At 48.2% G+C, this 223,438-nt stretch carries 183 protein-coding genes and 3 pseudogenes (1 of these 186 only partly in view); 104 read left to right on the plus strand and 82 right to left on the minus strand.

Annotated features, from left to right (window positions below; translation table 11 throughout):
* The 3 genes from ACUZ8J_RS20265 to ACUZ8J_RS20275 all read right to left on the minus strand — a co-directional run.
* A protein-coding gene (locus ACUZ8J_RS20265) for a M16 family metallopeptidase (RefSeq protein ID WP_374921323.1) crosses the window boundary here: on the minus strand, positions 1-812 show its 5' portion. Its footprint begins 520 nt before the window's first position; the window shows 812 of its 1,332 coding nt (coding positions 1-812); it begins with the start codon at positions 810-812; the stop codon falls past the left edge of the window.
* A gap of 136 nt (positions 813-948) precedes the next feature.
* Positions 949-2,361, minus strand: coding sequence for an amidohydrolase (locus ACUZ8J_RS20270; RefSeq protein WP_133181562.1), 1,413 nt, complete (start codon positions 2,359-2,361; stop codon positions 949-951).
* Between the two features lie 211 nt (positions 2,362-2,572).
* Positions 2,573-7,477, minus strand: a complete 4,905-nt coding sequence (locus tag ACUZ8J_RS20275; RefSeq protein ID WP_446694783.1) for a S8 family serine peptidase — start codon at positions 7,475-7,477, stop codon at positions 2,573-2,575.
* A 280-nt stretch (positions 7,478-7,757) separates the two neighbouring features.
* Here ACUZ8J_RS20275 and ACUZ8J_RS20280 point away from each other — a divergent pair, with 280 nt between their 5' ends.
* Both ACUZ8J_RS20280 and ACUZ8J_RS20285 read left to right on the plus strand, forming a co-directional pair.
* Positions 7,758-8,648, plus strand: coding sequence for a LysR substrate-binding domain-containing protein (locus tag ACUZ8J_RS20280; RefSeq protein ID WP_050991407.1), 891 nt, complete (start codon positions 7,758-7,760; stop codon positions 8,646-8,648).
* 234 nt (positions 8,649-8,882) lie between these two features.
* On the plus strand, positions 8,883-9,806 hold the full coding sequence (locus tag ACUZ8J_RS20285) for an alpha/beta hydrolase (RefSeq protein WP_446694970.1): 924 nt from the start codon (positions 8,883-8,885) through the stop codon (positions 9,804-9,806).
* 337 nt (positions 9,807-10,143) lie between these two features.
* On the opposite strand, the gene ACUZ8J_RS20290 is transcribed toward ACUZ8J_RS20285, so the two are convergent.
* Positions 10,144-10,842, minus strand: coding sequence for an aspartate/glutamate racemase family protein (locus ACUZ8J_RS20290; RefSeq protein ID WP_330081717.1), 699 nt, complete (start codon positions 10,840-10,842; stop codon positions 10,144-10,146).
* A 74-nt stretch (positions 10,843-10,916) separates the two neighbouring features.
* Positions 10,917-11,759 carry an AraC family transcriptional regulator gene (locus ACUZ8J_RS20295; RefSeq protein WP_330081716.1) on the minus strand — a complete coding sequence of 281 codons (843 nt, stop codon included), beginning with the start codon at positions 11,757-11,759 and terminating at the stop codon, positions 10,917-10,919.
* Positions 11,760-12,183: 424 nt separating this feature from the next.
* Here ACUZ8J_RS20295 and ACUZ8J_RS20300 point away from each other — a divergent pair, with 424 nt between their 5' ends.
* Together ACUZ8J_RS20300 and ftsZ are read left to right on the plus strand one after the other, a co-directional pair.
* The gene (locus ACUZ8J_RS20300) at positions 12,184-13,179 is read left to right on the plus strand and encodes a helix-turn-helix transcriptional regulator (protein WP_089068750.1); all 996 of its coding nucleotides are present in this window, start codon (positions 12,184-12,186) and stop codon (positions 13,177-13,179) included.
* Positions 13,180-13,261: 82 nt separating this feature from the next.
* Entirely contained in the window at positions 13,262-14,398 is a 1,137-nt protein-coding gene (ftsZ, locus tag ACUZ8J_RS20305) for a cell division protein FtsZ (RefSeq protein ID WP_446694784.1), read from the plus strand.
* Between the two features lie 16 nt (positions 14,399-14,414).
* Here the strand turns inward: ftsZ and ACUZ8J_RS20310 are convergent, their stop codons facing one another.
* Positions 14,415-15,053: a class I SAM-dependent methyltransferase gene (locus tag ACUZ8J_RS20310; protein ID WP_446694785.1), complete on the minus strand. Its 639-nt coding sequence runs from the start codon at positions 15,051-15,053 to the stop codon at positions 14,415-14,417.
* Between the two features lie 58 nt (positions 15,054-15,111).
* Positions 15,112-15,465, minus strand: a complete 354-nt coding sequence (locus tag ACUZ8J_RS20315) for a hypothetical protein (RefSeq protein ID WP_446694786.1) — start codon at positions 15,463-15,465, stop codon at positions 15,112-15,114.
* 291 nt (positions 15,466-15,756) lie between these two features.
* Between ACUZ8J_RS20315 and ACUZ8J_RS20320 the strand changes: the two genes are divergently transcribed.
* Positions 15,757-17,877 carry a putative bifunctional diguanylate cyclase/phosphodiesterase gene (locus ACUZ8J_RS20320; protein WP_446694787.1) on the plus strand — a complete coding sequence of 707 codons (2,121 nt, stop codon included), beginning with the start codon at positions 15,757-15,759 and terminating at the stop codon, positions 17,875-17,877.
* Between the two features lie 267 nt (positions 17,878-18,144).
* On the opposite strand, the gene ACUZ8J_RS20325 is transcribed toward ACUZ8J_RS20320, so the two are convergent.
* Positions 18,145-18,747: a tRNA-uridine aminocarboxypropyltransferase gene (locus ACUZ8J_RS20325; RefSeq protein WP_446694788.1), complete on the minus strand. Its 603-nt coding sequence runs from the start codon at positions 18,745-18,747 to the stop codon at positions 18,145-18,147.
* Between the two features lie 205 nt (positions 18,748-18,952).
* Here ACUZ8J_RS20325 and ACUZ8J_RS20330 point away from each other — a divergent pair, with 205 nt between their 5' ends.
* The gene (locus ACUZ8J_RS20330; RefSeq protein ID WP_446694789.1) at positions 18,953-19,792 is read left to right on the plus strand and encodes a putative porin; all 840 of its coding nucleotides are present in this window, start codon (positions 18,953-18,955) and stop codon (positions 19,790-19,792) included.
* 71 nt (positions 19,793-19,863) lie between these two features.
* Here ACUZ8J_RS20330 and ACUZ8J_RS20335 read toward each other — a convergent pair whose 3' ends face one another.
* Positions 19,864-21,072, minus strand: a complete 1,209-nt coding sequence (locus ACUZ8J_RS20335; RefSeq protein ID WP_446694790.1) for a multidrug effflux MFS transporter — start codon at positions 21,070-21,072, stop codon at positions 19,864-19,866.
* A 115-nt stretch (positions 21,073-21,187) separates the two neighbouring features.
* On the opposite strand from ACUZ8J_RS20335, the gene ACUZ8J_RS20340 reads away from it, so the two are divergent.
* Complete coding sequence (locus ACUZ8J_RS20340; RefSeq protein WP_133181589.1) at positions 21,188-22,162, plus strand: LysR family transcriptional regulator; 975 nt, start codon at positions 21,188-21,190, stop codon at positions 22,160-22,162.
* Between the two features lie 46 nt (positions 22,163-22,208).
* Here the strand turns inward: ACUZ8J_RS20340 and ACUZ8J_RS20345 are convergent, their stop codons facing one another.
* Positions 22,209-24,080: a methyl-accepting chemotaxis protein gene (locus ACUZ8J_RS20345; protein WP_446694791.1), complete on the minus strand. Its 1,872-nt coding sequence runs from the start codon at positions 24,078-24,080 to the stop codon at positions 22,209-22,211.
* 433 nt (positions 24,081-24,513) lie between these two features.
* Between ACUZ8J_RS20345 and ACUZ8J_RS20350 the strand changes: the two genes are divergently transcribed.
* A complete protein-coding gene (locus tag ACUZ8J_RS20350) occupies positions 24,514-24,849 on the plus strand; it encodes a hypothetical protein (RefSeq protein ID WP_446694792.1) in 336 nt (111 codons plus the stop codon).
* A 3-nt stretch (positions 24,850-24,852) separates the two neighbouring features.
* Here ACUZ8J_RS20350 and ACUZ8J_RS20355 read toward each other — a convergent pair whose 3' ends face one another.
* Both ACUZ8J_RS20355 and ACUZ8J_RS20360 read right to left on the minus strand, forming a co-directional pair.
* Positions 24,853-26,310, minus strand: a complete 1,458-nt coding sequence (locus ACUZ8J_RS20355) for a DUF4145 domain-containing protein (protein WP_446694793.1) — start codon at positions 26,308-26,310, stop codon at positions 24,853-24,855.
* Positions 26,311-26,346: 36 nt separating this feature from the next.
* A complete protein-coding gene (locus tag ACUZ8J_RS20360; protein ID WP_039976951.1) occupies positions 26,347-27,054 on the minus strand; it encodes a hypothetical protein in 708 nt (235 codons plus the stop codon).
* Positions 27,055-27,245: 191 nt separating this feature from the next.
* On the opposite strand from ACUZ8J_RS20360, the gene ACUZ8J_RS20365 reads away from it, so the two are divergent.
* Positions 27,246-27,773 (plus strand): DUF2780 domain-containing protein, encoded by a 528-nt coding sequence (locus ACUZ8J_RS20365; RefSeq protein ID WP_023265359.1) that lies wholly within the window; start codon positions 27,246-27,248, stop codon positions 27,771-27,773.
* A 97-nt stretch (positions 27,774-27,870) separates the two neighbouring features.
* Positions 27,871-28,323, plus strand: coding sequence for a tellurite resistance TerB family protein (locus ACUZ8J_RS20370; RefSeq protein ID WP_446694794.1), 453 nt, complete (start codon positions 27,871-27,873; stop codon positions 28,321-28,323).
* Between the two features lie 82 nt (positions 28,324-28,405).
* On the opposite strand, the gene ACUZ8J_RS20375 is transcribed toward ACUZ8J_RS20370, so the two are convergent.
* Positions 28,406-29,230, minus strand: coding sequence for an HDOD domain-containing protein (locus ACUZ8J_RS20375; RefSeq protein ID WP_023265357.1), 825 nt, complete (start codon positions 29,228-29,230; stop codon positions 28,406-28,408).
* A 317-nt stretch (positions 29,231-29,547) separates the two neighbouring features.
* On the opposite strand from ACUZ8J_RS20375, the gene ACUZ8J_RS20380 reads away from it, so the two are divergent.
* The gene (locus ACUZ8J_RS20380) at positions 29,548-30,159 is read left to right on the plus strand and encodes an energy transducer TonB (protein ID WP_446694795.1); all 612 of its coding nucleotides are present in this window, start codon (positions 29,548-29,550) and stop codon (positions 30,157-30,159) included.
* Between the two features lie 76 nt (positions 30,160-30,235).
* On the opposite strand, the pseudogene yjeH reads toward ACUZ8J_RS20380, so the two are convergent.
* Positions 30,236-31,502, minus strand: a pseudogene (gene yjeH, locus ACUZ8J_RS20385) (L-methionine/branched-chain amino acid transporter).
* A 227-nt stretch (positions 31,503-31,729) separates the two neighbouring features.
* Between yjeH and ACUZ8J_RS20390 the strand changes: the two are divergent.
* Complete coding sequence (locus ACUZ8J_RS20390; RefSeq protein WP_023265354.1) at positions 31,730-32,161, plus strand: Lrp/AsnC family transcriptional regulator; 432 nt, start codon at positions 31,730-31,732, stop codon at positions 32,159-32,161.
* Here ACUZ8J_RS20390 and ACUZ8J_RS20395 read toward each other — a convergent pair whose 3' ends face one another.
* From ACUZ8J_RS20395 to ACUZ8J_RS20425, 7 genes are all read right to left on the minus strand, one after another.
* The gene (locus ACUZ8J_RS20395; RefSeq protein WP_446694796.1) at positions 32,162-32,629 is read right to left on the minus strand and encodes a hypothetical protein; all 468 of its coding nucleotides are present in this window, start codon (positions 32,627-32,629) and stop codon (positions 32,162-32,164) included.
* 10 nt (positions 32,630-32,639) lie between these two features.
* Positions 32,640-33,305 (minus strand): TorD/DmsD family molecular chaperone, encoded by a 666-nt coding sequence (locus tag ACUZ8J_RS20400; protein WP_446694797.1) that lies wholly within the window; start codon positions 33,303-33,305, stop codon positions 32,640-32,642.
* Positions 33,306-33,361: 56 nt separating this feature from the next.
* On the minus strand, positions 33,362-34,036 hold the full coding sequence (locus ACUZ8J_RS20405) for a DMSO/selenate family reductase complex B subunit (protein ID WP_037425569.1): 675 nt from the start codon (positions 34,034-34,036) through the stop codon (positions 33,362-33,364).
* Positions 34,037-34,049: 13 nt separating this feature from the next.
* A complete protein-coding gene (locus ACUZ8J_RS20410; protein ID WP_446694798.1) occupies positions 34,050-36,560 on the minus strand; it encodes a DMSO/selenate family reductase complex A subunit in 2,511 nt (836 codons plus the stop codon).
* Positions 36,561-36,579: 19 nt separating this feature from the next.
* Positions 36,580-38,568, minus strand: coding sequence for an MtrB/PioB family decaheme-associated outer membrane protein (locus tag ACUZ8J_RS20415; protein WP_446694799.1), 1,989 nt, complete (start codon positions 38,566-38,568; stop codon positions 36,580-36,582).
* A 14-nt stretch (positions 38,569-38,582) separates the two neighbouring features.
* Positions 38,583-39,539: a DmsE family decaheme c-type cytochrome gene (locus ACUZ8J_RS20420; protein ID WP_446694971.1), complete on the minus strand. Its 957-nt coding sequence runs from the start codon at positions 39,537-39,539 to the stop codon at positions 38,583-38,585.
* 331 nt (positions 39,540-39,870) lie between these two features.
* Positions 39,871-40,830 carry a LysR family transcriptional regulator gene (locus tag ACUZ8J_RS20425; RefSeq protein ID WP_446694800.1) on the minus strand — a complete coding sequence of 320 codons (960 nt, stop codon included), beginning with the start codon at positions 40,828-40,830 and terminating at the stop codon, positions 39,871-39,873.
* 177 nt (positions 40,831-41,007) lie between these two features.
* On the opposite strand from ACUZ8J_RS20425, the gene ACUZ8J_RS20430 reads away from it, so the two are divergent.
* The 5 genes from ACUZ8J_RS20430 (at position 41,008) to menE (ending at position 46,579) form a co-directional block, all read left to right on the plus strand.
* The gene (locus tag ACUZ8J_RS20430) at positions 41,008-41,313 is read left to right on the plus strand and encodes a hypothetical protein (protein ID WP_446694801.1); all 306 of its coding nucleotides are present in this window, start codon (positions 41,008-41,010) and stop codon (positions 41,311-41,313) included.
* 188 nt (positions 41,314-41,501) lie between these two features.
* Positions 41,502-43,223, plus strand: a complete 1,722-nt coding sequence (gene menD / locus ACUZ8J_RS20435) for a 2-succinyl-5-enolpyruvyl-6-hydroxy-3-cyclohexene-1-carboxylic-acid synthase (protein WP_446694802.1) — start codon at positions 41,502-41,504, stop codon at positions 43,221-43,223.
* Positions 43,223-44,026 carry a 2-succinyl-6-hydroxy-2,4-cyclohexadiene-1-carboxylate synthase gene (menH, locus tag ACUZ8J_RS20440; protein WP_446694803.1) on the plus strand — a complete coding sequence of 268 codons (804 nt, stop codon included), beginning with the start codon at positions 43,223-43,225 and terminating at the stop codon, positions 44,024-44,026. The genes menD and menH overlap by 1 nt, the downstream gene beginning before the upstream one ends.
* A 21-nt stretch (positions 44,027-44,047) precedes the next feature.
* Positions 44,048-45,097: an o-succinylbenzoate synthase gene (menC, locus tag ACUZ8J_RS20445; protein ID WP_446694804.1), complete on the plus strand. Its 1,050-nt coding sequence runs from the start codon at positions 44,048-44,050 to the stop codon at positions 45,095-45,097.
* Between the two features lie 6 nt (positions 45,098-45,103).
* Positions 45,104-46,579 (plus strand): o-succinylbenzoate--CoA ligase, encoded by a 1,476-nt coding sequence (gene menE / locus ACUZ8J_RS20450; protein ID WP_446694805.1) that lies wholly within the window; start codon positions 45,104-45,106, stop codon positions 46,577-46,579.
* Positions 46,580-46,651: 72 nt separating this feature from the next.
* On the opposite strand, the gene rpoH is transcribed toward menE, so the two are convergent.
* From rpoH to ftsY, 4 genes are all read right to left on the minus strand, one after another.
* Entirely contained in the window at positions 46,652-47,509 is an 858-nt protein-coding gene (gene rpoH, locus ACUZ8J_RS20455) for an RNA polymerase sigma factor RpoH (RefSeq protein WP_011624492.1), read from the minus strand.
* A gap of 230 nt (positions 47,510-47,739) precedes the next feature.
* Complete coding sequence (ftsX, locus tag ACUZ8J_RS20460) at positions 47,740-48,705, minus strand: permease-like cell division protein FtsX (protein WP_011624493.1); 966 nt, start codon at positions 48,703-48,705, stop codon at positions 47,740-47,742.
* Positions 48,702-49,403, minus strand: a complete 702-nt coding sequence (gene ftsE, locus ACUZ8J_RS20465) for a cell division ATP-binding protein FtsE (RefSeq protein ID WP_011624494.1) — start codon at positions 49,401-49,403, stop codon at positions 48,702-48,704. Before ftsE ends, ftsX begins: the two co-directional genes overlap by 4 nt.
* Before the next feature lie 3 nt (positions 49,404-49,406).
* Entirely contained in the window at positions 49,407-51,032 is a 1,626-nt protein-coding gene (ftsY, locus tag ACUZ8J_RS20470) for a signal recognition particle-docking protein FtsY (RefSeq protein WP_446694806.1), read from the minus strand.
* 213 nt (positions 51,033-51,245) lie between these two features.
* On the opposite strand from ftsY, the gene rsmD reads away from it, so the two are divergent.
* Positions 51,246-51,893, plus strand: coding sequence for a 16S rRNA (guanine(966)-N(2))-methyltransferase RsmD (gene rsmD, locus ACUZ8J_RS20475; protein ID WP_446694807.1), 648 nt, complete (start codon positions 51,246-51,248; stop codon positions 51,891-51,893).
* A 1-nt stretch (position 51,894) separates the two neighbouring features.
* Complete coding sequence (locus tag ACUZ8J_RS20480) at positions 51,895-52,170, plus strand: DUF1145 domain-containing protein (protein WP_109286735.1); 276 nt, start codon at positions 51,895-51,897, stop codon at positions 52,168-52,170.
* A gap of 70 nt (positions 52,171-52,240) precedes the next feature.
* On the opposite strand, the gene cymA is transcribed toward ACUZ8J_RS20480, so the two are convergent.
* Positions 52,241-52,804, minus strand: a complete 564-nt coding sequence (cymA, locus tag ACUZ8J_RS20485) for a NapC/NirT family cytochrome c CymA (protein WP_086902435.1) — start codon at positions 52,802-52,804, stop codon at positions 52,241-52,243.
* A gap of 413 nt (positions 52,805-53,217) precedes the next feature.
* Here cymA and ACUZ8J_RS20490 point away from each other — a divergent pair, with 413 nt between their 5' ends.
* From ACUZ8J_RS20490 to ACUZ8J_RS20525, 8 genes are all read left to right on the plus strand, one after another.
* Positions 53,218-53,580, plus strand: a complete 363-nt coding sequence (locus tag ACUZ8J_RS20490) for a hypothetical protein (RefSeq protein WP_446694808.1) — start codon at positions 53,218-53,220, stop codon at positions 53,578-53,580.
* A 102-nt stretch (positions 53,581-53,682) separates the two neighbouring features.
* Positions 53,683-54,138, plus strand: coding sequence for a DUF2057 family protein (locus tag ACUZ8J_RS20495; RefSeq protein ID WP_446694809.1), 456 nt, complete (start codon positions 53,683-53,685; stop codon positions 54,136-54,138).
* Positions 54,139-54,210: 72 nt separating this feature from the next.
* Positions 54,211-54,687, plus strand: coding sequence for a hypothetical protein (locus ACUZ8J_RS20500; protein WP_011624501.1), 477 nt, complete (start codon positions 54,211-54,213; stop codon positions 54,685-54,687).
* Positions 54,688-54,905: 218 nt separating this feature from the next.
* Positions 54,906-55,166: a heavy metal-binding domain-containing protein gene (locus ACUZ8J_RS20505; protein ID WP_023266436.1), complete on the plus strand. Its 261-nt coding sequence runs from the start codon at positions 54,906-54,908 to the stop codon at positions 55,164-55,166.
* A gap of 21 nt (positions 55,167-55,187) precedes the next feature.
* The gene (locus ACUZ8J_RS20510; RefSeq protein WP_446694810.1) at positions 55,188-56,696 is read left to right on the plus strand and encodes an efflux RND transporter periplasmic adaptor subunit; all 1,509 of its coding nucleotides are present in this window, start codon (positions 55,188-55,190) and stop codon (positions 56,694-56,696) included.
* A 9-nt stretch (positions 56,697-56,705) separates the two neighbouring features.
* Entirely contained in the window at positions 56,706-59,843 is a 3,138-nt protein-coding gene (locus ACUZ8J_RS20515) for an efflux RND transporter permease subunit (RefSeq protein WP_446694811.1), read from the plus strand.
* 178 nt (positions 59,844-60,021) lie between these two features.
* Positions 60,022-61,179 carry a ribonuclease T2 gene (locus ACUZ8J_RS20520; protein WP_446694812.1) on the plus strand — a complete coding sequence of 386 codons (1,158 nt, stop codon included), beginning with the start codon at positions 60,022-60,024 and terminating at the stop codon, positions 61,177-61,179.
* Between the two features lie 225 nt (positions 61,180-61,404).
* Positions 61,405-63,366 (plus strand): methyl-accepting chemotaxis protein, encoded by a 1,962-nt coding sequence (locus ACUZ8J_RS20525; protein WP_446694813.1) that lies wholly within the window; start codon positions 61,405-61,407, stop codon positions 63,364-63,366.
* Between the two features lie 112 nt (positions 63,367-63,478).
* Here the strand turns inward: ACUZ8J_RS20525 and ACUZ8J_RS20530 are convergent, their stop codons facing one another.
* The 3 genes from ACUZ8J_RS20530 to plsB all read right to left on the minus strand — a co-directional run bounded on the left by ACUZ8J_RS20530 (position 63,479) and on the right by plsB (position 68,067).
* Positions 63,479-64,255, minus strand: a complete 777-nt coding sequence (locus tag ACUZ8J_RS20530; protein ID WP_446694814.1) for a VOC family protein — start codon at positions 64,253-64,255, stop codon at positions 63,479-63,481.
* Positions 64,256-64,387: 132 nt separating this feature from the next.
* Positions 64,388-65,644, minus strand: a complete 1,257-nt coding sequence (gene mtr / locus ACUZ8J_RS20535) for a tryptophan permease (protein WP_089068788.1) — start codon at positions 65,642-65,644, stop codon at positions 64,388-64,390.
* Positions 65,644-68,067 carry a glycerol-3-phosphate 1-O-acyltransferase PlsB gene (gene plsB, locus ACUZ8J_RS20540; RefSeq protein ID WP_086902444.1) on the minus strand — a complete coding sequence of 808 codons (2,424 nt, stop codon included), beginning with the start codon at positions 68,065-68,067 and terminating at the stop codon, positions 65,644-65,646. Before plsB ends, mtr begins: the two co-directional genes overlap by 1 nt.
* 161 nt (positions 68,068-68,228) lie before the next feature.
* On the opposite strand from plsB, the gene lexA reads away from it, so the two are divergent.
* The 6 genes from lexA (at position 68,229) to ACUZ8J_RS20570 (ending at position 74,364) form a co-directional block, all read left to right on the plus strand.
* Positions 68,229-68,849, plus strand: a complete 621-nt coding sequence (gene lexA / locus ACUZ8J_RS20545) for a transcriptional repressor LexA (RefSeq protein ID WP_011624510.1) — start codon at positions 68,229-68,231, stop codon at positions 68,847-68,849.
* On the plus strand, positions 68,846-69,358 hold the full coding sequence (locus ACUZ8J_RS20550; protein ID WP_446694815.1) for a cell division inhibitor SulA: 513 nt from the start codon (positions 68,846-68,848) through the stop codon (positions 69,356-69,358). Before lexA ends, ACUZ8J_RS20550 begins: the two co-directional genes overlap by 4 nt.
* A gap of 407 nt (positions 69,359-69,765) precedes the next feature.
* Positions 69,766-71,307 carry a cytochrome c oxidase subunit II gene (gene coxB, locus ACUZ8J_RS20555; RefSeq protein WP_446694816.1) on the plus strand — a complete coding sequence of 514 codons (1,542 nt, stop codon included), beginning with the start codon at positions 69,766-69,768 and terminating at the stop codon, positions 71,305-71,307.
* Positions 71,308-71,316: 9 nt separating this feature from the next.
* Positions 71,317-72,909, plus strand: a complete 1,593-nt coding sequence (ctaD, locus tag ACUZ8J_RS20560) for a cytochrome c oxidase subunit I (RefSeq protein ID WP_011624513.1) — start codon at positions 71,317-71,319, stop codon at positions 72,907-72,909.
* A 1-nt stretch (position 72,910) separates the two neighbouring features.
* Positions 72,911-73,492: a cytochrome c oxidase assembly protein gene (locus ACUZ8J_RS20565; RefSeq protein WP_011624514.1), complete on the plus strand. Its 582-nt coding sequence runs from the start codon at positions 72,911-72,913 to the stop codon at positions 73,490-73,492.
* On the plus strand, positions 73,489-74,364 hold the full coding sequence (locus ACUZ8J_RS20570) for a cytochrome c oxidase subunit 3 (RefSeq protein ID WP_446694817.1): 876 nt from the start codon (positions 73,489-73,491) through the stop codon (positions 74,362-74,364). The genes ACUZ8J_RS20565 and ACUZ8J_RS20570 overlap by 4 nt, the downstream gene beginning before the upstream one ends.
* 28 nt (positions 74,365-74,392) lie before the next feature.
* Here ACUZ8J_RS20570 and ACUZ8J_RS20575 read toward each other — a convergent pair whose 3' ends face one another.
* Positions 74,393-74,623: a DUF2909 family protein gene (locus tag ACUZ8J_RS20575; RefSeq protein WP_037423704.1), complete on the minus strand. Its 231-nt coding sequence runs from the start codon at positions 74,621-74,623 to the stop codon at positions 74,393-74,395.
* Here ACUZ8J_RS20575 and ACUZ8J_RS20580 point away from each other — a divergent pair.
* From ACUZ8J_RS20580 to ACUZ8J_RS20600, 5 genes and pseudogenes are all read left to right on the plus strand, one after another.
* On the plus strand, positions 74,568-75,479 hold the full coding sequence (locus tag ACUZ8J_RS20580) for an SURF1 family protein (protein WP_446694818.1): 912 nt from the start codon (positions 74,568-74,570) through the stop codon (positions 75,477-75,479). The genes ACUZ8J_RS20575 and ACUZ8J_RS20580 overlap by 56 nt on opposite strands.
* A gap of 67 nt (positions 75,480-75,546) precedes the next feature.
* Positions 75,547-76,092, plus strand: coding sequence for a hypothetical protein (locus tag ACUZ8J_RS20585; protein WP_047537881.1), 546 nt, complete (start codon positions 75,547-75,549; stop codon positions 76,090-76,092).
* Positions 76,092-77,148, plus strand: a pseudogene (locus ACUZ8J_RS20590) (COX15/CtaA family protein). The gene ACUZ8J_RS20585 and the pseudogene ACUZ8J_RS20590 overlap by 1 nt, the downstream one beginning before the upstream one ends.
* Before the next feature lie 17 nt (positions 77,149-77,165).
* Complete coding sequence (cyoE, locus tag ACUZ8J_RS20595; protein WP_446694819.1) at positions 77,166-78,068, plus strand: heme o synthase; 903 nt, start codon at positions 77,166-77,168, stop codon at positions 78,066-78,068.
* 54 nt (positions 78,069-78,122) lie between these two features.
* Positions 78,123-78,752, plus strand: a complete 630-nt coding sequence (locus ACUZ8J_RS20600) for an SCO family protein (protein ID WP_446694972.1) — start codon at positions 78,123-78,125, stop codon at positions 78,750-78,752.
* A 14-nt stretch (positions 78,753-78,766) separates the two neighbouring features.
* Here ACUZ8J_RS20600 and ACUZ8J_RS20605 read toward each other — a convergent pair whose 3' ends face one another.
* Entirely contained in the window at positions 78,767-79,813 is a 1,047-nt protein-coding gene (locus ACUZ8J_RS20605) for a polysaccharide deacetylase family protein (RefSeq protein ID WP_446694820.1), read from the minus strand.
* 21 nt (positions 79,814-79,834) lie between these two features.
* Between ACUZ8J_RS20605 and ACUZ8J_RS20610 the strand changes: the two genes are divergently transcribed.
* Entirely contained in the window at positions 79,835-81,202 is a 1,368-nt protein-coding gene (locus ACUZ8J_RS20610) for an MATE family efflux transporter (protein ID WP_446694821.1), read from the plus strand.
* 77 nt (positions 81,203-81,279) lie between these two features.
* Entirely contained in the window at positions 81,280-83,217 is a 1,938-nt protein-coding gene (locus tag ACUZ8J_RS20615) for an alpha/beta hydrolase family protein (protein WP_249556485.1), read from the plus strand.
* A gap of 64 nt (positions 83,218-83,281) precedes the next feature.
* Here the strand turns inward: ACUZ8J_RS20615 and nfuA are convergent, their stop codons facing one another.
* Together nfuA and ACUZ8J_RS20625 are read right to left on the minus strand one after the other, a co-directional pair.
* Positions 83,282-83,860, minus strand: a complete 579-nt coding sequence (nfuA, locus tag ACUZ8J_RS20620) for a Fe-S biogenesis protein NfuA (RefSeq protein ID WP_011624525.1) — start codon at positions 83,858-83,860, stop codon at positions 83,282-83,284.
* A 167-nt stretch (positions 83,861-84,027) separates the two neighbouring features.
* Positions 84,028-84,834 (minus strand): double zinc ribbon domain-containing protein, encoded by an 807-nt coding sequence (locus tag ACUZ8J_RS20625; protein ID WP_446694822.1) that lies wholly within the window; start codon positions 84,832-84,834, stop codon positions 84,028-84,030.
* A gap of 25 nt (positions 84,835-84,859) precedes the next feature.
* Here ACUZ8J_RS20625 and bioH point away from each other — a divergent pair, with 25 nt between their 5' ends.
* Together bioH and ACUZ8J_RS20635 are read left to right on the plus strand one after the other, a co-directional pair.
* Complete coding sequence (bioH, locus tag ACUZ8J_RS20630; protein ID WP_446694823.1) at positions 84,860-85,654, plus strand: pimeloyl-ACP methyl ester esterase BioH; 795 nt, start codon at positions 84,860-84,862, stop codon at positions 85,652-85,654.
* A gap of 61 nt (positions 85,655-85,715) precedes the next feature.
* On the plus strand, positions 85,716-86,270 hold the full coding sequence (locus ACUZ8J_RS20635) for a hypothetical protein (protein WP_023266455.1): 555 nt from the start codon (positions 85,716-85,718) through the stop codon (positions 86,268-86,270).
* A 66-nt stretch (positions 86,271-86,336) separates the two neighbouring features.
* Here the strand turns inward: ACUZ8J_RS20635 and ACUZ8J_RS20640 are convergent, their stop codons facing one another.
* The 5 genes and pseudogenes from ACUZ8J_RS20640 to ACUZ8J_RS20660 form a co-directional block, all read right to left on the minus strand.
* Entirely contained in the window at positions 86,337-88,301 is a 1,965-nt protein-coding gene (locus ACUZ8J_RS20640; RefSeq protein ID WP_446694824.1) for an LTA synthase family protein, read from the minus strand.
* Between the two features lie 217 nt (positions 88,302-88,518).
* A pseudogene (locus ACUZ8J_RS20645) lies at positions 88,519-90,857 on the minus strand (Tex family protein).
* Positions 90,858-90,986: 129 nt separating this feature from the next.
* Entirely contained in the window at positions 90,987-91,490 is a 504-nt protein-coding gene (gene greB / locus ACUZ8J_RS20650) for a transcription elongation factor GreB (RefSeq protein ID WP_011624531.1), read from the minus strand.
* A 58-nt stretch (positions 91,491-91,548) separates the two neighbouring features.
* Positions 91,549-92,493: a diguanylate cyclase gene (locus ACUZ8J_RS20655; protein WP_446694825.1), complete on the minus strand. Its 945-nt coding sequence runs from the start codon at positions 92,491-92,493 to the stop codon at positions 91,549-91,551.
* Positions 92,493-97,376 carry a PAS domain S-box protein gene (locus ACUZ8J_RS20660; RefSeq protein ID WP_446694826.1) on the minus strand — a complete coding sequence of 1,628 codons (4,884 nt, stop codon included), beginning with the start codon at positions 97,374-97,376 and terminating at the stop codon, positions 92,493-92,495. The genes ACUZ8J_RS20655 and ACUZ8J_RS20660 overlap by 1 nt, the downstream gene beginning before the upstream one ends.
* A gap of 368 nt (positions 97,377-97,744) precedes the next feature.
* Here ACUZ8J_RS20660 and ompR point away from each other — a divergent pair, with 368 nt between their 5' ends.
* The 3 genes from ompR to ACUZ8J_RS20675 all read left to right on the plus strand — a co-directional run bounded on the left by ompR (position 97,745) and on the right by ACUZ8J_RS20675 (position 101,919).
* Positions 97,745-98,470: an osmolarity response regulator transcription factor OmpR gene (gene ompR / locus ACUZ8J_RS20665; protein ID WP_011718733.1), complete on the plus strand. Its 726-nt coding sequence runs from the start codon at positions 97,745-97,747 to the stop codon at positions 98,468-98,470.
* Between the two features lie 40 nt (positions 98,471-98,510).
* Positions 98,511-99,827, plus strand: a complete 1,317-nt coding sequence (envZ, locus tag ACUZ8J_RS20670; protein ID WP_446694827.1) for a two-component system sensor histidine kinase EnvZ — start codon at positions 98,511-98,513, stop codon at positions 99,825-99,827.
* Positions 99,828-99,942: 115 nt separating this feature from the next.
* On the plus strand, positions 99,943-101,919 hold the full coding sequence (locus ACUZ8J_RS20675; protein ID WP_446694828.1) for a methyl-accepting chemotaxis protein: 1,977 nt from the start codon (positions 99,943-99,945) through the stop codon (positions 101,917-101,919).
* A 56-nt stretch (positions 101,920-101,975) separates the two neighbouring features.
* Here the strand turns inward: ACUZ8J_RS20675 and ACUZ8J_RS20680 are convergent, their stop codons facing one another.
* Together ACUZ8J_RS20680 and ACUZ8J_RS20685 are read right to left on the minus strand one after the other, a co-directional pair.
* A complete protein-coding gene (locus ACUZ8J_RS20680) occupies positions 101,976-102,449 on the minus strand; it encodes a peroxiredoxin (RefSeq protein WP_011624535.1) in 474 nt (157 codons plus the stop codon).
* Between the two features lie 260 nt (positions 102,450-102,709).
* Positions 102,710-103,642, minus strand: a complete 933-nt coding sequence (locus tag ACUZ8J_RS20685; RefSeq protein WP_446694829.1) for a choice-of-anchor H family protein — start codon at positions 103,640-103,642, stop codon at positions 102,710-102,712.
* Between the two features lie 368 nt (positions 103,643-104,010).
* Between ACUZ8J_RS20685 and ACUZ8J_RS20690 the strand changes: the two genes are divergently transcribed.
* The 4 genes from ACUZ8J_RS20690 to ACUZ8J_RS20705 all read left to right on the plus strand — a co-directional run bounded on the left by ACUZ8J_RS20690 (position 104,011) and on the right by ACUZ8J_RS20705 (position 108,271).
* On the plus strand, positions 104,011-104,310 hold the full coding sequence (locus ACUZ8J_RS20690; RefSeq protein ID WP_446694830.1) for a PepSY domain-containing protein: 300 nt from the start codon (positions 104,011-104,013) through the stop codon (positions 104,308-104,310).
* A 1-nt stretch (position 104,311) separates the two neighbouring features.
* A complete protein-coding gene (locus ACUZ8J_RS20695) occupies positions 104,312-104,995 on the plus strand; it encodes a response regulator transcription factor (protein ID WP_011627620.1) in 684 nt (227 codons plus the stop codon).
* On the plus strand, positions 104,988-106,352 hold the full coding sequence (locus ACUZ8J_RS20700) for an ATP-binding protein (protein WP_284198804.1): 1,365 nt from the start codon (positions 104,988-104,990) through the stop codon (positions 106,350-106,352). The genes ACUZ8J_RS20695 and ACUZ8J_RS20700 overlap by 8 nt, the downstream gene beginning before the upstream one ends.
* A gap of 413 nt (positions 106,353-106,765) precedes the next feature.
* Positions 106,766-108,271 (plus strand): DUF3300 domain-containing protein, encoded by a 1,506-nt coding sequence (locus tag ACUZ8J_RS20705; RefSeq protein WP_446694831.1) that lies wholly within the window; start codon positions 106,766-106,768, stop codon positions 108,269-108,271.
* A gap of 55 nt (positions 108,272-108,326) precedes the next feature.
* On the opposite strand, the gene ACUZ8J_RS20710 is transcribed toward ACUZ8J_RS20705, so the two are convergent.
* Together ACUZ8J_RS20710 and ACUZ8J_RS20715 are read right to left on the minus strand one after the other, a co-directional pair.
* A complete protein-coding gene (locus tag ACUZ8J_RS20710; RefSeq protein WP_446694832.1) occupies positions 108,327-108,803 on the minus strand; it encodes a cytoplasmic protein in 477 nt (158 codons plus the stop codon).
* Positions 108,804-108,878: 75 nt separating this feature from the next.
* On the minus strand, positions 108,879-112,508 hold the full coding sequence (locus ACUZ8J_RS20715) for an EAL domain-containing protein (RefSeq protein ID WP_446694833.1): 3,630 nt from the start codon (positions 112,506-112,508) through the stop codon (positions 108,879-108,881).
* Between the two features lie 632 nt (positions 112,509-113,140).
* On the opposite strand from ACUZ8J_RS20715, the gene ACUZ8J_RS20720 reads away from it, so the two are divergent.
* The 8 genes from ACUZ8J_RS20720 to ACUZ8J_RS20755 all read left to right on the plus strand — a co-directional run bounded on the left by ACUZ8J_RS20720 (position 113,141) and on the right by ACUZ8J_RS20755 (position 119,971).
* Positions 113,141-113,461 (plus strand): hypothetical protein, encoded by a 321-nt coding sequence (locus ACUZ8J_RS20720; RefSeq protein ID WP_089068811.1) that lies wholly within the window; start codon positions 113,141-113,143, stop codon positions 113,459-113,461.
* Between the two features lie 189 nt (positions 113,462-113,650).
* The gene (cyoA, locus tag ACUZ8J_RS20725) at positions 113,651-114,679 is read left to right on the plus strand and encodes a ubiquinol oxidase subunit II (protein WP_446694834.1); all 1,029 of its coding nucleotides are present in this window, start codon (positions 113,651-113,653) and stop codon (positions 114,677-114,679) included.
* A gap of 2 nt (positions 114,680-114,681) precedes the next feature.
* Complete coding sequence (gene cyoB / locus ACUZ8J_RS20730; RefSeq protein WP_446694835.1) at positions 114,682-116,661, plus strand: cytochrome o ubiquinol oxidase subunit I; 1,980 nt, start codon at positions 114,682-114,684, stop codon at positions 116,659-116,661.
* 1 nt (position 116,662) lies between these two features.
* Positions 116,663-117,283 carry a cytochrome o ubiquinol oxidase subunit III gene (cyoC, locus tag ACUZ8J_RS20735; RefSeq protein ID WP_282633480.1) on the plus strand — a complete coding sequence of 207 codons (621 nt, stop codon included), beginning with the start codon at positions 116,663-116,665 and terminating at the stop codon, positions 117,281-117,283.
* A complete protein-coding gene (gene cyoD / locus ACUZ8J_RS20740) occupies positions 117,283-117,624 on the plus strand; it encodes a cytochrome o ubiquinol oxidase subunit IV (protein ID WP_126512164.1) in 342 nt (113 codons plus the stop codon). The genes cyoC and cyoD overlap by 1 nt, the downstream gene beginning before the upstream one ends.
* A 13-nt stretch (positions 117,625-117,637) precedes the next feature.
* Positions 117,638-118,570: a heme o synthase gene (cyoE, locus tag ACUZ8J_RS20745; protein WP_279775819.1), complete on the plus strand. Its 933-nt coding sequence runs from the start codon at positions 117,638-117,640 to the stop codon at positions 118,568-118,570.
* Between the two features lie 823 nt (positions 118,571-119,393).
* Entirely contained in the window at positions 119,394-119,690 is a 297-nt protein-coding gene (locus ACUZ8J_RS20750) for a hypothetical protein (protein ID WP_446694836.1), read from the plus strand.
* Complete coding sequence (locus ACUZ8J_RS20755; RefSeq protein WP_446694837.1) at positions 119,678-119,971, plus strand: hypothetical protein; 294 nt, start codon at positions 119,678-119,680, stop codon at positions 119,969-119,971. Before ACUZ8J_RS20750 ends, ACUZ8J_RS20755 begins: the two co-directional genes overlap by 13 nt.
* Before the next feature lie 664 nt (positions 119,972-120,635).
* Here ACUZ8J_RS20755 and ACUZ8J_RS20760 read toward each other — a convergent pair.
* Positions 120,636-121,382, minus strand: a complete 747-nt coding sequence (locus tag ACUZ8J_RS20760; protein ID WP_023266134.1) for a class I SAM-dependent methyltransferase — start codon at positions 121,380-121,382, stop codon at positions 120,636-120,638.
* 265 nt (positions 121,383-121,647) lie between these two features.
* Here ACUZ8J_RS20760 and ACUZ8J_RS20765 point away from each other — a divergent pair, with 265 nt between their 5' ends.
* Positions 121,648-123,912, plus strand: coding sequence for an EAL domain-containing protein (locus tag ACUZ8J_RS20765; RefSeq protein ID WP_446694838.1), 2,265 nt, complete (start codon positions 121,648-121,650; stop codon positions 123,910-123,912).
* A 92-nt stretch (positions 123,913-124,004) separates the two neighbouring features.
* Complete coding sequence (locus ACUZ8J_RS20770) at positions 124,005-124,850, plus strand: 23S rRNA (adenine(2030)-N(6))-methyltransferase RlmJ (protein WP_446694839.1); 846 nt, start codon at positions 124,005-124,007, stop codon at positions 124,848-124,850.
* A 39-nt stretch (positions 124,851-124,889) separates the two neighbouring features.
* Here ACUZ8J_RS20770 and ACUZ8J_RS20775 read toward each other — a convergent pair whose 3' ends face one another.
* Genes ACUZ8J_RS20775 through ACUZ8J_RS20785 form a run of 3 tightly spaced genes read right to left on the minus strand, consistent with a single transcriptional unit; the run spans position 124,890 to position 127,254 of the window.
* A complete protein-coding gene (locus ACUZ8J_RS20775; RefSeq protein WP_446694840.1) occupies positions 124,890-125,609 on the minus strand; it encodes a lytic transglycosylase domain-containing protein in 720 nt (239 codons plus the stop codon).
* Complete coding sequence (locus ACUZ8J_RS20780) at positions 125,609-126,637, minus strand: DUF3137 domain-containing protein (RefSeq protein ID WP_446694841.1); 1,029 nt, start codon at positions 126,635-126,637, stop codon at positions 125,609-125,611. The genes ACUZ8J_RS20775 and ACUZ8J_RS20780 overlap by 1 nt, the downstream gene beginning before the upstream one ends.
* Before the next feature lie 50 nt (positions 126,638-126,687).
* The gene (locus ACUZ8J_RS20785) at positions 126,688-127,254 is read right to left on the minus strand and encodes a LemA family protein (RefSeq protein WP_011624553.1); all 567 of its coding nucleotides are present in this window, start codon (positions 127,252-127,254) and stop codon (positions 126,688-126,690) included.
* A gap of 466 nt (positions 127,255-127,720) precedes the next feature.
* Here ACUZ8J_RS20785 and ACUZ8J_RS20790 point away from each other — a divergent pair, with 466 nt between their 5' ends.
* Positions 127,721-129,328 (plus strand): AbgT family transporter, encoded by a 1,608-nt coding sequence (locus ACUZ8J_RS20790; RefSeq protein WP_446694842.1) that lies wholly within the window; start codon positions 127,721-127,723, stop codon positions 129,326-129,328.
* 92 nt (positions 129,329-129,420) lie between these two features.
* Here the strand turns inward: ACUZ8J_RS20790 and ACUZ8J_RS20795 are convergent, their stop codons facing one another.
* The 4 genes from ACUZ8J_RS20795 to ACUZ8J_RS20810 form a co-directional block, all read right to left on the minus strand.
* Complete coding sequence (locus ACUZ8J_RS20795; RefSeq protein ID WP_011624555.1) at positions 129,421-129,720, minus strand: hypothetical protein; 300 nt, start codon at positions 129,718-129,720, stop codon at positions 129,421-129,423.
* Positions 129,721-129,768: 48 nt separating this feature from the next.
* Positions 129,769-130,047, minus strand: coding sequence for a hypothetical protein (locus tag ACUZ8J_RS20800; RefSeq protein ID WP_446694843.1), 279 nt, complete (start codon positions 130,045-130,047; stop codon positions 129,769-129,771).
* A gap of 125 nt (positions 130,048-130,172) precedes the next feature.
* Positions 130,173-133,307, minus strand: coding sequence for an efflux RND transporter permease subunit (locus tag ACUZ8J_RS20805; protein WP_089068819.1), 3,135 nt, complete (start codon positions 133,305-133,307; stop codon positions 130,173-130,175).
* A 9-nt stretch (positions 133,308-133,316) separates the two neighbouring features.
* Positions 133,317-134,465 (minus strand): efflux RND transporter periplasmic adaptor subunit, encoded by a 1,149-nt coding sequence (locus tag ACUZ8J_RS20810; protein ID WP_109286694.1) that lies wholly within the window; start codon positions 134,463-134,465, stop codon positions 133,317-133,319.
* An 822-nt stretch (positions 134,466-135,287) separates the two neighbouring features.
* On the opposite strand from ACUZ8J_RS20810, the gene ACUZ8J_RS20815 reads away from it, so the two are divergent.
* Positions 135,288-136,034, plus strand: coding sequence for a TorF family putative porin (locus tag ACUZ8J_RS20815; RefSeq protein ID WP_342186325.1), 747 nt, complete (start codon positions 135,288-135,290; stop codon positions 136,032-136,034).
* 103 nt (positions 136,035-136,137) lie between these two features.
* On the opposite strand, the gene ACUZ8J_RS20820 is transcribed toward ACUZ8J_RS20815, so the two are convergent.
* The gene (locus tag ACUZ8J_RS20820; protein ID WP_446694844.1) at positions 136,138-136,827 is read right to left on the minus strand and encodes a DNA-3-methyladenine glycosylase I; all 690 of its coding nucleotides are present in this window, start codon (positions 136,825-136,827) and stop codon (positions 136,138-136,140) included.
* A gap of 204 nt (positions 136,828-137,031) precedes the next feature.
* Here ACUZ8J_RS20820 and ACUZ8J_RS20825 point away from each other — a divergent pair, with 204 nt between their 5' ends.
* Positions 137,032-137,679, plus strand: coding sequence for a glutathione S-transferase family protein (locus tag ACUZ8J_RS20825; RefSeq protein ID WP_109286691.1), 648 nt, complete (start codon positions 137,032-137,034; stop codon positions 137,677-137,679).
* A 137-nt stretch (positions 137,680-137,816) separates the two neighbouring features.
* Here the strand turns inward: ACUZ8J_RS20825 and ACUZ8J_RS20830 are convergent, their stop codons facing one another.
* A complete protein-coding gene (locus tag ACUZ8J_RS20830; RefSeq protein ID WP_446694845.1) occupies positions 137,817-138,347 on the minus strand; it encodes a thioesterase family protein in 531 nt (176 codons plus the stop codon).
* Positions 138,348-138,475: 128 nt separating this feature from the next.
* Positions 138,476-140,515, minus strand: coding sequence for an oligopeptidase A (gene prlC, locus ACUZ8J_RS20835; RefSeq protein ID WP_446694846.1), 2,040 nt, complete (start codon positions 140,513-140,515; stop codon positions 138,476-138,478).
* A gap of 263 nt (positions 140,516-140,778) precedes the next feature.
* Between prlC and ACUZ8J_RS20840 the strand changes: the two genes are divergently transcribed.
* The 7 genes from ACUZ8J_RS20840 (at position 140,779) to ACUZ8J_RS20870 (ending at position 148,099) form a co-directional block, all read left to right on the plus strand.
* Positions 140,779-141,561, plus strand: coding sequence for a hypothetical protein (locus ACUZ8J_RS20840; protein ID WP_446694847.1), 783 nt, complete (start codon positions 140,779-140,781; stop codon positions 141,559-141,561).
* A 109-nt stretch (positions 141,562-141,670) separates the two neighbouring features.
* Positions 141,671-142,201 carry a hypothetical protein gene (locus tag ACUZ8J_RS20845; protein ID WP_446694848.1) on the plus strand — a complete coding sequence of 177 codons (531 nt, stop codon included), beginning with the start codon at positions 141,671-141,673 and terminating at the stop codon, positions 142,199-142,201.
* Positions 142,202-142,368: 167 nt separating this feature from the next.
* Positions 142,369-143,724, plus strand: a complete 1,356-nt coding sequence (gene gorA, locus ACUZ8J_RS20850; protein ID WP_446694849.1) for a glutathione-disulfide reductase — start codon at positions 142,369-142,371, stop codon at positions 143,722-143,724.
* Between the two features lie 323 nt (positions 143,725-144,047).
* Positions 144,048-144,224, plus strand: coding sequence for a hypothetical protein (locus tag ACUZ8J_RS20855; RefSeq protein ID WP_023266152.1), 177 nt, complete (start codon positions 144,048-144,050; stop codon positions 144,222-144,224).
* A 3-nt stretch (positions 144,225-144,227) separates the two neighbouring features.
* A complete protein-coding gene (gene putP / locus ACUZ8J_RS20860; protein WP_446694850.1) occupies positions 144,228-145,724 on the plus strand; it encodes a sodium/proline symporter PutP in 1,497 nt (498 codons plus the stop codon).
* Between the two features lie 9 nt (positions 145,725-145,733).
* Positions 145,734-146,840: a glutamate 5-kinase gene (gene proB / locus ACUZ8J_RS20865; RefSeq protein WP_446694851.1), complete on the plus strand. Its 1,107-nt coding sequence runs from the start codon at positions 145,734-145,736 to the stop codon at positions 146,838-146,840.
* Between the two features lie 11 nt (positions 146,841-146,851).
* Positions 146,852-148,099 (plus strand): glutamate-5-semialdehyde dehydrogenase, encoded by a 1,248-nt coding sequence (locus ACUZ8J_RS20870; protein WP_446694852.1) that lies wholly within the window; start codon positions 146,852-146,854, stop codon positions 148,097-148,099.
* A gap of 250 nt (positions 148,100-148,349) precedes the next feature.
* Here the strand turns inward: ACUZ8J_RS20870 and ACUZ8J_RS20875 are convergent, their stop codons facing one another.
* Both ACUZ8J_RS20875 and ACUZ8J_RS20880 read right to left on the minus strand, forming a co-directional pair.
* Positions 148,350-149,852 carry a KAP family P-loop NTPase fold protein gene (locus tag ACUZ8J_RS20875; protein WP_446694853.1) on the minus strand — a complete coding sequence of 501 codons (1,503 nt, stop codon included), beginning with the start codon at positions 149,850-149,852 and terminating at the stop codon, positions 148,350-148,352.
* A 242-nt stretch (positions 149,853-150,094) separates the two neighbouring features.
* A complete protein-coding gene (locus tag ACUZ8J_RS20880) occupies positions 150,095-151,627 on the minus strand; it encodes a DUF3612 domain-containing protein (protein ID WP_446694854.1) in 1,533 nt (510 codons plus the stop codon).
* Between the two features lie 208 nt (positions 151,628-151,835).
* Here ACUZ8J_RS20880 and ACUZ8J_RS20885 point away from each other — a divergent pair, with 208 nt between their 5' ends.
* Complete coding sequence (locus ACUZ8J_RS20885) at positions 151,836-152,399, plus strand: malate synthase (protein WP_011624573.1); 564 nt, start codon at positions 151,836-151,838, stop codon at positions 152,397-152,399.
* Between the two features lie 265 nt (positions 152,400-152,664).
* Entirely contained in the window at positions 152,665-153,615 is a 951-nt protein-coding gene (locus ACUZ8J_RS20890) for a YeiH family protein (RefSeq protein WP_446694855.1), read from the plus strand.
* Between the two features lie 49 nt (positions 153,616-153,664).
* Here the strand turns inward: ACUZ8J_RS20890 and ACUZ8J_RS20895 are convergent, their stop codons facing one another.
* Positions 153,665-153,811 carry a hypothetical protein gene (locus ACUZ8J_RS20895; protein WP_083758005.1) on the minus strand — a complete coding sequence of 49 codons (147 nt, stop codon included), beginning with the start codon at positions 153,809-153,811 and terminating at the stop codon, positions 153,665-153,667.
* A 112-nt stretch (positions 153,812-153,923) separates the two neighbouring features.
* Positions 153,924-154,469 carry a helix-turn-helix transcriptional regulator gene (locus ACUZ8J_RS20900; RefSeq protein WP_109287622.1) on the minus strand — a complete coding sequence of 182 codons (546 nt, stop codon included), beginning with the start codon at positions 154,467-154,469 and terminating at the stop codon, positions 153,924-153,926.
* 144 nt (positions 154,470-154,613) lie between these two features.
* On the opposite strand from ACUZ8J_RS20900, the gene ACUZ8J_RS20905 reads away from it, so the two are divergent.
* The 4 genes from ACUZ8J_RS20905 to ACUZ8J_RS20920 are packed head-to-tail and all read left to right on the plus strand — an operon-like array spanning position 154,614 to position 160,198.
* Positions 154,614-155,816, plus strand: a complete 1,203-nt coding sequence (locus ACUZ8J_RS20905) for a metal transporter (protein ID WP_446694856.1) — start codon at positions 154,614-154,616, stop codon at positions 155,814-155,816.
* On the plus strand, positions 155,813-156,841 hold the full coding sequence (locus ACUZ8J_RS20910; RefSeq protein WP_446694857.1) for a membrane fusion-like protein: 1,029 nt from the start codon (positions 155,813-155,815) through the stop codon (positions 156,839-156,841). Before ACUZ8J_RS20905 ends, ACUZ8J_RS20910 begins: the two co-directional genes overlap by 4 nt.
* A 1-nt stretch (position 156,842) precedes the next feature.
* On the plus strand, positions 156,843-159,896 hold the full coding sequence (locus ACUZ8J_RS20915; protein WP_446694858.1) for an efflux RND transporter permease subunit: 3,054 nt from the start codon (positions 156,843-156,845) through the stop codon (positions 159,894-159,896).
* Positions 159,893-160,198 carry a DUF3240 family protein gene (locus ACUZ8J_RS20920; protein WP_261730217.1) on the plus strand — a complete coding sequence of 102 codons (306 nt, stop codon included), beginning with the start codon at positions 159,893-159,895 and terminating at the stop codon, positions 160,196-160,198. The genes ACUZ8J_RS20915 and ACUZ8J_RS20920 overlap by 4 nt, the downstream gene beginning before the upstream one ends.
* Positions 160,199-160,244: 46 nt before the next feature.
* On the opposite strand, the gene ACUZ8J_RS20925 is transcribed toward ACUZ8J_RS20920, so the two are convergent.
* The 8 genes from ACUZ8J_RS20925 to ACUZ8J_RS20960 all read right to left on the minus strand — a co-directional run bounded on the left by ACUZ8J_RS20925 (position 160,245) and on the right by ACUZ8J_RS20960 (position 168,119).
* Positions 160,245-160,880 (minus strand): paraquat-inducible protein A, encoded by a 636-nt coding sequence (locus tag ACUZ8J_RS20925; protein ID WP_023266165.1) that lies wholly within the window; start codon positions 160,878-160,880, stop codon positions 160,245-160,247.
* A gap of 103 nt (positions 160,881-160,983) precedes the next feature.
* Entirely contained in the window at positions 160,984-162,174 is a 1,191-nt protein-coding gene (locus tag ACUZ8J_RS20930) for an HD-GYP domain-containing protein (protein ID WP_446694973.1), read from the minus strand.
* A 219-nt stretch (positions 162,175-162,393) separates the two neighbouring features.
* Entirely contained in the window at positions 162,394-162,636 is a 243-nt protein-coding gene (locus ACUZ8J_RS20935) for a hypothetical protein (protein ID WP_023266167.1), read from the minus strand.
* Positions 162,637-162,643: 7 nt separating this feature from the next.
* The gene (locus ACUZ8J_RS20940) at positions 162,644-163,381 is read right to left on the minus strand and encodes a DNA-binding protein (protein WP_446694859.1); all 738 of its coding nucleotides are present in this window, start codon (positions 163,379-163,381) and stop codon (positions 162,644-162,646) included.
* Between the two features lie 15 nt (positions 163,382-163,396).
* Positions 163,397-163,939 carry a core component of ECF transporter gene (locus tag ACUZ8J_RS20945; protein ID WP_446694860.1) on the minus strand — a complete coding sequence of 181 codons (543 nt, stop codon included), beginning with the start codon at positions 163,937-163,939 and terminating at the stop codon, positions 163,397-163,399.
* Positions 163,936-164,619, minus strand: a complete 684-nt coding sequence (locus ACUZ8J_RS20950; protein ID WP_089068838.1) for an energy-coupling factor transporter transmembrane component T — start codon at positions 164,617-164,619, stop codon at positions 163,936-163,938. Before ACUZ8J_RS20950 ends, ACUZ8J_RS20945 begins: the two co-directional genes overlap by 4 nt.
* Positions 164,609-165,976, minus strand: a complete 1,368-nt coding sequence (locus tag ACUZ8J_RS20955; protein WP_446694861.1) for an ATP-binding cassette domain-containing protein — start codon at positions 165,974-165,976, stop codon at positions 164,609-164,611. The genes ACUZ8J_RS20950 and ACUZ8J_RS20955 overlap by 11 nt, the downstream gene beginning before the upstream one ends.
* Position 165,977: 1 nt before the next feature.
* Positions 165,978-168,119, minus strand: coding sequence for a TonB-dependent receptor plug domain-containing protein (locus ACUZ8J_RS20960; protein ID WP_446694862.1), 2,142 nt, complete (start codon positions 168,117-168,119; stop codon positions 165,978-165,980).
* A gap of 408 nt (positions 168,120-168,527) precedes the next feature.
* Between ACUZ8J_RS20960 and ACUZ8J_RS20965 the strand changes: the two genes are divergently transcribed.
* A complete protein-coding gene (locus ACUZ8J_RS20965) occupies positions 168,528-169,886 on the plus strand; it encodes an isochorismate synthase (protein WP_446694863.1) in 1,359 nt (452 codons plus the stop codon).
* An 8-nt stretch (positions 169,887-169,894) separates the two neighbouring features.
* Here ACUZ8J_RS20965 and ACUZ8J_RS20970 read toward each other — a convergent pair whose 3' ends face one another.
* The gene (locus ACUZ8J_RS20970; protein ID WP_086902499.1) at positions 169,895-170,620 is read right to left on the minus strand and encodes an ABC transporter substrate-binding protein; all 726 of its coding nucleotides are present in this window, start codon (positions 170,618-170,620) and stop codon (positions 169,895-169,897) included.
* 242 nt (positions 170,621-170,862) lie between these two features.
* Here ACUZ8J_RS20970 and ACUZ8J_RS20975 point away from each other — a divergent pair, with 242 nt between their 5' ends.
* Positions 170,863-171,522 carry a 7-cyano-7-deazaguanine/7-aminomethyl-7-deazaguanine transporter gene (locus tag ACUZ8J_RS20975; RefSeq protein ID WP_446694864.1) on the plus strand — a complete coding sequence of 220 codons (660 nt, stop codon included), beginning with the start codon at positions 170,863-170,865 and terminating at the stop codon, positions 171,520-171,522.
* Between the two features lie 99 nt (positions 171,523-171,621).
* Positions 171,622-172,089, plus strand: coding sequence for a GNAT family N-acetyltransferase (locus ACUZ8J_RS20980; RefSeq protein WP_011718785.1), 468 nt, complete (start codon positions 171,622-171,624; stop codon positions 172,087-172,089).
* Between the two features lie 255 nt (positions 172,090-172,344).
* On the opposite strand, the gene ACUZ8J_RS20985 is transcribed toward ACUZ8J_RS20980, so the two are convergent.
* Both ACUZ8J_RS20985 and ACUZ8J_RS20990 read right to left on the minus strand, forming a co-directional pair.
* On the minus strand, positions 172,345-174,480 hold the full coding sequence (locus tag ACUZ8J_RS20985; protein ID WP_446694865.1) for a sensor histidine kinase: 2,136 nt from the start codon (positions 174,478-174,480) through the stop codon (positions 172,345-172,347).
* Entirely contained in the window at positions 174,481-175,863 is a 1,383-nt protein-coding gene (locus ACUZ8J_RS20990) for a sigma-54-dependent transcriptional regulator (protein WP_011718787.1), read from the minus strand.
* A gap of 284 nt (positions 175,864-176,147) precedes the next feature.
* Between ACUZ8J_RS20990 and ACUZ8J_RS20995 the strand changes: the two genes are divergently transcribed.
* The 8 genes from ACUZ8J_RS20995 (at position 176,148) to mutM (ending at position 183,171) form a co-directional block, all read left to right on the plus strand.
* Complete coding sequence (locus ACUZ8J_RS20995; RefSeq protein ID WP_011624595.1) at positions 176,148-176,972, plus strand: substrate-binding domain-containing protein; 825 nt, start codon at positions 176,148-176,150, stop codon at positions 176,970-176,972.
* Complete coding sequence (locus tag ACUZ8J_RS21000) at positions 176,969-177,676, plus strand: ABC transporter permease (protein ID WP_011624596.1); 708 nt, start codon at positions 176,969-176,971, stop codon at positions 177,674-177,676. Before ACUZ8J_RS20995 ends, ACUZ8J_RS21000 begins: the two co-directional genes overlap by 4 nt.
* Positions 177,677-177,679: 3 nt before the next feature.
* A complete protein-coding gene (locus ACUZ8J_RS21005; protein WP_446694866.1) occupies positions 177,680-178,387 on the plus strand; it encodes an energy-coupling factor ABC transporter ATP-binding protein in 708 nt (235 codons plus the stop codon).
* Positions 178,371-178,964 (plus strand): molybdenum cofactor guanylyltransferase MobA, encoded by a 594-nt coding sequence (gene mobA / locus ACUZ8J_RS21010; RefSeq protein WP_023266178.1) that lies wholly within the window; start codon positions 178,371-178,373, stop codon positions 178,962-178,964. Before ACUZ8J_RS21005 ends, mobA begins: the two co-directional genes overlap by 17 nt.
* A gap of 30 nt (positions 178,965-178,994) precedes the next feature.
* Positions 178,995-180,794 (plus strand): bifunctional molybdopterin-guanine dinucleotide biosynthesis adaptor protein MobB/molybdopterin molybdotransferase MoeA, encoded by a 1,800-nt coding sequence (locus tag ACUZ8J_RS21015; RefSeq protein WP_446694867.1) that lies wholly within the window; start codon positions 178,995-178,997, stop codon positions 180,792-180,794.
* Between the two features lie 16 nt (positions 180,795-180,810).
* A complete protein-coding gene (gene moaA, locus ACUZ8J_RS21020; protein ID WP_446694868.1) occupies positions 180,811-181,794 on the plus strand; it encodes a GTP 3',8-cyclase MoaA in 984 nt (327 codons plus the stop codon).
* An 81-nt stretch (positions 181,795-181,875) separates the two neighbouring features.
* A complete protein-coding gene (locus ACUZ8J_RS21025) occupies positions 181,876-182,331 on the plus strand; it encodes a hypothetical protein (protein WP_011624601.1) in 456 nt (151 codons plus the stop codon).
* Between the two features lie 24 nt (positions 182,332-182,355).
* Positions 182,356-183,171, plus strand: a complete 816-nt coding sequence (mutM, locus tag ACUZ8J_RS21030; protein ID WP_446694869.1) for a bifunctional DNA-formamidopyrimidine glycosylase/DNA-(apurinic or apyrimidinic site) lyase — start codon at positions 182,356-182,358, stop codon at positions 183,169-183,171.
* Positions 183,172-183,232: 61 nt separating this feature from the next.
* Here the strand turns inward: mutM and ACUZ8J_RS21035 are convergent, their stop codons facing one another.
* From ACUZ8J_RS21035 to ACUZ8J_RS21045, 3 genes are read right to left on the minus strand one after another with little or no spacing between them, the layout of a single operon-like run.
* Positions 183,233-184,957, minus strand: coding sequence for a glycosyltransferase family 39 protein (locus tag ACUZ8J_RS21035; protein ID WP_446694870.1), 1,725 nt, complete (start codon positions 184,955-184,957; stop codon positions 183,233-183,235).
* A gap of 13 nt (positions 184,958-184,970) precedes the next feature.
* On the minus strand, positions 184,971-185,630 hold the full coding sequence (locus ACUZ8J_RS21040; RefSeq protein ID WP_446694871.1) for a TVP38/TMEM64 family protein: 660 nt from the start codon (positions 185,628-185,630) through the stop codon (positions 184,971-184,973).
* A 1-nt stretch (position 185,631) separates the two neighbouring features.
* Positions 185,632-186,363, minus strand: a complete 732-nt coding sequence (locus ACUZ8J_RS21045; RefSeq protein WP_446694872.1) for a glycosyltransferase family 2 protein — start codon at positions 186,361-186,363, stop codon at positions 185,632-185,634.
* A gap of 233 nt (positions 186,364-186,596) precedes the next feature.
* Between ACUZ8J_RS21045 and ACUZ8J_RS21050 the strand changes: the two genes are divergently transcribed.
* Both ACUZ8J_RS21050 and ACUZ8J_RS21055 read left to right on the plus strand, forming a co-directional pair.
* Positions 186,597-187,760 (plus strand): nucleotide sugar dehydrogenase, encoded by a 1,164-nt coding sequence (locus ACUZ8J_RS21050; RefSeq protein WP_041412880.1) that lies wholly within the window; start codon positions 186,597-186,599, stop codon positions 187,758-187,760.
* A 24-nt stretch (positions 187,761-187,784) separates the two neighbouring features.
* A complete protein-coding gene (locus tag ACUZ8J_RS21055; protein WP_446694873.1) occupies positions 187,785-188,792 on the plus strand; it encodes an NAD-dependent epimerase in 1,008 nt (335 codons plus the stop codon).
* Positions 188,793-188,850: 58 nt separating this feature from the next.
* On the opposite strand, the gene ACUZ8J_RS21060 is transcribed toward ACUZ8J_RS21055, so the two are convergent.
* The 3 genes from ACUZ8J_RS21060 to ACUZ8J_RS21070 all read right to left on the minus strand — a co-directional run bounded on the left by ACUZ8J_RS21060 (position 188,851) and on the right by ACUZ8J_RS21070 (position 192,874).
* Complete coding sequence (locus ACUZ8J_RS21060) at positions 188,851-190,323, minus strand: capsule assembly Wzi family protein (protein WP_446694874.1); 1,473 nt, start codon at positions 190,321-190,323, stop codon at positions 188,851-188,853.
* Positions 190,324-190,389: 66 nt separating this feature from the next.
* Positions 190,390-190,881, minus strand: coding sequence for a pantetheine-phosphate adenylyltransferase (coaD, locus tag ACUZ8J_RS21065; protein ID WP_011718800.1), 492 nt, complete (start codon positions 190,879-190,881; stop codon positions 190,390-190,392).
* 103 nt (positions 190,882-190,984) lie between these two features.
* Complete coding sequence (locus tag ACUZ8J_RS21070; protein WP_282633457.1) at positions 190,985-192,874, minus strand: LTA synthase family protein; 1,890 nt, start codon at positions 192,872-192,874, stop codon at positions 190,985-190,987.
* Positions 192,875-193,189: 315 nt separating this feature from the next.
* Here ACUZ8J_RS21070 and wecB point away from each other — a divergent pair, with 315 nt between their 5' ends.
* Positions 193,190-194,311: a non-hydrolyzing UDP-N-acetylglucosamine 2-epimerase gene (wecB, locus tag ACUZ8J_RS21075; protein ID WP_282633456.1), complete on the plus strand. Its 1,122-nt coding sequence runs from the start codon at positions 193,190-193,192 to the stop codon at positions 194,309-194,311.
* The gene (locus ACUZ8J_RS21080) at positions 194,311-195,423 is read left to right on the plus strand and encodes a glycosyltransferase family 4 protein (RefSeq protein WP_282633455.1); all 1,113 of its coding nucleotides are present in this window, start codon (positions 194,311-194,313) and stop codon (positions 195,421-195,423) included. The genes wecB and ACUZ8J_RS21080 overlap by 1 nt, the downstream gene beginning before the upstream one ends.
* A gap of 641 nt (positions 195,424-196,064) precedes the next feature.
* Here the strand turns inward: ACUZ8J_RS21080 and ACUZ8J_RS21085 are convergent.
* From ACUZ8J_RS21085 to ACUZ8J_RS21095, 3 genes are all read right to left on the minus strand, one after another.
* Positions 196,065-197,060, minus strand: a complete 996-nt coding sequence (locus tag ACUZ8J_RS21085) for a hypothetical protein (protein WP_446694875.1) — start codon at positions 197,058-197,060, stop codon at positions 196,065-196,067.
* 53 nt (positions 197,061-197,113) lie between these two features.
* The gene (locus tag ACUZ8J_RS21090) at positions 197,114-198,112 is read right to left on the minus strand and encodes a hypothetical protein (protein ID WP_446694876.1); all 999 of its coding nucleotides are present in this window, start codon (positions 198,110-198,112) and stop codon (positions 197,114-197,116) included.
* A 92-nt stretch (positions 198,113-198,204) separates the two neighbouring features.
* The gene (locus ACUZ8J_RS21095) at positions 198,205-199,254 is read right to left on the minus strand and encodes a glycosyltransferase family 9 protein (protein ID WP_282633452.1); all 1,050 of its coding nucleotides are present in this window, start codon (positions 199,252-199,254) and stop codon (positions 198,205-198,207) included.
* A gap of 88 nt (positions 199,255-199,342) precedes the next feature.
* Here ACUZ8J_RS21095 and ACUZ8J_RS21100 point away from each other — a divergent pair, with 88 nt between their 5' ends.
* Positions 199,343-200,095, plus strand: a complete 753-nt coding sequence (locus ACUZ8J_RS21100) for a 3-deoxy-D-manno-octulosonic acid kinase (protein WP_446694877.1) — start codon at positions 199,343-199,345, stop codon at positions 200,093-200,095.
* Between the two features lie 14 nt (positions 200,096-200,109).
* Here the strand turns inward: ACUZ8J_RS21100 and waaA are convergent, their stop codons facing one another.
* Complete coding sequence (waaA, locus tag ACUZ8J_RS21105) at positions 200,110-201,384, minus strand: lipid IV(A) 3-deoxy-D-manno-octulosonic acid transferase (protein ID WP_446694878.1); 1,275 nt, start codon at positions 201,382-201,384, stop codon at positions 200,110-200,112.
* Between the two features lie 245 nt (positions 201,385-201,629).
* Between waaA and ACUZ8J_RS21110 the strand changes: the two genes are divergently transcribed.
* The 5 genes from ACUZ8J_RS21110 to glpG all read left to right on the plus strand — a co-directional run bounded on the left by ACUZ8J_RS21110 (position 201,630) and on the right by glpG (position 206,036).
* On the plus strand, positions 201,630-202,277 hold the full coding sequence (locus tag ACUZ8J_RS21110; RefSeq protein ID WP_446694879.1) for a TetR/AcrR family transcriptional regulator: 648 nt from the start codon (positions 201,630-201,632) through the stop codon (positions 202,275-202,277).
* A 285-nt stretch (positions 202,278-202,562) separates the two neighbouring features.
* Entirely contained in the window at positions 202,563-203,756 is a 1,194-nt protein-coding gene (locus tag ACUZ8J_RS21115; RefSeq protein WP_011624621.1) for a glycine C-acetyltransferase, read from the plus strand.
* Between the two features lie 11 nt (positions 203,757-203,767).
* Positions 203,768-204,793, plus strand: a complete 1,026-nt coding sequence (gene tdh / locus ACUZ8J_RS21120; protein ID WP_011624622.1) for an L-threonine 3-dehydrogenase — start codon at positions 203,768-203,770, stop codon at positions 204,791-204,793.
* A 98-nt stretch (positions 204,794-204,891) separates the two neighbouring features.
* Complete coding sequence (gene glpE, locus ACUZ8J_RS21125) at positions 204,892-205,197, plus strand: thiosulfate sulfurtransferase GlpE (RefSeq protein WP_011718813.1); 306 nt, start codon at positions 204,892-204,894, stop codon at positions 205,195-205,197.
* Entirely contained in the window at positions 205,194-206,036 is an 843-nt protein-coding gene (gene glpG / locus ACUZ8J_RS21130) for a rhomboid family intramembrane serine protease GlpG (RefSeq protein WP_446694880.1), read from the plus strand. Before glpE ends, glpG begins: the two co-directional genes overlap by 4 nt.
* 76 nt (positions 206,037-206,112) lie before the next feature.
* Here the strand turns inward: glpG and elbB are convergent, their stop codons facing one another.
* Positions 206,113-206,769 (minus strand): isoprenoid biosynthesis glyoxalase ElbB, encoded by a 657-nt coding sequence (elbB, locus tag ACUZ8J_RS21135; protein ID WP_011718815.1) that lies wholly within the window; start codon positions 206,767-206,769, stop codon positions 206,113-206,115.
* Between the two features lie 385 nt (positions 206,770-207,154).
* Here elbB and polA point away from each other — a divergent pair, with 385 nt between their 5' ends.
* Positions 207,155-209,923 carry a DNA polymerase I gene (polA, locus tag ACUZ8J_RS21140; RefSeq protein ID WP_446694881.1) on the plus strand — a complete coding sequence of 923 codons (2,769 nt, stop codon included), beginning with the start codon at positions 207,155-207,157 and terminating at the stop codon, positions 209,921-209,923.
* A 963-nt stretch (positions 209,924-210,886) separates the two neighbouring features.
* Here polA and yihA read toward each other — a convergent pair.
* Positions 210,887-211,546, minus strand: a complete 660-nt coding sequence (gene yihA / locus ACUZ8J_RS21145) for a ribosome biogenesis GTP-binding protein YihA/YsxC (RefSeq protein WP_011624627.1) — start codon at positions 211,544-211,546, stop codon at positions 210,887-210,889.
* A 169-nt stretch (positions 211,547-211,715) separates the two neighbouring features.
* On the opposite strand from yihA, the gene ACUZ8J_RS21150 reads away from it, so the two are divergent.
* From ACUZ8J_RS21150 to hemN, 5 genes are all read left to right on the plus strand, one after another.
* On the plus strand, positions 211,716-212,339 hold the full coding sequence (locus ACUZ8J_RS21150) for a c-type cytochrome (protein ID WP_011624628.1): 624 nt from the start codon (positions 211,716-211,718) through the stop codon (positions 212,337-212,339).
* Between the two features lie 823 nt (positions 212,340-213,162).
* A complete protein-coding gene (locus ACUZ8J_RS21155; protein WP_248967866.1) occupies positions 213,163-213,801 on the plus strand; it encodes a class I SAM-dependent methyltransferase in 639 nt (212 codons plus the stop codon).
* A gap of 82 nt (positions 213,802-213,883) precedes the next feature.
* A complete protein-coding gene (yihI, locus tag ACUZ8J_RS21160) occupies positions 213,884-214,438 on the plus strand; it encodes a Der GTPase-activating protein YihI (protein WP_446694882.1) in 555 nt (184 codons plus the stop codon).
* A 68-nt stretch (positions 214,439-214,506) separates the two neighbouring features.
* A complete protein-coding gene (locus ACUZ8J_RS21165) occupies positions 214,507-214,974 on the plus strand; it encodes a DUF2489 domain-containing protein (protein WP_446694883.1) in 468 nt (155 codons plus the stop codon).
* Between the two features lie 257 nt (positions 214,975-215,231).
* The gene (hemN, locus tag ACUZ8J_RS21170; protein WP_446694884.1) at positions 215,232-216,608 is read left to right on the plus strand and encodes an oxygen-independent coproporphyrinogen III oxidase; all 1,377 of its coding nucleotides are present in this window, start codon (positions 215,232-215,234) and stop codon (positions 216,606-216,608) included.
* 68 nt (positions 216,609-216,676) lie between these two features.
* Here the strand turns inward: hemN and add are convergent, their stop codons facing one another.
* Positions 216,677-217,672 carry an adenosine deaminase gene (add, locus tag ACUZ8J_RS21175; protein ID WP_011718822.1) on the minus strand — a complete coding sequence of 332 codons (996 nt, stop codon included), beginning with the start codon at positions 217,670-217,672 and terminating at the stop codon, positions 216,677-216,679.
* 211 nt (positions 217,673-217,883) lie between these two features.
* Between add and ACUZ8J_RS21180 the strand changes: the two genes are divergently transcribed.
* Positions 217,884-219,689 (plus strand): DUF885 domain-containing protein, encoded by a 1,806-nt coding sequence (locus ACUZ8J_RS21180; protein ID WP_446694885.1) that lies wholly within the window; start codon positions 217,884-217,886, stop codon positions 219,687-219,689.
* Between the two features lie 102 nt (positions 219,690-219,791).
* A complete protein-coding gene (locus ACUZ8J_RS21185; protein ID WP_446694886.1) occupies positions 219,792-220,805 on the plus strand; it encodes an alpha/beta fold hydrolase in 1,014 nt (337 codons plus the stop codon).
* Here ACUZ8J_RS21185 and ACUZ8J_RS21190 read toward each other — a convergent pair.
* Complete coding sequence (locus tag ACUZ8J_RS21190; RefSeq protein WP_446694887.1) at positions 220,762-223,212, minus strand: EAL domain-containing protein; 2,451 nt, start codon at positions 223,210-223,212, stop codon at positions 220,762-220,764. The two genes, ACUZ8J_RS21185 and ACUZ8J_RS21190, sit on opposite strands and share 44 nt — an antisense overlap.
* Positions 223,213-223,438 lie beyond the last annotated feature (226 nt).

A 223,438-nucleotide genomic window follows, 5' to 3' on the forward strand; every position in this document is an offset into this window, starting at 1 on the left:
ATCACATTAGGCGTACTGACCGAGGCTTTTTGAACGAAAGTACGGCGCTCACCCTTTTGCTCAGGCTCCACGGTACGCACGGCCTTTGGCGGTGTTTGCGCAGGAATAGGCGCAAAGTACTTGTCGGCCAAGGCTTTAACTTGGGCAAGCTTCACATCACCCGCAATCACCACGACCGCATTGTTTGGCGCGTAATAGGTCTTATGGTATTGCACTAAATCTTCCAAGGTCCAAGCGGCGATATCCGATTCATGACCAATCACTGACCAAGAATAGGGATGCGCTAAAAAGGCTACGCCTTTAACTTCGCCTTCAAGGGTATTCCAGTTGGAGTTTTCAAGCCCAGTTGAACGCTCCGACTGCACTACGCCACGTTCGCTTTCCACCATAGCGGGATTGATATCTAAGTTGGCGATACGGTCAGCCTCGAGGTCGAACATGGTTTCCAGCGCATTGGCTGGGAACCAGTCGGTGTAAACCGTCATATCCTCTGTGGTGTAGGCATTGTTAGCCCCGCCTGCGGCTTCCATGGTACGGTCGAACATCTTAGGGCCGTATTTTTTCGAGCCATTAAACATCATATGTTCGAAAAAGTGTGAAATACCGGTAATCCCCGGGACTTCGTTACGGGAACCGACTTTCCAAAATAGATACATGTTGGCATTGGGAATAGAAGAGTCCTCTAGCACCATGATTTTCATGCCGTTATCTAGCGTGAAACTCTTAATATCTTCTGCCGTGGTGGCCTGTGCTTGGCTTAGGGGATTAAAGAGTCCCATCGCCAATACCAGCGCCGATAGCGTGCGCTTCATCTTGTTCGCTCCTTGCTGTAAAAATTCACATAAGAGGGCATATTGATTAACAAATCAAGGGCGAAAAGATCTTCCCGCCCAATTTTTTGTAAGCTCAAGTTATACCGAAAAGCTGACGGAATAAGGCTTAAGCGGTTTATTGCGCCTTCAGTGCCGTAAGGGCAACCTTAGTCATGGCCTCAACACCAACTTTTAACGCGCTTTCATCCACATAAAATGCGGGCGAATGGTTACTGGCCGCCGTTTCAGGATCTGTGCCCTTTGGCGTTACCCCAAGGAAGAAAAACATCCCAGGAGACTCCAAAGCATAGAAGGAAAAGTCCTCGGCACCTGTGATTAATCCTGGCTCAATCAGCATCTTATCGCCGACCACGCTGGCAAGCACGGGGCGCATACTGGCGACCAATTCGGGATTGTTCACCACCACGGGATAACCTTGATGGATTTCGGTTGTCGCGGTGGCACCTAAGGTTTTTGCCGATAATTCGGCGATTTCGGCCAAGCGCACCTTAATATCGGCACGCATAGGCTGGTCAAAGGTACGGATGGTGCCAATCAGTTCCACTTCATCGGGAATAATATTCGAGCGAATTCCGCCATTGACCGCGCCAAAACTCACCACGGCGGGCGCTTTGGTAATATCCACCTGACGACTGACAATAGTTTGCACATTGGTAATAATTTGCGCCGCGGCGACAATAGGGTCGACGCCATTCCACGGACGCGAGCCATGGGTTTGGCGACCTTTCACTTTGATCGTAAAGGAATCTTCACTCGCCATAGCAGGGCCGCTGCGCACCCCAATCATGCCGCTTGGCATACTCGAGGTCACATGCATGCCAAACACTTGGTCGGGTTTACGCTTGGCAAACAGTCCTTGTTTGAGCATTAATTCGGCGCCGCCCTCCTCGCCATCTGGCGCACCTTCTTCAGCAGGCTGGAAGATAAACATCACATCGCCGGCAAGGCTATCCTTCACTTTCACTAAGTTCTCGGCCACGCCCATCAACATAGCCACATGGGTATCATGGCCACAGGCATGCATCACCCCAACGGTTTGACCGCGATAGGTATCCGTCGCTTTAGAGGCAAAGGGCACATCGACGACTTCGGTCACGGGCAAGGCATCCATATCAGCGCGAATCGCAATCAAGGGACCGGGTTTACCGCCCTTTAACTTTCCGCCTTTCAAGATAGCAACAACGCCAGTATGGGCGATACCCGTTTGTACTTCTAGTCCGAGGGATTTCAGATGCTTTTCGATAATTTTGCTAGTGCGAAACTCGCGGTTAGATAACTCAGGATGCTGGTGCAAATCACGGCGCCAGTCGATCACCTTTTGCTCCACACTCGCCGCCAACTTAGCCGCATCGGGCTGCGCCGCATAGGCAGAACTTAAGCCTACACCCATTAAACTCAAAGTGACGATGGAAGCCAGTAAGCTCTTGGTCAGTTTTGATGTACTCACACCGAATGAACTCACATAAGGTGCAAAGGATGTGGCTACAGAGGACGTTGATAAAGCGCGCGATACCGAGGATACAGTCATAGCGATAACCTATTGTTGTTTTTATAAGCTATCTAAACTACACGCACATCAGAGAATTGTTAATAGATTTAATAGTAAGGCTTGTAACGAAGAATTATTGTGGGATAAACACATCATTTATGGCCGATGACAATCCACACTTGGACGCATAAAAAAGGGCCTTCGTTAGAAGGCCCAAAGACAAGGAACTACTTAAATTTAAAGGTGAAGTTTACTTATTAACATTCCATTTTTGACGTGATACTGCCATCAATCCAAGCATCAAGACCGCAAGCCAACCCAAACTACCGCCACTGTTATCTTTGGTTTCTTCAACCGGAGGCGTTGGAGGCGTAGGTGGAGTCGGCGGCGTTGGCTCCACACCATCAGAGTTCACGACTAAGTTGAAGCTCGTTTGTACCATGTCATTTTGATAAACCATATCAAAGGCTTTCACTGTGACAGTGGTTGTGCCGTGCCAATCTTTTTCGGGAGTGATGGTGACTTGGTTGCCATTAACGACAGAGGTGATGTGCGCGCCTGTGACTTGGATACCATTAGCGGTATTTTCTTTATCTTGCACTAGCACCTCAAAACTGATGCTGGTGTTTTCGGCAACAGACATATCGCCTAAAGCACCGATTGCAAGGTTTGAAGGCACTTTGATGCTTCCGCTAGAGGTCATACTATTGCTGCCAGTGTAATCACTTTTAGCAATAATCTGCAGATCTTGACCTACCGCTTTGGCGCCAACACGGGCTGAGAATGATACTTCAATTGCCGTTGCTTCCGGTCCAGTGTAGTTAGCACAGACCACTAAGCCTTCTGCAATTTTCTTATCCAGATCGTTAAAGGCAAAGCCATCACCGATATAACCATACGCAGGGCCAAAGGTGCCACGCGGTCCATAGTAACCATGTAAACCAATTGAACCTAAGTGCGCTTTGTTACCCGTTAATTTGTCATAGGCAAAAATAAACTCATGTTCACCAGGGGCAAAATTAAGCTGAGTAGAGGCTAATAGCTCAAAACTGTAACGGGCATCGTAATCAGGATCATGGTTAATACCAAAGGCAAAATCCTGACGCATATTGTCCCATTCAACAATCAGGTAACGACGGTCGTTTGTCACGGCGAGGGATACACCATCAAAGCTTTCGCTATCCATATTATATTCTGGAATAGTTAACCCATCTCCACGCCATAATGGTGCAATCACAGTATCTGGGAAATATTGCTCTTCCATTGGGTAATGAGCAGCCCAGAACAGCGGTAGTTGATCGAGCTGAATAAAGCCACCAGGAGAAATACTTAAGGTATCTTTGTGTGAGTATTCTTCTGGGTTGTTATACAGCGGGATACGATCAATACCAAAGGTACTTAATGGCACGGTTACCGTTTCATTCACCCGACCAGCAATCGCAGTTTCAGACTGAATGCCAGCCTCAGTAAATAAATCCAAATAATAAGGATTTGAACCGATAGGAATTCGACAGCTCTCATCGGTCTCGCTAGTGGTAAAGGTGTATTGACGTTTTTGCGCATTACTCGCCTGTTGCATCGCTTTCAGGGTGATTTGCTGCGCAGCAACAGTGAGGCCAGCTTTAAGATCTTGGTTATTGCTGTTCGCTTTTAGCGTGTCAGGCAATAATTGCAAACCTTCAGGCAGCGTTAAGGCAATATTCACATCGCGCTCTAATCCGAGTAGGTTTGGCGCCATCAGCATCTTAACCTCAACAACATCGCCTTCTTTGGCCTGTTGTTGGCTGGTCGTGATACTGACATCATCGCCCTCATGCACTAAATGCACGGCCATTTTGCCAATGCTACCTACGTTTTGCGCGCCATTACCCACTTCAACCAAACCGTATAAGCGATCACCCGCTTTACTGCCTGTAGCAGACCAGTTCATTTGTAATTGGTAAGGATCGATACCGTTGGTACTGGCAGGCCCAGTCACATTAAGTTGCTTAGTATCGGTGTCGGAAATGATCGCAAGACTCGCTTTAATGTTGTCTTTGGTATCAATTTCGTCTCCCCATGGGCGCTTAAAGTTGCCTAACATCACCCAATAACGACCAGGCGTTGGATCATTAATCGCGCAATAGTCGGTAACATCGGTATAAGAGTAACAAATCGCCTCGTCATACCATTCCACTTTGCCGTTATTATTGAGATCCATACCAATATCTAACGACGTCGCTGCTGATTTATCAGCTGATACCTCTTCCCAAACAATGCGGCGAGTACCTTCTGGCACATCAAAGAACTGTAATGCAACCCCAGGGCTATTGGCCAAGGTTTCTGGATCGCGGAACTTCACATAGGCAGCGCTAAGCTTGTGCTCAGTGACTTTACCAGCCGTTAAGCCGCTCACTTTGACATTAAGCTCGCTGATTTCTTTGGTCATCAACTCAGGTGTCAGCATGGTGCCGGTATCGCGGTGAATTTTACCCGAGACAATTTCTGGCAAGCTAGAGCCAGTAAAACGTGCCATAACGGGTAAGTATTGAGCTGGCAAACTGGCATCCGTTGGTTTCAGGTCAATTTTACCAAACACTTCGTTTGAGGAAGAGTTAGCGTTGACTGAGGTCACATCAAGGATTTTCGCCGTCACCATAATACTTTGCTGCTCACCCGCTTTTAACTTAATCGTTTGCGGATAAACACTTAGCTCAAGGAAAGGCGCGCCTTCTGTGGTGATTTCGGTCGCACTCACGTTCCACTCACCGTCAGTCGTAGCAGTAAAGGTACGCATCCAAGTGCAGCTACTTTTACATTCCGCATTGACTAAGTAAGGCACGTTTAACGCGGTCACATCGCCACCTTCCATCGGGTTGGCGGCGCGGTAATTATCACCGTTTTCATCCATCACCAGACCCGCTTTTACGGCTCTGGCAACGTTAATCACCCCGCTACCCATATCGTAGAAAGTCGCATCCACTAATTTTGGTGGATTCTCGTATGTTGGGGCTTTACCTAACACGGCGGTGGTCATCAGTGCTGACTGGATCATCGCAGGCGTCCACTGTGGGTGCGCCTGAGTAAGCAGTGCTAATGCACCTGCAACATGGGGGCCTGACATGGAAGTACCGCTGATTGCCACATAATCGCTGGGCGATGGATACAGATTGAAGGGCATTTCATCTGAGTAGGCAGCAAACACATCCACCCCAGGGGCAGACACGTTAGGCACCATCACATTGGGGTTGGTATGGCTAGGGCCACGGGAGGAAAAGTCGGCTAACACATCGGCTTCACGCTCTGTGGTGATAATCTTACCTGCAGTAATGGTTACTGTTGGCGCGGTAGCGTTGGCGACCCATTCCACTAGCTGATTACCTGATGCCGCATCAATATGCATTCCAGGGATAGGGAAAGGGTTTAAATTTAGGCTATTAGCGCCAGTACCATCATCAAATGAAACGGCGTTATACAGGATAATCCCGCCCGCGCCACCTGCTGCAACGTTAACCCCTTTTTGTACTCGGCCATTTTCTCCACGCTTACAGATGACAACATCATCACTTTTAAAGGTGCCTGCGGGGAAGGGTTGCAAGCAGAGAGGATCATTGTGAGCCGCTGCATCAACTAAGTTACCTGTGATATCACCTGTTACGGCATAACCAATCATATCTTCAGGAGCATTTTCCCCCACAAAAGACAGTTTGCCTTCAACAGGTTCAATTTGGCGTCCATGGGTACTGGCGGCAACGGATGTTAACCAAGGTGATACATGGTCGATATAACCTGGCCCGTAACGTCCCCAGTTACCCGCGGAGGCGGCAACAGAGATCCCTGATTCGCGGGCCGCTAAAAACGCCATTTCAACCGCATCGTACCAAGGTAGATGTTCAAGCCCACCGATGGAGAAGTTGATCACATCAACGCCGTCGATAATGGCATCTTCAATCGCAGCGACTAAGGCATCGCCAGGACAACCACCGTAGTTTTCGCCGTAAGAGCCGCCACCGGGATAGCACACTTGATAGGCAATAATGTTGGCCCTTGGGGCAACGCCTGAAATTTCGGGGAAGACTAAAGAGGTATCAAAACCATCTGATTTTTCATCAGTTCCATTGAGTTTAAAGGGCACATTGTAGAGCACGTTACCCGCAACTGTACTGGCAGTGTGTGAACCATGGCCGTTGTAATCTTCACCGTTTGGTGGACGTTTATAATCCACTTCCCATGGCGGCAGATCGGGTTGGAAAATCGGATCTTTATAGGTATCGGTAATAATATCGTAAGAACGAACACCAATAAGCTTGCTGTTACACATCAAAGGATATTCTTGGCAGTCGCCCAGATAATTGCCTTCGCCTAATGGGTTGACGTGCTTATAACCGTCTGCCGAAACTGCGGCAAAAGACGGGTGATCTGAGTTAATCCCAGTGTCGATAATACCGGCAATAATGCCCTCACCACGCATCGCAACGCCGTCGGGAGTGCTCGTGCCCTGCCAAATCATATCAGCGCCAATATGCTTAGGGCCGACATCGGTGAATAATTGATATTCCTTCGCTCGAGTCACCGCTTTAACATTGGGCAGCTTAGCTACTTCAGCGGCTTGCTCCTGGGTTAACACCATGGTCATACCGTTTAGTGCCACATTAAAGCGACGCTTTATTTCAGCATCTGGAGCAACACGCTTGATTTGGCTAGCGGTTTCATTCTGAGAGCGCGTTAAAAAAGCTTGGTAGTTTTTAACGGTTTTGCTCTTTAAATCGATTGTCCCAAAACGCTCATTAGAACGTATTGCGGGCTGATTGCTACGAGGCGACGTGGCGGCAAACTCAGGTCTATCACCCTGATAGAGTGAAACAGGAGCATCCATTAATTGAATAATATAGGTATGCGTTCCATCAATGCCCTTTTCCCATGCGAATGGCGCCTTGTGGCTACTCCCATTTACAGCGCGATGGACGTTCATACCAATTTGACCCGGTCTATTAGCGCGATTCAAAGCCGGATGGGTTGGTTTATTTTTATTGGCTAATATTTGTTCGGGTGCCAGCTTGATACCAATAAGTTTTTGCTCGGCTTGGTTCCTATCTAAAGGATTGGCAACTAACGTCCCTATTCCGGTCGCATATAGCGCCGCAAAGGTCATTATGCTGATCTTCTTCAATTTCATTACTCATTCCTTGTTAGATTTATGCTGCAAATTTGTTATTTGCAGAATGAATAGTTACCGTCAGCAATACTTTAAAGCCAATGCATTTTACGTATCAGTTGATGACAAAAAACTATACGAGAACAGAGCCAAATAATTAAAAAATCAAAACAAACACTTACTCATAATTGTTAATTATTCATATGAAGATAAAGATACAAATTGTCACCAACGTCTACTTGTCGATACTGAGCCACAAGGGTATGTTGCACACATATTGTAATTACTTGACAAATAACTTGTGATTGAGTTTAAGCATCTTAAAAATTTCCAGATTTTAGCCAAAGAACGTAATTTTCAAAAAGCTGCCCAAAAATTAAATCTTGCTCAACCTTCATTAAGCCGAAGCATTCAACGACTCGAACATATACTCGGTACAGAGCTGTTGCTGAGGGGAAATCAATCAACTTCTTTAACCCCTGCTGGGGAGCTCGTTCTCAGCCATAGTCAGCATATTTTGCAAAACGTCGAAGCCCTTCGAAAAGAATTACACTATATGCAGGGTAAGAGCAGTGGCTATTTATCAATAGGTGCAAGCCCTGTACCGGCAAATACCATTCTAGGGCCGATTCTCGGACGTTTTTTTGAGCAATACCCAGACATTCATATCGATCTCGAAGTTGGTACCTGGCAACAACAACTGGAAAAATTGCTACGCGGAGAACTCACACTATTAATTACTGATGTTGAAGGTGAGATTATTGGCCACGAAAGCTCGATACAATCCTTTAATTTACCTTCTTTTGAAGCGGTTTTTTGTACCAGAGCTGGACATCCGTTGACGTATTTAGATCGCTTAACCCTAGAAGATATTCGTAAATATCCACTCGCCATACCCAAAAACTTACCTTATGGCGTCAGTGAACAATTTGGCGATCTGTTTAATAAATATCGCAATGACTTTTCGGGATTATTACATTACGATTCTTTCCCACCGATAAAAGGCGCCCTATTACACTCTCAAATTGTCGCATTAACACCACAAATCACCTTATTTGATGATGATATTAAGCATGCGGTACGAGTAATAACCCCCATCGATATGCCTAAACTAAACGTATTTTTTAGTGTGGTAATGCTTAAAAACCAAATCAGTGCTCCCGCAAAACGCCTTTTAAGTTTGCTACTTTAAGTGATGTTTGGATTTACTACGGAAGATATAGCGCCACTGACATTAAAATGAGCATTAAAAACGAGATAACACTCGATTAAGCTATAGATAATTTTTAGCCATTCATTCTGTCAAATATAGATTATTCACCTTGGCCTTTCTCATGCTGCCTGATTGCAATCGTATTTAAACTTTTAAGCAAGATTAAATACGCTAAGCTGATCTCAATCACCATCACACTAAAAAACCAATATGATGAGATTACTCGGCATTTTATTTATACTGTTAAGCTCAAGTTTCAATGTATATGCGCAATTACCGCAAGTAAGCGCTGGCAGCATTGAGCGACTCACCAGTTACCCTTCGGCATTTGTCCCTCCTCGAAATATCGATATTTGGTTACCCGCGGATTACGATAAACAGCAACGTTATGCAGTGCTATATATGCATGATGGTCAAATGCTATTTGATGCGACAACAAGTTGGAACAAACAGGAGTGGCAAATTGACGAGGTGGCATCGAGACTAATCAAAGCAGGAAAAACTCAACCTTTTATCGTGGTTGGAATCGATAACGCAGGCGAAAATCGCCATAGCGAATACTTTCCACAGCAACCCTTTGAAAATCTGTCCCAAGCACAACAAACTGCACTCTATCAATTACAACGCACTAAAAACCAAGCGCTATTTAGCCAGCAGGTATATTCAGATCGCTATCTTAAATTTCTAGTGACAGAACTTAAGCCCTATATCGATAGTCATTACTCTGTTTATACAGATGCCGCCCACACCTTTGTTATGGGATCGAGTATGGGCGGATTAATTTCACTGTATGCGATCAGCGAATATCCTCATATTTTTGGTGGTGCGGCTTGTCTATCAACTCACTGGCCAGGTACGTTTGAGCAGCAAAACAACCCTATTCCGACTGCATTTTTTAACTATATGCAGCAAAAACTCCCCGATCCTTCGACACATAAACTCTACTTTGACCATGGAACGGCCACTTTAGATGCCTGGTATCCACCATTACAAGCTCAAGCAGATAAGATCATTAAAGCGAAAGGCTATACAAGTCAGAATTGGCAAAGCTTAACATTCGAAGGTGCCGAGCATAGTGAACACGCTTGGGCGGCAAGGCTAGATATCCCACTTATCTTTTTGCTCGCTTTAAAATAGCAATTATTAAGAGGGCTAATCGCCAGCTTTCAGGCTGGGCAAGCTTTTGGACATTTTCGAGTTAGCCAATACAGGCACTTTCTAGCTTTCGGATAACTTTTTGTATCGCAAATTGCAGAACTGCACCACTTCATGAGATGCCGATTTTGAAAGAAACAAAGCAATAAGGTAAGTAGGCTAACTTTACCTAATTCTGTGAGGCTGTTCGTATGTCTACTCCCAAGATGCTTTTGAACATCAATGCTCATTCAACGAGAGCGTCCATAGTCAATGACTTTTAAATAATCATAATGATATCCAGTATATAGGATTAACACTCAAAGACTAAAGCGATTGTTTAATCTTTATTTGTCGCTAAACGCACAGCAGCTTCTGCATGAATGGCCGTTGTATCAAACAGCGGTACAACTGTATGTTGCTGCTGTACAAGCAATGCAATTTCAGTACATCCAAGAATAACTGCATCGGCTCCTTGATTTCTTAATTTATCGATGATTTGGGTATAGACAGTTCTTGAGTCATCCTTGATTTTGCCTCGGCAAAGCTCTTGATAAATAATCTCGTGAACCTTCAATCTGTCATTTTTCTCTGGCACAACGACTTCAATACCGAACTTCTCCGTCAGTCGCCCTTTATAAAAGTCCTGCTCCATTGTGAAATTAGTGCCCAGAAGTCCAACCTTCTTAATACCACTTTCAAGCAGTTTCTCTGCGGTTGCATCCGCGATGTGCAAAATCGGGATGTTGATATTTGCTTCGATTTCAGGAGCTACTTTATGCATGGTGTTGGTGCAAATTAGGATAAAATCAGCACCACCTTTTTCGACAAAAACAGCAGCATCAGATAATATCCTAGCCGTCTCGTCCCAATGACCCGAATGTTGGAGCTTTTCGATTTCCTCAAAATTTACGCTATACATGCAAATCTTGGCGGAATTCAAGCCTCCAAGTTTCTCTTTTACACCTTCGTTAATAGATTTGTAGTAGCTGAGCGTGGACTCCCAGCTCATACCACCTAGTAAGCCAATCGTTTTCATCTATTACCCTTTTACATTGAATGGAGTAATAGCATTAGATGGCATTGAACAAGGAAATTATAGTAAGTTTTTGACTACGACATAAAGTGCTTTGCGTATTGTCGAGGAGTAACACCCATGGCTTTCTTGAAGTGCTTGATGAAATGGCTTTGATCATGAAAACCACATTGAATGGCTACATCGGCTAACTTGTTACCCTCTTTTATTAGTCTGGTAGCGTAACGTAGACGTGACTGAATCTGATAAGCATGAGGAGGTAATCCAAACTCCTTTTTAAACAGACGAACAAGGTAGTAAGGGTTTAATGACACTAACTGCGCAAGCTCATTAAGAGAGACATTCGCATCAGGAAGGTCGTCCAGAAAATCTTTTACAATGGTAACTTGCTTACTCGCCGTCTTGTCCACGCCAAAATTAATTCTGCTTTTTCCATGCTTTGACATCAGTTTGACAAGCAATGAGTAGAGAAGAGACTCTCTGAGCAGTTTATTATCTGACTCTATCAAAACTTGATAGACCAAACGGAACTGCGCTGCAAGTTCTTCATCATGGATAACAGCATCAGGAAAGTATGGAGAAAGCGTATTATTTCCACCAATTTCCCGACTGATTTGCTCGAATTGTTCAGGCAGAGGATAGAGTGCTTTGTATGCCCAGCCTTCTTCTGTATTAGCCTCACCGTTGTGGATATCATCAGCGTTTATCAAAATAATACTTCCAGTAGGCGCTACGTTATTAGCCCCTGTTCTGAAGAACTTTTGCGCTCCTTTTTCAATAATGCCGAAAGTGTATCCTTCATGACTATGGCGAGAAAAGCACTGCTTGTGATAGCTAGCATTAAGCATTTCAATTCCACCAAGCTCTTGATTGTGATGGTAATTTGCTGACTCGATTACGTTACTTTTCTTAGCTGCCATTTTTACAGTTCTGATAGTTGGTTGGATAGCATCTTCAACTCAAATCCTTAGCTTTTCAACATATCCAATCAACAACAGAAATAATTGTAAGAAATTGACCTACTACTGATCGTTTTAGCACCAATGAGCATTTCCGCTCGATAGATTACTATTAGGAATAGTAAGACAAAACTCAGTGCAACGATTCGCACAGAGTGTTTGCGATGAAACGCAAAGGGGCAAAACTGCGTTAGCTAACTGTCAATGCCAAATAGCAATATTTGGCGGGTAAACAAAGTTAGACGATTCAGCTTCACTGCTTTTAACTCTCCATCACTTTTAAGCATCATTTATAGGCCAAAGCTCAAAAGCTACGACAGCTTTTGTCGCTGCTATTGATTAATATACGGATATTCGAACCTAAGCCTGTAACTTATCAATTAATATGCAGCCTAATTTTCAGCGTCAAGTGACCTTACTCAGCTTAATCCCGCGGGCTCCGCGCAAAATTTCGGTGAATGAATTAGTCGAGCGACTGGCAAACCGCACACAAGATATCAGTAAGCGTTCAGTGCAGCGAGATCTCAAGGCGATGTATGAAATGGGCACCTTTGGCTTGCGCCTCGATGATAGAAACAAGCCCTATGGTTGGTCGATTGAGTCCTGCTGGCGCGGGTTGAACCTAGATCTAATGGACCAACATATGGCGCTGGCTTTAACCACCTTAAAGCGCAGTGCCAGTCAGTTGATGCCACCACAAAGCTTGCAACAACTACAGCCCTACTTCGACAGGGCCGATCAGGTGCTGGCTAGCGATCCCGAAAACCCTTGGCTCTATTGGGCGTGCCGAGTCGCACAGCTTCCCGAGCCTTACCCCTTTATCCTGCCGCAGCACCAACCTCAGTCCTTAGAGGTCATACAGCAAGCTATTTTGGATAAGAAACAAATTCGCTGCGATATCAAAAAATGGATCAATGGCAAAATGCATTGGCTGCATTACAACCCCATTAATCCACAAGGTATTTTGATCCGCGATGGGGTGGCGCTACTCGCCTTTACCATTGGCAGCTTTGATAAGCGCCGCCACCACAAACCGATTGGCTTACTGCGTAACGCGCAGCTATTGCCCAGCGCGGCGGTTAAGAGTGCCGATTTTGATATCAATAAAACCGCACAGGGCTCGCGTGGCGAGAAGATGCGTCTCGAACTGCTGCTCTCCGATAAGGCGAGTTTTATCATGCGCGAAGCCAAGTTTAGCGATAACCAGACCATGCAATTACGCGAGGATGGCCGCTTTTATGTAGTAGCAGAAGTCACTGACACCCCAAAACTGCGCGCAGCATTGTGGGAAATGGCCGATACCGTGGAAGTGCTGGCACCGGTAAAACTGCGGGAGCACTTTGTCGCACTCAGCCAAAAAATGGCGGCGAAATACCGTTAAACCGTTTATCGCATTGATGCGACAAGCTGAGTCGCAACTCAAGGTTAGTCTTGCTTTACCATTGCTAACTGTGAGAGTCGCTATGTTTGAACTAATTCATGAAACCGCCACTGGCGCCATGCCCAAATTAACGGTATTCGGCGTCGGAGGTTGTGGTTGTAATACCATTAATCAACTCAGCCAAGTCAATCTGCCATCCAGCGTAGAATTAATTTCCGTCAATACCGATGCCCAAGCCATGGCAGCCACCAGCAGCCATTACCGCATTCAAATTGGTCCACAAACGACGAAAGGCTTAGGCGCAGGCGCCAAGCCCGATGTCGGCTGCGCAGCAGCGATTGAGTCGGCGCAGGCATTAACTGAACAAATGCAGCATAGCGATATCGTGTTTCTCACCGCGGGATTAGGCGGCGGCACAGGTACGGGCGCGCTACCGCAGGTGGCAAAGCTCGCTCGAGAGTTAACCAAACCTGTTATCGCCGTTGTGACCATGCCTTTTAGCTTTGAGGGCCAGCACAGAAAGACCAATGCCGAAGCCGGACTGCAGGAATTATTTGAGAGCGCCAATGCCGTTATCGTTCTCCCCAACGATAAGCTTGCCGAGGTGCTTGGCGCCAAAGTGACCCTGCTTAATGCATTCAAAGAGAGCAATAAAATTTTACAGGATGTGTTACTGGGGCTTGCCAATACCATCAGCCAAGCTGGGCTTATCAATATTGATTTAAATGACTTTATTTCCGTCATCAGTCGCCAAGGCCGTGCGGCCATGGGCGTGAGTAACCTTAAGGCGGATGAGGATCTTATCTCAGCCGTTAAACGCGCCATGCAACATCCCCTGCTCGATAATATCCAGCTAAATCAAGCGCAAGCTGCGATTGTCAGTGTGGTAGCCAAAGACACCATCGAACTCAGTCAATACAACCAAATCGGTGCCACGGTGCATGAGCAATTACCCAAAGATGCCTTGGTGATTATTGGGTTAACCATCAATCCAGATCTCGAGTCGGAGCTCGAAATCATGGTGATTGCCACAGGAATTGGATTAGAGCAGACAGCAAAGCCTGGCCCAGCGCAGATTGTTGATGATAGTTATATCAATGTGCATGACTTTATTAAGCGTCCAGCCCTACATGTGCCAGAACCGCTGCAAACTAAATACGATGTGGATAATTTACAAATCCCGACCTATTTGCGCCAACAAAAGCCTCCAACGCATTAATTAACCAGAGCTTGGGTTAATTAGTTTGATGCAAAAACACCACGTCTTTGTCGATGATTTCCAGCCGCCAGCCGTAATGCTCGGCGAGCCATTGAAAGGTGGCTTCGGAGTAAAAGTTAATATGGGTAGGATCATTTTTATAGTGCCAAGTGCTAAATGCTGTGGGATTAAGCACTCGCTTGGTCATCACGGCCAAAATGCCCTTGGGTTTCAGTAAGGTGTTTAATAAGGTCAGTAACGCATCGGCATCACTCACATGCTCAATCACTTCGGTAAGGGTAATAAAATCGTATTGCCGCGTGAGTAACTCGGGGTGATTGGCATAATAGAGATCGTAGTTCTCGACCCGATAACCCCGAGTTTGCGCCATCAGACTTAATGCTTTGCCCTCACCACAACCAAAATCCAGTCCCAATGCTGTGAATTCAAAACGCGCCAATAAGGGGGCGAGGGTTCTGTCTAGAAACTGCTGATAACCGAGATCCTGCGGGTGATTCTCGTGCTTATCATATTCGGCTTTTTCCGCTTCAGGGCTCAGATAAAACTCAGCAGGCACGCTCACTAAGGCACAGTGCAGGCACTGTTGGTAATGACGGCGTTTATCTTGGTGATAGGCAACTAAATCGGCACTATGGCAGAGGGGACAGGTATTCAACAGCAGTTTCCTAAAGAGTCGTAAGGCAAACGGCGGATATTGCCTTTAACTAAAAAGATTAAGGTTTGGGGATTTTACGCTCTTTGGCAGCGGCTTCCTTTGCTTCTTGCAGATATTTTTGCTCGCGGCTTTCCCTTTCATCGAACTGCTTTTGAGCCTTAAGCTTTTGTTGGGCTTCCCAATCCTGCGGATTGGACTGTTGGCGGATTTTTTCTTCCCGTGCCGAGGTCTCTTGGGCGGCTCGGCGGGCCTTTTCAAGCTGCGCCTGCTCGATACGCTGCGAGTCGATGCGCGCCTTATCGGCCCTTTGCTCTAAGGTCAGCCGTGGTTTCGGCTGTTCAGCCGCGTGCGCGGTAGGTAATACTAGGCCGACAACGACACTTAATGCGATAGTGGGGATAAGTTTTTGCATCCGATATTCCTTAGAGTCCTTCCTCGGCTGATTGACACGGCAAACTGAGTATTCAGGGCAAAACATAGCATAAAACCGTATTTTGCAGTGATGAGTTAGAATGATTTTCATGTAAGACACTGAAAATCAGCTATCTTAGACTGTCAGTTTTTAGTTGTTATTTGAGCAAAACCTCGATTATGTTTATTTTAACCTCGCTGGAATGATGTACTATTTGAATTAATTTCGTTATAAACGAAGTACCTAGCTATAGGATGTGACCTTAATTTGCGTCACAAGGGAGTATCCTAAATGATCAGATGGCAACACTTGCTCAATAAACTCAGTACAGATGACCCTGTATTGCAAGATAAGCTGTCATGCTGGCAAGCCGATCCGCACCAGACTCCCCTCGCCCTGATCCAAGGCTTTAGTTTTATTAGCGCAAATAGCGCCACCCTCGATTACTTTGGCACCGAATACGATGCCTTAGTGAATACCACGCCCTATGACTTTTCACCTAGGATCCAATCCTCCGGACGCAATAGCGTTGAATTTGCACGGGAAATGATTATTGAGGCGGCATCGGGGAACCATGTCGAATTTAGTTGGCTCCACCTGAGCCAACAGGGTAAAGAACTCCCCACCAAGGTAAGACTCTACCCTTGTTATTTACAGCAACAAGCCGTAGTGCTCGTTGAGCTACAAGCCCTCAACCGTCGAACTCAAGTTCGGCCGTCGATCTCCGATGGCTTTGCCCATATCCCACGGGAAATTATGGCGACCACACTTGAAGAGAGTGCCGAGGCCGTTTACATCACCGATGCTGATAATCGCATATTGGCCGTAAACAAGGCTATGTGCCGTATCTGCGGTTACAGTGCCGAGCAATTGATCGGTAAAACCCCTGAGTTTTTAGAGGCCAAACTCCTGCCTCCAGGGCAAGAAACCGATTGCCAAGCCGCCATGAAACTTCGGGGATTTTGGCATGGCGAGACGCTTAAACAGCGATCTGACGGGAGTCACTTTCCCGCATGGCAGAGCAGTCGCCGAATCGAGACCGATGACAACGCCCTATATCATGTGAATATTTTCAGCGATATCAGCACCAAAAAACTGCTCGAAACGCAGCTCACCGCCCGTGCTATGTACGACACATTAACGGGGTTGCCGAACCGTTATCATCTCAAGCAAATACTCAATAGCGCCCTCGACAAACTGAAGGATGATCCTTCCGCCCTCGGCGCACTGATGTTTTTAGACCTCAATGGTTTTAAGAACATCAATGACAGCTTTGGTCATTCCATGGGTGACAGGGTGTTACAACTGGTGGCCGCGCGTTTAGAAGCGGGCTGCATTGAGAAGGCCGATATCGCCCGTATGGGGGGCGATGAATTTACCTTAGTGTTGCAAGACTGCAGCTGTAAGGAGGAAATTCAATTATTTGCCGAGCAAATACTGAGTCTGTTCGACAGTCCATTTGAAATCGAAGGGCAAAAGTTCTTCCTCGGTACCAGTATTGGTATCGCGCTGTTCCCAACCCACAGCGATCAAGCGGGACAGCTGATTAGCTTGGCCGATACCGCCATGTATAGCGCGAAGAAAAATCAGCCGCACTTAGTCTTTTATGACAAGGCGATGAGCCAAGCTGCCGAGCTTAAATTAAAGCTTATCAACAACCTAAGGCATGCCCATAGCCTCAAGCAGTTCAATCTTGCCTATCAGGCGATTGTGGATTTACACACCAATAAGCCCATAGGTGCCGAGGCGCTGTTGCGTTGGCAAAAATCCCCCAACGAGCATTATGAAGCGGCCGAATTCGTCCCTTTACTCGAGGAAACAGGGCTGATTATTACCATTGGGCAATGGGCACTGGAGCAAGCCTGTAAGCAGGCCGCCATATGGCGCGCGAGTTATCAGCCTGATTTTAAAGTGTCGGTTAACGTATCGCCCTTACAGTTGGAGCATGTGGATTTTGTCGGCCAAGTGATTAGCGCCCTAGAAATGGTCGCTCTGCCCGCCGAAGCGCTGATTTTAGAAATCACCGAGTCAGCACTGTTACGTCAACCCGAGTTAGCTCGCCAAACCCTTGAGCGCATCAAAGCCTTAGGTGTCGGCATCGCCATTGACGACTTTGGTACGGGTCTCTCATCACTCAGCCGCTTAGGAACCTTACCGATAGACAGTGTCAAAATTGATGCTGAATTTGCTCTGCGTTTACATGATGCCTCAGGACAAAAACTTTGCCATGCCATAGTGCAATTAGCGCAGGCTCTCGATATTCACTTTGTGGCTGAAGGCATTGAAACGCAGCAGCAAAAAGACATCATTACCCATATGGGGCAAGGTTTTGCACAAGGCTTTTTGTTTGGCTATCCCAGTTCGGTTGAGCAGTTTACCCAAGCCTTTTTAGCCGAAAGGTGTATCGCTTAAGGTTGAGCTGCAACGCGGTGATAATTGACTGGTTTATGGGTGGATTTTTACGAATTGACTCATTGGCTCGATAGCCCTGCCAGCACACCATTAAGAATGGAATCACTCCCCTGCAAAGCAATTGGCTGGCAAAGCTATCTCATCATTTGCGCAGCAAATGAATCACCGCTATTAAACCTTGTTTTACGTTACGTTAGCGTGATCTGAATAAGATTTTAACTATTTTAATTCGTACGGGGTCTCAAAAACGTAAGAATTTAAAAACACTTATTCTCCGCCCTGATAACGCAGCCTTACTTGAGCTGGCATCGCCCGAATGCGCATATCCACCATAGCATCGAAGGCATTCAATAGAGGCGACACATCTAAATCCAGCTCGAGTGCTTTTAGCATATAAGCACTCGCCTCTAAGGTTGATAAACTGTCGCTGCGACTCGATTTGCGGATCTTGTATCTTGATGCATAACCTTCGGCCAAGTGCACCGCCGGCAATTGAGCTAACCATGGATTGAGCTGCAAAATTTTAAAGGCTTTGCGCCAGGTGCCATCGATCAACAACAGCACACGATCGGCACAAAACTTCTGTTGTTCGACACTCACACTCTGCTCAGAGGGATAAACAAGATAGACCGGGCGTCCGCCATTCATCAATTGTTCGCGCAATAAGGCAAAATCCGCTTCAGTCTCCCCCACATACACTTGGGTGTTGGGGATTACTAGACTTAACACCTTGACGCTATTCTTTTTATGCTCGACTTCCGAGGGATGCTGCAATATCACTAGCTGCGTTTGCGGCTGTATCGGCTGCACATGGGAGCAGAGGCACGCATTCATCGGATAACAGCAAATAGGACAATAGTGGCGACTCAAAGCAAACTCTCTATAAAACATTTAGCCAGCAGTATAACAGCTCAACTCGCTCAGCATGACATTCTGTTTAGTTGTTGAATCAAAAGCATTATTGACATCTTATTAACAAAGTGTATCTTTCGCTCACTAGGACGTAACGGCTGATAACGCCTCTATATAGCTATGGTGAGGTTGTTATTCGTCATTAATAACAAAAGGAACAGCAATGCTCATTAATCGACTCAATCTCGCGCTATTATTTGCCCTTACCAGCACCACAACCTTCGCTGCAACAGATAACACCTATCAACACGATGCATCACTAGAGTATGCAGGCTCAAGTGAAGCATTCGACGATGGCACCTGGAATACTAATTATCGCTATTACTTCACCCCCGTTAGCCAAGATAATGTTCCCTATGCACTTAGCGGATTTTTAGCACAAACATCGAATTTGGGTGCTAACTATGCGGGTTTCGAAGGTGATTTAGATGCTTATGGGGTGAATGGTCAATACGTGTTTGCCTCGAAATGGTTTATAGGCGCGAATTACCAAAATCTTGGTGCAGACTTATTTGACAGTGATACCTATGGCGTCTCAGTGGGTTATTACTTCAATTCCACCTCGAGTGTGTACTTAGGCTATAGCAAAAATGACCAAGACTATGATATTGGTTTTGGTGCCAAAGCGAACGCAGACCTTGACACCTTTAACCTTGGTCTGCGCAGTTTTCTGCCATTGCAAACCACTGCAGGTGTCGATTTAACCGCACAGCTATTTTTTAGCCAATCTGATTACAGCGTGAAAAACAGCCCCTATGGTGGCGATATGAGCGATAGCAACAATGCCACTGCGCTCATGCTGTCCGCAGATTGGTATCTCACCCGCGCTTGGTCAGTGGGTGCTAACTATAGCGTTCAAGAAGATACCGATCCCTATGGCATTAGCACGGCCTACCACTGGCGACTCACTGACTCATTCAGCGCTATTGCCCGCGCCACTAAATCTTTCGAACCCGATGAGGATGGCGTGTTTTTAGCCCTAGGCATCAACGGTCGCTTCTAAAAAATGCCCGTAGCTATGGTCAAATAAGCTACGGGCAAAGGGTGTATCTTAAGTTAGCCGTTTAGGGCCTATTAATGCTCGGCGACTAACTGCTCTTGGTGCCAGTGGTCAAATCGGCTGAGCGCCATCATTGAAAGTAATCCGATAGAGAAAAATCCCATGACTAACGCCACCGCATAGGGGGCGGTCAGGTTTGTTTGCTGCACTAAGCCTGCGATAACGGATGCGCCACTCATTTGGATAAAACCTAACATTGCCGTTGCGGTTCCTGCACGCTCGCCAAAGGCAGACAGTGCCATACTGGTTGCTGGGCCTAACAGGAATGCAAAACCAATACATAACAACATCATAGGCAACATAAAGGCAAAAGCAGCAGCCATACCCGCACTCGGGCCAAAGGCCTGTGCCATAACAATCAATATCGCCGACAGTACAAGTAGTGCTAATGCTAAGATCGCGGTTGGACGATTGCCTAACTTGCGGATCACCACTGGTGCAGCAAAACAAGCACCGATATTGACCAAAGCATTCAATCCAAATAAACCGCTAAAAGCCAGCTCGGATACCCCTAGATGGCCGATAAGCCATACGGGAGAGTAAGACACATAACTTAAAATCGCCGCCATTGCCGACATGCAAGCAAAGGCATAGAACAAGAAATGGGTATTGCTCAGTACGGGTTTATAACGGCTCCAACGGTACAGTGGACCTGTGCTAACCGTATTGGCCGGACGAGTTTCAGGTAAACGATAGCCCACCAATAGCATCATCAAAATCGCGTACAAGGTCATAAACACAAAGGTTGAACGCCAGCCAAACTGCATAGCCAACAGACCACCAAGGGTGGGTGCCAATGCCGGAATAACGCAGATAGCCCCATTTAAGTAACTGTAAATCTTGGCGCCTTCCTTCGGCGAATAACAATCGCGCACCGCACTAAATACCACAATTGAGGTCGAACAGGCCGCTAATCCTTGTAGCACGCGGGCAATTTGTAACCAATGGAATTCAATCGCAGCAGCGGCAAGCAAACTGCTGGCACCATAGAGCAGCACGCCAAAGAGTGCCACAGGTCGACGTCCGTACCGGTCGGCTAAGGGACCAATCAAAATTTGACCCACACCCATAGCAAATAAAAACAGTACTAATGTGGACTGTACTTCGCTGGCAGACACGGCGAACTCTGCCGCCATAGTGGGCATAGAAGGGAGGTAAATATCAATTGCCAGAGGGCTAAGTAGCACCAAAGACATCAAAATAGGTAACAGATTGCGCCGCATAAAACTTATCTCGGTTAAACAGTAAAAAGTATTTCAGTGGGCGCTATTTTAAATAACTCAAGGTATGAACAGAAATGGTATAATTTCCAAAGTGAATTTCCCCTGAGGAATATCTATGAATCTCGACAACTTAGCCAGAATCGATCTCAACCTACTGGTGATATTGAAGGTTTTGCTCGAAGAGCAGAGCGTCACCCGAGCGGCGAGTCGATTGCATATTAGCCAGTCTGCCTTGAGCAAGAGCTTGAATCGTCTGCGAGAAACCTTAGATGATCCCCTGTTCCAACGCACTGCACATGGGCTTAAACCCACTGCCCATGCGCTCAATATCGGGCTGAAGTTGCCGAATATTTTGCAGGACTTATATCAACTCACTCAGCCACCGACGTTTACACCGGCCAGCAGTAACAGGCAGTTTTCCTTTGCCATGGTTGAAAGCGCCTACGAAACCTTAATTCCCTATTTTATCGGCCCATTGTTAAGCACTGCACCGAATCTGAAGCTCGACTCCTATGTGTGGACCGAGAAATCGATGCACGATTTGCAGCAGGGGCAAATTGACTTTGGGATCTCGGGGCGGGATTTACACCCGCTGTCAGACTCGCAAACGGACAGACTCCCAGATGGCATTAGCTGCCAAACCCTGTTTACCGACAGGCAAGTGTGTTTGGTGCGCCAAGATCATCCTTTGATGGCCGCTCTCACCTCACCACAATGGGATTTAAATTTGTATTTGGATATGGCACATGTGCAGGTGCGTTGTGAAGGGAGTGATTGGTGGGCGCTGGATTACTTTCTAGCAGACCTTGGCCACAGGCGTAAAATCAGCACAACTGTGCCCGATTTTTATGGCGCGGCCAGCATCTGTGCCCACAGTGATTTGATTTTTACCTTACCATCGAGCTTTGCACTGCACGCATGCAAGCTGTATCCACTGAGGCTGTTGCCTCTGCCCTTTGAATTTATCCCTATGGCCTATGTGCTGCTCTGGCACCAGCGCAACGATGAAGACCAAGGTCATAAATGGATGCGCGATACCATCTGTCAAAGTGTTGAAAAACTGATGCTGCCGCAGAATTCGAGCAAATAAAAAGCCCAGAGTATTTACCTACGCTGGGCTTATGCCGTCATCAAGCTTACAGAATAAAGGTCGCAACCTGAGCATTGAGATCGTTCGCACGCGCCTTTAATGCTTGCGCTTGCGTCAGATCCGACTTTGCGGCCTCGGTGATTTCGTCGGTAATATCTTTAATCGCTACAGTATTTTGGGTGATTTCCCCCGTGACCTGTGTTTGCTCTTCGGCGGCAGTGGCAATTTGGCCTGCCATATCCGAAATAACATTCACAGCTTGGGTGATTTCCTCCAGCGCCTTGGCCGCAGCATTGGCATCTTCCACGCTGTTGCCCGCAAGCATTTGACTGCTTTCCATCAAACTAACCGCTTTAGCTGTAGTGCGTTGCAAGGTTTCAATGGTCGCATGCACTTCTTGGGTCGAATCCTGCGTCCGACGCGACAATACCCGCACCTCATCGGCGACCACGGCAAAACCACGACCCTGCTCACCCGCGCGGGCGGCTTCAATCGCTGCGTTGAGCGCTAATAGGTTAGTCTGCTCAGCAATTCCTTGAATTGTCGCTAAAATGCTAGAAATCGACTGGGCATGGCGACTTAAATCTTCAATCACGTCTGTTGCCTGAGTGACTTCATTGGCTAGGGAATTGATCGAACTGCGGGTTTTATTGACCAGCTCTTTGCCTTGAAAACTACTCGCGGCCGACTGCTGCGCCGCTGTTGCAGTGTTTTCCGCATTGGCGGCAATTTCATTGGTCGCGCTCGCCATTTCGGTCACCGCCGTTGCCACCATGGCCACTTCCTGCTGCTGACGTTGCAACTCTGCCACGGCAATATGGTTGGTTTTAAGACTGCGCTCTGCATCCGCATCTAGCTCGCTGGCTAACTGACGAATATGGCTGATAAGTTGATGCTGGCTGCCGACAAAACGGTTAAAGCTATCGGCCAATACGCCTACTTCATCCTGTGTGTCGACCTCTATGCGTTGAGTTAAATCGCCATTGCCGTCGGCAATGCGTGCCAGCGCCTGAGACACGCGTCCAAGTGGGCCTAGCAGTAGATTTACCAACCAGGAAATCGCCAACACGCTCAGGAGTAACACTACGGCAGCGAGTCCAAATTGCGTTAACAGAAGATCGGTTAACGGCGCCTCAAGAGTCTCCTTATCCAGCACTATCACCAACTCCCAATCGGTATTGGGAATATCGACGCCCCAGACTAACTTATCACGGCCCTCATTCTCAAAATACATGGGCAGCAAGGCTCCCGCTTGGCGGCTCTGCTGCGGTAAATCATGATTCAAATCATTGTCGATTTGGCCGACGGGCTTCATCGCCTTAGAGGCATCTTTGTAGGCAATCACGGTGCCGTCTTTGTGCATCATGATCGCATAACCATTGGCGGGGAGCGTCATGCGATTCACGCTCTCGACTAAGCTCGCAATCGAGAGATCGCCCCCCACTACACCTTGAGAAGTCGGCTGCGCCATAGTGACCACTAACACGTTATAGGCCACGTCAACATAGGGTTTTGTCAGGATAAGACCGCGCTCATTCATCGCCTGTTTATACCAAGGGCGCGTTCTCGGATCGTAACCCGTGCGGTCGATACTTGGATCTGAGTCCAACATCTGCCCTGTCTCGGTACCAAAATAAGTCAGCTGGAATCGTCCAGAGGCCTGTGCCTGTTGCAATGCACTTAAACTGTTACCTTCTACCTTAGATACCAATGCGCCCACGATATCTTGGCGTCCAGCCAGCCATTCTTGAATGCGTTCGGCCTGTTGTTCACCCAAGCGCTGCACCTGCTCTAGGCTATTTTGCAATAACAATGATTTTTGACTGGAGTAGCTTTGCCAAGACAGCAAGCTGATCACGAGGGACAAGGCGATCACGACCGAAATCAGGATCTTTTGTTTAAGTGAATATGAGTTCATTTTGGTATCTACGATTTACACAGCACTGAAGGAAGGTATTGGACGAATGGTCATCACTCACTGTAATAAATTTACAGATTTAGCCATGACCAATCAAAATATCGGTTAAATTTTCGCACATCTCGCACAACAAACAAAGAATCACTTATCATCAAATTAATAAATAATTAAGCAAAAACATAAGGATAACTTTAATCAAATCATTAAAAACCTAATGATAACTAAAAGATCACAGACACCTCAGATTACACAACAATGTAAGCTTCCAGACGTAAAACAACGTAAATTAACCCAAATTAACGTGACCCAATCCGTTTATTTATTGCACACTGACTCTCCATAGCATTGGGAAAGAGGCCTCTCGATGATGCCAATATGGCAAATCCTTAGATGATTTACCTTACGCCTCGCCCCATTTTGATTAGGAGTTCTTATGATCTATCAACAATTTCAACAGAGCCCATTTCAGCCACGCATTTCAGGAGCACGGGCTTGGTTAGCCATGGCCGTTAGTGTCAGCCTAATCTGTTTATCACTGTTTTTATTGCCTTTTGTGCTTTTATTTGGCGCTATTGCGCTCGGCTGCTTAGTGCTATTTAGTCGCATTTACGTGGCGCGCCAAATGAGTAAGTTTAATCGTGCCCAAGCACAAGCAAGGGAAGCGGCGAGCCAAGAGACCGAGTTTTATCGTTCCACGAATGTGGTGCGTGAACCCCATGCAAAACACCACACTGGTCGCACCTTTGAACATCAAAATGATGAAGGCTAATCCCTAAACGCTTAGCAGATCCTTGGCGCGCTTCAGGGTTTGAATCTCACCGGGATCTTGGGTCATCTCCAGCACAGTATCAACCTGCAATGCGAGTGATTGCCACAGAGGCTCGATAATCTCAGCCTCTTTGCTATTGGCATGTCGGCGCGCCAGGTTGAGTAGCGCTGCAGAACCCACCACATCGATACGCCCTAAAATACCGTCCGCGAGTGCCATGCTCAGTTCAATCATGGCTGGCACGCTGTGACCGTATTTAATCACTTCACGTAGATAACGCTCCGCCTGACTCACATCGCCACCCAAACCACTTTCGTCGTTTAGCATATGTTGCGCGCGGGTAAGCATGGCATCCAGCTGACCTTGCTCGGCCGCTTCGGCCATCCAATACTCACTCACGATAGGATCGCGCTTACAACCATCGCCGTTGGCGAGCATTAAGGCTAAATGATACTGGGCATGGGGATAACCCGCTTGCGCCGCTTTATTAATAAAATGATAGGCTTGGGTCAGATCTTTGGTCTGATAATAGAGCACACCTAAATTCGCCATGGCTTCAGTCTGCTCACCCTCGGCCGCCAGTTGTAAATAATGCTTCGCCTGCACTAAATCCGGCTTAAATGACTCGCTGCCCACCAGATAAAAATACCCGAGTAACGCCATCGCATTGACGACACCCGCCTCAGCAGCCTTGGCAATCGCAGCTTCGCCCAGAATTGCATCGGCCTGTCCTTGGTAACCATGAATAAGCCCGACCCCATGTTCATAGAGGGCATCGGAATGTTTTGGCGCCGCAAGGGCAAACCAATAGGCGGCTTTGGCAAAGGTATCACGGGCTTTTTGCGCCACTTCCTTCACTGCTGGGCCATTTTCATCTTCATTACCATAGGATTGATCAACCAAGGCAAGCTCTTGCTCTTTAAGCATTAATGCTTTGGTTTTAAAAGAGATCCCCACAAGATATTGCGCGTTAGGGTCGTCTTCCATCACAGCGCGGTAACAGAGATCTTTGATGGTAACGGCGTCACTGGCTTGGTAACGATAAGCGGGAGCAGCACGCCCGAGCACCTTAGGATACAAGTGCTCAATTAAGGCCAACACATCCTTGATGGCCTTTTGGGCCAAGGCGAGCAATTGTTCTTGGGTTAAATGGTATTTTTCAGGATGGGCGCCACGATTACCATCGCCACGCAGACGATGTAAGGCTCGTGTCGTCTTCACATCGATCAGCCGCCTTTGGTTTAACAGCTCGATACGGTCATAGAGATTAGGACTGGTGAAGGAGACGGCTTTATCCTGACCAAGCAGTTCGGTCAGCCTGTGGGTAAAACTGCGGATATGCAACAGTGACTGAGTGGGCACATCCTGCACATAGTTTTTGGCGTTGAGGTAATCATCGAGGAGCGCGGCCGAAAAGCCTTGGATAAATTCGCTATCCAGTAACTCAGCCCCAGTCCCCATACGTTCTTACCTCAACTCGAATATACTCAGTGAATGTTATTCTGCGCTGGGCTTTTTCGTCACCATATACAGGCGGAACAGCGCTAAGTTCACGAATAGACCGATAAATGCCATCAAGGTATCCGCCAACATTTGCACTGGCAGGCCGCCCAGGGAAGCAGCGCCAGAGAGCTGAGCGCCCACGACAGAAAGCGGCAGGTAAAGCATCAATAAGGCGATGGTTTTCAGTACGATAGGCCCACTAAAGCTAAAGCTTGCCTTAATGGCTTCCAGCGGCGTTAGACGCTCAACCACCACCATAAAGTTCACATAGGCTAGGCGGGCAAACAGGTAAAAACTGATCACAAGCCCAACCAACCACATTGGCCCAAACGCGGCGAATAACATCACAGGCGCTAGAATTGCGAGACCTGAAAATACACCCGCCAGCAGTAAGGGCGGTACAAAGGGTAAGCTGGCTTTTAATACCATACCCGCCGAGGGATTGTGCCCTTGGGATCTCAACTCTAAAAACAGTGTTAACGCGGCAATCAGCACCGAAAAAATCAACAGCAATAGCATCATGGCAATCATATGCGGCGCGCCAAACTGCGGGTTTTCCAGATCTACTTTGCTCATCTCTGTCCCTAGCCACAGCTGGATCCCCACTTGCACTAATAGCAATGGTACCGTCAGCATGGCAAGCTGAGTGAGATGATTACGGAAAAAGTTATAAGCTTCGGTCAAAATTGCGGATAGTGACATGCGCCTTTCCAAAAATAATTGAAGTAAATTAACACCGTGAATTGCCGCTAAGGATACCCAAAATCCTGCTCCAATGCACAACACAAATCGTCTGAGTGAACCGTAAATCACAGAAAAGGGCTGCAACAAAAGTCGCAAAGCCGTTACACTGTCCACTTTATTGCGCGCAAACCGTCAAAGGATGCCACTCTATGAAACACACTTTCACTCTCTCTATTCTGATTAGCGCCTGTCTTCTCGCTACTCCCGCCAGTGCAGGTTGGTTAGATAACCTTGCCGGTACACAAGCAAAAACGGAGAAAGCGACCACAGCTACTGTAACCCAATCCAACGAGTTAGTTGGCAGCGTGATGTCGCAACTCGGCTTAAGCCAAGCCCAAGCCGAAGGTGGTTTAGGCAGCCTGTTAGGCCTTGCACAATCAAGCTTAGGTACGAATGATTACACCAAATTAGCCGCCAGCATTCCGAATGCAGACAGCCTATTAGCTGCAGTCCCTAAACTCGATGGCAATTCAGGGGTATCTGGTTTGCTCTCTAAGGCGGGTAATATTGGCTCTTCTCTACAGGGTAGCGCAATGGTGTTAGATGCCTTTGAAAAATTAGGTATTTCTAAAGAGTTAGCCATGCCGATGATCAATATCGCCAAGTCTTACCTTGAGACAAATGGTGCCGAAGGCAGCTCAGATCTGCTGATGAAAGGCCTAAACGCCCTACTGTAATCTTGCCCATCACCCTAAGCCCATAAGCTTAGGGTGAACTTTAGCGCCGTAAATCGCTCTATTAAATTATCTCTTCTTGCCAGAGCAGTGCCCTTTTATGATTGCTAAGCTGAAACGATTTCTTCAATCCCACACCCAAGCTATCTCTCCCGAGGAGAAAGCCCACCAGTTAAAGTTAGCGGCAGCGAGCATGTTGCTCGAAGTGGTATTTGCCGATGAAACCCTCGCGGCGGAAGAAATGGCGTTACTGCCGACATTGCTGACGGAAACACTGTCTATGCCGGAGGAGGAAGCCAAGGAACTGATTGAAGAGGCTAAAAAAGCCCAAGGTAATGCAACATCGTTATTTGAGTTTACCAATACCATCAATGCCGAGTTTAGCGTGGAGCAAAAACAGCAATTGCTATTAGCCATGTGGCAACTTGCCTATGCGGATGGACAACTCTCCCAATATGAAGATCAAATCATTCGCCGCACCGCTGATTTGCTATACCTTAAGCACAGCGAACTGATCCAGATGCGTAATCAGGCTATCGACGCACTAAACTAAGATCAAACAACAAAAAAGCATGAATCGCAGTAACGCTATTCATGCTTTTAGTTAACGTTTTAAGTTTGCGGCTCAAACAGTCTTAGGCAAGTGCCTTACCAATCTCGAAGCCTGCACCTCTCAGCTCAGTTAATTTGGCTCGCAATCCACCCATTTCCATCTTTAAGCCTTTCTTAGTCGCCAATTGCGATAACCAACTGGTTTTATCGTCATCTTCAATACTATCCCAATCAGCTAACACTTTGTGAGATAAACACAATAACGCCGCAAGCTTTGAGAAGGGATTAGAATCCTTAGGGTGATCTTGAAACAGAATGCCCTGCACCAGCGCGGGAGTAAATTTCCAGTTTTGAGCTAACAATGCACCAATATCGGGGGAATCATAACCAAGGAGTTCGCGCTCAAATGCATGCTTATCTTTACCCTGTGCGACAGCTTCGTTAATTTTTTCAGCGTCTTCAGGAGAAATCGCCGCAATTAATAAATCACCAATCCGATGGAGAATCCCGCAAGTAAAGGCCTCTTCCGGCTGTACTCCGCACCGTCTAGCCATTTCTTGGCTATAAAGTGCAATTTCAAAGGTTTGCCCCCAAAATTGAGCCAGATCCACACCATTACATTTAGGCATAGACCCCATAACAGCGGAGGCTAAGACTAAAGTTCGTAGCGTCTGCATCCCTAGACGTACTACGGCCTCATCAATACTACCGACCTCTCTGCTATGTCCATAATATGCACAGTTAGCCAACCTAAGAACCTTGGCACTGATTAAGGGATCGTGGGACACCTTAGTCGCAATGGTTTTTACCGTTGCATTGTCATCATTTACGACATCAAGTAGCTCGCTAATCGCTTTAGGTAAACGGGGTAACTCATCGACTCGACTCAGTAGCGCGGCGGAATCCATATTTATTCTCCTTCTAAACGAATGATCAAAATATAGAACACAAAATCTCGCCTCGCTCTGAAAGATATGATGACTTATCAATAGGGTGTAAAGCTTTTACGCCAGCATTCAGCAATCATTATCTTGGCCCAAAATACTCTGACTCAATATCAAAATACCCCTGCAATGCCTAATGAACCTGATAAATTCACTCTTTGATTGATGAGGAACAGCAACAAAATCACTCAATAAATAGTCTTATTTGTAAATAAATATTTCTAAAATTAAGTAATGGGTGATATAGATTAAATCTTGTTCATCAATTGTAAGGAAGCACTATGGACCAAAATGCACTCGTTAATCGCACCGGGATTATTATTGTTAGCGCTCTGATCACCTTAGGTTTGTTCGTGTTTATGGCGCAACTTATCCATAATCCGCAGCCATTGAGCGGACAAGCGTCAGATGCGCCGCAAATCAATATTTCGATGAGCGAGCGAACACCAATTCCACCGAAGGAAAGTCGCAAACCCGAACCACCAAAACCCATTCCAGCGAGGGAGCGGGTGACGACTCCGGGCGAAAGTACTGAAGTGGTCGACTTTAGCCCTAAGACTTTTACTCCCGAAATGCCAACGCAAACAGCGTTATTTAACCCATCGGCAATGACGGCAGAGGCCTTACCCGTGGTACAAGTGTCCCCTCGCTACCCCATTGATGCGGCACAAAATGGTAAGGAAGGTTATGTAGTCGTAGGCTTTGATATTACCGTGGATGGTACTGTCAGCAACGTGCGAGTGCTCGATGCCAACCCCAAGCGGGTGTTTGATAAGGCCGCGCTGTCAGCGGTGCAAAACTGGAAATACAAACCTAAGTTTGATTCGGGCAAGGCCGTGCCACAGCTGAATCAACAGGTGCAGCTCGACTTTAAACTGGATCAGAAAATATAAGCGCAAGAGACCAGAACGCGCGCTGGTTGGCGTTCTGGTGTTACATTCAGTGATTAATCGTTCAAAACCTCGGCCACTAAGACACTTTATTTACCGCTAAGCTCTGTTTGCGACTGATATGCGTCTTCTGCCACCACAGGAACGGCGCAACGAACAAAATCAATACCAGCACGTAGGTCATGCTAGCCCCAAGCGCGATACCTAAGGCCAAACAGAAGCCACAACCTAATACCACTAAGGGTAAGTTGCTGCGGGGCAATAATTTAGCTGCGGCTAACATCGCCATTAAGTAAATCACCACAAATACCCCATTACTCCAAGCAATAAGATGCTCCAGCTCTTGACCTGTGATGTGAGTTAGCACTATCACACTCGCCATAACGCTAAGTAACGCCGCCAAAGCGCGAATTGGCACACCGTAGCCATTCTTTACCGCAAAGCAGCGCGGCAAAATCCCTTCGTTACTAAAGCTCCAGATAAGACGCGCAGCACTGGCGGCATACACGTTAACCGTGGCAAGAGCTGGCAATCCCCAGCACACCAATCACTTGAGCGCCATAGCCGCCCAAGAGCGTATCGAACACACCGATCATGGCCACGCTTTTATCGGTCGGCACTAACAGTAAAATCAAGGTACAGGCCACATAAATAATGCCCACCAGCACAGTGCCCATCATCATCGCTGGGATCATATCCTGCTGTGGACGGCGAAAATCATCGGCGAGGTGAGTCATGGCCTCAATCCCCAAGAAGCTCCAAAAGGCGATACCTGCGGCAATCATAATGGTGGGGATTTCTGGCGTGCCATAGCTTGCTAATGAAGTTAAGTGCCCAGGTTGCACACTGCTCGCCCCGAATAACAGCACCACAATCGCCACAATACAAAGCGTTAAGCCAAATTGCAGTTTGGCCGAGACTTGAATGCCACGCAGATTAAGCAGGAATAAGCCGAAAATCACTAATACCTCAGCGCCCACCTTGTACCAGCCATCCAAGGGGATGAGTGCATTAACAAATTGGAAGGTCATCAAAATCGCGGCGGGCGCGCCCATCGGCACAACCAACAAAAAAATGAGTCCGATAGTACGACCTGCGGTTCGACCAAAGGCCTTTTCCACAAAATAAGCGGGACCCGCAGCATGGGGAAAGACGCTCGCCAGTCGACCAAAAATCAATGCTACTGGAATAATGGCTAAGGTCAGGAGTGACCACGCGATAAGCGCGCCAGCATGGGCTTTGTCGATTGTCATTTGTGGGAGAATAAACACCCCTGTGCCCAGCAAAGTGGTGGCCATCAAGCCTGCGCCTTGCCAACGTCCTATAGTTCCGCTATGTGAGTTCATCTGTTAAAATTCAGTGGTTTTGAAGCCGTCAGTATAGTGAGATTCTACGCCGCAATCTGCCGTTAATCTCAGTGTTCTTAGTGGCAAACATCGGCAAAATGACGGCAAAAATGCATATTTCCGGCAAAATGACGGCGCAGCCCCAGCACTGGGTGCTTAACTGATATTAGCTTGCCTTGGCGATGTGCCTCGCGCTTTTTTACAACCCGTTTTTATCGGAGCCCAAGTTGGATAAGTTTGATACCGCCATCATTAACAGCCTGCGCCAAGATGCTCGCCAGAGCGTCTCCAGTATTGCCGAGCAGGTGAACCTTTCCCGTAGCGCCGTTGCCGAGCGGATCAAAAAACTCGAGCAAACTGGGGTGATCCGCGGCTATCAGGTTTTACTGAGTGAATCGCAAAAGGAAGGAGTCTCGGCCTATTTCGAAATCCAGCATAAATGCCCGCGTTGCGCCGATGTGGTGCATGTATTCCATGCCATCCCCGAAGTAATTACCTGTCGCGGTATCTCTGGCGATATGGATTTACTGGTGTATGTCCACGCCCCTTCGATGCGCCGCTTGCACGAGATCCGTGAATATATCGATACCCACACGGACATCATTAAAATCAAAACCCATGTGGTGATGAGCGAGTGGATAAATAATATGGGGGAGTAATTACCCCCCCATATTACGCGTGTGTTGTCGCTGGGTTAGACGAAGCGCAATCAGTTGATTTGACAAGCGCTCAAGCATCAAACACATCGATTGCGCTAGCGGATCTGTGTTTGCTGCATTGGTATACTGCTTACGCCATTGTTCGGCTAAAGTAAAAATCAGTTGCTCGGCTTGCCCTAAAGACTGATTAGATACTTGTTTTACAAACAAAACTCTACAGCACTCAAAAAAACAATGCAGCACCATATTATCAGGCAGTTTCTGCTCGCTCATTGCTTTATCGAGAACTAGCCATTGCGGCTGACCTTCAATAAAAATAACCGCAGACATCATATTAGTGACCGACGCTAATGACGTACCGCCACAACATAAGTCGTGAATATTTTCACAAGCGGTCAAACTCAATTGAAGTCGATAGGCAAGCTGGGCTTTTAACCATTGATGACTCACTGCTGTCACAAACGTCATGAGCTAACCTTTAGCGATAGAGTTTTACGGTTTGAGGTATCACGTTAAACTTCGTACCTAAATGTGCAAAAAACACTTGAGCAAGCATAGATATACCACGATAAAAATCCGTTTTTGCATGAAGTTCAGCTAACGCCAAACAGCGTCCCGCCCAAGGTAAAGTATGTTGTTGCAGCAATAGCGTGCAGACTCTCACCTTTTGTGTTTCATTGGGGTTTAACGCTAATTCATCAAACAAGTATTGCAACACTAATAAAATCAAGCCTAAATGGTCTACGGGTTCATTTCGCGTCAGAGATAACTCGATACCATGGGTGTTATAAAAGCTAACCAGATTTTGAGTCGAAGCCTCATTCAGTAACTGTCCCTCACTGGTGTATACCGATCCCCAGAGGGCAGCTTTAGGATCGCCAGGGCCAAAAAATAGCTGCCCATAATCTAATTGAAGCTCGATTAATTGCGATTCATCGTCCTGCCATTGAGTCAAATAGCTACTTAGCAAAGCTTTTCCTGACTGTTCACCTGTCGAGAGTTCAAGCTCTGGCCACTGGCTTGCTAACTCATCTCGCTTAAATTGTGTCAGTAATGGCATATTAGGGTACGAGTACAAGATGTTATGCAGCACTTTGGCAATTGCACCCCATGTTTGGTAATCACTCATGTTGATTATTGACATAGTGTTCCTTTTACAAACGAAGAAAAATGAGGGGGCTAAGCCCCCCATTCTTACTATTACACTTCAGCGGGGTTTAATAATTGCCCACTACCACCAACTGGTTGACCATTTCGATTGGCCTTAATAATCAAGTTTGGTGAAGTAATTGAGGGCGATGGTAAGGGTGCAATATGACCATCACCCTCTCCATATTTCGCTCGTAAATTATCCATAGTGTCAAAGTCGAGTGCCCGTAAAGGACAAGAATCAACGCAAATAGGCTTTTTACCTTCAGCGAGTCTATCGCTACAACCATCACATTTGGTCATTACCTTACGCTCGATATCCAGCTGTGGAGCATCATATGGGCAGGCTCTCGCGCAACTTTCACAACCAATACAAAGTTCAGTGGCAACTTGGACTAATCCATCTTCACGGCGCTTATGCATTGCACCTGTTGGACAGGCTTTAACACAAACAGGCTCACTGCAATGGTTGCAACCAATAGACATGTAGTAAGCAAAGACATTTTGCTCAAAACTACCATCGACGTTTTGCGACCAATTACCACCACCATATTCATAAACACGACGCCAAATAATACCGGGCAAATTAGCGACACCATTATTCATCACATCATCTTTTGCGCGAACCAAGCCAGTCATGCGGTCCTTACAGGCAATATGACAGGTTTTACAGCCAGTACATTTGCTGCTATCGAAATAGAAACCATATTGTGTTTGTTGAGTCATTTTCATCTACCCCTTATGCCTTGACGATCTGCACGCGATTGGTGTGTTGTGGGTTTCCCTTTGCGAAAGGGCTTGGCTGGTAACGAGTTAACGTATTAATACAGCCACCAACATCAATTGGGTGCCCGCTCCTTCCAATCCGAGCGATATCAGGTTGATACCAAGCCCCCTGACCTAAAGCCACAACACCTGGGGCAACCCTTGGGGTAATCCGTACAGGTAACTCAACTGTGCCACGATCATTCCACATCTGTACTTTATCGCCACTTCTTAAACCACGACCTATGGCATCGGTTGGGTTCATCCATACTGCATCTTCTGCGGCTTCGCGCAGCCACGGCACATTATGATAACTTGAGTGTGTACGCCCCTTGGTGTGATAACCCATTAATTGCAGAGGATAATCATCCTTAGTATCTTCATCGTCATAACCTTCCCATGTGGGTTGATACATAGGGATTGCAGTGATGTAGTCGCCTTTAACATTAGGATTAAAGATCCAGTCTTTACCCTTTTGCGCCATCGATAGTGAGTAGATCTCTACCTTACCTGACGGTGTGCTCACCGCTTTACCACCATTGATATAGCTATCGAGTGCAAGTACAGGCGTCTTACTAAACGCTCGGAACACGCCAATCTTTTGCGCTTCAGCGTAACTATTTGGGAAGGCAGGCTGAGCATTGGTATTCGCACTGTTTGTTCGAGTCTTTTGATAGAGCTCTTCTAACCAAGCAGCTTCATCTTTACCTTCTGTGTACTCAGCTTCTTTACCCATTTTGGCAGCAATTAAGCGTCCCATTTCAAACATTGAAATGCTTTCCCACATTGGCTTAACAGCTGCCTTCATGGCAACGAGATAACCCATGATCCCGGATGCGTAGCTATCATTGACTAGGTCATTCGACTCTAACCAAGTGGTATCGGGCAGTAAGATGTCTGCATAACGTGCGCTCGGTGTCATCCAGCAATCACACACGACAATAAGCTCACACTTGGTGTCATCTTCGAGGATTTTAGCGGTACCGTTACAGTCGGAATGTTGGTTAATTAATGCGTTACTGTTAATTGCAAATACCGCTTTAATATCTGCGCCAAGCGGAGTATCTAAGTCAGCAGTACCACGGATCCCATCTTTACGGGCGGTCATTTCATGGCCACGCTCAATCGCTTCAGCCCAAGTAAAGAAGGAAATTGATTCTTTAACAGGATTACTACCACCGCTCATACCTGCACGGTTTAAACTGCCTTGATAAGGTAGTGCGCCGTTGCTTACGCCTGGCTGCCCTACTTTTCCGGTTAGAAATGAAAGCATATAGCAAGCACGCATGGCTTGTTCACCATTAGCATGACGGTTTACGCCTGCACCGGTAACAATAAACGGTGCTTTAGCATTCATAATCTTGCTAGCAACAGATTTAATATTTGCTTCTGATATTCCGCAGATTTTAGCTGCCCAAGCTGGGGTTCTTGGGCCATTATCGACAAACTTACCTTCACCAAGAATGTAGTTGCGATAGTTGTCTTCAACATCGATATAAGGCAAATATTGAGTCTTTTTAGGATCGCCACTTGCGGTAAATTCAGCAACAAGCTTTTCAAGAGAGGCCTTGTCAAATCCAACGCAGTACTTATCTAAAAAAGCCTTGGAATGCGTATCAACCCATCCAGAGCTAATCATTTCATAGGCAATCGCTTCTGCAAATGCCGCATCGGTACCAGGTCTAATCGGTAACCATTGGCTTTCTTTACCCGCCATTGAGTCCGTATAACGTGGGTCCACCATAATCACTTCAAGGTTCGCATTCGCCTCAAGTGCTTTTAAGAAATCATATCCTTCACCCGACCCACTTTGACGCATTTCACTTGGGTTGTAGCCAATACCGAGGAACAGGTCACTATCGTATAACGCCGTTAAAGAAGAACCCGATGTGCTACCAAATCCAGTTGCTGCGGCCGCTTCATTTTGCTGTGCCCAAGAATAGTTACCATAAATCTTCAGGAATCCCCCATTCAGATTGAGCACACGATCAAAACACGCTGAGCTAGCAAACCCATAATAAGCCCCTGTTCCGTAGTGTTTCAAAATCGACTTATTACCGTAACTACTTGCGATACGTTGAATTTCACTCGCAATCGTTGAAGCAGCTTCATCCCATGATATTGGCACAAACTTCGCTTCTCCACGCTTACCAACACGCTTCATAGGTGTACGTAAACGATCAGGAGCATAAGTACGGCTACGCAGCGAACGTCCTCGGGCACACGCTCGGATCTGGTGGTTGCCGTATTCATCGCTAGTTTCATGATCTGCTTCAATACGGGTAATGATGCCATCACGACTAAATACTTTGATGGGGCAATTTGAACCACAGTTAACCAAACAAGATGACCAAGTTTGTACTTCATCGCCTACTGGCGGCTTAGGTGGCACCACATTCACATCACTTGAACCGGTATTACAGCCAGTGACCGTTGCTGCACAGCCCATAGCTGCACTCATTTTTAGAAAACTTCTGCGTTCCATTGTCTTTACCTCTTATCAATCAAGGCAGCAGGTAGCTGAAGGTAAACATCAGCAAGTGCGCGTTGTAGTTATGGTTTAAGTCGCCTAGGGTGATTAACCCAGGAATGCTATTGACTGCGGATTGGCTATAGTCGGTGTCGTAATAACGCTCGTACTGATAACTTAACTTGAGCCCCATACGCTCACTCAAGGCGTAGCGCCCATAGAGCTCGACACTGTGGTTATAGGAGTAGTAATCACCGTATGGCTGGACCTCGTTATAGGTGATTAAGGTATCGCTTGCGGAGTTGGAGAATAGATAATTCCCACCAAGTGTCAGCCTGTCATCCAATAGACCGCTATAGGTAAATCCCACACCTAAATTGATGAACTCATCGGCAACATCGCTATACCAGTCTGGTGAGGAAAACGATTGGCTACCCGCTATCGCGGAGTCTATCCATTGATGGCTTGCTGAGGCATAGAGGTGCAATTGTTCAGAGAGTTGCATCCCCAGCTGCAGGTCATAACCATAATCGGTCGATTCAGTGAGGCCTATAATGGTTTTAGCGTAATCATCCTTGGCATAATATCCATTTAAATCAAGAGTCAACCACGAAAGTGGTACATAATTCACCTTTAGATCAACCGCCTGACGCTCACGGTCTGCGAGGTAAAACTTACGTAATAGTGGATTTTCTTCAATCGAGGTATTTTCGACAGCGTTGTAGACCGAGCCGCTGCGGTTCTCGTAACGCCCACCAAAATCAATCACAGTGTTTGCCAAGGATCTGATATTCAGCTTGGCCCAAAATGCGTCATCATGGGTTTGTTCTCGCTCAAGGTAACTGCGTTCAACCTCTTTACGGTCGTAGCCTCCCATGAGGCGATACTCACTGTTAAAACGGTAACTACTGTGGAGTTTGTATGTCAGCCTTTCGATGTCCATGGGAACATTTTGCTTAAACGCACCGCTGACATTATCAAACTCTAATTGCGCAAACTCCCATACAGAGCTTTTATTATCGCGTTCGCTATAGTCAACCTGACCGTTAACACGCCATCGCGGGCTTAACATATTGCTGAAGCCAAGCCGCGCATCTAAGGTATCAACCTGACCATCCCAGCTCTGTAACGGATTACCAGTGACTTGGATTAAATCGCCATCTTGTAGCATCCGTCCAGCAGCGACACGACCATTGACGTTGCCACGTCCAAGCATATATTGCCCAGATAACGACACTTGATGGGCATCATTATCAGGCGTAGCAGCATACACATCGGGCAAATAAGGTAAGCTTAAGTTATCAATATTATTTCGGTAAAAACTGCCATGGTAAGCCAGCTCGCTTAACCAATTTTCACCCGAAATATTCAGGCCCGCATTAAGGTTTTCAGTGTTAGCATCAATAGGCAGTGCAAAGTTAACAGGGCGAGGAGTTACTAAACTACTGCGACGATTACCCGTTTTTTGTTCGTGGTCGTAGTTAATAAACGCCTGCATGACGCCATATTGCGCGGCTAATCCCAAGCCCACCTTTTCGCGTTCCAGCTGTAAATCGACATCTCGAGTCGCAGTGTCTGGCAATAGCACGCCATTGTTGTGCCACAATTGCGTTTGCGCCCGGCTGTCGTATCGAGTTAATAATTGATAATCAAGGTTCAGGGCATACAGTCCAGACCGACCCGCATCAAGGTGGGCATAGCTGTTCTCTAGTCCCAATTGATATGCTTGAACATTAGCTTGATAACCCGCATTGCGATAACGTACGTCCGCATCCATAGCCGCGCGCAATCCATCGCTGGCATCGCCAAAGGCATTACCCGCATGAATATCATCATTCTCGGCCCAGCCTGCACTTAACTGCAGCTCACCTTGGTAGCGCTTCTCTCCTATGCAGCTTTTACACTGATAAGCATCCAACTTTAGCCCTTGCAGATTAGCTTTGTGCACAGAAAAGTCTGCAGCACTCACACCACTGGTAGCAGCAAGTAATCCCAAGGTAATGATATTAAGTTTAAAAGACATGGCAGACTCCTTAATCAACGGGCAAAATTGCTGCCGCTAGGGTGGTTGGAGCCATGGATTTGGCTATGACAATTAAGGCACCCCATACCAGCACCAAACGCGTCAGCCCCCGGCTGAGTCACCACCCGACTAGCATGTCCATCATCGGCATGACATTGTTGGCAAAGTTGAGGGACTCGCTGCTTGACGAGGGCATCATTCACGCTACCGTGGGGGTTATGGCAAGTGGAGCAGTTTTCGGTCACCGGGGCATGTTCCCACAGGAAAGGACCGCGCTTTTCCGCATGACAGCTATAACAAGTGTCATTGACCGAGGTCTTTTTTAAGGCGCTCTCGTTAAATGAGCCGTGGGGGTTATGACAATCGATGCAGGTCATGTCATTCCACTTTAATGGGTGAGATGAACGCTTATTCATATCGGATTTCTGCCGAGTATGACAAGAAGTACACACTTGGCTCACCTGCTGCTTTTGTAGCACCGGGTCTTTAGCTACATGGACTTTATGGCAATCAGCACAGGCAATTTCTTCCATGTTATGTAAGCTGCTATGCCAGCCACTTTGCTCAGTTTTTTGATGGCAACCTAAACAAACGGTATTTTGGCTCGGTGCTGACAATGGACTGCCAGAACCAAAGCTAATCATTGGCTCCTTGCCTCCTTTATTATGCTGCCCAAGCGGCCCATGGCATGCCTCACATTGCAATCCAGCCATTGGGGATTTGCTATTATTGATATCGCCATGCACTCCATCAAAAATAGCCATAACGGTGTTATTTTTACGATGGCACATTAAACAAGTATCAGCGCCTTTAGCGGAATATTTCCCTTCAGCAAACTTATCTGTGAGTACCTTTTCTATTTGTTCTCCCGTTTCATGAGTTGATGGAATATCTTGCGCTTTAACAGATGGAGATAATATAAGGAGCAGGCTAGCCCCCATTATCAGAGTTTTAATTTTACGCCATCTCATATTTAATGCCTTATGGTTAACATGACTTAGCAATGAAAAATCCATAACCATAATAACCACAAAACATCAAAGGTTAACGATTGTTAATAATGAATAAGCAACAAACCTATTTACAGCTAAAAAACACTAAAAACACGCTTTAAATCACGGATTTTAATAAAAGAAAATCATTCTCACAAACAATATAACACACTGAAAAACATTAAAATAAAATAACTACCAACAACCGGCAAGTTAATAAAATGTTTATAAATTGTTTTTCTTTAGGCTTGAGATTAGCCAACACTAATTCTAACTAGCTCACAAATTTATACTTTCAAATTTCTAAATTTTAAATTTCACAAACCGAATCAGAAATAAAACGCAAAACCTCACTTTTAATCAACGGGGGAATGTCATCAATATTACGCTTAAGGTAAATCATGGAATATGTGGGCTTATGCATTGTCTCATGTAACCTTTGGTATTCACAATTTGCTAATTTTTCCACCCTCAATGAAGGAACCTTAGCGATGAAAGCGGCGGCACTATTAGGCCCAATAAAGCTAATAGTATTTTCAGACATTAATGCTTCAATCATTGAGGCTAAGTTTTGTGTTTTTAAAAAGACATTTAAAGCAAGTCCGCGCTGCTCGCAATAGACCTCGAAGGGATCTTTTTCATCATTAAAACCAGAAACTTGAGTAACAACAAATGGATATTTCGCAATATTATCGAGCGAAATGCTTTCTTGCCAAATGGCACTAGTTGCAGCTGAAACGACATAGACATGTTCACCCACGCTAATGGGTTCAACATGCAGTAAATTTGAATATTTTGGATTACAATCCATGGTTTGTGTACAGGCACGATTAGTAATCGCAATACATATTTCACCACTGATGACTGTTGTACAGATTTCCCTATGCGAGGAAATGACTTTTAAACTGATATCCAAACCCTCTTGTTTTATAACACGGTTTAGATGTTCAGGAAGCCCTACGCACAACGTTGCAGGCACAGCAATCACACACTCTCTCTTTACTTCAAGTTCATGCCTATTGGCGCTTAAACTTTCAATCAGCCCTATAATCTCACAAATTTTAGGATAAATTTCTTTCGCTTTCTTTGTTGGAATAAAGTGAGTTTTCTTCCTAATAAAAAGCGAGTCATTATAGACTTCTCTCATTTCGGCAATATAACGACTCACTTTTGAGGGGGATACAGAATGTTGCTGTGACACAAATGTTGCACTACCGCTATCATAAAGGGATTTAAATATGTAAAAAATCCTTACATCGCAATCTTGCATATAAAAAGCCTCATTACTGGTTAATTTCCAAATGATAAACCATCTAGATTACTTAAATCTGAAAATGAATATTTCATAAATAGAAAGTCATGCGTAATGACTCATTTATGAACACTAAGGCTAAGCCATTTATTTATTAATGCATACAATCTAAAAAAACATACAAGGCAGAATATCATGGCGCGTATTTTATTATCAGTATTTCTATTTTGCTTGCTGTCAAATGTCGTCTATGCCATTGATGGCTGCAATGGCTGCCATGATGAAAAATGGCAATCCACTCCAGCACATATATGGATTGAAACAGAGCATCATATCGATATTGTTGCTTGCCCTGATTGCCATCAATGGAAAGAGGGCGATGATTTACCTCCTATATTACCAAGCCAGGAAACGCTTCAAAAAGAATGCGGCAAGTGTCACGCCACTCCTGACAACTTACCCGCAATGATGCATATGCAACAATATCAACAATTAAAATAAACCTGTTCCCTGCGGGGTTCGCATCCTCATCAGTGCGGGCCCCTTTTTTCAGTTCGAAATACGCACGACGCACACCATTAACTCAAAAGCTTAATACCTAACCTGTCCTACCTTTTGTTAAGCCAGACATACATCTTAGCCGCCAAACACGTTACACTAAGCCCATCTTTATCCTGATTGATCTTGCTATGCGAACCGAAAACACAGCCACACTGAACCTAATGTGGGGCGCACTGATTCTGGAAGAATTAGCACGTCTTGGTGTGCAGCATGTCTGCATGGCGCCGGGCTCACGCTCGACACCGTTAACCTTAGCCGCGGCTCAGCAAACTAAGCTGAAACGTCACTTGCACTTCGATGAGCGCGGCTTAGGTTTTATGGCCCTCGGATTAGCCAAAGCCAGCTGCGCCCCGGTGGCAATTATCACCACCTCAGGCACGGCCGTCGCCAACCTGTATCCTGCGATAGTCGAAGCTTGGCTCACCCATGTGCCTTTGATTGTCTTAAGCGGTGACAGACCGCCAGAGTTACTCGGTTGTGGCGCCAACCAAGCCATAGTGCAACCGGCAATTTTTGCCAATTATGCCCAGCAGGTAAACCTGCCCACGCCGGATGCGCACATTGCACCGCAGATGTTGCTCACAACCCTCGATGAGGCGGTGGCAAACCAAACACGTCCAGTGCATATCAACTGCATGTACCGTGAACCTTTATATCCGAGTGAGATGAGTGGCAGCATTCTCGATAGCGAATCGTCTTATTTGAGGCCACTGCAAACTTGGTTGCAACACGCTAGGCCGTTCACTCAATACGGTAAGAGTGAACAACTCAGCAGCCCGAGCGATGACGCCATTATGCGTTTCGTCCACGGTAAGGGCGTCATCATCGCGGGTACGCTCACGCCGGAGCAAGATCCACAGCAGCTTATCGCCCTCTCGCAAAAGATTGGTTGGCCCTTGCTGACCGATGCCCAGTCGCAGCTGCGGCAACATCCGGCGGCGATAGGCAATATTGACCAACTACTGCAACATCCCAAGGCGCGCAATCTGTTGCAAGAGGCTGACCGAGTGCTGGTGTTTGGTGGACGCTTATTGTCTAAGCGTTTGATTGCTTACCTTGCCGAGCAAAACTGGCACAGTTACTGGCAAGTGCTGCCACAGCAGGACAGGCTCGACCCAAGCCATAATGCTAAACACATCTGGCATGCCAATGCCGCGCAATTTGCTCAACTCAATTGGTATCGCTCTTCGTCGGCGAATTGGGCTAACACCCTAATCACCTATAATGATGAATTGCATCACTTATTTGTGCGTAATATCGATCAAGGTGAGTTTGGCGAAGCCCAGGTTATCCGTGCAATTGCCAATACACGGCCGCTGGAGCAGCAATTGTTTATCGGCAATAGCCTGCCGGTACGTTTGTACGATATGTACGCGCCAGTGAGCTGCTGCACTGCCACCACTTACACTAATCGCGGCGCCTCGGGGATCGATGGCTTACTGGCGACCGCTTGCGGCATTGCCGCACACCAAGGTAAACCCACAAGCTTGATTATTGGGGACTTATCCCAGCTGCATGATCTCAACTCTTTTGCCATTGCCCGCAGCTTAACCAGTCCGCTGGTGATCATTATTCTCAATAACGATGGCGGCAATATCTTTAATCTCTTGCCCGTTCCCAACGAAGAGCTGCGCAGTGATTACTACCGCTTAAGCCATGGTTTAGAGTTTGGTTACGCAGCTGCTATGTTTAATCTGCCATATAATCAAGTGGATAATTTAGCAGACTTCCAAAGCTGTTATCACGAAGCGCTCGATTATCAGGGCGCCTCAGTGATCGAAGTCAGTGTGAGCCAACATCAAGCCAGCGAGCAGATCGCCGCGCTGAATTTATGGGTGAAACAAAGCTAATGCCAACCGTGGCCCGTTACGGGGAAGTCTCGCAGCCAAACCTAGTCCTGCTACACGGCTTTTTAGGGACTAAGGCCGATTGGCTACCGCTTATCCCCGAACTGAGCCAGCATTTTCATTGTATCTGCCTCGATTTACCCGGACACGGCGACAATCAGCAAGAGCCGCCATCGACGCTCGCCAATGGTTTCGACTATTGTGTTCAAGACATTATCAGCCGCCTCGACCGCCTGGGTGTTGAATCGTTTTTTCTTTACGGTTACTCCCTCGGCGGCCGCATCGCGCTGCACCTTGCCAAGGCGTATCCGCAGCGCATTTTGAGCTTATGGCTAGAGTCATGCCATCCAGGGCTAACCGATACCGCAGAGCAAGCCGCACGCAGTAAAAACGACAACCTGTGGGCCAAGCGCTTGCACAGCTTAAGCAGTCGAGATTTTTTACAGCTTTGGTATCAACAGGCAGTATTTGCCGATATGTCCGACAAGGCGCGGCATGCATTGATAGCCAAGCGCGCGGCGCTGCTCGACCAACATCCCAAGCAAACTCTAAAACAGATTTTTTTAGCCACATCACTGGCTCACCAAGCCTCTCTCTGGGATGTACCAGCAAGCCTTGCTTGCGAGAGCCATTTTTTTGCTGGCAGCCAAGATGCGAAATTCACTGCAATAGCAAAGGATTGGCAAGCACAACAACCCATCATCTTGCACCAGATTGAACAGGCTGGGCATAACATACATCAAGCCAATCCCGCGGCGTTAGTCGCCTGCTTAAGCGCACTCAAGCTTAAAAAATCGATGACTTGAAACAGATAATTTAGGGAAAATATGATCTTAACTTCGCTCAGCTTGTCCTTATATCGCCTGCCCTTAGACCGCTTTTTACCCGTGGGGAAACAGCGTATCGACCATAGAACGGGCTTAGTGTTGCAGGCAAAAGCACGAGCAGAGGGTGAAGAAAGCGAGCAACTGGTTGAAATCGCGCCGCTCTCAGGGATTGATATCGACCAACAGCCGTTGTCCGGTTTTAGCCGCGAGAGCCTAGATGAAGTACAGCAGGCCTTAGTGGCGTTATTGCCCAGCCTGCAAAACCAGTCTATCGATAGCTTGCTTGAGCAGGCCGAAGCGAGCTCTTATCCGTCTATTGCCTTTGGCTTGAGTCTATTGCATGCCAAACTCAGCGGAAAACTCGAGTCAGTGCGCCCAGTTACCAACATAGTGCCGTTGATTTATCAGCCGGCGGATGCGCCAAAATCCGAATTAATAGCAAGAATTGCGAGTCTCGATAGCGGCGTACACTCAGTCAAAGTGAAAGTCGCACAAACCTCAATGGAAGATGAGTTGGGCCTGATTTATGCCATCTTAGGCCAGAGACCCGATCTTAAGCTGCGCTTAGATGCCAACCGTGGCTTTAGCTTAGAGCAGGCCCTCGACTTTGCAGCCTGTTTACCGCTAGAGAGCATTGAATATATTGAGGAACCTTGTCAGCATCCGCAGGATAATCAAACCCTGTATCGCGCTATTCCTCTGCCCTTCGCCTTAGATGAATCCCTCAATGATCCGGATTATCAATTTGTGATGCATGAGGGGCTCACGGCGCTCATCATCAAACCCATGCTACTGGGCAGTATTGAAAAACTTCAGCGCCTTATCGATGAGGCCCATAGCCATGGCGTGCGCTGCATCTTAAGCTCAAGCCTTGAGGCCAGCTTAGGCATCAATGACTTGGCCCATTTAGCCGCCATACTGACGCCCGATGAAATTCCAGGGCTCGATACTTTGAGCGCCTTTAGCCAAGACTTAATCGTGCCAAGCAACAAGCCACAATGCTTGAAGCCTCATCAACTTAAGCTTGTCGCCAGTACACAGCCGGATTAATTGCCGATGTCCGAATCTCAAGCATTGGCTCCATCCCAATCCGTTTCACAGCAAGGTATTTCGCCATTACATAGCGCCGCGCTCAACTCGCCCACACAAACGGCGGTTAAGTTCAATGGGCATGACATCAGCTACGCCCGCTTAAGCCATATGGTGCAGGGCTTGGGAGAACAGCTCATGCGCATTGGTGTTGGCCAAGGGCAACCATTGGCATGCATCAGCCGCAATAATTTAGAGATGATTTGCCTGTATTGGGCCTGTGTGGATATTGGCGCAATTTTCTTTCCTATCTCGCCGCGTTTTCCGCTGGCGCAAGTTCAAGGGCTTATCGATAGCCACCAAATCCCTTTCTATTGGAGCGAAGCGGAGTTGGCCTTGTCAGGCAGTCATCAACTCACGCTGGATTTTAGCCTCGATGTGAGTCCAAACAATGAGCAAGCAGCGATAGCTTTTGATCTTTATCGCCCAAGCAATGTGATTTTAACCTCTGGCTCCAGCGGTTTTCCTAAGGCGGCCGTGCACAATCTTGCGAATCACATTGCCAATGCCGAGGGTGCTCGCAGTCTTATCCCGCTGGTCACAGGTGATGCTTGGTTGTTGTCGTTACCCCTGTTTCATATTGGCGGCCTCGCCATTCTCAACCGCTGCGCCCTAGTGGCGGCGACGGTAGTGCTGCCGGATCCCGCTCTCCCGCTGGAGGCGCAAATCGAGCGCGACGGCTTAACCCATGCTTCCCTCGTGCCGACACAGTTACTCAATCTACTCGCCGACAAACAGGCTTCACTCAAGAGCATTAAAGCCCTGCTACTCGGCGGCGGTGCAATTTCTGTCGATTTGCTTAAACAGCTCGAACAGCGGCATATTGCCAGCTTTACCAGTTACGGCATGACAGAAATGGGCTCGCAAATCACCACAGGCCCAGCGCTAAGCGATGGCACCAGTGGCAAATTACTCCCAGGGCGTGAGCTCAAAATTATCGATGGGGTGATTTGGGTGCGAGGAGATTGCCTATTTATGGGTTATCTCACGGATAATGGTATTGAAAAACTACTCGATGCCGAGGGTTGGTTTTATACCAAAGACTGGGGCGAATGGGATGCTAACGGCAATCTTAAGATCTTGGGCCGCGTCGATAATATGTTTATCAGTGGTGGCGAAAACATTCAGCCTGAGGAAATTGAAGCGGCGCTAAAACTGCATCCGCTAATTGATGAAGCAATCGTCTTCCCTCAGCCTGACGTCACCTTCGGCCAACTCCCCGCCGCCATTATTCGTGGTGACATAGTCCGCAGCGGAACTGTCAGCAGCAACACAAGCCAAGAAATGAGTGCAATAGAGGCCGAGCTTGAAGTCTTTCTCGCCGATAAAATCGCCCGCTTTAAACGACCACGCCGCTATTACCCCTGGCCTGAGCATACCGAGCAAACGGGTTTAAAAGTGAATCGCAAACAACTTATTGCCGCTATTCAATCCGAATCTTGATAACTCTTGATAAATTCGGCCATAAAAAAACCTGCCGCAGCAGGTTTTTTTATGTTCTCACGCCGAGCCTAATTAGGCTTCCATACAAGCCTTAAGCTTGTTCATGGCGTTTTTCTCTAACTGGCGAATGCGCTCAGCCGAGACTTGATAGGTTTCTGCCAATTCCTGCAGTGTGGTTTTATCATCGTCTAACCAACGGGCACGCAGAATGTGCTGGCTACGCTCGTCTAAGGTTTTGATGGCCGATAATAAACGACCTTGGGCATTGGATTCCCAGTTATCGTTTTCGATATTTTCGGCTAAATCCGACGAATGATCTTCAAGATAATGCACAGGAGCAAAATCCTGCTCATCATCGTTATCACTGCTGAGGTCAAACGCAGGATCCTGCGCCGCCATACGTGATTCCATCTCAGTCACATCGGCCTTAGATACACCTAAGTTTTCTGCCACCATTGCGACTTCATCATCGCTAAACCAACCGAGGCGAGTTTTCGCTTTACGGATATTAAAGAACAACTTACGTTGTGCTTTGGTGGTAGCGACTTTAACAATGCGCCAGTTCTTCAGCACATATTCGTGAATTTCGGCTTTAATCCAGTGCACAGCAAAAGACACTAGACGGACGCCCACATCGGGATCGAAGCGCTTAACCGCTTTCATCAGACCGATGTTGCCTTCTTGGATCAAATCCGCCTGTGGCAGACCGTAACCTGAATAGCCCTTGGCAACATGCACCACAAAGCGTAAGTGCGACATAATCAGTTGCTTCGCCGCTTGCAGATCACCCGTTTCCTGCAAACGCTTGGCTAACTCATACTCAGTCTCAGCGTCTAACATTGTCATGCTAGTCACTGAATGGATATAAGCTTCTAAACTACTGCTGCCCTGAGGGACTGTTAGTGCCATTGATTGCGTTTGAAAGGTCATTCGCGCTCCTACTCTCTTACTACTTATCAAATATAAGTCGATTTCATCCTGTGGTTTAACTCAAAACACCTTGAGGATGAGCTGACGAACTATCGGCTAATTGACAGAGTATGTCAACCTTCGCTCGTCTGGGGTGTTACTTTTAACCCCGTTGAATAGACATTGCAAGTGAACAAAAGTTCATCGCTTGCCTTATCTACTCGTATTTTTAAACGATAAATGATTGATCATTAAGAGGGTTCAATCGCTCTTAAATGTTGCCTTACCGAAAGGTAAGACCCCAGCCAACCTAAGAAGGAGGCTAAGCCCACTAATTGTAGTAGTTCGGTAAAAGTCAGAGATTTCATCTCTAACTGACTGCCGTACAAACCGAGCAACTCAGCGAGGGCAGAATCTAGGTACCAAACCAATAAGTTAATGATAAGCCAAGCCAATACACCCCCAATGACCCCGTACCAAATGCCCGTATAAAGGAAGGGGCGTTGAATAAAGGACTCAGTGGCGCCAACCAGCTTCATCACTTCAATTTCGGTGCGGCGGTTCATAATCGCCAAGCGAATGGTGTTACCTATCACCAACACCACGGCGAGCACCAGTAAGGCAGCAATCGCCATCACGGTACGTTCGAGTAAGCGCACCACGGCTTGCAGACGCTCTAGCCATTCGATATCTAAGCGGCCAAAACTGATTTCTGGTTCACGCTCCAACTTAGACAACAACTCACGGGCACCCACTGGGGTCGAATAACGCTGAGTGGGCGTCACAGTAATCACCGCTGGCAGCGGGTTTTTATCAAGATAGGCTAACGCTTCACCAAACCCCGAAAGGCGCTGAAATTCCTCAAGCGCCTGATTGCGGTCGATATACTGCACCTTTTCGACTTCGGCATAGGCTCGGATACGGGTCAGCAAACTTTGAATTGTCTGCTCGCTGCGATTTTCATCGATAAACAGTGAAATCTCCGCCGCGCTGTTCCAAGAGCTAGTAATGGTCTCGGCATTTTTCACTAATACTTGCAGCGCCGCAGGTAAGCTTAAACTCACTCCGAGAACCGCCATGGTCATCAGAGAAGAAACTGGGCTGCGCCACAACTCACCCATACTCGCCATGGCTTGCTGCACATGACGAATAAAAAACATCACGATACGCCCCGAAATGGGCAACTTGCTGCGCGTTAATTTAGCGTTGTCACTCATTGCGCATCACCTCGAGCAGTCGCGTGTCCATGGTGTAATTCCTGTGCGCCGAGCATACGCCCTTGTTTCAGGGTAAAAGTGCGGTACTTCATCCGCGCAATCAGCCCCAAATCGTGGGTAGCGATAAGCACGCTAGTGCCTGCATCGTTAAAGGTTTCGAATAAGCGCAAGATATCCATCGACAACTTAGGGTCCAAGTTGCCCGTCGGTTCGTCGGCCAGCAATAATGGCGGTTTATTCACAATAGCGCGGGCGATACCGACACGTTGCTGCTCACCACCGGATAACATAATGGGGTTATGGCGCTCTTTGCCATACAAACCCACCATATCCAACGCGCCAGCGACACGTTTGCGAATCTCACCGTGGGAAAAACCTTCAATCACTAACGGTAAGGCCACGTTGTCGAATACGCTTCTGTCCATCAATAAATGGTGGTTTTGGAAAATCATCCCAATATTGCGGCGCAAATAGGGCACGTGTTTAGGACTGATTTTGGCAATATCGTGGCCATTAATCGCCACCCGGCCAGTGGTGGCACGCTCGATCACTGTGATTAATTTCAACAGGGTACTCTTACCCGCGCCCGAATGGCCGGTTAAGAATGCCATTTCACCTTTTTGTAGATGAAAATTCACCTCTTCCAGTGCCATTTGGCCACCAGGATAAATCTTACTGACCTGCTGAAAATCAATCATAAATTAGCTATCCGCTTTCTCTTGAGTGAACAAGGCATCAATAAATTCTTTAGAATTAAAGGTACGCAAATCATCAATTTGCTCACCCACGCCAATATAACGTAGCGGGATTTTAAACTTGTCGGCAATCGCAAACACCACGCCGCCCTTGGCGGTACCGTCGAGCTTGCTGATGGTCATGCCGGTAACGCCAACAGCCTCTTGGAATAGCTGCGCTTGGCTAATGGCATTTTGGCCCGTGCTCGCATCTAAGGTCAGCATCACTTCGTGCGGCGCCTCTGGGTCGAGTTTCTTCATCACCCGCACCACTTTCTTTAACTCTTCCATCAGGTGCGATTTGTTTTGCAGACGACCCGCAGTGTCGGCAATCAAGATATCAATCTTTCGGGCCTTGGCCGCTTGCAGCGCATCGAAGAGTACCGAGGCACTGTCTGCGCCCGTATGCTGAGCCACCACGGGAATATTATTGCGTTGACCCCAAACCTGTAATTGCTCAACCGCTGCAGCACGGAAGGTATCGCCCGCCGCTAACATCACAGACTTACCCTGACGCTGATATTGCTTCGCCAGTTTACCGATTGTGGTGGTTTTACCCACACCGTTAACACCGACCATTAGAATCACATAAGGGCCGTTAGCATTTTCAGGCACTAAAGGGATAGCGACAGGATCGAGCGTCTTCTGCATTTCATCACGCAGCAAATCATAGAGTGCTTCGGCATCTTTTAGTTGCTTGCGAGACGCGTGTTCGGTCAGGCTCTGGATAAGGCGTGAAGTGGTTTCAACCCCCACGTCGGCGATTAATAGCTGCTCTTCCAGCTCTTCAAACAGATCATCATCGATTTTTTTACCACGGAATAACCCGATGAAACCGCTACCAATATTTTCGCTAGTGCGCATCAAGCCGCGCTTTAACCGCGCGAAGAAACTTTCTTTGGCGGGTTTTGCCTGAGGTTCGGGTTGTTGCTCAAGGGGTTGTTCAGCTTGGACCTGTTCAGCAGCAGCTCGCTCTGCTTGGGCTTCTGCAGCAACTCTTTCGGCTTCTTCTTGTTCAGCGGCTAACTGCTCAGCCTGAGCTTGCTCCGCCGCTAAACGCGCGGCTTCGGCGGCTTGTTGTTCGGCTAAACGTGCAGCTTGCTCTTCGGCAATGCGCAGGGCTTCTGCTTCTGCTTGAGCTTGCTCCGCCGCTAAACGCGCGGCTTCGGCGGCCTGTTGTTCGACTAAACGTGCAGCTTGCTCTTCAGCAATGCGCAGGGCTTCTGCTTCTGCTTCTGCCGCTTGTTCTGCAGCAACTCTTTCGGCTTCTACTTGTTCAGCGGCTAACAGCTCTGCCTGCGCTTGCTCCGCCGCTAACCGCGCGGCTTCGGCCGCTTGTTGTTCGGCTAAACGTGCAGCTTGCTCTTCAGCAACACGCTGGGCTTCCGCTTCTGCTTTTTCGGCCGCTAATTTGTCGGCTAAAGCCTGTTCGGCGGCCGCCTTTTCAGCCGCGAGACGGGCTTCTTCAGCTTGCTGCTTTGCTAATGCTTCGGCTTGCTCGGTTTGCGATGGAGTAGAGACTGGGGTTTGCTCGACAACCTCATCTTGTGATTTATCTTTACGAAACCAGGAGAAAAAACCTTTCTTTGCCATGTGTAATTCCAGCGCTCTACTTCAGTGTTGAATTTAAAATAAGACCCTGCCGTTATACCAGATTACCGCGGCAATTACGCCCAAAAAGTCGGCAATTAGTTCTGCTCTATCAGCCTTCTCACCTTTTACTAGGAGTTTGATATAAAATAGTGGCCTTTATAAAGGTGGCATAGTCTACCACTTTCTTTCTTCAGGCAAAATCACGGGGGCACTTTGGCTAATAATCGTGCAAACAACAAGCAAGTGACCAAGAGTCAAACGGCCAACAAGAAAGCCGGTAGTGGGCAAGTGCGGATCATTGCCGGGCAATGGCGTTCGCGCAAACTGCCCATCCATGATTTAGACGGCCTGCGGCCGACCACAGATAGAGTCCGCGAAACCCTATTTAACTGGCTTGCCAATGATATAGCCCACGCAAGGGTGCTCGACTGCTTTGGTGGCAGCGGCGCCCTGGCGCTTGAGTCTCTCTCACGCTATGCCAGTTACGCCAAGATTATCGAGTTACAACGTCCTGCCGCCATGCAACTTAAAGCGAATCTCAATACCCTCAAGTGCGACAATGCCGAGGTACTCAACGCCGATACTCTAGTCGTGCTGCAAAATGGCTGCGACCAAGGGTTTGACGTGGTGTTTATCGATCCGCCTTTCCGTAAAGGCTTGGCAGAAAAAACCATTCAACTATTGGACAGCCAAGGTTGGCTTAATGATGGCGCGCTAATTTATGTGGAGATTGAGTCGGAATTAACTCAAATGGCAGTACCTGCGACTTGGCAACCGCTCAAAGACAAGACAGCAGGGCAAGTCAGCTATCGCTTATATCAATACCAAGCCGAAGACTCTCAGGCTAACTCCGAGGAATAGCATGTCGTTTCTGATCAATATGGGCAAAGCCATTACCTTAATCGCGTGGCTGATGATGGCTTATAACCTTGTTATGCCTTTTGCAGGCAATATCGGCATTATTCTCAATATCTTGCTCGGCATTACTTGCTTGATGCATTGCTTCCAAGTTGCCATCTTCCATATGCTGTTTAAAAACCTGCTGACACTACGCAAGCAAGATTATCTGCAAGTGTTTATCTTCGGCGTATTTAGCCTTTTGGCTTTTCGCAAACAGGTTTTATCCCAATCCAATTAATGCTCGGCAAGCAAAAAGCCCTCTTTCGAGGGCTTTTAATTTTAATATCAAGCTATTGAAGTGCTAAACCTTATCCTTTTGGATAGGGGTGAGCGACACCTTTGTGACAATCCACACAGGTCTTTCTTGCTTCAGGATCTTTCTTGAAGTTGTTGCTGTGCATTCTCACAGCCATTGGCTTCATAGTGTCAGGCTGGTTCTCGTAAATACGAGTATGGCAGTGTTGGCAGTTTGCAGAGTCATTACCACGGAAGTAAGCCAATGCTTTGTCTGCTTGCTCTTTGCGGTTTTCGTCTAACCAAGCTTGAGTGTTAAAGCCATCGATCGTTAAGAAACCGTATAAGTCTTTAGATACGATGATCTTCTTAATTAGGTAATCCACTGGACCGTGTGGTAAGTGGCAGTCTTGACACTGCACAGTCACACCCGCACGACCACCGCCGTGGGCAGAAGCTAACACTTCATCTTTCAATGAGTGGTTGCTATGGCAGCTCATACAGAATGCGTCTTCACTTGTCGCATGTAAGGTTTGCTGGGTTGCAAAGTAGCCCACAACACCGACAACAATACCGACGACGATCAGCGCCAGGATGGAATATTTTGCGCTTGGTTTAAATAGTGCACGCCAGTTCATCACTCTATCTCCAAAAAATATTGTCAAAATTAGTTTTTATAAGACTATTTTATATTTTTTCATTTATTAGAAATTTGATTTTAAGCCTAAAAATGCCCATTAATTTAAACTTAAAAGTGCAAAATGAGACTTAGGTCTAACTCTTAATACATAACTCACTCAACCCAGCTTAGCAGAGCTTGAGGGTACTTCAACTCACGCTAATACATTAATCATTATGCTAAGCGACCAATGATTAAGTACTACCTTATGAAGCTAAGGCAATGAAATCATTTTTAGAATACAAAAATGTGATCAAGACGACATTTAACCTGCAAAGCCACAGTGTGATACATAAAAAAACAAAATGAGTATGAAACTTTTCACCAACTTTAATGGTCATTAGAGGTAGACATTATTTTAAGTGAGTTTTTATGGCTAAGTTTTGGATCACCATAGCACTGTTATTTTCACTTATCGCCCAATCGGCGATGGTGAATGCTATGCCAACTTCAGCGATGAATGACTTCCACGATACGCCCAGCATGCAGATGGTCGATGGCAAGATGAAGTGTACTATGCCCGATTGTCCTTCGGACGAATGCATGCTGCATTGCCAAGACTCCCTCACCAACCACTGTAAAACCCATTGTCTCGCACAACTTTATCTCTCTACGTCACAACCCCAACTCGCACTGATGAACCATGCGAGTAAGCGTATTGCAGTCCAAAGCTGGGCGATTCAAACGGCCGATCTCGGGGTAACCACACCCCCTCCCAACTCCAATTTGCTGTAACCGATCTGTTTTAAGTTTTAGCAATTAAATCGATTCAATATTCCGCGATGATGACGCCACGATTGCGCGCTCACGCGATATAGCAAATTTTTGGAGTTTATTATGAAAACCACTTTAATCAACAAAACCTTAGTTGGCGCGACTTTAATCATGAGCACTCTGGCGATTAGCATGACGGCTAACGCAGCAACCCTAAAAGGTACAGAAACCCTCAATGTTGTCAGCATTAATGGTCAAGCCACTAAAGCGTTTAAACCCGTTGAACTGCCCGAAGGTAAAGTACTGGTTGAAGTTAAATATCAAGATGTATTCAACTACCGTGCGGACGACAGCGGCACTTGGGTGAAGTCAGAACCTTTATTCTTTACCTTAGATGTTGCATCTCAGTCTAATTACCAAATTAGCACGCCTAAATTAATCAGTGAGGCGGATGCGAGACGTTTTATTAAAAATCCCAGCATTCAATTAAGTGTGGATGATGCGACGCCACAGCCACAGCCATTGCAAAACCACAGCCAATTAATGGCGGATATGTTGGAAAACCATCCCTCAAAATAATTAAACCGTAGGAGTTTATAAACAGGGGCATTAACTGAAATGTGAGTTAACTCATTGCAGGATAATGCCTCTATGCTAAAATCGAGCCGTTCATTATTTGGAATATTTATGCATCACACACTAGGTCGTTCACTATTAGTCATATTCACTTTACTCGCACTCGTCGGGCAAAGTGTTGCGTCTAATGGTCACGCGATGGTGATGCGCTCTATGGAAATGAGCGCTATGGTTCATAACCCTTCCAGCCAAGGAATGGACCATGCCGCCATGATGCAGATGAACACAGAGAACCGAGCTGATTCAGGTGCAATGGCCAGTACAGATTGCTGTAACGATCAAATGCTTCCCGGCGCGAAGCAGCACTGCTGTGATGGCACCACATCTTGTCTTAATGACTGTGGACATTGTTTAACGATTTCAGTTGCCGGCACTCTTTTCAGCCCACACCTTTGGCCCAGTGTTGGACTGAGTGATACCCCAGTGGCCACTCCTATGCCTCATTTCCACTCTATCTCCCTGTCTTCGGCCTTCAAACCGCCGATAGCCTAGCCTGATTGTGCCCTTTTTCAGGGCGAACAACGCTAACAATTTATTTCGCCGTTTATTGTGGTGCACCAACAACTCAGCACCCAGAGTAAAGCAAAAGCGTAGTACTGATCCCGCTGACCGCTATGGCAGCCCTATTCGCGCAGGTTATCGGCGCAGAATAATACCAGTCACGTTTTATGCACTCATATTCGGCTACCAAACCCGATGGAGTGAACAATATGAAAACCTTAACTAATCTTGCCTTAGTTGCATTTTTAATGACCAGCACCAGTGTGTTTGCTACGGCAACGCCCCATGAGCACCACCATGACAATGCTGCGCCACAGGAACAAGCTCAAACCTATGTTTGCCCTATGCACCCAGAAGTGACAGGTAACAAAGGTGACACTTGCCCTAAATGTGGCATGAATTTAGAGCCAAAAGCGACTGAAGAAAAAATGGCTGACGGTGCAATGCACAAAGACCACGCGCACCACTAAGCTAGGCTGGAGATGAGGCATATGAAGCAATTTAATAAAGTAAAAAAGCCGGGCCCTAAGGCTGTATTGATACTCAGCAGCCTACTGATGGGAACGCCTTGGTTAACCCAAGCACAGCTCGTTAATGCTGCAACACAAGCTGAAGCGGGCCACGAACATGCGCGCGATACTAACAGCGCAAATCAAGTCAAAACCTACACTTGCCCAATGCACCCTGAGGTCGAAAGTCACGAACCCGGCCGTTGCCCTAAGTGCAATATGTTCCTCGTTGAGAAGGAAGAAGAGGAAGAGGCAAGCACTGCCGGCCAACATGCGGATCATCAAGCCAGTGGCGCAAGCCAAAATGCGGCGCAAGTCTTTGATACACCAACGCCTAAAGCCAATAGCTTAGTCAAAAATCAAAGTTCAGGGGCAACCATAAAATACGTCTGCCCTATGCACGCCCACATTATTAGCGATGTGCCAGGCACTTGCCCTATCTGCGGCATGAATTTAGAAAAGGTTGAAACCGGCGGTAATACCCAAGAAATCAACCTCAATGTCTCGGGCAGCATGCAACAGGCGCTTGCACTGAAAGTGGCCGAGGTTAAACGCGATACCCTATGGAAGTTTGTCGAAACCGTCGGCCAAATCGACTACGACGAGAGCCAAATCAACCATGTGCACGCCCGTGTTACTGGCTGGATTGAGAAGTTGATGATCAAATCCGTTGGCGACTCAGTCAAAAAAGGCCAGCTGTTATACGAGATCTATTCACCCGATCTGATTAACGCCCAGGATGACTATCTATTAGCGCTCGATACCGCTAAGTCTGCGGGTAATGGTAGCCGTTATCAGGATTTAGTCCGTAAAGCGGGATTACGCTTGTCACTACTTGGGATGAATGAAAAGCAAATTCAACAACTTGCAGACTCACGTCAGACCCAGTACCGCGTGCCTTTCTATGCCCTGCAAGATGGCATTGTCAAAGCACTCGATGTGCGCGATGGCATGTATATCCAACCCTCTACTGAGGTGATGTCGGTTGTCGACCTTTCCAAAGTGTGGGTGATCGCCGATGTGTTTGAAAACGAGCAAAGCTGGATTGCCCTAGGGCAGAAAGCCGAAGTCTCTGTTCCCGCCATGAATATCAGCGGTATCGAAGGCACCATTGACTATATCTACCCAGAGCTTGACCCCATCACCCGCAGCTTAAGAGTGCGTGTGGTGCTGAATAATACCGATGTCTCCCTCAGACCTAAGACGCTTGCCAAGGTCTCGCTCTTCGGCGGGCCCAATAAAGATGTGTTAGTGATCCCGCAGGAAGCCCTGATCCAAACGGGTAAAGAAAACCGCGTGATAGTGAAACAGGCCGATGACAGCTTTACCGCTAAGGCCGTGACGGTCGGCATGATGAGCCAAGGTAAGGCCGAGATAGTCTCGGGTCTCAGTGAAGGTGAACGCGTGGTGACATCGGGACAATTCCTACTCGACTCCGAGGCCAGCCTCAAGGGCAGCTTAATGCGTTTAAGCAGCGGCCATCAGCACTAGGAGCGGATTATGTTGAAATATATTATCGAGTCCTCTATCAGACAAAGGCTCATGGTGTTGATTATCGCCATGATGATCACTGTCTGGGGGATACAGGAGCTGCGTAAAACGCCGCTCGATGCCCTGCCGGACTTATCCGACGTACAGGTGATTATTAAGACTCCTTATCCGGGTCAAGCGCCAAAATTGGTTGAAGAACAAGTAACTTACCCACTCTCAACCGCCATGTTAGCCGTGCCCGGTGCAAAAACCGTGCGGGGTTTCTCGATGTTTGGTGACTCTTATGTGTATGTGATCTTCGAAGATGGCACCGACATCTATTGGGCGCGCTCGCGGGTGTTGGAGTATTTAAGCCAGATCAGCAGTCGCTTACCTCAAGGGGTACAACCCTCACTCGGCCCCGATGCCTCAGGCGTGGGTTGGGTATTTGAGTACGCACTGGTCGATCGCTCCGGCAACTTAGACCTGTCTCAGCTCAAGAGCTTGCAAGACTGGTATCTCAAACTCGAGCTACAAAGTGTTGCCGGCATCTCCGAAGTTGCGACCGTTGGCGGCATGGAACAAACCTATCAGATCGTGCTTGAGCCAGACAAGATGGCGATTTATAAGCTCGATATCGCCGCCGTTAAACAAGCGATCGATAAAGCCAACAGCGAGGCCGGTGGTTCTGTGGTCGAAATGGCCGAAGCCGAATACATGGTGCGCGCTAAGGGTTATCGCCAAACCTTAGAGGATTTCCGTGAGATTCCTTTAGGGATCACTAGCCCATCCGGCACAGGTTTATTGCTTAAGGATGTTGCGACCGTCCGTAAAGGCCCGGCTTCTCGCCGCGGTATTGCCGAGCTAGATGGCGAAGGTGAAGTCGTGGGCGGCATTGTGGTCATGCGTTACGGTGAAAACGCCCTCGCAACTATCGATGCGGTTAAAGCCAAACTTGAAGAGTTAAAAACCGGTCTGCCTGACGGCGTGGAAATCATTCCAACCTATGACCGTTCGCAACTGATCCAAAAGTCCGTGGATAACCTATTCAGCAAAGTGGTCGAAGAAATGCTGGTCGTGGGCTTAGTGTGTCTGCTGTTTTTGCTGCATGCGCGCTCAACCTTAGTGGCTGTTATCACCTTGCCGCTATCGATTCTCATCGCCTTTATCGTGATGAACAAAATGGGCGTGAATGCCAACATCATGAGCCTTGGCGGTATCGCCATTGCTATCGGTGCGGTCGTCGACGGTGCCATAGTGATGATCGAAAACCTGCACAAACATTTGGAGCATTTTAAAGCCGAGCACGACCGTGAGCCTTCGGTAAAAGAGCATTGGCGCATTGTGACCGAGGCTTCGATTGAAGTCGGCCCAGCACTATTTTTCTCGCTGATTATCATCACCTTAAGCTTTGTGCCCGTCTTCGCGCTAGAGGCGCAGGAAGGACGCTTATTCGCACCGCTCGCCTACACCAAAACCTTTGCCATGGCGGCGGCCGCGTTTTTATCTATCACCTTAGTGCCCATTCTCATGGGTTACTTTATCCGTGGGAAAATCCCAAGCGAGCGCAGCAACCCCATCAGTCGCGTGCTGATTGCCCTGTATCAACCGGCATTAAAACTGGTGCTTAAGTTCCCTAAAGTCACCATAGTGCTTGCCTTAGTGGCATTGGCGAGCGCTTGGTATCCTATGACGCGCATGGGCAGTGAGTTTATGCCCGCCCTCGAGGAGGGGGATTTACTCTATATGCCAACGGCACTGCCTGGGATCAGCGCCAGTAAAGCCGCCGAAGTGCTGCAACAGACCGACCGTTTGATTAAAACCGTCCCTGAAGTCGCCCGCGTATTCGGTAAAGTCGGCCGCGCCGAAACCGCAACCGATCCCGCGCCGCTGACCATGCTCGAAACCACGATTATGCTCAAACCCCATGACGAATGGCGTGAGGGCATGACCTTAGACGGCATCATTAATCAGCTACAGCAAACGGTGAAAGTGCCTGGTTTAACCAACGCTTGGGTACAACCGATTAAAACTCGTATCGATATGCTGTCGACAGGGATTAAAACCCCCGTGGGGATTAAGATCACTGGCGCCGATGTCAATGAGTTACAAACCCTAGGCGCTAAGATTGAGGCTATCTTAAGTAAAGTGCCGCACACCAAATCGGCCTACGCCGAACGCAGTGGTGGCGGTCGCTATATTGATATCAGCCCCAAACTCGATGTAGCCGCCCGCTATGGCATGACACTACAGGATATCCAAGATGTAGTACGTTACGCGATTGGCGGTATGGATATTGGCGAGTCGGTGCAGGGCTCAGAGCGCTACCCCATCAACCTGCGTTACCCACGCGAACTGCGTGACAATATCGAGAAACTGCGCGAACTGCCGGTGATCACTAAATCTGGCCATTATTTGCCACTGCGTAACTTGGCCGATATCGAAATTACCGATGGCGCGCCTATGCTTAAGAGTGAAAACGGCCGCTTAATTTCGTGGGTGTTTATCGATATCGAAGGCACTTCAATTGGTGAATATATCGCGGCTGCCAAAACAGCCTTGGATGAGGAACTCGTGGTTCCTGCCCGTTACAGCTACAGCTTTGCGGGTCAGTACGAGTACATGCAGCGGGTCGATGCCAAGCTTAAGCAAGTGATCCCCATGGCACTCGGGGTGATCTTTATCCTACTGATGATGACCTTTGGCTCGACCATGCAGGCCAGCATTATTATGCTCAGTCTTCCCTTCGCCCTCGTGGGTAGCACTTGGCTGTTGTATCTACTCGACTACAACATCTCGGTCGCCGTGGCCGTGGGGATGATTGCCCTTGCGGGGGTCGCCGCCGAATTCGGGGTGGTGATGTTGGTGTACCTCAATAACGCCATTAAGCATAGGCAAGAGAAAAACACCTACCACACGGTCGAGGACTTAAAAGAAGCCTTGATTGAAGGTGCGGTCATGCGGATCCGTCCAAAGGCGATGACAGTAGCAACCATCTTCTTCGGCCTCTTGCCCATCATGTGGGGCGCAGGTTCGGGTAACGATGTAATGCAAAAAATCGCCGCACCTATGGTCGGCGGTATGGTGACAGCGCCGATATTGTCGCTGTTTGTTCTGCCTGCACTGTATCTGTTGATCTACGCTCGCCAAATCAATAAAGCAGAATAACCCTTTGCTTTAACTCACCATAACCCCTAGCGAGATTAACGCTAGGGGTTATGTTTTTTGAATTCGAAGTAGCTTTTCAGTCCATATCCTATTCGCGTATTCGGTAATTTCACTGCACAATAGCAGCTTGCAACATCATGTGTTTGTACCACCGCCTTAGCAGAAAGGACGCCAGCGAATGACAGCTTTATTTTCTCTTCCCATCCACAACCGCGCAGGTATTTATCGCCATAGCTTTGGCTTGCTGGGGCTGTTGTTGATAGGTTTTACGCCCATCGCACTTCAGGCGGCCCCTGCCTCGGGAGAGTTTGTCGCCAACAAGCGCTGTGAACTGTTTCAGTCTAAAAATAAACAAACCAATCCCGATGATTGGCAGAGCAATATTGGCGAACGTTATCCCGTTGCCGAAATTTTAGGTAACAGTGCCAACCCCGATTGGCTCAGGGTGCGAACCAATGCCAACAGCTCGCCACTACGTTGGATAAAAGGTGATTGCGGACAATACAATGCCGCAGCTACAGCCCCCGCCGAATCCATTGCGACCGCTCAACCCACCGCTAATGTCGAGCCAGCGCAAACAAGCCTCACTAGCGAGAGCACGGCGGTTAAGAGTGAAACCCCGCAAGAACGAGGCACGCCAGAGAAGCGCCAAGGCAATGTGTGCCAAATCGAAGATAACTACGACTCCAATGTGCTCGCCCTGAGTTGGCAGAGCACCTTTTGCGAACTCTATGGCAGCCGTAAACCTGAGTGCCGCGCCTTGAGCCAGAACAGTGATGCGCCTCAGTGGCAACACTTTAGCCTGCATGGCCTCTGGCCGAATCGTCAGCAATGTGGCACCCGTTACGGCTTTTGCAGCAGCGTGAAACAACAACCGAGTGATTTTTGTGATTATCCCGAGGTGCCTCTCAATGCCTCCGTTCAAAAAAATCTCGAGGAAGTGATGCCAAGCGCCCGCTACGGCAGCTGTTTAGAGCGCCATGAATGGTGGAAACATGGCACCTGTCGCAACCAAGACCCTAATGACTACTTCTTACTCGCGACTCAGCTGACACAGGAAGTGAATGCCTCGGCATGGGTGCAACAATTTATCCATGAAAGAATCGGTAAAAAAGTGACTCAACAGGAGCTAAATCAGAGCTTTGATGCCAGCTTTGGCCAAGGTGCGCACACTAAAGTCACCCTAGACTGCGCCAAAGGACTCTTGAATGAAATCCGCATCAACCTGCCTCAAGTCATCAACAATTCCGACTCTTTGCCGAGTCTGCTCGCGAAGGCGCCGAAGGCGAAAAAAACCAATTGCCCGGCCACACTGTTTATCGACAATCCAAACTAACCGCATACAGCCAGTGGTGAGGTATATCGCCACTGGCAACCGCTTATAAACCAAGAGGCTAAAAACGGTTATCCCTCGCAAACGCCTCGTCCAATATTAACGAAACTTCATTTAAGCTGTCCCTTTTCCTCAGGATATGTCTCCTATACTCAAACAAGCCGTGCCTAGTACAGGAGCTAGCGCTTTAATCCAAGCCATGGAAGACAAGTTCACTCTGAGGTAACTATGTTTTCTATCAATCAGTTAACGCTCACTAAAAAGCTTGCAATCGTTCCTGTCTTTCTCGTTGCCATGCTTATCACTTTAGGGGTATTAAGCTACTTTGCCCTGACCGACATTGATAATCGGATGCGCGCCGTTACTGAAGATCTTGCCCCAGAAAGCGATCTCACCAGTAGCCTGTTACAGGAAATTTATCGCCTGCGCCTCACGGTAAAAACCTATGTCAAAACCGGCTCCAGCGAGACGGCAGCCGAATTTAGCGCCCAAGACAGCAAAACCCGCGACATATTGGCAAAGGCCAAAGCCCATATAGATAATCCTGAGCGAACTCAAATGCTTGAGCAGATCATTGCCCATGAAAAAGAGTATGTGGATATTTTTAATCGCCAAGTCGTGACTAATCAGCAGCAAAGAGCCAAGCTAGTCACCGGCATACTCGATGTCAAAGGGCCCGAAATCGAGAAAATTATCTCCCAGATCATGCAGTCTTCTTTTACCGATGGCGATGTTCAGGGCGCCTTCTTCGCCGGTAAAAATCTGCGTGAACTGCTCTTGGCTCGTCTCTATGTCAGCAAGTTTCTCCTCGATAACCAAGCCGATCAGGCTCAGCGTTTTCGGGATGAAATCGTCAACACTCATACCACTATGGATGAGCTTGCCGCCGCGCTCGATAACTTGAGCTATCAATCACAAGTCAAGCAAGCCGCCGGACTGCTCAGCGAGTATGAACAAGCGGCCAACGGGGTTTTTGAGGCGATTAACAACCGCAATCAAGCCATAGTGCAGCTCGATAATATCGGCATCGAAATGGCGCAGATAACCTCAGATCTGCAAGACAATACCATGAAGTTCCTCTCTGAAGCGGGCGATATCGCCGCCAAGGAAGTCAGCCAAAAAATCATCTTTATCAACATTATCCTGCTGATCGCGATTCTGCTTTCCGCCTTTATTACCGTGATAGTGACCCAAAGCCTGCTGCGCACCATACGTGAAGTAGTGGCGCTACTGAATGAAATCGCCGATGGCGAGGCCGATCTCACTCAGCGCCTCCCCGTAAACGGCCATGACGAACTGACCCAACTTGCCAAAAACTTTAACCGCTTTGTGCTGCGGATCCAGCAGTTAGTGGCCGAAGTTAAAGACACGACAGTTCAAATGGTTAGCGCATCAACCCAGCTCAACAGTGTGACTCACAGCGCGACCCAAGATATGAGTTCGCAGCAAAATGAAACCCAACTCGTCGCCTCGGCCATCACTGAAATGGCCGCCAGTGCCGTCGAAGTCGCTGCCAGTGCCGATACTGCCAATAAGCTCTCGGAGGATGCCAAAGCGCAAGCCCTCCTCGGCCGCGAGACAGTCACTCGCGCCACCCATTCGATGAGGGAACTGGCGAGCAAAGTCGAAGCCTCGGCCACGACCATAGAACAGTTACGTAACGACAGCGATAAGATTGGTGCCGTGTTGGATGTGATCCGCGCCATTGCCGAGCAAACCAATCTGTTGGCGCTCAACGCGGCCATCGAAGCGGCGCGGGCGGGCGAGCAAGGACGTGGCTTTGCCGTGGTGGCCGATGAAGTACGTTCACTTGCCAGCAGAACGCAAGAATCGACCAAGCAAATCCAGCAAATCATCCAAACACTGCAGGATAGATCGGGCTCAGCGGCGACCATGATGGGACAAAGCCGAGAAGCCACCAACAGCACGGTCGAGCAAGTGACCCAAGTGGAATCGGCTCTCTCGACTATCACCGAAATGGTCATGTCGATCACCCACTCGGTCTCGCAAATGGCCCACGCTGCCGAGCAGCAGTCGACCGTGGTGGAAGAAATTAATATGTCGATCAACAGCGTGAATGACAGCGCCAACCGTACTCTGACAGGGGTTAAACAGGCTGCCAGCTCTGCTAATGGCTTGCTGGGGATAGGTCAACAGCTGGATGGTTTAGTGAGTGAGTTTAAGGTGTAGCCAGTAGCGGATAAAAAATAAGCGTTTCGACATAAGACCATATAGAACCTAGGTACGACTTCAATAAACCTAGTTTTTATAATCACTTATGCCGAAATATCTCCTCGCCAGTTTAAGATAGCGCATTTAACTTGATGACCGCGAAGGTTGCCCCTTGCGCGTCGGCAATCACCGAAAAACGTCCCACATCGGGGATATCGCTTGGCGGCACGCATAGCTGTGCGCCCAGCCCCTGCGCCTTAGCGGCAAAGGCATCACAATCCGCCACCACAAAATAAGGCATCCAATGGGCGGGGATCTCGCCCCATTCCGGTATCATTTTCATCATGCCCCCCATAGACTGACCGTCGATTTGCCACTCGGTGTAATCGATGCCGGGCACATGACTGGGGAGTGCGGTCCAAGGAAACACTTGAGTGTAAAAACTGGCTTCGGCGCTAGGCTCGAGACAGGCCAGCTCCACCCAACACAGGGTATTTTCTTCACCTTGGCGACGCGAGCCAGAGTGATTTTTCGCTTGCCACAGGGCAAAACGTGCGCCTTCGGGGTCGCTGACCTGCGCCATCACGCCCGCATCCCCCACCACATGCGGTCCCATGTGTAATTGCCCACCCGCAGCCAGGATGGCGGCAACCGTCGCTTCGATATCCTTAACCGCAAAATAGATCCGCCAATGGCTAGGGATCTGTGGTTCCGACTCAGGGATTTGATACATGGCCCCTAAATCGTCTCCCTCCAGATTAAACAGCGAAAAATGACCATTAGGAATCGCCATTTCCACCGCATTCCAACCAAACAGTGCGTGGTAAAACGCCTGTGCGCCCTGCCAGTCATGGCTCGCCAGTTCGACCCAACAAGCCTGTCCCTGTGCGTACTGAGTAATCCTCATTGCAGACTCCAATCAAACAGATAATGTGTTCGAGTTAAGCTGGAGTTTGAGCAACTGTCCAGTTTTGGCGATAAAAAGATGAATATAAAGAAAAAGCCCTCAATTTGAGGGCTTGATTCGTAGGCGAAATACTTAGGAAAACTGCGGCAATAAATTCGCCATCGCTAGTAGATGACAAGCCCCTGTCACCACGCCATATAACACCACAAGGATAATTAAGGGCGTGCCACCAAAGACTCTAAAACCTTGATGGTTAGGGAACTGCTGTCTCGATTTATAGGCCATCAGAGCGGGCACTATGACGGCCCAAACAGTTGCCGCTAAGGCTGCGAAACCAATGGCAACCAAAAAGCCATCGGGGAACAACAAACCTAAAATGGTGGGTGGCACAAAGGTGACAACTGCCGTTTTCATCCGCCCCGAGCGTGTATCGTCGAACCCGAATAAATCGGCCAAATAATCGAATAAGCCTAAGGTCACGCCAAGGAAAGAAGACGCCACTGCCAAGTTAGCAAATAGAGTTAACATGCTGTTTAACCAGCTACTTTCCATCACTTTCGACAAGGCGCCTACTAACACACCCATATTGCCACCTTGGGCAATAATCTCACTAAATTGGCTGCGGGGAATGTTGCCCATAGTGGCGACTAACCAGCAGGCATAAATGATCAGTGCGATGAAAGTGCCGACGAAAATCGCTTTGATGATGGTCGATGAATCTTTGCCATAGTACTTCACCAGACTCGGCACATTGCCATGGTAGCCAAAACTTGCCAAGCCAAAGGGCAAAGCAGCCCACAGATAAGGCACAAAGCTTTGATTGCCATCCGGTTCGAGCAACTTAGTCACATCAATCTCGATCAGTAAATTACCAATCGCGAGGAAGAAAGTAATAATCATACCGCCGAGCATTATGGTCGTAATACGGTCCACCGCCTTGGTGCTGATCAACACGATACAAGCCAGCACAACCGCAAATACTAATCCAGCAACACTCTGGGGTAACTCAATACCCATACCCTGTAGGCTATGGTTAACAATCGAGCCGCCGCCACTGATGTAGGCGTAGGTTAAGATGTAAAGCACGAAGGCAATCGATACCCCATTCACGATCCGCCAAAACTGGCCTAGGGTTTCCTTGGTCAGGGTATCGAAACTCGCTCCCGGTTCGAAATGCAGGTTGGTTTCGAGCAGTAACAGTCCCGACATCAACATGCAAAACCAAATACCGAGTAACATCAGTACCGAGTAGCCAAACCACATGCCAGCGCCCACAACGGGCAAAGAAAACATCCCCGCCCCGACTGTGGTACCGGCAATAATCATGGCACCACCGAGCAAAGACTTACCCACCGGCTTATTCTTCGCCGCATTCATATGGTTAGCCATTAAACGATATGCTCCGCGGTCACGCTCGCAACTATGGTTTGTCTCACTGAGGCTCTGAGTAAGCTATTGGCTTGATCGCGAATGCGCTCAACGTCGGATTTATCTTCCTTCTCGGAGAAATAACCCAACTCTTTAAGCTTAACACTCAAGGTGTTATAGAGTTTCTTGTCGTAGAATTCTGGTGCGGTAATTCCATGCAGCGCCCCTAAACGTTGGGCTAGTAGATGGCTTTCAGACTCCAGCTCCGAACGCTCCATCTTAGGTCTGTGGGCCAGCAGATTGAAGATAATCGCATAACGTTGCAAGGTTTCGCTAACGCTTCCGGCCAGCAACAACATTTGACTGGTGTGCTCGGTCACCACCGACAGCGTATCGCTTTCCTGCACAAGCCCCTGCTCAATAAACAGATCCAGCACTTGATTCACATAACTTGGGAGGTCCTTGATACCCATGAATAACTCCGCCTTCAGTAGCGGATAGAAGTCACTCACAATCCCTAGGATATGGGCTCGTGAAATCTGCTTATTGTTGGTTAAGCAGCTAGCAATCAACGACGGAATGATAAACAAGTGGATGATATTATTACGATAGTAAGTCATTGAAATCGCTTGATTCGCGTCAATAGATACTATCTCACCCAGAGGATCGGCATTGATGGAGAACTTATTCAGCTCTAAACCTTGCTGCACTAAGTGCTTGCCATCACCTTCGGCCACCGACGTAAACGAAGTGTAAGGCACACGCTTAAGCAGCGTCAGGTACAAATCTAACTGACGCTCGAGCAAGCAACGCTCTAGGGCATTTTGCTCCGACGCCAACAGCACTAAGCTGGTCAAGGTGATTGAACTGGCGGCGGCAGCATCGTTAATGCGGGTCATCACACGATTTGCTAACACGTTCACCGCAGGGGTTAACCAAGTCGGTTTTTGCTCGGGATCGTCGGCCACTTCAGTGCGCCAGTTAGGCGCCGTTTCATTCAAGAAGTTTTGCAGTGTAATCGGCTCACCAAAGTTGACATAACCTTGGCCAAAATTACCTAATTTACGAATAGCACCAAAGACTTGCCATACAGATTCTTTCTGCTTTTTCTTACCGCTCAGCTCTTTGTGGTAAGTCGCCACTTCCATCACGTGATCGTAGCCTAAATACACAGGCACTAAGGTGACAGGGCGTTCGATACCACGCAGCACACTGTTGATCGTCATGGCGATCATGCCCGTTTTCGGCGCCAATAGACGACCGGTGCGAGAACGGCCTCCCTCAGAGAAATACTCAACCGAATATCCCTTAGCAAACAGCTGATCGAGGTATTCACGGAACACTGCCGTATAGAGTTTATTGCCGTTAAAACTACGGCGAATAAAGAAAGCGCCGCCACGGCGGAATAGCGGCCCCGCAGGCCAGAAGTTTAGGTTAATCCCCGCCGCAATATGCGGTGGCACCATGCCTTGGTAATACAGAATGTAGGATAACAGCAGGTAATCCATATGGCTGCGATGGCAAGGTACATAAACAATCTCGTGACCATCATGGTGCAGCTGGCGGATTTGTTCAGCACCTTTGATGTTGATACCGCTGTAGAGCTTGTTCCATAACCAAGTTAGGAAACGCTCTGCAATACGCACTAGGCTGTCGGAATAATTTGCTGCAATTTCATCAAGATATTCAATTGCTGTTTCACGGGCTTGGGTTTCGGAAATCTTCTTACTCGCCGCTTCTTCCTGAATCGCCTTGCGTAAGGATTCGGATTTCAGCAGGGAGTGGAACATTGCCTGACGATTAGGCAGCACAGGCCCTGTCATCACTTTGCGTTGGCGGCGGAAATGTACTCTAGCCACCCGCGCCAGTTTATGGGCAATCCCCATATCGGTGCCGTGTTCGTCGGCCATGTAACGCAGCGATACCGCATTAGAAAACTGCACAAAGTTGTGACGACCTAAAAATAAGATCATCAAGCACTTACGTAACCAAGTTGGGTTCTCGCGCTCAAGCACAGCCGCCTTCATGGTGTCGTCTTCTTTACCCGGAGTACGGCCCCAATACAGACTCACAGGCACCAGCTGAATATCTAACTCTGGCTTTTCCTTATGGACGGCCAACAGGCGCATAAAACATTCGAGAAATGGCTCATTACTGGCACGCTCGCCAAACAAAGGCTTACGGCCTTCGAGGCAAACGACGCGGGGCGCGACAACACCATTGACCACGAGCGGCTCGTAGGGGCTTGGCAAACCCAGCTTAGTGGTGATTTCGCTTAACGCAGCAATATCACTCAGGGATTCTGTTTTCATTACATAAGCAAGCGGTCTGGACGCGTCCAGATTCAGATCGGCAAAGGGATCCTGCGGCACAACAATAGTGTGCACTAAGTGTTTTTGGATCCAGCGTAATGATTTCAACCAAAGAGAGTCTTGTTTAGGCATTATTCTTATGCAATGTAAGTACGTTCATTAGCCCCATAGAATACCAGATTCTAGGGAATATTCGCTAATACTCTCCAATCGCGTTAAAAAGTGGTTAATACTTGCACTACGAACAATACTGTATATACTAACAGTAACTGTATAGAAAAACAGGAAAGAACATGAGACCGTTGACGCCACGCCAAGCCGAAATTTTAGAGCTGATTAAACGTAATATTGCCGAGACTGGCATGCCACCCACCCGGGCCGAAATCGCCACCCGTTTGGGTTTTAAAAGTGCAAATGCCGCCGAGGAACACCTTAAGGCATTGGCAAAAAAAGGCTGCATCGAGATCATGCCTGGCACTTCCCGCGGGATCCGCCTCCCAGTTGAGGAAGAAGATAACAGCGAATCTGGCTTACCACTGATTGGTCAAGTGGCTGCGGGCGAACCTATCCTCGCCCAAGAGCATGTCGAACAGTATTACCAAGTCGACCCCAGCATGTTCCACCCAGCCGCTGATTTCTTGCTGCGCGTCAGAGGCGACAGTATGAAGAACATCGGTATCCTCGAAGGGGATCTGCTCGCCGTTCATAAGGTACAGCAAGCGCGCAATGGCCAAGTAGTTGTTGCTCGCGTTGACGATGATGTAACAGTTAAACGCTTTGAAAAGAAAGGGAATCTCGTTTATCTACATGCTGAAAATGAAGATTACTCCCCGATTAAAGTCGATTTAAGTTTCCAAAGTCTAACAATTGAAGGGCTCGCCGTAGGGGTGATCCGCAATGGAGATTGGCTATGAACAAACTACTAGGTAATGCCCCGCGTCACCCCGGTTTATGGCTCGATGCGGTACGCGAAACCGATACAGACTGGCAGCATACGCCTATCATCACTATGCCCACCGAGAGCCAAGGGCGCCAAGAGCTAATGCAACTTAGCAAACAATTGGCACAATTGAGCCAACAAGGCCGCTGGGTCGTGCTCATCAACCCACCCAGTATTGGCTACAAGCAGTTACTGGCCAGCGCCGGCGTGCGTATGGATCGCGTACTCTTAGTCCATGCGAAAGATGAAGTGGAAACCCTGTGGGCCATGGAAAAAGCCTTAACTAGCGGCACTTCCAGCGCAGTAATTACTTGGATCCACTCACTCGATGCCCGCGACAATCGTCGTTTGCAAATTGTGGCCAAGAGCGCCCGCGCCATGGGAATCGTGCTAGAAGATGTCGTAAATCACTCACCTACGGACGCGACACTCAAGCAACCTGCTCACTTTGCCCAAGGTAGTTTTTTTAGCTCTGTTCATTAAAATTTTTGCACTGCGTATTTAGCCTTGAAAGCCGCCTCACCTGTGAATGTGGGGCTTTTTTTTTGGCAATTTTTCAGACAATTAGAAAAAGAAGTGATCTTGATCAATTTTTAAACAGCAAGTATGTTTGATTCAGGCGAGCATAATATATCGCCCATTTAGGCAAAAAATATCGACGATTTATCGAATATCTCTTGCACACAAAAATCGAGAATAATGGGTTTATTCAGCAGTATGTGCCAGTGTGGCTAATACCAGCAGTAACAATACTTAATCAAAAGTAAGCCGCCAACGCACGTTGAAGTCAGAGAAGCTTTTTTGGGAACTGAAGAGTTTGCATAGAGTTGAGACTTACTGTGTTGCTCTTCTTTGTGGTTGCTATTCGCAATTGGCAGAGGAGAAGTCTTGTGAAGCAATGGTTGTATTGTTTACTCGTGGTGCTATTCGCCCCACCGTTGGCCGCAGCGGACATGCGGTTCAACATGACCCCCGGCGTAACAGAAATCAGTGGCAAGGTTTATCACTTACACATGACGATTCTGTATATCTGCTGCGCGATAGGCCTAGTGGTTTTTGGCGTGATGATTTATGCCATGATCAACCACAGAAAATCTAAGGGCGCGGTCGCGTCTCACTTCCATGAGAGCACAAAAGTCGAAATCGCGTGGACGATTATTCCTTTTGTCATTCTGATCTTAATGGCGATTCCCGCCACGAAAACTCTGATTGCCATGGAAGATCCCAGCAATGCCGATCTCACGGTAAAAGTCACAGGTTCTCAATGGAAATGGCATTATAGCTACTTCGATCAAGATATTGATTTTTACAGTATTCTCGCAACTCCAAGACCTCAAATCGAAGGTAGTGAAGCCAAGGGAGAGCACTACTTACTCGAGGTCGATAAACCCCTAGTATTACCCATCAATCGTAAAATCCGCTTCTTGATGACCTCAGAGGATGTCATCCACTCATGGTGGATGCCCGCCTTTGCGGTAAAAAAAGACGCTAACCCAGGTTTTATCAACGAGGCGTGGACCCGTATCGACAAACCCGGCATTTACCGTGGCCAATGTGCCGAGCTTTGCGGTAAAGACCATGGTTTTATGCCGATAGTGGTACAGGCATTGCCCGAAGCCGAGTTCGATGCTTGGGTTGTAGAACAAAAACAAGCCGCCAATGCCGCAGCGCAAGCCGCACAAGCCGCGTTATCACAAACACTGACTAAAGAAGAGCTGATGGCTCAGGGTGAGCAAGTTTACCTCGGTCACTGCGCGGCCTGTCACCAACCCAACGGTGAAGGTCTACAAGGAGTATTCCCGCACCTCAAAGGCAGCCCCATTGCGACCGGACCACTGAGCGGCCATCTTGAAATCGTGCTCAATGGTAAAACGGGTACGGCCATGCAAGCCTTTGGCAAACAATTAACGACCCAAGAGATTGCCGCCGTGATTACCTATGAGCGTAATGCGTGGGGCAATAACACGGGGGATGCGGTGCAAGCCAAAGACGTTGATGCCCATAAATCAGGTGGCACCAATAGCGAACCAGTAGCAACGACTCCGCCCCCAGCAACCACCGATGCGCCAAAGCCTGCGACAGAACCCGCCGCCAGTGTCGACCCCGCGAGTCTTCCCACGCTTAGCCATGATGAACTGATGGCCGAAGGGGAAAAGACCTATGCCACGATTTGCGCCGCCTGCCACCAGCTAACGGGTGCCGGTATGCCTCCCGCCTTCCCCGCCCTTGCTGGCAGCGCTATCGCAACGGGTCCGGTCGCCAATCACATCGACATTGTGATGCACGGTAAACCGGGCACGGCGATGCAGGCATTTGGCACACAACTCACGCCACAACAGCTTGCCGCCATCATTACCTATGAGCGCAATGCGTGGGGCAATAATACTGGCGATACAGTGCAACCCGCTGATATTGCTCGCCATGGACAGTAGGGGATTAAGATGAGCACACTGACTCAAGACCAAATTGCCGCCCATGATGAACACCATCACGGTGCACCTAAAGGCATCATGCGCTGGTTACTCACCACTAACCACAAGGACATTGGCACCCTGTACCTATGGTTTAGTTTCATAATGTTTTTAACCGGTGGTGCGATGGCCATGGTGATCCGTGCCGAACTCTTTCAGCCCGGATTACAACTCGTTGAGCCTAACTTCTTCAACCAAATGACCACAGTGCATGGGTTAATCATGGTATTCGGCGCCGTGATGCCAGCCTTTACAGGACTGGCTAACTGGCTGATCCCGATGATGATTGGCGCGCCTGATATGGCACTTCCTCGGATGAACAACTGGAGTTTCTGGATCCTGCCCTTCGCCTTTACTATTTTACTGAGCTCACTGTTTATGGAAGGCGGCGGCCCTAACTTCGGTTGGACCTTCTACGCACCACTCTCGACCACTTATAGCCCTGACAGCACAGCATTATTTGTATTCTCTATTCATATCATGGGGATAAGTTCGATCATGGGCGCCATCAACGTGATCGTCACCATAGTCAACCTACGCGCTCCCGGCATGACCTGGATGAAGTTACCGCTGTTCGTTTGGACTTGGCTGATTACCGCTTTCTTGCTGATCGCCGTGATGCCTGTGCTCGCGGGCGCCGTCACTATGGTGTTAACCGATAAGTTTTTCGGTACTAGCTTCTTCGAGGCGGCAGGTGGTGGTGATCCTGTGATGTTCCAGCATATCTTCTGGTTCTTCGGTCACCCCGAAGTCTACATCATGATTCTGCCTTCCTTCGGCATTATCTCCGCCATTGTTCCAGCTTTCAGCCGTAAACCATTATTCGGCTATTCATCCATGGTGTATGCCACGGCGAGTATTGCGATTTTGTCCTTCCTCGTGTGGGCGCACCATATGTTCACCACCGGTATGCCTGTGTTTGCTGAGTTGTTTTTTATGTACTGCACTATGCTGATTGCTGTGCCGACTGGGGTGAAAGTGTTTAACTGGGTAGCGACCATGTGGCGCGGCTCATTGAGTTTTGAAACCCCAATGTTGTTCGCGGTGGCCTTTATTATCCTGTTCACTATTGGCGGCTTCTCTGGCCTGATGCTCGCCATCACACCGGCCGACTTCCAATACCACGATACTTACTTTGTGGTGGCCCACTTTCACTATGTGTTAGTCACTGGTGCGATTTTCTCCATCATGGCGGCGGCCTATTACTGGTTGCCAAAATGGACCGGCCATATGTACAGCGAAAAGCTCGGCCAGTGGCATTTCTGGTGCTCGGTGATTTCGGTTAACGTGTTGTTTTTCCCGATGCATTTCTTAGGTCTTGCGGGTATGCCAAGGCGTATCCCCGATTACTCGATTCAATTTGCCGATGTAAACCAAATCGTGTCGATTGGGGGTTTTGCCTTTGGTCTTTCTCAGCTGATTTTCCTCGTGTTGGTGATTAAGTGCATTCGGGGCGGCGAAAAGGCGCCCGCCAAACCTTGGGAAGGCAGCGAAGGCTTAGAGTGGACCCTACCCAGCCCTGCCCCCTACCACTCTTTCACCACGCCACCCGAGGTGAAATAACATGCAAGGCCAACCCCATCAGCCCAACATCAAGTCCAACCGTAAGCTCATCAGCCTGCTGGTGCTGGGCTGCCTTGGGATGTTTGGCTTTGGGTTCGCCTTAGTGCCGCTCTACGATGTGTTGTGCGAAAAACTGGGGATTAATGGCAAAACCTCCAATACTGCCAGCAGTTATCAAGCGATCACTGTGGACAAGAACCGGGTGGTAACGGTGGAGTTTATCTCGCAGGTGCAGACGGGCATGCCGTGGAAATTTGAGCCACAAACGAAACGGCTCGAAGTGCATCCGGGAGAACTCATTCACACGGCATTCCTGGCGCAAAATGTCTCTAACAGAGCGATCGTGGGCCAGGCGATTCCTTCTATTTCGCCCGGACAAGGCGCGGCTTATTTCAATAAAACCGAATGTTTTTGTTTTAACCAACAACACTTAGCCGCCGCGAGTCGCGCCGAGCTACCGTTGATCTTCTTTGTGGATCCTCAATTACCCGAGTCTATCCACACCTTAACCCTCTCTTACACCCTCTACGACATTACCGACAAGCAGTTAGCGTCTGCCATAGAGCAAGGAGCTGCAAAATGACCACTAAACATGAGACTTACTACGTACCCGCCCAGAGTGCTTGGCCGATTGTTGGTGCTATCGGCTTGTTTTTAATCGCCTTTGGGGCAGGACATTTTGTACATCAACTCAAATCTGGCGCTTCGGATGGCGGCTATATTCTACTGGCAGGCATAGCCGTCATCCTGTTTATGCTGGTTGGCTGGTTTAGAACTGTAATCCAAGAATCGATGACAGGCCTCTATTCCCATCAAATGGATAGATCGTTTCGCCAAGGCATGAGCTGGTTTATTTTCTCCGAGGTGATGTTCTTTGCCGCCTTCTTCGGCGCCTTATTTTACGCCCGCATGATCGCAGTGCCCTGGCTCGGCGGCGCGTCCAACAATGCCATGACCCACGAAGTCCTGTGGCCACACTTCGAGGCCGTTTGGCCACTCGTCACCACACCAGATGGCACCAAAACCGAAGCCATGCCATGGAATGGACTGCCGCTAATCAACACGATTGTGCTGCTGACTTCCTCAGTCACGCTGCATTTTGCCCATATCAGCTTAGAAAAGGGTAAGCGTTCGGCCATCACCCTCTGGCTGGGGCTCACGATTTTACTGGGAATTAGCTTCCTTGCTTTGCAGGCGGAGGAATATAGCCATGCCTACCATGAGATGGGGCTAACGCTCACCTCGGGCGTGTATGGCAACACCTTTTTCCTGCTGACGGGTTTCCACGGCATGCATGTCACCTTGGGCACTATCTTTCTATTAGTCTTGTTTTTCAGAGTGTTAAAAGGCCACTTTAGTGCGGATAAGCATTTTGCCTTCCAAGCAGGCAGTTGGTACTGGCACTTTGTCGATGTGGTTTGGCTCTGCCTGTTTATCTTTGTTTATGTGCTTTAAATATTCGTTGAAACAATAAGTTGAAAACTTAAGGCGTGGGATTGAGACCAAGCAGTCCAGTCCCTAAAGCCACCAGCAAGAGCAGGATAACCAGTACAGAAAATATCACCCTACGGCCCAAATAGCGGCTCATTGGCACCGGGTGTTCAGCGGTTTGGTCGTCACCTTTAACCATAATAATTAAGGCTCTGCCTAGGTTAAAAATGATAAACAGCAACAGCAGTACTAAAACACACTTAAAAATGAGCGGGATGTTCATACGCTATCCTTATGTTTTGCTGACCAAATTGATTTGGTTACCAAGATATATTTGGTTGCGTAGGGCAGTGTCGTTACTACTGATATTGACTGTGGTGGTATTCGTGGTTTTGGTCAAGCTAGGTTTGTGGCAAATGGATAGGGCAGTTGAAAAAACCGAACTACTCGCACAAATGGAGGCCAGACAATCCGCTGCCACACTCAATCCTGAACAACTCATCGCTGAATTGGCTAAAGGCAGCGTCACGGGCTACCGCTTACAAGTTCAAGCAAAACCCGCGAATCCACAAATCTGGTTGCTCGACAATCAGGTCTATCAAGGGCAAGTGGGCTATCTCGCCTTTCAATTACTGCAAATAACGTCAGCAAATCAGGCAAGTAATGCCGAGCAGCCTTGGTTGTTACTCGAACTCGGCTTTATCGCCGCGAAATCCCACCGAGATGCCTTACCCGAAGTCAGCCACATAGTCGGTGAACTGGCTCTTACAGGCCGCCTCTATCAAAAACAGATTAATCCCTTGAGCCATCATTTATTAGCAGAACCCTTCACCACGGAACAAGGCGAACGGATTCGGTTTCAAAATCTTAATCTACCCGAAATGGCACAAATGTTAGGACATCCTATCCTACCCGCGGTGTTACAACCCGATGCCTTACCCCAATTACAACCCGCGCAGGCCTTACCCCACCCTTGGCAGCCTTTCCCCCTCTCGGCCCAAAAACATTGGGGTTATGCATTGCAATGGTTTGCCATGGCAACTGTGTTTGCGGGGCTGATGGGTTGGCAAACAATGAAATACCTCAAAACATCACGACAACGGCATCAAGCCGATAAGGAGGCGACTAAGACCGAGTGACAGATATCAGCAAGATGTTAATAAAAAACAATAAAACAAAGCATTAGGGACAATAAGAGGAGCAAATATGGACTCCCAACAAACAGCCAAATACCGCGCATTGGGGTTATTACTACTGGCCTTTATCGCGCCTGTGGTCATCGCTAAGTTAGTGCTGAGCATGCATTGGTATCAAGGCGGCTCCACCAACTACGGTGAGCTCATCAGCCCAGAAACCAGCTATACCAGTCTTGGCCTTAACAATCCTCAGCCTAAGGAATGGCAACTGCTGTATTTATTGCCCGCAAAGTGCGATGAAGCTTGCCGCGAACGCTTGTATATCCTGCGTCAGAGTCATACCGCCTTAGGGCCAGATCAGGCTCGCGTCGAACCGCTTATTCTTGTGAATCCAGACAGTGACTTAAACGCATTAACCAGCTTTAACTTCAACACTCAGCCCGCCAGCCAAAGCCTCAGTCAATGGCTTGACCAACAACAGCTGATTATTGTCGATCCACTCGGCGCACTCGTGCTGCGTTACCCCCAAGTGCAAGGCAAGGCGGCACATTTAGCTCAGGGTAAGGCCTTGGTCGCGGATCTGCGTAAGTTATTGAAACTATCGAGGGTAGACTAATGCAACTGACTTGGCTCCTACGCGTCACCATAGTCTTTACCCTGTTAGTGATTTTAATGGGGGCTTACACTCGGCTGTCGGACAGGACTTGGCTGCCCAGATTGGCCCGGTTGCTACGGCCATATCAAAGTGCCCACCCACGACCATGAGATCTCCCATGCCCAAACCCTATTTCCAGACCACGATATCCATCCCGAGAAAGCTTGGCTCGAGATGATCCACAGGTATATCGCGGGCGCCTTGGGCATACTAGTGTTACTGATTTTGATCCTTTGCTTGAAAACATCCCAAGCCCCCAAAAAGCTGCCCTTAGCCATAGTGTTACTCATCATCTTTCAGGCGGCGTTGGGGATGTGGACTGTGACGATGAAGCTAATGCCGATTGTCGTGATGTCCCATTTAATTGGCGGCTTTAGCTTGCTCTCGCTCCTGCTATTACTGTATCTGCGAACACGTCCGAGGCGAATTTTCGAAACCGCTGATATTCACAGTCAGCGTGGTGCGGGCGTAGGATTTAATGGCGCCCATGGTTCGCGGATAGGCACGAGCCTTAAATTTCTCGGCCAGAGTAAACATTTGCCGAAACTGGCGCTGTTGAGTCTGCTGGTGCTGATAGGTCAGATCATGCTCGGCGCATGGACCTCCTCCAACTATGCCGCACTCGCTTGCACGGCTTTGCCGATTTGTGAAGGTAATTGGATGGATAATCTCGCCATTGCCGATGCGTTTTCCCCTTTCCAAGGGCAACACCCAAGCTTTGAATTTGGCGTATTGGATTACCATGCCCGCATGACCATTCATATCGCTCACCGCGTTGGCGCCATTATTACCGCCAGTCTATTGTTGTTGCTCGCCTATCGGTTATTTTTCAGCACCCAGCTCAAGGCCCTAAGCCTATTGCTGGTCGCCTTAGTGATACTGCAGGTGAGTTTAGGGATTTCAAACGTGGTGATGCATTTACCACTGGGGATTGCCGTTTCCCACAATGGCGGCGCGGCGCTGTTACTACTCACCTTAGTCGCGATTAACTATTTCCTTTGGCGCAGGGCACCTTAATCATCGGGGGATTTATCATGGCAAAACCACTCTCTATCAGCAGTCACCCCAGTGTCCATTTGGCTTGGCGTGCCTATTTCGAGATGACCAAACCTAAGGTTGTGGCTTTAATGCTGCTCACCGTCTTAGTCGGCATGTGTTTAGCTATGCCCACCATACTGCCAGTCAAACCTTTAGTGGCCGGCTTACTCGGCATCGCCATGATGGCGGGGTCGGCCGCCGCCTTAAACCATCTGATTGATAGGCGAATCGACGGCATGATGGCACGCACTTATAACCGTCCGCTGCCCAAGGGCCGAGTCTCAGCAACGAGGGCGTTGTTGTTCGCGGCACTCTTAGGCAGCCTAGGTTTTGTGATCCTCTATGTTTTTACTAATCCGCTCACCGCTTGGCTGACCTTTGCCAGCTTGATTGGTTACGCCTTGATTTATACCGCCTATTTAAAACGGGCCACACCACAAAACATTGTCATTGGCGGTTTAGCGGGCGCAATGCCGCCACTCTTGGGCTGGACGGCGGTGACGAATCAATTCCATGGTCATGCGCTATTGCTCGTCATCATCATATTCCTGTGGACGCCGCCGCATTTTTGGGCACTGGCGATTCACAGACGCGCAGAATATGCCAAAGTGGATATTCCCATGCTGCCCGTGACCCATGGGGTAGAATTTACTAAGACCTGTATCTTGCTCTACACGATTTTGCTGGCGATAGCTTGTCTATTGCCCGTGTTAGTCGGGATGAGTGGACCGCTCTACTTTGTGTGCTCAAGCTTGCTCAGCACGGGGTTTATTTATAAAGCGTGGCAGTTAAAGTATCAGGATAGTGAATGGCTGGCGATGCAGGTGTTTCGTTTTTCGATTTATCATTTAATGTTGTTATTCATGGCATTACTGCTCGATCACTATCTTTGGGCTTAATGTGCAACGAGCGATGGGGCGAGCATGGTCAAAGGACAAAATATGCAAGCAAGAATCTCCAACAAGATCTTAGTGATAGCGATTCTGTTAATAGGATTGGGTGGACTATTTGCAGTGAAGTTCAATCCACCTAAGCCCGTTGAGTTAGAGAGTGGTTTTTTGTTTCCCGAGGCGTTCGAGCTAGCGCCCTTTGAGCTTGTCGATCAACAGCAGAAACCCTTTACTAATGCCAATTTGAAGGATCAATGGAGCCTATTCTTTATCGGCTTCACCTATTGCCCCGATGTCTGTCCGACCACCTTAAACAAGCTCGCCGCCGCCTATCCTGAGCTGAAAAAAATTGCCCCCATTCAAATCGTGTTTTTATCCGTAGATCCGAAGCGGGACACCCCAGAGAAACTCCTCACCTACGTGAATTTCTTTAATCCTGAGTTTAAGGCGGTGACGGGTGAGCCAACCCAAATATTCCCCCTCACCCGCAGCCTAGGGCTCACCTATGCCATGGTAGGCGAAGGGGATAATTATCAAGTCGATCATAGTGCTGGCTATGTACTGGTTTCTCCCCAAGGCACGCGGGTCGCGGTATTTAAACCCACGGCAGCCTTAGGTAAAGCTCCTCAAGTACTCAATCAGGCCTTGATCAGCGACTTCGATAAAATCGTCAAAAGCTACAAACCTAAATAGCCGTCGCTGACGTATTACTCTTTAACCCAAGTGCCGTCGTCTTTGGGTCTCACCCATGCCTGCGAAAACCAGTAATAGCCGTTGCGCGTCTTGCTTGGTGCCGTGCAATTGTAGCGCGAGCGACCCGCTGGCAGGGCTAAATCGGCTTGAATGCTAAATTCATTGTCACTGCTCCAAGTTGGTGTTTTAGCGCCTTGCCCTTGGATATAACACATGACTTGCTTGGCCGAAATGTCACTCATATCCAGCTTAACCTTAAGCTCTGGGCGCCAATGCCCACCCTTAAGCTCTGGATCGCTAGGCGTTTGCTCAAGCACTGGCATATTGAGGCTGTATAACTTGGCTTTTAGGCTCTTTAGATCCGCATATTGCCCCGCTACAGGGAAGCGCGGCAGCGCCGTGAGTGGTGAGTACGGCCCCGCCGCCCCAGACTGCTGGCCAAAGGCAACGAAGCCATTTTCGGTCAACATATCTTGAATCGCCTGATTGTATTCGCCATAGGGATAGGCCAGCATTTTAAAGCTCTGCCCCGTCGCCTCACGAATCGCGTTTTCGGTGTCCTGAATATTTGCTTTAATTCGTGCCAGCCATTGGCTTGGGGATTCATTGTCAAGTTTGCGGATCAGATGCTCATGGGCCCAGCTGTGGTTAGCAATGTCGGCCCCTTCCTTGGAGAGCTTAATCAGATCTTCCCAGGTCATCATCTCGGTAAACTTTTGTTTAATCGGCTCAATCGCCACAAATAGGGTGTAGGGAAAACCAAATTCCTTTAGGATAGGGTGCGCTGTGGTCGCAATGCTGCGATAACCATCATCGAAGGTGATCGCCACCGTTTTTGCGGGTAAATCTTGCTTGTTTTTGATCGCCTCAACCACTTGGGATAAGGGAATAACCTTAAAACCATCGTCCGCCAGAAACTGCATTTGCTCACGAAATTGTGCAGGCGTGACGCTCGTCGCCGCCGGCGTGGTTTCTGACACATGGTGATACTGTAAAATGACCACAGCATGGGCCGAGAAAGTCATCAGCCCTAAGAGTGCCAATAACGCACGTTTAACCATAATGTGAATACCTCTGAATCAATGACTACCGCAAAATCCACCGCACTCGCGCTCCTGTTGAATGGCACCAAGAATCGCCAGCTGCTCGCGCTTGCCCTGCCGATGATCCTCTCCAATATCACGGTTCCGCTGTTGGGATTGGTCGATACGGCCGTCATCGGGCATTTAAGTGACGCCTATTATTTAGGGGGCGTCGCACTCGGGTCAACGATTATCACATTAATCATTTGGTTATTAGGCTTTTTACGGATGGCGACCACCGGATTGGTCGCACAGGCCTATGGCGCAAACGATACCGCGCGCCAATTAAAGTTGCTGGTCCAAGGCGCCATGTTGGCGACTGGGCTGGGTATCGCGGTGATCCTATTACAGATCCCGATACTGAATTTAGCGCTCGGTCTCTCCGAGGCGAGTGTGGAAGTCGAGCGTTATTGCCGAGAATATTTTCAGGTCCGAGTCTGGTCGACGCCATTCGCCCTGCTTAATTTAGTGATGCTCGGCTGGCTACTTGGCAGACAACAACCTAAGGCGGCCATGTGGCAGCTCATCTTCGCCAACTTAGCCAATATTATCCTCGATGTGCTCTTCGTCTTAGGTTTAGGCTGGGGAGTTAAAGGGGCTGCACTTGCCTCGGTATGTGCGGATATCACCGCCTTTAGCGTTGCGTTATACATGGTATTACAACAGCTTAAGTTAATACCTCGATTCCAATTTGCCGATATCAGAGTTCACCTGAACTTGTCGGGTTACGGCCAGCTGCTAAGGCTCAATACCGATATTTTTATCCGCAGCCTATGCCTGCAAACCGCTTTCGCCTTTATGACTTTTCACGGTGCAGGCCTTGGGGATAATACGGTCGCAGCCAATGCGGTCTTATTGAATTTACTGTTATTAATCGCCTACGCCCTCGATGGCATAGCCTATTATGCCGAGGCGGAAGTGGGCAAAGCCTACGGGCAACAACGCACACAACCACTGCGTGAAGCCGTGCTCCTCGCCTGGTGTTGGTCAGCCATCACAGCCCTAGGTTTTAGCCTGATATTTTATCTTTTTGGAGACCATATCATCGGGCTGCTAACCAATATTGATGAGGTGAGAACCACAGCGCAAATTTATCTGCCTTGGCTGATATTACTGCCGCTTTGGTCTTTTAGTTCCTATCTGTTTGATGGGGTTTATATTGGCGCAGCTAAGGGCAAAGTGATGCGTAACAGTATGATTATCGCAACATTTGGCGCCTTCTTCCCGACATGGTATTTACTGCAATCGCTGTTGCCTTCCGAACAAGCTAACCATGCTCTGTGGGCGGCCATGACGGCCTTTATGCTAACGCGCAGCCTCACCCTAGCGACACATTACCGCTTTAGCAAGGCATTTATTCTTAATTAGTTCTGTAAAGACAGTAGCTTACTTAAGGTTATCCCATTAAGATACGCGGCATTGTTGTAATGAAATTGTGATGCGCTATGAAAAGGATTTTACCTTTGTTACTCCTGTGGCTAAGTCTGCCACTGCTTGCCCAAACGGTACCACAGCTTCCGGTCGAGGCTTTTGCCAGTATTCCCGATGTCAGCTCAGTCCAACTGTCGCCCGATGGCAAAAAAATTGCCTCTATCGTTCGGGTCGACCAGCCCAAACTTAAGGGCACTGTGGTCAGTATTCTCGATTTAGAAACGGGCAACAAAGACTACGCGATTCACACCGATAACCAGAAGTTTGTCCTGCTGTCATTACAGTGGGCAAATGACACTACTTTGCTGATCAGCGCTAAGTTTCCGGCAAACCGCTATGGTACACCGACTACCGAAACTCGGTTGGTGAAGTACGATTTAACTACACGAAAAACCACGAGCGTACTCGCCCGTAGCGTCATCGACCGACTCAGTTGGATCCCCCAACATCAGGGACAGATTATCGATATGATGCCGGATGATCCCGATAATATCTTGCTCTCCCTCGATGGTATGGGCGAAGAAGTGGGTGAAGACAGCGTGCTGAGAGTCAATCTCTCTCAGGGGAAATCCGCGTTTATTCAAAACTCTAAACGTAAAATCATCGGCTGGATAACCGACAGACAACATAAGGTCCGTATCTCCATCTATAACGATGACACTGAATATAGGATCTACGAGCAACCCGAACAAAAGGCAGAGCCACGCTTACTCTGGACCTTTAAAGCCTTCTCCGACGAGAGCGTCTGGCCACTGGGCTTCGATGCCGACCCCAACATCTTATTCGTACGCGCCTACCACCAAGGCTTTGAAGCTATCTTCAAGGTGAATTTAACCGATCCTAAGCTCACCAAGGAACTGGTATACGCCAACGAAGATACCGATGTTGAAGGCAATCTCATCTATTCAGAACTCAAGAAAAAAGTCATTGGGATCAGTGAAGGCGACGGCGAAGAATATACCTTCTGGGATCCTGAGTATGCGGGTCTGCAAAATGGGTTGAAAGCGGTATTGCCCAATGCCCATAACTACATCACCCAATTTAGCGCGGATGAACGCCGCTATATCGTCTACTCCACCAGTTCGACTCAACCTGGCACCTATTACTTCGGCGATAGGGATGAAAAAGCGCTGTTTCCGATTGCCGATAGATATAGCCAACTAAGCAGCGAGCAACTCGCCGACACTCAATATCTGAGCTACGAAGCGCGGGATAAACTCAAAATCGATGCTTACCTGACAGTGCCAAAGGGCCTCGAAGCCAAGCAACTCCCCACCATTATCTTCCCCCACGGCGGGCCGATTAGTTACGACAGTAACGACTTCGATTATTGGTCGCAGTTTTTCGCTAACCGTGGCTACGCGGTATTTCGAATGAACTTTAGGGGCTCGGCAGGCTACGGCTATGAGTTTATGAAGGCCGGCCTCAAAAGCTGGGGACTCGAAATGCAAAACGATGTGGAAGATGGTACACGTTACTTAATCAATCAAGGGATTAGCGATCCACAGCGTATCTGTATCGTCGGCGCGAGTTATGGTGGTTATGCCGCCTTAATGGGCGCGGCGATGACACCTGATCTGTACCGCTGCGCGGTCAGTGTGGCTGGTGTAACAGATGTGGCTTACCTAGTAAAATCCAGTCGTCGTTTTACCAATTATGAAGTCGTTAAAGAACAAATTGGCGATGATTTTAGCGCCCTCTATGAACGCTCACCCGTTAGTAAAGCCGATAAGATCACTATCCCGGTATTACTACTGCATGGCGATAAGGACCGAGTGGTTAAGGTGCAACATAGCCGCGAAATGTTCGACGAACTGAAATCACGTAAGAAAAACGTCGAATATATTGAGCTCGAAAATGGCGACCATTATTTAAGTAACAATGACCATAGGCTAACCACCTTTAAGGCGCTCGATAAGTTTTTAGCCGACAATCTGAAAACCCAACTATAGCCACAAAACGCCATAAAAAAACGCGACTCACAGGTCGCGTTTTTTTATTCAGTTCGACACCAGCTTAAGCGTAAGAATGCGCTCCGTGTTGGTGATCGGTCACATCGCTCACACCAGAGAGTTCACCTGGGAACATATCGAGTAGCTGCTTCTCGATACCATCTTTTAGGGTGATATCAACTTGCGAACAACCGTTACATCCACCGCCAAACTGCAGTACTGCTACGCCTTCTTGGGTGATTTCAACCAGCATGATGTTACCACCATGGCTTGCCAGTTGTGGGTTGATTTCAGATTGGATCACATACTCAACACGCTCTGCTAAAGGCGCATCTGAAGCCACTTTACGCATTTTTGCGTTAGGGGCTTTAAGGGTTAATTGCGAACCTAATTGATCGGTCACGAAGTCGATTGAGGCTTCTTCTAAGAAAGGCGCACTCTTCTCGTCAACCATAGCGCTAAAGCCATTGAATTCTAATTCAATATCATCGCTTTCAACGGCGTCAGGCGGGCAGTAAGACACGCCACACTCGGCTTGTGCGGTACCTGGACTGATCACAAATACGCGAATATGAGTGCCTTCAGGTTGATCGGCTAACAACTTTACAAAATGGGCCTGAGCCGCATCGGAAATAGTAATCATGGAAACCAGCTCCGTCAGGGGATACCTGAGTGTTTTAGTAAGAATTAGGCGTATGATACTCCTACTCACACGCGCTTTGTAGTCCCTAGGGTAGCAAGTTCTGGAATTTTGCAAAATCCATCACGCTTTCAATGCAACAACTTAACCTGTAGATCACTAACGGATAGCTAACGCGGAATGTCGTTTTCACCCACAATATCATCCAACAACCCCGGTGCTTCGGCTCTGGCGAGACACCATATTTGCACTTGTATATATCGCGCCTCGAACAAGCGGGCGATTTCTGCCACTGTGGTCCCCGTGGTGACCACATCGTCCACCAGCGCAATCCGTTGATAGGCAAAATCGGCATTTAACTCAAAAGCATCCTGTAGATTTCGCCGGCGCTGTGCGCCATTGAGTCCGGCTTGTGGGCGGGTATCCTGCCGCCGAATTAATCCGTCACTGACCAGTGGCAGCGAGAGCTGCTTCGATAATTCATGGGCAATTAACCATGCTTGATTAAATCCACGTTGGCGCAGCCGATTCGGATGTAAAGGGACTGGCACTATGGCCTGCGGTAGAGTGATTAAGTCTTGTTGTTCGAGCTGACCAATGCGCGCCACTAAGGCTTGGCACAATATGGGTAAAGCGGCGAGTTGTCCCTGATATTTAATGGCCGCTATCCAAGGGCCAAAGCCTTGATGATAACTGCAAGGTGCGATGACTTTTCGCGGTTGATGCCTTAGGCACTCACCGCAATATTCGAGTTCAAGCGGCATGGATTTTCCACAACCTAAACAAATTGGGCTGTGATATAAGCCCGTTTGCAGGCATATCTGGCAAAATCCGGCTTCCTTTGCATTGAGGGATTGGTGGCACAGTAAGCAGCGGTTAGGTAAACTGCCCGCCAAGTAACGCTGCCCCAAATGCGAAACTATGCGTAACAGCTTCGCCCCCTGTTGCGACCAAGTCCATTTGCTATCGCCCGACATACAACTTCCTATTAGAGGTATTTTAGTGAACTCTGCGACGCCAGCCCATCATCCGCAACTGCATATCGACACCCGAGGCCAAGGGCCGGATCTGGTCATGCTCCATGGTTGGGGTGTTAATAGCGCCGTCTTCACGCCGCTCCATGAGCAGCTTTCTGAGTATAGAGTCCACTATGTCGATCTGCCGGGCTTTGGCTTAAGTCAGCCAATCGCGGGCGATTTATCGACTTGGGTGGATGCACTAATTCATGCCTTACCCGCCAATGCGATTTGGGCCGGCTGGTCACTGGGGGGCTTAGTAGCCACCCAAGCCGCCATAAGCTACCCATCCCATGTCAGAGGATTAATGACTATCGCCTCCTCGCCCTGTTTTATGGCAAGGGAGGAAGAAGCATGGCCCGGCATTCCACCGCAGGTGCTCAGCATGTTTGGCGAGCAGCTTGGGCAAAATTTACCAAAAACGATTGAGCGCTTTTTAGCGATTCAGGCCATGGGCAGCGAAACCGCCAAAGACGATATTAAGCAGCTGCGAGATTTAGTCTTAGCACGCCCGCTACCCGATGCAGCGGCCTTAACTCAAGGTTTGGATATGTTGAATCAAATCGATCTTAGGCCGTATCTCTCAGCGATACAGCAACCTTGGCTGCGGATCTGGGGTCGACTCGATGGACTCGTGCCCAAACGCGTTCAACCTCAAATGCCCACCGCCAGTCACATCACTGACGTCATGCTTGCCAAGGCATCCCACGCACCGTTTGTGTCCCACAGGGAAGAATTCTTGCAGGCAATCACACCTTGGCTGGCGCAATTCAAGGACTAGTGCTTTATCTTTGTGCAATAAATGGCTAGTATTTAACCATTAGGGCTACAAGGAATTTTTCATGCTGCTTGTCAGTAATTACCCCCAAGTTCCGATAGCGACGACCAATGTCGCGACGGACTCGGCTCGGGTCGACAATCAGCTCAAGCCTGTCGTTATCCCGCCACAGGCCGCGACTAAGGGCCATGAAGAACGTGCCTTTAATCCGCAAAATGAGCGTACCGCAGATCAAACTCAGCAACAGGCACGTTTGCTCGAGCAAAATCAGCAACAAGTTCAAGACAAACAGCAACAGCAGCAGTCTTCACAGCAGCAGAGCCAGCAACAGCAAGAGAAACAAGCGCCCCTAGTTGCTGCCGATCGTGCACTTCCTAAAACCCTTAAAGTGCCAGTGCGCGGCCCAGCGGCGCTGCAGCGTAAGGATATTCGGTTAAAGGTCGGCCAAAATACTCCTCGCCCCGCCAATACTACGGCGAAAACCACGACTGCGGCCGCGCGTCAGCCGATGCAAGGGGAATCCCCTCAGTTTTATCAACAGGTTGGCCAGCGTATTGGGCAATATTATGCGCAGCAAACTCAGCCAGAAGCCGAACCAGCTATGTCAGCTTGGATTTAAAATCTGCTGGTTTAAAGATAAGTTTCAAAATAAAAATGCCGCTAATCAGCGGCATTTTTCATTCGGTTATTTACCCGAGCGATACAGCTCTTGCTGGTAGGCTAGGCTGCCCCACAGCGCCCAACCTAAGGCCTTTTTCTCCAGCGCCTGCGCCGCTGGGGCATAAGGCGTTAAGTGCTCGGTCTTTTCATCGTACTGGAAGCCCTGCGCCGCTTTCTCTGGCTGCAGGATAACCACATCTTTACCTTCCATCAGGGAAAAGTTTTTATCGTATTGCATCAGCGCACGCCCCGGCCAATCATCGCTGACCTGGGTTAAGTCACGACCTAACATAGGGTAAGAGTCTGAAATACCAATCAAAGATAACAGGGTTGGCGGCAAGTCGATTTGACTCACAATACGGTGATCGCGTTTTGGCGCAACATTATCTCCAATGATTAACCCCGGAATACGGAAGCGCGATACTGGAACCAAATCGGCCCCACCAACGCGGCTATCGTGGTCGGCGACCACGATAAAAATAGTGTCCTTCCAGTAGTCGGCATTTTTCGCCAGTTTGAAGAACTCACCAATCGCATAATCGGCATATTTGGCCGCGTTATTGCGAGTTTGCTTAGGTTGTTCATACAGCTCAATGCGGCCATCGGGGAATTCGAATGGGTCGTGGTTACTCGAGCTAAACACCAAGCTAAAGAATGGTTTACCTTCACTGTGAAGACGCTCGAACTCACTATTCGCCTTACGCATTAAATCTTCGTCGGATGCACCCCAAGAGCCAACAAAGGCCGGAGACTTATAATCCTTCTGGTCGATAATGTCGCTAAATCCATTACCGAGGAAGAAACTGCGCATGTTGTCGAAATGGCTCTCACCACCGTAGATAAATTGGGTGGTGTAACCGTGGTTTTTTAGCAATTCGGCGAGAGTGAAAAAGCCCGTCTGGCTCTTACCGAGTTTTACCACGGCGCGGGCCGGTGTTGGCGTAAAACCTGTGGTGACCGCTTCGATTCCGCGCACTGAACGTGTCCCAGTGGCGTAAAGATTATCGAAATACCAGCCTTCCTGTGAGAGCGCATCGATATTCGGCGTTAAGGGCATACCGCCTAAGCTCCCCACAAAACGGGCGCCTAAACTTTCCTGTAACAGGATGACTAGGTTTTTCGGTTTACCGCTATAACTGGCCTGGTTAAAGCTCAATGAAGGGATATCGCTCGAGGTAAAGGCACTCTCGGGGCGACCACTCTCTTGTCTGATGGTCTTGATGATCTCATCTCTATCTAATGAGCCATACACCTTAGAGGCGTCTTCTTCGCTGCCCATTTGCTTGATTGCAAACACTAACGAATAAGCAGAGTTAATCACGAGGGAGTTCACTAATGGATCGTCGGCAAATGCCACCATCGCTGGGTTGATTGGACGATGGCCTAAGGTTGAGCGCGCGCCCAATAGGGTCACAACGATCACCATGACAGCTAGCACAGGACGCCAATACCAACGGGGGAAACGCAGATTTTTAGTTAACTTACCGCTGAGTATCCAACCGCCCCACAACGTCGCTATGGTAAGCAGCACAGAGAAAATCAGCTCTAGCTTGCGTCCCGCCCACAGCATCGACAGCACTTCTTTAGGGTAAATCAAATATTCCACATACAAGCGGTTCGGGCGAATGCCGTATTCCTCAATAAAGGCTGGCGTTGAAACCTCAAGGAACACAATGGCCCACAGGCCTAAGGTTAGCCATAGGCGCAGCACCCATTGCCAAATGCGGCCAAGCAGGTGTTCACCCGAAAACAACGCCGTACCTAAGGCGGCGATGCCCCATAACCAACACAGGGTTGCGATATCGACACGAATACCTTGTAGTAGCAGATGCGACCAACCGTCAACGGCGGCCACACGTTCGCCCTGCCACAGACCTAAGCCGATACGGCTTGCCGTAGCAATAGCGAGAACTAACAGACTGAAAACAAGAATGACGCGAAATGGCCCATGGGCGGACTGGCGTCCACGAGCGGATGAACCTGACTGCATGTATAACCCCAAAACATTAAACTTCCACTCAGCTTTGGAGTGTCAATTTGAAAAAAATCGGTGAAAAAGTTGTGGTATGACAACCGATTTTGCTTAACGTTGCATTAAATGCCGACTTTATATTACCTAGGACAGCATATATGCAACAATTTTGTGGCTAACAAGTAAAAAATGTCGACTCGAACACAGGTGTGTATCCGAGTCGACCTGAGTCAGATTACTTTTTCAGCTTTGCGAAAGCGTCGGCAAAGGCATTGCCCATGGCCGCATTGACAGGTGCCGCTTTTGGCGCAGGACGCGAAGACTTATGCTGGGCATTGCCCTTATGAGCCTGTGGCTTACCTTGGGATGGTCCGCGAGTTTGAGTCTTGCTTGATCGATAGCCTCATCCAGACGCATACTCAAACCGATACGACGACGCTCGACATCGACCTCCATCACCTTCACTTTCACTACATCACCCGCTTTGACCACTGTATGGGGATCGGTAATAAATTTGTCGGTTAATGACGAGATATGCACTAAACCATCTTGATGCACACCGATATCCACAAAGGCACCAAAGTTAGTCACGTTGGTGACAACGCCCTCGAGGATCATCTCAGGTTTCAGATCCTTAAGCTCCTCAACCCCATCCTTAAACTTGGCGGTTTTAAACTCACCACGGGGGTCACGACCCGGTTTATCCAGCTCGCTGAGGATGTCGGTCACTGTCGGTAAACCAAACTCAGGGGTCGTAAACTCCTGCGGCTTGATATTGCGTAGCAGCTCAGAATTACCGATAAGGCTCGCCAACTCCACTTGCTTAGTCTTAGCAATGGTTTCGACCAGCGCATAGGCTTCGGGGTGAACCGCCGACATATCCAATGGATTGTCGCCATCACGGATCCGCAAAAAGCCCGCGGCTTGTTCAAAGGCTTTAGGGCCTAAGCGCGGCACTTTCAGCAGTTCTTTACGGTTTTTGAAGGCACCATTGGCATCGCGGTAATCAACCAGGTTTTTCGCTAAGGTTTTGTTTAACCCCGCCACCTGCGACAGCAAAGGCACTGACGCCATGTTTAAATCCACGCCCACACCGTTTACGCAGTCTTCGACCACGGCTTCGAGCGAGCTAGACAGCTGGCTTTGGCTTACATCGTGCTGGTATTGACCCACACCGATAGATTTAGGCTCAATCTTCACCAGTTCCGCTAAGGGATCCTGTAGACGGCGAGCAATCGAAACAGCGCCACGAATAGACACGTCCAGCTCAGGGAATTCCAGCGCGGCGAGTTCTGAGGCAGAATACACGGAAGCGCCAGCTTCACTCACCATCACCTTGGTCAGTTGCGGTTGGCTATCCTTAAGGCTGGCAATCAACTCACCCGCTAACTTGTCAGTTTCGCGGGATGCAGTGCCGTTACCAATCGCGATTAATTCCACCTTATGCATTTGCGCTAAGTTGGCTAAGGTACGAATCGACTTGTCCCACAAATTCTGCGGCGCATGGGGGAAGATAGTCGTATGTGCGACCAGCTTACCCGTGTTATCCACCACGGCTACTTTAACGCCCGTGCGTAGCCCCGGGTCTAGACCCATAGTCGCCTTAGCGCCCGCTGGTGCGGCCATAAGTAAGTCGCCTAAGTTGCGGGCAAACACTTTAATGGCTTCTGCTTCGGCGCGCTCACGCATTTGCGAGATAAACTCGGTTTCCATCTGCAGGGCAATTTTAATCCGCCATGTGGCGGTCACAACGGTCTTAAGCCATTGATCGACACTACTATCGCCGAGTTTTAGGCCTAAGTGCTCGCTAATGATCACTTCACAGTAACTGCCCTGACCCGCTTCGGCAGCTGGATCGGCATTCATAGATAGGGAGAGGAAACCCTCATTGCGGCCACGCAACATCGCCAAGGCGCGGTGTGAAGGCACTTTCGCCAGAGGTTCACTGTGCTCAAAATAGTCGCGGAACTTAGCGCCTTCCTTCTCTTTGCCGGCGATAACACGGCTCTCTAACACACTGTTTTGGCTCAGGTGTTCACGAACTTTACGCAGTAATTCCGCATCTTCGGCGTAACGCTCCATCAGAATATAACGGGCGCCTTCCAGTACGGCTTTGGTATCGGCAAAGCCCGCTTCGAGATTCAGATAACCCGCAGCTAATGCCTCGATATCGGCATTACGGTCCACCAGTAAAGCTTCAACAAGCGGCTCTAATCCCGCCTCAATCGCAATTTGACCCTTAGTACGGCGTTTAGGCTTGAAGGGAAGATACAGATCTTCGAGGCGGGTCTTGCTGTCCGCACCTTCAATTTCCCTTTGCAATTCAGGCGTTAACTTACCCTGCGTTTGAATACTGGATAAAATGACCTGACGTCTGTCATTCAACTCGCGCAAATAACCTAAACGAGTGTGCAGCGTACGTAACTGGGTGTCATCTAAGCCCCCAGTCGCTTCTTTACGGTAACGGGCAACGAAGGGAACGGTAGCACCATTGTCGAGCAAATCTATGGTGGCAGTGACTTGATGCTCCTGAACATTCAGTTCCTGAGCAATAATTTGGGCAATAGTCTGCATAAATAAAGTATCGTGCCTAACGGTTTGATTGATCCTAATTGCGCCCAAGATACCACAGGCGCAGTCGTTATTTCATATGATGCTCTCGATTTCAGCATGAAAATCGACGAGAGTTTGATCTACTAAAGGTTATTCTGGCTCGCCCTCGAGCGGCGTCTCGAATGGGGTATAGCGGATGTCGTTGATATACCATTCCTTTGGACCCGAGGGGGTTTGCACGACCACTTCATCATCGACCTGTTTGCCGATCAGTGCCCGCGCCATGGGAGAGTCTATGGTGATATAGCCCAGTTTAGTGTCGAGCTCATCCTTGCCGACAATACGATAACGCACGCGCTCGCCCGCTTCGTTTTCAAGCTCGAACCAAGCGCCAAAGTAAATTTTGCCTTCTTGCTGGGGAGAATAATCGACGATTTTAAGTTCTTCGAGGCGTTTGACTAAGTATCTGACACGGCTATCGATTTGGCGTAAAAGCCTTTTGTTGTAAGTGTAATCCGCGTTTTCACTTCGGTCGCCCTGGGCGGCGGCCTCTTGCACTTTGAGCGTGATCTGCGGACGATATTCCTTCCACAGGTATTTCAATTCTTTATCTAAGGTCATCCAGCCTTGGCGGGTGATCAAATGCGCTTTCATAACTCACTATCCACGGGTTTAACCATGCCGAGTAGCCTTACTCGACACACTAACTAGACTATTGCGCCGGTTCGATATCGACACCAACAACTTGATTACGGCCATGATGCTTCGCCAGATAGAGTTGTTGATCCGCCACTTCGACGAGCGACTCCCAACTTAAATCGGCTAAGGGTTGAATCGTCGCAATACCAGCACTCACAGTGACTTCGCCAAAATCTGAACCCAAATTCTCTATGTGTAAGGCTTGCACCGCATCCACCATCGCCTGCGCGAGGCGCATAGCACCAGACAACTTAGCCTCAGGCAGGATACAGATAAACTCCTCGCCACCATAGCGCGCAATAAGATCATTGGGGCGTTTTAACATGCCCTTAGCGGCATCGGCAACCAGTCGTAAACATTGGTCACCTTCTTGATGACCATAGCGGTCGTTATAACGCTTAAAAAAGTCCACATCCAGCATGATAACGGATAAGTAGGCTTGATTCCGACAGCAAAAACGCCAGATTTCGGGTAAGCGCTGCTCAAACTGACGGCGGTTAGCGACCCCAGTCAAACTGTCGAGTAAAGCGATAGAGTGCAATACATCGGATTGGCGCTTCAGCTGATATTGGTTCTTGACCCGCGCGCTGGTGATGATGGGGTTAATCGGTTTGTGAATAAAATCAACTGCGCCGAGTTGGAAACCCTTCACCTCTTCAATCTCATCAAAATGGGCGGTAATAAAGATCACCCCGATATTAGCTGTGGCGGGATCGGCCTTCAGTTGTTGGCAGACCTCGTAACCCGACATTCCCGGCATTTCGATGTCTAACAACACCAGATCGGGCTGCATCTTTTGGCACACTTGCAGAGCCTGCTCGCCGCTCGTCGCCATGAACATTTCATATTCTTCATGGAAAAGTTGATGCAAGATTTTGATATTCAAAGGCTGATCATCCACGATCAAAATCTTGCCCTTTGCGGCCTGCTGGGTCGCCATGAGTTCACTGATATACACTACGCATCCTCCAACATCATCGCCCGCAAAGTCTCCAAAGCCTGTGTAAATGCGAGTGATTGAACCAGTCCATTGAGTTCAGCCCATTGCGGGTGCTGTGATAGCGGTTTTGCGAGTTTGTCGACTAAATTCACGGCTTCTAAATTATTTTCCTGTAAGAGAGCAGCCAAGGTATCCAGCTCGGGGCGCATACTCTGCATATCCACGGCGGTACCGTTTACAGGCTCAATCGATTGAGGCTGTTTGAGCTGCCCCTTAGGTAAAAAGCCTGCAAGCTGTTCAATACTTTGATGTATTAAGGACTCCAGTGTATCCGTCCAGCGTTTTATTTCCAGCAGCTCGAGGCCTTCTTGTTTAAATTGTTTTTCTAAAAACGCCGCATGAACGGCTAAACGCCGCGCGCCAAAGTTGCTGGCAATGCCTTTAATCGCATGACTGATCGCAGCTGTAGTGGCGTAATCAAAGGTTTTGGTCGATTGCTTGAACAAGCTTAGCTGCTTGGTCATTTCGGGGGCAAAACTGCTCGCCATTTTTTCGAAAAACACTTGGTTGCCGCCAAAACGGCGCAGGATCAAACGAATATCGTCGAGCAGGGTTTCGCCCTCGAGATTGTGTTGTGAGTCGAGATGCGCAGACTCATGCTGCTCGAGGGATGTCACATCACGCCCCACTAGACGCAGAATATTCGGCAACAGCAGCTGCATATCGATAGGCTTACCGACATGGGCATTCATCCCCGCCTCGAGGCATTCTTGCTTATCGGTTTGCGAGGCATTGGCCGTCATCGCAAGGATTGGCAACTGGGCAAATCGACCATCGGCACGGATCCGCCGCGTCGCCTCTAACCCATCGATGTCGGGCATTTGCACATCCATAATCACGGCATCGTATAAATCACCGCTTTCGAGTACCTGTGCCACCCCTTCTACACCGCCACCAGCGAGCACAACGGTGGCGCCTTCATAACTCAATAGCTCCTCAATCACCTCACGGTTTAATTGATTGTCTTCAACCACTAACAGAGTCAGCCCCGCTAACAGACGCTGTGAGCGCGGCTTAGGATTCGAGTCCATGGTCTTGCCTTCGATGGCATTGAGCACGGCTTCAACCAACACTTGCGAGGTGACAGGTTTAGTTAAGAAGTTGACGAAGGGAACGTTATTAATGTGTTGGCTCTCGGCAATCACTTCATGGCCGTAGGCCGTCAACATCACCACCAGCGGGGTATAACTGCCGGTTCCGGCGTTTTTCAGCATTTCAGCGGTTTGTAGACCGTCGATATCCGGCATACGCCAATCCATTAGCACCACATCGAAACGCTCTCCTGCCGCCGTAGCTTGCTTCACTTTTTCGATCGCCTGATAACCGCCAGAAGCGGTTTCAACCAGACAGCCGTAGTCGCTGAGGATTTTCGATAAGATCTCGGTCGTGATTTGATTATCGTCGACCACCAGAATGCGATATTGGCTCAAGTCGGCGCGGGCGCGGGCTTCGACCTCCATCACTTGGAAGGTCAAATCGAACCAGAAGCGACTACCAACCCCGACCTTACTAGTGACTTGCAGTTGTCCGCCCATTAACTCGACGAGACGTTTACTGATAGCCAGCCCAAGCCCCGTGCCACCAAAACGGCGGGAGGTTGAGGATTCGGCCTGCTCAAACCCAGTGAAAATCCGCTCAATTTGCTCTTCGCTGATGCCGATACCGCTATCGACAATCGAAAACTGCACAGTAACGGTATCGGCCTCATGGCTAATACATTCTAGGCCGACGATCACTTGTCCATGGGGGGTAAACTTGAGTGCGTTGCCTGCGAGGTTGATCAGAATTTGCTGCAGCCTTAATTGATCGGCCAGCAGCCAAGGAGGCAGCGCCGCATCGAGATCGAACATCACTTCCACATCGGTATTGTTGTGGCTCGCCGACAGCACCACCGCCAGATCCCGCATCAATAACTCAATCGAGCAAGGGTGTGGATCGAGTTTTAATTTGCCGGCATCGATTTTTGAGAAGTCTAAAATGTCGTTAAGCAGCCCTAACAATGACTTAGCCGCCGTTTGCGCCTTGTTCACATAGCCCTGCTGCTGCACCGAGAGCGAGGTATATTGCATCAACTGCAACATCCCCAACACCGCATTCATGGGGGTACGGATTTCGTGGCTCATATTCGCAAGGAACGCCGACTTAGCGGCATTGGCGTTATCCGCCTCCAGCTTGGCACTCCTTAAATTCGCCTCAATCTGCCGCTGGGCAGTAATATCGATGTTGATACCAATCAATCGGATCACATTCCCTTGACGGTCGCGCTCTACTTGGGCACCCGCTTGCACATAGCGCACCGCACCATCCGTGGTTAACACGCGGAAAATCGGATCATAGGGTTCATCATACTCAACCGCACGGTTAAGTTTTTCTTCGGCCTCTTCAACATCATCGGGATGGACACGCATCCGCCAATGCTCATAGCTAAGACCTTGCTGTTTAAGGCTTTCTGGCTGGTCATACATGGCAAACATGCGGTCGTTCCACTGCAACGAGTTATCGAGCAGATTCCAGGTCCAAATCCCCAGCTTAGCCACTTCCGCCGCCTTACTGAGGTGATTACTCGCCGTGAGTAAGGCCTCTTGCTGGGCGGGAATCTGCGAGATATCCACGCCAATCCCAAGGTAACCCAAAACTTCACCATCATTACCACGCAATGTTGTCACCGAGAGCGAGACTTGGAATTGACTGCCATCCTTACGCACATAAGTCCAAGTGCGAGTCTCGGAGCCCTCTTCCCGCGCCTTATGGACAAAGGTATCAAAACCTTGAATTTTTTCACCGTACTCCGCAGAAAGCTCGGCGGCGCGAGCGGCGACTTCCTCGGCAAGATGCAAAGGTGCAGGGGTGGTTTTGCCAACCATTTCCTCGGCGGAATATCCCAGCATACGCTCGGCACCGCGGTTGAAGATAGTGATAATGCCCTGTGGATCGGTGGCAATGATGGTCATTTCGGAGGCCGCATCCAGCACATTGGTCAGCAGAGTCGCAATCCGATTTTTGTCGAGCTGGGCTAATTTACGTTCGGTAATATCGGTTTGCAACGCGACAAAACGCTCCACTTTGCCATGCTCATCGAAGACCGGACCAATCACAGTATCGAACCATTTCAGCTGCTGATCTTTCCCTTGGTTACAGATTTCCCCATGCCAAGATTTACCAGCATTAATCTGCTCCCACATCCGCTGCCAAAACGCGGCATCGTGCTCCCCAGATTTCAGCACTGAATGGGTTTGACCTATTAACTCCTCCCGCGCGTAACCACTGATCAAACAGAAGTGTTCATTCACATCTAAAATCACCCCGTCTAAGTCGGTGACCGAGTAATGTAGCTGCTGGTTGATGGTATCCAGCAGTGCCTGATTCTCGAGTAAAGCCTGCTGCAGAGCATGGGTACGCTTGGTCACCTGTCGCTCAAGGCTAGCGTTGAGGTTGAGAATATGTCGCTCGGCATCCTGCTGGGCCGTGATATCCCGAATGGTTTGACTCAAACCTACTATGTCGCCATGTTCGTCGTAAATCGGTAAGGCGGTGGTCGAGGTCGACAGGTTGCTGCCGTCGGCACGTTGATGGCGCGATACTCGATTGAGTACCGTCTTGCCGGTCAACACATCGGCCATGAGAGCCTGTTCCTCCAGCACTATGCTGGGCGGAATAATCAATTCACTACTGGGTAAGCCCAGCGCCTGCTGCTCAGTGTAACCAAAGAGTCGCTCGGCACCTTGGTTCCAACTGGTTATATTGCCAGCGAGGTCATAACTGATAATGCCGTCGAGGGAATGCTCCAACATGCTGGCGCGGCGGGCTTGCTCGGCTAGCACTTGCTGTTTACGTTGCAAGGTTAAGGACCACATAGCGATCAACGCCGCCAGCAACACACTGAACAGACTGCCACTGAGCAGCACTAAACTGGGTTTATTTAAATGCATTGATTTAACAAATGCGGGATAGGCGATCACCTCAAACTGCCAATGCCTACCAAAAATCGTCTTATTTAACTTGTAGCTGTAATCCGATAACGGACTTAAATCATTGGCGTGGGTTTCGAAGAAATTGATCGGCTGCTTATCGTCCGTCACGTCGCTTAACATCAGCTTGGTCATTTTCTGATTCAGCGATAATCCCGTTAAAATCTCGGTCGTCACCAGCGGCGCATAACTCCAACCAAACCCTTGGGCCAATCGCTCTTCTGGAGTTGGAGGGACAATCCCCGTTCGGTAAACAGGTAATAAAATTAAGAAGGATTGCAGCGGCTTACCCGTGGCCTGTACTAAGGTAATCGGCGCGGAAATTTGCACTTCTCCCGACAGCATGGCGCGATCGGCGGCTTCTTTTCTGTGGGTCTCGGAGGCGATATCTAAACCAACCGCCGCCTTATTGCGCTCGAGCGGTTCAATATATTCAATCAGATACTTTTCCCCCTCGTTGGGGTTGAGCTGACGAACATGGTAGTCAGGCCAATCGACCGCCTTTACCCGCGCTAAAAACTGCGCTTCGTTTTCTTTGGAGACGCGTCGAATAAAGCCAAATCCGCGTGCGCCGGGAAACTCCTCATCCACATCCCGCGTCAGACTATAGTTGTAAAACATGGGGCGACTGATATGGTCTTCACCCGCCGTGAGGATCATCCCTCGGGCGCCCCTCAAGCCATATTGGTAGAGGGCAATCCTATTGGTGACATTCTCACTAATCTGCTGCGCGCTCGCTTCGAGCGCCAAAGAAATGGTTTGCGAATTGATACGACTCACCTGCCAAGCGAGCACGGCACTAAAAAAAAGTCCCACGAGCAAGACGAAAAATCCCCACTTGGAGGCTTGCTTGTAACTCATCGACAGGGTCATATACACCTAATAATTGATAATCATAGAGTTATGATTCTGGACTAATCAAAATACTTTTGCCATAAAGCTGATAAGTTAACTCAACAAATGCATCAAAAGTAGCTAATGCCAATTTAGTTACAATTTCAGTTACATACTAGATAAATGTGATGATTCCCATGCAATTTCATTTGCTTAGTATTAACATGAGTTGGCAATTAGCCGTATTCGGTCGACATTGACTCACATCATGAGCTAGTCGCTCAGATTGAATCCAGCTATATTAAGCACATTCTTGGCAGATTCGTTTTCAATTTCAGCCAGTTAATCTTTGTTGTATGACGGCATAAAGAATAAAAGCAATAATCCGAGCAATTTAAGGACATCCCATGGGACAAGAAACCTCGAAAATCCTCGTCGTCGATGATGATATGCGCCTACGAGCACTACTCGAGCGTTACCTGATGGAGCAAGGCTATCAGGTGCGCAGTGCGGCCAATGCTGAGCAGATGGACCGTTTATTGGAGCGTGAAAACTTCCACCTAATAGTGCTCGATTTGATGTTGCCCGGTGAAGATGGGCTATCCATCTGCCGTCGTCTGCGCCAACAGGGCAGCACCATTCCGATTGTGATGCTCACCGCCAAGGGCGATGAGGTCGACCGGATTATCGGTTTAGAACTCGGTGCCGATGATTATTTGCCAAAACCCTTTAATCCGAGGGAGTTATTGGCGCGGATCAAAGCGGTAATGCGCCGTCAAATCCAAGATGTCCCCGGCGCGCCCGCACAGCAAGAGGCTGAAATTAGCTTTGGCGAGTTCTCCCTCGACTTAGCCACCCGCGAGATGTACCACGGTAATGAGGCCATCGCACTGACCAGTGGCGAGTTTGCCGTATTAAAAGTGTTAGTCACCCATCCACGCGAACCTTTATCGCGGGATAAACTGATGAACCTCGCCCGTGGCCGTGATTATTCGGCGCTGGAGCGCTCGATTGACGTACAGGTCTCGCGCCTGCGCCGTTTAATTGAGAAGGATCCCGCCAACCCAAGGTATATCCAAACCGTGTGGGGCCTTGGCTATGTGTTTGTGCCCGACGGCGCCGCCCGTCGATGACACGCTTGTTGCCAGCTGTTGAACCTTTTTTGGCACGACTATGAAACCTAAGTTTTGGTGGCGCTTTCTTCCCCGCAGCGCCTTTAGCCAAACCGTTATGCTGATTGGTTGTCTACTGTTGATCAATCAGCTGGTGTCCTATGTCACTGTAGCTGTGTATGTATTAAAGCCCAGTTATCAGCAAATCAACCAGTTAATTGCCCGTCAAATCAATCTGTTATTTGTCGATGGTATCGATATCGGCCGCGAACACTTAACCATAGTCGATGCGCTCAATGCCAAAGTCCGTGACGATGGCATGAAGGTCTACAACCAACAACAGGCCCGCGAAGCGGGAATCGAGCAGGCCACCTACTACGGTTTTTGGTCATCGCAGATGTCGGAATACCTAGGTGGTGAGGCAGAAGTTCGCGTCACTCACGGCACAGTATTACAAATTTGGATCCGCCCGCCACAGGCGCCGTCGGTGTGGATTAAAGTGCCGCTCATCGGGCAAAACGTTTCCGATTTATCGCCACTCACCTTGTACTTAATGGTGATCGGTGCGCTCAGTGTCGCCGGTGGATGGTGGTTTGCCCGCCAGCAAAACAGGCCACTCAGGCGCTTACAAAAAGCCGCGATCTCGGTCTCACGCGGCGAGTTTCCCGATCCTTTACCGCTAAAAGGCTCGAGCGAACTGGTGGAAGTGACCAATGCCTTCAACCAAATGTCCCACAGCATGAAGCAACTCGAGCAGGACAGAGCCCTGTTGATGGCGGGGATTTCCCACGATTTACGCACGCCACTGACGCGCATTCGCCTCGCCTCCGAGATGATGGTCGAAGAAGATCAATATCTTAAAGATGGCATCGTCAACGATATCGAAGATATGGACGCCATTATCAGCCAGTTTATTGCCTACATTCGCCAAGATCAGGAGGCGAGCCGCGAGTTAGGGCAAATTAATAAACTCATTCAAGATATTGCGCAGGCCGAAGCCAACCGCGACGGTGAAATTGAAGTCGTACTGAGCGACTGCCCCGAGGCGCTGTTCCAAGGGCTGGCGATTAAGCGAGTGCTCAGTAATCTGGTCGAAAATGCCTTCCGTTATGGTTCGGGCTGGGTGCGGATAAGCTCGCAATTTGATGGTAAGCGTATCGGTTTTAGCGTTGAGGATAATGGCCCAGGGATTGATGAGTCACAAATTCCCAAACTGTTTCAGCCTTTTACCCAAGGTGATATTGCGCGCGGCAGTGTCGGTTCGGGCCTTGGGCTCGCCATCATCAAACGGATTATCGACCGTCACCAAGGCCAAGTGACTTTATCTAACCGCACTGAGGGCGGCTTAAAAGCCCAAGTCTGGCTCCCCTTGGAATAAATCCAAGATTCAGCATGACAACGCTGACATTCAACCAGTGTTGTCATATTTATGTCACGCGAAATTCATAAACTCTAGGCAGTTAACTTCCTAAGTTTCCAATGAAGATTGCATCATGAAGATTTCAACGCTGTCACTCTCAGCTTCGGCGCTGTTGTTATTGCTTGCTGGACTATTAGCAGCCGTGGTGCTGTGGAGCAGCGATCAAAGACAACAGATTGAGCAACAAACCCAAGTGCTTCAAGGCCTACAACAGGATTTTCTCGTGGGGGTGCGCCGCGATCTCGATGGCTATTTAGCCAGTGGTAACGCGACCCAACTCGAAGAAGCCAAAGCCAAACTGAGCAAGATTAAAACTGAGCTCAGCGAGCTCAACCTCGCCGCAACGGGCAGTGCCGATGAGGAATTACAAACTGGCCTTAGTCAATTCATTCAAGACTTAGACACAAAATACCGCGCCGCAGGCAAACTCGCGGGCAACCCAAGACAACTGCTGGCCCACGCCGAATCTGAAATGCTCGACTATAACCGCAGACTCGGCAGTTACGCCGACAAAGGTTTAGCGATTAATGCCACTGTGGCCGAACAATATCTGCAATTGAGCCGCGACTTACCCAGCATTGTTTATCAATTATCGCAGCTTACCGATGGCTATCTCATCGATAAAAATCAGCAACTTAAAAATATTCTCGACAGCACCAGCAAGGAGCTAAACCAGTGGCGTGACCGACTGAACGCCCTGCCGTTAATCGGCGTGTACGAGCAGCAGGAAGCCGATGAATTTGCCCTCGGCGCGAGTGAACCAGAGCAGATTGAAGTGGGTGAAAATGATCGCAGCGAGCTGTTAAGCCTTGCCAACCGATACAATAAAGAAGTCGCCAACACCCACCAACTGCTGCAAGCCAATCAGGAGATGCAAGAGCAGTTAATTCAAGCCATTAGCAGGGTTGAACAGCAGCTTATCGCCCTCGGTGAGGCACAGGCCGCCAAAAACCAACAGCTCAAATATGAGTTACAAGTCATTCTTTATGCGATGGTTTCGATTATGGCGCTGTTTGCTATCGGCTATTTAATCCTGCAACAGAACCGTGTGGTTAAACCCCTTAAACGCCTCAATCAAGCCTTTATGCAATTAAGCGAGTCCAACAGTCGTGAACGCTTGGATATCAATCGCCGCTGCGAAACCGGCCAAATTGCAGGCCATTTCAACCAATTACTGCACAGATTCGAGCAAGAAGACGAACTCCAGCGTCAGCAAATGACTAAGGTTTCTCAATCCTTGAGTCAGTTGGTCGCGCGCATCACTCAACTGTCGCAGCACACCGAACACACTCAGACCATAGTCGCCGACACTCAGTCGCAAACCGAGCATATCCGCAGCCTCGCCAATGAGGTCAGCCACACCTCGGCCCTTGTTGAACAAAGCGCAGCCGAAACCATGCGCCAAATGCAGTCGAGCCAAACCGAGGCCGAAGCGGTGCTGAGTGCCACAGAACAAACCCAGACGGCGGTTGGCCTTTGCCATGCCTCGCTCGAAAGCCTGAATAACTCAGTGGCAGATGTTGCTAAAATCATTGATGTAATTGGTAATATTGCCGAGCAAACCAATTTGTTGGCGCTTAATGCCGCTATCGAAGCCGCCCGTGCGGGCGAACAAGGTCGCGGTTTTGCCGTGGTCGCCGATGAGGTTCGAAGCCTAAGTCAACGTACTCAAGTGTCGTTAAATGAAATCGTGAAGATCCTGCATCAACTCACCCAATCGAACCTCGCACTCGGCGAGAGTGTCGATGGCATTGCCCAAGCGACCGATAGCCAAAAACAGCGGGCACAGAGCCTATGGCGTGTGGCGCAAACCGTGCAAAATCAAGCGAGTGAAATGGCCAATACCGCCAAGCAGGGTTCGCTTAACGCCAAGGAACAGGTCGATTACCTCGATGAATTTGTCCGCAGCATGGATAACCTAAAAGACCAAGCGCAAACCAGTTCGCAGCAGAGCGAAGTGATTGCCCAAGAAGTGCAGCAAAGCGTGGAAGATATTGAGACCAGTCTAGGCATAGCCGACACCAACACAGTATCTGCCCGAGCGGCTTAAGCTTGATGCCAATAAAAATGGGAGCCTTGGCTCCCATTTTGTTTTTTAATCAGGCATTAAAGTGCCGCTAATACCACTTCGGCTTTACTCACTTCAAATGACTTAGGTGCTTCTACATTCAGTAACGTCACCACGCCGTTATCGATGATCATTGCATAACGTTGTGAACGCACACCGCCAAAGCCAGCGGTATCCATTTCGAGTCCGAGCGCTTTAGTAAAGCTGGCATCGCCATCGGCAAGCATCAGTAGCTCAGACGCATTTTGCGCTTCGCCCCACGCTTTCATCACAAAGGCATCGTTTACCGATACACAGGCAATTAAATCAACGCCTTTAGCTTTAAATTGATCGGCCAGCACCACATAACCTGGCAAATGCGCTTCAGAACAGGTTGGTGTGAAAGCACCAGGCACTGCAAATAACACCACTTTTTTACCCGCGAACAGCTCGGTAACTTGATGATTTACCATGCCATCTTTAGTCAGTTGGCTTAGCGTCGCCGCTGGTAATGTTTGACCTTGAGCAATCATGTCTCTCTTCCTTTAGTTAACGTAACTTGCCCATACTAGCCCGAATCGGAAATGATAAACACAGAGAGAAAAAGGGGATTTGTAGCAGAGGGTGCAAATTGCCGATAAATCGCAAGGTTGCTTTTGTTACCCGCATTGAAAAATAAAAAAGCAGCGTATCGATGCATACGCTGCCTTTAGTATTAGCCACGCTGTTTACTCTAAATAGGCGCTTACTGAGTAAAACCCTGATGGCTTACAAAAGAGTTTATTTCAGGGTATTAAACCCATTTTTCACGCTTGCGCAGTGCAGCGAACACCCCAAGGCCAAGCAAGGCAAAGATAGACAATGCGCCGCCGCTTTCTTCCACCACAATCACTTCGTCAACACGGTCACGGTCGCTACTTTCCAGCGGCAAGGCATATAAGCCATCGGTGTCATCGGCGCTAATGGTGGCGACAATATCGCTATAACCCACTTCATAAACATCGATTAATACATCGTAGTGATCCGTTGGATAGCCAGTGTAGAGGGTGGTCAGCACTTCGTAATCGTCCTGCGTTGAGTCACCGTAAATGGTAAACACGTCCGTGGTGTAGTAATGCACCCAAGGACCACCGTTACGGCTGAGGTATAACTCGGCAAACAGGTCGGCGCGCTCATTAAGGTAAGAACCAAACACATCTACATCGAAGGTCACGCTGAAGGTTTGATAAAATCCATCGTAATCAAAATCCTCAAACAAGCGGCTGCTGGCATCAAAAATCGCAAAGCTGTGATACACGGGTGCGCGATAGGGATCTTCACTGGTCGCACTCGAGCTTGGGATAGGCTGACTCGTGTGCTTAGCAATTACCTGTTCGCGGGTCATTGGGGTCGCGCCCATCAATTGCACGCGATGTGCACTCGGGCTTTTCGCCGATAACGACGGCGCTAAGGATTTGACCGCAGCCGCAGCGGCTTCCCCCACTGTTTGAGCGGGTGCAGCCTGTTGTAATAGGTTTAAGGCTTGTTGCTCTTGCGCGGCGGCTTGCTCGGTATCTGCTTTTTTTGCTATCCCGATACTGGCCGCACTAAAAGGCGCTAGGTTTGGCTCGTCAGAGGATTCTGCATTTACCACGAATGATGTCAGTAATGCGCCTGCCAATGCCATCGCCTTAACGAAAGCGGTGTTTGTGGTGGTAGCCATACCTTGTTTATTGAGTGCGTTCATCTTGAATACCCCATGGATAGTCCGTTCAAATTGGTGACATTAGAGGGCACTCAAGGTGAACATAAGCTGAACATTAAAATCTGCCGTTTTTGCGAGCAAAAATGTCGTTCAGCCCTAATTCATCTGGGCTGATTAACACTACTCATATGTCACATGAACACTGGATATGACTCGTGTGTGCAGAATAGGTTCAGGTGCTTGTTTGTAAATAACGCTTGCCTGAATCACAGTGAAATTTAAAGGAATTGTGTTTACCAATTGGCTGATCTCTATGTGTTTGTTATGGTGATGAGGTATTCTTAGTCGACTCGATAAGCTATCCACCTAGCTACTCACTTAAGATCGCCGAACATACGCGGGTAACAGATATGAAACTTGGTTTAACACTGACCCTAGTCGCTTGCTTATGCGCCTCTTTCGGCAGTATCGCAGGCAATGATAAACACGATGATCGCAATCAATCGCGCAGCCAAGGTGTGAAAAATGAACAGCGCCTATTGGTGAACAGTCCAGACCAAGCCGTGGCTATGGCGCAGCGTCAATATCGAGGAAAAGTGCTCAGCGTGCAGTCGAGTGGCTCAGGCTATAGAGTCAAAATCCTCAATAACGATGGCCAAGTTTTTTCTGTTTCGGTGGATGCCGCCACTGGGCGCGTGTCGAGGAATTAATATGCGACTCTTACTCGTTGAAGACGATTTAGCACTTCAAGCTAACTTAAAACAGCACTTGCTCGATGCTCACTACAGCATAGATGTCGCCAGCGACGGTGAAGAAGGTCTATATCAAGCCATTGAATATAATTATGATGCCGCGATTATCGATGTCGGTTTGCCTAAACTCGACGGCATAAGCCTTATTCGCCGCGTGCGCCAAAAAGAGCGCGCGTTCCCTATCCTGATTTTAACTGCACGGGATAGTTGGCAGGATAAAGTCGAGGGCCTCGATGCGGGTGCCGACGACTATCTCACTAAGCCCTTTCATCCCGAAGAATTAGTGGCTCGGCTCAAAGCCTTGATCCGCCGCTCGGCCGGTAAAGCCAGCCCAGTGATTACTAACGGCCCCTTTAGCTTAAATACCAGTAGCTTAGAAGTGCGCAAAGGAGATGAACTCGTCACTCTAAGCGGCTCTGAATACAAGCTATTTGAGATTTTTATGCTGCATCAGGGCGAAGTAAAATCAAAAACTGCGCTCACCGAACATATCTACGATCAGGATTTTGACCTCGACTCTAACGTTATCGAAGTCTTTATCCGCCGTTTACGCAAAAAACTCGACCCAGATAACCAATACAATCTGATCGAAACCCTGCGCGGCCAAGGCTATCGTTTAAGAGTCATCTCCCCAGATGAGTAAGCGTGCGCTTGCCTGGCAGTTATTAAACTCCCTCAAAACTCGGCTCGTCCTCAGTGCGCTGCTGTTTATTTTGGTGCTGCTGCCGCTGATTGGGGTCGCCCTCAATGACGCCTTTGCCGAGCAAGTAAAAAGCGCCGCTAAAAACGAGCTGAGTGCCTATGTGTATTCGGTGTTAGCGGTGACTGAGGTTGAAAACAAACGGATTTTTATCCCCGAATTAGTGCTCGAAAACCGCTTTAACCTCATTCAGTCAGGCCTCTATGCCATTGCCACCACAGAGAATGCAGAGCATCAGCAGAGCATAGTCTGGCATTCGCAGTCTTTTATGGGCATCACGCCGCCGGCGCAGTTCACGATTCCGCCGACGGGCAAAAGTGCCTTCGATCAAATCGACCTCGCTGGCGCGCCGCATCTTATCTACAGCTTTAGCGTGAGCTTTGCCAGCCTGAATGAAAACGTGCCAGTTACAATCCATATCATTAAGGATGAATTGGAGTTTCAACAGCAAATCTCCCAATTTAATCAACAGCTTTGGACTTGGTTGCTGATATTGATCTTAGTGATGCTGGTGTTTCAGTTAAGTTGGTTGATTTGGACCATTAGGCCGCTGGCGCGCTTTACCCAAGAACTGCACGATGTTGAGCAGGGTAAATCGACCCAGCTCAGTAGCCAGTATCCGAGTGAGCTGCAGGAAGTCGCGCGGCAATTGAATATCCTGCTCAATACCGAGCAGACCCAGCGCAAACGTTATCGCAATGCCCTTGCGGATTTGGCCCACAGCCTGAAAACCCCGCTGGCGGTGATTAAGAGTCAGGCGGACTTAAGCGAAGCCTCGAGCGAGCAAGTGTCGAATATCAGTCGTATCATCAGCCACCAGCTTAAACGCGCCCAAACGGCGGCCGCCGCTTCCTGGCATTTAGGCATTAAGGTGGAGGATGTCGCCGCCAAACTGCTGCGAACCTTAGCCAAGATTTATCGAGAGCCGCAGATTGATCTCAGCGGCGACCTGGCACCGCATGCCGTATTTAAGGGCGATGAGGCCGATCTGACCGAAATTTTAGGTAACTTGCTCGATAACGCCTGCAAGGCCGCTAAGTCGCAGGTCAAATTAACCGTCACAGGCGACGCCTATCAGCTCCAACTTTGTATCGAAGACGACGGCCCTGGGATCAGCGAAGCCCTACAAACTCAAATATTTGAGCGTGGGATCCGCGCCGACTCTTATCACCAAGGCAACGGCATAGGTTTAGCCATAGTGCGCGATTTAGTGGATAGCTATAATGGCCGCATTTCCGTATCCCGTTCAGAAAACTTAGGCGGTGCCAAGTTTACGGTTAACTTCACCCACTCGGCTTAAGCGTTTATTTCATCAAGATAACTAGGGCGTGTTGACGTTTCGAGATTAAATTTTGTTCGTTCTGGCAAGCACGTGCTCGCGAAACGAGGAATGATGTGTAGTTATTCTACTCAAATACGAGTGACAAAGAGCAAGGGCTTGCCAGACGAACCCTTCGGGCAGCATTTGGCTGGCTTTTCTGCCGCGTTATCGTCCGTTTATGTAGACTAACTACACTGCACGGACTTTGCCTTGCATAAAAGCCAGCCACATTGCTGCAAAAATAACCCTGAAACGTCAACACGCCCTAATGAGTTAGCTAAAATTTGTGCTGCTTTAGGCATTTTTACCACACAAAATACTTTCAGCTTATGTTCATATTCACGCGCCTATGATGCCAATAACATCCTCAAATAGGATTATTGGAGCGAACCATGAACAGATTACATCGATGGAAATGGCTGGTGTTATCGGCGGCATTAGTTGCCCTGCCGTTCACTGCGCCAACTCAAGCCGCAGGCGTATCAGTCAGCCAAGGTTCAAGTGCTTCACTGAGCCAAGCCGAACTCGAACAGATGCTTGCGCCCATTGCACTCTACCCCGATAGTTTATTGAGCCATATTTTGATCGCCTCCACCTATCCACTCGAAGTGGTGCAGGCGCAGCGTTGGTTAGAGGATAACCCTAAGTTATCGACCGACGAGGTGATGTCTCGCACCGAAGACAAGGACTGGGATCCGAGTGTTAAAGCCCTTATGGCTTTCCCCAACGTCTTAGAGAAAATGAGCGAAGACTTAGATTGGACCCAGAAACTCGGCGAAGCCTTTTTAGCCGACGAAGGCCAAGTGATGGATGGCATTCAATCGCTCAGACAACAAGCGGATAAAGCCAACAGTTTGGCCAATATGGACAACATGGCGGTGACCCGTGCGAACAACCAGATCATCATAGAACCCGCAAGGCGCGAAGTAGTGTATGTGCCCTACTATGATCCCCGCGTGGTTTATGGCACTTGGCGCTGGGGCGTGGCCTATCCCCCTGTTTATTGGGAGTTTGGTGGCTATGTAGGCTACCCTTACCGCCCAAGTCATAGTTACTTTTACTGGTCACCCGGGATCCATATTTCCTTTAACTACTTCTTTAGCTCATTCCATTGGCACAGCCACAGAGTCGTCGTTGTCGATCACCGTCACTCCCACCATTATCGCCCAAGGGAGCGGTACTCAGTCAGCTATGGTGCTCAACCTTGGAAACATAAACCCGAGCACAGACGCGGCGTGGTTTACCACAATCCCGTGGTGAAAGAGCGCTACTACGGCGATAGTAAGTTCCGTGGCCGTGATTCCCACTCCAGTGGCAGTGGTCAGCACTTTACCAGCCAATATGCCAAATCGAGGGAACACCAAGACGCACGTAATAACCGCGACAACAAGGGCTATGACAAGCGCCAAGATAAGGACAGAAGCAACAACCTAAGCCGCGACAATCACTACAGCCGCGAGCGTACACCTAGCTTCCAAAATACTCAGGCCGAGTTAAAAGAGCGCCGCGTGGCACCGACAAACTCGGCGCAAACCAAAAGAGAAGGTTACCAGAAAGAGCGTAACGACAATTTCCGTCAGGACAATCAAGTAAGACAAGCGCAGGCAAAAGCGACAAGGGAGCAAACCAAGGACAGTCCACAGCGCCAGTATCAGACTCGAGAGCAGCAACCGCGCAGCTTTGAGCCACGTACTCAGCCACAGAGACAGGAAGCTCGCCCCGAGGTAAGACGCGCCGAACCGCAACGTATGGAGCAGCCCCGCCAAGCGCCGCCAAGACAGCGGGAAGAGAATCGAGTCAGGCAGAATGATTCACGCCAAAATATGCAGATGGCCCGCAGCCCTGAGCATAACCAAGGCAGATCGGCACAGAGCCAAGAACGCCGCCACAGGGAATAGTCTCAACCAATAAAAAGAGCGCGAATATTCACGCTCTTTCTTTATGTTCAAATAGCTAAAACTTGAGGGTCAAGGATTGGCCTTCTCCCATGCCCTGCCATTCGATGGTCAGCTCCATTATCTCATTGATAATATGTTCAAAGTCCGCTTGAGACACCTCGGGCAGCGCGAGTTTACGGTTGCTGCAGCTTTGCTCTAGCAGGTATAAAAACCCGGCATAGGTCGGCGCATCGGCTGACCACAGCAAAGATTGCAGGGATTCGACAATCGACTCGGTTTGCCAAATTAAGGTTTTATCCGCGACGGCTAAGGAGGCTTCGTTGTGCTCAAGGGAAAAGCTGATATCGGCGCCTGCGCGCACTTGGGCGAAAAACGCGCCCTGAATTTGCAGTCGTTTTTCAACGACATAATGGATCATGTCATGGGGAGCTATGCCCTGCTCGGGCATTTGTGTTTGGGTTGCGCTGCCATCCATGCGCACGCAACGTAATTGTCCATAACGCTTCGAACCTTTGGTGAAGATAACTTGCATAAAGCCGTCCTTAGTTTATCCATCTTTCCATCGCCGGATTTAGCCAAGTATAGTTCTAAATGGATAAAAAACGGCTTAAAAATTGCGCTCGATAAAACGCGAACACTCTTCGGCCGCCAAGGGTTTACTAAAGTAATAACCCTGTACTAAATCGCAGCCCATGCCCGATAACAGCACCAGTTGCGCCTCATTCTCGACCCCTTCGGCCACGACGGTCAGCCCCAACTCATGTGCCATTGAAATCGTTGCCGCACTGATGGCGGCATCGTTCGGATCGCTCTCGATATCCTTCACAAAAGAGCGGTCTAACTTGAGTCTGTCTAAGGGCAATAACTTCAAGTAAGAGAGTGACGAGTAACCCGTGCCAAAGTCATCAATCGCCAATTCGATACCATGCTGACGCAACTCGGCCAGTAACTTGGCATTTTGCTCGGGATACTGCATGGCCACGCTCTCGGTGATTTCAAGCTCGAGCGCCCCTTTGGGCAACTTATGCTTGGCAAGCACGTTGATGATATCAACAACGATAGTGTCCTTACGCAATTGATGGGCCGAGAGATTGACCGCCATCCGCAGCCCTTTGGCGCCCTTCTCACGCCACTCGGCTAGCTGGGACAACGCCTGCTCTAGCACCCATTGGCCGATGGGGATGATCATATCGATCTCTTCGGCGATAGGGATAAAGCGATCGGGAGCCACCAAGCCCAATTCGGGATGTTGCCAACGGATCAGCGCCTCGACGCCGACCATTTGCCCGGTATTGATATCGATTTGTGGCTGATAGTGCAGCCGCAACTCATCACGGGCAATAGCCTGCCTGAGTCCGGTTTCGATTTGTTGGCGCTCGGTCACTAAGGTGTTCATGGCGGCGGTGAAAAACTGATAGTTATTGCGCCCCGCCGCTTTGGCGCGGTACATGGCCATATCGGCATTTTTCATGAGCGCCTCAACACTGTCACCATCGGTTGGGAACAGGCTAATGCCTATGCTGGGTGATGAATGCAGCGGCTTGTTATCTATGGTGTAGGTTTGATTCAAACCACTGCGCAGGGCTTCTGCTACCTTAGCCACCTCGTCATGGTCCGTATCGGACAACACCACCACGAACTCATCGCCGCCCAAGCGCGCGACAATATCGTCGCTGCTCACAATACTCTTCAGCCGCCGCGCCACTTCGAGCAACAGCATATCGCCGACATGGTGCCCCAAGGTGTCGTTGATATTTTTGAAGTGATCCATATCGATAAACATCACGGCAATCTGGGTCTGACTGACAAAGGCTTCTTTGAAAACCGTCTCTAACCGCGATTGCAGACTCAAGCGATTCGGCAGCAGAGTCAAGGAATCGTGGTGCGCAAGGAAGTGAATGCGCTCCTCATTAACTTTGCGTTCGCTGATATCGGTAAAACTACCGATGTAATGGCTGACAGACCCCGTCTCATCCCGCACGACAGACATCATCAACCATTTAGGGAAATCAAATCCCTCCTTGTGTCTGTCCCACACTTCACCCTGCCAGAATCCGGTCTGCTCGAGGGCGGCGCGCACTCTAGCATCATTGCTACGGTCGGTCCGCTCAGCTTCGAGGAAGCGACAGTTTTTGCCGATGATCTCATCTCGGGTGTAACCGGTAATTTGGGTAAAAGCACTATTCACATCCACGATAATGTCATTCGCGTCCATGATGGTGATGCCTTCACCGCTTTGCTGGAATACCTGAGCCAGCAGGTTAACTCTGGCCACGGTGCGTTCCTGCTCGGTAATGTCCTCCACAATAAACAGGATAAGCTGCTCGCCGTTAGCTGCGGTGACCAAGGAGCCATTTAACCTCACTGCCACCATTTGCCCGCCCTTATGGCGATAATGCTTCTGGTAGGGGCCGTAACGGCGAGTCTGCTTGAGGCGTTCGAGCTGCTCGGTTTCACTCACCCGATAACGGATGGGCGTAAGCTCCCAAGGATCGAGATTCTGCAACTCTTCGAGGGTATAACCGGTAATATCCATAAAGGCTTGGTTGATGGCGACAAACTGCCCGTCCTCTAGCCGTTTTAAGGCGTGGCCCACGGGCGCCTTATCGAACAGGGTGCGATACCTTTGCTCACTCTCGATCAAGGTCGCTTGGAAAGTCTGGCTACGGGCGATCTCCTTCGAGAGTGCCATGGTTTTTTCCGCCACCTTTTCGGCGATGCGGTGCCGCTCCCCGGAAGACACTAAGGTCATACTGCCGACAACCGCGCAGGTGATAAACGCCAGCAGTAGCATCAGCAGCGACAGACTAAAGGTGTCGCCCATCAGCTCGGAATAGGACTCGTAGATAACGATATGCCAATGCCTATCGGCCAGCATTAAGTTGGCCTGATAATACTGGCCCATCTTGTCGCTTTGTATGTTCCCCTGAAACTGGGGGAAGATCTTCTGGCTATTGGCGTAGAGTAAGGCTCCGCCAGCACTCATGTCCGTCAGTCGCCAGTGCAAGCCTTTGACCTGCTCCACCGCATTGATAATCGATTGCAGGTCGATCACCGCCGAGCAAAAACCCTCGATATTCCCTAAACGGTCGAAGACGGGGGCAATAAACAGCGTCCCGCCCGGCCCATTTGGGTCCTCCGCCAATTGAATTTTTCCGGTCATCACTGGTGACAGTGTGGCGCGGACTTTGGCAATCGCCGCCGCCCTTGTCGGTTCGCCATTAAGGTCAATACCCAGGGCGGCACGGCTGGTGTTTATCGGTTGCACAAACTTAATCGGCACTAACCAACCGTCTGGATTGGGTCGCCCATTGGCTAAGTATCGAATGCGGTATGATTCGCCAATCTCGGCGCGGGTGGCGGCCTCGAAACTGTCTTTATCGGTCGCGGCAATCAGTGGTGCCCAAGCCCAAGCCCGAAACCCATCTAATTGCAGTTGGTTGCGCTTACCAAACTGGATAAATTCATCCTGAGACACCTGCTCGCTATTATCGAATAAACTCGCAAGCGCAATCACTTGCTGTAGATTCGACACCTGAAAACTTTCAACATTGCTGATAATGGCATTGGACTGAATTTGAAATTTATCCTGCAGCTGCTGCCGCTGGTTCATATCCGAGTAGTAATAAATGCCGACACAGAATAAAAAGCCGACAAACAGTGGTAACCCAGTCTGGATCCGCCTTGAGCGCCAAATGGAGCGCTGATCGAAGATCAACATCGTCAGCGGAATAAAGATCACCGCTCCGAGTAAGTCCCCAAGCCACCAATTAATCGTGCTGCCAAAGACATCCTTGATGGGAATGGTGCCATGGGCGGCCAAGGCGGCATTACCAAAGAGGGTGGCAATCATGCAGGTTAATGAGAGGCTGAGGCAGGACTTAATGACAGTGTTGGGTCTATCTAAGGTCACTAAGGGGTCGATACGGCGGATCACATTGGCAGAAATATAGGCCTGTAAACTCGATGCCGCAGCAATCACTAAGGGCAGCCAACCGAGATGGATCTCACCACCGATATTGATGTTAATCAGCCAAGAGCCGACCAAGATACCAAACCAGGGCGAATACTTGCTCCATATCAGGCAGGAGGCAATGGCAATACCCGCCGCAGGCCAAATGGCAGCCGAATAACCGGGAGGCAAGGCAATCAACAAACCGATTTTGCCAACGACAAAGTAAGCCAAGGCAACGAGTAGATTGACCTTAAGGTAGTGAGCAAATGCTTTGATATCCAATCCCTTTTTATTACTAAGCCGCAACTCAGATAGGTCACATAATGCCTTAATCTACAAATCAATCTCAAGCTTAGTAAAAGCTAATCATCAATTCTATTGTCGCTCACCAGCGTAAACGCCTCATTAACGGTCGGTTTGCTATGGCGAAATCTGCTAGACTCACGCCAACTCTTAAGCGCAGCCAAAGGATGGGCATTAACGAGTGAGGAGGTTAACCCGCATCAATGCGGTAAAGATAATTCCGTGAAAATGGGCGAAAGTGCAGCGAGTTTAGGTGATTTTTCCAGCTCAAATTGTTTACATTTAACCCAAGGCGTTTTCTGACACAGCTCACATTAACCCTATTTTTTGCGAGTGTAATGAGTATAAATTCAGTTAATTTTGTTAATTATTTGTTTTATTATGGTTTTAATTAAGGTTTTTTTAATGCAAAAGCCGTTTTGAGCCTGGGATCCACTTTCAATCAATCCCCGCTTCTTGTTATCCTCCCGCCCGCACAAAAAAGTTGCAGCTTGAATTTTTATTCAGCCAACAATTTCCTCTCGTTCAGCCGGACCTGTTAATTGAAATTCGCACTCAGCCAATTTATCGCTGAAGGATTGAATCTCGTAGCGAGGTTCTCCCACTTCAGTATGACAAACTTAGCCCTGATCTTCGGGTTACTGTTTGTGCTGCCCGCTGCTGACTTAGTGTCGGTGATGGTCGGTGGCTGTATCGATATAGGTGAGTTAATCACCCTGAGCGATGGATTTTTAATCGAGTTTTTCGGCGCCACGCTGCTGAGCATTTTGCTGCTCAACCCCCAGATTATTAAGCAATTGTGGAATCTGTTCGACAATGGCTTCAAGTTTTTCAACAGCTTAGATTTAACTAATGCTGCCCAGTTTTTAGCACCCCCAAGGCTAAAATCCCTCGAGCACCTTGCGCACGGTTGTCGCGCCCCACCATTGTAACTCTCTGTTTTAAAATTCAAATTTAGCATTAAGCGCTGAAAGTCGATCCTCAATCTTGCATTGGGGTGGCAGGCATTTTTTGTGCCGCGCTCGAGCCACTTTCGGATTTGCCTTCGGATAACGCCGCTCAATGCTACTGCCAATCTCTCTGGGCAGAGTTGTAAACCTTAGGGTTAGAGGAATCTTCCTTTGTTAATTCGAAATTTAAGTAAAGTAGCATTCGCGGCGATAGCCCTGATGCTCGCAGGCTGTGATGGCGGCGTATTGGATCCCAAGGGCCAGATCGGTGTCGATGAAAAGCACCTGATCATCATCGCTACCCTACTCATGCTGATTGTGGTTATCCCCGTGATCTTCATGACTTTGTTCTTCGCATGGAAATACCGCGATGGCCGAGATCATGAGGTTTACGCCCCTAAATGGTCCCATTCAAGCGCGATTGAAACCGTAGTTTGGATTGTGCCTATTGTGATCGTATTGATTTTGGGCGTGATCACTTGGGGTTCAACCCATGATCTCGACCCTTACAAACCACTCGAACACGAGGCCAAGCCAATTACGGTTGAAGTGGTTTCTATGGACTGGAAATGGTTGTTTATCTATCCAGAACAAGGTGTTGCATCGGTAAATGAGCTGGCTTTCCCAGCGAATGTACCAGTGAACTTTAAGATCACCTCTGATACCGCCATGAACTCTTTCTTTATCCCGCAGTTAGGTAGCCAAATCTACTCAATGGCTGGGATGACGACTAAGTTGCACCTGATTGCCAACGAACCCGGTACCTATGACGGTATTTCCGCTAACTATAGCGGCGCAGGTTTTGCGGGCATGAAGTTTAAAGCCATTGCCACGCCAACGGCGGCCGACTTCGATGCTTGGGTAGCCAAGGCCAAACAACAGGCGACTAAAACCTTAGACTCTGCGACTTACCAAGCCTTAGCACAGAAGAGTGAAAACAATCCTGTTGAATACTTTGGCTCAGTGAGTCACGGCATGTTCGATCAAATCGTTATGCAATACATGCACATGGACTCAAACGAGAACATGGCAGGCCATGAAGGTATGGAACACATGAGTGCCGACCACAATATGGCTGGCATGCACCACGATATGGCGCATATGGCGAGCGACCAGAAGATGGCCGACATGGAAGGCTCAACCCATTCTGACACTTCATCAACAGAACACTCATCCACTCACCAAGTGGAGGCGGAGTAATCATGTCTTTTCTCGGTAAATTAAGCTTAGATGCGATCCCGTATCATGAGCCTATCATCATGGTGACCCTTGCGGTTGTTGCCGTGATAGGCCTGTACGTCGCAGCCTTGATCACTAAACACAAAAAATGGGGCGTGCTTTGGCACGACTGGTTAACCTCAGTTGACCATAAACGCCTCGGTATCATGTACATAGTGCTTGCCTTCATCATGTTGATCCGCGGTTTTTCCGACGCCATCATGATGCGTACCCAGCAGGCACTGGCCACCAATGGCGCCGCAGGTTATCTGCCGCCAGAACATTACGACCAAATCTTTACCGCCCACGGCGTGATCATGATTATCTTTATGGCGATGCCATTTATGATCGGTCTAATGAACTTAGTGCTGCCACTGCAAATCGGTGCCCGCGACGTTGCCTTCCCCTTCTTGAACAACCTCAGCTTCTGGCTAACCGCCTCTGGTGCCGTGCTGATCAATATTTCATTAGGTTTAGGTGAATTCGCCCGTACCGGTTGGGTGGCTTACCCGCCGTTGTCTGAGCTGGCTTACAGTCCGGGTGTCGGGGTCGATTACTATATCTGGGCACTACAGATTTCGGGGATTGGGACAACCTTAACCGGGGTCAACTTTATCGCGACTGTGCTTAAGATGCGAGCTCCAGGCATGAAGCTGATGCAAATGCCAATCTTCACTTGGACTTGTACTTGGGCCAACATCCTGATCGTGGCTTCGTTCCCGATCCTGACCGCGGTTTTAGCGCTGTTAACACTCGATCGCTACATGGGTTTCCACTTCTTCACCAATGATGGTGGTGGTAACGCCATGATGTATATCAACCTGTTCTGGGCTTGGGGTCACCCTGAAGTTTACATCCTGATTTTACCTGCGTTCGGTATCTTCTCGGATGTAATTTCAACCTTTACCTCTAAGCGTCTGTTCGGCTATTCCTCAATGGTATGGGCCAGTGGCGCGATTTCGATCCTCGGCTTTATCGTGTGGTTACACCACTTCTTTACCATGGGCTCTAGCGCCAACGTCAACGCCTTCTTCGGCGTGATGACCATGGTGATTGCGGTCCCGACTGGGGTAAAACTGTTTAACTGGTTGTTCACCATTTACCGCGGCCGCCTGCGCTTAACTGTGCCAGTACAGTGGACCTTAGGCTTTATGGTGACTTTCACCATCGGTGGTATGACGGGCGTGTTATTGGCCGTACCTGGCGCCGACTACGTACTGCACAACAGCTTGTTCCTGATCGCTCACTTCCATAACACCATTATCGGTGGTGCCGTGTTCGGTTACTTAGCCGGTTTTGCTTACTGGTTCCCAAAAGCGACAGGTTTCCACTTAAATGAGCGTTTAGGTAAAGCGTCATTCTGGTGCTGGCAGATTGGTTTCTATGTGGCCTTTATGCCGCTGTATGTACTCGGTTTTATGGGGATGACTCGCCGTATCAACCATATTGATAACCCAGCATGGAACATGTGGATCTATATCGCTGCCGTGGGTGCTTGCATCATCATGGTCGGTATCATTCTGCAATTCGTGCAACTGTACGTGAGTATCCGTGACCGCGACCAAAACCGTGACACCACGGGCGACCCATGGAATGGCCACACGCTGGAATGGTCAACCGCATCACCACCACAGTTCTACAACTTTGCTAAGTTGCCACAAGTGTCTGATATCGATGCCTTTACCGATGCCAAAGAAAAAGGCACCGCCTATCAACGCCAAAAACACTATCAGCCAATCCATATGCCGAAGAATACCCCAAGCGGTATCTTAATGGCGCTGGGTATTACCGCCGCGGGCTTTGCTGCGATTTGGCACATTCTGTGGCTCGCGATTGTGGGCATGGTGGGCGCGTTTATCGTGTTCTTATTCCGTGCTTATAACAACGATGTCGACTATTACGTTCAACCCGATGAAGTGGCACGCATTGAAAATGCTCACTTAAACAATGTAGTAAGGGGCTGATATGAGTGTTGCAATCCCAGCTGATTTAGACGTTGCTCACGCCGAGGAGCACCACGAGCACCATGACACGGGTGGCAACACCCTGTTTGGTTTTTGGCTCTACCTGATGACCGACTGCATCCTGTTTGCATCGGTATTCGCTACCTATGCCGTGCTCTATATGAACACCGACGGCGGTGTATCGGGTAAAGATATTTTCGAACTGGACTTTGTGCTGATCGAAACCGCAGCCCTGCTGCTCAGTAGTATTACCTATGGCTTTGCCTTGATTTTCGCTAAGCGCCGCAACAAAGCGGCGACCCTCACTTGGTTAGCCATTACCTTTGCACTGGGCTGTGTGTTTATCGGCATGGAAGTCTATGAGTTCCATCACCTGATCGAACATGGCAACGGCCCACAACGCAGCGCCTTCCTGTCATCTTTCTTCACCTTAGTGGGCATGCACGGCTTGCACGTGACCGCGGGGTTAATTTGGATGGCGATCATGATGATTGAAGTCGCTAAAACTGGCTTAGGTAACCGCAGCATCACTCGCTTGAGCTGCTTAAGCTTGTTCTGGCATTTCCTCGACATCGTGTGGATTTGCGTATTCACCGTTGTGTACTTATTGGGAGCACTGTAATGGGCGCACATACTCAATCACATGACCATAGCCATGGCGCAGACGATCTGGCCGCCAGCATCAAGTCCTACTTAGTCGGTTTTGTGCTGTCAGTGGTGTTAACTGCCATCCCATTCTGGGCGGTAATGACCCATCACTTCGAGCAATCGACGACGCTCGCCATCGTCGTTGTCACGGCACTGGTGCAGATTTTGGTACACCTTAAGTACTTCCTGCACTTGGACTTCTCTAAGGAAGGCAAGATCAACACCTTCTCCTTCCTATTTACCGCGCTGATCATCGTGATGGTGGTTGGCTTGTCGGTATGGATCATTCTCGAAGCTAACGCTTTGATGATGTAACGAGACACAGCAAATGAACACACAAGCTAGATTGACATCGACGCAATGGAAAGCACGCTTCAAAGGGTATGTACAGGTAACTAAGCCTGGCATCATTTTCGGGAATCTGATTTCCGTTGCTGGCGGCTTCCTATTGGCCGCTAAGGGCGATGTGGATCTGGTCTTGATGCTGGCAAGCTTAGTGGGATTATCCTTAGTCGTCGCCTCAGGCTGTGCGATTAATAACTGTATCGACCGTGACATTGACGCCAAAATGCAGCGCACCTGCAAACGCGTCACCGTCACGGGCGAAATCCCCCTAAGCCATGTCTTGCTGTTTGGCATCGCCTTAGGCGTGCTTGGATTTTGCATCTTAGCCTTGTTAACCAATGCCTTAGCTCTGCTGTTTGCCGCTATTGGCTATGTCGTGTATGTCGGGATTTATAGCCTCTATATGAAGCGAAACTCGGTTTACGGCACCTTAGTCGGCAGCTTTTCGGGCGCAGTACCGCCCGTGGTGGGCTATTGCAGCGTGACGGGGCAAATGGATATGGGCGCAGTGATTTTATTGCTGATGTTCAGCCTCTGGCAGATGCCACACTCCTACGCCATCGCGATTTTCCGCTTTAATGACTATGCAGCCGCGAAGATCCCCGTGCTGCCAGTCGCCGAAGGGATGGCCAAGGCGAAGCACCATATAGTGCTCTATATCGCAGTGTTCGCCTTGGTCAGCACCATGCTGCCACTCGCAGGTTACACAGGCACCGCCTTTATGGCCGTGACCTGTGCCACCAGCCTCTGGTGGCTAACAATGGCCCTCAAAGGTTATCGTCAAGATGTGGATATGCCACGTTGGGCCAGACAAGTGTTTGGTTTTTCAATTATTACCATCACAGCACTCAGTGTAACCATGGCGCTGGATTTTCAAGCGGTCAGTCAAACCCCACTGTTTACCTTAGTGCGATAAACATAACCTTTATTCAAAAACAAAAGCGCTAACCTAGGTTAGCGCTTTTTATCGCCTTAATCCTCAATAACTAAGGGTGTCGCTGAAACCAAACTATGACATAGCAGTATAGCCAGAAACAATTACTTAGCTAAATCATGTAACCATACATCGACATAAAATGTACCCATAGTATGACAAATAGGAACAAGCACAAAATAACTCAAGTGAAAAATGTAACTTTACTACAAATGACTATTAAGCCTTTGCAAACTGACAATTGCTCTAAACAGTATTGGTTGTATTGCTAATCCAGCCACCAGTGAATCAAAATGGGTATTGAAAAGTTGCTTAACTGAGTATCCAGCATTCGTTACTAGGGACATATCTTCTTAAATCTAGATCTTGCTCAAATTTCTTAGCGGTCTTTAATGACTCTCTATCAGTGAATTTTTCAACTGTAACTGTGGGGGAGCAATAAGTTTGATACTAAAATGGCAGCGATCGCATAGTTGCGCTGCCATTTCTAAATCGAAATTGCCCCAAAACTTGTTACGAGTTCAGATGAATGATCCTTCTGGCACAGCCCAGTTGACCAAATTTTAGTAATGATACAGAGTGACTACTCTATCGGTGTCTATTCACCCATTCATTCTTTGCGACCAAGATATTACCTAGATGTACTATTAAAGGTGAGGCAGTGAAAGCCGCATGATAGCTGGCTTTCATGTGTTTGATTTCCTCCTACACAGAGGAAGAGGAAAACATGTTGTTTTGACTGCAAATTAGATATAATTCTTCCTCTAAAAGTAGGTTTTTGCGCGCAAACTGAGAAGGATTTGTTATGAGTAAGTTCAGTGGGTTGAATACTGAAATGACCATGTCTGAAGCTGTGGATTATCTTGATGGCGTGCGAGAAAGTCTTGATGAAATATATTTGGCAGAAGAAGCACCATCAGGTCAAGCTGGTACAGTTTGGCGATATTTTTGGGGGAATCCTCGTAAAATTACACCTCTAACTGTTTACTTTCGAGAAATTATTGAAGAAGAAATTGAAGCTAGTGAAGCTTTATTAAAAGATAAAACAAAAAAGATACGCGAACAGGCCAAAAAGAAACTTCATATGAGTTGCAGAAGTTAAATGAAAAAAATGAAGCTAAAATTAGCGAGGCAAAAGAAGCGCTTGAGTATTTAGATGCAACATTCGATGAAAATGAGGATCTTAAAACCAAGCTAGAGGATGAACGCTCTATTTCTCGTAAGTTTAGAGCCCATTTAAATGCTTCTAAAAACTCTAAGATGATTGAGGCTCAAGCTAATGATATTAAATTTCTATTTGAAAAATTAACTAGATTTGAAAATGTTCAGCTAGATCAATTAGAGTCTGTAAAACTTATGAAGAATGTTAATTCTGATGAGTGAGGTTTAGAGGGGATTATTTTAATCCATAAATTGTTTTAATGCGTGAAAACTTGGCCTCATGCTGCTTTGTATTAAATGGTGGCAGCCACTACAAATAGCTAAAAAGCCTATCAAAAGACATGTGAAAATCAGGAGCGAAGCGACACCATTTGATCCTCAATACCAAGATTACTTGGTGCAAAGGAGATTGAAAAAGGAGAGTCGTTACTCATGGCTTGAGCCGTATGCAGTGAAAGTTGCACGTATGGTTCTTAGGAGGGCGGCACTTGGTAACAGGTGTCGCCTATCCGACCAAAGCTTACTAGAGATTGATCAATATTTATTGTCACTTCTACCGTCTGGTTGGTAGTAATTTTCCTCAAATTTTAGCTTTTTAATAGCTATGAATAGCTTAAAAGGCACATTTCTACTTAAACAATTATCTAGCGAAAATTGGGGCATTGCCAATAAAAAGCCTCCTCCTACATAGAGTAAGAAGAGGCTTTTACTGCCTATCCGGCAGTTTGCTGTATTTACATAAACGTCGAAACGATTGTTTTTATTATCAGCTGCCTATTCGGCAGGTCACTATACACTTATAAAATAAACCTATATAAAATCAATTACTAGAGCCAAAATCAAGGAAATAACCATATAATTTCTCAAACAGATAATTGAATAGCCACTACTTCATTGCCGATTTCACATAGACATCGAAGCGGTTTTTCTTCGTTTCGATAACCATGCTGGGCTTAACGCCGGCGAGGTCTTCGGCATAATCGGGGCGCTTCACCACTACACGCTTACTGGCTAGAGCCATGGCGGGTGCGAGCAAGCCATCGGCGTCGAGATCCGCACCGACTAAGGTTTGAAAGACTCGCATTTCTTTTTTAACTAAGGCTGATTTGTCACGGTGAGGGTACATAGGGTCGAGGTAGACGACATCGACCTCTTGCTCTAATTTGGCGAGTGCTTCGAGGCTAGAACCATGGAAAAGCTGCATACGTTCACGCATCCAGTCGCCGATTTCGGCATCTTGATAGGCACGGCGCAGGCCGTCTTCTAATAATGCGGCCACCACAGGATGGCGCTCTACCATAGTCACTGTGCAGCCTAAGCTTGCCAGCACAAAAGCATCGCGGCCGAGGCCCGCTGTACCATCGACCACTTTTGGCGTAACGCCCTGCTTTAATCCAACAGCCTTAGCAATCGACTGCCCACGACCGCCACCAAACTTGCGTCTATGGGCAACCGCGCCAGTGACAAAATCCACTACTATGCCATCGAGCTTAGGCTCATCGCGCTTATGTAGCGTCAAGGTGTCTGATTCAAAACGCAATTCAAACGGCGCATCGGCATCAAAAACCAGTTGCCAACGGGCACAAATGTCCACAAGAGTTGGAAATTGCTGATTAAAAAAAATCGGAGTCACAGGCTATCTTCAAAGCAACAAAATGATGGCTATTATGCCTAAAAATCTGCTTCGTGAATATGTAACTCAGTCAATCATCTTGTTAATGCTCATTATTCTATGAGTCAATTTGTCTAAGCCACCTTAGGTAAACTCAAACATGAGTCACAGTGTAATAAACTGATTGATAAAGGAAAAAATCTATTTATATAACAGTTTAGCGATTTGTGTTATATGTTTTGTTCCGAGCCAACCTTGCGACTTCCATACGGAATAAGGACATTTTTTGCTTAACTGGCTGAAAGGTTTTTTGTTTATCAGGGAGCAAGACTTTTTAAACCCCGATAGAACCATATTAAAAACCAGTTTATTGCGGATTATTTTGCTAAGTGGTGCCATTCTGACCACCAGCATAGTGCTGCACAGCTCATTGATCGCATATGAACTCAACCTCAGCTTTATTATTGGCATTACGGTCAGTTTTTTAACCGTCTTATTTCTCGCATTATGGTTTACCCGTCGGTATTTGCTGGCGAGCTCAATCAGCTTGCTGGCCATGGTGGTAGCGGCCTGCTTGGCAATACTGTTGTTTATTCCAGATTTTACCTTGTCGCAGGCAGGCATTACCTTCCTGTATACACTGCCGCTGATGGCGCTTTTCCTGTTTGGTAGAAAAGTCGCCTTCTGGATGATGTGCTTCAATGTGCTGCCTTTCTTATTGCTACTGCGTAACCAGAATCTCCCGCCTATTGTCGATGTAGATATTAGCCTGCCAGCGACCCACGCTTACCTCAACGGGCTGTTGTTTATGTTTTTCAATATTTGTATCCCGTTGTCAGCCATGCGGTTGTTAAAAACCCAGAAAGTCCATGCGCAGCAAATGATCCAGCATCAACACGCGCTGCAACGCTCTTTAGATCAATATGCTGAAATCTTTGACAATAATGGCACGGCCTCCTTCTTCTGTAATGAAGATGGAGTGATCCTCAACTTGAATAATGCGGCAAAACAAATCGCAGGAGATGTCACACTTAATCGCACTCGCCTGTGTGATATTTTTGAAGTGGACCAAGATACCAGTACGAATTTGTTGGCCGCCTCATTCCATACCCGTTTAAAGCACAATAGCGGCAGCCGATATCTACTGCAAAAAGCCTCATTAGAGCACCATGATACCTTGCTGTTTCACTGCCACGATATCACGGCACAAGCCAATCATGAGCTCGAACTCAATCGACTCAAAAAGCACCATATCAGTACCCATTTTTACGATTTAGTCACTGGCTTACCCAACGAGAACCACTGGTATAACCCGACACCAAGTACCGCCCACCAGGAAATGACAGTCGCCCTAGTTAAGATCGATAATCTAAGCCAAATTAATGCCGCCTTTGGCATCAGCGTGGGAGATGCCATCCTCAAAGCCTTTGCCTTCGAGCTTAAAGAGCGCTTCGGCCACCAGGCCAAAATATATCGTTTTAGAGGTGCATCCTTTGCCTTGGAATTTACCGAACTACCACTCATCTCGCCAGAGACGCTCGCACCGCAATTACGTCTTCGTATTCCGACAAGTTTAAAACTTAAGCAAGAACAACAGATTGAATACCATTTAGAGTGTCGCGTTGGCTGTAGTTCTGGCCATAAATCCGCTCCGCAGCAAGCCGCCGAGCAATGCTTGATTGCCATTAAACAAACCACCCAAGCCAACCCAGTTATGGTGTATTACGTTGGCTTGATTAACAATTTACTTGAGGCATCCTCGCAAGAAAGCAAAATCCGCGACGCGCTAAAACACAACCGACTGGAAATGTGGCTGCAACCAAAAGTGTTGGCAGATGGGCATATTATTAGCTTTGAAGCGCTCGCCAGAATGTTCGACAAAGACGGCAGCATGATCATGCCCAGCACCTTTATCCCCATCATAGAGTCATCGCAGTTGCAGGCGATTTTCGCCATTAAAGTGTTTAGGCAATTACTTCAATTGATCCGTGCTTGGCCCAAAAATGTCCCTATGACTAAGATTGCCTTCAACCTATCGGGACAAGATATTTTGTCGGATCGATTCTTCAAGGTACTGATCCAGACATATATTAACCATCCCGAACTCATTCCAATTTTAGAAATTGAAATCACCGAAACCTCAGTGTTTTCCACCCACAAAGAAACTGGCAGACGCTTAAACACACTCGCGAGAATGGGCGTTTCCATTGCGATCGACGATTTCGGCACAGGCCATGCTTCCTTAAGCCAGCTGATTGACATAAGCGCCGATACAATAAAAATTGATCGCTACTTTGTCAGCCAGCTCGGCATTAGCGAGCGCCACACGCAAATTGTCAACGCGGCAATTCTGTTGGCGAAGAGTTTAAAACTGCATGTAATTGCCGAGGGGATTGAAACTGAAACCCAATTGATACAGCTCACTGCACTGGGGTGTGAACAATTCCAAGGCTACTTATTTGGTAAACCTGCACCAGCCTCGTTGTGGCTAAAAACCTATCAAATGCAAACCCCAACCCACTGGTTAGCACAGAAAAAAACGGCTAACTGAGGCATTCGTTTTACGCTTTAAGGCATCCTAGGTATAATTGCCCACATGCGTTTGCCTCCCTTTGCATTGTTTGCAAATAACTAGGATCCTCCATGTTAAGTTACCGCCACGGTTATCACGCCGGCAATTATGCCGATGTGCTGAAACACGCTATTTTGCTGCAAACTTTGCAGTTAATGCATAAGAAAGACAAACCCTTAGTCTATATCGATACCCATGCGGGTGCCGGCGGTTATGCGTTAACGGATGAGTTTGCTCAGAAGACGGGCGAATACCTCGAAGGCGTAGCTAAGCTTTGGAATAAAACCGATCTGCCAAAATCCCTGCAGGATTATGTAGATGCGGTGCGTCACTTTAATGAAGACAATCCAGAAGAACTCAACTTTTACCCAGGTTCTCCCGCCATTATCGATATGGAGCTGGGGCCGAAGGATCGTATGCTGCTGCACGAGCTGCACGGTACCGATCATCAGCTGCTGGATGAGTATTTCGAGCAGGATAAGCAGGTAAAAGTTATCAAGGGCGATGGCCTTAAAGGCTTGATTGCTGCGGTACCGCCACTTGAGCGCCGCGCACTGGTACTTGTCGATCCCAGTTATGAGATTAAGACCGACTATCAAACGGTCGCCGAGACCTTAATCAAGGCACACAAACGCTTTGCCACGGGCGTATTTATGCTCTGGTATCCCGTAGTCAACCGCGCGCAGACGGAAGAAATGCTTTCCCGCTTAGCTGGTAGCGGTATTAAGCGCCAGTTACGTATCGAACAGGCAATCAAGCCGGACTCCAATGAATTTGGCATGACAGCCGCAGGACTATGGGTGATCAACCCACCTTGGCAACTGGATGAAATCGCGACTGAAATGCTCGATTACCTCGGCAAAAACTTAGGCCAAGCCGATGGCAATGTCATCGTTAAATGGGAAGTTGGCGAATAAGCCAATCCTATTGCGTCATCACCGCATGCAACAGAGCAGCTAGACTTTGGCGCTGCGGTAACGTTTTAGCAGAATTTGCACCCGTTCCACATAGGCTTGGGTTTCTGGATAGGGAGGAATACCGTTGTATTGGGTCACTGTGGTTGGCCCCGCATTGTAGGCGGCGCAGGCCAATGCAATATCACCATTGAACTGTTTTAGCATTTGCGCCAAATACTTACTGCCGCCGAGAATATTCTCCTCCGGCAAAAAGGCATTGGTCACGCCCATCTCTTTGGCGGTTTCGGGCATTAATTGCATCAGGCCCATTGCGCCAGTACGTGACAAGGCTCTGGCATTAAAGGCCGATTCGGCATGGATCACGGCGCGGATAAGTGCCGGGTCTAATTGATGTTTATGAGCCGCACGACTGATCAAGCTATCGTAATTGCGGGTAAACAGCCGAATACCATTCCAGTCAATTTTGGAGTCTGGACGACAGGCAAAGCAGTCATAGAGCAGGATTTGATACTCATTGGTAGTCGGCGCTTTATCGGTAAAAGCCGTCACACCATTGGCCTGTAGATATTGATAAACTTTGACTTTTTCTTGCCCAGTGTTACTCACAATACCGCTTTCAGAATAACGGGCCACAATACGGGGCTTAGGCTTAGCTTCATCTGCAAACGCGGCCGCAACACTTCCCCAAGCCAACCACAAACCAATGCTAATGATGGCTATCGACTTAAGGCAAAGTGGCGAAGAATGCGTTGCTGGCATCAAAGTCCCGTGTGTTCGTTTAGTTTAAGTACTTCAATAATAGCAAAGAGTTGCTTCATCTCACGGTTTAACTGGCTAAATTCGGCCGAAAAATTAGCACTATCGAAGATAGATTGCATCTGGAAACGACTACGGCGATTAGGCAAAAACAAGATCAAACGATTGCGGAAGAAGGCGCATTGAATATCCCCATCGAAGGATTTTGCCAATTGCTGCAAGCGCTCCATAAAGGCGGTATTGAGCAAATAGCGCGACTCGATTTGAACCGTGGAAAACACATCGAACTCTTTTTCGAACAGGGGATCTTCAAGCTTCACCCTCTGCAGCCCTGAGTGGCTGTCGGATAAGAAATTTGCCAGCCCACCGCGATCCTTTAATACCACGGTATGACCAATAAATTGCTTATGGCTACTTAGCTCAACCACAGTGCCGCGAAAGCGGGTTTCGGTGCGGGTCACGGTTCGGCGTTTATTGCCGTCCCACTCCTCCACTCGCACGTCTTTGGTCAAGGTTAACTCATTGACGACTAACTCGATGCCCTTGTATTGGCCTTGAATATAATCACCAAAGCTCGCCTTATCGTAATTGGGTAGCACCTTAGCCGCACTGAGGCGATTCATGTCGAGGCGCATCTCGCGGTTGTAGATAAAATCCTCACCAAAGTACTTAAACATGATGGGATAAATTTCTTGCTGTACTTGCCGCTTAAACTGCCGTGTCGGTGTAAAACTCCAAAAACCTAATCCCAATAGCGCGACTAACGGCAGCGGAAACAGCATGAGTCCACGGCTATGTCCCAATAGCGCTAACAGCACGAGACCTGCGACTATCGCCAAACTAAGATATAAGCGTTTACGTGTCGCCTTAAGGCTGTTGACGCGCTTAGTTTCATAGCGGGCGGCGAGCGGCGCCAGTTGGGTATCGTAGTACTCCTGCAGCGACGCCCTATCCGAAGCGTCGGCCGACAATCTTGCCGCCTGCCGCTGAGCCTTGATGGGACTACCTAAAATAAAGGTGAGTATATTCATTCAGTTAATATGTTTGCGGAGCCTATCTTGGCCCCGCAAATATCGAAGGATTACAGATAATCCGCCGCGTCTATCGGCGCTTTAGAGGCTTCATTCACCTCGTAGAATGGCATCACCTTGATGTTTGCCATCGACGCAATAATCGACCCGGGGAAAATCTCAACGGCAGTATTTAACTCAGACACCGCCGAGTTATAGAAACGGCGGGCAGCAGAGATATGGGCTTCGACCTCGTTATAGGTTTGCATCGCCTCGAGCATAGTATTGTCCGACTTTAGCTCGGGATAGCTTTCAACGCTCACCATCAAGGCACCCATTTTATCGTTCAGCTTCTCTGCTTGCGCGATATGCTCTTTCACCGCATTCGGATCTGTCTTGTTGTAATTGCGGGTTAATTGCGTGCGTAGCTCAGTGATTTCAGTAAGTAATGACTTTTCATGATCCATAAATCGCTTGGCGATTTTGAGGATATTGGGCACAAGATCGGCGCGCTTGGCTAACTGCACATCGATTCCCGACAGGGCTTCGAGGGCGGTATTGCGCTTTTTGACTAGGCTGACGTACCAAAGATAGGTGACGATAAAAATCAGCGCTAATCCTAATAACAGTTTGTCCATCTTCCATCCTTAGGGTTTGTTCTTAGTCTCAACGGGTACAGCTAAACATAAATGGCCAAGAATTTCATCTAAAGCGATAGCTAACGCAATGAAATATTAGCTTTAGCTACTCTGGTCAGAGCATTAAGCAACAAAATGACCAGCGAGATTATTCAGCTTGGATACAGAAAAACTAGGCTATAGTGTATATGCACAACGTTAAGAGCAACCTTTTTGCTCGTGAATACTGGACTCCTAGTGAGTCCATTTTTTTTCCCCGCATTTCCCCCATAATCCGCCGCACTGCCGCAGTTGCAACATTTAAGTTTCAATTAAAGCTTAACCATCATACTTTTCGGCCAATTTTTTAACTTTCACCTTAGCGTTAATCCAACCACTTGGGCCAGACATAGCTCTGCCAAGTACGCCGCATCGATTCTGCTCCCGGGTAAAGAATGCGCTAGCAAAGGTCGACAGAGGCAAAAGAATGAGCTCGAAATCCAACGATATTCCCGTCAATTCACCACAGGCCGACGACATGAGTTCTCGCGGCTGGTTTGTCCGTTTTCTTAATATTGTCGAACGCTTAGGGAACCTACTCCCCCATCCTATTACCTTGTTCGCCCTGTTCTGTGTCGCCGTGATATTGGTGTCAGGCATTGCGGGCTACTTTGGATTAACGGTCACCGATCCGCGCCCAGAGGGCGCCCACGGCCGAGGTGCCGATGGACTTATCCATGTCGTCAGCCTGATGAATGCCGAAGGCTTGCGGATGATAGTGTCCAACTTAGTCACTAACTTCACTGGCTTTACACCCTTAGGTACTGTGTTGGTCGCCCTACTGGGTGTGGGTATCGCCGAGCGTTCAGGGCTGTTATCCACGGCGATGCGTGCACTCGTTATGGGTGCGTCGAAGCGTTTGGTGACGTTAACTATCGTATTTGCCGGCATTATGTCGAACACGGCGGCAGAGCTTGGATATGTGGTATTAATTCCCATGGCGGCGATGATCTTCCACTCCTTAGGTCGCCATCCACTGGCGGGGCTTGCCGCGGCATTTGCTGGGGTATCAGGGGGATACAGCGCTAACCTATTGCTTGGTACTGTCGATCCGTTGTTATCGGGTATCACTGAGGCGGCGGCGCGGATGATCGATCCCGACTACAACGTCGGCCCCGAGGTTAACTGGTACTTTATGTTTGTCTCGACCTTTGTGATCACTTTCCTCGGCGCCTTTGTGACCGAGAAAATTGTCGAGCCGAAACTGGGCAAGTATCAAGGCGATGATGCCGATGAAACCGTGCACCAATCCATGGGCAATGTCACCGAGCTGGAAAAACGCGGCCTCAAGTGGGCGGGGTTATCTATGCTGGTGCTAGCGGTAATCCTTGCGCTGTCAGTCGTGCCAGAGGGTGCGCCACTGCGCGATCCTAAAACCGGTCTAGTCTCGGGTTCGCCGTTCCTCAAAGGCATCGTCGCCTTTATCTTTATCTGTTTTGCGATCCCGGGCTTTGTCTACGGCAAGGTCGTTGGCAGCATTAAAAACGATAAAGACGTTATCAATGCCATGTCACACAGCATGAGCAGTATGGGGCTGTATATCGTACTGGTATTCTTTGCGGCGCAATTTGTGGCCTTTTTTAACTGGAGTAATCTCGGCGCCGTGTTAGCCGTGCTGGGTGCCGATGCCCTGCAATCCATTGGCTTAACTGGGCCAATCCTGTTCCTGTTTTTTATTATGATCTGTGGCTTTATCAACTTGATGCTGGGTAGCGCCTCGGCTCAGTGGGCCATTACCGCCCCCATTTTTGTGCCCATGCTGATGTTAGTCGGCTATGCGCCCGAAACCATTCAAGCGGCCTACCGTATTGGCGACTCAGTGACTAACTTAGTCACGCCTATGATGAGTTATTTCGGGCTGATTTTGGCCGTGGCTTGCCGTTACCAGAAAAACCTTGGCATAGGCACGCTTATCGCCACTATGCTGCCGTACACCTTAGTGTTTTTCGTTGGCTGGACGGCGTTCTTCTTCCTGTGGGTGTTTGGCTTTGGTCTGCCTGTGGGGCCAGGCGCAGCTACTTACTACACGCCTTAAGCCGAGGTTTGCCTACGTCCCTAACCAAAAGGGCGTCGAAGTTAAGCTCGACGCCCTTTTTGATGTCCGAATTATTGGGTGGATTAACGGCCTCAGTCGTATAACCATTCCATTAAAAAACTACAGATCAGCAAGAAAACCCCCAGATTAAACACCACAGTCTGTAACTTTGCCTTAGGCGATTTATCCTCGGCCTGACTCATCACTTGGTTGAGGGGAGTAAAAAACATATTAGGGTCGAGCCCCATGCCAATAAAAAATACTGCGACGGCAAAGAGGCGAGTCAGCTCAGGAACAGCCAGTTGCTCAAGATAAAACTCATAGGCGCCATAGGCGACCATGCCCAGCGCGATACAATGGCAAACGACTGCCATGATAAGCTGCTTAGTCATAAAACCTCTCACCGATGACACCACTTTGCTCCTAAAGCCAACACACTGTTACTCATTATGCGGCTGATAATATTCGGCGCGCAGTCTATCTCTTTTACGTTGTAGCCGCACCCAGTCAAACCAACCAAATAAAATACCTGCCACGGGATAAATACAGAGTGCCCGAGCTAACTCGCCCCAAAAGGATGTATCTGAGGTGAGATAATGGATAGTGGCGACCACGAGGGAGGTCATGCCTCCCCAAAACAACACGCCAACCACTAGGATAAAAAACCACTTTCCCTTGGCTATGGCTTTATCCAGCGCTGCAAGTTCCTGTGACGACATACCAAGCTCCTATCATTATGATTCCGCCAATATGCCCGAATTGGCTAATGCTGGCTATCCATCCTTATAACGATACGCTAACAAAAAGCCCTGCATGTGCAGGGCTTTAATAATGTTAGGTTAGATTACTCCGCCGAGGTCGGCTTTTCTTCTTTACCTTTCTTCTCGCGCTTACTGAAGATACGTTCCACAATCACGAAGAACAACGGCACGAAGAAGATACCTAGGAAGGTCGAACTCATCATACCGCCGAGTACACCGGTACCGATGGCGTTCTGGCTACCAGAACCTACACCTGTACTAATCGCTAACGGTACAACACCTAGACCGAAGGCGAGTGACGTCATCAGAATTGGACGCAAACGCACACGTACCGCATGTAAGGTCGCCTCGATAAGTCCCGCACCTTTCTCATAGAATTCTTTGGCGAATTCCACAATCAAGATGGCGTTCTTCGTCGCCAAACCGACCGTCGTCAACAGACCCACCTGGAAGAACACGTCGTTTGGCAAGCCACGACCATTCATCGCCAGCAGGGCACCGATAATCCCTAGCGGAACCACTAGGATTACTGCGAACGGTACAGACCAGCTCTCATAAAGCGCTGCCAGTACGAGGAATACCACCAAAATCGACAGAGCATACAGCGCTGGCGCTTGGTTACCCGATAAACGTTCCTCATAGGATAAGCCGTTCCACTCGATACCAAAGCCTGGTGGCAACTGCTTCACCATGTCTTCCATGATATTCATCGCCGCACCGGTACTGAAACCAGGAGCCGTTGCGCCTTGAATGTTCATGGCAGGTAAACCGTTGAAACGCTCTAGACGAGGTGAACCATATTCCCAAGCGCCCGTTGCGAAGGCCGAGAATGGCACCATGTCGCCCTTGTTATTACGCACGTACCAAGTGTCTAAGTCTTCAGGTTGCATACGGTATTGCGCATCACCCTGTACGTAAACTTTCTTCACACGACCACGGTCGATAAAGTCGTTTACATAAGAGCCACCCCATGCGGTTGCGAGTACGCTGTTCACGTTCGCAATCTCAATGCCTAAGGCACTCAGTTTGGCGTGGTCAATATGCAACTGATAGATTGGCGCATCTTCCTGACCGTTTGGACGAACGCCCACGAGGTTTGGATTCTGTGCCGCCATACCTAACAATTGGTTACGCGCGGCGACTAACTTATCGTGCCCTTGGCCATTCTTATCTTGCAGGTACATATCGAAACCGTTAGCCGTACCCAGCTCGATTACCGCAGGCGGTACGAAGGCGAATACGAAGGCTTCTTTCATTTGGCTGAATACGCCCATCGCGCGGCCCGCAATGGATTGCACATCCATACCTGGCGCTTCACGCTCTGACCAATCCTTCAAGCCAACGAAGGCAATACCCATGTTCTGGCCTTGACCCGCGAAACTGAAGCCCGCCACGCTGAATACCGATCTCACGCCCTCTTCTGCCAGATAGTGATCAGAGACTTTCTCTAACACTTTCATGGTGCTTTCTTGGGTAGAGTTGGTTGGCAAAATTGCCTGCGTGAACAAGATACCTTGGTCTTCATCAGGTAAGAATGCCGTTGGCATGCGCATGAAAATCCAGCCCACTGCCACGACTAGCGCAGCGTAAATCATCATGACTCTGAAACTACGCTTCACAATACCAGCCACGCTCGATTCGTAACGGTTCGTTAAGCGATCGAAGCCACGGTTAAACCAGCCAAAGAAACCTGTTTCGATATGACCATGGCCTTTCTTCAACGGTTTTAACATGGTCGCACAGAGTGCAGGCGTTAAAATCAAGGCCACCAGCACAGACAGCGCCATCGCAGAAACGATAGTGATCGAGAACTGACGGTAAATAACCCCAGTCGAACCCGACATAAACGCCATAGGTACGAATACCGCCGACAAGGTCAAACCGATACCGACTAACGCGCCAGTAATCTGATCCATCGACTTACGGGTCGCCTCGAGTGGACTTAGACCCTCTTCGGCCATTACCCGCTCAACGTTTTCCACCACCACAATCGCGTCGTCCACGAGTAGACCAATCGCCAGCACCATAGCGAACATGGTGAGGGTGTTGATGGAGAAGCCCGTTGCCGACAGAATCGCAAAGGTACCCAGCAATACGACAGGTACGGCGATCGTTGGAATTAAGGTCGCACGGAAGTTCTGCAGGAAGAGGTACATGATGACGAACACCAGTACGATAGCTTCGAGCAGCGTGTGTACTACGCCTTCAATCGATTTCTCAACGAATGGCGTTGTATCGTAGGGGTAAACCACATCTAACCCAGCAGGGAAGAAGGGACGTAACTCTTCAACTTTAGCGCGAACCGCTGCCGCCGTATCAAGGGCGTTAGCGCCGGTTGCCAGCTTAATCGCGATACCCGAAGCTGGTTTGCCGTTATACAGAGACTCTACTGCATAGCTTTCTGAACCCAGTTCAACACGCGCCACATCACCCAAAAACACGTTCGCACCCGACGTATCGGATTTAAGAATGATCTTGCGGAATTGTTCAGGCGTTTGCAGACGGCTCTGTGCCGATACAGTCGCGTTTAGCTCTTGTCCAGGCAGTGATGGTGTGCCACCGAGTTGACCCGCAGATACCTGCGCGTTTTGCGCACGGATAGCGCTCACCACATCTAAGCTGGTGAGGTTGTATTGAGTCAGTTTCAGTGGGTCTAACCATATACGCATCGCGTATTGGGCACCGAAAATCTGAATTTCGCCCACGCCCGGTACACGGCTCATAGGATCTTGGATGTTAGCGCCCACATAGTCGGCGATGTCACCCTTATCTAAAGAACCGTCGGTCGAAACGAAGCCCAGCACCATCAGGAAGCCAGAGCTTGACTTGTTAACGTTAACCCCTTGAGATTGCACCTCTTGTGGTAACAAAGTCATTGCGCCCTGTAACTTGTTCTGTACCTGAACCTGCGCGATATCCGGATCGGCTTCCGCGTTAAAGGTTAAGGTAATAGACGCGTTACCGAAGCTATCACTGGTCGATGCGATATAACGTAGGTGGTCGATACCCTTCATTCGTTGCTCAATCACCTGAGTCACTGAGTCTTCAACGATTTTGGCCGATGCACCAGGGTAGTTCGCACTGATCACCACTGTCGGTGGCGCAATACTGGGGTACTGCGAGACTGGCAGGGATCGGATCGACAGAACCCCCGCCAACATAATGATTAAGGCGATCACCCACGCAAAGATGGGGCGATCAATAAAAAAACGTGCCATAGCTATGCCCTATTGTGCTTGGGTTTCAGAAATAACTTTGGGAGTGACTGGTGCACCTGGACGGATCTTTTGTAATCCTTCCACAATCAACTTATCGCCCGCTTCCAAACCGGCAGTAATACGCCATTGATTGTCGATAACTTCAGCTGTAGTAACAATTTTTGCTTCCACTACGCCTTGATCGTTCACCACCATAGCCACGGCTTGACCCTTAGCGTTACGGCTAATGGCTTTTTGCGGCACAAGGATGGCTTGAGGATCGGTACCGGTATTCAATACGGCGCGAACATACATGCCAGGCAGTAAGATGCCATCGGGGTTAGGGAACTCTGCACGCAGGATCACTGAGCCAGTGTTTTCATCCACACTCACTTCAGCAAATTGCAGCTTACCGCTGTGGCCATAAATCGTGCCGTCTTCTAAGACTAACTGCACGTCAGCGTTATCAGCCGCCTGCAGCTTACCTTGCTGCAGCTTGGCTTTTAGACGTAACAGCTGAGCACTCGACTGCGCGATATCCACATTGATAGGGTCGAGCTGTTGAATAGTCGCCAACGTTTGGCTTTGGTTAGCGGTCACCAGCGCACCGGCTGTCACACTCGATTTACCGATACGGCCGGAAATAGGCGCTAACACTTCGGTGTATTCGAGGTTAATTTTGGCAGTGTTGATTGCCGCTTCAGCCACAGTCACACTCGCCAGTGCTTCTTTGTAAGCCGCTTCAGCTTCGTCGAAATCCTGCTTACTGATGGCGTTAGTCTTCACTAACTGCTGATAACGCGCAGCTTTCGCCTTAGCCGATGCAAGGCTTGCATTCGCTCTGGCTAAATCGGCATTTGCGCTTACCAATGCCGCTTTGTAAGGCGCAGAATCGATTTGATAGAGGGACTCGCCCTGCTTCACATGACCGCCTTCAACAAAGCTACGCTTGGTAATAATACCATTCACTTGAGGACGCACTTCGGCTTCGAGGAACGCCTTGCTACGGCCCGGTAATTCGACTTGGATAACCTGAGGTTTGGTCGCCACATTGATGACCCCCACCTCAACACTCTGCGGCCCAGCGCCAGCAGGACCAGCCTTCTCTTCTTGAGGGCTACAAGCTGCCATCCACAACGCCACGCTAATTACTGAGGCAAGTTTAATTGTCTGCCGCATGAGAACTCCTTTAAATATTAACGCTACCGTTTTGCCACGCTGCAATGGTGAACTCACGGCCGTAATTATAACTAAAATCCAATCTGCTACTTATCGCATACCCTATAAGGATGAACAAGAAAGATAAACCAACTAAAATGTAAACTAATGAAAATATTCACACCCTAGCGAATACCTTATTCATTAAATTGTTACCCTATTTAATGAATATGCTAATAGTGGATAAGGTTGTTAGCGTTATACGATACAAAGCACTTATCCAGCCTACTCTATATCAAAAATGTTGCAAACATGTTTGGCAACACAGCTTTAGTCACCATAAATGCTGAACACAGTTAATCGATAACGATGCGATATATTCGCTCGCGCCTCTCATTAATAAGATTTTACGCATATAACATCTCCCAAATAACGGCAGATGCTTGATAAACAAGGATGGTTCATATCGCCTTGTTATCCAACTAAAGCATTGAAAAATCGTAGGCGAAAAATACTCTTGATACCGTGAAATAATATATGGCTTATGTAAATTCTTTTTAAATCTACATCTTGGAAATGAGAGACGCCCAAAACCTTGGACGCGACATTTTATGACCAAGTGTAATTGAGGGCAAACCCGAAATGGCGATTTACACCCCATTAAATGAAACTCTGCTTCCCAAAAAACGTATTTAAAAAATAAACGCTGCTCGCAATCGCACTATTTCGCTGCTTGTTCACATTCATTCATATCTTTTCGTCATTGGTTCATCCCAGGCTACAGCGCTATTCACAACTTATTTTTACGATAAAGGTGCGCTAACAATTCCCAATGACTTTGAGATGATGATTATGAAGACTCGTACTAAATTTCTGCTAAGTGGGGCGTTACTTTCACTGGCGGCCAGCTCCCATGGTGCCGAAGACAACCAGCTTTTTGGTGGCACCATTAACGGCAATGTTAACTTTGCCTCGGATTATGTGTTCCGCGGTGAATCAGAGACCTTAGACGGTGATATTCCCGTAGTACAAGGTACGCTGAGTTGGAATCACAACCAAGGTTGGTATGCGGGCGTATTTAGCTCCAACATCAAATTTGCCGACCCTAACTTAGAAATCGTTACCGCACCTTTTATTGGTAAAGCGGGTGAGTTTGGCGATTCCGGTTTTACCTATGATGTGATGTTATTTTCATACCTCTATCCCGGTGCGTCTTACTCTAACTACACCGAATTATGGTTAAAAGTAGGCAAACAATTTGGCCGTGCGAATTTGCAACTCGAAGTCACCCCAACGGTTGATGATTGGTTTGGTGTCGATGGCTGGCACGGGGTTAACTATGCCTTGCACCCAAGCTATAGCTTTGACAATGGCGTAAAAATTTCGGCCTCTGTGGGTTATCAAGACCTCACGGGTGATGGCGCCGAAGGTTGGGGCCACTGGAACATCGGCTTGAGCAAAGCTTACTACGGCCTCAACTTCGATTTACGCTACCACGGCAGCACTGTGGATAGTGACCATAAAGTCTATGGCACACAGACTGAAATCTTCGATGACAGAGTCGTCATTGGGATCAGTAAGAGTTTCTAATCCTGTTTTTTTGCTTATACGTTCATCCCGCTGCTTCCCTGCAGTACTCCAATTGCTTGAAATATCGAGCCTTGACCAGCCAATTTGGCTGGTCCTTTTTTATCTAAATACGATTATCACCCACGCTACAGGCCAAGACGCGGCTGATATCCGCAAGACAACGACCCGATTCTTGCTGCCATTGGTTGAAGGCGGCCTGCACCTGCTTTAGCGCGGTTTGCGAGCTAAAACCGGCATCCACCAGCTTGTGCGCTTTAAAATAACCTTGCACATCATCGGTTAACAAAAAGGTATCCTTACCAATACCGCGCAGGAAATACGGCCCCGTATTGCCACCGAGGCGAGCGCCTCGTTTCTTTAAGAGTGCCCAAAGCCCAACTATATCTTCGGTCGGCCAATCGCCAATCAGCTTAGCCAAGCTGCCATGTTCGCGGGCAATATCATGGATCATCAAGGCATTATCATAAATCGCTTGGGTTTTCTTTAAATGGCGGATCAGAGTCGCATCCGCGGCACGTGTTTGGATCTGCTCCGGTGACAGCATCAACACCTTTTCAGGCACAAAATGAAAGAAAGATTGCTCATAAGCAGGCCACTTATTATCGACCACACGCCAGACAAAGCCACTCTGATACACCTGTCGGCTCATGGCAGAGAGCAGCGTGGCATCATCATACTGGCGAATTTCGGCACTCGTTAGGCAGCCAGGCAGTAATGCTTCGAGCCCCTTTTTACCGCCCTTGCGCTCACTCGCTCTGGCATAGATGGATGAGAAACTTTCTAACTGGCTCATACTGTTACCTTTGGTTATCTCTATTTCACTGCGATTTTAAAGCTAATAGTACCGAATTTTTGCGCGAGTGGATCATTCCGCATGGCAACCCGCTTTTACGCAACTGACGCCCATCTGCAGAAAAAATCCCACAGCAAGCGCCTTGATAACGACTAAAGTTAAGGCGTAGAGTCAAAAAATGCAGGGGTTGTGGGGTCGACACCTATGGAGCTGTTCTATCATCCGTTATCACGTTATTCACAGAAGGTGTTGATTGCTCTCTATGAAAAACAAGCTAACTTTTACCCGCGGATCACCGATTTGCGCGACCCGCTAGCACGTCAAACATTCCAGCAATTTTATCCTCCCGGCAAACTCCCATTACTTAAAACCCACGAAGGTCAACTGCTCCCCGAGTCCAGCATTATTATTGAATACCTAGACAGGCATTTTCAAAACAGTACCCAGTTACTGCCCGCCGAACCCGAACGCAATCTCGCGGTGCGCTTATTCGATCGCATCATAGATAACGATATTAATAACCCGTTATTTCAATTGGAAAAATTAAAGCATGCCCCCGAAGGGCATGAATTTGAGATCAAGCAGATAGAAAAGCAGATGTTTATCCAGTTTCAGCGTTTGGATACCCATCTCACGCAGAATCACTGGGTGTGCGGCGATAGTTTTACCTTGGCCGATTGCGCGCTTATCCCCTGTTTAAGCTACAGTTTTGCCCACTTAAATCTGCTGGATTTAGATGAACTCGTGCGTTACTGGCAACAGGCGCAGCTACGCGGCGCCTGGATGCTGGTGCTTGAAGAGGTGCTACTCGCCGAAATGGAGGAAGACACAGGGATCAGGAGTATTCCCTAGTGCCAACACATTAGGGCGTGTTGACGTTTCAGGGTTATTTTTGCAGCAATTTGGCTGGCGTTTATGCAAGGCGAAGTCCGTGCGGTGTAGTTATTCTACATAAACGGACGATAACGCAGCAGAAACGTCAACACGCCCTAGCGATTGCGTTCTTTCTTCAATTGTAAAAACGCTTTCCATTTAATGACTTCTGGCGGCAACTCAGGAGCAGGATCGGTATAACCCGCCTCTTTGACTAACACATCCAAGGGAACTTGCTTACCTTTACAGACAAACACACCACGCACATGCACTATGCAGTGCAAGCCACGTTCACTCACAAAGCGTTGTTCAATATAGAAATATTTCTCGTCCCAACCCACGATTTTGGTTTCAATCTCAAACTTTTTTAAGGGCTTGATATCGCGGATATAGGTAAATTCGGCAGCGTTAACAATCGGCATCCACTTCAATTTGAGGAAACGCTTCAACAGCCCCATTTCGGCCAGCATATAGGTGCGCGCCAGATCCATAAACGCCGGATAACGGGAGTTGGTCAGATGGAAGTTAATATCGCAATCGCTAGGTAATGCACGGTAAGTAATGCGGCTCGTGCCTAAAAAATCAATCTTACGGCAGTGACGCGTGCGCCAAAACAACAACCAAAACAAACGGAAATACAGATTCATATGCAGTCGCCCTAAAAAGAAGAGCCACAGGCTAACAGAGGTCATACCAGAGGGCAAGCGAGATCTAGCTCACAAAAAAGGCGCCAAATGGCGCCTTTTTATGCTCAAGCTTTCCTATTTAGCGTGGCTTAAGCAGCAATCCCAGAGTGGCGCAGCAGCGCATCGATACTCGGCTCGCGACCCATAAACTGTTTGAACAAGTCCATTGGCTCAGCAGAACCACCCATTTCGAGAATGTTGTGCAGGAAGCTACGGCCCGTGTCAGGATTGAAGATGCCTTCCTCTTCGAAGCGAGAAAACGCATCCGCCGACAGCACTTCGGCCCATTTGTAGCTGTAGTAACCTGCGGCATAACCGCCCGCAAAAATATGCGCAAAACCATGTTGGAAACGGTTAAATGCAGGCGGAATTAACACGGCCACCTGACGACGCACTTCGTCCAAGGTCTCTTGAATACGCGCCCCTTTGGCGAGGTCATATTCGTGGTGCAGTCTAAAATCGAACAATGAAAACTCCAGCTGGCGCAACATCATCATGCCAGATTGGAAGTTTTTCGCCGCTAACATCTTGTCTAGCATGGCTTTTGGCAAAGGTTCACCGGTTTCGTAGTGACCAGAGATTTCAGCTAAGGCTTCTTCTTGCCAGCACCAGTTTTCCATAAACTGGCTAGGTAATTCGACCGCATCCCAAGGCACACCGTTGATACCTGAAACGCCAGCAACATCGATTTTAGTCAGCATATGGTGAATGCCATGGCCAAATTCGTGGAACAGCGTCGTCACTTCATCGTGGGTAAAGAGTGCTGGTTTGCCATCAACTGGACCATTGAAGTTACACGTGAGATAAGCCACGGGTTTTTGTAGACCATGGGGCGTATTACGACGCACGCGGCAATCATCCATCCAAGCGCCGCCGCGTTTGCCTGTGCGGGCGTATAAGTCTAAATAGAAGCTGCCTCTGTGCTCGCCCGTTTCGTCGAAAATATCGAAGAAACGCACGTCTTTATGCCAGCGGTCGAACTCAGTTTGCTCCACAATTTTTAAGCCAAATAGGCGCGAGACGGTGTAAAACAAGCCAGATAGCACTTTATCTTCGGGGAAGTAAGGACGCAGTAACTCTTGAGAAATTTCATATTTATGTTGCTGTAACTTCTCGGCATAGAAACTCAAATCCCAAAACGCCATTTCGCTCACGCCATACTGCTCCAGTGCAAAGGCTTTTAACTCAGCCAATTCCGCCTTGGCTTGATCCTTTGAGCGCAGCGCTAATTCGTTTAAGAAGGCCATCACTTGAGCTGGCGTTTCGGCCATTTTCGTCGCGAGGGATTTTTCGGCAAAACTATCAAAGCCTAACAACTGTGCCAGCTCGTGGCGCAGCGCAAGGATTTCATCCATCAAGGGACCATTATCGAATTCGCCCGCATTTGGACCTTGATCCGAGGCGCGAGTGACGAAGGCGCGGTAACACTCTTCACGTAGGCTGCGGTTTTCGCTGTAGGTCATCACGGGTAAATAGGAAGGGAAATCTAAGGTAAATAACCAACCTTCTTGCTCGCGGGCCTCGGCCATCGCTTTTGCGGCCGCCTTCGCTGAATCGGGTAAACCGGCTAATTCATCCTCGTCGGTAATTAACTTAGTCCAAGCTTGGGTCGCATCGAGCAGTTGATTCGAAAAGCCACTCGTCAACTCGGATAGGCGCTTAACGATTTCACCATAACGCACTTTTTGCCCATCATCTAAGCCGATACCCGAAAGCTCGAAGTCCCGTAAGCTGTGCTCAATCACCATCTGTTGCGCTTGGCTTAATTGGTCAAACTCTGGCGATGCACGCAGCGATTTATAGGCCTGATACAGCCCTTGGTGTTGGCCCACATAGGTGCCGTATTCGGATAACAGTGGCAAACAAGCATCATGGGCAGCGCGCCATTCATCGGTGCTCACCACAGAGTTCATATGGGAGACGGGTGACCAGATCTGGCTTAACTCGTCGTCCACTTGCTCGAGCGGGGCAACTAAGTTATCCCACGTAAACGGCCCTGAGTTTTGCAGCACTTCATCAATCTTGGCACGACACTGAGCAATGGCCTGCTCAACGGCAACTTGAATATGTTCAGGTTTAATCTGGGAAAAAAGCGGTAATTTTGCGCCGTTAAGCAAAGGGTTGCTCATAATGGTTCCTCTACAATCTGTGTAGCTAATAAATAAGGGCTTATCTACTATTTATCAAGGCGAGAAAACCGATTGCAACCTTCGTCTATGCCACTAACGCCATTAGACGAAGAAAAAAGCGAGCCAGCTCACAATTAAGATTTACACCAAATTTACTTCTTCAATCTTGACGAGTTGATCGCAAATCAAATCCATTCTCATTAACGAACATATTCCGCTGTATTAAAATATCGTCATAGTTCGCATCTAGATTAGATTTCGATATGGCCGTTTTAAAACACTTCATCCTCAGTACCTTGGGCATTCTCAGCTTAGCTTGTGCAAACAATAGCTGGGGCAACGAAAGCCTCGCGCAAACCGAAGGGGTCAGTAGCGGCGTATTGCCCGTATCGACATCAGACTGGGCCGCGAATCTCGACCTAGGTTGGGACAGCAAGTACATCTCCCAAGGCCGCAACAACCTCAAGCATGGCGGTATCTATTGGATGAACGCCAGCGTTGAATACGGCAACCTGACAACCTACGCCCTTGTCGGACGTGGTGATAGTCAGGCTTATGCCGAGTGGAACATTGGCCTCGAATACGCATTACACTTCAGTGAAGATGTTGAAGCACATGTGGGCTATCAACGGATTGAAGGCTATAGCAGCAGTCGCTGTCAGGATAACGAACTGTTCGCAGAATTAGCCTACACCGCCGCCCCTTGGTTAGTCCCCTCGGTAAATTATGTGTATTCCACCGAGGCTGCAGGCTATTTTGTCGAATTGAGTCTACACAGTTATTGGCAACTCACGGAGCAGTTCACAGTCTCGCCCTATGTAACGCAAGGTTTTGATTTTAAATATCGAACAGAGGACCACAACGGCAGAAATCATCTGCAATTTGGGGTAGAGGCGAACTATGAGCTGGCAGACAATATGAGTCTCAGCGGCCATATTAGCCACAGCATAGCCCAGGATGATATTGAGCAAGAAGCGGCCGCCAACGGCGACTTTAGCTCGCAGGACCAAACCTATGCGGGTATCCATTTCAATATCAGCTTCTAAGGATGACGCTGCCACAGGCCACTTTTATTCTTCCGTTTGGCAAACCTATCCCGCGCTAACTACACTCAAGGTGTCGAAGGAACGACCTTAACGTGCCGAGGAACAGGGAATGTTAACTCACCAAGCCAAGGTGTTATCTCACACCTTTATCCTATTAGTATTTTGCAGTTTGTCCTCCATCTGCGCCGCGCGCGAGCCCGTGTTGGTGCCCGAATATGGATTAGAAAACCTCTCCAAAAACACGCCTAGCGAACCTCTGCCCCTAGGCACACTGCTCGACAGCGAGGGAAAACCGCTTGCCATCCCAGCAGAACAAAGCGCCTTGGAGTATTCGTCGCCCACAGTCAATGTGGATGAGGCAAAGACCAAGCAAGCGACCAAATCGACCACCGTGAAAAAGAAAAAGCCGAGCCGCAAACAACAACTCGCCAGTCGAGATAGAGTCGCTAACGACCCCAGTTGCCGCTGGCTCAATGCCCGCATGTCACAACTCGAAACTCAAATTGGCAACCGACCCGACAGGGCTGCCAGCTATCACACCGATGAACTCAGTGCCCGTCAGCAAGAATGGCAATGCCTCAAATGCGGCGCAGAAGGGCCAAGCCAAGACGATCACTATCGCTGCCAATATCGCCGTTAAGTTTGAGCTAACCGCCCAAAGATAAAGTAGGTGCTTTGCTGAGATTTTTTGCGGCAAAACAAGGTCTATACCAAAGCAACCTAATGGGCTGGTCTGCAAACCCATTCCAACCTACAATGACCTTCTGCTAATAAGCACCTCATTCTTAGAGTTAGACGGAGAAACTCATGGCTCAACATTTTGACTATATCTGCCTAGGCGCAGGCAGCGGCGGTATCGCCTCAGCTAACCGAGCTGCCATGCGTGGCGCTAAAGTTCTACTCATCGAAGCAAAACATGTTGGCGGCACCTGCGTAAACGTGGGCTGCGTACCCAAAAAAGTCATGTGGTATGGTGCGCATATCGCCGAGGCCATGAACCTCTACGCCAAAGATTATGGATTTGATGTTTCAGTCAACAAATTCGACTGGAACACCTTAGTAAACAGCCGCGAAGCCTATATTGGTCGCATCCACGAGGCCTACGGTCGCGGTTTTACCAATAACAAAGTCACCCTGCTGAATGGCTATGGCCGTTTCGTTAATGGCAACACGATTGAAGTGAATGGTGAGCACTACACGGCTGACCATATCCTGATCGCCACTGGCGGCGCACCTACTATCCCTAACATTCCGGGTGCAGAATACGGGATTGATTCCGATGGTTTCTTCGCCCTGCGCGAACAACCTAAACGTGTCGCTGTCGTCGGTGCTGGCTATATCGCCGTCGAAGTCGCGGGCGTGTTACACGCACTTGGCAGTGAAACTCACCTGTTTGTGCGTAAACATGCGCCGCTGCGTAACTTCGACCCTATGCTAATCGATGCCCTCGTCGATGCCATGAAGACCGAAGGCCCAACCCTGCACACCAACAGCGTCCCACAATCTGTGGTCAAAAATGCCGACAACAGCCTGACTCTGAACCTCGAAAATGGCGAAAGCGTGACCGTTGATTGCCTGATTTGGGCTATTGGCCGCTCACCCGCAACGGGCAATATCGGCTTAGAAAACACCGATGTGCAACTGGATAGCAAAGGTTATGTAATTACCGACGCGCAGCAAAATACCACCCACAAAGGCATTTATTGCGTGGGCGATATTATGGCGGGCGGCGTGGAGCTGACCCCAGTAGCGGTTAAAGCCGGTCGTTTACTCTCTGAGCGCCTATTCAACGGCATGAGCGATGCCAAAATGGATTACAGCCAAATCCCAACCGTGGTCTTCAGCCATCCTCCGATTGGCACTATGGGATTAACCGAGCCAGAAGCCCGCGCGCAATATGGTGATGATAATGTCAAAGTTTACACCTCAGGCTTTACCTCAATGTATACCGCCGTCACTAGCCACCGTCAGGCCTGTAAAATGAAGCTGGTATGCGCGGGTAAAGAAGAGAAAGTCGTAGGTATTCATGGCATTGGTTTTGGTATGGATGAGATCCTTCAAGGATTTGGCGTTGCCATGAAAATGGGCGCCACCAAAGCCGATTTCGATGCCGTTGTCGCCATCCACCCCACTGGTGCTGAGGAATTTGTTACTATGCGCTAAGCGCATGACTCAAGTTTTAATCAGGCTCAATAGCCTGTGAATGTTGCATTTTATCGAAGCGGTTCTGATATTCTCAGCGCCGCTTTTTTATGTTCAACGATAAGCCATCAAGCCTATTTATCCGCTCTCAACATCCCACTCTTTCGCCCCAATTATCGGTTAAAAGCACAGGTAAATTTACCAGTATTCAAATCAATTTCTCTTGCTTTATGCCAACCGAAAGTATGCAAACTTGGCATTTCAACTTGATATTTTGCTAATAAAGATCTTATTATAGTTATAGCACTAACTATTATTCGCTCTAAATAAATCAAGGAGGCATTATGTCAGCTAAGCATGCTGCAGATGAAAACCCCATCTCACAGATCATCCGTTCCACCCGGGAACGCCTTCATGGAACACTACAATATTTCTGCCTGTTCGCCATTCTAAGTACCTATCTCTTTGTCATTTTGAAACCGAGCTTCATTCAAAATAACAAAGCGTTAGGAGGAAAATAATCGATGAATTCCCTCTCTTACGTTTCATTGGCAATTTATTTTATTGCCATGCTCGCTATTGGTTTGTTCGCCTATCGTAAGTCGACCGATGATGTCTCTGGCTACATTTTGGGTGGCCGCCAAGTGAGCCCGCACGTCACAGCACTCTCGGCTGGCGCCTCGGATATGAGTGGCTGGATGCTGATGGGCCTACCCGGCGCTATGTTTCTGGTGGGGTTTGAAACCCTGTATATCGCCCTCGGATTATTAATTGGTGCTCTAATCAATTATCTGGTGGTCGCCCCTAAATTGCGGGTCTACACCGAGGTCGCCGATAACGCGCTGACGATTCCGGAGTTCTTCGCCAAACGCTTTGGTCAGGCCGATAACAGCATTCGCATTATTGCCGCGGTCATCATAGTGATCTTTTTCACCCTCTATACCTCGGCGGGCTTAGTCGCGGGCGGTAAGTTGTTCGAATCCGCCTTTGGGCTGAACTACGATATTGGCCTAGTCGTTACCTTAGCCGTCGTGGTGTCGTACACTCTGCTGGGGGGATTCTTAGCCGTTAGCCTTACCGATTTTGTGCAAGGCTGTATTATGTTTGTCGCCTTGGTCTTAGTACCTTTCGTGGCATATCAAGAATTTACCAGTGCCGACCGCATGATGAACTTTGCCTATCAGTCGATCCCGCATTTTACCGACGCGATGCAAAATGTGACGCTGCTTGGCTTAATCTCGAGCCTCTCGTGGGGACTCGGGTATTTCGGCCAGCCGCATATTATTGTGCGTTTTATGGCGATCCGCTCGGTCGCCGACATTAAAACCGCACGCCGCATCGGCATCAGTTGGATGACAGTGACCATTATCGGCGCCTTAGCGACAGGCTTGGTCGGTATCGCCTACGCCAATAAATTTGGCATGAAGCTTTCGGATCCTGAAACCATCTTTATCGTGTTCTCCGAATTACTGTTCCACCCCTTAATCAGCGGCTTCCTGCTGGCAGCGATTCTCGCGGCCATTATGAGCACGATCTCATCACAGCTATTAGTCTCGTCGAGTTCGCTGACAGAAGATATTTATCGCACCCTCTCGAAGAAACAAGCGAGCGAGCAAGAAATGGTAAAAATGGGTCGTTACGGGGTCGCAGGTGTCGCCATTGTCGCAACGCTGCTGGCACTCGACCGTTCGAACAGTATCCTCTCCCTAGTGAGTAATGCGTGGGCAGGCTTTGGTGCCGCCTTTGGTCCGCTGGTGCTGTTTAGTTTGTATAAGGCTAACCTCACCCATAAAGCGGCGATTGCGGGGATTATTTCGGGCGCGCTCACGGTACTCTTTTGGATTTTTGCCCCCGTGCTTGCCGACGGTAAGGCATTGAGTAGCTTAGTGTATGAGATGATCCCTGGCTTTGTTGTCAGCAGCACAGTGATTTATCTGGTGAGCAAATTCGATACCGATCCTTGTCCTAAAACCACTAAGCAATTCCATCAGGCTGGTCGTGTACTGGCCGAGGAAAGCTAAGGAGGCGTTATGACAGACTCTCCCCGTAAACGTATCGTCGTCAAAGTGGGGAGCGCCTTAATCGCGCCCCACAAGCAAGGTTGCAGTAGCCATTATCTCTTGGGTATCGCGCAGTTAATTACTTACTGCCGTGTCCAAGGTATCCAAGTGGTACTGGTTTCATCCGGCTCGGTTGCCGCAGGTTGGCATCATTTTGAGGGCCAAGCTCAGCCGAGTGTCACAGTGAAAAAGGCCATGGCGGCTGCGGGGCAGGCGGATATGATGGCGACGTGGAATAAGCTATTTGATTTTCCCACCGCCCAACTGCTGCTGACCCATGGCGACTTACGTAATCGCGAGCGTTATATCAGTATTCGAGACACGATTTTTAGCCTGCTCGAACACGGCTTAATGCCGATAATCAATGAGAATGATGCCGTTACCGCCGACAAACTTAAGGTTGGCGATAACGATAATCTCTCAGCCATGGTGGCAGCAGCGGCCGATGCCGACACCTTAGTGATTTGCTCGGATGTGGATGGACTCTATGATAAAAATCCCCACGAACATCCCAATGCCAAGTTGATAAAGCAAGTCACTGAAATCAATGCCGATATCTATGCGATGGCAGGAGGCGCCAGCAGCGATGTTGGCACCGGAGGCATGCGCACTAAGATCCAAGCCGCCGAGAAAGCTATCTCCCACGGCATTGAGACCTTTATTATCAATGGCTTTAATGCCGACTCCTTTAGCCAACTGCTAAAGGGGCAAAATCCGGGCACCCTCTTTACCCCCTACGAAAAACCGATGCAGGAGCATTTGCATTGGATGACCCACACCTCGCAAGCGCAGGGTGAAGTGATCGTCGAGGATGATTTTGACCTCGCACTCGATCAACACAGCGAGCAATTAACTAGCGATGATGTGGTTGAAGTCAAAGGGGATTTCTCAGTGGGCGACACCATTTTGGTGCGTAAAGGCGATGGCACTAAGTTGGCGAAAGCCAAATCTAACTACAGCAGTTGCCTACTGAGTTTTATTACCGAGCAGGATGATCAGGCGTTTGCCAGTGAATTCCAGCAAAAAACCGGCCCCATCATTTCCGATAAGAATATCGCCATTCTTAAATCCATTTGAGTGGAGAAACTATGAGCCTAATTAAACAAATATCTGCCGATGCCGCCCATGCGGCCCGCACACTAGCCCAACTCGATGAGTCGTTAAAAAACAACGTATTACTGGATATGGCGCGCTCATTAAGGGAAAAAAGCTATGAAATCCAAAGCGCGAACCTGATTGACGTGCACCGAGCGACTCAGGACAACTTAAGCCCTGCAATGGTCGATCGCCTCACGCTGAACCAGCATCGTATTGAGGCAATGGCGCAAGGAATCGAAACCATCGCCGCCCTGCCCGATCCCGTTGGGCGCGAGCGTTTTATTGGTAAACGACCTAACGGCTTATCCATCAGTAAGATGCGCGTGCCACTCGGCGTGGTGTGCATGATTTATGAGGCGCGACCTAATGTCACTGCCGATGCAGGCGCCCTGTGCTTTAAATCCGGCAATGCGGTGATCCTGCGAGGCGGTAAGGAAGCACTCCACACCAGCCAAGTGATCGCCAGCATTTTACAGGCGGTACTCACCGCCTATGGTTTACCTAAAGCACTAATCAGCGTAATCCCCGATCCTGACCGCGCCCTGATGCTTGAACTGATGCAGCAGCGGGAATTTATCGATGTGATCATCCCCCGCGGCGGTGAAGGATTGATTAATTACGTCACTGAAAACAGTAGCATTCCGGTTATTCAGCACTTTAAAGGTGTGTGCCATTTATATGTGGATAAAGACGCCAATCAAGATATCGCCTTAGATTTGCTGCTTAATGGTAAAACCCAACGCACAGGGGTGTGCAACGCCCTCGAAGGCTTGTTAGTGCATAAGGATATCGCGCCGCGATTCTTGCCCCGCGTCGCTAAAGCACTGGCCGAGCATCAAGTAAAAATCAATGCATGCCCTCCGGCCGCCGCGTATTTCGACGCTTGCACTTATATGGCAGAAGAAGATTTTGGCCAAGAATACTTGGACTTAGAAATCGCCATTCGCCAAGTCGACAATTTTGAGGTCGCCACCCAACATATCGCTAAATTCGGCAGCCACCATACAGAGGTGATTTGCACCGACAATGAACTCACCGCGGCCCGCTTTCAACGCGCAGTGGATGCCTCAGTCGTTATGGTGAATGCCTCATCGCGCTTTTCCGATGGTAGCGAACTCGGCCTCGGCGCCGAAATCGGCATAGCCACCACTAAGCTACATGCCTACGGCCCCATGGGACTCGAAGCCTTAACCACTGAAAAATATCTGGTTTCAGGCACAGGACAGATTAGGGCTTAGCGATTACTCACAGAACCAGACTGATAGTAGACCGATAAATGATTAAGCACTGGCATTCCAGTGACTCGCCGTGAATATATCCCTATAGGCTCGACGGCGGCATCCATGCCGCCAACGGTCACTTACATGCCAGTGCTTAATCTCGTTAATTCTGGTGTATTTTTTGTAGCTTACAATTTTTACATTAACACCAAACCTTAATAAATTGGTGGTTCTAATATGATTTATAGGTGTATATAAGCGCTTATTTCTATTTATCAAAAGACACTGCTAACTCAACCCAGTTTATATAATCCATTTTACTTGCTGATAGGTTTAACAATTGCTCTTGACGATTACAATCAAGTTGCTCACGATAAGATGTACTTTTCTGGTATCTATCACCTAATTGATTTATAAACCCACTTCTATCTCTAGGTTTCCAATTCGAGCACATTCTATTCATTTCAGCTAGTAATTCATTTAATCTTAAATCAAAATTAAGGACTTGCGTTAATGTTACTACCTTAGGTACAAATCCTGCTTCATCCCGATAGGAAATATGAAAAACGTCTATAAAATATCCAATACTTGATATAGAATGAGAAAAATCATGGTCTTTATTAGTTGCTTCAACCCACTCGTTATAAAGAGAGAAGTGCTTATCCCTAATTACAAACAAAACAAGCAGCAAATAAGGATTTAATGTTTTTGTTGTATTACTTAAAACAGCTATAAATTTTTCCGTTAACTGTTCAGTTTCTCTTAGAGAAAGCCTAAATCTATCCGCCACAATAGAAACCACACTAGTAAAGTCATCTAATTCAACTAGACTAGGTAAAAATTCTTTCCACTTAGGATTATAAGTGACGTTCTTTTCAACGATATGGCTGACAAATTCATAACGTGAAAGCTCTGTTAACGAGTAACGTCGCCTAAAGAAGCGACCTAAATAGGTTTGAGCATCAAAGCCTTCACCATAAACAGCTTTCACCGCATGCTGTAGTTGTTCAGTATCAGTCGCCACGATAAAGGCAATGTTATCTAATTCAAAAAAGTGTTTAACAACTTCCAACATTTCTACGGCATAGCTAGGTCGACAGCGGTCAAGCTCATCAATAAAGATAAAAGCTGGCGCTTTTAAAACACCTTGTTGATGTGCAATGACTGCAGTAATTAATTCTTTAATTTCGTTTCGCAAATAGTTGACTGACTGCAATTTATCGTTGTGGTCTTTTACTAAGCATTGTGCAACTGCGGCGGCAGATTCACTTAAAGTATCAGAAATGAATTTGTCATCACCTTTTGAGTCTCCTTCAACTTTAATATCATCCAGATTCAAACCAACAGCCTTTTTCACCAATCCTTTGAGTAAAGCAGGCGCAGCTGCTTTGATAAATCGGGCTGATTTTTCAGTAATATTTGACAGAATTTCATTTTCAGCAGGCAATTGCTCACTTAAAGCATTTATCAAAGATGAAATAACGGTAAGCATAGGATCATCAGAGTAATCCTGCTTCCATGCATCAATGTAAACAACAGGGTGCGTATCTTTAATGCTCTCAATCCAGCGATTAATAAAGTAGGTTTTACCCGAGCCCCACTTCGCATTTAGGTTTAAAACATAGCCACCATCGATAGCATTAATTGCCAAATAATTGTGTAAAAAAGAAGCGTATCTAGCGCGATCTAATGTATCTCTTGGAAATAATTCAGTTCCTTCTGCACATAACACGGGCTCTTTCCAGTTAAAATCTACAATATCATCAGACATAAAATCCCTTTTTATTAATCAGTTACTCATACTTCAGAATAAAGTCATAATGTGTGCACTATCAACTCAATGAGCAATATAGACAACTGAGTTCGCAGAGTTAAGCACTCTCGCGGCAGTGACCGTTGGCGGCATGGATGCCGCCGTCGAGCCCTCAGGGATGAGTTCATGGCGTGTCACTGAAGTGAGAGTGCTTAATCGCAGCCATTTACTAAACCCTATGCAAAACTTCGCGGCATAGTTTACTCCACCCCACCACACTGCGATTTACCCGCTTGATAACAGCTGGGTTGCCGTGGGCAGACGGCGCCGCGGGAGCAGATAAGCCGGGCATCATTTTTAATACCGCGCTCAATCCAGTTGATATTCAATATCTTAGCCACACTGACTAGATCGTTTTTAATATGCTTAGGAATCGCGACCGAGCCGCCACCAGAGACACAGGCGGCTTTTAAATCATGGGCGATAGAGAGTGCATCTTTGCCTTGGGCCTCAATGGCCGGATTCAAATCGATACCGGCACAGAGCACATGGGGATTGCCCGCCGAGTCTTCGACCTTAATCGACTCGCAGCAGTAAATCCGTGGTTCATTGCCCACATTTAAAATCGAAATTTGCGCGGATGTCCCAACCTTGGGCTCGCTGATCATTCTAAATACCGCCCAGTGCTGACAAGGGTCTTCCACCAGCCGCATATTGCCCCAAGGCAGGGGAATACCATTACCACGGTAAACGGCCTTGAGTTTGCCCGGCGCATAGGCATCAAAATAATGCCAATGGGGATAAGGCGATACAACCGTCATCCGCCGCATGGCGACCGAGGCCGACACTTGCAGCTGTTTATGCACCTCAATTTCGTAACCGTGGCGGTCGAGTAATTGTCGATACGGCACCTTAGGACATAACAGGGCTCCGGCAAAAAAACTGGACTCAAAGTCGCGCCACGCATGCAAAATATCCTGCGCGTTCAGAGTATTAGACTGCATGGTCACTTCTTCATCCATCTCCAGTTTTCGGCCAGAAATCATCACACTCTTAAGCCCATCTTTGTTGTGCAACACACAATGGCCGATATGGGCGGCGAGATCGTACTTTAGCCGGCTGGGGCGATTTTTAAGGACTTTATTGATGTAAATGGTGCTGGGCGGCTCGAAGAAGGAAGTCACTAACTGATGAGAGCTTACGCCACGCTCGTCGATCACTTCCTGGGGCGTACTATCTATCCATTTGATTTTTAAGCCTACGCCCTTGGCAATATCCAGCATCTCCTCGAGGGATAAGGGCATACGTTTTAACCCAACCTCTTCGGCGGCACGTTCAAGATCGGGGAAATGGTTTTGATGATGTTCCTGATGGGCGCGGATTAATAAGTGGGCAAATTGCCGACCCGAGATCCCAGTCTGGGATAGCATTTCAGGAATCGCTATTTGCAAAATATCATTTGAAAACAAAAAGCTGGGTTCGAGCGCCATACCACTGATCCCACCACGGCGGCCCTTGTCCGGCGTGATGGCACTTTCCTCGGGCACGTCGTCTAAAAACCAGTCAACGTCCTTTTGAAAAACCGTGGCAATCACGGCCAACATTTCGGCACTGGGTACGCGTTTTCCACGCTCGATCATCGACAAATATGACACAGAGGGCGCACTGCCCGCATCGACGCGAATGCAACGCGCGGATAAATCCTCCATGGTTAAATTGTTACGTTTCCGTAGGTTACGTATTTTTGTTCCTAGGAAATGTGACTTTCTCATCAAGCTCTGGTCATTGCGCATTTTGTAAAATTCACATTGTAAAATTTTTATTGTGAAATTGTAGTCAAAAAAAGACTAGACTACAAATTAAGCAATCGAGGCAGGTTACCCACCTGACACTGCTTAACCATTAACTCTGTCGGACAAACCAAATTGAAGACAAACGTTGAACCATTAGAAGTGAAATCAAGGCCCTAATTTTTAATTTGAATGTGTAGAGGATACAGCGATGAATATGTCAATTATCAATAGCCACCAGATCCAACCGAATCTAAACAGCTTCATCGCAGAAGAAGTGCTTGCCGTCGCCCAAGTGAACGTGGCCGAGCATGAAAAACTAGCCCAGGCGAAGCAGTTCCTCGACCGTCATTTCCCGCTGGATGCGGGTTCGCACCAGGATGTGATCAGCTATGTGGTTTACTACCAACACCTGCTGGCATTTTTTGCCGACGGCAGCCACAGCGGATTACGCCAAACCAAGCAGTTTGTTGCCTTCAACGGCACTAAAGATGCGCCAAGCGCCATAGTGTTACAGGATCAAGGCTGCCATGTTGAATTGTGTTTCGACCGCACAGGTATGATAGGCGCGCGGGATTTAGCAAATTTGGAAGATGTGCAAATCGAAGCGCCCGTTGAGTTAGCCGCCGAACCCACAGAGACACGCAATACCACCTCGCGCCACTGGTTAAGCCTGTTACATGCAGGAATGCCAAGCGCTAACGATATTCAAGACAAACTGTTTACCGCTAAAGATGGCGGCGACTACAGCCTGCAACGTATCGTGAATCTCTAAATTCCGCGAATTCTCACGGGAGAGCTGCCGTCGGCGACTCTCCTTTTTTAGCTTCAAATCTACCTATCCATTAATACTCAATAAAATTGATTTATAAAATAAATTAAATTGATTTTATTGAAGCTGAACGCAATCGTTATAATGCCCGTCTTTGTCAGCGTCCCAATGCTTATTCGGTTGGCTTATTCGAGTATCCATGCCTATGTGGATGAATACGACAATCCAAGATTGGAACGATAACACTCAGTCGCAAACCTAAGGCGTTATGAATTTTTCATCGATAGTCTCGCAACTAAAGCAACCCCATCGCCTTGTGTTTGTCTGCGCCGCGCTACTGTGTCTCGCGCCTGTTATCTCATCCCCTATGGCGCTTGTGCTCGGTTTTACCCTGGCCAGCCTAGGTTGGGTGCCAAACGACTGGAATATCGCCGCCCTCACCAAAAAATTACTGTCCTATTCGATTATCGGCTTAGGCTTTGGGATTAACTTCAACGCAGCGATTGAGGCCAGCAGCCATAACCTCGGATTAATTGTCGGCTCGATTATTTTTACGCTGATCTTGGGCTTTATGGTGACTCGCGCTTTAAAGTTTGACCCGATCACGGGGCACTTAATCGCCTCTGGCACCGCCATCTGCGGCGGCAGCGCCATTGCCGCCGTATCGCCCGCCATTAATGCCAAACCAGACCAAACCGCCACCGCATTAGCCTGTGTATTTGTACTCAACTCGGTGGCTTTGTTTTTATTCCCCGCCCTCGGGCATTTGCTCGATATGAGCCAATACGATTTTGGCGTGTGGAGTGCCATCGCGATTCACGACACCTCCTCAGTCGTCGGCGCGGCCTCTGCCTATGGTGATGAAGCACTTAAAACCGCGACGACCATTAAACTGGCGCGCGCATTGTGGATTATCCCTATCGCCCTTGTCAGTGCGCTGATCTTTGGCGGCGATAAACGTAAGCTTAACCTACCGTATTTTATCGGATTTTACTGTTTAGCCATCGCAATCGCCCATTGGTTACCGCAGTTTCAACCACTCTACGACACGCTGTTTATGGTATCGAAACGCACCTTAGTACTGTGTCTATTCTTGATTGGCGCGGGGATTACGGTGCAAAAAATGCGGGCGAGCGGCCCTAAGCCTTTGCTGCTGGGCGTGGTTCTGTGGGCGGCGATAGGTATTACGTCTTTAGGTTATATTCTTTATTTTCAATAGATTGGATTTTAGCCTAGCGGCTCAGATTGACGTGCTAACGCGGGATGCTTTATTCGGCGTTGGGTTTAATCCGCCAAGCCAACCCCAGTACGCCTAAAAAGGCGGAAAATTCGATCAGCGAGCGGAGTAATCCTGTGGTTTGCGTGGATGCAACCAAGGCAATAAGGCAAAACACAATCAGCAGCGAGTTTTTCAATTGCATCCTCCGACTAACTTAGGGGATGCTCATTATTGTTTAGAACCAAAAAGCCAACCAATATCGATTTTCAATAACAAATAGCTATAACAACTAAGACTGAGAGTTTAGCTTAAGCGGCTTTATGGGCGCTATCGGACTCGTTTGCCGCCAGTTCTTGGTTATGTTCTTGAATAAAATCTTCCATAAACCAAGCACAAAAGGTGTGGCGGCCATCCACATCGGCCTTGCCATAAATGGTCGACGCCTGTTGGCGCACGGTTTTCTCTTTTGTCTGTCTCACTTCGGCAATTTCTTTAAAACTCAGCCCCTTGAGCAATAAAAATGCAACTTGCTGCTCGCTCTTGGTAAAACCCCAAGTATCAAACTGATTCGATACGGCTTGGCTGTATTCCTGTCTGGCGGAGCGCATTTGGGTCGACATATTGTCGATTTTTTTATCGGCGAACTCGAGGCGTTTTGCTAAGGCTTTAACCTCACGTGAGCGGCGAATTAAATCGTAACTGAGGTAGATGGCCCCAACGGCGGTGAGCACTAAGAGTATGGCTTCCTGCACTAAATGCCATTGCGGAATGCCTAATTGAATGTCGGAACTAATGTCAAAAAGCTTAAAGCACATGATGAGTGCCAGCAGACCAATAATGACAATATCCTTCATCTAAAACTCCTAAATAAAAGCAAAATCAATCAATTATTTTATGGGACATATGTACCATAGGCGGATTTATGATACAGGTCCCCGACGACTTTCAGCCGTCAATCCCTACACTGACAGCATTGTTTAATACCACAGAATCATCTCATGTCTGTCAGTTCGTCTTGTATCAAGTTATGTCTGTTGACCAGCTTAGTCGGCAGTAGTTTCCTGTGTCTTGCGGCGGAAGCCGAACTTTCCCAAGCGCTTTCGAGCAGCCAAGCTAGGTTGACTAATCTCACTTCGTCGAATACCCAAGCGGCAAATTTATCCAGCTCGACCTGGCTCTCTGGCCTGCCGAGCATTAGCTTAAATCACCTCGGGAGCTTGGATAATAGTAACAGCTACGAGCAGGAACTCTCAGTCAATTTGCCATTTAAATCGCCCGCGCTACACAGCAGCGATAAGCAAATAAAACAGCTTGCCGAGCAAATTCATCAACAACAAACGGCGCTGCAAGGCTTGTATCTCTCGGGATTATTAAGGCAAAGCCTGTGGGAATATCGCCAGAGCGAAGTCAAACTGGCGCAGCTTGAGCGCAAACAGCAGTTGCTCGATAAACTCCATCGCCAGCAAAAACAACTGACCGATGCGGGGGAATTGCCACTGGCCAACACTCTACTGCTGGAGCGGGAAAGTGTCGATATCGCCTTAAGCCGCGCCGATATTCTGCAACAACAAGCCCAATCTTTAGCCCTATATCAACAGCTGACGGGCCAAGATCAGATGCCGAGCGCGATAGAAGAAACTGACCGCCCGCTTGGCAAGGGCGCCGAGACCTTAGCCCAACATCCCCTATGGCAATTGCTAAAGCTGCAACAACAGCAACACTTGCTGCTGATCCAAACTCAGCAAGCGGGTGAGCGCGATCCTTGGACCGTCTCACTCACAGCAAAAAATACCGCGGATGCTGGCGTGGATGATCAGCAGTTAGGCATAGCCGTGTCAGTCCCCTTAACCTTGGGCTCGGCGCTGTCCCAAAGCGATTTATCCCAATGGCAACAAGCGAATACCGAGCAAAGTCTCAATCTTGACCGCAGCGCACTCGAGCTTAAAAACCAGTGGGATCAATTAGTCCGCCAACAAACAAACCTCGTCGAGCAACAGCGCTTACTCACCCAAGCGCTCGCCCTCAGTCGCACCATTACCGAGGAACTTGCCAAGGTAAAAGATCAAGATCAGGTGAGTTATGAAGTCTGGCTGCGCCGCTATATGGAGGCGCTCGACACCGAATCCCGCTTGGCGCTCAACCGCGTCAGCTTGCAACAACTGCATTCTCAACAACTCCAAGCCTTAGGAATTTCATTATGATGGCCAAGTACGGCGCATGCCTTCTCTGTTTATCCGCGAGTGTTGTAGGTTCGGCGCAAGCCGAAAGCTTAGCCATCAGTGCCTTAGGCAATCTCGACCTCAGTTACACCCAACCACAAAGGGTCGCCAGTTATGAGGGCAGCCCATTGCCAGCGCAGGTTGAAATCCTCCCCGGCAATGATTACTGGATCAGCACGCCCGAGAATATCCAGCAGGTGCACTTTCTCGTCGGCCAAGGCCAGCGCGTCAGTAAAGGCCAAGCGATAGTCAAACTCACAGGGCCAGAAGTGTTCCACTACCTCGCCCAAGTCGAGGCCGCGGCGAGCCTGTATCAACTCGCTAAGAGTCGTTATGAGCGCAACAAACCTTTGCTCGCCAATGGCAGTATAAGCGCCGAAAAATGGCGTGAGATCAGTCAGGACTATTTCACGACCCACCTCGAATACGAGCATATGCAGCACTTTATGGAACGCGTCCACAGCACGGATGCGGCTACCGACTCCTTAGTTGTCGCCGCGCCCGTCGACGGTATTGTTAAACTCAATGCCATCAGCGGCCCTTATATGGCCGGGGATCAGCTGTTTTCACTGGTGCCCAATAACAGCATCCGCGTCAAAGTGAATGTGCCGACGGGCCAGTCCCACGCCCTGTCGGCCATCAATATTAATCAATGCCATATCGCGATTGAGTCACTGTCGGCCATTGCCGAAGGCGCCTTTGTTACGGCTTGGTCATCGGCGGTGCCGCAGGAATGTAACCTGTTGTTAGGCCAGCAAATGACTGTGGTTCCCGAGTATCAAAAAGCCGTGTATTTACTGCCCAAAAACAGTGTGTTTAGTTGGGAGCAAGACAGCCAAGTGTTCACGCTGTCCGATAACCAGCTCAATGCACTAACGATCGATATCTTAGGCTCAACGCCGGAGCAATATATTGTCGCCAGCGATCAAGATTTGAGTCAGCTGCAAGTCCTATCCCAGTCGGTTGCCGCGGTGAAAGGCATCATGCTCGGTTTAGGAGGCGAATAAGATGCTCACCTCTGTGATCCGTTTTTCGCTCACTCAGCGACTCTTTGTGCTGATTGTGGCGCTGATCCTCATGTTGGCTGGCGCACGCGCTTGGTTCGCTATTCCCTTGGATGCCTTTCCGGATATTTCCCCAACCCAAGTGAAGATTATCCTCAAGGCTCCGGGCATGACGCCGGAGGAAATCGAAGCGCAAATTACTGTCCCGATTGAAACCGAACTGCTCGGTATTCCGCGGCAATCGATTCTGCGCTCGACCACTAAGTACGCCATTAGCGATATCACCCTCGATTTTGAAGAAGGCACGGATATCTATTGGGCGCGCCAACAGGTGAGCGAGCGCCTCTCGGCGGTCTGGGACAGTTTTCCCGAAGGCGTGAGTGGTGGTGTGGCGCCCATGAGCACGCCGCTCAGTGAAATCTTTATGTTTTCACTCGAAAACCCCAATCTTTCCCTGCTGGAGCGACGCCAATTACTCGAGTGGGAAATTCGGCCGCTGCTGCGCACAGTGCCCGGTGTTGCCGATGTGAATATCCTCGGCGGTTATACCAAGAGTTTTAGTATCAGCCCCAATCCTGCGGCGATGGCGGCTGCGGGCGTGAGTTTTGCCGCGCTGCAACTGGCGATTGTGGAGAATAATCACAACGAAGGTGCAGGTAAGCTCACCATAGGTACAGACACCATCATAGTGCGCTCCGAGGGACGCATCGATGATATCGACGAGCTTAAACAGCTAGTGATCAAAGCCGATAATGCCAAGGTCTATCGCTTGCAGGATCTCGCCGATATCCAGATAGGTCACCTTGCGCGATACGGCGCCGTCACTAAGGATGGCAACGAAACTGCCGAAGCCTTAATCATTGCTCTCAAGGACGCCAATACGGCGCAAGTGGTTAACAACATTAAGGAAAAGTTGGCGCAAATCAGCCTGACTCTCCCCGAAGGCAGCCAGATAAACACCTTTTACGACCGCGCTAACCTGATCAATACCGCTATCGAGACCATCTCCAATGCGCTATTCGAGGCCGTGGTGCTGGTCATAGTATTGCTGGCACTGTTTTTAGGGAATGTGCGCGCCGCGTTAGTGGTGTCACTATCGCTGCCACTAGCCGCACTGTTCACCTTTTTGATGATGGATCACTTCAATCTCTCCGCTAACCTGATGAGTCTCGGTGGCCTCGTTATTGCCATCGGCATGTTGGTGGACTCCTCCGTGGTAGTGGTTGAAAACATGGTGAATTTAATCGCCACTAAACAGCGTTTGCCGCGTTTGCACTTGATCTTTCGCGCCACCAAAGACGTCGCCATTCCCGTAGTATCGGGCACGGTTATCGTCATCATAGTGTTCTCACCACTGCTCACCCTCAGTGGTTTAGAGGGTAAACTCTTTACCCCAGTCGCCATCACCATAGTGTTTGCCATGCTGTCGGCGCTGGTGTTATCGCTGACCGTAATCCCCGTGATTGCCTCGTACCTAGTCAACGAAAAGGCGGCGAAAGAACCTAAGGCCATCGATAAGCTCAAGCATCTTTACCTTGGCAGCCTAAAAGCCTGCTTTGGTTGGCAAAAACCTTTTATGCTCACCGCCTTTAGCTTGCTGATCGTCAGTCTCGGCCTGTTTAGTCTGGTGGGGAAAACCTTTATGCCGACCTTAGATGAGGGCGACATTATTCTCCAGTTAGAGAAATCCCCTTCGATTTCCCTCGACGCCTCCATCGCTATCGATAAACAGATCCAGCAAACCTTGCTAAGCCAAATCCCCGAAATTAAGCAGATGGTGGCGCGCACTGGTGCCGATGAGATTGGCTTAGATCCCATGGGATTGAACGAAACCGATGTGTTTTTAGAGCTGGCGCCCCGCAGCGAATGGCGTTTTGCGACCAAAGAGCAGCTTATCGATGCCATCCGCACTGTGCTGCTCAAATATCCCGGCGTGAACTTTAACTTTACGCAACCGATACAAATGCGCGTCTCCGAAATGCTCACAGGCAGTATTGGGGATGTCGCGATTAAAGTATTCGGTAATGATATCGAGACCTTAGGCAAACTCACTGGCGAAATAGAGCAACTGGTCACCGCCACTCAGGGCAGCGTCGACGTTAAGATGGCGATGATTGAGGGCAGCCCTTTTATCAATCTCACCTTAGATAACGAGCTCGCCCGCGGGTTTGGGATGAGCACTATGGAGTTTGCCCGCTACCTCAAGAGCCAGCTCGAAGGCGTAGTCGTCACCGAAGTGCTGCAAGGGAAGAAGCGCACGCCCGTGCTTATAGCCAATAACCAAGCGCAGATCAGCAACATTAACGAACTGCAAAATCAGCTATTGGTGATGCCAGATCATTCCCTAAAACGCCTAAGTGATGTGGCCGTTTTGAGCTATAAACAGGGCCCTATCCTGATCGAGCGGGAACAGGGAAATCGCTTTTCGGTGATCACCACCAACGTCCAAGAGCGGGATATTGTGGGCTTTGTGGAGGAGCTTAACAGCAAAATCGCTAAGGAAATCAAACTGCCCAGCGGCTATAGCGTTAGCTTCGGTGGCGAGTTTGAAAACCAGCAGCGCGCCACCAGCAATTTGTTACTGGTGATCCCTATAGCTATCGCACTGATCACTTTGATTTTATTCACCACCTTCGGCTCGCTGGCAAAATCGGGATTAATCCTCGCTAACGTCCCTTTTGCCATGATGGGCGGTATCGTCAGCTTGTATCTCTCGGGGGAATACCTCTCGGTGCCCGCCTCGGTAGGTTTTATCGCCCTGCTAGGTGTCGCCGTGCTTAACGGTGTAGTGATGGTCAGTTATTACGAACAAACCAAATACTTATTCGGTAGCCTCAGGGAACGAGTCGAACAGGGTGCCGCCCGGCGACTCAGGCCCATTCTGATGACAGCCACCACCGCCATGTTTGGTTTGATCCCCTTAGTGTTCGCCTCGGGCCCTGGTGCTGAAATCCAAAAACCCTTGGCCATTGTGGTGATCGGTGGATTACTCACATCGACCATTACGACCCTGTATTTACTGCCCATGTTGTATTTTTGGCTGGAGAAACGCCGATGAGCACGGAACAATTGCTAGTCCTGATCGCCCAAAACGATATTAAGGACGATATAGTCGACACCCTGATTGAGTTGGAGTTTTTATCCGGCTTTAGCTTGGGCAATATTTGCGGATTTAGCCGCGAGCACAGCCATTTCAATATCAAGGAACAAGTGGAAGGTTATCGGGAGTTTTGTAAGTTTGAGATTATGCACCCAGCAAGCCAGCAAAGCGCCCTGCTTGAAGCACTAGCAAAGGTCTGTAAACACAAGCCTTGCCGTTATTGGATTATGCCCATCTATCAAAACGGCACGCTTTCCTAACGATAAAGGGCATACAGAACCTGCTGTATGCCCTTTAAGTGAGTGACTACAGAATCGGTGTTGGACGACGCACTAAGTAACCACTGGCGATTGAGAGAATGCAGTAGGCGGTAAAGAAGTAGAATCCGCTCTCAAACTGCGCCTTGGTCTTGAGCATTTCGCCCATGCCACCCGAGGCATTGCCCGCCAAAAAGGTAATGATCAGGGCCACCACAAACACATCGGCCATCGACCATTTCGCCAACGCAGACACTAGATGATGAATGCGCCACTGCAGCGCAACCGAACTCACGCTTTGTTGTACCAACATCAGACTGAGTTTCACTGCGGGGATAATGATACTAAACAGCATCACCAGACCGGCCACTAAGCCATTGCCTGAGTTGTATAATTCGGTGACTGTGCTCCAAATACTGCGGGTTTGCTGTAATACTTCTACCTCGCCCTTGAGGTTGTTCAGCCCCAACAGGCCACTGACCATATTCAACATGCCGCGGGCACTGTCGCGCCCCGAGTCCTCATCGAAGCTCTGTGCGACCTGCTCAATCCCTTGTTCGGTGAGTTTGGCCTTATCTATGCTGCCATTGAGGCTCAAAATGGGTTGAGTCACGCCGGGAATTAACAGCGCTAAAGACAGCAGAATAACGAGAATAGGAAGGAGAGAGTTGCGTACACTGTTCATAACTGGGCCCTAAAAAACTTTGGCCCAGTGTACGGCCTTTCCCCTTATCGGGGCAATGAATGGCACCTGACAACTTGGCAGATATCAGGCGCAACGGCGCGCATTAGTAGAAGGGTTTAGGATCGATATCCAGCGAGCTAGGTGAGACTCCGCGTTCAATATGCAGATCCGACTTGAGCAGATCTATCATAACCACTTCTGTATAACGTTTTGCTTTTAAAGAATAAAAACATTTTACGATCGGGTGTAATGCATCTCTGTCCTTCGAGGTCCAGACGATGCCCACTCGCCCATCGGACAATTCAACCAAAGAGCCGACAGGATACACACCGACGCAGCGAATAAACTCATATACCAGTTCTTGGTCGAGATGGAACGGTGTCAAACTCAGCAGGATCTTAAAGGCCGCCGCCGGGCTCATGGCCTCTTTGTAACAACGAGTGGCGGTGAGGGCATCGAAGATATCAACGATACAACTCATGCGGCCATGGAGTGGGATTTCCTCAGCCTTTAATCCCCTTGGGTATCCACGGCCATCGAGCTTTTCATGGTGCATCAGACAAACGTCTTTACTGACCTGAGATAAGCCTTTTGTTTCGTTCATAATTTCAAGTGCATACACTTGATGCAGCTTCATATGTTCGAATTCTTCTGGGGTCAGCTTACCCGGCTTATGCAAGACTTTATTATCGACCTTGATCTTGCCGATATCGTGCAAGATACCACCGACTGCCATCTCCCGAAGAATCGAACGGTCGAGCTTTAAATACTTACCAAAGGTCACTAACAGGAAGGCCACATTCACTGAATGTTCAAGCAGATAAGCATCCTTTGAACGCAGTGCAGACATGCATCTCAGCGCATCTTCATCCAACAAGACAGATTCAATCATGCTGTCTGCTAAGGCTTCGAAGGGGGCGACTTCTATCGCTTTGCCTTCAAAGGTTTCTGACAAGACTTTGCGGATCAAGTCTTTAGCTTCGGTCAAAATGACCTGTGCCTGCTTTTGTTGATTCTCGCGGGTTGCAAACGGTTTTTTCGGTTCTGGCGGAATGTGGTTGCTGGCTTTACGTTTAAAACCACAATGTTCGGCCGAACGTTCAGTGTCGACCCAAACAAATTTGATCCCATTCTTGGTTAATTTGGCAATCGCATCCTTGTGCTTGATTTGGCCGGCGTTTGCAATGGCGAGTCGACCTTGATCACTTTTGTCTATCGCACAGACAAACATACCCAATGTTAATTGCGACACGGGTAATTTGATTAGCTCAACTGATTCTGCCGACTCACTCATTTCTAGCAACCCCAAGGCATAGAGAAGATTACTGCTACTGACCACGCAACACGCCATGCTAATTTAGCACATTATGAAGCCATTTTTATCTTGGTAGTATAGGACAGTATAACTTGCATTCTAAGCTGGGGAGGTTAAAAGCACCATATGCTTTGATGACAAGCCTCAAAGAACAAGGCAAAAACCAAGCAAAATGATGGGACTCTATTCAAATATAAGCTAATTAGTTAATAATACGGTATTTTTTAGCATCAAACACTCGAAGCTTGTCATCATCCAACGACGATATTGGCAGTTATAGCAGGAGCGAAGTTCATCATCGACCTGCTCATCTTCATCGTCGGGAGCAAAGCGAGGGCACAGTTGTGCCACCCGTCTCGCCTCGGAATATTGCTGTAAACCCGCCCGAAAAATCCAGCGCTCCGTCTCGTATTCAAACTGTTGGAGTAGCTCTTGCTCCATTCTCACCTCAATAGCCCTGAAGGGCTTGCTTACCCGCATTACGCCACAACTCACCGTCCTTCGAGACTAACAATACAAACTGATGCTCAAGGTAAACGGCTTTCACTTTGCCTTTGAGTTGAACCTTTTCATCCGCCGCTAAACGGGTTTTATCTGTGCTAATGACCGCATCGAGGCCAGTCTGTTCGAGAATCTCTGCCACAGTTAATTCGAGGGAGACTTCCTCAAGTTGACCGAGTTTGATTTGACCCTTCACTCGCCCATCGCTCCCCATTAAGCGCAGCCCTAATCCCGCCAAGGCACCAATCACGCCCTGTCCGGTGCCGCCGTGCTCGGTGAGTTGGATCTGTAACTGCTCTGCAAGCTGATAGGCGGATTCTTTAGTAATCACCTCACGCTTGGCGCTGAGTCCAAAGTCTATCAGCGCATGCACATCATAGTCCGAATCGACATCCAAAATCGCAATCCCAGGATCCGCCTTAGGCGCCGACTCGGCCACCAGATGCGCAACCGCCAGTCGATGGATTTCCGCCTGCGATAATGGTGACTGCAGCGCAAAACACATGGCACTGTTGTGTGAGGTGTAAGGAATGTCAGGGTGCACAAACAGTTGATGCCGGGTCACAAAGGAGGCCTTGCCCCCCGAAGTTTGCGCGAGTAAGAGTGCAATTTCCTCGGCAATCTCCCCCGTGCCCTTAGTGCCAATGTCGTCGGTATCGTCGATACAAATAAGCCAATTTTTCATCGGTATTCCTAGCAGTTAAAACTTGTCACGGCGAAGGAGATCATGGGCCTTAAGCCTATTCAGCACGGGAGGCACCAGCAGGGCTCCTAAGGTGGCAAAGAATCCGCCCTTAAGCACGCTTGCGCCCCATTGGATCAGCACGACATCGAGCGCCATGCCCGCCAGCGCATTGGTCAGTGCCACTTTGACCGCCCACGCCATACAACCAACAATGCCTAAAATCACGCAGCGCCAATGCAAGCTTAATGTGAGCGGTAACAACAAGGCCACCAGATCCATAGCTATGGCAGGTAAGATAAACTTCAATAAAATCATTGGGCCGCCCTTACCAACACCGAGCGCCATGGCGACTAAGCCTGCAATGCCGCCACAGGCAATCATGCTGCCGAAACGCCCAAGCACACCGTAGCAAATCAAATAGAAGAAGCTCATTAAAAACATGCTGTGGCCAGAAAGCCCAAGCTTGAGCCTTAACATGCCCGTCAATGCCACCAGCAGGGTGGCGCAAAAGCCTATAAACAAAGAATCCTGTAAGCTCAGGGGGAGTTTTTTATTCATTTTTTGTCTCTGGGTGAATGCCAATGGGTGGCACGTGAACTCTTACCAAAGTGGCGACTCTGGGCCGCAACCGCCATCTGGCGAGATAATTTAAGCAATTGGATTAACACAGGAAACAGCACGCAGTACACCAGTTCTGGCCAGTTTTTGGGATTCCGCAGCGCCTTAGGGGTAATGCGTGCGCCGCGCAGACACTGGATCTGGTAAATCTCGCGCACTTCGTCCGCCATATAGGGCAGCAAACTCAAGGATGCAGCCACCACAAAGGCCCATTTGCTCGGCAAAAATGCACTTAAGACTTCGCCGATACGTTCAGGCGCCGCCGTGATACACAACCACCATCCGGGGATAGTCGCTAAAATAATGCGTCCCACCACCACGGCGCCTTGGGCAAGGTGATCAACACCATAGAGCAGCAGATAAAGACTTAAGGTAATCGTCAGTTGAATCACGCCGAGTTTCACCACGCCCATAATACTGCCTCGGCGCGCTAACCCATGGAGCACGAGCAAGCCATTCACGGCCGCCAGCGGCAGCAGTAAATCGGCGGGCAATACAAAAGCGCAGGCGGAAAGTACGCAGACTAAAAACAGCGACAGCGCGCACAGGGTGGTTTCTTGTTTCTCGCGACTCCAACGCCGGCGGGCACGTAGTCGCCATCGACGACAACTAACCCACATAGCGCTCCTCCATCCCCATGGTTTCTTCTGCCAACAACCCTTGGCGCAGGCTTAACTGCCGCGACACCGCACTGTGTTCCACCAACCTGTGGCTGGTCATCAGAATCGCACTGCCTTGGGCGCTGAGGCGCTTGAGCAGGAACCATACTTTGCGATAGTACTCTTTATCCATACCCGCGAGCGGGTCATCGAGTAGCAGTACCTTAGGCTGCAAGCAGGCTAAGGATGCCAAGGCAATCAGGTGTTGTTGACCATAGGACAGCTTATGGGGCGACTGTTCGGCCAGAGCGCTCAACTCGAGATCGAGTAACATTTGCTCGGCACGCGCAGTCGGAAGTTCGAAACGATTCAAACTAAACTGCATCTCGGCCAGCACATTGGTTTCAAACAGTTGTCGACTCGGCCTTTGCAGCAATAGCCCTAACTCCGCGCCGTACACACCGAGTTTAGGTTTACGGCCTAGCACCTTGAGTGGCAAACGCAGCTTTAAGTGCAGCATGCCCGCGAGGGATTTTAAGAGGCTAGTTTTACCCGCGCCATTATCCCCCACTAAGGTCACTATCTCGCCCGCATGCAGTTGAAACCCTTGCGGACAGCTAAACAACGGCTGACAACCATCGAAGCAAAAATCAAACGCTTCGGCGCTGACCAGCACTTTGCCTAAGTGATGTGCGCCTCCCCAAGCTCTCACTGGCACGTCCTGCACTGGGGCATCGCTAACGGTGTATATTCCCTCGGATAAACGACCAGCCTCTAATTGCCAATAGTGCTGGATAATCTCGGCAAAGGCCGCCGCATTATGTTCCACCAGCACCAATGCCATACCTTCGGCAATCAGATTTCGCAGCACAGCCAATAGCTCGCTTACACCGTGATCATCGAGCTGCGCCCATGGCTCATCGAGCAAGAGTAAATGCGGCTCGCACACCAACTGGGCGGCAATCATCAAACGGTATTTTTGGCCGAGGGAAAGGGTACAGACAGGGGTGTCGAGCCGTAAAAACAGCCCGACGCGTCGCAGCGCTAACTGCACCTTAGGCAACATATTCTCGGCGGGGATGCCGAGATTCTCTAAGGCGAAGGCGACTTCGGCGCCCACGGTTTGCCTCAGTAGCTGGGTTTGAGGATCCTGCATCACTAAGCCAGTCACCAGCTCTGGGTGACGCCAAATATCGCCCTCATGGGGGCGCGACAGCACGCCCGCCAGTAGATTGAGTAGACTCGATTTCCCCGAGCCCGTTGGCCCGCTCACACAATGGCATTGGCCTGCGCCAATCGAGAGCTTAAGCTCCTGTAAAACCGGGGCTAATTGGCTGCCATAGTTAAAGCTGACACCGTCGAGCTCGAGTAATTTCATCTTAAATCTGCCAGTTCACACCAACGAAGAACTGACGGCCAGCCTGAGGCAATGCTTCACTCTGGTAGTAGTTCTCATCCAATAGGTTAGTGGCGCGCAGATACACTTCTAACTTATCGGCGATCAGCGGCTGCACTAAGTTGATATCCACTAAGGTGTAGTTATCCAGCGACTGCTGTTGATACTGGTTCTGACCGTTCACTTTCACCTGAGTCGCATAAACCTGATCGAGGATTCGCTCCACATTGAGGTGGACTTGCGTCTCGAATGGGAATTCGTAGCTCATTTGCCAGCGCAGCTGGTGACGAGGACGGTATTGCAGCGCATCTAAGGTATCGTCGCCTTCCATTTCTTTCGAGTCTAGGAAGCTGTAAGAGAAGCTCAGATCTAAATGCTCAATCGCATGATTGTTAATCTGGAAATCAACCCCTTTGAACTCATAGCGCCCCATATTTTGGTAGAAACCATCGGTATCTTTGGCGATATAGTTCTTCGCATCGGTGTAAAAACCATAGAGCGAGAAGTCGGTACTGGCTGGTAGATTTTGATCCAGACCCAGCTCAACATGTTTAGACTCTTCCGCTTCTAAATCGCTGTTACCCGATGATTGCGAGTACAAATTCACCATAGAAGGGAAACGTACTTTGCGTGCCACACTCAGGCTCAAACGTGAGTCAGGCACAATCTGCCAATAACTAGACGCCATCGCCGAGTAGTTATCATCCGTACCGTCTGAAGTATCGAGTGAATGGAAAGCCCCGCCCAAGGTGAAGCCATAGTTATGTTCAGACTGATACTGATATTCGGCCGCAGCAGTATATAACCATGCAGAATCATTTAGGTTTTCAGCGCCGCCAGAACCGCCACCGCTACCATTGCCACCACCAGAACCTGTTCCACTGCCACTACCCGTACCACCGCCAGAGCCTGTTCCACTGCCGCTTCCAGTACCACCGCCAGAGCCTGTTCCGCCGCCGCTGCCAGTGCCACCGCCAGTGCCTGTACCCGAGTTATTGCCTGTACCGCTGCCAGCGTTACTGGAGTAAGTGTCCACTACAGACTTCCAGCTCTGCTCTTCAGCAATCACAGAGGTGGTTAACAGCCCTGCTTTATGAAAATCGGTGATTAACTGTAAATTGACCCCTTGCACCACGGAACGGCCATCTTGGGTTTGCGTCAATGCTTGATAGGTTTCATCGGCATAGGCTGCTTCTAAGGTATCGCTTTGATTGTGATAACCAAATCCGCGCAGGGTAAAGGTATCGTCAAACTGATGGGCTAAGCCGAGTTGGAAGGTATGCGAATCATAGTCGTCGGTACGCTCATACTTGAGCTTACCGCTGCCAGTACCATCACGTGAGGGTTTACCCCACTCACCATTACGCAGTGCCATATTGGCGATCAACTGTGTCTTATCCGATAACCAATAGCTGCCTTGGGCATAGACGTTGGTGACTTCTTTATCTGAGTTAACTCTCAGCTCACCGTCTTGATATTGGGTCGGCTCGAAATCGTTCGACATCGGGAAACCATCGGTCTGTTGACGGCTCACACTTACCAATCCCTGCCAATCATCGCCCGAGCCAGCGGCGCTGATATCGCCATTAAAGGTATTGTCTTTACCCGCTTCTAAACGTCCTGACAAGGCGGGCGCTGTGCTGCCTTGCTTAGTAATAATATTGATCACACCGCCGGCGCCGCTTGGGCCGTACAGCACTGAAGTCGGGCCAACTGACACTTCAACCGAGGCAATTTGGCTGGTTGGGATCACGCTCGGGTCGAACTGGCCATCATCGGCACTGCTCATGGGCACGCCATTCACCAACAGAGTGGCATGGCGGGTCTTAAAACCACGGATATCGACCCTAGGAGTGCCATCACCACCCACACGGATATAAACCCCGGGCACATTCTTCAGCACTTGATCTAAGGTCTGCGCACCCAGAGCACGAATTTCGGCTTCGTCGATGCTCCAATGGGTGGTTGCCAATTGCTCCGCATCGGCACCTTCACCATGGACGACAATCACTTCATTCACATTCAACAGGGGATCGCGGGCGATTTCATCGGCTGAGGCGGTAAAACTCAGTCCAATTGCCAGCGCTAAGGACGACACTCTAAAGGCGGTATTTCTGGTAATCATATTATTGTTGTCATACAGGAAATTTAAGATGTGCCCCCTATTGTGGTCTGAGGAATTTCCGTCTCAACTGAAAAAAAATCAAAAACCAACCCAGATCGACTAATTGCAACAAATGGAAAATGCGATGCATCACAAAGAGACAAAATGTCCAACACAGACAACGGTATCGACAAAAAGACCCATCTAGGTCACATTTTTAAGCGCCGCAAAATGAGACTATGGCAAAAGTCACACACTCGTGGGTTGCATCTTGACACTGACGGCCTCGGCCTTTAATTTGAGCGAAAGATTCTTATTTACACGCTCTCACCCACTCGGTGTAAATAGCTTTAAAAAGAATGGATTAACTTACCGCTGACTGCCGGAACTTCAGCCACCACCTTCATCTCGTTACCTTTGGAGTTTTATTTGCCCGCTCACGCCCTGTCTGAAGACCTTAAGTCTCTCATCGACAAACTCATTCAATTGAAGCAGGTTCCACCGACGGAGCCGATAGTGCAGTTATCCTTAACAACTGTTTCTATCCCTTTGATTTCATGGCTGGCATCCCAAAACCAATACCCGCGCATCTACTGGCATGGACGTGACAAGGTTGAAGAAGTGGCGGCGATTGGCGCCTGTAAAGACTTTAAGTTTGAAACCGGCGTCGATGATGGCACCTTAGCGGAAATTTATCAGCAGCAACGCGCCTTAACCACAAATCCCGAGATCCGTTACTACGGCGGCGTGGCGTTTGACCGCAGCATAGAGTCCTGGCCGGAGTTTGGTAATAGTCGCTTTGTGCTACCGCGTATCGAATTTAGACGCAGCGCGAACCAATTTAGTTTGCGGGTCAATCTGAACTTTGCCGATAGGCATCCCGAAGAGGAAATCGACCTCGCCATAGCCGCGATAGAAGCCGTGCTGCCCGCTCGTCCGCTCGCACCGCCCAATAAACTTGCGCTGTTGAGCCGCACCGATATTCCCGATTTTCCGCGCTGGAAGACCTTAATCGAGCAAGTAGTTGAGCCCAAGTTTAACCAAGAGACGCCCAAGGTGGTGCTGTCGCGCCACACTGAGCTTGAGGTCAATGCACAGGTCGATCCTTGGATGGTATTGGCCTGTTGGCAAGGGCGTAATCCGAATAGTTTCCAATTTGGCTTCCAATTTAGCCCCGAGCGCACTTATATCTCCTGCTCGCCAGAGCGATTATTTCGCCGTCGTCAGCAGGAATTGTTTACCGAAGCGCTTGCCGGCACCACTGTACGTGGCTTAAACCAAGAAGAAGACACGGCACTGGCCAACGCGCTGCTCGAAGATAACAAAAACAGCATAGAGAACCAGCTGGTTCGCCGCCATATCGTCAGTATGCTCTCCCCCTTGAGCCAACATGTGGGCGCCGAAGAAACCGCGACGATTTTTAAGCTAAACCATATTCAGCATCTCCACCGCGCTATTCGCGCCGAGCTAAAGCAGGGCGTGAATGACTTCCAATTGCTACAGGCTCTGCACCCAACTCCTGCAGTGGGTGGCCTTCCCCGCGAGTCTGCCATGCGCTTTATTCGCGAACGCGAAGGCTACATGCGCGGCTGGTACGCCGGTGCCTGTGGTTATTTCAATAAGTATGAGAGTGAATTTTCGGTGGCGATTCGTAGCGCCTTGATTGAACCTGGCAAGATCAATCTGTTTGCCGGGGCGGGGATTATTGCGGGTTCGGATCCCGAGGCGGAATGGCAGGAGCTGGAGAATAAGCTGGCGACGATTATGTCAATTTTGATCGAACTCTAACGGCCAGCTCAATAGCCATTGGCTTTAGTCTCAGTGTAGAGTCGCTCCTGCTCACCGGAATCAATAAGCTTTTTATGTTCAATATCAAAATGTTGCTTTAGCATCCGCCCTTTTTCCGTATTGGCAAAGGCGAAATAGGTTTCGGCGGTGAGCACTCCAGGAATAATCACAAACTGCTGCGGCGCCTTCAATTGAGGGACGAGAGTCTCCATATTCTTTCTGTAATCCAGCACAGCATCGGTTCGTCCCGCATTCACACTATTTAGCATGCTTAAGATGTCGCTGCCTTCCTCATAAAACATCGGGATCGTCGTCAGCATGTTATAGCGATAAGCCAGCATGGCCTGCACTTTCTTGTGGGATAGGCTCTCCATACCCGACCAAGTCGCCGCAATTTGTGGGGTAACGGCGGCATCGATAGAATCAAGTTCAACGGGGTTTTCACTCAGTAGGCTGTTTTTCACATCCCCCTTGTAAACACTGAGGATCATATCCACTCTGCTGGTTTCAACCATATAAAGCGTGCGCGCAAAGGGCATAAACTGCACATCGAGTTGCCAATCGGGAGCAGGAAACGCCTTGCGGAGAATATCGAAGTAATAACCCGTTTCGTCGGGATTGGAGAAACCCTGCCACGAGGCGGTGACCAGATGAATTACCACGGGCTTAGCTGGTGTCGCGTAGGTACACAAACTTAATAAACTAAAACACAAGGCCGCAAGAAATGATCGCATCGCGTTCTCCTCCCATTTCTTAACAGTGTAGGATAATTTCCCTGCCTGTGCTGTGACCTTATCGATCACTCCTCTTCGAGACTCAAGGCTAAATTGCTTGGAATATAAACAGTAAGCTTGCATCTTCGAACCTGGTCACTATAATGGCGACCCCGATTTCAGCACGCTGATATTGGGTAAAATAACAACAGATCATTTAGCGGGTTCCCTCACCCCGCCCTACACAACTAAAAAGGCCACATATGTTAATGTTAACCCCTGCGCAGCTTCGCCGCGCACTCCTGCTATTAGTGGGATTTCACATACTGATTATTTGCGTCAGCAACTACTTGGTACAACTACCGTTTCAATTGTTTGGTTTTCACACCACTTGGGGCGCGTTTAGTTTTCCCTTTGTCTATCTGGCGACCGATCTCACAGTGCGCATCTTTGGACAAACACCTGCCCGTAGCATCATTCTCAAGGCCATGGTGCCCGCGCTGATGATCTCCTATGTCATGGGTGTGGTATTCCATCAAGGCAGCTTCCAAGGGATTGATTCCTTAAGCCAATGGAACACTTTTGTGTTTCGCATTGCCTTCGCCAGCTTCGCGGCTTATTTGATTGGCCAGCTGATGGATATCACAGTCTTCGCTCGCCTACGCCAGAACCGTTCTTGGTGGGTCGCGCCTGCGGCATCGACCATTGTCGGTAACTTAGTCGACACCTTAGTGTTCTTCAGTGTCGCTTTTTATGCCTCGACAGACAGCTTTATGGCAGCCAACTGGCCCGAAATCGCGGCCGTGGATTACAGCTTCAAATTACTCGTGAGCTTAGGGTTATTCCTGCCCGCCTACGGCGTCCTGCTGAAGGTCTTACAAGACAAGATCTTGCAAACCAGTCCACAAAAATCATTTTCCTGATTAACTCAACTGGCCAGACCTGTTATAATTTGAGCAGTTTTTAGTTCAGCCCCACTGTGTTTATGCACATTTGGGGCTGATTTTCTGTGAGAGAAAATTATGTATTCAATTGAAATCAAAGCACTGACAGCTCTGACACCTGAGTTGACCACACAGCTTATCGAACTGAGCAAGCAAATCCCTGAACTCGACCGTCCGCTGACCAGCGAAACACTGGCAGAACGTCTCTCTGATAAGACTTGCTTGATTCTCTTAGCCTATGTGGAAGGTGAATTGGCCGGCTTTAAGCTGGGATACGAACAGGCAGATGCCGTATTTTACAGTTGGTTAGGCGGTGTTGCGACCGACTTTAGACGTTTAGGTCTGGCACAAAGCCTATTGGAATACCAAGAAACCTGGGCGAGCCGCCAAGGCTACAAGCTGATCCAGGTTAAGACCATGAACCGCTTCCCCGCCATGCTCAATCTGTTGATTAGAAACCAGTATTTGATTACTGAACTAAAGGCCGATCCGCAAAGCCTGATCGACCATAAACTGCATTTAAGCAAGTCGATTGCGACTGCTTAAAGGCGATTTACATAAAAATGTGTATTTTTTGCGAGAAATAGCTTGCAAACCTAATTGAGAATGATTATCGTTATCTTGCGTTCCAAAACTCATCTTTAACACGGATGACTGGTAATCTGACGTTGTTAAAGTGCTCCTGAGTTTGCAAGCACGACATTGCTCACACACACTCTTTTGTGGCCGGATTCATCATCCGGCTTTTTTTTGCTTTTTATTCAGTGAATCAATCTCATAGCATTTCGTGCAGAGTCGCTTCTAAGATGACATTTCGGTGCTTTGGCCGGAAAAATGTAAGCCATCGTAGGGGTTGTTTTGCTGATCTTCCTTCGCCTCATGGTACAAACCAATGGTGAAGATAGACCCCTTACCCAGTACAGAACTCACTTCTATGGTGCCGCCGATACGCTTGATAATGCCGTAACTTAGAGATAATCCAAGGCCTGTGCCGTCTTTACGTGTGGTGTAGAAGGGATCAAAAATCCGCCCTAACTGCTCAGGCGCAATCCCCGAACCTTCGTCCTCAACCTCAATTTTCACCCCAATCGGCATATCTTGCTGCAGCCAATCATAGGTTCGCACCCAAATCCTGCCCTTACCATCCATCGCATGGGCGGCGTTAACCACAAGGTTAATCAGCACTTGCAGCAACTGCGGGCGATTAACCTGCACAGGGCAGCTGGCGTTCAGTTCAGTTATCAGCACCACTTCTTGTTTCTGAATCGAGTGCCGCACTAATACCAGCATTTCCTCGATGATAGGCGTGATGGGATGCATCTCTAAGGGAGCGTTAAACTCACCTGGGCGGCTATATTGCAGCAGGCTGCGGATAATAGTGCTGATACGACCAACCTGTTGAATAACTAAATCAATTTCTTCTTTAACAGTTTCAGCATTATCCCCAAGCTCGTATCGCAACAACTCCATATTCCCGAGGATCACCGCCGTTGGGTTGTTAATCTCATGGGCAATGCCTGCGGTTAGCTCGCCCAGCGCGGTTAGCTTTTCATTAGTCACTAACTGCTGGCGAGTCTCATTGAGTAACGCCACGTTACGCTGCAACTCTAAGGTCTTATCCTGCAGGCTACGAGTCCGCTCCTCGACCTTCATCTCGAGTTGTTCGGCCGCGGCTTGAATTTGCGCGTTGCGCCGCTGCAATAAGTCGAGCATACGGTCGAACTGCTCGGCAAGATTCGACAATTCGTTATCCCTGTCCAGCCCCAAGGCACCAATACGCACATTGCGACCAGACTGCACCGCTTGCACCACATGGTGAATGCGCTCAATTGGTTGCAACAAGCTGTAGGCGCCGCGGTACACCAACAAGCCGGAGATCAGCAGTACCAGCATCAGAATGGTGCCTAACTCGATGATATTAAGCAGGTAGTTATGAATAAAGGGCGACTCTGAGAATCCGGTATAGATCATGCCGACACGTTGCCCACGGATATCTTCTAAGGGTGCGTAGGCGGAAATAAACCAATCGTTAAACACAAAGGCGCGATCGACCCATAACTCGCCGTGATTCAGCACTTTTTCGCGCACTTCCTCCGACACTAAACTGCCGAGCGCCCGCCCTTGGGGTTCATTCGACTGTGGGAAAAAATGCAAAGGTACGTTGGTTGAGACACGAATATTGTCGAGGAAAATGGTCACAGTACCGATGGAACGCTCCGGCAACGTGCCCTTGTCGTAGACGAGGTCGCGGATATGGTCGACGATGCGCGTATCCCGATTAAACAGCACGCCGCCATCGAGATACCAAGCCACTTTGCCCTCAAAATCGGGGATCGGCAGCAAACTGCGGCTCAGTAGACCACGGTCTTCCACTTGTTTATTCGGGCTTTGCGCCCGCAATGTCGCCAGTAAGGGAATCGCCGCCCTTTGGGCTAAATCCGGATCAACCCGCGCCAAACGTTCAGGTGATAACACCATCAGCCCCGAATAGGGTAAAAGACCACCCATTTTCGGTAAAATTTGTCGCAAATCCGGGTCTGACGCGGCCTCGGCCACACTGACAAGCCTTAGAAAATCCAGATCGAGTTGCTTTTTTTGCTCATTTAAAAAGGCATCTATACTCGCCCTGTGGGCCAACTCACCAGTGAGAATGGGCCGAAAATCATTCTGAAAAGTCCATGAGGTCATGACTCTCTCGAGCTGTTTCTCCTGACGAACTTGCACCTGTTGTAGGGTATTTTCAGCCACAGCCAGATCGGCTTTTACTTTCATAAACAGTTGCTTGCCTGTGTAACTGATATTCCAGTAAATCGTGATAAACACTAGACTCACTAAAGTGAGCAAAATCGGCAGCAAGGTGAGGATCAGAATGCGATAACGCACTTTGGCCTGCATTTGCTGCCAACTGACACCAAAAAAGTGAGTAAAAAACGACACTTAGAACTCCTGCTCGTCGCTAACGTCAAACCACTCTTTATACTTGCGATCTAAGGTCTTACGGGAAACGCCTAAGTCCCTCGCCGCCGCCGATTTATTGCCAGAGTGCAGATCCACCACGCTGGTCACATGGTGTTTTTCGACTTCTTTCAACGGCCAATCTAAGGGATAACCTTGGGAGGCCGAAGACTCTGTCTTCACCTGCTGCTTCCAGTATTCCGCTGGCGGCTTGCCGAGCAGAATGCAGCGTTCAATCATATTGCGCAGTTCACGGATATTGCCTGGCCACTCGTGCTGTTGCAGCTTCACCATATCCTCATGGCTCCACACGACTTCACGCACACCCAATTCGGCTGCCAATTGGCGAGTAAAGTGGTGGGTCAATTCGACCACATCTTCCGGACGCTCACGCAGGGGAGGAATTAAAATATCCAGCACATTCAAGCGATAATAGAGATCACGACGGAAGTTACCCGCCTCGACTTCATCCACCAGCGTGCGGTTAGTAGCCGCAATCACCCGGACATCGATATTGACTTCCTTCTCACTGCCGACAGGGCGAATCGCCTTTTGCTCTAATACCCTGAGCAATGCCGTCTGCATCTTGAGGGGCATCTCACCAATTTCATCGAGGAAGATGGTGCCGCCGGAGGCAAAACTGAATAAGCCTTCGCGATTTCCCTTAGCGCCAGTAAATGCCCCTGCCGTATGGCCAAAGAGTTCACTCTCCAGTAGTTCGGGGGCGATAGAGCCGCAGTTAACGGGTACAAATGGCCCTTGGCGGCCGCTGAGTAAGTGTAATTGGCGCGCGACAAGCTCTTTACCCGTGCCCGATTCGCCTTGAATTAACACCACGGCATTGGTCGGTGCCACGCGCTCAATCACTTGCTTGACCGACTTCATGGCCTCGCTGCTACCGATAATGGTGGAGGAATAGCCGATAGAGACCTCACGGCGCAGCATTAAGTTTTCGCGGCGCAGCAAACGGCGTTCAATACAACGGTCAACCGCCGACATCATCTGCTCGAGGTGGAAGGGCTTCATAATAAAGTCTGAGGCACCAGCTCGCAGCGCTTTAATCGCGACTTCTAAATCAGCATAGCCAGTCATAAAAATCACATCGGAGCGGCGGCCTTGTTCATCTAAGGCTTCGTGCCACTCGATACCCGAGCGACCCGGTAAACGGATATCGACAATCAATAGGTCGAAGTGGCAGCGACTACGTAACTGCTCAGCATCTTCAATACTGCCTGCGGTTTCGACTAAGGCGAATTTTTTCGAGAGCGCCTTATTCAAAAAGCTACGCATCCCCGGCTCGTCATCGACGATCAGGACAGACACAGCGGAAGGAAGGGGCTTGAGGTTATTATCTATCTGGCTCATAGTGCTCACTTCTGGACATTTTGACTCAATTGCGACCAATTCTAGCATTGAAACTAGACAAATAGGTCACTATGAACCATAAGAAGCATGCGCTGAGACAATTTGTCTGCAAACTATTTGTTGAGCCTGAGATCAGGGTCACAATTTAGATCAAGCTGTGAACGTAAATGCGTCATTGTTGGTTTGGCATCCTATTTGCTTTCAATCGAACGCATTACAATTTACGGAACCTCCCACTCAGTAGGCAATTGAGTCGGAACCCTATTTTTCGCCAAGGAGTATCCATGCTAAACGTGAAATCCCATATGAAGTCATTACTGGGCCTGGTTGTTGCAGCCAGCATGCTCACAGTGTTACCCGCTCAATCGGCTGAAGTGATCAAGTTAGCCACCACCACCAGTACTGAAAACTCAGGTCTGTTAAAAGAATTACTGCCTAAGTTTGAAAGTGAATCAGGCTACAAAGTACAAGTTATCGCAACGGGTACGGGTAAAGCCCTGAAACTGGGCGAGCAAGGCGATGTGGATTTAGTGATGACCCACGCCCCAAGTGCTGAAGCAAAATTTGTTGCCGACGGTTTTGGTGTTGAGCCACGTGGCATTATGGAAAACGATTTCGTGGTGTTAGGTCCTAAAAACGACCCAGCGAAACTACGTGAAAGCAAAACCGCCGAAGAAGCCTTCGCAAAAATCGCCAAATCAGGCTTACCTTTCGTCTCTCGTGGTGACAACTCTGGCACCCACATCAAAGAGTTAGAAGTATGGAAAGCCGCAGGCGTAACTCCTGACTTCAAAGGTTACACTTCAGTAGGTCAAGGCATGGGTAAAACCCTGCTGATGGCAAACGAATTACAAGGTTATACGCTGTCTGACCGTGGTACTTTCGTGGCTTACAAAACTAAGCTGGACTTAGGTGTGGATTTCGATGGCGGTAAAACGCTGGCGAACCCATACCAAGTGATTCTGATCAACCCAGCTAAATACCCAGATCTGAACCACAAAGGCGCCAAAGCTTTCAGTGACTGGCTGATCAGCAAAGAAGGTCAAGCCATGATCAACAACTTCAAAGTTGAAGGCGAGCAACTGTTCAAGGCAACCTATAGCGAATGAGCGAAGGCTGGCTAGCACTGTTACAGCAGGCGTTAAGCCTGCTGTTTTCATTGGACCCCGACGTTTGGTCCATCATATCTGTCTCGTTTTCGGTTTCTTTCGCGGCGCTGCTCATCACCTTAGTCCCCTCTATGGTGCTCGGTTTTGTGTTGGCGTTTGCCCATTTCCCCGGAAAGTGGTTTGTCACTAACTTAGTACAAACATTGCAATCGATCCCCACGGTCGTTATCGGCCTGCTGGTGTATCTCATCTTGACCCGCAACGGCCCGCTTGGGGATTTAAAGTGGCTGTTCACTCAAGAAGGGATGATCCTCGGCCAAATGATGATTTGCGCCCCCGTGATGATTGCCATGAGTCAAGCGGCCTTCACCAGTGTCGATCGCCGCGCATGGGAAACCTCTCGCACCTTAGGCGCCTCTTGGTTTAGCGCGGTCTGGACAGTGTGCCGCGAACTGCGTATGCCGTTATTACTGGCGATTGTCGCGGCCTTTAGCCGTATTCTCACCGAAGTCGGCTGTTCTATGATGGTCGGCGGCAACATTTTAAACGTAACACGTAATATCCCGACGGCTATCGCACTGGAAACCAGTAAAGGCGATTTCGCCCAAGCTATCGCCCTCGGATTAGTGCTGCTAATCTTGGCCTTGATCCTCAACTTTGCCTTAGGTAGTTTACGCGGCAAAGAAACGCCAAGGAGCCATTAACTTATGACCCAAGCCAAACTGATCGCCCGTGACTTGGAAATGTCCTTTGGCTCGCGCTTATTATTCAAAGCCCATAGCCTAGAATTGTGCCAAGGGAACGTCATTTATTTGCAGGGTGACAACGGTTCGGGCAAGTCGACCCTGATGAAGATCCTAGCGGGTCTACAGCCGCCATCGAAGGGCAAGATTGAAGTCAGCGGCTTTAAAAAGGACGCATGGTGGACACGCAACCCTTTGCTGGGCAAAGCCGTTTACCTCCACCAGCATCCCTATCTATTCGATGGCACAGTCAATTACAACCTGACCTACGGGCTACCCTTTGCGGCCTCAAAAACCGAGGCTAAACGCAGGATAGGTCAAGCGATTGAGATGGCGCAACTGGGCTCGTTATTACATTCCAGAGCCAGCAATTTATCCGGCGGCGAAAGACAACGCCTCGCCATCGCCCGCGCTTGGATATTGCAGCCAAAGTTACTGATGCTCGATGAGCCGACCTCCAATATGGATAAGGACTCCCAAGCCTTAGTGCTGCAAATGATCCAACAGCTCAAACAGCAAGGGACGGGAATGCTATTAAGCAGCCATCAAAACTGTGCGCTCACCGCCATTTGCGAGCAGCAGTGGCACATTGAAGACCAACAGGTGATAACCTCCCGTCAGCAAACGCCCACAAACTCCACACAGGGATCTTTATATGTCGTTGCAAATTGATGCCGTAATTCTTGCCGGTGGTATGGCGCGCCGTATGGGCGGGGACGATAAAGGCCTCGTCGAGCTAAACGGCAAGGCCATGATTGAACACACTATCGAGCGGATAAAACCTCAGGTTAAGGAGATCCTGATCAACGCAAATCGTAACCAAACACGTTATGCTGAGTTCGGTTTTACGGTGTTGAGCGATGAGCATACTGGGTTTCTCGGCCCCTTGGCGGGCATGATCACTGCTATGGGTCACACCCAAGCAGACTATCTGCTCGTGGTACCCTGCGATTGTCCGCTGCTGCCGCGGGATTTAGTCGCCCGCTTATTGGCCGCCATTGAGGCAAACGATGCTGAACTTGCCGTTGCCAGCGATGGTGAGCGTGAGCAGCCGGTGGTGATGTTACTAAAGCCGAGCCTGCGCGAGTCAATGACCGCCTTTCTCGAAGCGGGTGAGCGTAAAATTGATTTTTGGTATGCCAAACATCGCTTTGCCGTGGCGGCCTTTGCCGATCAACCCAATGCCTTCGTCAATGTGAACACGCCAGAACAAAAACAACGACTGGCTGCAGAGATAAACCAAAGCTAAGGCTTCAAATTTCCTAGATTAGAGGTGCAAATGAGTACTCCCTTCGTCAATCCGCTATCTATTCCCGTTCTCGGATTTTGTGCCTATAGCGGCACGGGGAAAACCACCCTACTCAAGCAATTGATCCCCGAATTAAATCAGCGCGGCCTGCGTCTGGCGGTGATCAAACATGCTCACCACAATTTCGATGTCGATATTCCCGGTAAAGATAGCTACGAGATGCGCAAAGCCGGAGCGCGGCAAATGTTAGTCGCCTCCCATGTGCGTTGGGCGCTAATGACCGAAGATGCCCGCGATGGCGACCCAGAGTTAGTCCACCTGCTCAAGCAAATTGAAGCCGATAAAGTCGATATCGTCTTAGTCGAAGGCTTTAAAAAACTCACACTACCGAAAATTGAGCTGCACCGCGCCGCCCACGGTAAGCCGTTTATCTATACCCAAGACGACAATATTCTCGCCATCGCTTGCTGTGATGACACAGAGCTGCCGAGCGAGCTAAGAAGACTCGACCTTAACAATGTCGCGCAAATTGCTGACTTTGTGATGGAATATGCCAATAGCTGGCAAGCACCCAACCCCGCATTACCGATCGCGACTGTCGATGCCTGCACCTTGGGCAGCGATAAAAACCTCAGCGTGAGCCAAGGCTCGGCGCAGATTTTATCCCATGTCGCCCCAGTCTCTGAGGTGGAAGAGGTAGGTTTAGATGCGTTAGATAACCGCGTGCTCGCCCGCGACAGTATTTCGCCCGTGGATGTGCCGCAACAAACCAACTCGGCGATGGATGGTTATGCCTTTGCCTATCAAGATCCACTGCCTACAAGCTTTACCTTAGTCGGCGAAGTCCTCGCCGGACATCAATATTCGGGCACACTCAAAGCGGGTGAAACCGTGCGCATTATGACGGGCGCGCCCGTACCTGCTGGCGCAGATACAGTTCAACCTCGAGAATTGGCTAACGAGGCCAATGCCAAGGTCAGTTTCGACGGCCGCATTCAACAGGGCCAACACGTTCGCCTTGCAGGTGAAGACATAGGCCAAGGCCAAGTTGCCCTCACCCAAGCCACACGCCTAAGCGCCGCCGAACAGGGCTTATTAGCCTCCCTCGGCCTTGACCGTGTAACGGTTTATCGCCGCCCGACCGTGGCCGTGTTCTCAACCGGGGATGAAGTCAGCCAACCCGGCGAGGCTTTGAATCCAAACTGTATCTATGACTCGAACCGTTACACCATCAAGGCGATGGCAAAACGTTTAGGTTGTGAAGTCATTGACTTAGGTATTATCGAAGATTCCGAAAGCGCACTCGAAGCGACCTTAACCAAAGCCGCGGCGCAGGCCGATGTAGTGATCAGCTCAGGCGGCGTTTCCGTTGGCGACGCCGACTACATCAAGGCCGTGCTGGCACGCCTTGGCAATATCGACTTCTGGCGGATCAATATGCGCCCCGGTCGCCCACTCGCCTTTGGTAAGGTCGGCGATAGCCTATTCTTCGGCTTGCCCGGCAATCCGGTGGCTGTGATGGTGTCGTTCCTGCAATTTGTGCAACCTGCGCTGCGTAAACTCGGCGGTGAAACAAACTGGCAGGCGCCATTATTCCCGGCGATTACCGATGAAACCCTGCGTAGCCGCACGGGCCGCACTGAGTTTATCCGCGGAATTTATCGCCTCGGTAATGATGGCAGACTGCACGTAACCAGCACAGGTAACCAAGGTTCGGGCATGCTCAGCTCTATGGTCAAGGGCAATTGCCTTATCATCATTGGAGATGATGCTGAGGCGGTAAATGCGGGTGAAACTGTGTTTATTCAACCTTTTGCCGATCTTCTATAAGAGCCACTGAGTCCCTATGAGCCAACTCGTGGATGCCTTTGGCCGTCAGGTCGAATATTTACGACTCTCAGTGACGGATCGCTGCGATTTCCGTTGTGTCTATTGCATGACGGAAGATCCCTGCTTCTTGCCCAAAGACCATGTCCTGCACCTCGAAGAGTTGGCTTGGATTGCCCAAGCCTTTACGGAACTTGGGGTGACTAAAATTCGCCTCACCGGCGGTGAGCCCTTGGTGCGTAGCGATTGCGATCAACTGGTGCACTTACTGGGCAAGCTACCAGGACTTAAAGATTTATCGATGACCACTAATGGTTCTAGGCTCAGTAAGTTTGCCAAGCCTATGTTTGATGCGGGTCTTAAGCGCTTAAACATCAGCCTAGATACCCTTAACCCCGAGCTCTTTACCCAACTGACACGTAACGGCAAATTAGCACGTGTGATCGAAGGGATTGATGCGGCCATCGCCGCAGGTTTTGAGCGCATTAAAATCAATGCGGTGATCCTTAAGCAGCAAAATGATCATGAAGTGATTGATCTGGTTAATTTTTGCCGTAACCGAAACCTAGATATCGCCTTTATTGAAGAAATGCCGCTGGGTGAAATGGACGAGCGTAAAGACGCGCGTCATTGCAGCAGTGATGAAGTTAAGGCCATGATTAACGAGCATTATCCCCTGCAACTTTCCAATAAACGCACAGGCGGCCCCGCGCGTTACTACACCATGGCGGATAGTCCGATTCACATCGGGTTTATCTCACCCCATAGCCACAACTTTTGCCACGAATGTAATAGAGTGCGCGTAACCGTAGAGGGGCAATTATTACTCTGCCTAGGTAATGAACACTCCATTGATTTAAAAAGCATTGTGCGAGAATATCCCGGGGACATTGAGCGCCTTAAAACCGCGATTCTCCAAGGTATCAAGCTCAAACCTAAGCAGCATGTTTTCGATAATAGTGGCGTGCAAATCCTGCGCTTTATGAATAGCACTGGCGGTTAACCCCTTCGTCCTAGGGCTAGCATCTCTATTTTGCCGTGATACACTCATGGCATCAGTCCCATTTTTTGTGTCACTCTTCCTATGGCGCTTACTCGTAAACAGTGGAATAACATCATTATTCTTGCCTGCATTTTTATCATTGCGGTGCTGACGTTTATGGACAAGAAAACCCATAATGTGCCGAGTGATGCCCAGCTGTTGTTTGATGACAATGCGCCGCTGGCACAGTTGCAGCTAGATGGTGTGTGGCTGCATAAACAAGCCTCAGGTTGGGAGTGCGATCCGCTGGTGCTCAACTGCGCCCAATGGGCCAAGGCTTGGCAAGGCCTAAAAGTCTCGCCACTCAGCGAGGCACCACAACCCACAGGCAAACCGCAGGAACTGGTGATCCAAATTGCCGAGATCCGCCAATCGCAACGTTGGATTTATTTCCCCGAGGACGGTGTGCTCAAATCACCCGCTGGCAACTGGTATTTAGTGCCCCCCAGCCTAAGGGCCGATTTACAGCCTATTCTCGATGCAAAATCCACCAGCTAATCTATTACCTAAAAGAACTCAATCATGCCGGAATTACCAGAAGTCGAAGTCACCCGTCAGGGCATAGCCCCACATCTTGTCGAACAAACCGTGGTTGACCTCATAATCCGTAACGCCTCTCTGCGTTGGCCCGTTCCCGAACTTGCCAAACAAATCATCGGCCAAACCATACGCCAAGTGCGCCGCCGCGCTAAATATCTGTTAATCGATACCGATGCTGGCACCAGCATAGTGCATTTGGGGATGTCGGGCAGCTTGCGGATCCTTCCCCATGATACGCCAGTGGAGAAGCACGACCATATCGATCTTGTCCTCGCCAATGGCCGAATTCTGCGATTTAACGATCCGAGACGTTTTGGCGCTTGGTTATGGTGCCAACTGCCAGAGGAAGCCCATCCGCTACTGGAAAAACTCGGGCCAGAACCTTTAACCGACGCCTTTAACGTCAATCAGTTAGCTGCCGCACTGGCGGGCAAGAAGAAGGCCATCAAACTCTGCCTGATGGATAACCATATTGTGGTAGGTGTGGGGAATATTTACGCCAACGAAGCACTGTTTGCCGCAGGGATACACCCCGAGGCGGAGGCCGGCAAGATAGATATTGAACGCTTAACGGTACTGGTTGCCGAGGTCAAACAAATCCTCGCTCACGCCATCAAGCAGGGCGGCACTACGCTTAAGGACTTCACCAATGCCGAGGGTAAACCCGGCTATTTCGCGCAAAAGCTGCATGTTTACGGCCGCGGCGGCGAAACCTGCACTCAGTGCGGCAATCTACTCAGCGAAATCCGCCTTGGTCAACGCACCACAGTATTTTGCGGCATCTGCCAGACGCGTTAATCTCGCCGATAAAAATGCCTGCAATTGCAGGCATTTTTAGCTTCTTCGATATGGCTGTTGATTACTCTTTTAACCAACGACCTGGATGGTCGGTAAAGTAGCGGTACTCTCGCTCTGGTGCTTGGCACTGAGGCTTAAGTTCTGACGCGGATAACAAAATCCATTCGTCACGGTGGGCAATCCCCATGCTCTTACCGCCTTTGATATCGAAACAACTCAGCTCAGCACCGCTAGGCACTAACACATAACGCTGTTTGTTCTCCTGCATCCATTGCCACGCGTTACGCTCCTGCTCTTCTACCGGCGCGAGATAACTAAAGTGCGTCACACTCATGGGCGAGAACAGAATAAATTGCTCTTTAAAGTTTACTAGACCAAGTTCGGCATCCTCACCTATCACCTCGGCAGTGTGTAGCATCAGACTTCTGGGGGTGCGCATTTCATCGAGCATAGCGTAACCCCAAGTGCTCACCAGCACCCAGCCCAAGGCTGAAACTAACCCCACTTTCACCAGTGCAAACTGACGGCGCGCTAGCCACAGCAAGGCACACCAAAACACCCCGAGCAAAATAAATAAGTAACCAATGCCAGTGAGATCATCGGTATAATCCGCCAGCGCTTTGACAAGCGCAGGGTGATGGATAAATGCCAGCACGCCGGCCACTAACACGAGCGCGCCCAAGAACCACAGCACACCAGTGACTAGTTTTTCAAACCAAGCTTTGGGTGAAACACCCGTTAATACCGCCGACGCCGCCAAGGCCAACATAGGTAATGCGGGCAGAATATACACGTTGCGCTTGCCCGGGCTGATACTGAAAAACAGCACCACGAGTCCGACCCAAATCAGCAGAATCGCAATGGTGGGATCGGCTTTTACCTTTTGCAGCCACAGTTTCCAATAGGCGACCACCAGCAACGAAATCGGGAACCACATCCAAGGGATCACACTCAGCACGAAGAAATACCAAGGCTTGATATGGTGCCAAGCATTGACGTAACGCTCGCCCGTTTGCTTAAACAAAATATTATTTTGATAGGCCACCATCTCGGGCGTGCCATGGGCTTGAACCGTCATCACCATTGGCACTAACCAACAGGCAATCACGGCCAGCATGGCCAACGGCCCCGCGAGGCAAAGCCAAGTTAAGCGGCCCTCGAAACGGGTCTTATCTTTGAAGGCGTAAATCCCAATTGGAATGAGCAACAACAGGGGCAAAAAACCAACCCCCTTAGTGATCACACCAAGTCCCATAAATGCCCAGCCGATAAAATACCAATGCCACTTAGGCCCAAGCATAAAATGCCTGATTAATCCGTAACATCCCACGGTTATCCAACACATCACCATGGCATCTATCTGGGCATTTTTCGCCTGCATCAAAAACTGCGGCACGATAAGGAGCAATAGTGCAGCGTTGCGGCCAACCCGCACATTCCACAATCTGGCACCCAAATCATAGACAAGGAATACCGTCAGCAAGCCACAAAAGGCATTGGGGAGTAAGAAGGAGAGTTTTAACGACCCCGTGAGTTGATAAAACAGGGCGATGGCCCACATAAATACTGGCGGCTTATCGGGATAATATTCCCCGCCCCGGGTAGGGAATAACCATTGACCCGAGGCAACCATCTCCCGCGCGACCTCAACAAACCGCGGCTCGTCGGCGGGCCAAGGGGAACGAAAACCTATGCCAACCAGCAAGATCAGCAAACTCATCAACAGCAGCGGCCAGAGTACTTGGTAATAATCTTCGCTATTGAAACGACGATTCAATGCATCCATTCCTAATCCCTATTTAGTTTTCCAATTCATCCACCTGCTTACGCAGGCTCGAACGGTAAAGGTAAGCGCCGATAAGACTCGAGATAATAAACAGCCCGGTACTGATCCCCAGTTGGTTATGATCAGATAAGCCAATGCCCGCGCCCGCAAAACTGAATATCAGCATCTGCGGCAAATAACCCAGCACGCTGCCAAACATAAATCCCCCCGCGGGGATGTGTGTCGCCCCCGCAAACAGATTAGTCAGCAGATTACTGCCCACGGGCAACAGACGGATCATTAAGACTTTTAACCAAGTCCGATGAATGATCAACGCCTCAAACTTTTGTAAACGATTGCCAAAACGTCGTTGCAGACTGCTTCGAATGGTTAATCTCGCGGTATAAAACGCCAGCACACAACCCAGCAATGCCGCTAAGGTGGAAAATAAGCCACCATAGATGCCACCGAGGGCAAAACCAAATACAAAGGCGATCACCTGCCTCGGCCCACCTACAGCGGTAAACAAGGCGCCAACCATCAGCAATACCGCCAGCGCATAGACCCCTTGAGCGGCAATAAAGTGTGCCACCCAATTGCTATCGGTTACATGCTCGAATAACCCTTGCTGGGCCGCAAACATTAACACCAGCAAAATAAAGACGATAAAAATCGCCTTATAGAGTCGCTTCATCTTAATCGTGCCAGCTGGTTTCGCTACGGGCGACCTTAGCGATTTTCGCCCTACGACCGAGCCACATGACGCCCATGATGTCGACAATTCCGACCCAGACCCGATTCCAAGCGGTATATTTAGACACGCCTACTTGGCGATCCCTATGATTAACCACAGAAATAAACACTTCGCCCCCCATGCGGCGCACGAGTGCAGGGATATATCTGTGCATATGGTCGAAGTAAGGCATGCGCAGGAAGGTTTCGCGGGGGAAGAGTTTTAAGCCACATCCGGTATCGGGTACGCCATCGTGTAACAGTGCATCACGCACTTTATTCGCAAAGCGGGACTGGAATCGCTTCCATGCTGTGTCTTTACGGTTTTTGCGATAACCGGCAATACAAAAGTGTTCGGCATGAATTTGCGGCAATTGGGCCAGCATGGCGGGAATATCCGCAGGATCGTTTTGCCCGTCGGCATCTAAGGTGACAATGTATTTACCGCGGGCATGTAAAACGCCAGTGGAAATAGCGGTACTCTGGCCCGTACTGCGCTCGTGACGAATGGCTTTGGCATCGCATTGCATCACCTCTGCGGTGTGCATAACTTCACCAAAGGTGTCATCCTGACTACCGTCGTCGACAACAAGAATTTCAAACTCAGTCAACCCTTGCAGGGCTTGGCATATCTCTTTCATTAATGGGTCAATATTGCCCACTTCATCTTTGGCGGGGATCACGACTGAAATCACGTTAAGGCTCCAAGCTTAATAACCATGAGTACGGTAACATAGGATTGTGGCAAACAAAAATCTGCATTGATAGGATGTTATAAATTAAACGGAACGCGAGCCCAGCATTGTATACGGGTGAAAATCGAGAAAAGAGCATTTAATTTGGAACTGTGAATTTCATCGAAATGACATATTCTAATGCCGCAGAAAATGCTAGTTTGAGAAACAAAATGCCAAACTGTATAAAACCTATGAACATAGTTGTAGTTGGAATGGGCTATGTTGGCCTATCGAACGCGGTTTTACTCGCCCAGCAAAACCATGTAGTAGCGATTGATTTGATGCCCGAGCGCATCGCGTTAGTTAATGCGCGTAAACCAACGGTCGCCGACAGTCTGATTGAAGAATACCTGCAGCATAAAGCCTTAAATCTCAGCGCCACGAGCGACAAAAACGTCGTTAAAGAAGCCGATTTTGTCATCATAGCCACTCCTACGGATTACGACCCACAGACCAACTACTTTAATACTCAGTCGGTCGAACGGGTGGCCAAGGAAGTGCTCGCCCTGAATCCTGACACCACCATTGTCATCAAATCGACTGTGCCAGTGGGTTTTACCGAAGGGCTGAGAAGTAAACTCAACAGTGACAATATCTTATTTTCACCCGAGTTTTTGCGCGAAGGTAAGGCGCTTTACGATAACCTGCACCCCTCGCGGATCATAGTGGGTGAACGTTCCGAGCGCGCCCAAGCCTTTGCCGATCTGCTTGCTCGCGCCGCCATTAAGCAAGATATTCCGATTTTACTCACAGACAGCACTGAGGCCGAGGCGATTAAGTTGTTTGCCAACACCTTTTTAGCCATGCGCGTCGCCTACTTTAATGAGTTGGACACCTATGCGGAGAGCCGAGGGCTCAACACCCGCCAGATTATCGAAGGCGTATGTTTAGATCCGCGCATCGGCGATTACTATAACAATCCTTCCTTCGGTTATGGCGGTTACTGTCTGCCCAAGGACACTAAGCAATTGCTGGCCAACTATAACGATGTGCCTAACAATCTCATCAGCGCCATTGTCGATTCCAACACGACCCGCAAAGATTTTATCGCCAACGCGATTATCAGTAAGCAACCGAAGCGAGTGGGGATCTATCGCTTAATCATGAAATCCGACTCAGACAACTTCCGCGCCTCGGCGGTACAAGGAGTGATGAAACGCATAAAGGCCAAGGGCATCGAAGTCGTGGTCTATGAGCCCGTACTCAAGGAAGGCGAGTTTTTTAACTCGAAAGTGATCCGCGATTTACATGAATTTAAAGCCATGTGCGATGTAATTATTTCTAACCGTATGGCCAATGAACTCGAAGATGTCGCCGCTAAGGTGTACACCCGGGATCTGTTTCATCACGACTAAGCGTCCAAAATATAAAGGTTTACTATGAAATACTTAGTCACAGGCGCCGCCGGATTTATCGGCGCTAAAGTCAGTGAGCGCCTCTGCGCACAGGGCCATGAAGTTGTCGGTATCGATAACCTCAATGACTATTATGATGTTGGGCTAAAGCTAGCCCGACTGGCACCGCTCGAGGCCTTAAGCAATTTCCGTTTTATCAAACTGGACTTAGCCGACAGAGACGGCATAGCGGCATTGTTTGCAGAACAAGGTTTTCAACGGGTTATCCATCTCGCCGCGCAGGCAGGGGTGCGCTACTCCCTCGATAACCCCCTCGCCTATGCCGATAGCAATTTAGTTGGGCATCTCACCATTTTAGAGGGCTGTCGCCACCATAAGATTGAGCATCTAGTGTATGCCTCTTCATCCTCTGTGTATGGCTTGAATCAAAAGATGCCATTTTCGACCGAGGACAGCGTCGATCATCCAATATCCCTGTACGCGGCGACCAAGAAAGCCAACGAGTTAATGTCGCACACTTACTCGCATCTTTATCAGTTACCCACTACAGGCTTGCGCTTTTTTACCGTGTATGGACCCTGGGGACGACCCGATATGGCCTTGTTTAAATTCACAAAAGCCATTCTCGCGGGCGACACTATCGATGTGTATAACCATGGCGATCTCAGCCGTGATTTCACCTATATCGACGATATCGTTGAGGGCATCATCAGGATACAAGACAAACCTCCTCGCCCCACACCCGACTGGCGTGTAGAAACTGGTACACCTGCTAATAGCAGCGCACCCTATCGCGTATTCAACATAGGCAATGGCAGCCCTGTGCAATTGCTGGATTTTATTACCGCACTCGAAAGTGCACTCGGTATTGAGGCTAACAAACAATTCTTACCCATGCAGCCAGGTGATGTGCATTCCACTTGGGCCGATACCGAAGACCTATTTAAGGCGGTGGGTTATAAACCCCAAGTGGATATCAATACTGGAGTGGGCAGATTTGTCGAGTGGTACCGCGCGTTTTATGCGAAGTAAGCTCTTTGAGAAAACCAAAAGGCCTGCTGATTTGCAGGCCTTTTTATTGGATTAGCGCTTAAAAACGGTATTCAAAACTGCTGAAGAAAGTCGCATTAGTATCGTTTTCTTGTACATCAAATTCCGATCTCGATACTGTACCGCCCAGACTCCACATGCCCTTCCACACCGGCATACGGTAAGAAAGTTCCAGCATCAGCAAGTCTTCCTTCGGTGGCTGTGGCGCCCATGTGGTCGCCACGTTGGTGCCGTCTTTATTCAACTTGGCATAACGCAGTAGCGAGGTAAAACCACGGCTGTTATGGAACTGACCAACCAAACCAAACACAAAGACTTGGGCATCGCTATCATAGGTCGAGCCTAAAGCTCTGCCGTAGTAACGCGCTCCACTGAGGTAAACAGGATCTTCATAGAAGCAGTTAGGTTTGCCATCACACTCGACAAAGGTATCCGAGTATTCCATGAATAGCTTGAATTGCTTACCCGATGTACCGAAATGGGTATCTATCCCCCAAAGTGAGCCGCAATCGCTGCCGTTTTCACAGCTATGCTCAAGGTACAAACCAACGGGGATATCCTGCCAAGTGTCGGCATAACGTAAATCGATGCTCTGGGTTCTATGGCCCGCATCACGGCGTTGATCTGCTAGGCAAGAATCCGAACCGTCGATGCACACCGCATTGCTTGCCACTGAGTCCCACCAGGAGTCGAAGTCGCAATTCTGCCCTTCGCCACAAAATAGCGTCGACCAAGACAGGCCTATTTCTAGCTGCTGAAGGGGTTTGGCGGTGAAACGCATATCCCATTCAGCCGTTTTAGGCACGGCACGCTCTTTTTCAGCCATGCTAAAACCGGTCTTGAAGGTCCAAGGCCCAATCCAAGATAACCATGGCGTTTCGAAGGCGGCGGCATTATTACGGCTGAGCGACAGTGACTGCATTGGGCGCGCATTGTTAGAACGATGCAATGCCGAATCAAATCCCGGCCCCCACCATTGCTCAACCGTACCTAAGGTGGCAATCCAGTTCCCCATGATCACCGCAAAATAAGACTCATCGAGGCGGAAGTTCTTGTTATCTTGCGGATCATACGTCTCGGCAACTGTGGTTTTATAGGCCACACGTGAGCCTAAATATTCGTAGGAGGCTTTAACCTCGCCCTTTTCACGGTAGTCGGAGCCATAATGCTGGAAGCGAGCGGGATCGGTCGCACCCGAGAGTTTAACCCTCGCATTGCCGCGATTATCGACGGCGTTTTGATAGTAAAAGTTCACGCGAGCAAAGGCTTGCACTAATCGGGGAGACAATAGCTCGGGTTCGACTTTCGCTAAGTCGCCACCAATTCCCGACCACATCAAGGGAAAGGTATTCACAGGCACACGGATCACGCCCGCATCGGCTAGTGCTTGAATATCGGCTCTTAAATAAATATCCGAGGCATCAACCCAAGGGGCGGAGGCAACGGAAGCAGAAAACAGTAAACCAGATGCAACGCTAGCAGCGAGGATAGTGGGGGTCAAAAAAGCCTTCATAACATCCTTTTCATTATCATCGCGAGGCCTGACGCCTCAAAGGTTTTATAGAAATACTCAGCCTTATCAGGCTTTTGCAAGGTTAAGCTTGGCGGTCAACGCGCTTGCCACCTCAGGGTGTACAAATTGGCTCACATCGCCGCCATGCAGCGCGACTTCCTTCACTAAGGTGGAAGAAATAAAGGAGTTTTCTTCGGCCGGAGTTAAAAATACGCTCTCAAGATCTGGGCTTAATCTGCGATTCATGTTGGCCAATTGGAATTCATACTCAAAGTCGGAAACCGCACGTAAACCACGCACCAGCACGCTCGCACGCTGTTCCTTGGCAAAATCCACCAGCAGGCCCGAAAACCCAACCACCTCCACATTATCCAAATGGGCCGTGACGCGGTTTACCAACTCAACGCGCTCCTCAAGAGTAAACCTTGGCTGCTTGGATGGATTGGCCGCAATGCCAATAATCACATGCTTAAACAACTTAGCCGCACGCTCAATCAAATCGGCATGACCATTGGTAATGGGATCGAATGTCCCAGGATAAATCGCTCTTGTATGCACTTTGCTGACTCGACTCAGATAGATACCCAAAAATCATTGCCGCCAGTCTACTCGTTTTAGCCACTTGAGTGAATTGCCTAGGCAATACAATTTACTCCAATCATTATTTAGCCCAGGTATTGTTAAGCAATGCCTGCTGAGCTAACTGTAATTCAAGTTTTAATTGATCAACATATTTTGATGCTTGCTTTTCGGTGAAATTCTCATCATCAGCATCGACTAAGAGCTTATCACCGATGATCAAAAAACCACCGTCGTTTGTGAACGCTCCAGCCAGCTCTCCCTTTACCACAATACTGTAAGGTTTACGTTCCCGGTAAAGCGACCTTCCTACCGATGAAAACTCATCATTAAACCCCAGCAAATCAAATGCCGTTGGTAAGATATCTAATTGACTCGCCAACATAGCATGTCGTTTAGGAGCAATGTTTTGCCCTGGGCGATAAATCCATAAAGGGATATGAAATGCACTTTTTAAGCTTGGATTCTTACTATTAAATAATGTATGGTCAGCTAAAATCATAAAGGTTGTATTATTAAACCATGGTTGCTTTTCTGCCTCGGAAAAGAATGATTTAAGCGCATCATCTGTATAGCGGATCGTATTAAGAAAGTCGGTAAATTTATCCTGCCCATATGGATAAACTTGCAGATGTTTAGGTGTCTCTACATAGGGCATATGAGTCGTACCAGTAAATGAAAAACTGATAAAAGGTTTATTACTTTTATTCGCAAGTTCTAGTGTTTTCATTAGCATTTCATAATCCCAACCAAACTGAGCACCTTCAGGATCAGGATAATCTTTACGTGTAATAGGAATATCGCTTTTCCCTAAATATTGTTGAAAACCAGCATAGTTTGCGATTGAATCTAAACGTATTGAATCTCTTTTAGAACTTTGTAACATATGAGTTTGATAACCATGAGATTGAGCAATATTTCCAATTTTTGTTAATCTAGATAGCTCCAATCCACCACCTATATACCCTACACTTTCCAAAGGCGGAATACCAAAAAGACTGGCCTGAACACCTAAATTACTTCGTTGGGCAACTGCGTAAAAACTATCATAAACCTCTGATTTTTTTGACAACTCATCAAGAAATGGAGTGACTTTGTAGTTTGAGCCTGACAAGCCATCAATATATTCGTAGCTTAGAGCTTCAACTAGAATAATGACCAAATTACGACCATTAGTAGTATTTTCAGGAAATCGAGTCAAGAATGGATAATTATATACATCAGCTTCTAGACGATTAAAACGCTCTCCTACTTCCTTATCAGAGAAATAGTGATAATCTGAACGAGTAACACTTTGTAATGTGCCCTTAGCTCCTGTATATAGGCCATTTAAGACCAAATTCGCATGTCGCTCATTTTGACTATTATAGGCATCAATTATCCCAAGTGCCTTACCATGTATATTAAATCCTCTGAGACATAATAATAGAGAAGGAATCAATACAATATAAATTAAAACCTGAGATAGAGTAGATTTAGCATTTCTCTTTGTATAAAAAAACCTTATTCTATTCACATACAAAAAAACAATGAATAAAAATACAAAAAAAACCAATAGCAAAACATAAAAATGCTCATTAAATAGAAATGGAAAAACAAATGATTTCTCACTCATCAATAATGGAATATCATTAAAAGCATGCCTATTAACCACACCAAAATAGATATAATCTCCGCAAAGAGAGACAACAGAAAAAAATAACAAAACCAATCCTAACAACAATCCAAAGGATTTAAGCTTACAAACTACCTTTCCAACACCTGGAATAAATATAATCAATATAGGCAACAACATTACATAACTAACAGTCAATATATTAAAACGCAATGAATCTATAATTAAAGCATTTGCATCATAGCTACCATAGAAATATTCTTTATAACTAAGATAATTAGAAATTTGGTATATTACCAATACTGCAAAAAGACTAAAATAAAGAAAAAATAAACTTCTAAACTTGCTTAATCTCATTTAAAATTGCTCATTCATATATAATTTAAGTTTATATTATTCACAATACTGCCCACCCTGGCACAACAATGTAACACTAATTCATCACCGTGTAAATTTTTCCAAACAAAACCTTACTAGAAAGCAACTTAAAAATGCAGTGCTTTCGACAATTATTTACAATTAAATATAGAAAAATTTTATCAAACTTTATAATATAATGAACTATAGTTACATGTCACAGTTCTCTGTCTATATAACTACTCAAGCCACACATTGTTTATATTTAGTACTTACAGTACTACGAACCTTAAAACAGTCAGAAGGTAAGCTCTTGTGAAAATTCTTCTTGTATTTGGTACTAGACCCGAAGCTATAAAAATGTGTCCTCTTGCAAAACGTTTAGCAGCAGAGGCTAGCCTAGAAGTTAAGACTTGTGTTACCGCTCAGCATCGTCATATGCTTGACCAAGTATTAAGCATCTTCAAATTGACCCCAGATTACGATTTGGATCTTATGAAACCAAATCAAACCCTAGAGTGGTTAACAGGCGCAATTGTTGAGGGCGTCGGGAGGGTGATCAAAGAATTTCAACCTCAGCTGGTTTTAGTTCATGGTGACACTACAACTTCATTTTCAGCTGCTTTGGCAGCATTTTATCAAAAAGTTGATGTCGGCCACGTTGAAGCAGGTTTACGTACAGGTGACATAAAATCGCCTTGGCCAGAAGAAGCAAATCGAAAATTGACAGCTGTATTATCGACTTTACACTTTGCTCCCACAACTTCCTCTGCCGAAAACCTTAGAAATGAAGGTTATCTTCCTGAACATATTCATGTTACAGGAAACACTGTAATTGATGCGTTATTTCAAACACTTTCGATAACAAAAAAAGACGATTTCCCACATACTGATACATTAAAAAACTTGCTAAAAATATTGGATGGAAAAAAAGTAATTTTAATTACAGGACATCGTAGAGAGAATTTTGGTGTCGGTTTTGAAAATATTTGCACCGCACTAAAAACAATAGCACTAGAAAACAAAGATTGGAAATTAGTTTATCCAGTACATTTAAACCCTAAAGTTCAAGAACCAGTTTTCAAACACTTAGGTGGGTTAGATAATTTCCATCTTATTGATCCTTTGGATTACCAATCTTTTGTAACATTAATGGATCGAGCTGATATTATTCTCACTGATTCCGGTGGAATACAGGAAGAAGCGCCATCCTTAAAAAAACCAGTGCTTGTTTTACGTGATAAAACCGAAAGACCTGAAGCTGTTTCTGCTGGAACGGTTAGACTTGTAGGAACTGATGTTGAGAAAATAGTGTCTGAAGTTAATATTTTGATAAAAAACCAAAAAGCTTTTGGTGATACGGTCAACCCTTATGGTGATGGGCATGCGTGCCAAAGAATACTTAATATTATCAAACTCCACTATCAGGTAAAATAATGTCAAATATTTATATAATTTATCGCTCTATGTATAATTCGGAAGGGGCATTAACAACTATAGGCGGTATAGAAAATTACATTATTAGTTTAGCTGAAGTATTATCTCGTAATGGGTGGATTTGCCATCTAGTTCAACCCGCAAAAGAATCTTTTTCTATAAAAAATGAACATATGAATGTTCATGGCATAAATACAGGATACTTTCGTGGCAATCTAAAAAAGTATGCTCTTGCAAAATGGGTTGAAAAAAATGCAAATAAGAAGACTGATATTATAGTTTATGCAACAGACTCATATTCAGTCAATTTGAAAGATTATAAACAAATTGCTATTCAACATGGTATCTCTTGGGATAAACCAAGGAAAAATAAAAATACCGTTATTCAATTTCTATCTTCGCTATTAACTCAATGTAAATATCTATCTTACATAAAAATGAATTCAACATTAGTGTGCGTAGATCATAATTTTATAAATTGGTATCGTACCTGGTTTAACGTTGGCAGCAAGAATGTAAAGGTAATATATAATTTCTATGCAGAAAAAGTTAATCAATCTGATTTTGACAAAAAATGGAATGATGTTCGTGTAATTAAAATAATTATTGCTCGTCGCTTTGTTGACTACCGTGGGATTGCATTGATTGCTCCAATTATAAGCAAACTATCAAATCAATATAGAATAGAAGTCAATTTTGCAGGTGATGGCCCTCTAAAACCATACTTAGAATCATTATTTTCTAGTCATTCTAACGTTAAAATAACTAAATATAGCCCATCTGAAAGTTTCAAAATACATAAAGAGCATCACATAGCTATCATTCCGACTTTAGGTTCTGAAGGCACATCTCTCTCAATGATTGAGGCTATGGCTGCAGGTTGTATGGTGATCAGTTCTAATATCGGCGGACTATCTAATCTCATTATTAATGGATACAACGGTTTGTTAGTTATGCCTAATTCACAAGAAATGGAACAGGCACTTTTTACTGCACTAAATGATTTTGATTTCTGCAAAAAACTTGCACAAAATGGTTTAAACTCGATCGCTTATCCATGTAGTAAAGAAATGTGGGGGAAAGATTGGATAGATTTAATTAATAAACAATAACACATCAACATCAAAACCAGAGCTAGAAAAAAGACTCTGGTTATCAAATTAATTTTTTAGTATTTTATGTATCTTAGATTTAAATTTATAAATTCGACATTAAAATCTTTACGCCATTTAACAATATTAGGTTTATAACGAATACCTCGATGATAATCTATATGCCTCACACTACCTTCAGGGAAGATTGCAGCTTTAAATCCTAATTCATAGTTTTTATTGCCTGTACCGCCTTAGCTTTAATATTGTACAATTGGAGCAATCAACTGGTAATCGGCTAAACGCCTTAAACCTAGATTTAAAGTAAAAACGATGCCAATAGACACCGTGAAGTAAGTCATTTTTATGCATTATTTGATAGTTTAACGACTCATCGGTAGGACGAGTATATAACTCAGGACGCTGAATGCCCATTAGCATTACTTGTTTAACTCATTAAAACTGTTACAATTTTTTAGCTTAAAGCAATACTTTAAGCGAATTCTCAACACCCCCTGTGCGATAAAACTCCCAATCGTCCTCACACTGAAAAATATATTCAGAAGTGACTAATGAATAGGCTTTGTCGTAAGTAAGAACGATTACAACTTGCGATAACCAGTGGTCACTCTTAACATCTCCGTACAAAAACCAACCATAAATTAGAATTTCCTCAAACGCTTAATAATACATTCATCCAAATCAATACCATTTAAATCCTGATAAAGTCGATGCAAGCGGGCAATTCTTAATGGTGGATTCCTTTTAAATAATACGTAAATGATAGCATTGAATGTTTTTCGTGTCCGCAACCAATACTCGATAACGTTATGATATTTGCGCAGAATCTTTATGGAATCGTTGCTAATAAAATCATTTAAGTCAACAACATCTGTATTTGAAACATGCTGCCTAAAAACTTCATCACGTTTTTCTTGCGATAAATTTAAAAATCCGTAACCGTTTTTCAAGTACTTTAGATGAAAATACATAATACCTATATATTTTTTCTCAATTTTTTTTCCAACAAATCTAAATGCCTCAACATCTTTTTCTTGTGAGAAATAAACTTCTGAAGAAACAGGGAAGTACATATGGTCCCCAGTGCCAACAAGGGGTTCTCTTTTATAAACCCCTAATTTCTCATTCGTATCTAATGCTAAATTGACTCCGGAAAATGTATATATCTTTTTAATACCTAACAACATATCGCGTCTAACTTCCGTTATTACCGGAGCCAAATTTCGATCAATAGCAATATGATCATCATCTAATTTTGTGGCTATTTTATAGCTGGTTTTTGAAAGAGTGTAATTGTAAAAATTTGCTAAACTATGGACATTATCGGTTGCGCAGCTATTGTGTGCATCAGAAAAAATGGGATGCACTTTAGGTAAATATTCAAAAACCTTTATTTTTTCAGGGTACTTCGCTTTTAATTCATGTAATATTTCAGCTGTATTATCTGTGCAATCATTATAACAGGCTATAATTTCATCATAATAAGGAATATGAGTCTCAATACTGGATCTCAAAAATTCGGCACCATTCTTTATGCGTAAAATGGCACTGATGCCTAGTTTTCTCGGCTCATCAAATGTCGTAATGTCTACTTTAAACTCATCATAATTCGATGCTGTTTCATTAACTTGTACCATATGACTACCCCAAATATTTGAATGCAATAAGTAAAATACCACTCTTTAAGCGGCTATTTGAGCCATAGTCTTAATTGTTTGATCGCCATATCCAATCCATTTAACTGTTTGCTTAATGCCAATTTAGTGCACAGATGCAGCATCTGCTCTTCAGACAACAGTTTTGCAAGGGCATTTTTCATTGGTTCCAATGCTGTCTCACAACTCAATACCAATTCTTGAGCCACACATGCTGCAATCCTTGGCGGTTGATCCTTGGATACTGGAACAGCTAATGTCAGTTTGTGCAACGCTATCGCTTGCAATAAAGTATCACCACCGCTCAATACGGCGGCCTTAGATGCGGCTAACAAATTGATAAAATGTTGATTATTCAATTGTGGGATCACAACAACCCCCTCTAGTTCAGGCTGAGGATTGGGGTAATTCGGGCCAAAAACCATAACACTCACGATTCCTGAGGCTTTATAGCTTTCATAAGCGGCCTGAGCAAAAATATCGGCGGCTAATTCACCATTCACTTTGTGACCACCAGAGCCTGCATTAAATAATACAAACTCATTTTTTGTCAGTTGATACTGTGCCAGTAATCCGGTTTGGCATGCTTCATCAGGCTGAGTGAATACAGGACCAATATTCAACGGGATGGGTTTATTAATCAGCTTAAGCTTTAAGCGCTCTAATCCACTTATCGGTCCAATAACAAACTCAGGTTGCACCACCCAGTGGCAGTCTGTAACCAATGCGCGGCCGATTTTCATGCCCCGACTACGCTTGCGCTTATGCTGACTAATGAACACCACTTTTGCGCCCAGTTTATGTGCATGAGCTAATTGCGATTTACGACCCGATGCATCAAAGATCACTATATCTGGCAAGTATTCAGTGATAATTTGATTCACGGCTTTGACTTGTTTCGTCGGCGTATCATCAAGTAACACTGCGTTATAAGGACACTGGGCAGCATAAGGTGCATGTTTACTCAAAATAAACTTAATATCAGCATGCGGCCAATTGCGCTTAACCTCATCGGCAATAATCATCGAACGCATATACTCACCGATCCCCTCGGCCGATGAGACGGGTATAAATAATAACTTAGGGGCCTTTTGCGCTACCATAATTAACCTATTTCCAAATACCGTTATGCTGAGGTTTGGGTGTCACTTACAACCAACTCAAATTTATCTATCACAGCGTCAACACTAATTAGCGCCATAAGGTGCTCGCCCTTGGCACGGGTGCCCCATTTCACCTCACCGCTTTGCTGTGAGGCGATGGCCTCTTGATAGGCGCTCACCACATATTGCTGCGATAAATAAGGCCCGGTGCGACCTGGGTTGGAATGGGCATATAAACCTATAACTGGCGTCCCTTGAGTGACCGCCATATGTGCAGGGCCAGTATCGGGCGCGAGCACAAGGCTGGCGCGTTTCAGTAGAGCCAGCAATTGGGTCAAACTGGTTTTGCCGACCAAGTTATCGAGTTTGGCAGAGCACGCATTGGCAATATCGTCGGCCAATGTCTTTTCAAGTGCTGTTGGGCCACCGCAGAGAATAACTCGATACCCCTTATTCACCGCATGTTGCGCCACGGCGGCATAACGCTCGGGCAGCCAATTACGCTCGGCTTTACTGGCGGCCGCGCAAATGACCAATACCTTCTCATCATCGACAATATGGCGCTGGGCAAATTCAGTGTCCGCTTGAGGGACAGGAATATTCCAACTCGGAGTAATATCGCTAACACCAATCGCCTTGGCGAACCCCATAAAACCGTCGAGCACATGGGGCTGAGCTAAAGGTTCTACTCTATGATTGGTGACTAGCCATTGACCTTCTTTGGCGCGGGCACGGTCGAATCCGACCCGAACCTTTGCCGAAATAGCGAGGGATGCCAAGGTCGCACGCAGCGCCACTTGCATATGCAGCAGCACATCAAAACGGCGGCCTTTCAATGCCTTATGCAGATAAAAATAGCTACGCCAGCCTTGGGATTTATCGAAAATCACAAACTCAATGCCGGGCAAGTGCTTCAGCAACTGATATTCAAGTTTACCTATCACCCAAGTGATTTTGAGCTGGGGATATTGGCGCTGAATGGCCTGCACCATCGCCACAGCATGACAGACGTCACCGATAGCCGATAGCCTCAACAGGCAGAGAGAATTCATGGTGTTAATATCTAAACTCAAGCGAATAGCCCTTAAGGTTATTTGGCGCAAGCTGAGGATCTTAATGTAGAATGGCCGCAGGTGCCACGCTTAAGTCAACAAATCTCCCATGAACGCACAAATCAAAATCATAAATACTGCCAATGGCTATATGGCACTTTGCCAAGATACGCCAGAGGACATCACGCCGGCTTGGTTCTCGGTCGATTTTTGGCGCGAAAAAGCTGCAGTTGTGGGTTCATCCAAGGGCCGCTATACCACTTGGTTTGTAGCATTTGAGCACAGTCATTGGGTACTGCGACATTACTGGCGCGGCGGCCTGATGGAGAAATTCAGTAAGGATGCCTACTTCTATACCGGGCTTGAAAACACTCGCGCCATGGGTGAATTAAGGCTGCTTGACCTGCTTTACCGTGAGCAATTTGCGGTGCCTAAACCTATTGCCGCCAATGTTGTGCGTGATGGCTTATTTTACCGTGCCGACATTATTATTGAGCGGGTCGATGGCGCCGAAGACTTGGTCGCTAAGTTAACGAAAGACGCCATGGCTCCAGAGCAGTGGCAAGCTCTTGGCGCGACCATTGCCCAGTTTCATCGCCGCGGCGTTTACCATGCCGACTTAAACGCAAAGAACATTTTGTGGCAACCACAGCAAGCGGATAGCGTACAAGAATGTTTCTATCTGATTGATTTTGACAGGGGCGAAATCAAAACGCCCAATGTCCAATGGCAAAAGGCGAACCTTGATAGGCTGCTACGCTCCTTCAATAAAGAACAAGGTAAACAGCCAACACTTGCCTTTACACCCGCTAATTGGGCTGCATTGCTCGAGGGTTATCACTCAGTTATTCCCCAAGCCTAGTCACCTGAATAGTGTTAGGTTGTTTGGCGCGAGAGTAAGGATTCTGCGAGAGCAAACTGACGCTGCAAGGCACCACGATTAGCCTCTACCACGGCAAGGCCTGCCTCAGCGGCTTGTTGGCGTAACACAGGCTGCTCAAAATACTGAATTAAATTCTCACCCAACTCTTGGCCTGAACTCACAATTCGCAGGCCACCCGCATCTGCCAACATTTGGGTAATTTGGGCAAAGTCCCAATGATTCGGCCCCACCATCACAGGCACGCCCATGGCCACGGGTTCTAAGGGATTATGGCCACCATTTTCAATTAACGTCCCGCCCACAAAGGCTTGATCGGCCGCGCCATAGAAGGTTAACAATTCACCCATGGTATCGCCCACCAGCACCTGCGTCGTGGCGGTGATAGCTTGAGCCTCACTGCGGCGCACAAATTCAAAACCTTGGCTGGCGACGACATCGGCCACCGCCGCAAACTGCTCAGGATGACGCGGCGCAATCACCAATAACGCCTCAGGCCAGTTAGCGAGCAGCTGCTTATGGGCGCTCAGCATGGTATCAAACTCACCGGGGTGAACACTCCCAGCCACCCACACAGGCGCCGCCTCTTTCCCCCAAGTTTGCCTTAGCTCTCGCGCTAGGGTTAATCGTTCAGGGGTGATAGTTAAATCAAACTTCAAACTGCCGCAGACTGTGACTCTATCAGCAGGCACGCCAAGATCGATAAATCGCTGCGCCTCGACTTGAGTCTGCACCGCAATAACATCTAAACGTTGCAACATGGGACGACTCAACTGTGGACGCTTGGCATATTGCGCTGCCGACTTAGCTGACAGCCTTGCATTGGCGAGCATCAAGCGCACGCCGCGCTTAGCCGCCAGCGCCACGAGATTCGGCCATAGCTCGGTCTCCATTATGATGCACCATTTGGGGGATAGCTGGCGCAGAAAACGGTTCACACACCAAGGCAAATCGAAGGGCAAATAACAGTGCTGAACTTGGTCACCAAAGGCTTTGCGTACCTCAGCAGACCCCGTCGGGCTTGAGGTTGTAACCGTAATGTTAAGCTGTGGATGCGCCTGTTGGATCTGGCGGATTAACGGAATCGCCGCCAGCGTTTCGCCCATAGAAACCGAGTGGATCAGTAAATCCGTTGGTGCAAGTCGTGTTAATCCGAAGCGTTCGCCCCAGCGGCCACGGTAATCAGGGCTTTTAATGGCACGGAACGCCAAATAGACAATGAGCAGAGGGGATAATAGATAAAGCAGCACACTGTAAAAAAATCGATTCATAAAAATCGTGCTTATGAGTTTTTGCCTGATGAATAGCGGCAATGTTAGCATAATATTCCCAAGCGTCCTCAAGATACGAGTTTCAGCCTCTTGAGATTGTTTGGGGATATCAATCGTATTGAATTTTTGTTCATTGGGATGAATCCATACGATTTTAAATTAGGGATAATTTACCAGCAGTGTAGCGGTCGTTGGTTAGCCTTCTTTAATCAATTTGTAGCGTTCACTAGCCACTTGGAAAATATATGAAAACCCGCGACAAAATCATCTATGCCAGCCTTGAGCTATTCAATGAGCACGGCGAACGAAATATCACCACCAATCATATTGCCGCTCACCTGAATATGAGTCCCGGGAATCTTTATTATCACTTCCGTAATAAGGAAGACATTATCCGCTCGATCTTCAGTCTCTACGAGGCGCACCTAGAATCGGGATTCCAACCCTATGAAGGCGAGCAAGTCAATGTTGAGCAATTGATCGGCTATTTCGACGCGATGTTTTATACCCTGTGGCAATTCCGTTTTATGTACGCCAATCTTGCCGATATTCTCGCCCGCGATGAAGAATTAAAAAGCCGTTATCTGCAGGCGCAGCAGCAAGTATTAACGCGTTCGAGCCACGTGCTGGATAAACTCAAGCAGGATGGTTTTTTAAATATCGACAATGACAAAATCACCCAACTTGCCGACACCATTAAGATGATTGTGAGTTTTTGGATTGGTTATCAACTCACCCAATCCAGCACTTCGACCATCACTAAAGGCATTCTGTACGAAGGTGTACTGCGGGTATTGATGATTTTTAAGGCCTACGCCACGCCAACATCTCAAGCGACCTTTAGTCGCCTAGAGCAGCATTATCATGAGCTCGCTACTCAAGAATCTCTCTAAACGATTCCCGCCATTTCGCATTTAGCACTAAACTCAACACGTTATGAGTGCTAAATGCGGCCTTATTGCTTGCCATCGCTAATCTCAATCATTTCTCACGATCAAATAAAATCACAGTGCGGCAAATAATGTTAAACATTAGTTTTTATAATGTAACACCGCCTTTAGCCCTAAACTAATTTATCTGGCTAAGCTGCATGAAAAAAAGGCTGTAGGCCGATAGGGTTTAGCGTTAGAATGCCGCAACTCCCAGAATCAGAATAAAGTTAACTAAGGAGATATCAGGTGGCCTCTACCTCATTCTACGCACAGATTAATCAACAGCTTGCCGATGTTAAAGCCGAAGGTTTATATAAAAGCGAGCGTGTTATTGCCTCACCGCAACAGACAGCCATTCAAGTTAATCACCAAGAAGTTGTTAACTTTTGCGCCAACAACTACTTAGGCCTAGCCAACCACCCAGAACTGATTAAAGCCGCACAGCAAGGCTTAGATAGCCACGGCTTTGGTATGGCGTCGGTCCGTTTTATTTGTGGAACCCAAGACATCCACAAACAACTGGAAGCCAGTCTGAGTGAGTTCCTCGGCATGGAAGACACGATTCTGTATTCTTCTTGCTTCGACGCCAACGCAGGTCTGTTTGAAACCCTGTTAGATGCCGAAGATGCGATTATCTCCGACGCCCTAAACCATGCCTCAATCATCGATGGTGTGCGTTTATGTAAGGCTAAACGTTTCCGTTACGCCAACAACGATATGGCGGATTTAGAGACGCAATTGATCGCCGCAAAAGCAGCTGGCGCACGCAATATTCTGATCGCCACTGACGGGGTATTCTCGATGGACGGCGTCATCGCCAACCTGCAAGGCGTGTGTGATTTAGCCGATAAATACGGCGCATTAGTCATGGTTGACGACTCGCATGCCGTGGGCTTTGTTGGCCTCAACGGCCGTGGTTCGCACGAACACTGCGGCGTGATGGGGCGCGTTGACATTATCACTGGCACCCTAGGCAAAGCATTAGGCGGCGCATCGGGCGGCTTCACTTCAGGTAAAAAAGAAGTCATCGACTGGTTACGCCAACGCTCTCGCCCTTACCTATTCTCTAACTCATTGGCGCCTTCGATTGTAACGGCCTCTATCCATGTATTAGAGATGCTCAAATCGGGCCAAGCACTGCGTGAAGCGGTATGGGAAAACAGCCGTTATTTCCGCGAAAAAATGTCAGCGGCAGGCTTTACTTTAGGCGGTGCAGACCACGCGATTATCCCTGTAATGATTGGCGATGCCAAACTGGCGAGCGATTTCGCTAACCGTTTATTAGCAGAACATATTTACGTTATCGGCTTCTCATTCCCTGTTGTTCCTAAGGGACAAGCCCGTATTCGTACGCAAATGTCGGCGGCCCACACCCGTGAGCAACTCGACAAAGCGATTGAAGCCTTTACCCGTATCGCTAAAGAAATGGCGATTATTTAGGACCCTACAAAATGAAAGCACTAAGCAAGTTAAAAGCCGAAAAAGGCATTTGGTTAGTCGATGCGCCTAAGCCTGAAATGGGCCACAACGATCTGCTGATCAAGATTAAAAAGACCGCCATTTGTGGCACCGACATGCACATCTACAACTGGGACGAATGGTCACAAAAAACCATTCCTGTGCCTATGGTGGTAGGTCACGAGTATGTGGGTGAAGTGGTTGATATCGGTCAAGAAGTTCGTGGCTTTAAAATTGGTGACCGCGTTTCTGGCGAAGGCCATATCACCTGCGGCCACTGCCGTAACTGCCGCGCTGGTCGCACCCATTTATGCCGCAACACCTCGGGTGTGGGTGTAAACCGCGAAGGTTCATTTGCCGAGTACTTAGTGATCCCAGCCTTTAACGCCTTCAAAATTCCCGATGATATCAGCGATGATTTAGCGTCTATCTTCGACCCGTTCGGTAACGCAGTGCACACTGCGCTGTCATTCGACTTAGTGGGCGAAGACGTGTTAATCACTGGCGCGGGCCCTATCGGTATTATGGCTGCGGCCGTATGTCGCCACGTTGGTGCTCGCCATGTGGTCATTACCGACGTTAATGAATACCGCTTAGAGTTAGCCCGTAAAATGGGTGCTACCCGCGCTGTTAACGTGGCTCAGGAAAGCCTGAAAGACGTGATGAAAGAACTCGGTATGACCGAAGGATTCGACGTGGGTCTCGAAATGTCAGGCGTACCGTCAGCCTTCCACGCCATGTTAGATACCATGAACCACGGTGGCAAAATCGCGATGCTCGGTATTCCGGGTGGCGAAATGGCGATTGATTGGAGCAAAGTGATATTCAAGGGTCTGGTCATCAAAGGCATTTACGGCCGTGAAATGTTCGAAACCTGGTACAAGATGGCAAGCTTGATCCAATCTGGCTTAGATATTTCGCCTATCATCACCCATCACTACAAGATTGATGATTTCCAAAAAGGCTTCGACGCTATGGGCTCGGGCCAATCAGGTAAAGTCATCCTCAGCTGGGATTAATTCTCTTAGCTATGCCAATCACGGGGCTGTACACATGCAGCCCCATGTTGCACACTTATCCCATCGCTTATCCCTTTTCAGTTATTTCAGGTTTTATTATGTCTTCCTTTAAACACCTTAGCGTTAATCAATTAGTGCAAATGACCGAGTCAAAGCCAGTGCAAATCGTCGATATTCGCGATGGTCACAGCTTTAACAACGGCCACATTGATGGCGCATTTAATTTGAATAACGAGAATCTGGCGCACTTTATTGGCCAAGCGGATATGGACAGTCCTTTAGTGGTGGTTTGCTACCATGGCATCAGCAGCCAAAATGCCGCGCAATATCTGTGTGAACAAGGCTTTGATGATGTCTATAGCCTAGATGGTGGCTTTAGCGCTTGGCATGAGGCCAATGCATGATAGAGATTGGCAGACTCCCCAACAGCAGAGCCGCGCAGGCCTTTGTCGATTACCTCAAAGGTGAACAGATAGACTGCCAGATTCAGCCATTGCCGCAGGGAGTCGCTATTCTGGTTATCCGCGATCAAGATGCCGAGCAAGCCCGTAAAGAGTTCGCCCATTTTATCGCTCATCCTTACGATAACAAATACTTACAAGCCTCGTGGGAGCATGGTGATACTCATACTAAGCTCGACTATGGCGCCCCTTCTTTACAGCTTTTTGCACAATTTATCACAGGTGCAGGCCCAGTTACTCTTATCATCTTTGGCCTCTGTGTACTGATTTATGCCGCGATGAATTTAGGCTTCGGTGGCCCGGTTTATGAAACGCTCTCCTATTTCGGTGCGGTGCCTGACACCAGTGTTAGTCAATTCTGGCGCGTGTTTACCCCAAGCCTGATGCACTTTTCGGCCATGCATATCATCTTCAACTTACTCTGGTGGTGGTATTTGGGTGGAAAAATCGAGACTCGCATAGGTACAGCCCCGCTGTTAATCCTGCTACTGGTCGCCGGTACTTTACCCAATGTCGTCCAATACTATGTTAGCGGCCCCAACTTTGGCGGGCTGTCGGGCGTAGTGTATGCCGTCGCCGGTTACACTTGGGTCATGGGGATCCGCAAACCCGCAGCAGGGATAGGTTTACCGCCCTCCTACATGGGATTTATGTTGATTTGGCTAGTGTTAGGCTTTACGGATTTCTTAGGCGTGTCAGTGGCAAATGGCGCCCATATTGGCGGATTACTGATAGGTCTCGCCCAAGGCTGGTTCGATAGTCGCAGTAAAGTCACTCGCTAACTTACCGCGATTGCTTCCATGCTCGATTAAAAAGCAGGGTAAGCCTTAAGGCTTACCCTGCTGCATTTAGGTGCCGTTACTTGGCCAACTCTAATACTTTGGCAACCAACTTCTCGATGCCAGAGTGCGCCTCGGCAATGTTCCCCGCCAGCATATAAGCGGGCGTGCTGACAATCTTATTCGCCTCATCCACCACGATATCATGCACAGTCGCCGCCTGATGATGGCCGCCCATCAGATTAAAGGCTGCGACCGTATCCACATCATTACCGATAGTGCCCTTAGCGCCGTGTCCATATAAACGCGGGATCATCATAGGCGCGATACAAATAAAGCCGACAGGCTTTTTCGCTAGAATAAATTCATTAATAAAATCAGTAACGAGTGGATTCACTTCACACTCACTGCCATTCGTGGCGAAGTTACACAGATTTTTCGCCGCCCCAAATCCGCCAGGGATAACCAGTGCATCGAAATCGGTAATATCGAGTTCGGTGGTTGCTTTTACTTCGCCACGGGCGATACGTGCCGATTCAACCAGCACATTTCGTGTCGCCGTCTTGTCTACTTCGCCCGTGAAGTGATTAACAACATGCATCTGATTGATATCAGGAGCAAAACATTGATATTGGGCCCCCGCTTTCGACAGAGATAATAACGTTAAAACCGATTCATGGATCTCTGTTCCATCGAAAACACCGCACCCACTGAGCAATACTGCGATTTTTTTCATTATAAATATCCTTCTTATGTCATTTGGTTTTAACAAACTGTAAACAAAATGGTTGATCTGCTTAAAAATCATGCTAACTTAGTTCGTCGAATCTAAGGGTCGGTGAAAATTAACGCAGCCTTTAGGTATTTTACGGAGTCAAGAAAAAATCCACAAATCAGGAAGATTTTTCAAGAAACAGTGTTGAACTCACACAAATATTTTAAAAATATAAAAATCAACAACTTAAAAATATCGCACCAAGCCGTAAACATCGCCATTATTCACAGTTGACTTTTTCACTCACAGAGTTATCCACAGGCTGAGAGTCAATTTGCCGTGGCTGAAATACCGTATCTGTGGCATGCTTACCGCCATCTAAGTCATCGATAAACGAAAATTACTTATGCCTACCATAGCCAATAACCCACTTGTCCTTGTGGATGGATCTTCTTATTTATATCGCGCCTATTATGCGCCTCCTCACCTGACAAACTCAAAGGGCGAAGCTACTGGTGCTGTTTATGGCGTAGTGAATATGCTCCGCAGCTTATTAAGCCGTTATCAACCTAGCCATATCGCTGTGGTGTTCGACGCTAAAGGCAAAACCTTCCGCAATGACTTATATGAAGAATACAAGGCACATCGCCCGCCTATGCCGGATGACCTGCGCTCACAAATTGAACCACTACACCGTATTATCCGTGCCTTAGGCCTGCCCTTAATCTCCATTCCTGGTGTTGAGGCGGACGATGTTATCGGCACAATCGCTCGCCAAGCGAGCCGCGAAAACCGCGCTGTACTCATCAGCACTGGTGATAAAGACATGGCGCAGCTGGTTGATGAAAATATCACGCTGATCAACACCATGACAGATACCATCATGGGCCCTGAAGAGGTTGCGGCTAAATATGGTGTTGGTCCAGACAGAATTATCGATTTCTTGGCGCTGATGGGCGACAAGGCAGATAACATTCCCGGTTTACCCGGCGTAGGCGAAAAAACCGCATTAGCTATGCTCACAGGGGCGGGCAGTGTCGCCAATTTGCTTGCAGAGCCCGAAAAAGTCACCGAATTAGGCTTTAGGGGCGCAAAAACCATGGCGGCGAAGATCATCGACAATGCCGATATGCTAAAGCTGTCCTATGAGCTTGCCACCATTAAAACCGATGTCGAGCTCGAACAGGATTGGCACGAACTTACCGCCAAACCCGCAGACAGGGATGAGCTGATCAAGTGCTACGGCGAAATGGAATTTAAACGCTGGCTTGCCGAAGTCTTAGATAATAAGGCGCCAACGACGGCCTCCGCAAAAGTTGAAACGGCCGAAACCCAAGAAGAATCAACGCCCAGCGTCACGATTGAAACTCAATACGATACGATTCTAACTGAAGCTCAACTCGATGAGTGGATTGCCAAACTCAAACAGGCACCATTAATGGCCGTGGATACCGAGACCACCAGCCTCGACTATATGGTTGCGGAATTGGTTGGTCTGTCCTTCGCCGTTGAAGCAGGTAAAGCCGCTTATCTACCTCTAACACACGATTATGTTGGCGCGCCTCAACAATTAGATAAACAGATTGCACTCGAAAAACTACGCCCGATACTCGAAGACGCCAAGATCAAAAAAGTCGGTCAAAACTTGAAATATGATATCAGCGTATTGGCCAATGCAGGCATACAACTCCAAGGCGTGGTATTCGACACTATGCTCGAATCCTATGTGTTTAACTCGATCGCATCACGCCATGATATGGATGGGTTGGCGCTTAAATACCTAGGCCATAAAAATATCGCCTTTGAAGATATCGCGGGCAAAGGTGCTAAACAGCTAACCTTCAATCAAATTCCGTTGGAAACAGCAGCGCCCTATGCGGCGGAAGATGCCGATATTACCCTACGCCTACATCAACATTTGTGGCCAAGACTCGAAAAAGAGACCGAATTAGCCTCGGTCTTTACCAATATTGAACTGCCGCTGATCCAAATACTGTCCGATATTGAACGCCAAGGTGTGTTTATCGATAGTATGTTGCTCGGCCAACAGAGTGATGAGCTTGCCCGTAAAATCGATGAGTTAGAAACAAAAGCTTATGATATTGCAGGTGAAAAATTCAATTTAAGCTCACCAAAGCAACTACAAGTGCTATTTTTTGAAAAGCTGGGTTATCCGGTCATCAAAAAGACCCCTAAGGGCGCCCCCTCTACCGCAGAAGAAGTGCTGGTTGAGTTGGCGCTGGATTTCCCTCTGCCGAAAGTGATCCTTGAACATAGAAGCCTGACCAAGTTAAAGAGTACTTACACCGACAAGCTCCCTTTAATGGTGAATGCTAAAACGGGCCGAGTGCACACAAGCTACCATCAGGCCAACGCCGCAACGGGGCGTTTATCCTCGAGCGAACCAAACCTACAGAATATACCTATCCGCACCGAGGAAGGTCGTCGTATTCGCCAAGCCTTTATTGCACCTCAAGGACGTAAGATTTTGGCCGCCGACTATTCGCAGATTGAATTACGGATCATGGCGCATTTATCCCAAGATGCGGGCTTACTCAAAGCCTTCGCCGAAGGCAAAGACATCCATAGAGCCACCGCCGCCGAAGTATTTGGCACCGACTTTGACAGCGTCACCTCGGAGCAGCGTCGCCGCGCCAAAGCCGTTAACTTTGGCCTTATCTATGGCATGTCCGCCTTTGGATTGGCGCGTCAGCTCGACATCCCCCGTAACGAGGCACAAACTTACATCGACACTTACTTCGCTCGCTATCCAGGCGTATTAAGGTATATGGAAGAAACACGAGCCAGTGCAGCAGAACTTGGCTATGTCTCTACGCTATTTGGGCGCCGCCTGTATTTACCTGAAATTCGCGACCGCAATGCAATGCGCCGCCAAGCCGCAGAAAGGGCCGCGATTAACGCCCCAATGCAAGGCACCGCCGCGGATATCATAAAAAAAGCCATGATCAGCATTGCCGATTGGATAAAAACCGATACCCAAGGTGAAATCGCCATGATCATGCAAGTCCACGACGAATTAGTATTCGAAGTCGATGCCGATAAAGCCGAAACACTCAAGCTCAAGGTGTGTGAACTCATGGCCAAAGCGGCCAATCTGGACGTGGAACTTCTGGCAGAAGCTGGTATTGGCGATAACTGGGACCAAGCCCACTAGCTTTCAAACGCTAGACTTTAACTTCTAACACTCGTTGCTGACTCGTACTAAGGCTCATCCATTATCGGATGGGCCTTTGTATTTGGTGCGGCTTTTAGGTGCCGCTAAACTCGACATCGCAGAGAACAAGAGTTTACTAAAGCGAATACCCTGATGGCTCCCCCCCTCAAGAGCGGGAAGCAGCATTCGACTCTCCATACAATACTCTCAGTCACTAAATGTAATCTCCCCTCAATTCTCGGCTCCAACGCCGCCATAAACACAACCAGCTATCCGCGTGACACTCCATACAAGCCTAAACAATCGTTCGCTGATGGATACAACCAAGAACAATCACCAAAATAGAGTAAAAACATTAAATCTGAAGAATTGATCAGTTCTGTACTAAAAATACGGTCAATTTAGCGAAATCAGTGGTTTAAATGTCTTTTGTGAAAATATCAGATCAAACGCTGCTGGTTTTTTCACCTAAAATTTGAGATCTACCGCACACAATTATAGCTTTTTCAAAAAAACTGTTTTCCATTTAAAGATAAATAGCGTATTATTCTCTGCGTAGGGTACAGAGGTTAAGATGTTCTATCTTTCAGACCTTTATTTCACTTATAGTGACGAGCCAAATTCTGGCGCCCCAGCAACTTGTTTGCTGGGGCTTTTTTTTGCTCTTTTTTCGGTCTAGGGATGATTTCAACAAAGGCGAGTAAATTTTAGAGTATTTACTTTAATAAAAGGTAAATTCGATGTATGCTGTCTTCATTGAGAACCATTGAAGGTAATTTGATGGTGCTTGAGTCTTGTTGAATTTAGCTTCTCCCCAAAAGAGCTAAAATTTTGGCCGGTGACTAATGTTATCGGCTATTTTTTTGCCCAAAATTTGCGGGGTGAAATCGATGTTTTATAAGGGGATATTGCAGGGGAAGATGGCCGAATGCGCTAATGGCATCCGACCATAAAGCAAAAGGCTTACTCAGCGTCGTCTTGGTTTTCTAACTCATCGGCCAACCATTGCGGATGACACCATTCATTTAAGATACTAAGCACTTTAGGTTTGCCCGTGCCCTTGAGCGCAGAAAAAGGCTCAACCTGTACCCAATCACCAAACTCAACCAGCGCTTTACGCACTTCGTTCACGGTTTTCATCTTCGCGCTTTGCGCCAATTTATCGGACTTAGTCAGTAATGCGAGTACTGGAATTTCACTCGCAACCGCCCATTCGATCATCTGCATATCCAAATCTTTCAACGGATGACGAATATCCATCAATACCACAACGCCACTTAAGCACGCACGCTTCTGCAAATATTCGCCGAGGGATTGTTGCCACTTTAATTTCATGGCTAAAGGCACTTGGGCAAAGCCGTAACCCGGTAAATCGACTAATCGGCGCTGCGCATCGAGTTCAAATACGTTAATAAGCTGAGTGCGCCCCGGGGTTTTACTGGTACGCGCTAAGTTTTTCTGCTCAGTTAATGCATTGAGCGCACTCGATTTTCCGGCATTAGAGCGACCAGCAAAAGCAATCTCAACACCAACGTCGCCGGGCAGATATTGATCCAAATGTGCAATGTCAGGTGCACTGATTAAAAACTTCGCCCTGCGAAAATCTATATGAGATTCAGTCACTATTTACTCCAATATATTTACTGCGCAATACCATAATTTATGAAGAATTGCTTACTTTTCCACGTTTTCGTGTAAAATATTACCCCGATCACATTAAACATATTTTACCACGCTTGCGGGTCACCCTAGTAAGCTCAGGATAATAATCTTAACCAGAAGTTGGAACGCCATGAAAAAGTTAGCTCTTGCGCTGTCTGTTGTAGTTGCCGCCATATCTTCACCTGCGATTGCTGAAGGTAATGCTGAAGCGGGAAAAACTAAAGTTATCGTTTGTTCTGCCTGTCACGGCATGGACGGTAACAGTATGATCGATATGTACCCTAAGCTTGCGGGCCAACACGCCACATACCTCCAAAAGCAACTACATGATTTCCGTAGTGCAGCGCAATCTGGCGGTAAAGATGGTCGTATGGATCCTATCATGAGTGGTATGGCAATGCCTCTAAGCGATCAAGATATTCTTGATATCAGCGCTTATTTCTCTAGCCAAGCAATCCAAGTTGCTGAAGCGAAAGATGTTCCTGAGCTAGGTGCAAAACTTTACAAAGGTGGCGATGTATCACGCGGCATCACAGCTTGTATGGCATGTCATGGTCCAGATGCTAAAGGTGCTGAATCAGCAGGTTTCCCTGCATTAGCCGGTCAACACGCTAACTACATCAAGATCCAACTGACTAAGTTCCGTGATGCAGGTCGCCACAACGATCTCAACGGCATGATGCAAGATGTCGCGAAAAAGTTAAGCGACAGTGATATCGAAGCATTATCTAAGTACATTGCTAGCCTGAAATAAGTTTTAGCGATAAAAAAGGGTGCACTGTCACCCTTTTTTATCGCCACAAAGTTTACGTTAACGTAAACTGATAAAGATTCATGCTTGACATAGATCACAGATTTGGGTTTAATAAGCTCCGTACCGAGATAAACCCATCTGTTTGTACAAATAAATTAATAATAACTTGCAGATTTCGGTATAATTAACATTCAAGATATAAGAATAAAGACTCTCAATAACAATAATATAACTAAGACCACTCTCTAATAATAATAAGAGCAGTGATTTCGCCTTGAAATCCCGGTCAGTACATTTTTGTAAGGGATGGCCGATAACGCCAATTTGCGATAAGCAAATCGCCTTACACTCAGGGTAACTTGCCCCATCAGGACACAGTTTGAATGATTCAAACTGTAGCAAAGGAAGCTAATAGCTTTGGATGCACTGGCTGGAAGCTTGTTATCACTGGAAGGTACTTCAAGCAACATGGATGGTTAACTTAACGTCATTGATGACGCTGTAATAAAGATGTGTCTTGAGACCATCTACGGAAACTGTGGTCTGGATGGCGACAGAAACTAATTAAGTGTCTGGAAGACCGATAACTAAAATGATGCAGGGAAAGCAGTAAAAAAAAGAAGGATACCGACCGGGAAAGTCGCATAGCAAGTAAGGATACTTGGAATCAGAATAGGGTGCAAAATGCACCGTTTGTAAGGCGGCAGTTTAACTGCCGCCTTTTTTCTTTGTGATTATCCACCAGCATACATCCAGCACCGAAAGTGCACTTCCGCAATATAATTGTTACAATCAAGACCTTAATACTTTTCTAGTTGACTCAATGCGCAGATGTCCCCTTTGTCATAGCACGCAAACACTGTTGCTCCTTCAGGACAAGAAACGGTGTTTTTATGTTTGCCAGACATGCGGACTCACCTTTGCAGACGCAAATAGCCATCTTCCTCCCGCGGCAGAAAAACAGCGTTATGGCCGTTCGCGGATTGCCGCCAAACAGCGCCAACTCTCGCAATTCATTTTACCGCTACTAGAACAAATACAATTGCAGCAAAAAGGTAGCCTTACGGGCTTAAATTTTGGACGCGTGTTAGATCAAACCAGTCTGGCGACCATTGAATCGGCGGGACACACTTTCAAGCAGTATGATCCTTTCTTCGCACCCGACCACGAAACGCTTAAGCAAGAGTATGATTTTATTTGCTGCTACCGAGTCTTTGAGCATTTTCAGCACCCCAGTAGAGAATGGAGTTTACTGACCCGTTTACTCAAATCGGGTGGCTGGTTAGCGATTAGCACCCCCTTATTAATTGATTTAGAAGGCTTTGCTAAATGGCATTATAAAAACAATCTCACTCATGTGAGTTTTTACCAAAGACAAACCTTTGAATACCTAGCGAGTCATAGCGATTTTGAACTATTATTTGCCGCGAAAGACCTCGTTTTGATGCAAAAAACATCATAATCTGGTATAACAGCCGACCGAATTTAGTACCGAGTCGATCCCGTATCGGCTAGGCCACACGTTGTAAACAATTGAGAAAATCATGTCTCGTAGCAAGAAAACACGCAAGGGCGGCGATAATAGCCCTAAATTACAGCCAAGAGTGAAAAAGCAGGACCGTGCAGAAGTCACAGGCAAGCGCGCCGAAAAGGGCAATAAGTCTGGCAGTCGTCATAATGAAGCGCTTATCAATGCTCAAGCACCACAGAAAAAGGCTGCTCAGAGCAAAGATCCTCGCCATGGCAGCAAAAAGCCTGTGGCATTGGCTTTACCAACTGCAACAGAAAAGCCTGCCACACCAAAAGTTAAGCAACCCAAGTTAACCGATGAGCAAAAACTGCTGAAGTTGGAAGAAGATCCAAGACTGAACCAGTTGCTCGATATGCTGGAAGAAGGCCGTAACTTAAGCAATGACGACCAACAATGGTTAGATCAGCAGCTGAATAAGATTGAAGCCCTGATGATTAAATTGGGTATCAGCGATGAGCTAGAAGATGAAGCGCCAGCGAAAAAATCAAAAGTCGATTCAGATGATGACCTGTTTGATCGCTTTGAATCTGGTGCCGAACTGCTAAAAGATTATCAAGATAAGTTTTAAATCTTAGAATATGCATAAAAACAAAGCGCTCAGCCTTTGTTTTTATGCAGTCTAAACAAGGAGTTTACGTGTCCACCACTCTTATCCTGCTTGGTTTTATCATCATTGTTGCCCTCAGTAGCTACGCCACCTTCTTACTCCTCAAACTCAAGCAACAGCAACAACGCCAACAGGCGCTCACTGCCGAGCGTGAAGCTGCGGCTAACGCGAAGCGCGCCCAAGTGCTCGAAGATATTCGTTATATCGCCACCGCAATGATTGATGACCGCTGCGAAATCTCCGAAGGCGTGGTGAGAATTGGCCGTTTATTTGAAATTTTATCCTTAAGCGAGCGGGTTGCGCCTGAGTTCCCAGCATTCTTCCAACACTTTGAGCTGATTAAAGATCACCCGATTATGGAAGCTCGCCAAGCCCTGCCGAAGCAAGAGCGGATGAAGCTCGATTTTGTCCGCATGAAATCTGAAGCAGAACTGGCCGAAGGCATTACCGCCGATGCCAAAAAGCTCTCCAGTTATCAGTTAAAAGCCCCACATTAAGCTGACCACATTAGCCTCAAGGTCAAACCTAGGCTTTGGGGCTCAATCTCTCCCGCATTTCTTTTCCCACACAGAGTACGGCTTCACGTGAGCCTGTGCACAAAACCTCCAAAAAACAACAGACATTGGCTCCTTTTTCATAGATATTGCGTAACTTCTAAAAGGACAGACATCATTTTTACAACCTAGATCAAGGTTATTTGGCTAAGAACCTTGCATACTTCGCTTGTTGCTAATTTACCCTCGGAGGACACGCCTTGAAGCAGCCCACTCAGATAAGCTGGGATCAGTCGATGATCGAAAAATATAACTACAGCGGTCCCCGTTACACTTCTTACCCAACGGCGCTGGAGTTCGATGATTCATTCACTGAACAAAACCTGTTAACGGCGATTGAAAACAGTAAGAGTGACAAACTGTCGCTGTATATTCATATCCCCTTCTGCGCCAAACTTTGCTACTACTGTGGCTGTAATAAAGTTATCACTCGCCACGCCCACAAGGCCGATCAATATATCGAGTATTTGAGCCACGAAATTATCAAGCGCGCTCCGCTGTTTAAGCACTACACAGTCACCCAAATGCACTGGGGCGGCGGCACGCCAACCTTCTTAAATCCTGAGCAAATTCTGAAGTTAACCGACTTAATCAAGGCTAACTTTAACTTTGCCGCTGAAGGTGAGTTCTCTATCGAAGTTGACCCCCGTGAAATTGAGCTTTCAATGCTCGATACCTTAAAAGAAGCGGGCTTTAACCGCATTTCTATCGGGGTGCAGGACTTCAATAAAGAAGTACAAGTCGCGGTTAACCGTGAGCAGGACGAGCAATTTATTTTCGATTTAATGGCCAAAGCCAAGGCCATGGGATTTGTCTCAACCAATATCGACTTGATTTACGGTCTGCCACATCAGACACCCGAAACATTCGCCGCCACCATGCAGCGCGTGTTAGACCTGTCGCCCGATCGTCTATCTGTGTTCAACTATGCCCACTTACCTGCACGTTTTGCCGCGCAGCGTAAGATTAAAGATGAACATTTACCTTCGCCAAAACAAAAGCTTGAGATGTTGCATCAAACTATCGAGACTTTAACTGGCGCGGGTTATCAATACATTGGTATGGACCACTTCGCGAAGCCTGACGATGAGCTGGCTAAGTTACAGCGCGAAGGCAAACTGCACCGCAACTTCCAGGGTTATACCACCCAAGAAGAATGCGACTTGCTTGGCCTTGGCGTGTCTTCAATCAGTCAAATTGGCGATTGTTATGCGCAAAACCAGAAGGATATTCGTCCTTACTACGAAGCCATCGACAACGACGGACATGCGCTGTGGAAAGGCTGTAGCCTGAACCGTGACGACGAAATCCGCCGTGTCGTGATCAAACAGCTGATCTGCCACTTCGATTTAGATATGGCAAAAATGGACGAAAAACTGGGGATTAAGTTCGAGGAATACTTCGCCGAAGACTTAAAACTGCTGCAAACCTTTATCGACGATAAGTTAGTCGACGTCACCGACAGAAAGATCACCATCAGTCCCACAGGCCGTCTGTTGATCCGCAATATCTGTATGTGCTTCGACCTTTACTACCGTCAAAAAGCGCGTCAACAACAGTTCTCCCGTGTGATCTAACACAGACGCATCTCCAATAAAAAAATCCGACTCAAGTGTCGGATTTTTTATTTGGAAAAGCTACTTACTTAAGCTTTCGCCGCATACAGCGCCTTGCGCTCACTCTCGGATAAAAATGCCATTTCCACCCCATTGCGTTGCACCTGAGCCAGCTCTGCATCGCTTAGACCTAGTTCAGACTTAGCAATGCGGTACTCATGCTTGATATCAATCGCACTCACGCCTGGATCATCGGTGTTAAGGCTTATCAACACACCAGCATCCATAAAGGTTCTGAAGGGATGTTCTGCATAGGAAGACACAGTCGACGTGTGCAGGTTGCTGGTAGGGCAAGATTCGATACCGATACGGTGTTTAGCGAGATATTCCATCAGCTTAGGATCGTGAATCGCATTCACACCATGGCCGATACGTGTCGCCCCCAGCTCCTGAATCGCTTGCCACATACTTTGTGAACCCGCCGCTTCCCCCGCATGGGCGGTAATGGCTAAGCCCGCGTCTCGTACTCGCTTAAAATGCTCGTTAAACAATTCGCCAGGGAAACCTAGCTCATCGCCGGCTAAATCCATCGCGACTAAATGCTGTTTATGGGCGAGTAAGCCTTCAAGCTCCTGAGTACAAGCGGCTTGTCCGAAAGAGCGCGACATAATCCCGATAAGATTGATTTTAACTTGGTAATCTTTCAGACCGGCTTTTACCCCATCGATAACCGCTTCAACCACACCTTCAATCGGTAGCTTATGGTTCATCGCCATGTAATATGGACTAAAACGCAGCTCCGCATAATCAAGGCCAGATAACGCCGCATCCGCCACGTTTTCATAGGCGACACGTTTTACCGCATCTAAATCAGCGAGAACTGCCACCATCCAGTCAAGCTTCTTCAAGAAGGCGACTAAGCTGGTTTCTTTCCCCTGAATTTGTACAAATGGCGCGAGAGTCTCTAAAGAATCGGCAGGCAAAGCAATGCCGTGTTGATGTCCGAGTTCCCAAATGGTGTTCACTCGCACGTTACCATCTAAGTGACGATGCAAATCCACCAATGGAATGGATGTATTGATCATAATTAACCCCTATGTGAACTACCCAGCCAATGCTTTTGTTATTTGGTCTAGGGCGGATCCTAAGTTTAACACGCATTCTTTGGTGGCACTTAGCTAAGGGCGGGATTTAAATTCACATTCAGTCACAATTCTGCTTAATATACGTACAACAATCTGGGGTAAACCTCAGGCATAATGAGTTCAATAACAACGAAAATATCCGAGATAAATCATGCATAAACTCTTTACCCCAAGCTTACTGATTTGCGCACTTAGTGCCTGTAGCGCGGTTCAGCCCCCAATCGAATCCACCAAACAAACAACGGTAGCCGTTGCGCAGTCCACGGCCAAGACTATGGCCCCAGCACTGCAAGCAATTGTGGATCAAAGTTGGCAACTCCAACTCAGTGCCAGCCCTGAAATGGCCTATGGAATGGGGGATAAGAGTGCTGCGGGTAAACTGCAAGATCTGTCTCCCGAAGCCTTAGCTAAGCTCAATCAGGGACAAATGGCCATTCTCGCCCAATTGAAAGCACTGGATCGCAGCAAGCTGAGTAAAGAGGATAAAATCAACGCCCAAATCCTCGAAGATCAGATCCAAAACGAGGTCGACCTGTATAAATACAAGGATTACTACCTGCCGATCACCGCAGAGAGTGGCTTCCACGCCTATATATCTTCCATTGCGCAAGGGCGGTTCAATACCCTAGAGGATTACCAAAACTACCTAGGCAAGCTCAAGGCGCTACCGACCTATTTTGCCCAGCAAACCCATTGGTTAAAACAAGGACTAAAGGAAGGTATTACACCGCCTAAAGCCACGCTCAAGGGATTTGAAAACAGCATTAGTGCTTACATCTTACCGGTAGAGAAAAGCGGTTATTTCAAGCCTTTTACTCAATACCCAAGCCACTTTACTGAGGCGCAAAAAGCGCAACTGACCCAAGAAGGCCGAGCATCGGTCGAGCAGAATGTGCTCCCAACCTATCAGGCTTTTTATGATTTTATGACTCAGGAGTATATGCCCAACACTCGGGAAAATATTGCCGCCAACAGCTTACCCGATGGTGATGCCTTCTATGAGAACCGCGTTCGTTACTACACAACCTTAAATATGACCTCGGCCGAAGTGCACGAACTCGGTTTAAAAGAAGTAAAACGTATCCGCCAGGAAATGGAGCAAGTCATTAAGTCTGTTGGCTTTAAAGGCAGCTTTGCCGACTTTTTACATTTCTTAAGAACCGATCCCCAGTTTTACACCACCAGTGCGGATCAGCTCCTGAAAGAAGCAGCCTTTATTGCCAAAAAAGCCGATGCCATGTTGCCCAAATATTTTGGTAAATTGCCGCGAAAACCCTATGGTATCGCGCCGGTGCCGGCCGAAATCGCTCCTAAATACACCTCAGGCCGTTATTCTGGCTCTAATCGTGACGACGAGCCGGGTTACTACTGGGTTAATACCTACGCCTTAGATAAGCGTCCGCTCTATGAACTCGAAGCGCTAACGCTGCACGAAGCTGTGCCCGGGCATCATCTGCAGATTTCACTCAACTCCGAACTGAGCTCATTGCCCGATTTTCGTCGCTACAGCTATATTTCCGCCTTTGGTGAAGGTTGGGGATTGTATAGCGAATACTTAGGCTTAGAAGCGGGATTCTATCAAGACCCTTACAGTAACTTTGGTCGTCTGACCTATGAGATGTGGCGCGCCGCTCGTCTCGTTGTCGATACGGGGATGCACGCCCAAGGTTGGAGCCGAGAACAAGCCATCGAATTTATGGCGAGCAACACGGCGTTATCGCTCCACAATGTGACGACTGAGATTGACCGTTACATTACCTGGCCAGGACAAGCGCTCTCCTACAAAATTGGTGAGCTCACCATTAAACGCCTACGCGCGAAAGCCGAGCAAGCCTTAGGCGATAAATTTGATATTCGCGCCTTCCACGACGCGGTATTAGAAAATGGTTCTGTGCCTATGTCGGTGCTGGAGCAACAAATTAACGACTTTATCGAAGCGCAAAAAACCGCGATTTAAGCTCATCCCAAGGGAGCGGGTATTTTCCTGCTCCCTTTCCTGCCCACCCCAGTTCTCTGATACACTCTAGCAAACCTTTTTGCCCGAGATGTGCGACAGAGTATGAGCCAAACGCCCCTAAACTTTCCAAGGGAAGAGTTTTCCAAGGTAGCTTTTTCAACGGAACACGATTTAAATACTTCTGAACAGCAAGCCTTCTGGCAAACCGTTGTCCAAGACACACTCAAAACGCCCGATGGATTAACCTTGGCCTACATGATGGTCAAGCATCCCAAGGCCCATGCCAGCATAGTCATCAGCAGTGGCCGGGTTGAGTCCTACTTAAAGTATCAAGAACTCGTTTTTGATTTGTACCAGCAAGGCTATTCAGTATTTGCTATCGATCACCGCGGCCAGGGATTGTCGAGCCGCATGACGGCTAATCCCCATCAAGGCCACGTGCGGCGGTTCAACGACTATATCGACGACTTTGCCCTGTTTATGCAAACAGTTGTACTCAAACATGCCACTTCGCCACTGTTTTTGCTCGGGCATTCTATGGGTGGCGCCATCGGTACCTTGTATCTCAAACAACATCCGGATGTGTTTACGGCGGCGGCATTCTCAGCCCCCATGTATGGCATTAAGTTACCTATGCCGAAAGGGTTTGTCCGTTGGCTTGCGAGTAAACTCGATGCCAGTCTCAACGGCGGGGAACCTAACTATGTCCTCAGCGGGCAAAACTATAAGGCTGCTCCCTTTAAGGGCAATGATCTCACCCACTGTCAGAGTCGTTATCAAGCCTACCGAGAGTTGTACGATGCGGCGCCAAAGCTGCAATTAGGCTCACCCACTAACCGCTGGTTAACTGAATCCTTAGATGCAGCCGATGCCTGTGTATTGGCCACAGCACATATCCGTACGCCTATTCTGATCCTGCAAGCCAGTGAAGATAAGATCATCGACAATGCCGCACAAAATCTGGCGGTAAGCTCAAATTGCCAATTAAAAGTGATTGCAGGGGCTGCCCATGAGATTTTTATGGAGAAAGATAGCTACCGTAATCAAGCGCTTAATTACGCGCTCGACTTTTTTAAACGCTACGCAACAAGGGACGTGGACAAACAAGCTGTTTAAAGTCATTAACACTTAAGGCACGCGCAATATTGTATCCTTGGAAGTGGGTGCAACCTAACTGGCTAAAGAGTTGTTGTTGCTGTGGTGACTCGACACCTTTGGCCACGATAGACAAGTTAAAGGCTTGTATCGACTGAATCAGCGCTTGGCTCCAACTCGTATCAGTCGTTAAGTTAGTGGCACAATGTAAATCGAGTTTCACCTCATTCAAGGGATAGTGACGCAAGCAACTCAAGGCGCCCTGTCCCGCACCAAAGTTATCTAATGTTATCGCAATTCCAGCTTCTGTGAGCAGACTGATCCTCGGCTGAATAAAGGAGGCTGATGTTAGTAATGCACTCTCGGTTAACTCAATCCCCAGCTGATTCTCATCCAGCTCATAGCGGCGGGTTAAGGCAACTAATTGCTCGACGAAATCAGCTTGGCAGAAAGAGAGGGTACTGATATTCAGAGTTAAACGTGGCAGGTTAATGCCCTGCTGTTTAAATTGCTTAATCAACTGGCAAACGCGCGTAGCCACATTTAAATCGAGTGATGCAATCAGACCATGGCGCTCGGCGAGGCCAATAAACTTCGCGACGGGGATAATATCACCGTTGGCTAAATGCCAACGGGATAAGACTTCGGCAGCGACTATCTTACCTTGCATATCCACAACTGGCTGGAACATCAATGACAACTGATTGTCTGTAATCGCATGCTCTAATGCTTGGCATAACGACAATTCAGGATCTTGAATATGTTCTAAATCAGGATGATAGAAGGCACAGCCGGCCTGCTCGAATGAATGAGCATGTTGCAGCGCCAATTCGGCGCGGCGCAGTGCAATTTCGGGAGCGAGGGTTTCAACCGAATCTAATAAACAAATACCAATATCAGCATTGAAGCTGACACTTTGCTCGCCTTGATGGAATGGACGCGTCGTCATATGCCTTAACTCGGTAGCTAAAGCCAAGGCTCTGCGCCCAGCCATCGTAGCGTCAGCCGCCAATTCTTTGGTCAAAATGGCAAAACGCCCAAGCTCGATATGGGATACCAGAATATTTTCAGCAAAATAACTTGAGAGCCTCGCATTCAATTGCGACAACAAGCGCTCAAGTTCGTGGGGTGTGAGCGTATCGCTAACAGTATGAGTTTCCACATTGAGTAACAATAACGCGCCCCAATGACCTGCGCTGGGTCGTTGGCTGAGATATTGAGATAACTGCTGCATAAAAGCTTTGGGCAGCATTCTATCGCCTGTCTCAGACTGCTTAACCAACTCGGCGATAGCGGCATGGTTTCGCTCACTTTCAGACACATCCACATGAATACCGATCATACGAGTGGGGCGACCGAGGTGATCCCAATCAACCAACATGCCACGGTCAAATACCCAGACATAATGGCCATCGCGGTGCAGTAAACGATGCACACTCTCAAATTCTTTTGTCTTGCCGCTGACGTATTCCTGCAGGCAGTCCAGCACGCTTTGTCTATCATCGGGATGCAAACGGCTCTCCCAAGTCTGGAAAGCGCCTTCGAGTTCGTCGGGCTGATAGCCAATCATTTCCTTCCAGCGATCAGACAAAAACACCTCGCCAGTCCGAATATCCCAATCCCAAATACCGTTACGCGAGCCTTCGACCGCAAACAACCAACGTTGCTCACTGTCATTGAGCTGCTTAACAGCTCGCGCTAAGCGCTCATGAACCTGTTGCAGACTTGTCTGTAGGGATAAAACCTCGGACGCGCTCCAAGGCACTTGAGTTGTAAACTCGGGAGTTCCAACGTGTTTGGCCGATTGACTCAACATCTTGAATGGGCGGATCAGCAGATAATATAAAACGAAGGTAAAACCGATTAGCAGCAGAGCACCGAGCCCCCAGACACGCATAAATCGTTGTTGTAGCTCAGTTGAAGCCCTCGCAACCAGAGGTGCTAAATCCGACTCGAGATAGACTAGCTCTGTAGCGCCGGGATATTGAGCTTCCACAGGATAATAAGCTTGAATAGACAACCGCTCAGGATTCACCAAAATGCTCGCTTGACCGGATTGCACCACCGCATGATGCTTAACTACATCATATCCATCGATAACCTCGATGGCATTGCTATCACGCCAAACGGTATGATTTGCAAAGCGGATCCGACTATTTGCGTCCAGTAAGATATAAACCATGACGTTCATATCTAAGGTTGCCAGAGAGACTTCCTGCTCGATCCGTTCTATGTCTTGTAATGCTTGCGCCGATTGCACCACGGCTTGCATACGCAATAACTGCTGCTTGATCTGGCTGACTTGGCGATCGGCTAATTCATTACGCACCAACTCACTCTCATAAAAATACTCAGCCGTCACTAACACTAAATACAGTGCCAGCATACATGCAGGTATCAATACGGCGAGCGAGAGTTTGCGAAGCATGGGTAGCCAAATATCTTCAATAAAGAAATGGACGCCTCGTATGCTAACGGGAAACCGATGACTAAGCAAAAAGACTTAACATAAGTGCCGCTATTTTAGACTAAATAATAGAATCTACGGGATTAGAGCTGGGCATCTAGACTCAACACAAGCTTGAAGAATTGAATCTTGAAATGGCAAACGCGAAAAACAAAAAAGCCAGCTTATTCAGCTGGCTTCTTCGTTT

It is taken from the genome of Shewanella sp. Koi 1, assembly GCF_052907445.1.

Bases quoted from the DNA above. Each gene is read 5' to 3' on its own strand.
- menC (WP_446694804.1), top strand. From the start codon at position 44,048: ATGATCTTAACTTCGCTCAGCTTGTCCTTATATCGCCTGCCCTTAGAC.
- ACUZ8J_RS21000 (WP_011624596.1), top strand. From the start codon at position 176,969: ATGAGCGAAGGCTGGCTAGCACTGTTACAGCAGGCGTTAAGCCTGCTG.
- ctaD (WP_011624513.1), top strand. From the start codon at position 71,317: ATGAGCACACTGACTCAAGACCAAATTGCCGCCCATGATGAACACCAT.
- glpE (WP_011718813.1), top strand. From the start codon at position 204,892: ATGTCTTCCTTTAAACACCTTAGCGTTAATCAATTAGTGCAAATGACC.
- ACUZ8J_RS20960 (WP_446694862.1), bottom strand. From the start codon at position 168,119: ATGATTACCAGAAATACCGCCTTTAGAGTGTCGTCCTTAGCGCTGGCA.
- ACUZ8J_RS20530 (WP_446694814.1), bottom strand. From the start codon at position 64,255: ATGAGGATTACTCAGTACGCACAGGGACAGGCTTGTTGGGTCGAACTG.
- ACUZ8J_RS21085 (WP_446694875.1), bottom strand. From the start codon at position 197,060: ATGGTACAAGTTAATGAAACAGCATCGAATTATGATGAGTTTAAAGTA.
- ACUZ8J_RS20490 (WP_446694808.1), top strand. From the start codon at position 53,218: ATGGCTAAGTTTTGGATCACCATAGCACTGTTATTTTCACTTATCGCC.
- ACUZ8J_RS20855 (WP_023266152.1), top strand. From the start codon at position 144,048: ATGTCAGCTAAGCATGCTGCAGATGAAAACCCCATCTCACAGATCATC.
- ACUZ8J_RS21100 (WP_446694877.1), top strand. From the start codon at position 199,343: ATGAACGCACAAATCAAAATCATAAATACTGCCAATGGCTATATGGCA.
- ACUZ8J_RS20705 (WP_446694831.1), top strand. From the start codon at position 106,766: ATGAACAGATTACATCGATGGAAATGGCTGGTGTTATCGGCGGCATTA.
- ACUZ8J_RS20970 (WP_086902499.1), bottom strand. From the start codon at position 170,620: ATGCGATCATTTCTTGCGGCCTTGTGTTTTAGTTTATTAAGTTTGTGT.
- ACUZ8J_RS20915 (WP_446694858.1), top strand. From the start codon at position 156,843: ATGCTCACCTCTGTGATCCGTTTTTCGCTCACTCAGCGACTCTTTGTG.
- ftsE (WP_011624494.1), bottom strand. From the start codon at position 49,403: ATGATTGATTTTCAGCAGGTCAGTAAGATTTATCCTGGTGGCCAAATG.
- lexA (WP_011624510.1), top strand. From the start codon at position 68,229: ATGAGACCGTTGACGCCACGCCAAGCCGAAATTTTAGAGCTGATTAAA.
- ACUZ8J_RS21070 (WP_282633457.1), bottom strand. From the start codon at position 192,874: ATGAGATTAAGCAAGTTTAGAAGTTTATTTTTTCTTTATTTTAGTCTT.
- ftsZ (WP_446694784.1), top strand. From the start codon at position 13,262: ATGTTTGAACTAATTCATGAAACCGCCACTGGCGCCATGCCCAAATTA.
- tdh (WP_011624622.1), top strand. From the start codon at position 203,768: ATGAAAGCACTAAGCAAGTTAAAAGCCGAAAAAGGCATTTGGTTAGTC.
- elbB (WP_011718815.1), bottom strand. From the start codon at position 206,769: ATGAAAAAAATCGCAGTATTGCTCAGTGGGTGCGGTGTTTTCGATGGA.
- ACUZ8J_RS20780 (WP_446694841.1), bottom strand. From the start codon at position 126,637: ATGAATATACTCACCTTTATTTTAGGTAGTCCCATCAAGGCTCAGCGG.
- ACUZ8J_RS20990 (WP_011718787.1), bottom strand. From the start codon at position 175,863: ATGAGCCAGATAGATAATAACCTCAAGCCCCTTCCTTCCGCTGTGTCT.
- menE (WP_446694805.1), top strand. From the start codon at position 45,104: ATGTCCGAATCTCAAGCATTGGCTCCATCCCAATCCGTTTCACAGCAA.
- ACUZ8J_RS20945 (WP_446694860.1), bottom strand. From the start codon at position 163,939: ATGAATAAAAAACTCCCCCTGAGCTTACAGGATTCTTTGTTTATAGGC.
- ACUZ8J_RS20885 (WP_011624573.1), top strand. From the start codon at position 151,836: ATGAATATGTCAATTATCAATAGCCACCAGATCCAACCGAATCTAAAC.
- ACUZ8J_RS20800 (WP_446694843.1), bottom strand. From the start codon at position 130,047: ATGTCGTCACAGGAACTTGCAGCGCTGGATAAAGCCATAGCCAAGGGA.
- ACUZ8J_RS20710 (WP_446694832.1), bottom strand. From the start codon at position 108,803: ATGCAAGTTATCTTCACCAAAGGTTCGAAGCGTTATGGACAATTACGT.
- cymA (WP_086902435.1), bottom strand. From the start codon at position 52,804: ATGAACTGGCGTGCACTATTTAAACCAAGCGCAAAATATTCCATCCTG.
- ACUZ8J_RS20935 (WP_023266167.1), bottom strand. From the start codon at position 162,636: ATGGAGCAAGAGCTACTCCAACAGTTTGAATACGAGACGGAGCGCTGG.
- ACUZ8J_RS20510 (WP_446694810.1), top strand. From the start codon at position 55,188: ATGAAGCAATTTAATAAAGTAAAAAAGCCGGGCCCTAAGGCTGTATTG.
- ACUZ8J_RS20520 (WP_446694812.1), top strand. From the start codon at position 60,022: ATGACAGCTTTATTTTCTCTTCCCATCCACAACCGCGCAGGTATTTAT.
- ACUZ8J_RS20785 (WP_011624553.1), bottom strand. From the start codon at position 127,254: ATGGACAAACTGTTATTAGGATTAGCGCTGATTTTTATCGTCACCTAT.
- ACUZ8J_RS20330 (WP_446694789.1), top strand. From the start codon at position 18,953: ATGCTCATTAATCGACTCAATCTCGCGCTATTATTTGCCCTTACCAGC.
- ACUZ8J_RS20320 (WP_446694787.1), top strand. From the start codon at position 15,757: ATGATCAGATGGCAACACTTGCTCAATAAACTCAGTACAGATGACCCT.
- ACUZ8J_RS20270 (WP_133181562.1), bottom strand. From the start codon at position 2,361: ATGACTGTATCCTCGGTATCGCGCGCTTTATCAACGTCCTCTGTAGCC.
- cyoE (WP_279775819.1), top strand. From the start codon at position 117,638: ATGAACACACAAGCTAGATTGACATCGACGCAATGGAAAGCACGCTTC.
- ACUZ8J_RS20825 (WP_109286691.1), top strand. From the start codon at position 137,032: ATGGAGCTGTTCTATCATCCGTTATCACGTTATTCACAGAAGGTGTTG.
- mtr (WP_089068788.1), bottom strand. From the start codon at position 65,644: ATGGCTAACCATATGAATGCGGCGAAGAATAAGCCGGTGGGTAAGTCT.
- ACUZ8J_RS20700 (WP_284198804.1), top strand. From the start codon at position 104,988: ATGAGTAAGCGTGCGCTTGCCTGGCAGTTATTAAACTCCCTCAAAACT.
- ACUZ8J_RS20345 (WP_446694791.1), bottom strand. From the start codon at position 24,080: ATGAACTCATATTCACTTAAACAAAAGATCCTGATTTCGGTCGTGATC.
- ACUZ8J_RS20690 (WP_446694830.1), top strand. From the start codon at position 104,011: ATGAAACTTGGTTTAACACTGACCCTAGTCGCTTGCTTATGCGCCTCT.
- ACUZ8J_RS20415 (WP_446694799.1), bottom strand. From the start codon at position 38,568: ATGTCTTTTAAACTTAATATCATTACCTTGGGATTACTTGCTGCTACC.
- ACUZ8J_RS20975 (WP_446694864.1), top strand. From the start codon at position 170,863: ATGTTAATGTTAACCCCTGCGCAGCTTCGCCGCGCACTCCTGCTATTA.
- ACUZ8J_RS21035 (WP_446694870.1), bottom strand. From the start codon at position 184,957: ATGGATGCATTGAATCGTCGTTTCAATAGCGAAGATTATTACCAAGTA.
- gorA (WP_446694849.1), top strand. From the start codon at position 142,369: ATGGCTCAACATTTTGACTATATCTGCCTAGGCGCAGGCAGCGGCGGT.
- ACUZ8J_RS20930 (WP_446694973.1), bottom strand. From the start codon at position 162,174: ATGAGTGAGTCGGCAGAATCAGTTGAGCTAATCAAATTACCCGTGTCG.
- ACUZ8J_RS20875 (WP_446694853.1), bottom strand. From the start codon at position 149,852: ATGTCTGATGATATTGTAGATTTTAACTGGAAAGAGCCCGTGTTATGT.
- ACUZ8J_RS20995 (WP_011624595.1), top strand. From the start codon at position 176,148: ATGCTAAACGTGAAATCCCATATGAAGTCATTACTGGGCCTGGTTGTT.
- ACUZ8J_RS20350 (WP_446694792.1), top strand. From the start codon at position 24,514: ATGATCTATCAACAATTTCAACAGAGCCCATTTCAGCCACGCATTTCA.
- ACUZ8J_RS20505 (WP_023266436.1), top strand. From the start codon at position 54,906: ATGAAAACCTTAACTAATCTTGCCTTAGTTGCATTTTTAATGACCAGC.
- ACUZ8J_RS20315 (WP_446694786.1), bottom strand. From the start codon at position 15,465: ATGCAAAAACTTATCCCCACTATCGCATTAAGTGTCGTTGTCGGCCTA.
- ACUZ8J_RS20880 (WP_446694854.1), bottom strand. From the start codon at position 151,627: ATGCGCAATGACCAGAGCTTGATGAGAAAGTCACATTTCCTAGGAACA.
- ACUZ8J_RS21050 (WP_041412880.1), top strand. From the start codon at position 186,597: ATGAACATAGTTGTAGTTGGAATGGGCTATGTTGGCCTATCGAACGCG.
- ACUZ8J_RS20890 (WP_446694855.1), top strand. From the start codon at position 152,665: ATGAATTTTTCATCGATAGTCTCGCAACTAAAGCAACCCCATCGCCTT.
- ACUZ8J_RS20420 (WP_446694971.1), bottom strand. From the start codon at position 39,539: ATGAGATGGCGTAAAATTAAAACTCTGATAATGGGGGCTAGCCTGCTC.
- greB (WP_011624531.1), bottom strand. From the start codon at position 91,490: ATGAAAGCGCATTTGATCACCCGCCAAGGCTGGATGACCTTAGATAAA.
- ACUZ8J_RS20695 (WP_011627620.1), top strand. From the start codon at position 104,312: ATGCGACTCTTACTCGTTGAAGACGATTTAGCACTTCAAGCTAACTTA.
- ACUZ8J_RS20790 (WP_446694842.1), top strand. From the start codon at position 127,721: ATGAGCTCGAAATCCAACGATATTCCCGTCAATTCACCACAGGCCGAC.
- ACUZ8J_RS20610 (WP_446694821.1), top strand. From the start codon at position 79,835: ATGACTACCGCAAAATCCACCGCACTCGCGCTCCTGTTGAATGGCACC.
- ACUZ8J_RS20810 (WP_109286694.1), bottom strand. From the start codon at position 134,465: ATGCGGCAGACAATTAAACTTGCCTCAGTAATTAGCGTGGCGTTGTGG.
- ACUZ8J_RS20275 (WP_446694783.1), bottom strand. From the start codon at position 7,477: ATGAAATTGAAGAAGATCAGCATAATGACCTTTGCGGCGCTATATGCG.
- mutM (WP_446694869.1), top strand. From the start codon at position 182,356: ATGCCGGAATTACCAGAAGTCGAAGTCACCCGTCAGGGCATAGCCCCA.
- ACUZ8J_RS20660 (WP_446694826.1), bottom strand. From the start codon at position 97,376: ATGACCCTGTCGATGAGTTACAAGCAAGCCTCCAAGTGGGGATTTTTC.
- ACUZ8J_RS20830 (WP_446694845.1), bottom strand. From the start codon at position 138,347: ATGAATCTGTATTTCCGTTTGTTTTGGTTGTTGTTTTGGCGCACGCGT.
- ACUZ8J_RS20750 (WP_446694836.1), top strand. From the start codon at position 119,394: ATGAGTAAGTTCAGTGGGTTGAATACTGAAATGACCATGTCTGAAGCT.
- mobA (WP_023266178.1), top strand. From the start codon at position 178,371: ATGTCGTTGCAAATTGATGCCGTAATTCTTGCCGGTGGTATGGCGCGC.
- ACUZ8J_RS20775 (WP_446694840.1), bottom strand. From the start codon at position 125,609: ATGCCAGCAACGCATTCTTCGCCACTTTGCCTTAAGTCGATAGCCATC.
- rpoH (WP_011624492.1), bottom strand. From the start codon at position 47,509: ATGACCTTTCAAACGCAATCAATGGCACTAACAGTCCCTCAGGGCAGC.
- ACUZ8J_RS20910 (WP_446694857.1), top strand. From the start codon at position 155,813: ATGATGGCCAAGTACGGCGCATGCCTTCTCTGTTTATCCGCGAGTGTT.
- ACUZ8J_RS20980 (WP_011718785.1), top strand. From the start codon at position 171,622: ATGTATTCAATTGAAATCAAAGCACTGACAGCTCTGACACCTGAGTTG.
- polA (WP_446694881.1), top strand. From the start codon at position 207,155: ATGCCTACCATAGCCAATAACCCACTTGTCCTTGTGGATGGATCTTCT.
- ACUZ8J_RS20870 (WP_446694852.1), top strand. From the start codon at position 146,852: ATGAGCCTAATTAAACAAATATCTGCCGATGCCGCCCATGCGGCCCGC.
- ACUZ8J_RS20580 (WP_446694818.1), top strand. From the start codon at position 74,568: ATGATAAACAGCAACAGCAGTACTAAAACACACTTAAAAATGAGCGGG.
- ACUZ8J_RS20380 (WP_446694795.1), top strand. From the start codon at position 29,548: ATGGACCAAAATGCACTCGTTAATCGCACCGGGATTATTATTGTTAGC.
- ACUZ8J_RS20770 (WP_446694839.1), top strand. From the start codon at position 124,005: ATGTTAAGTTACCGCCACGGTTATCACGCCGGCAATTATGCCGATGTG.
- ACUZ8J_RS20820 (WP_446694844.1), bottom strand. From the start codon at position 136,827: ATGAGCCAGTTAGAAAGTTTCTCATCCATCTATGCCAGAGCGAGTGAG.
- waaA (WP_446694878.1), bottom strand. From the start codon at position 201,384: ATGAATCGATTTTTTTACAGTGTGCTGCTTTATCTATTATCCCCTCTG.
- glpG (WP_446694880.1), top strand. From the start codon at position 205,194: ATGATAGAGATTGGCAGACTCCCCAACAGCAGAGCCGCGCAGGCCTTT.
- add (WP_011718822.1), bottom strand. From the start codon at position 217,672: ATGATCAATACATCCATTCCATTGGTGGATTTGCATCGTCACTTAGAT.
- ACUZ8J_RS20925 (WP_023266165.1), bottom strand. From the start codon at position 160,880: ATGAACAGTGTACGCAACTCTCTCCTTCCTATTCTCGTTATTCTGCTG.
- plsB (WP_086902444.1), bottom strand. From the start codon at position 68,067: ATGCCTAAACAAGACTCTCTTTGGTTGAAATCATTACGCTGGATCCAA.
- ACUZ8J_RS20625 (WP_446694822.1), bottom strand. From the start codon at position 84,834: ATGTCGGGCGATAGCAAATGGACTTGGTCGCAACAGGGGGCGAAGCTG.
- ACUZ8J_RS20375 (WP_023265357.1), bottom strand. From the start codon at position 29,230: ATGGATTCCGCCGCGCTACTGAGTCGAGTCGATGAGTTACCCCGTTTA.
- ACUZ8J_RS20295 (WP_330081716.1), bottom strand. From the start codon at position 11,759: ATGGCAGCTAAGAAAAGTAACGTAATCGAGTCAGCAAATTACCATCAC.
- ACUZ8J_RS20840 (WP_446694847.1), top strand. From the start codon at position 140,779: ATGGCCGTTTTAAAACACTTCATCCTCAGTACCTTGGGCATTCTCAGC.
- menH (WP_446694803.1), top strand. From the start codon at position 43,223: ATGCCAACCGTGGCCCGTTACGGGGAAGTCTCGCAGCCAAACCTAGTC.
- cyoE (WP_446694819.1), top strand. From the start codon at position 77,166: ATGGCAAAACCACTCTCTATCAGCAGTCACCCCAGTGTCCATTTGGCT.
- ACUZ8J_RS20365 (WP_023265359.1), top strand. From the start codon at position 27,246: ATGAAACACACTTTCACTCTCTCTATTCTGATTAGCGCCTGTCTTCTC.
- ACUZ8J_RS20480 (WP_109286735.1), top strand. From the start codon at position 51,895: ATGTCGTTTCTGATCAATATGGGCAAAGCCATTACCTTAATCGCGTGG.
- ACUZ8J_RS20585 (WP_047537881.1), top strand. From the start codon at position 75,547: ATGGACTCCCAACAAACAGCCAAATACCGCGCATTGGGGTTATTACTA.
- ACUZ8J_RS20905 (WP_446694856.1), top strand. From the start codon at position 154,614: ATGTCTGTCAGTTCGTCTTGTATCAAGTTATGTCTGTTGACCAGCTTA.
- ACUZ8J_RS20550 (WP_446694815.1), top strand. From the start codon at position 68,846: ATGAACAAACTACTAGGTAATGCCCCGCGTCACCCCGGTTTATGGCTC.
- moaA (WP_446694868.1), top strand. From the start codon at position 180,811: ATGAGCCAACTCGTGGATGCCTTTGGCCGTCAGGTCGAATATTTACGA.
- ACUZ8J_RS20680 (WP_011624535.1), bottom strand. From the start codon at position 102,449: ATGATTGCTCAAGGTCAAACATTACCAGCGGCGACGCTAAGCCAACTG.
- ACUZ8J_RS20565 (WP_011624514.1), top strand. From the start codon at position 72,911: ATGCAAGGCCAACCCCATCAGCCCAACATCAAGTCCAACCGTAAGCTC.
- envZ (WP_446694827.1), top strand. From the start codon at position 98,511: ATGAAACCTAAGTTTTGGTGGCGCTTTCTTCCCCGCAGCGCCTTTAGC.
- ACUZ8J_RS20675 (WP_446694828.1), top strand. From the start codon at position 99,943: ATGAAGATTTCAACGCTGTCACTCTCAGCTTCGGCGCTGTTGTTATTG.
- cyoB (WP_446694835.1), top strand. From the start codon at position 114,682: ATGTCTTTTCTCGGTAAATTAAGCTTAGATGCGATCCCGTATCATGAG.
- ACUZ8J_RS20355 (WP_446694793.1), bottom strand. From the start codon at position 26,310: ATGGGGACTGGGGCTGAGTTACTGGATAGCGAATTTATCCAAGGCTTT.
- ACUZ8J_RS20815 (WP_342186325.1), top strand. From the start codon at position 135,288: ATGATGATTATGAAGACTCGTACTAAATTTCTGCTAAGTGGGGCGTTA.
- prlC (WP_446694846.1), bottom strand. From the start codon at position 140,515: ATGAGCAACCCTTTGCTTAACGGCGCAAAATTACCGCTTTTTTCCCAG.
- ACUZ8J_RS21155 (WP_248967866.1), top strand. From the start codon at position 213,163: ATGCGCAGATGTCCCCTTTGTCATAGCACGCAAACACTGTTGCTCCTT.
- ACUZ8J_RS20920 (WP_261730217.1), top strand. From the start codon at position 159,893: ATGAGCACGGAACAATTGCTAGTCCTGATCGCCCAAAACGATATTAAG.
- ACUZ8J_RS21150 (WP_011624628.1), top strand. From the start codon at position 211,716: ATGAAAAAGTTAGCTCTTGCGCTGTCTGTTGTAGTTGCCGCCATATCT.
- ACUZ8J_RS21005 (WP_446694866.1), top strand. From the start codon at position 177,680: ATGACCCAAGCCAAACTGATCGCCCGTGACTTGGAAATGTCCTTTGGC.
- ftsX (WP_011624493.1), bottom strand. From the start codon at position 48,705: ATGAGTGACAACGCTAAATTAACGCGCAGCAAGTTGCCCATTTCGGGG.
- ftsY (WP_446694806.1), bottom strand. From the start codon at position 51,032: ATGGCAAAGAAAGGTTTTTTCTCCTGGTTTCGTAAAGATAAATCACAA.
- ACUZ8J_RS20615 (WP_249556485.1), top strand. From the start codon at position 81,280: ATGAAAAGGATTTTACCTTTGTTACTCCTGTGGCTAAGTCTGCCACTG.
- cyoD (WP_126512164.1), top strand. From the start codon at position 117,283: ATGGGCGCACATACTCAATCACATGACCATAGCCATGGCGCAGACGAT.
- ACUZ8J_RS21185 (WP_446694886.1), top strand. From the start codon at position 219,792: ATGAGCCAAACGCCCCTAAACTTTCCAAGGGAAGAGTTTTCCAAGGTA.
- ACUZ8J_RS21190 (WP_446694887.1), bottom strand. From the start codon at position 223,212: ATGCTTCGCAAACTCTCGCTCGCCGTATTGATACCTGCATGTATGCTG.
- ACUZ8J_RS20400 (WP_446694797.1), bottom strand. From the start codon at position 33,305: ATGTCAATAATCAACATGAGTGATTACCAAACATGGGGTGCAATTGCC.
- ACUZ8J_RS21110 (WP_446694879.1), top strand. From the start codon at position 201,630: ATGAAAACCCGCGACAAAATCATCTATGCCAGCCTTGAGCTATTCAAT.
- ACUZ8J_RS20640 (WP_446694824.1), bottom strand. From the start codon at position 88,301: ATGCAGTCAGGTTCATCCGCTCGTGGACGCCAGTCCGCCCATGGGCCA.
- ACUZ8J_RS21015 (WP_446694867.1), top strand. From the start codon at position 178,995: ATGAGTACTCCCTTCGTCAATCCGCTATCTATTCCCGTTCTCGGATTT.
- ACUZ8J_RS21040 (WP_446694871.1), bottom strand. From the start codon at position 185,630: ATGAAGCGACTCTATAAGGCGATTTTTATCGTCTTTATTTTGCTGGTG.
- ACUZ8J_RS20340 (WP_133181589.1), top strand. From the start codon at position 21,188: ATGAATCTCGACAACTTAGCCAGAATCGATCTCAACCTACTGGTGATA.
- ACUZ8J_RS21025 (WP_011624601.1), top strand. From the start codon at position 181,876: ATGGCGCTTACTCGTAAACAGTGGAATAACATCATTATTCTTGCCTGC.
- ACUZ8J_RS20500 (WP_011624501.1), top strand. From the start codon at position 54,211: ATGCTAAAATCGAGCCGTTCATTATTTGGAATATTTATGCATCACACA.
- ACUZ8J_RS20410 (WP_446694798.1), bottom strand. From the start codon at position 36,560: ATGGAACGCAGAAGTTTTCTAAAAATGAGTGCAGCTATGGGCTGTGCA.
- ACUZ8J_RS20720 (WP_089068811.1), top strand. From the start codon at position 113,141: ATGACAAACTTAGCCCTGATCTTCGGGTTACTGTTTGTGCTGCCCGCT.
- ACUZ8J_RS20950 (WP_089068838.1), bottom strand. From the start codon at position 164,619: ATGTGGGTTAGTTGTCGTCGATGGCGACTACGTGCCCGCCGGCGTTGG.
- menD (WP_446694802.1), top strand. From the start codon at position 41,502: ATGCGAACCGAAAACACAGCCACACTGAACCTAATGTGGGGCGCACTG.
- ACUZ8J_RS20395 (WP_446694796.1), bottom strand. From the start codon at position 32,629: ATGACGTTTGTGACAGCAGTGAGTCATCAATGGTTAAAAGCCCAGCTT.
- nfuA (WP_011624525.1), bottom strand. From the start codon at position 83,860: ATGATTACTATTTCCGATGCGGCTCAGGCCCATTTTGTAAAGTTGTTA.
- ACUZ8J_RS20335 (WP_446694790.1), bottom strand. From the start codon at position 21,072: ATGCGGCGCAATCTGTTACCTATTTTGATGTCTTTGGTGCTACTTAGC.
- ACUZ8J_RS20570 (WP_446694817.1), top strand. From the start codon at position 73,489: ATGACCACTAAACATGAGACTTACTACGTACCCGCCCAGAGTGCTTGG.
- ACUZ8J_RS20940 (WP_446694859.1), bottom strand. From the start codon at position 163,381: ATGAAAAATTGGCTTATTTGTATCGACGATACCGACGACATTGGCACT.
- ACUZ8J_RS20425 (WP_446694800.1), bottom strand. From the start codon at position 40,830: ATGCAAGATTGCGATGTAAGGATTTTTTACATATTTAAATCCCTTTAT.
- ACUZ8J_RS20575 (WP_037423704.1), bottom strand. From the start codon at position 74,623: ATGAACATCCCGCTCATTTTTAAGTGTGTTTTAGTACTGCTGTTGCTG.
- ACUZ8J_RS20635 (WP_023266455.1), top strand. From the start codon at position 85,716: ATGCTGCTTGTCAGTAATTACCCCCAAGTTCCGATAGCGACGACCAAT.
- ACUZ8J_RS20495 (WP_446694809.1), top strand. From the start codon at position 53,683: ATGAAAACCACTTTAATCAACAAAACCTTAGTTGGCGCGACTTTAATC.
- ACUZ8J_RS21060 (WP_446694874.1), bottom strand. From the start codon at position 190,323: ATGAAGGCTTTTTTGACCCCCACTATCCTCGCTGCTAGCGTTGCATCT.
- ACUZ8J_RS20955 (WP_446694861.1), bottom strand. From the start codon at position 165,976: ATGAAATTACTCGAGCTCGACGGTGTCAGCTTTAACTATGGCAGCCAA.
- cyoC (WP_282633480.1), top strand. From the start codon at position 116,663: ATGAGTGTTGCAATCCCAGCTGATTTAGACGTTGCTCACGCCGAGGAG.
- yihI (WP_446694882.1), top strand. From the start codon at position 213,884: ATGTCTCGTAGCAAGAAAACACGCAAGGGCGGCGATAATAGCCCTAAA.
- ACUZ8J_RS20405 (WP_037425569.1), bottom strand. From the start codon at position 34,036: ATGACTCAACAAACACAATATGGTTTCTATTTCGATAGCAGCAAATGT.
- ACUZ8J_RS20515 (WP_446694811.1), top strand. From the start codon at position 56,706: ATGTTGAAATATATTATCGAGTCCTCTATCAGACAAAGGCTCATGGTG.
- ACUZ8J_RS21055 (WP_446694873.1), top strand. From the start codon at position 187,785: ATGAAATACTTAGTCACAGGCGCCGCCGGATTTATCGGCGCTAAAGTC.
- ACUZ8J_RS20430 (WP_446694801.1), top strand. From the start codon at position 41,008: ATGGCGCGTATTTTATTATCAGTATTTCTATTTTGCTTGCTGTCAAAT.
- ACUZ8J_RS20360 (WP_039976951.1), bottom strand. From the start codon at position 27,054: ATGTCACTATCCGCAATTTTGACCGAAGCTTATAACTTTTTCCGTAAT.
- ompR (WP_011718733.1), top strand. From the start codon at position 97,745: ATGGGACAAGAAACCTCGAAAATCCTCGTCGTCGATGATGATATGCGC.
- ACUZ8J_RS20370 (WP_446694794.1), top strand. From the start codon at position 27,871: ATGATTGCTAAGCTGAAACGATTTCTTCAATCCCACACCCAAGCTATC.
- ACUZ8J_RS20525 (WP_446694813.1), top strand. From the start codon at position 61,405: ATGTTTTCTATCAATCAGTTAACGCTCACTAAAAAGCTTGCAATCGTT.
- ACUZ8J_RS20605 (WP_446694820.1), bottom strand. From the start codon at position 79,813: ATGGTTAAACGTGCGTTATTGGCACTCTTAGGGCTGATGACTTTCTCG.
- ACUZ8J_RS20795 (WP_011624555.1), bottom strand. From the start codon at position 129,720: ATGACTAAGCAGCTTATCATGGCAGTCGTTTGCCATTGTATCGCGCTG.
- ACUZ8J_RS21090 (WP_446694876.1), bottom strand. From the start codon at position 198,112: ATGCGTTCGATGATTATTGCCGATGAGGTTAAGCGCAATTGGCCGCAT.
- ACUZ8J_RS20900 (WP_109287622.1), bottom strand. From the start codon at position 154,469: ATGAAGGATATTGTCATTATTGGTCTGCTGGCACTCATCATGTGCTTT.
- ACUZ8J_RS20290 (WP_330081717.1), bottom strand. From the start codon at position 10,842: ATGAAAACGATTGGCTTACTAGGTGGTATGAGCTGGGAGTCCACGCTC.
- ACUZ8J_RS21080 (WP_282633455.1), top strand. From the start codon at position 194,311: ATGTCAAATATTTATATAATTTATCGCTCTATGTATAATTCGGAAGGG.
- ACUZ8J_RS20300 (WP_089068750.1), top strand. From the start codon at position 12,184: ATGCAGCCTAATTTTCAGCGTCAAGTGACCTTACTCAGCTTAATCCCG.
- ACUZ8J_RS20285 (WP_446694970.1), top strand. From the start codon at position 8,883: ATGAGATTACTCGGCATTTTATTTATACTGTTAAGCTCAAGTTTCAAT.
- ACUZ8J_RS20845 (WP_446694848.1), top strand. From the start codon at position 141,671: ATGTTAACTCACCAAGCCAAGGTGTTATCTCACACCTTTATCCTATTA.
- putP (WP_446694850.1), top strand. From the start codon at position 144,228: ATGAATTCCCTCTCTTACGTTTCATTGGCAATTTATTTTATTGCCATG.
- ACUZ8J_RS21180 (WP_446694885.1), top strand. From the start codon at position 217,884: ATGCATAAACTCTTTACCCCAAGCTTACTGATTTGCGCACTTAGTGCC.
- ACUZ8J_RS20805 (WP_089068819.1), bottom strand. From the start codon at position 133,307: ATGGCACGTTTTTTTATTGATCGCCCCATCTTTGCGTGGGTGATCGCC.
- proB (WP_446694851.1), top strand. From the start codon at position 145,734: ATGACAGACTCTCCCCGTAAACGTATCGTCGTCAAAGTGGGGAGCGCC.
- ACUZ8J_RS20685 (WP_446694829.1), bottom strand. From the start codon at position 103,642: ATGAACGCACTCAATAAACAAGGTATGGCTACCACCACAAACACCGCT.